Source organism: Caballeronia sp. LZ062 (assembly GCF_031450785.1).
Taxonomy (GTDB): Bacteria; Pseudomonadota; Gammaproteobacteria; order Burkholderiales; family Burkholderiaceae; genus Caballeronia.
Window position 1 is genome coordinate 2,446,333 of the sequence record NZ_JARTWB010000002.1, and the last position, 230,686, is coordinate 2,677,018.

At 62.4% G+C, this 230,686-nt stretch carries 204 protein-coding genes, 3 tRNA genes and 4 pseudogenes (1 of these 211 cut by a window edge); 96 read left to right on the plus strand and 115 right to left on the minus strand.

What is annotated here, in order from left to right; genetic code table 11:
• Positions 1-513 precede the first annotated feature (513 nt).
• The 3 genes from P9239_RS17490 to P9239_RS17500 all read right to left on the minus strand — a co-directional run bounded on the left by P9239_RS17490 (position 514) and on the right by P9239_RS17500 (position 2,734).
• Entirely contained in the window at positions 514-1,056 is a 543-nt protein-coding gene (locus P9239_RS17490; RefSeq protein WP_244847655.1) for a response regulator transcription factor, read from the minus strand.
• A 36-nt stretch (positions 1,057-1,092) separates the two neighbouring features.
• Positions 1,093-2,391 carry an ATP-binding protein gene (locus tag P9239_RS17495; RefSeq protein WP_309753100.1) on the minus strand — a complete coding sequence of 433 codons (1,299 nt, stop codon included), beginning with the start codon at positions 2,389-2,391 and terminating at the stop codon, positions 1,093-1,095.
• Between the two features lie 133 nt (positions 2,392-2,524).
• Positions 2,525-2,734 carry a cysteine-rich CWC family protein gene (locus P9239_RS17500; RefSeq protein WP_309753102.1) on the minus strand — a complete coding sequence of 70 codons (210 nt, stop codon included), beginning with the start codon at positions 2,732-2,734 and terminating at the stop codon, positions 2,525-2,527.
• 154 nt (positions 2,735-2,888) lie between these two features.
• Between P9239_RS17500 and argB the strand changes: the two genes are divergently transcribed.
• Together argB and P9239_RS17510 are read left to right on the plus strand one after the other, a co-directional pair.
• Positions 2,889-3,788: an acetylglutamate kinase gene (argB, locus tag P9239_RS17505; RefSeq protein ID WP_159837600.1), complete on the plus strand. Its 900-nt coding sequence runs from the start codon at positions 2,889-2,891 to the stop codon at positions 3,786-3,788.
• A 55-nt stretch (positions 3,789-3,843) separates the two neighbouring features.
• Positions 3,844-4,611 carry a pyrimidine 5'-nucleotidase gene (locus P9239_RS17510; RefSeq protein WP_404979993.1) on the plus strand — a complete coding sequence of 256 codons (768 nt, stop codon included), beginning with the start codon at positions 3,844-3,846 and terminating at the stop codon, positions 4,609-4,611.
• On the opposite strand, the gene P9239_RS17515 is transcribed toward P9239_RS17510, so the two are convergent.
• Complete coding sequence (locus P9239_RS17515) at positions 4,608-4,928, minus strand: type II toxin-antitoxin system RelE/ParE family toxin (RefSeq protein WP_309753107.1); 321 nt, start codon at positions 4,926-4,928, stop codon at positions 4,608-4,610. The genes P9239_RS17510 and P9239_RS17515 overlap by 4 nt on opposite strands.
• On the minus strand, positions 4,925-5,206 hold the full coding sequence (locus tag P9239_RS17520; protein ID WP_309753110.1) for a type II toxin-antitoxin system Phd/YefM family antitoxin: 282 nt from the start codon (positions 5,204-5,206) through the stop codon (positions 4,925-4,927). Before P9239_RS17520 ends, P9239_RS17515 begins: the two co-directional genes overlap by 4 nt.
• Before the next feature lie 292 nt (positions 5,207-5,498).
• Between P9239_RS17520 and P9239_RS17525 the strand changes: the two genes are divergently transcribed.
• Genes P9239_RS17525 through P9239_RS17540 form a run of 4 tightly spaced genes read left to right on the plus strand, consistent with a single transcriptional unit; the run spans position 5,499 to position 9,517 of the window.
• The gene (locus P9239_RS17525; protein WP_309753112.1) at positions 5,499-6,644 is read left to right on the plus strand and encodes a homoserine O-acetyltransferase; all 1,146 of its coding nucleotides are present in this window, start codon (positions 5,499-5,501) and stop codon (positions 6,642-6,644) included.
• The gene (gene metW / locus P9239_RS17530; RefSeq protein WP_309753114.1) at positions 6,641-7,249 is read left to right on the plus strand and encodes a methionine biosynthesis protein MetW; all 609 of its coding nucleotides are present in this window, start codon (positions 6,641-6,643) and stop codon (positions 7,247-7,249) included. Before P9239_RS17525 ends, metW begins: the two co-directional genes overlap by 4 nt.
• A gap of 46 nt (positions 7,250-7,295) precedes the next feature.
• Positions 7,296-8,582, plus strand: coding sequence for an AmpG family muropeptide MFS transporter (locus P9239_RS17535; protein WP_309753116.1), 1,287 nt, complete (start codon positions 7,296-7,298; stop codon positions 8,580-8,582).
• A gap of 8 nt (positions 8,583-8,590) precedes the next feature.
• Positions 8,591-9,517, plus strand: coding sequence for a M48 family metallopeptidase (locus P9239_RS17540; RefSeq protein WP_309753119.1), 927 nt, complete (start codon positions 8,591-8,593; stop codon positions 9,515-9,517).
• Here P9239_RS17540 and P9239_RS17545 read toward each other — a convergent pair whose 3' ends face one another.
• The 5 genes from P9239_RS17545 to gatC form a co-directional block, all read right to left on the minus strand.
• A complete protein-coding gene (locus tag P9239_RS17545) occupies positions 9,518-10,300 on the minus strand; it encodes an exodeoxyribonuclease III (RefSeq protein WP_309753120.1) in 783 nt (260 codons plus the stop codon). It abuts the gene before it with no gap.
• Between the two features lie 23 nt (positions 10,301-10,323).
• Complete coding sequence (locus tag P9239_RS17550) at positions 10,324-11,163, minus strand: polyphosphate kinase 2 family protein (RefSeq protein ID WP_309753122.1); 840 nt, start codon at positions 11,161-11,163, stop codon at positions 10,324-10,326.
• Between the two features lie 103 nt (positions 11,164-11,266).
• Positions 11,267-12,736: an Asp-tRNA(Asn)/Glu-tRNA(Gln) amidotransferase subunit GatB gene (gene gatB / locus P9239_RS17555; RefSeq protein ID WP_309753124.1), complete on the minus strand. Its 1,470-nt coding sequence runs from the start codon at positions 12,734-12,736 to the stop codon at positions 11,267-11,269.
• Positions 12,737-12,738: 2 nt separating this feature from the next.
• Entirely contained in the window at positions 12,739-14,229 is a 1,491-nt protein-coding gene (gene gatA / locus P9239_RS17560) for an Asp-tRNA(Asn)/Glu-tRNA(Gln) amidotransferase subunit GatA (RefSeq protein WP_309753126.1), read from the minus strand.
• Between the two features lie 81 nt (positions 14,230-14,310).
• Positions 14,311-14,610 (minus strand): Asp-tRNA(Asn)/Glu-tRNA(Gln) amidotransferase subunit GatC, encoded by a 300-nt coding sequence (gene gatC / locus P9239_RS17565; protein ID WP_309753128.1) that lies wholly within the window; start codon positions 14,608-14,610, stop codon positions 14,311-14,313.
• Positions 14,611-14,988: 378 nt separating this feature from the next.
• Here gatC and P9239_RS17570 point away from each other — a divergent pair, with 378 nt between their 5' ends.
• From P9239_RS17570 to rodA, 5 genes are all read left to right on the plus strand, one after another.
• Positions 14,989-16,032, plus strand: a complete 1,044-nt coding sequence (locus P9239_RS17570; RefSeq protein WP_004189550.1) for a rod shape-determining protein — start codon at positions 14,989-14,991, stop codon at positions 16,030-16,032.
• 191 nt (positions 16,033-16,223) lie between these two features.
• Positions 16,224-17,324 carry a rod shape-determining protein MreC gene (gene mreC / locus P9239_RS17575; RefSeq protein ID WP_309753131.1) on the plus strand — a complete coding sequence of 367 codons (1,101 nt, stop codon included), beginning with the start codon at positions 16,224-16,226 and terminating at the stop codon, positions 17,322-17,324.
• Positions 17,321-17,833 carry a rod shape-determining protein MreD gene (mreD, locus tag P9239_RS17580; protein WP_309753133.1) on the plus strand — a complete coding sequence of 171 codons (513 nt, stop codon included), beginning with the start codon at positions 17,321-17,323 and terminating at the stop codon, positions 17,831-17,833. Before mreC ends, mreD begins: the two co-directional genes overlap by 4 nt.
• 89 nt (positions 17,834-17,922) lie before the next feature.
• Positions 17,923-20,175: a penicillin-binding protein 2 gene (gene mrdA, locus P9239_RS17585; protein WP_309753135.1), complete on the plus strand. Its 2,253-nt coding sequence runs from the start codon at positions 17,923-17,925 to the stop codon at positions 20,173-20,175.
• 10 nt (positions 20,176-20,185) lie between these two features.
• Positions 20,186-21,346, plus strand: a complete 1,161-nt coding sequence (gene rodA, locus P9239_RS17590) for a rod shape-determining protein RodA (RefSeq protein ID WP_404979992.1) — start codon at positions 20,186-20,188, stop codon at positions 21,344-21,346.
• A 12-nt stretch (positions 21,347-21,358) separates the two neighbouring features.
• On the opposite strand, the gene P9239_RS17595 is transcribed toward rodA, so the two are convergent.
• The 14 genes from P9239_RS17595 to def all read right to left on the minus strand — a co-directional run bounded on the left by P9239_RS17595 (position 21,359) and on the right by def (position 34,044).
• Positions 21,359-22,066 (minus strand): tetratricopeptide repeat protein, encoded by a 708-nt coding sequence (locus P9239_RS17595; protein ID WP_309753137.1) that lies wholly within the window; start codon positions 22,064-22,066, stop codon positions 21,359-21,361.
• A complete protein-coding gene (locus P9239_RS17600) occupies positions 22,063-22,845 on the minus strand; it encodes an aldolase/citrate lyase family protein (RefSeq protein ID WP_309753140.1) in 783 nt (260 codons plus the stop codon). Before P9239_RS17600 ends, P9239_RS17595 begins: the two co-directional genes overlap by 4 nt.
• 187 nt (positions 22,846-23,032) lie before the next feature.
• Positions 23,033-23,479, minus strand: coding sequence for a 6-carboxytetrahydropterin synthase QueD (queD, locus tag P9239_RS17605; RefSeq protein ID WP_309753141.1), 447 nt, complete (start codon positions 23,477-23,479; stop codon positions 23,033-23,035).
• A gap of 17 nt (positions 23,480-23,496) precedes the next feature.
• The gene (gene queE, locus P9239_RS17610; RefSeq protein ID WP_309753143.1) at positions 23,497-24,129 is read right to left on the minus strand and encodes a 7-carboxy-7-deazaguanine synthase; all 633 of its coding nucleotides are present in this window, start codon (positions 24,127-24,129) and stop codon (positions 23,497-23,499) included.
• Between the two features lie 47 nt (positions 24,130-24,176).
• Positions 24,177-24,911: a 7-cyano-7-deazaguanine synthase QueC gene (gene queC / locus P9239_RS17615; RefSeq protein ID WP_309753145.1), complete on the minus strand. Its 735-nt coding sequence runs from the start codon at positions 24,909-24,911 to the stop codon at positions 24,177-24,179.
• Between the two features lie 395 nt (positions 24,912-25,306).
• Positions 25,307-25,382 (minus strand) — tRNA-Phe (locus P9239_RS17620).
• A gap of 95 nt (positions 25,383-25,477) precedes the next feature.
• Positions 25,478-26,194, minus strand: coding sequence for a response regulator transcription factor EsaR (esaR, locus tag P9239_RS17625; RefSeq protein ID WP_309753147.1), 717 nt, complete (start codon positions 26,192-26,194; stop codon positions 25,478-25,480).
• The gene (locus tag P9239_RS17630) at positions 26,195-28,621 is read right to left on the minus strand and encodes a PAS domain-containing sensor histidine kinase (protein WP_309753149.1); all 2,427 of its coding nucleotides are present in this window, start codon (positions 28,619-28,621) and stop codon (positions 26,195-26,197) included.
• A gap of 22 nt (positions 28,622-28,643) precedes the next feature.
• Complete coding sequence (locus tag P9239_RS17635) at positions 28,644-29,240, minus strand: DUF4390 domain-containing protein (protein ID WP_309753150.1); 597 nt, start codon at positions 29,238-29,240, stop codon at positions 28,644-28,646.
• Entirely contained in the window at positions 29,237-30,700 is a 1,464-nt protein-coding gene (rsmB, locus tag P9239_RS17640) for a 16S rRNA (cytosine(967)-C(5))-methyltransferase RsmB (RefSeq protein WP_309753152.1), read from the minus strand. Before rsmB ends, P9239_RS17635 begins: the two co-directional genes overlap by 4 nt.
• 148 nt (positions 30,701-30,848) lie before the next feature.
• Positions 30,849-31,703, minus strand: a complete 855-nt coding sequence (gene htpX / locus P9239_RS17645) for a zinc metalloprotease HtpX (protein ID WP_175938902.1) — start codon at positions 31,701-31,703, stop codon at positions 30,849-30,851.
• A 117-nt stretch (positions 31,704-31,820) separates the two neighbouring features.
• Positions 31,821-32,468 carry a LysE family translocator gene (locus P9239_RS17650; RefSeq protein ID WP_309753155.1) on the minus strand — a complete coding sequence of 216 codons (648 nt, stop codon included), beginning with the start codon at positions 32,466-32,468 and terminating at the stop codon, positions 31,821-31,823.
• A 28-nt stretch (positions 32,469-32,496) separates the two neighbouring features.
• Entirely contained in the window at positions 32,497-33,489 is a 993-nt protein-coding gene (fmt, locus tag P9239_RS17655) for a methionyl-tRNA formyltransferase (RefSeq protein ID WP_309753157.1), read from the minus strand.
• A 51-nt stretch (positions 33,490-33,540) separates the two neighbouring features.
• Positions 33,541-34,044 (minus strand): peptide deformylase, encoded by a 504-nt coding sequence (gene def / locus P9239_RS17660; protein ID WP_309753159.1) that lies wholly within the window; start codon positions 34,042-34,044, stop codon positions 33,541-33,543.
• A 198-nt stretch (positions 34,045-34,242) separates the two neighbouring features.
• On the opposite strand from def, the gene dprA reads away from it, so the two are divergent.
• The 3 genes from dprA (at position 34,243) to P9239_RS17675 (ending at position 38,738) form a co-directional block, all read left to right on the plus strand.
• Positions 34,243-35,460: a DNA-processing protein DprA gene (dprA, locus tag P9239_RS17665; RefSeq protein WP_309753161.1), complete on the plus strand. Its 1,218-nt coding sequence runs from the start codon at positions 34,243-34,245 to the stop codon at positions 35,458-35,460.
• A 71-nt stretch (positions 35,461-35,531) separates the two neighbouring features.
• Entirely contained in the window at positions 35,532-35,909 is a 378-nt protein-coding gene (locus P9239_RS17670) for a thioredoxin family protein (RefSeq protein ID WP_309753163.1), read from the plus strand.
• 168 nt (positions 35,910-36,077) lie between these two features.
• On the plus strand, positions 36,078-38,738 hold the full coding sequence (locus tag P9239_RS17675; protein ID WP_309753164.1) for a DNA topoisomerase III: 2,661 nt from the start codon (positions 36,078-36,080) through the stop codon (positions 38,736-38,738).
• Between the two features lie 86 nt (positions 38,739-38,824).
• Here P9239_RS17675 and P9239_RS17680 read toward each other — a convergent pair whose 3' ends face one another.
• Both P9239_RS17680 and P9239_RS17685 read right to left on the minus strand, forming a co-directional pair.
• A complete protein-coding gene (locus tag P9239_RS17680; RefSeq protein WP_309753166.1) occupies positions 38,825-39,922 on the minus strand; it encodes a LysR family transcriptional regulator in 1,098 nt (365 codons plus the stop codon).
• 197 nt (positions 39,923-40,119) lie between these two features.
• Entirely contained in the window at positions 40,120-41,991 is a 1,872-nt protein-coding gene (locus P9239_RS17685; RefSeq protein ID WP_309753169.1) for a phosphoenolpyruvate carboxykinase (GTP), read from the minus strand.
• 488 nt (positions 41,992-42,479) lie between these two features.
• On the opposite strand from P9239_RS17685, the gene P9239_RS17690 reads away from it, so the two are divergent.
• The gene (locus tag P9239_RS17690; protein WP_309753171.1) at positions 42,480-43,496 is read left to right on the plus strand and encodes a D-2-hydroxyacid dehydrogenase family protein; all 1,017 of its coding nucleotides are present in this window, start codon (positions 42,480-42,482) and stop codon (positions 43,494-43,496) included.
• A 3-nt stretch (positions 43,497-43,499) separates the two neighbouring features.
• On the opposite strand, the gene P9239_RS17695 is transcribed toward P9239_RS17690, so the two are convergent.
• From P9239_RS17695 to P9239_RS17705, 3 genes are read right to left on the minus strand one after another with little or no spacing between them, the layout of a single operon-like run.
• Positions 43,500-43,976: an OsmC family protein gene (locus P9239_RS17695; RefSeq protein WP_309753173.1), complete on the minus strand. Its 477-nt coding sequence runs from the start codon at positions 43,974-43,976 to the stop codon at positions 43,500-43,502.
• A 19-nt stretch (positions 43,977-43,995) separates the two neighbouring features.
• Positions 43,996-44,865, minus strand: a complete 870-nt coding sequence (locus P9239_RS17700) for a patatin-like phospholipase family protein (protein WP_309753175.1) — start codon at positions 44,863-44,865, stop codon at positions 43,996-43,998.
• 3 nt (positions 44,866-44,868) lie between these two features.
• A complete protein-coding gene (locus tag P9239_RS17705) occupies positions 44,869-45,282 on the minus strand; it encodes a PaaI family thioesterase (protein WP_309753177.1) in 414 nt (137 codons plus the stop codon).
• 170 nt (positions 45,283-45,452) lie between these two features.
• Here P9239_RS17705 and P9239_RS17710 point away from each other — a divergent pair.
• The 4 genes from P9239_RS17710 to P9239_RS17725 all read left to right on the plus strand — a co-directional run bounded on the left by P9239_RS17710 (position 45,453) and on the right by P9239_RS17725 (position 47,515).
• Positions 45,453-45,528, plus strand: a tRNA-Lys gene (locus P9239_RS17710).
• Positions 45,529-45,754: 226 nt separating this feature from the next.
• A complete protein-coding gene (locus P9239_RS17715; RefSeq protein ID WP_309753179.1) occupies positions 45,755-46,432 on the plus strand; it encodes a CsgG/HfaB family protein in 678 nt (225 codons plus the stop codon).
• Positions 46,433-46,462: 30 nt separating this feature from the next.
• Positions 46,463-46,828, plus strand: coding sequence for a DUF4810 domain-containing protein (locus tag P9239_RS17720; RefSeq protein ID WP_309753180.1), 366 nt, complete (start codon positions 46,463-46,465; stop codon positions 46,826-46,828).
• 9 nt (positions 46,829-46,837) lie between these two features.
• Positions 46,838-47,515 carry a DUF799 domain-containing protein gene (locus P9239_RS17725; protein WP_309753182.1) on the plus strand — a complete coding sequence of 226 codons (678 nt, stop codon included), beginning with the start codon at positions 46,838-46,840 and terminating at the stop codon, positions 47,513-47,515.
• 38 nt (positions 47,516-47,553) lie between these two features.
• Here P9239_RS17725 and P9239_RS17730 read toward each other — a convergent pair whose 3' ends face one another.
• Positions 47,554-47,940 carry a DUF488 family protein gene (locus P9239_RS17730; protein WP_309753184.1) on the minus strand — a complete coding sequence of 129 codons (387 nt, stop codon included), beginning with the start codon at positions 47,938-47,940 and terminating at the stop codon, positions 47,554-47,556.
• A 166-nt stretch (positions 47,941-48,106) separates the two neighbouring features.
• Here P9239_RS17730 and P9239_RS17735 point away from each other — a divergent pair, with 166 nt between their 5' ends.
• Positions 48,107-49,468, plus strand: coding sequence for an MFS transporter (locus P9239_RS17735; RefSeq protein WP_309754129.1), 1,362 nt, complete (start codon positions 48,107-48,109; stop codon positions 49,466-49,468).
• A 222-nt stretch (positions 49,469-49,690) separates the two neighbouring features.
• Here P9239_RS17735 and dbpA read toward each other — a convergent pair whose 3' ends face one another.
• From dbpA to dnaA, 11 genes and pseudogenes are all read right to left on the minus strand, one after another.
• Complete coding sequence (dbpA, locus tag P9239_RS17740; protein ID WP_309753186.1) at positions 49,691-51,073, minus strand: ATP-dependent RNA helicase DbpA; 1,383 nt, start codon at positions 51,071-51,073, stop codon at positions 49,691-49,693.
• Between the two features lie 4 nt (positions 51,074-51,077).
• On the minus strand, positions 51,078-51,272 hold the full coding sequence (locus tag P9239_RS17745; protein ID WP_309753187.1) for a hypothetical protein: 195 nt from the start codon (positions 51,270-51,272) through the stop codon (positions 51,078-51,080).
• Between the two features lie 98 nt (positions 51,273-51,370).
• Positions 51,371-52,102, minus strand: a pseudogene (locus P9239_RS17750) (phosphorothioated DNA-binding restriction endonuclease); the annotation flags it as partial.
• 251 nt (positions 52,103-52,353) lie between these two features.
• On the minus strand, positions 52,354-54,402 hold the full coding sequence (locus P9239_RS17755) for a hypothetical protein (RefSeq protein WP_309753191.1): 2,049 nt from the start codon (positions 54,400-54,402) through the stop codon (positions 52,354-52,356).
• Entirely contained in the window at positions 54,399-56,870 is a 2,472-nt protein-coding gene (locus tag P9239_RS17760) for a sensor histidine kinase (protein WP_309754131.1), read from the minus strand. Before P9239_RS17760 ends, P9239_RS17755 begins: the two co-directional genes overlap by 4 nt.
• A gap of 30 nt (positions 56,871-56,900) precedes the next feature.
• Positions 56,901-57,731 carry a phosphoadenosine phosphosulfate reductase family protein gene (locus P9239_RS17765; RefSeq protein ID WP_309753193.1) on the minus strand — a complete coding sequence of 277 codons (831 nt, stop codon included), beginning with the start codon at positions 57,729-57,731 and terminating at the stop codon, positions 56,901-56,903.
• Entirely contained in the window at positions 57,706-61,122 is a 3,417-nt protein-coding gene (locus P9239_RS17770) for a hypothetical protein (protein ID WP_309753195.1), read from the minus strand. Before P9239_RS17770 ends, P9239_RS17765 begins: the two co-directional genes overlap by 26 nt.
• Positions 61,115-62,023 carry a DUF4007 family protein gene (locus tag P9239_RS17775; RefSeq protein WP_309753197.1) on the minus strand — a complete coding sequence of 303 codons (909 nt, stop codon included), beginning with the start codon at positions 62,021-62,023 and terminating at the stop codon, positions 61,115-61,117. The genes P9239_RS17770 and P9239_RS17775 overlap by 8 nt, the downstream gene beginning before the upstream one ends.
• Before the next feature lie 678 nt (positions 62,024-62,701).
• Complete coding sequence (gene gyrB, locus P9239_RS17780; RefSeq protein WP_309753199.1) at positions 62,702-65,173, minus strand: DNA topoisomerase (ATP-hydrolyzing) subunit B; 2,472 nt, start codon at positions 65,171-65,173, stop codon at positions 62,702-62,704.
• A gap of 134 nt (positions 65,174-65,307) precedes the next feature.
• Positions 65,308-66,411, minus strand: a complete 1,104-nt coding sequence (gene dnaN, locus P9239_RS17785; RefSeq protein ID WP_309753201.1) for a DNA polymerase III subunit beta — start codon at positions 66,409-66,411, stop codon at positions 65,308-65,310.
• A 275-nt stretch (positions 66,412-66,686) separates the two neighbouring features.
• A complete protein-coding gene (dnaA, locus tag P9239_RS17790) occupies positions 66,687-68,252 on the minus strand; it encodes a chromosomal replication initiator protein DnaA (protein WP_309753203.1) in 1,566 nt (521 codons plus the stop codon).
• 425 nt (positions 68,253-68,677) lie between these two features.
• Between dnaA and rpmH the strand changes: the two genes are divergently transcribed.
• The 4 genes and pseudogenes from rpmH to yidC all read left to right on the plus strand — a co-directional run bounded on the left by rpmH (position 68,678) and on the right by yidC (position 71,440).
• Positions 68,678-68,812, plus strand: a complete 135-nt coding sequence (gene rpmH / locus P9239_RS17795) for a 50S ribosomal protein L34 (RefSeq protein WP_004198824.1) — start codon at positions 68,678-68,680, stop codon at positions 68,810-68,812.
• An 88-nt stretch (positions 68,813-68,900) separates the two neighbouring features.
• On the plus strand, positions 68,901-69,377 hold the full coding sequence (gene rnpA, locus P9239_RS17800) for a ribonuclease P protein component (protein ID WP_309754133.1): 477 nt from the start codon (positions 68,901-68,903) through the stop codon (positions 69,375-69,377).
• A 57-nt stretch (positions 69,378-69,434) separates the two neighbouring features.
• Positions 69,435-69,692: pseudogene (gene yidD / locus P9239_RS17805) on the plus strand (membrane protein insertion efficiency factor YidD); the annotation flags it as partial.
• 80 nt (positions 69,693-69,772) lie between these two features.
• A complete protein-coding gene (gene yidC, locus P9239_RS17810) occupies positions 69,773-71,440 on the plus strand; it encodes a membrane protein insertase YidC (RefSeq protein ID WP_309753209.1) in 1,668 nt (555 codons plus the stop codon).
• Between the two features lie 88 nt (positions 71,441-71,528).
• Here yidC and P9239_RS17815 read toward each other — a convergent pair whose 3' ends face one another.
• Together P9239_RS17815 and P9239_RS17820 are read right to left on the minus strand one after the other, a co-directional pair.
• Positions 71,529-72,023, minus strand: a complete 495-nt coding sequence (locus P9239_RS17815) for a hypothetical protein (protein WP_309753211.1) — start codon at positions 72,021-72,023, stop codon at positions 71,529-71,531.
• A 179-nt stretch (positions 72,024-72,202) separates the two neighbouring features.
• Entirely contained in the window at positions 72,203-72,619 is a 417-nt protein-coding gene (locus P9239_RS17820) for a transcriptional regulator (RefSeq protein ID WP_309753213.1), read from the minus strand.
• A 294-nt stretch (positions 72,620-72,913) separates the two neighbouring features.
• Between P9239_RS17820 and mnmE the strand changes: the two genes are divergently transcribed.
• The gene (gene mnmE, locus P9239_RS17825; protein ID WP_309753215.1) at positions 72,914-74,302 is read left to right on the plus strand and encodes a tRNA uridine-5-carboxymethylaminomethyl(34) synthesis GTPase MnmE; all 1,389 of its coding nucleotides are present in this window, start codon (positions 72,914-72,916) and stop codon (positions 74,300-74,302) included.
• Positions 74,303-74,305: 3 nt separating this feature from the next.
• On the opposite strand, the gene P9239_RS17830 is transcribed toward mnmE, so the two are convergent.
• The gene (locus tag P9239_RS17830; protein WP_309753217.1) at positions 74,306-74,779 is read right to left on the minus strand and encodes an SgcJ/EcaC family oxidoreductase; all 474 of its coding nucleotides are present in this window, start codon (positions 74,777-74,779) and stop codon (positions 74,306-74,308) included.
• Complete coding sequence (locus P9239_RS17835; protein ID WP_309753219.1) at positions 74,776-75,402, minus strand: LysE family translocator; 627 nt, start codon at positions 75,400-75,402, stop codon at positions 74,776-74,778. The genes P9239_RS17830 and P9239_RS17835 overlap by 4 nt, the downstream gene beginning before the upstream one ends.
• 391 nt (positions 75,403-75,793) lie before the next feature.
• Here P9239_RS17835 and sap1 point away from each other — a divergent pair, with 391 nt between their 5' ends.
• Positions 75,794-76,138: a surface attachment protein Sap1 gene (gene sap1, locus P9239_RS17840; RefSeq protein WP_309753221.1), complete on the plus strand. Its 345-nt coding sequence runs from the start codon at positions 75,794-75,796 to the stop codon at positions 76,136-76,138.
• A gap of 210 nt (positions 76,139-76,348) precedes the next feature.
• Complete coding sequence (locus P9239_RS17845) at positions 76,349-76,900, plus strand: YaeQ family protein (RefSeq protein ID WP_309753222.1); 552 nt, start codon at positions 76,349-76,351, stop codon at positions 76,898-76,900.
• Between the two features lie 588 nt (positions 76,901-77,488).
• Here the strand turns inward: P9239_RS17845 and brxL are convergent.
• The 16 genes and pseudogenes from brxL to P9239_RS17925 all read right to left on the minus strand — a co-directional run bounded on the left by brxL (position 77,489) and on the right by P9239_RS17925 (position 98,929).
• Positions 77,489-79,537 carry a BREX system Lon protease-like protein BrxL gene (gene brxL / locus P9239_RS17850; RefSeq protein ID WP_309753224.1) on the minus strand — a complete coding sequence of 683 codons (2,049 nt, stop codon included), beginning with the start codon at positions 79,535-79,537 and terminating at the stop codon, positions 77,489-77,491.
• Between the two features lie 3 nt (positions 79,538-79,540).
• Positions 79,541-81,886: a BREX-1 system phosphatase PglZ type B gene (gene pglZ / locus P9239_RS17855; protein WP_309753225.1), complete on the minus strand. Its 2,346-nt coding sequence runs from the start codon at positions 81,884-81,886 to the stop codon at positions 79,541-79,543.
• Between the two features lie 38 nt (positions 81,887-81,924).
• Positions 81,925-85,308, minus strand: a complete 3,384-nt coding sequence (locus tag P9239_RS17860; protein ID WP_309753227.1) for an Eco57I restriction-modification methylase domain-containing protein — start codon at positions 85,306-85,308, stop codon at positions 81,925-81,927.
• 12 nt (positions 85,309-85,320) lie between these two features.
• Positions 85,321-88,761: a BREX system P-loop protein BrxC gene (gene brxC / locus P9239_RS17865; protein ID WP_309753228.1), complete on the minus strand. Its 3,441-nt coding sequence runs from the start codon at positions 88,759-88,761 to the stop codon at positions 85,321-85,323.
• A gap of 13 nt (positions 88,762-88,774) precedes the next feature.
• Positions 88,775-89,326, minus strand: coding sequence for a BREX protein BrxB domain-containing protein (locus tag P9239_RS17870; RefSeq protein ID WP_309753231.1), 552 nt, complete (start codon positions 89,324-89,326; stop codon positions 88,775-88,777).
• The gene (locus tag P9239_RS17875) at positions 89,313-90,113 is read right to left on the minus strand and encodes a hypothetical protein (RefSeq protein ID WP_309753233.1); all 801 of its coding nucleotides are present in this window, start codon (positions 90,111-90,113) and stop codon (positions 89,313-89,315) included. The genes P9239_RS17870 and P9239_RS17875 overlap by 14 nt, the downstream gene beginning before the upstream one ends.
• A gap of 20 nt (positions 90,114-90,133) precedes the next feature.
• A complete protein-coding gene (locus P9239_RS17880; RefSeq protein ID WP_309753234.1) occupies positions 90,134-91,045 on the minus strand; it encodes a WYL domain-containing protein in 912 nt (303 codons plus the stop codon).
• A gap of 193 nt (positions 91,046-91,238) precedes the next feature.
• Positions 91,239-91,571, minus strand: a complete 333-nt coding sequence (locus P9239_RS17885; protein WP_309753236.1) for a hypothetical protein — start codon at positions 91,569-91,571, stop codon at positions 91,239-91,241.
• Positions 91,572-92,496: 925 nt separating this feature from the next.
• Positions 92,497-93,312: an IS21-like element helper ATPase IstB gene (istB, locus tag P9239_RS17890; RefSeq protein WP_404980189.1), complete on the minus strand. Its 816-nt coding sequence runs from the start codon at positions 93,310-93,312 to the stop codon at positions 92,497-92,499.
• Positions 93,296-94,810: an IS21 family transposase gene (gene istA / locus P9239_RS17895; protein ID WP_309748522.1), complete on the minus strand. Its 1,515-nt coding sequence runs from the start codon at positions 94,808-94,810 to the stop codon at positions 93,296-93,298. The genes istB and istA overlap by 17 nt, the downstream gene beginning before the upstream one ends.
• Positions 94,811-94,921: 111 nt before the next feature.
• Positions 94,922-95,212, minus strand: a pseudogene (locus P9239_RS17900) (hypothetical protein); the annotation flags it as partial.
• Positions 95,209-96,162 (minus strand): phage capsid protein, encoded by a 954-nt coding sequence (locus P9239_RS17905; RefSeq protein WP_309753238.1) that lies wholly within the window; start codon positions 96,160-96,162, stop codon positions 95,209-95,211. The gene P9239_RS17905 and the pseudogene P9239_RS17900, both read right to left, overlap by 4 nt.
• Before the next feature lie 27 nt (positions 96,163-96,189).
• Positions 96,190-97,188, minus strand: a complete 999-nt coding sequence (locus P9239_RS17910) for a lambda-exonuclease family protein (protein ID WP_309753240.1) — start codon at positions 97,186-97,188, stop codon at positions 96,190-96,192.
• A 102-nt stretch (positions 97,189-97,290) separates the two neighbouring features.
• Positions 97,291-98,262, minus strand: coding sequence for a DUF932 domain-containing protein (locus tag P9239_RS17915; protein ID WP_309753242.1), 972 nt, complete (start codon positions 98,260-98,262; stop codon positions 97,291-97,293).
• Positions 98,263-98,424: 162 nt separating this feature from the next.
• Positions 98,425-98,577 carry a hypothetical protein gene (locus P9239_RS17920; protein ID WP_309753243.1) on the minus strand — a complete coding sequence of 51 codons (153 nt, stop codon included), beginning with the start codon at positions 98,575-98,577 and terminating at the stop codon, positions 98,425-98,427.
• Between the two features lie 208 nt (positions 98,578-98,785).
• A complete protein-coding gene (locus P9239_RS17925) occupies positions 98,786-98,929 on the minus strand; it encodes a hypothetical protein (RefSeq protein ID WP_309753245.1) in 144 nt (47 codons plus the stop codon).
• Between the two features lie 463 nt (positions 98,930-99,392).
• On the opposite strand from P9239_RS17925, the gene P9239_RS17930 reads away from it, so the two are divergent.
• Both P9239_RS17930 and P9239_RS17935 read left to right on the plus strand, forming a co-directional pair.
• Positions 99,393-100,727 (plus strand): hypothetical protein, encoded by a 1,335-nt coding sequence (locus tag P9239_RS17930; RefSeq protein WP_309753248.1) that lies wholly within the window; start codon positions 99,393-99,395, stop codon positions 100,725-100,727.
• A complete protein-coding gene (locus P9239_RS17935) occupies positions 100,724-101,212 on the plus strand; it encodes a hypothetical protein (protein ID WP_309753250.1) in 489 nt (162 codons plus the stop codon). Before P9239_RS17930 ends, P9239_RS17935 begins: the two co-directional genes overlap by 4 nt.
• 130 nt (positions 101,213-101,342) lie before the next feature.
• On the opposite strand, the gene P9239_RS17940 is transcribed toward P9239_RS17935, so the two are convergent.
• The 12 genes from P9239_RS17940 to P9239_RS17995 form a co-directional block, all read right to left on the minus strand.
• Positions 101,343-102,509: an inovirus-type Gp2 protein gene (locus tag P9239_RS17940; RefSeq protein ID WP_309753252.1), complete on the minus strand. Its 1,167-nt coding sequence runs from the start codon at positions 102,507-102,509 to the stop codon at positions 101,343-101,345.
• A 676-nt stretch (positions 102,510-103,185) separates the two neighbouring features.
• Positions 103,186-104,643: a YfjI family protein gene (locus P9239_RS17945; protein ID WP_309753254.1), complete on the minus strand. Its 1,458-nt coding sequence runs from the start codon at positions 104,641-104,643 to the stop codon at positions 103,186-103,188.
• 47 nt (positions 104,644-104,690) lie between these two features.
• Positions 104,691-104,966: a hypothetical protein gene (locus P9239_RS17950; protein ID WP_309753255.1), complete on the minus strand. Its 276-nt coding sequence runs from the start codon at positions 104,964-104,966 to the stop codon at positions 104,691-104,693.
• A gap of 11 nt (positions 104,967-104,977) precedes the next feature.
• Complete coding sequence (locus tag P9239_RS17955; protein ID WP_309753257.1) at positions 104,978-105,172, minus strand: hypothetical protein; 195 nt, start codon at positions 105,170-105,172, stop codon at positions 104,978-104,980.
• Positions 105,173-105,842: 670 nt separating this feature from the next.
• Positions 105,843-106,721 carry a hypothetical protein gene (locus P9239_RS17960; protein WP_309753259.1) on the minus strand — a complete coding sequence of 293 codons (879 nt, stop codon included), beginning with the start codon at positions 106,719-106,721 and terminating at the stop codon, positions 105,843-105,845.
• Entirely contained in the window at positions 106,711-107,937 is a 1,227-nt protein-coding gene (locus P9239_RS17965; protein WP_309753261.1) for a phage integrase central domain-containing protein, read from the minus strand. The genes P9239_RS17960 and P9239_RS17965 overlap by 11 nt, the downstream gene beginning before the upstream one ends.
• Before the next feature lie 2 nt (positions 107,938-107,939).
• A complete protein-coding gene (locus tag P9239_RS17970) occupies positions 107,940-108,380 on the minus strand; it encodes an Arm DNA-binding domain-containing protein (protein ID WP_309753263.1) in 441 nt (146 codons plus the stop codon).
• A gap of 165 nt (positions 108,381-108,545) precedes the next feature.
• Positions 108,546-108,621, minus strand: a tRNA-Ala gene (locus P9239_RS17975).
• 66 nt (positions 108,622-108,687) lie between these two features.
• Positions 108,688-109,038: a c-type cytochrome gene (locus P9239_RS17980; RefSeq protein ID WP_309753265.1), complete on the minus strand. Its 351-nt coding sequence runs from the start codon at positions 109,036-109,038 to the stop codon at positions 108,688-108,690.
• A gap of 6 nt (positions 109,039-109,044) precedes the next feature.
• Positions 109,045-109,833: a BON domain-containing protein gene (locus tag P9239_RS17985; RefSeq protein ID WP_309753268.1), complete on the minus strand. Its 789-nt coding sequence runs from the start codon at positions 109,831-109,833 to the stop codon at positions 109,045-109,047.
• 23 nt (positions 109,834-109,856) lie between these two features.
• Positions 109,857-110,444, minus strand: a complete 588-nt coding sequence (locus P9239_RS17990; RefSeq protein ID WP_309753270.1) for a phosphoheptose isomerase — start codon at positions 110,442-110,444, stop codon at positions 109,857-109,859.
• Positions 110,445-110,579: 135 nt separating this feature from the next.
• On the minus strand, positions 110,580-110,933 hold the full coding sequence (locus P9239_RS17995; protein ID WP_309753272.1) for a YraN family protein: 354 nt from the start codon (positions 110,931-110,933) through the stop codon (positions 110,580-110,582).
• An 89-nt stretch (positions 110,934-111,022) separates the two neighbouring features.
• Here P9239_RS17995 and rsmI point away from each other — a divergent pair, with 89 nt between their 5' ends.
• Positions 111,023-111,904 carry a 16S rRNA (cytidine(1402)-2'-O)-methyltransferase gene (gene rsmI, locus P9239_RS18000; protein ID WP_309753274.1) on the plus strand — a complete coding sequence of 294 codons (882 nt, stop codon included), beginning with the start codon at positions 111,023-111,025 and terminating at the stop codon, positions 111,902-111,904.
• A gap of 51 nt (positions 111,905-111,955) precedes the next feature.
• On the opposite strand, the gene P9239_RS18005 is transcribed toward rsmI, so the two are convergent.
• A complete protein-coding gene (locus P9239_RS18005; RefSeq protein WP_309753276.1) occupies positions 111,956-112,558 on the minus strand; it encodes a septal ring lytic transglycosylase RlpA family protein in 603 nt (200 codons plus the stop codon).
• 668 nt (positions 112,559-113,226) lie between these two features.
• On the opposite strand from P9239_RS18005, the gene P9239_RS18010 reads away from it, so the two are divergent.
• The 3 genes from P9239_RS18010 (at position 113,227) to P9239_RS18020 (ending at position 115,078) form a co-directional block, all read left to right on the plus strand.
• Positions 113,227-113,871 carry an MBL fold metallo-hydrolase gene (locus P9239_RS18010; protein WP_309753278.1) on the plus strand — a complete coding sequence of 215 codons (645 nt, stop codon included), beginning with the start codon at positions 113,227-113,229 and terminating at the stop codon, positions 113,869-113,871.
• On the plus strand, positions 113,868-114,524 hold the full coding sequence (locus P9239_RS18015; RefSeq protein ID WP_309753280.1) for an exonuclease: 657 nt from the start codon (positions 113,868-113,870) through the stop codon (positions 114,522-114,524). The genes P9239_RS18010 and P9239_RS18015 overlap by 4 nt, the downstream gene beginning before the upstream one ends.
• A 95-nt stretch (positions 114,525-114,619) precedes the next feature.
• Positions 114,620-115,078 carry an Lrp/AsnC family transcriptional regulator gene (locus tag P9239_RS18020; RefSeq protein ID WP_008352298.1) on the plus strand — a complete coding sequence of 153 codons (459 nt, stop codon included), beginning with the start codon at positions 114,620-114,622 and terminating at the stop codon, positions 115,076-115,078.
• A gap of 15 nt (positions 115,079-115,093) precedes the next feature.
• On the opposite strand, the gene P9239_RS18025 is transcribed toward P9239_RS18020, so the two are convergent.
• The 3 genes from P9239_RS18025 to P9239_RS18035 form a co-directional block, all read right to left on the minus strand.
• Positions 115,094-116,272: a cation diffusion facilitator family transporter gene (locus P9239_RS18025; protein WP_309753289.1), complete on the minus strand. Its 1,179-nt coding sequence runs from the start codon at positions 116,270-116,272 to the stop codon at positions 115,094-115,096.
• A 190-nt stretch (positions 116,273-116,462) separates the two neighbouring features.
• Positions 116,463-116,765 carry an H-NS histone family protein gene (locus P9239_RS18030; RefSeq protein WP_309753291.1) on the minus strand — a complete coding sequence of 101 codons (303 nt, stop codon included), beginning with the start codon at positions 116,763-116,765 and terminating at the stop codon, positions 116,463-116,465.
• Positions 116,766-117,100: 335 nt separating this feature from the next.
• Complete coding sequence (locus P9239_RS18035) at positions 117,101-117,766, minus strand: pyridoxamine 5'-phosphate oxidase family protein (RefSeq protein WP_309753293.1); 666 nt, start codon at positions 117,764-117,766, stop codon at positions 117,101-117,103.
• 160 nt (positions 117,767-117,926) lie between these two features.
• Between P9239_RS18035 and P9239_RS18040 the strand changes: the two genes are divergently transcribed.
• Complete coding sequence (locus P9239_RS18040; protein ID WP_309753295.1) at positions 117,927-119,150, plus strand: MFS transporter; 1,224 nt, start codon at positions 117,927-117,929, stop codon at positions 119,148-119,150.
• Positions 119,151-119,208: 58 nt separating this feature from the next.
• On the opposite strand, the gene P9239_RS18045 is transcribed toward P9239_RS18040, so the two are convergent.
• Positions 119,209-120,354 carry a branched-chain amino acid ABC transporter substrate-binding protein gene (locus P9239_RS18045; protein WP_309753297.1) on the minus strand — a complete coding sequence of 382 codons (1,146 nt, stop codon included), beginning with the start codon at positions 120,352-120,354 and terminating at the stop codon, positions 119,209-119,211.
• 536 nt (positions 120,355-120,890) lie between these two features.
• Between P9239_RS18045 and P9239_RS18050 the strand changes: the two genes are divergently transcribed.
• Complete coding sequence (locus tag P9239_RS18050; protein ID WP_309753299.1) at positions 120,891-121,595, plus strand: dienelactone hydrolase family protein; 705 nt, start codon at positions 120,891-120,893, stop codon at positions 121,593-121,595.
• A 34-nt stretch (positions 121,596-121,629) separates the two neighbouring features.
• Here the strand turns inward: P9239_RS18050 and P9239_RS18055 are convergent, their stop codons facing one another.
• Together P9239_RS18055 and P9239_RS18060 are read right to left on the minus strand one after the other, a co-directional pair.
• Complete coding sequence (locus P9239_RS18055) at positions 121,630-121,812, minus strand: hypothetical protein (RefSeq protein WP_309753301.1); 183 nt, start codon at positions 121,810-121,812, stop codon at positions 121,630-121,632.
• Positions 121,813-122,021: 209 nt separating this feature from the next.
• Positions 122,022-123,284 (minus strand): MFS transporter, encoded by a 1,263-nt coding sequence (locus P9239_RS18060; RefSeq protein ID WP_309753303.1) that lies wholly within the window; start codon positions 123,282-123,284, stop codon positions 122,022-122,024.
• A 325-nt stretch (positions 123,285-123,609) separates the two neighbouring features.
• Between P9239_RS18060 and P9239_RS18065 the strand changes: the two genes are divergently transcribed.
• The 3 genes from P9239_RS18065 (at position 123,610) to P9239_RS18075 (ending at position 125,813) form a co-directional block, all read left to right on the plus strand.
• The gene (locus P9239_RS18065) at positions 123,610-123,822 is read left to right on the plus strand and encodes a hypothetical protein (protein WP_309753305.1); all 213 of its coding nucleotides are present in this window, start codon (positions 123,610-123,612) and stop codon (positions 123,820-123,822) included.
• 79 nt (positions 123,823-123,901) lie between these two features.
• Positions 123,902-124,936, plus strand: a complete 1,035-nt coding sequence (locus P9239_RS18070; RefSeq protein ID WP_309753307.1) for a serine/threonine protein kinase — start codon at positions 123,902-123,904, stop codon at positions 124,934-124,936.
• 157 nt (positions 124,937-125,093) lie between these two features.
• Complete coding sequence (locus P9239_RS18075) at positions 125,094-125,813, plus strand: PepSY-associated TM helix domain-containing protein (RefSeq protein ID WP_309753309.1); 720 nt, start codon at positions 125,094-125,096, stop codon at positions 125,811-125,813.
• A gap of 31 nt (positions 125,814-125,844) precedes the next feature.
• Here P9239_RS18075 and P9239_RS18080 read toward each other — a convergent pair whose 3' ends face one another.
• From P9239_RS18080 to mgrA, 12 genes are all read right to left on the minus strand, one after another.
• On the minus strand, positions 125,845-126,864 hold the full coding sequence (locus P9239_RS18080) for an XdhC family protein (RefSeq protein WP_309753311.1): 1,020 nt from the start codon (positions 126,862-126,864) through the stop codon (positions 125,845-125,847).
• Positions 126,837-127,388 carry a carbon monoxide dehydrogenase subunit G gene (locus tag P9239_RS18085; RefSeq protein ID WP_309753313.1) on the minus strand — a complete coding sequence of 184 codons (552 nt, stop codon included), beginning with the start codon at positions 127,386-127,388 and terminating at the stop codon, positions 126,837-126,839. Before P9239_RS18085 ends, P9239_RS18080 begins: the two co-directional genes overlap by 28 nt.
• Complete coding sequence (locus P9239_RS18090; protein WP_309753314.1) at positions 127,379-128,611, minus strand: VWA domain-containing protein; 1,233 nt, start codon at positions 128,609-128,611, stop codon at positions 127,379-127,381. Before P9239_RS18090 ends, P9239_RS18085 begins: the two co-directional genes overlap by 10 nt.
• A complete protein-coding gene (locus P9239_RS18095; RefSeq protein ID WP_309753316.1) occupies positions 128,587-129,483 on the minus strand; it encodes a MoxR family ATPase in 897 nt (298 codons plus the stop codon). The genes P9239_RS18090 and P9239_RS18095 overlap by 25 nt, the downstream gene beginning before the upstream one ends.
• A complete protein-coding gene (locus P9239_RS18100; protein WP_309753318.1) occupies positions 129,483-130,289 on the minus strand; it encodes a xanthine dehydrogenase family protein subunit M in 807 nt (268 codons plus the stop codon). Before P9239_RS18100 ends, P9239_RS18095 begins: the two co-directional genes overlap by 1 nt.
• A gap of 11 nt (positions 130,290-130,300) precedes the next feature.
• Positions 130,301-132,700, minus strand: coding sequence for a xanthine dehydrogenase family protein molybdopterin-binding subunit (locus P9239_RS18105; RefSeq protein ID WP_309753321.1), 2,400 nt, complete (start codon positions 132,698-132,700; stop codon positions 130,301-130,303).
• Positions 132,701-132,752: 52 nt separating this feature from the next.
• Positions 132,753-133,229, minus strand: coding sequence for a 2Fe-2S iron-sulfur cluster-binding protein (locus P9239_RS18110; protein ID WP_309753323.1), 477 nt, complete (start codon positions 133,227-133,229; stop codon positions 132,753-132,755).
• A gap of 299 nt (positions 133,230-133,528) precedes the next feature.
• Positions 133,529-134,971: an amino acid permease gene (locus P9239_RS18115; RefSeq protein ID WP_309753325.1), complete on the minus strand. Its 1,443-nt coding sequence runs from the start codon at positions 134,969-134,971 to the stop codon at positions 133,529-133,531.
• 140 nt (positions 134,972-135,111) lie between these two features.
• Positions 135,112-135,768 (minus strand): response regulator transcription factor RqpR, encoded by a 657-nt coding sequence (rqpR, locus tag P9239_RS18120; protein WP_309753327.1) that lies wholly within the window; start codon positions 135,766-135,768, stop codon positions 135,112-135,114.
• An 8-nt stretch (positions 135,769-135,776) separates the two neighbouring features.
• Positions 135,777-136,622 (minus strand): ATP-binding protein, encoded by an 846-nt coding sequence (locus P9239_RS18125; protein ID WP_309753329.1) that lies wholly within the window; start codon positions 136,620-136,622, stop codon positions 135,777-135,779.
• A gap of 322 nt (positions 136,623-136,944) precedes the next feature.
• Positions 136,945-137,715 (minus strand): ferredoxin--NADP reductase, encoded by a 771-nt coding sequence (locus P9239_RS18130; RefSeq protein WP_175938781.1) that lies wholly within the window; start codon positions 137,713-137,715, stop codon positions 136,945-136,947.
• A 385-nt stretch (positions 137,716-138,100) separates the two neighbouring features.
• The gene (mgrA, locus tag P9239_RS18135) at positions 138,101-139,147 is read right to left on the minus strand and encodes an L-glyceraldehyde 3-phosphate reductase (protein WP_309753332.1); all 1,047 of its coding nucleotides are present in this window, start codon (positions 139,145-139,147) and stop codon (positions 138,101-138,103) included.
• A 210-nt stretch (positions 139,148-139,357) separates the two neighbouring features.
• On the opposite strand from mgrA, the gene P9239_RS18140 reads away from it, so the two are divergent.
• On the plus strand, positions 139,358-140,152 hold the full coding sequence (locus P9239_RS18140; RefSeq protein WP_309753335.1) for a mechanosensitive ion channel domain-containing protein: 795 nt from the start codon (positions 139,358-139,360) through the stop codon (positions 140,150-140,152).
• A 76-nt stretch (positions 140,153-140,228) separates the two neighbouring features.
• Positions 140,229-140,432, plus strand: a complete 204-nt coding sequence (locus P9239_RS18145) for a DUF3185 family protein (RefSeq protein WP_175938776.1) — start codon at positions 140,229-140,231, stop codon at positions 140,430-140,432.
• A gap of 4 nt (positions 140,433-140,436) precedes the next feature.
• On the opposite strand, the gene P9239_RS18150 is transcribed toward P9239_RS18145, so the two are convergent.
• Positions 140,437-141,213 (minus strand): phytanoyl-CoA dioxygenase family protein, encoded by a 777-nt coding sequence (locus P9239_RS18150; protein ID WP_309753338.1) that lies wholly within the window; start codon positions 141,211-141,213, stop codon positions 140,437-140,439.
• A gap of 326 nt (positions 141,214-141,539) precedes the next feature.
• On the opposite strand from P9239_RS18150, the gene P9239_RS18155 reads away from it, so the two are divergent.
• Positions 141,540-141,890 carry a hypothetical protein gene (locus P9239_RS18155; RefSeq protein WP_309753340.1) on the plus strand — a complete coding sequence of 117 codons (351 nt, stop codon included), beginning with the start codon at positions 141,540-141,542 and terminating at the stop codon, positions 141,888-141,890.
• Between the two features lie 77 nt (positions 141,891-141,967).
• Here the strand turns inward: P9239_RS18155 and metK are convergent, their stop codons facing one another.
• On the minus strand, positions 141,968-143,155 hold the full coding sequence (gene metK / locus P9239_RS18160) for a methionine adenosyltransferase (protein ID WP_244847574.1): 1,188 nt from the start codon (positions 143,153-143,155) through the stop codon (positions 141,968-141,970).
• A 275-nt stretch (positions 143,156-143,430) separates the two neighbouring features.
• On the opposite strand from metK, the pseudogene P9239_RS18165 reads away from it, so the two are divergent.
• The 12 genes and pseudogenes from P9239_RS18165 to P9239_RS18220 form a co-directional block, all read left to right on the plus strand.
• A pseudogene (locus P9239_RS18165) lies at positions 143,431-144,324 on the plus strand (lipid A biosynthesis lauroyl acyltransferase); the annotation flags it as partial.
• A 48-nt stretch (positions 144,325-144,372) separates the two neighbouring features.
• Positions 144,373-145,245: a diaminopimelate epimerase gene (dapF, locus tag P9239_RS18170; RefSeq protein WP_309753344.1), complete on the plus strand. Its 873-nt coding sequence runs from the start codon at positions 144,373-144,375 to the stop codon at positions 145,243-145,245.
• A 33-nt stretch (positions 145,246-145,278) separates the two neighbouring features.
• A complete protein-coding gene (locus P9239_RS18175) occupies positions 145,279-145,998 on the plus strand; it encodes a DUF484 family protein (protein ID WP_309753347.1) in 720 nt (239 codons plus the stop codon).
• A gap of 10 nt (positions 145,999-146,008) precedes the next feature.
• Complete coding sequence (gene xerC, locus P9239_RS18180; RefSeq protein ID WP_309753349.1) at positions 146,009-146,932, plus strand: tyrosine recombinase XerC; 924 nt, start codon at positions 146,009-146,011, stop codon at positions 146,930-146,932.
• Between the two features lie 36 nt (positions 146,933-146,968).
• Positions 146,969-148,168 (plus strand): class I SAM-dependent rRNA methyltransferase, encoded by a 1,200-nt coding sequence (locus P9239_RS18185; protein ID WP_309753351.1) that lies wholly within the window; start codon positions 146,969-146,971, stop codon positions 148,166-148,168.
• Between the two features lie 130 nt (positions 148,169-148,298).
• On the plus strand, positions 148,299-149,372 hold the full coding sequence (locus P9239_RS18190; RefSeq protein ID WP_309753353.1) for a GTP-binding protein: 1,074 nt from the start codon (positions 148,299-148,301) through the stop codon (positions 149,370-149,372).
• A 540-nt stretch (positions 149,373-149,912) separates the two neighbouring features.
• Positions 149,913-150,329 (plus strand): RNA polymerase-binding protein DksA, encoded by a 417-nt coding sequence (dksA, locus tag P9239_RS18195; RefSeq protein ID WP_061122132.1) that lies wholly within the window; start codon positions 149,913-149,915, stop codon positions 150,327-150,329.
• A 344-nt stretch (positions 150,330-150,673) separates the two neighbouring features.
• On the plus strand, positions 150,674-151,210 hold the full coding sequence (gene hslV, locus P9239_RS18200; RefSeq protein ID WP_309753357.1) for an ATP-dependent protease subunit HslV: 537 nt from the start codon (positions 150,674-150,676) through the stop codon (positions 151,208-151,210).
• Positions 151,211-151,222: 12 nt separating this feature from the next.
• A complete protein-coding gene (gene hslU / locus P9239_RS18205; RefSeq protein ID WP_309753359.1) occupies positions 151,223-152,560 on the plus strand; it encodes an ATP-dependent protease ATPase subunit HslU in 1,338 nt (445 codons plus the stop codon).
• Between the two features lie 331 nt (positions 152,561-152,891).
• Positions 152,892-153,974, plus strand: coding sequence for a bifunctional DNA-binding transcriptional regulator/O6-methylguanine-DNA methyltransferase Ada (ada, locus tag P9239_RS18210; RefSeq protein ID WP_309753360.1), 1,083 nt, complete (start codon positions 152,892-152,894; stop codon positions 153,972-153,974).
• 197 nt (positions 153,975-154,171) lie between these two features.
• Positions 154,172-155,791 carry a glutamate--cysteine ligase gene (gene gshA, locus P9239_RS18215; RefSeq protein WP_309753362.1) on the plus strand — a complete coding sequence of 540 codons (1,620 nt, stop codon included), beginning with the start codon at positions 154,172-154,174 and terminating at the stop codon, positions 155,789-155,791.
• 140 nt (positions 155,792-155,931) lie between these two features.
• The gene (locus P9239_RS18220; RefSeq protein WP_248320775.1) at positions 155,932-156,432 is read left to right on the plus strand and encodes a hypothetical protein; all 501 of its coding nucleotides are present in this window, start codon (positions 155,932-155,934) and stop codon (positions 156,430-156,432) included.
• 10 nt (positions 156,433-156,442) lie between these two features.
• On the opposite strand, the gene P9239_RS18225 is transcribed toward P9239_RS18220, so the two are convergent.
• Positions 156,443-158,005 carry a DHA2 family efflux MFS transporter permease subunit gene (locus P9239_RS18225; RefSeq protein ID WP_309753365.1) on the minus strand — a complete coding sequence of 521 codons (1,563 nt, stop codon included), beginning with the start codon at positions 158,003-158,005 and terminating at the stop codon, positions 156,443-156,445.
• A 96-nt stretch (positions 158,006-158,101) separates the two neighbouring features.
• A complete protein-coding gene (locus P9239_RS18230; protein ID WP_309753367.1) occupies positions 158,102-158,599 on the minus strand; it encodes a MarR family transcriptional regulator in 498 nt (165 codons plus the stop codon).
• Between the two features lie 186 nt (positions 158,600-158,785).
• Here P9239_RS18230 and P9239_RS18235 point away from each other — a divergent pair, with 186 nt between their 5' ends.
• Both P9239_RS18235 and P9239_RS18240 read left to right on the plus strand, forming a co-directional pair.
• Positions 158,786-159,079 carry a hypothetical protein gene (locus P9239_RS18235; RefSeq protein ID WP_309753369.1) on the plus strand — a complete coding sequence of 98 codons (294 nt, stop codon included), beginning with the start codon at positions 158,786-158,788 and terminating at the stop codon, positions 159,077-159,079.
• Between the two features lie 219 nt (positions 159,080-159,298).
• Positions 159,299-160,879, plus strand: a complete 1,581-nt coding sequence (locus P9239_RS18240; protein ID WP_309753370.1) for an efflux transporter outer membrane subunit — start codon at positions 159,299-159,301, stop codon at positions 160,877-160,879.
• Positions 160,880-160,887: 8 nt separating this feature from the next.
• Here the strand turns inward: P9239_RS18240 and P9239_RS18245 are convergent, their stop codons facing one another.
• The 12 genes from P9239_RS18245 to gspD form a co-directional block, all read right to left on the minus strand.
• Positions 160,888-161,670, minus strand: coding sequence for a type II secretion system protein N (locus P9239_RS18245; protein ID WP_309753372.1), 783 nt, complete (start codon positions 161,668-161,670; stop codon positions 160,888-160,890).
• Positions 161,667-162,170 carry a type II secretion system protein M gene (locus P9239_RS18250; protein ID WP_309753375.1) on the minus strand — a complete coding sequence of 168 codons (504 nt, stop codon included), beginning with the start codon at positions 162,168-162,170 and terminating at the stop codon, positions 161,667-161,669. Before P9239_RS18250 ends, P9239_RS18245 begins: the two co-directional genes overlap by 4 nt.
• Complete coding sequence (gspL, locus tag P9239_RS18255) at positions 162,167-163,513, minus strand: type II secretion system protein GspL (protein WP_309753377.1); 1,347 nt, start codon at positions 163,511-163,513, stop codon at positions 162,167-162,169. Before gspL ends, P9239_RS18250 begins: the two co-directional genes overlap by 4 nt.
• Positions 163,514-163,544: 31 nt before the next feature.
• Positions 163,545-164,657: a type II secretion system minor pseudopilin GspK gene (gspK, locus tag P9239_RS18260; protein WP_309753378.1), complete on the minus strand. Its 1,113-nt coding sequence runs from the start codon at positions 164,655-164,657 to the stop codon at positions 163,545-163,547.
• Positions 164,654-165,337 carry a prepilin-type N-terminal cleavage/methylation domain-containing protein gene (locus tag P9239_RS18265; protein WP_309753380.1) on the minus strand — a complete coding sequence of 228 codons (684 nt, stop codon included), beginning with the start codon at positions 165,335-165,337 and terminating at the stop codon, positions 164,654-164,656. The genes gspK and P9239_RS18265 overlap by 4 nt, the downstream gene beginning before the upstream one ends.
• Positions 165,315-165,713, minus strand: coding sequence for a type II secretion system minor pseudopilin GspI (gspI, locus tag P9239_RS18270; protein ID WP_309753381.1), 399 nt, complete (start codon positions 165,711-165,713; stop codon positions 165,315-165,317). The genes P9239_RS18265 and gspI overlap by 23 nt, the downstream gene beginning before the upstream one ends.
• Complete coding sequence (locus P9239_RS18275; protein WP_309753383.1) at positions 165,713-166,195, minus strand: GspH/FimT family pseudopilin; 483 nt, start codon at positions 166,193-166,195, stop codon at positions 165,713-165,715. Before P9239_RS18275 ends, gspI begins: the two co-directional genes overlap by 1 nt.
• A gap of 12 nt (positions 166,196-166,207) precedes the next feature.
• Complete coding sequence (gene gspG / locus P9239_RS18280; protein WP_309754134.1) at positions 166,208-166,672, minus strand: type II secretion system major pseudopilin GspG; 465 nt, start codon at positions 166,670-166,672, stop codon at positions 166,208-166,210.
• A 120-nt stretch (positions 166,673-166,792) separates the two neighbouring features.
• Complete coding sequence (locus P9239_RS18285) at positions 166,793-167,206, minus strand: hypothetical protein (RefSeq protein WP_309753385.1); 414 nt, start codon at positions 167,204-167,206, stop codon at positions 166,793-166,795.
• Entirely contained in the window at positions 167,206-168,423 is a 1,218-nt protein-coding gene (gene gspF, locus P9239_RS18290) for a type II secretion system inner membrane protein GspF (protein ID WP_309753387.1), read from the minus strand. Before gspF ends, P9239_RS18285 begins: the two co-directional genes overlap by 1 nt.
• A 4-nt stretch (positions 168,424-168,427) precedes the next feature.
• Entirely contained in the window at positions 168,428-169,918 is a 1,491-nt protein-coding gene (gene gspE / locus P9239_RS18295) for a type II secretion system ATPase GspE (RefSeq protein ID WP_309754138.1), read from the minus strand.
• A 5-nt stretch (positions 169,919-169,923) separates the two neighbouring features.
• Entirely contained in the window at positions 169,924-172,365 is a 2,442-nt protein-coding gene (gene gspD / locus P9239_RS18300; protein ID WP_309753389.1) for a type II secretion system secretin GspD, read from the minus strand.
• A gap of 599 nt (positions 172,366-172,964) precedes the next feature.
• Here gspD and P9239_RS18305 point away from each other — a divergent pair.
• Both P9239_RS18305 and P9239_RS18310 read left to right on the plus strand, forming a co-directional pair.
• Positions 172,965-173,411 (plus strand): lytic transglycosylase domain-containing protein, encoded by a 447-nt coding sequence (locus P9239_RS18305; protein WP_175938720.1) that lies wholly within the window; start codon positions 172,965-172,967, stop codon positions 173,409-173,411.
• Positions 173,412-173,518: 107 nt separating this feature from the next.
• Positions 173,519-174,709, plus strand: a complete 1,191-nt coding sequence (locus P9239_RS18310; RefSeq protein ID WP_309753391.1) for a GTP-binding protein — start codon at positions 173,519-173,521, stop codon at positions 174,707-174,709.
• 220 nt (positions 174,710-174,929) lie between these two features.
• Here P9239_RS18310 and P9239_RS18315 read toward each other — a convergent pair whose 3' ends face one another.
• Positions 174,930-175,208: an HU family DNA-binding protein gene (locus tag P9239_RS18315; protein ID WP_008352404.1), complete on the minus strand. Its 279-nt coding sequence runs from the start codon at positions 175,206-175,208 to the stop codon at positions 174,930-174,932.
• A 478-nt stretch (positions 175,209-175,686) separates the two neighbouring features.
• Between P9239_RS18315 and mnmC the strand changes: the two genes are divergently transcribed.
• The 7 genes from mnmC to P9239_RS18350 all read left to right on the plus strand — a co-directional run bounded on the left by mnmC (position 175,687) and on the right by P9239_RS18350 (position 184,697).
• Positions 175,687-177,501: a bifunctional tRNA (5-methylaminomethyl-2-thiouridine)(34)-methyltransferase MnmD/FAD-dependent 5-carboxymethylaminomethyl-2-thiouridine(34) oxidoreductase MnmC gene (gene mnmC, locus P9239_RS18320; RefSeq protein ID WP_309753398.1), complete on the plus strand. Its 1,815-nt coding sequence runs from the start codon at positions 175,687-175,689 to the stop codon at positions 177,499-177,501.
• Between the two features lie 731 nt (positions 177,502-178,232).
• Entirely contained in the window at positions 178,233-179,435 is a 1,203-nt protein-coding gene (locus P9239_RS18325) for a cation:proton antiporter (RefSeq protein ID WP_309753400.1), read from the plus strand.
• 51 nt (positions 179,436-179,486) lie between these two features.
• On the plus strand, positions 179,487-180,602 hold the full coding sequence (locus P9239_RS18330; protein ID WP_309753402.1) for a YbdK family carboxylate-amine ligase: 1,116 nt from the start codon (positions 179,487-179,489) through the stop codon (positions 180,600-180,602).
• A gap of 774 nt (positions 180,603-181,376) precedes the next feature.
• The gene (locus P9239_RS18335) at positions 181,377-182,021 is read left to right on the plus strand and encodes a MarR family winged helix-turn-helix transcriptional regulator (RefSeq protein ID WP_309754140.1); all 645 of its coding nucleotides are present in this window, start codon (positions 181,377-181,379) and stop codon (positions 182,019-182,021) included.
• Positions 182,022-182,167: 146 nt separating this feature from the next.
• The gene (locus tag P9239_RS18340) at positions 182,168-182,896 is read left to right on the plus strand and encodes a glutamine amidotransferase (protein ID WP_309753404.1); all 729 of its coding nucleotides are present in this window, start codon (positions 182,168-182,170) and stop codon (positions 182,894-182,896) included.
• Positions 182,897-182,966: 70 nt separating this feature from the next.
• Positions 182,967-184,079 carry an NADH:flavin oxidoreductase/NADH oxidase gene (locus tag P9239_RS18345; protein ID WP_309753406.1) on the plus strand — a complete coding sequence of 371 codons (1,113 nt, stop codon included), beginning with the start codon at positions 182,967-182,969 and terminating at the stop codon, positions 184,077-184,079.
• Positions 184,080-184,220: 141 nt separating this feature from the next.
• A complete protein-coding gene (locus P9239_RS18350; RefSeq protein WP_309753407.1) occupies positions 184,221-184,697 on the plus strand; it encodes an SET domain-containing protein-lysine N-methyltransferase in 477 nt (158 codons plus the stop codon).
• A gap of 15 nt (positions 184,698-184,712) precedes the next feature.
• Here the strand turns inward: P9239_RS18350 and P9239_RS18355 are convergent, their stop codons facing one another.
• On the minus strand, positions 184,713-186,239 hold the full coding sequence (locus P9239_RS18355) for a sensor histidine kinase (RefSeq protein ID WP_404980084.1): 1,527 nt from the start codon (positions 186,237-186,239) through the stop codon (positions 184,713-184,715).
• A 29-nt stretch (positions 186,240-186,268) separates the two neighbouring features.
• Positions 186,269-186,955: a response regulator transcription factor gene (locus P9239_RS18360; RefSeq protein ID WP_035962098.1), complete on the minus strand. Its 687-nt coding sequence runs from the start codon at positions 186,953-186,955 to the stop codon at positions 186,269-186,271.
• Positions 186,956-187,565: 610 nt separating this feature from the next.
• Here P9239_RS18360 and P9239_RS18365 point away from each other — a divergent pair.
• Positions 187,566-188,051, plus strand: coding sequence for an Lrp/AsnC family transcriptional regulator (locus P9239_RS18365; RefSeq protein WP_309754145.1), 486 nt, complete (start codon positions 187,566-187,568; stop codon positions 188,049-188,051).
• Here the strand turns inward: P9239_RS18365 and P9239_RS18370 are convergent.
• Together P9239_RS18370 and P9239_RS18375 are read right to left on the minus strand one after the other, a co-directional pair.
• Positions 188,027-188,563: a class IV adenylate cyclase gene (locus P9239_RS18370; protein ID WP_309753412.1), complete on the minus strand. Its 537-nt coding sequence runs from the start codon at positions 188,561-188,563 to the stop codon at positions 188,027-188,029. The genes P9239_RS18365 and P9239_RS18370 overlap by 25 nt on opposite strands.
• 72 nt (positions 188,564-188,635) lie before the next feature.
• On the minus strand, positions 188,636-189,538 hold the full coding sequence (locus tag P9239_RS18375; RefSeq protein WP_309753414.1) for a LysR family transcriptional regulator: 903 nt from the start codon (positions 189,536-189,538) through the stop codon (positions 188,636-188,638).
• 132 nt (positions 189,539-189,670) lie between these two features.
• Between P9239_RS18375 and P9239_RS18380 the strand changes: the two genes are divergently transcribed.
• The 27 genes from P9239_RS18380 (at position 189,671) to P9239_RS18510 (ending at position 220,275) form a co-directional block, all read left to right on the plus strand.
• The gene (locus tag P9239_RS18380) at positions 189,671-191,347 is read left to right on the plus strand and encodes a GMC family oxidoreductase N-terminal domain-containing protein (RefSeq protein ID WP_309753416.1); all 1,677 of its coding nucleotides are present in this window, start codon (positions 189,671-189,673) and stop codon (positions 191,345-191,347) included.
• A gap of 302 nt (positions 191,348-191,649) precedes the next feature.
• Entirely contained in the window at positions 191,650-192,429 is a 780-nt protein-coding gene (locus P9239_RS18385; protein ID WP_175938694.1) for an ABC transporter ATP-binding protein, read from the plus strand.
• Complete coding sequence (locus P9239_RS18390; RefSeq protein ID WP_309753418.1) at positions 192,426-193,187, plus strand: ABC transporter ATP-binding protein; 762 nt, start codon at positions 192,426-192,428, stop codon at positions 193,185-193,187. Before P9239_RS18385 ends, P9239_RS18390 begins: the two co-directional genes overlap by 4 nt.
• Before the next feature lie 70 nt (positions 193,188-193,257).
• Positions 193,258-194,478: an ABC transporter substrate-binding protein gene (locus P9239_RS18395; protein ID WP_309753420.1), complete on the plus strand. Its 1,221-nt coding sequence runs from the start codon at positions 193,258-193,260 to the stop codon at positions 194,476-194,478.
• 79 nt (positions 194,479-194,557) lie between these two features.
• A complete protein-coding gene (locus P9239_RS18400; protein WP_309753422.1) occupies positions 194,558-195,442 on the plus strand; it encodes a branched-chain amino acid ABC transporter permease in 885 nt (294 codons plus the stop codon).
• Positions 195,442-196,413, plus strand: coding sequence for a branched-chain amino acid ABC transporter permease (locus P9239_RS18405; RefSeq protein WP_309753424.1), 972 nt, complete (start codon positions 195,442-195,444; stop codon positions 196,411-196,413). Before P9239_RS18400 ends, P9239_RS18405 begins: the two co-directional genes overlap by 1 nt.
• 493 nt (positions 196,414-196,906) lie before the next feature.
• The gene (locus P9239_RS18410) at positions 196,907-198,073 is read left to right on the plus strand and encodes an ABC transporter substrate-binding protein (RefSeq protein WP_309753426.1); all 1,167 of its coding nucleotides are present in this window, start codon (positions 196,907-196,909) and stop codon (positions 198,071-198,073) included.
• 239 nt (positions 198,074-198,312) lie between these two features.
• Positions 198,313-199,485: an ABC transporter substrate-binding protein gene (locus tag P9239_RS18415; RefSeq protein WP_309753428.1), complete on the plus strand. Its 1,173-nt coding sequence runs from the start codon at positions 198,313-198,315 to the stop codon at positions 199,483-199,485.
• A 113-nt stretch (positions 199,486-199,598) separates the two neighbouring features.
• Positions 199,599-200,654, plus strand: coding sequence for a branched-chain amino acid ABC transporter permease (locus tag P9239_RS18420; protein WP_309753430.1), 1,056 nt, complete (start codon positions 199,599-199,601; stop codon positions 200,652-200,654).
• Between the two features lie 3 nt (positions 200,655-200,657).
• Positions 200,658-202,442 (plus strand): branched-chain amino acid ABC transporter ATP-binding protein/permease, encoded by a 1,785-nt coding sequence (locus tag P9239_RS18425; protein ID WP_309753431.1) that lies wholly within the window; start codon positions 200,658-200,660, stop codon positions 202,440-202,442.
• Positions 202,442-203,188, plus strand: coding sequence for an ABC transporter ATP-binding protein (locus tag P9239_RS18430; RefSeq protein ID WP_309753433.1), 747 nt, complete (start codon positions 202,442-202,444; stop codon positions 203,186-203,188). The genes P9239_RS18425 and P9239_RS18430 overlap by 1 nt, the downstream gene beginning before the upstream one ends.
• A 157-nt stretch (positions 203,189-203,345) precedes the next feature.
• Positions 203,346-205,307: a tRNA uridine-5-carboxymethylaminomethyl(34) synthesis enzyme MnmG gene (gene mnmG / locus P9239_RS18435; protein WP_309754147.1), complete on the plus strand. Its 1,962-nt coding sequence runs from the start codon at positions 203,346-203,348 to the stop codon at positions 205,305-205,307.
• Positions 205,304-205,954: a 16S rRNA (guanine(527)-N(7))-methyltransferase RsmG gene (gene rsmG / locus P9239_RS18440; protein WP_309753435.1), complete on the plus strand. Its 651-nt coding sequence runs from the start codon at positions 205,304-205,306 to the stop codon at positions 205,952-205,954. The genes mnmG and rsmG overlap by 4 nt, the downstream gene beginning before the upstream one ends.
• A 62-nt stretch (positions 205,955-206,016) precedes the next feature.
• Positions 206,017-206,832: a ParA family protein gene (locus tag P9239_RS18445; RefSeq protein WP_309753437.1), complete on the plus strand. Its 816-nt coding sequence runs from the start codon at positions 206,017-206,019 to the stop codon at positions 206,830-206,832.
• On the plus strand, positions 206,829-207,728 hold the full coding sequence (locus P9239_RS18450; protein WP_309753438.1) for a ParB/RepB/Spo0J family partition protein: 900 nt from the start codon (positions 206,829-206,831) through the stop codon (positions 207,726-207,728). The genes P9239_RS18445 and P9239_RS18450 overlap by 4 nt, the downstream gene beginning before the upstream one ends.
• Positions 207,729-207,767: 39 nt before the next feature.
• On the plus strand, positions 207,768-208,880 hold the full coding sequence (locus P9239_RS18455; protein ID WP_309754149.1) for an SLC13 family permease: 1,113 nt from the start codon (positions 207,768-207,770) through the stop codon (positions 208,878-208,880).
• A 275-nt stretch (positions 208,881-209,155) separates the two neighbouring features.
• On the plus strand, positions 209,156-209,680 hold the full coding sequence (locus P9239_RS18460) for an ATP synthase subunit I (protein ID WP_404980083.1): 525 nt from the start codon (positions 209,156-209,158) through the stop codon (positions 209,678-209,680).
• A gap of 185 nt (positions 209,681-209,865) precedes the next feature.
• Positions 209,866-210,717, plus strand: coding sequence for a F0F1 ATP synthase subunit A (gene atpB, locus P9239_RS18465; RefSeq protein ID WP_309753439.1), 852 nt, complete (start codon positions 209,866-209,868; stop codon positions 210,715-210,717).
• A 90-nt stretch (positions 210,718-210,807) separates the two neighbouring features.
• Entirely contained in the window at positions 210,808-211,077 is a 270-nt protein-coding gene (gene atpE, locus P9239_RS18470) for a F0F1 ATP synthase subunit C (protein WP_175938665.1), read from the plus strand.
• A gap of 135 nt (positions 211,078-211,212) precedes the next feature.
• Entirely contained in the window at positions 211,213-211,683 is a 471-nt protein-coding gene (locus P9239_RS18475) for a F0F1 ATP synthase subunit B (protein ID WP_244847529.1), read from the plus strand.
• Between the two features lie 2 nt (positions 211,684-211,685).
• Entirely contained in the window at positions 211,686-212,228 is a 543-nt protein-coding gene (locus tag P9239_RS18480) for a F0F1 ATP synthase subunit delta (RefSeq protein WP_175938660.1), read from the plus strand.
• Between the two features lie 57 nt (positions 212,229-212,285).
• Positions 212,286-213,827, plus strand: coding sequence for a F0F1 ATP synthase subunit alpha (gene atpA, locus P9239_RS18485; RefSeq protein ID WP_175938658.1), 1,542 nt, complete (start codon positions 212,286-212,288; stop codon positions 213,825-213,827).
• Positions 213,828-213,896: 69 nt separating this feature from the next.
• Complete coding sequence (gene atpG / locus P9239_RS18490; RefSeq protein ID WP_309753445.1) at positions 213,897-214,781, plus strand: F0F1 ATP synthase subunit gamma; 885 nt, start codon at positions 213,897-213,899, stop codon at positions 214,779-214,781.
• Between the two features lie 44 nt (positions 214,782-214,825).
• Complete coding sequence (gene atpD, locus P9239_RS18495; protein ID WP_309753447.1) at positions 214,826-216,220, plus strand: F0F1 ATP synthase subunit beta; 1,395 nt, start codon at positions 214,826-214,828, stop codon at positions 216,218-216,220.
• 75 nt (positions 216,221-216,295) lie between these two features.
• A complete protein-coding gene (locus P9239_RS18500) occupies positions 216,296-216,721 on the plus strand; it encodes a F0F1 ATP synthase subunit epsilon (protein ID WP_175938650.1) in 426 nt (141 codons plus the stop codon).
• Positions 216,722-216,959: 238 nt separating this feature from the next.
• Positions 216,960-218,690, plus strand: a complete 1,731-nt coding sequence (locus P9239_RS18505; RefSeq protein ID WP_309753449.1) for an AMP-binding protein — start codon at positions 216,960-216,962, stop codon at positions 218,688-218,690.
• Between the two features lie 637 nt (positions 218,691-219,327).
• On the plus strand, positions 219,328-220,275 hold the full coding sequence (locus P9239_RS18510) for an alpha/beta hydrolase (protein WP_309753451.1): 948 nt from the start codon (positions 219,328-219,330) through the stop codon (positions 220,273-220,275).
• A 4-nt stretch (positions 220,276-220,279) separates the two neighbouring features.
• Here the strand turns inward: P9239_RS18510 and P9239_RS18515 are convergent, their stop codons facing one another.
• The gene (locus P9239_RS18515) at positions 220,280-221,110 is read right to left on the minus strand and encodes a transporter substrate-binding domain-containing protein (protein ID WP_309753453.1); all 831 of its coding nucleotides are present in this window, start codon (positions 221,108-221,110) and stop codon (positions 220,280-220,282) included.
• A gap of 189 nt (positions 221,111-221,299) precedes the next feature.
• Between P9239_RS18515 and hemE the strand changes: the two genes are divergently transcribed.
• The gene (hemE, locus tag P9239_RS18520; protein ID WP_309753455.1) at positions 221,300-222,397 is read left to right on the plus strand and encodes a uroporphyrinogen decarboxylase; all 1,098 of its coding nucleotides are present in this window, start codon (positions 221,300-221,302) and stop codon (positions 222,395-222,397) included.
• A gap of 446 nt (positions 222,398-222,843) precedes the next feature.
• Positions 222,844-225,090 carry a primosomal protein N' gene (locus tag P9239_RS18525; RefSeq protein ID WP_309753457.1) on the plus strand — a complete coding sequence of 749 codons (2,247 nt, stop codon included), beginning with the start codon at positions 222,844-222,846 and terminating at the stop codon, positions 225,088-225,090.
• A 25-nt stretch (positions 225,091-225,115) separates the two neighbouring features.
• Here P9239_RS18525 and P9239_RS18530 read toward each other — a convergent pair whose 3' ends face one another.
• The gene (locus P9239_RS18530) at positions 225,116-225,277 is read right to left on the minus strand and encodes a hypothetical protein (RefSeq protein WP_309753459.1); all 162 of its coding nucleotides are present in this window, start codon (positions 225,275-225,277) and stop codon (positions 225,116-225,118) included.
• Positions 225,278-225,572: 295 nt separating this feature from the next.
• Between P9239_RS18530 and putA the strand changes: the two genes are divergently transcribed.
• Entirely contained in the window at positions 225,573-229,502 is a 3,930-nt protein-coding gene (gene putA, locus P9239_RS18535; protein WP_309753461.1) for a trifunctional transcriptional regulator/proline dehydrogenase/L-glutamate gamma-semialdehyde dehydrogenase, read from the plus strand.
• Positions 229,503-229,600: 98 nt separating this feature from the next.
• Positions 229,601-230,686 carry the 5' portion of a branched-chain amino acid ABC transporter substrate-binding protein gene (locus P9239_RS18540; protein ID WP_309753463.1) on the plus strand. Its footprint extends 63 nt past the window's final position, so the window shows 1,086 of its 1,149 coding nt (coding positions 1-1,086); it begins with the start codon at positions 229,601-229,603; the stop codon falls past the right edge of the window.

Sequence of the window (230,686 nt, forward strand, 5' to 3'; positions counted from 1 at the left end):
AGAGATTGAGCTTGCGGGGCGCTATCGCGCCATGTCCGCTTCGCGGTCGCCGGATGGCGGGACGACCGGCGTTTGCGCGGAATGGGCAGCGGCCTGCGGGCGAACGCCTCAAGCTTTCGGTGCGCCTACAGGCGATGCTGCATACGTGATTGCGGTCACTGTTCGACGCGGCGTTGCTCGATGCGTCGACGCGCGGACGGGCGGCGGCGCGGGCCGGCATCCGCACGGCAACGCGGGCACTGGCCCGAGTCGGTTTCGTGGAGCGTTAGCGCGATGTGCCGTTGAAATACGGGCGAAGGAGATGCCTTACTTGCTGCTAACAAGCAGATGACTAGGAGACTTCCTACTTTTAGGATTTTTCGTATATAAGGGCGCGATGCTGCAACGTATGCTGTGTTCGTGCATATCCCCATGTATATGCACGTAGTCGTTGCAACTCTCCGATTACCGCCCTCGTTCCCCGGCTTGGGCGGTTCTTTTTTTTGTTCGTGTTTCTGCGGCCTAGCTGTTCGTCTACTGGCGCACCGGCTTCTTCGCCAGCTTCCGTTGCAACGTGCGGCGGTGCATGTTGAGCGCGCGCGCCGTTGCCGAGATATTGCCGTTGTTCTCCGCCAGCGCCCGCTGAATGTGTTCCCACTCGAGCCGTGCGACCGAAAGCAGCGTCGGATGCTCGATGGCTTCCTCGGCCGTCTGCTCACTCGCCTCTTCCTGAAGCGCCAGCAGAATCGACTCTACATTCGCGGGCTTCGCCAGATAGTTGTCCGCGCCGTCTTTCACCGCCTGCACGGCCGTCGCAATGCTCGCGTAGCCGGTCAGCACGAGAATGCGCGCGTCCGGCTGCAGGTCGCGCAACGGCGCAACGAGGCGCAGCCCGGAATCGTTGCCCAGATGCAGGTCCACCGTGATCTGACCGAACTTGTGCTGATTCGCGAGCTTCACGGCTTCCTCCGCGTTGTGCGCCTGATGCGCCGTGTAGCCGCGACGCGCCAGTCCGCGCGCGAGAATGCCCGAGAAGACCTCGTCGTCGTCGATGATCAGGAAGTTGTTATCGCTCATTTTTCGATTCTCCTTGCTTCTCTTGGTGGAGCAGCCTTACGCCGCGCCGCTTGATTCCATACGCGCCGCCGCAACCGGCGCCGCCGCCGCGCCCCGATTCGGCACCTTGAGCACGGCACGCGTGCCGCGCGGCTCGCCCTCGAACAGGTCGATGGAACCGTTGAGCCGCGCCGCCGCCGCGAACGCCAGATAGAGCCCGACGCCGTGGCCGCCCTGCGTGCTGTCGACCGGTCCTGCGCCGAGCGAGCCGCGCAGCGCGGGCGGAATGCCCGGACCGCGATCGCACACTTCGAAGCGCACGTAGCGCGCGCCGTCTTCGGTTTCCGCGTTGGCTTGCAGCGTCACGAATTCGCTGCTCGCGCGCGCGGCGTTGTCGAGCAGAATCGTGAGGATCTGGCCGACGGCCACCGCGTCGTCGATGGACGCGCCAGCCGGCGCGTCGCCCACCTGCTCGAACTTCACCTGCGGATGACGCAGCCGCCATTGCTCGATGAAGCTCGCGAGCCATTCGTCGAGCGCCTGCCGGTTCGACGGCCCGCTCGCGCGGCTGCGCAGCCGTGCGAGCGCCGACGTGCACAGCGCCATTTGCTGTTCGAGCAATTCGAAGTCGTCGGCGTAGGGCGCGAGATTGCGGTCATGCGCGGCGGCGTCGCGCAATTCTTCGGAAAGCATGGCAATGGTGGAGAGCGGCGTGCCCATTTCGTGCGCGACGGTCGCCGCCTGCACGCCGAGCGCGACGGCGCGTTCATCGCGCAAATGACGCTGCTGCGCGTCGGCGAGCGCGGCGTCACGCACGCGCAGCGCCCTCGACATCCGCGCGACGAACCATCCGATCAAGCCCACGCTCACCATGAAGTTGACCCACAGGCCGAGGCGGAAATAATCGAAGAGATTCGCCGGATTCTCGATATTGAGCGGCACGTAGTTGTAGCTGAGAAGCGCGTAACACGCGACGGCAAAGAGCGCGAGACACGCCATCATGTGCCACGGCAGAATGGCGGCGGCAATGGCAAGCGACGGCAGATACAGCGTGACGAACGGATTGGTCGCGCCGCCAGACAAGAAGAGCAACGCCGAGAGCGCGCCGAGATCGACGCACATCTGCCCGAAGAGTTCGAGATTCGTCTCCGGGCGCGCCCGCGCGACGCGCAGCCACGTCAGCCCGTTGAAGACCATTTCCAGCGCGATCACGAGCAACATGGCCGGCAGCGGCAGATTCGCGCCGAACGAAATCTGCACGACGGCGATGGTCGTCAACTGGCCGATGATCGCGAGCGAACGGAGCCAGAAGAGATGGCCGAGGTTGACGCGACCGGTATTCGTTATGCGATGCATGGGCCTTCGAGTGCGCGCCGGCAGCAAAAACGCGCGCCGGCAAGTTCGTGGTTCATGCGGCATTATCCCGCTTGCGCGCGCCGCCGAACCGCCGCTGGCGCGATTTGTCGCACCCTGGACGGCATGCGCTCTGCTATCCCGGCGTCCCGGACTTCGCTAATTCCGCGAGCAGACATGCGCGGCACAGACACGTGTCGCCGTCGCGCAGACGCTCGGGTGGCAGCGCGGGCAGCGACGCGCACCAGCAGCCGGCGTCGCCCGCGACCGAGCCGCATCGGAACGTCGCGCCGCAGCGGGTGCAGACGGCGGACCGCCCGTCGGTTCGAGGCGGTGTTTTCGTCATGGTGACGCATTCGTGACATCGAGAAGTTCAACGATGATCGCACGTCGCCAGCCGCGCCGGAAAACGCGGCGGCGTCGCGGCAAAACGTCATGTCGCGCCGCATCGGTCCTGTACAATTCGCCGTGTTTAAACGCTCTTCGCCTCGACTGCCGCCATGTCCGACCTTCCCGACCTCACGCAGATCGCGCCTACCCTGAAAGCTGAAATACTGGCCGAGGCGCTGCCCTATATTCGTCAATATCACGGCAAGACGGTCGTGATCAAATACGGCGGCAATGCCATGACCGAAGAGCGCCTGAAGCAAGGCTTCGCGCGCGACGTCATTCTGCTGAAGCTCGTCGGTATCAACCCGGTGATCGTCCACGGCGGCGGCCCGCAGATCGACCAGGCGCTGAAGAAAATCGGCAAGCAGGGCACGTTCATTCAGGGCATGCGCGTTACCGACGAAGAGACGATGGAAGTCGTCGAGTGGGTGCTCGGCGGCGAAGTGCAGCAGGACATCGTCACGCTCATCAATCACTTCGGCGGCCACGCGGTCGGCCTCACCGGCAAAGACGGCGGACTTATCCACGCGCGAAAGCTGATGATGCCGGACCGCGACAATCCGGGACAGTTCATCGACATCGGGCAAGTGGGCGAAGTCGAAGCCATTAACCCGGCTGTGGTGAAGGCGCTTCAGGACGACGCGTTCATTCCGGTGATCTCGCCTATCGGCTTCGGCGAAGACGGCCTCTCCTACAACATCAACGCGGATCTCGTGGCGGGCAAGCTGGCGGTCGTGCTGAACGCCGAAAAGCTCGTCATGATGACCAACATTCCCGGCGTGATGGACAAGGAAGGCAATCTGCTCACGGACCTTTCGGCGCGCGAAATCGACGCGCTTTTCGCCGACGGCACCATTTCCGGCGGCATGCTGCCGAAAATCTCGTCGGCGCTGGATGCCGCTAAGAGCGGCGTGCGCTCGGTGCACATCATCGACGGGCGCATCGAGCATTCGGTGCTGCTGGAAATCCTGACCGAACAGCCGTTCGGCACGATGATTCGCTCGCATTGAGCCCCGCTCATTTCATGACGACGCCCGCCTCCGCGCGGGCGTTTCTTTTCGCGCAATGAATTTGCATACGACTTCTCGCCGCCGCCGCGTCGAACCGCGCGTCCCGGTCTGGCTCTTCGATCTCGACAACACGCTGCATCACGCGTCGCATCAGATCTTCCCGGCCATCAATCGCGCGATGACGCAGTACATCATGGACCGGCTCGGCGTGGATGTGGACGAGGCGAATCGGCTGCGCGTCGGCTATACGGTGCGGTACGGCGCGACGCTCGTCGGGCTCGTGAAGCATCACGGCGTCGATCCGGCCGACTTTCTGCACGTCGTCCACACATTCGCCGATCTTCCGTCGATGCTGCGCGCCGAACGCGGTATCGGCCGAACGCTGCGCGCGCTGCCGGGCCGCAAGATCGTGCTGACCAACGCGCCGTCCGTGTACGCGCGCGCCGTGCTCGCGGAACTCGGCATCGAGCGGCTGTTCGAGCGCGTGATCGCGATCGAGGACATGCGCGAAGGCGACCGCTGGCGCTCGAAGCCCGACGCGCCGATGCTTCGCCGTGCGATGCGGCGCGCGCACGTGCGCCTCGCCGATGCGATTCTGGTCGAAGACACGCGCGGGCATTTGAAGAGCTATCGGCGGCTCGGCATCCGTACTGTGTGGATCGTCGGGCATCTGCCGGCGGCGCGCACGTCGGCGGGCGCGGTCTCCGCGCGCTTGCCTGGTACGGGCAGGCCGCACTACGTGGACCGCACGGTGCAGTCCTTGCGGGCGCTGACGCTCGGCATGCGCGGCGGCGCGCTCGGGCGGCGGGCGGCGGGCGGCTAAATTCGGAAAAGCCGCCGCGCGAGAATGTCTTCGAGGTCCGAACGACTATCGACGACGAGATGCACGTAGATCGTGTCGTCGTCGACCTTGTAGATGATTCGATTCGTCCCGCTAACGACTTCGTAATAGCCCGTCATGCGAAAGTCGACGAGTTCGGGCGGCGTCGCGCCCTTGCGCGAGGAAGCCTCGATGTCCGCGACAGCATCCGCTATCTTGTCGCGCGTCACTTTCCATGCGGTGCCGCCGAACTTGTTGATGACATAGCGCCGGAAGTCCTGCAAGTCCTGCCGGACGGGATCGAGAAAGACGGTCTTCATTTGAGGCCCTCTTCCTTGTCGAGCCGCTCGATCTCAGCGAAAAAATCGACCGCGCTGATGCAATGTCCCGCCTCGATGTACTTCTGTCCCATCGCGAGAATCTTGAGCAGCGCCACGGTCTGATGCAGATCCTCGTAGGACTGCACGTCCTGCACGACGACTTTCGCTTCGCCGTTCTGTGTGATGAGCATCGGCTCGCGGCTTTCCACGACGTTGCGGATCATCTCGGCTGCGCGGCTCTTCAAATGACTCAGCGGTCTGACGCGACTCGGTTTCATGTCTATTCCCGGCAAGGCGCGATGCCTAGACAATATAGACAGAAAACGACGCGCCACCCAAGCCGGCGGCCGCCGTCACGATTGGCGGCTTTATTACGTTTTCCGCTATACTTCACCGCTTGACAGAATTGAACACGCGCCGATTTGCTGACTCGATTGCGGGCGCGCGAACCAGGGCATGGCATTGCTCGGATTCACTATAAATGCGGCTAAAGAGGTCGTCAGCCGCGCCTATCTTCCGCTTCTTCGCGCCCAGCCGACACCGTTTAGCCGCCCAGTAAAGGCGGAATGAATGGAATCCATCGGCATCGTCACTCCCCAAACCTTGCGCTTTTCCGAGCCGCTCGTGCTTCAGAGCGGCAGTTCGCTCGGCGACTACGAACTCGTCGTCGAAACGTACGGTGAGCTCAACGCCGCGCGCTCGAACGCGGTGCTCGTCTGCCATGCGCTCAACGCGTCGCATCATGTCGCGGGCGTCTACGCCGACAATCCGAAGGACGTCGGCTGGTGGGACAACATGGTCGGGCCCGGCAAGCCGCTCGACACCAATCGCTTCTTCGTGATCGGCGTGAACAACTTCGGCTCGTGCTTCGGCTCGACCGGGCCGATGAGCATCGACCGCACGACCGGCAAGCCCTACGGCGCGCGCTTTCCCGTGGTCACGGTGGAAGACTGGGTGCATGCGCAGGCGCGCGTCGCCGACCGCTTCGGCATCGAGCGATTCGCCGCCGTCATGGGCGGCAGTCTCGGCGGCATGCAGGCGCTCGCGTGGAGCCTCATGTACCCGGAGCGGCTCGGGCATTGCATCGTGATCGCTTCGACGCCGAAGCTCTCGGCGCAGAACATCGCGTTCAACGAAACCGCGCGCTCCGCGATTCTCTCGGACCCCGACTTCCACGGCGGCGACTATTACGCGCACGGCGTGAAGCCGCGCCGGGGCTTGCGTGTCGCGCGCATGATCGGCCACATCACGTATCTCTCAGACGACGACATGGCCGTGAAATTCGGCCGCGCACTGCGCCGTGCAGAAGGCGCGCTCGACGCGTACAACTTCAACTTCGACGTGGAGTTCGAAGTGGAGTCGTATCTGCGCTATCAGGCGGACAAGTTCGCCGAATACTTCGACGCCAACACGTACTTGCTCATCACGCGCGCGCTCGATTATTTCGACCCCGCCAAAGCCTACGACGGCGATCTCACGCAGGCGCTCGGCCGCACGAAGGCGAAGTATCTGATCGCGAGCTTCACGACGGACTGGCGTTTCGCGCCCGCGCGTTCGCGCGAAATCGTGAAGGCGTTGCTCGACAACAAGCGCACGGTGAGCTACGCCGAAATCGACGCGCCGCACGGCCACGACGCCTTCCTGCTCGACGATGCGCGCTATCACAACCTGATGCGCGCCTACTACGAACGCATTGCCACGGAGATCGGCGCATGAACCAGAACACGCTTGATTCGCTCGCGCTGCGCTCGGACTTCCGGGCAATCGCTCGCTGGGTCGAACCGCGCTCGACCGTGCTCGATCTCGGCTGCGGTGACGGTTCGCTGCTCGCGCTGCTCGCCGAAGAGCTGGAAGTGAACGGCTACGGCATCGAAATCAACGACGCCGGCGTGCTCGCGTGCGCGCAGAAAGGCGTCAACGTGATTCAGCAGAATCTCGAAGACGGTCTGCGCCTCTTCGAAGACGACAGCTTCGACTTTGCCATCCTCTCGCAGACGCTGCAGACCATTCATCAAACGGCGGCGATCTTGCGTGAAACGGTGCGCGTGGGGCGCGAATGCATCGTCTCGTTTCCGAACTTCGGGTATTGGCCGCACCGGCTTTCGGTCATTCAGGGCCGCATGCCGGTGTCGAAGTCGCTGCCGTATCAGTGGCACAACACGCCGAACGTGCGGGTGCTGACCATCAAGGACTTCGAGGCGCTCGCGCCGGAAGTGGGCATCGAGATTCTGGACCGCGTGGTGCTGCACGGCGGGCAGGCCATCCGTTGGGGCGCGAACTGGCGTGGTAGTCTTGCGGTCTATCGCGTGAAGCGCCGGTGATGCGACCCGGCGCATCGCGCATCGACAACGCTTCTCCAACATCGACATGCCCGACACGCCACACGAGGCGCCCGCTCTAACTGCTCACGAAGAACATCCCCGCTGGCACGCGTTTCTCAACGCGCGCATCCTGATCTGCGTCTTTCTCGGCTTTACGTCGGGATTGCCGCTTTTCACGTTGTTGAGTCTGTTGCAGGCGTGGCTCACGAAAGAGCACATCGACGTCAAACAGATCGGTCTGTTCGCGCTGCTCGGGCTGCCCTATACGTGGAAGTTCGTCTGGGCGCCGCTGATGGACCGTTACGTGCCGCGTCTGCCGTTCTGGCGGCCGGGCCGGCGGCGCGGCTGGATGCTCGTCACGCAAGTGCTCGTCGCGCTGGCCATCGGCGCATTCGGCTTCGTTTCACCGAGTCAGGACATCTGGACGGTGGCCGCCATCGCCGGCTTGCTCGCGTTGTTCAGCGCGAGCCAGGACATCGCGATCGACGCGTACCGGCGCGAACTGCTCGAGGATACGGAGCAAGGACTGGGCAACGCGGTTCACGTGAACGCGTACAAAGTGGCCGGCCTCGTGCCGGGTTCGCTCGCGCTGATTCTCGCGGGCTTCTTGCCGTGGAAGACGGTGTTTATCGTGACGGCGCTGTTCATGGTGCCGGGCATCGTGACCACGCTCGTCGTGAAGGAGCCGGCCGTTCACGGCACGCCGCCGAAAAGCCTGCGCGATGCGGTCATCGAGCCGTTCCACGAATTCGTCACGCGCGACGGCTGGCGCTCCGCGCTTCTCGTGCTCGGCTTCATCTTTCTGTACAAGCTCGGCGACACCATGGCGACCGCGCTCGCCACCAAGTTCTTCCTCGACCTCGGCTTCACGACATTGCAGCTCGGCGTGATCGCGAAGACGGTCGCGTTCTGGACGAGTCTCGCGGGCGGCATCATCGGCGGCGTGTTTCTGGTGAAGATCGGCATTGCGCGCGGGCTGTGGATTTTCGGCGTCTTGCAGATCGTCGCGACATTCGGCTTCGCGTGGCTCGCGAAGATCGGCCCCTCGCCGGTCGCGCTCGCGGTGCTGTACGGCTTCGAGACGTTCGCCACGGGACTCACGCTCGCCACGTTTACCGCGTACATCGCGAGCACCACCGACCCGCGCTATACCGCGACGCAGTTCGCGCTTTTCACGAGCCTCTCGGCGGTTCCGCGCACCGTCGTCTCGGCGCTGAGCGGCTTCATCGTCGCGCGGACGGGCTGGTTCGAATACTTCCTCGTCTGCATCGCGCTGTCGATTCCGGGCATGTTACTGTTGCCGATAATCGCGCCCTGGAGACCAAAACGATGACGGTGCGCATGTCGACCCACCGCGCGCGCCGCGCGCTCGCGCGCACGCTTCTTTGCGCGCTGGCGTATGCGTCGCTCGCATCGCCGTGCGCGCGTGCGCAGGACGAAGAGCGCGCTCCCGCGCCTTACGCCGCGCCGAACAACCAGATTCGCTTCGGCAACACCGCGCTCTTTCGCAATCTCATTCCGCCTGCGGCGCTCGAACAGCAGTCCGCCGACGCCTACGCCGCGATCATCTACGACGCGGAGCACAGCAAGCGGCTGCTGCCGAACGACAACGCGCTGGTGAAGCGCGTGCGCGATATCGCGAATCACGAGATTCCGTTTGCGCTCAAGTGGAACGACCGCTCGAAGAACTGGAAGTGGGAAATAAACGTCGTGCGGTCGAACGAGATCCGCATGTACTGTCTGCCGGGCGGCAAGATCGTCGTCTATAGCGGCTTGATCGAGAAGCTGCATCTCAACGACAACGAAATCGGCATGATGATGGGCCACGAGATCGCGCACGCGCTGCGCGAACACGCCCGCGAGCGGTTGGGCCGCCAGCAGGCCGAGCAACTGACCGCGGGAACGATGCCGCAGCTTTTCGGCTTCGCGGATGTCGGCTCGACGCCGCTCGGCATTGGCGATCAACTGCTTGCCATGCGCTATTCGCCTGCCGACGAAACCGAAGCCGACGTGATCGGCAGCGAAATTGCCTCGCGCGCGGGCTATGATCCGCGCGCCGCCGTCACGCTGTGGAACAAGATCGATACGGCCACGCGCCGCCAGGACAACGGCTTCGTCTGGATGCACCCGTACGGGCCGGACCGCAAGCAGGATCTGGAGAAACGCATGCCCGACATGATGCCGCTTTACGCGAAGGCCGTCGGCAAGAGCATCGATGCGTTGCCGAACTACGCGGGCATGGGCAAGTTCAAGAAAAGCGGGCGGTAGTTACTTCTTCCCGACCTTCCAGTCGTAGTCGATCGTCAGCGGCGCGTGGTCGCTGAACTTGATGTCGCGGAAGATCGACGTGCTCTTCGCGGTCGCGGCAACCTCTTTGGTCGCGATGTGATAGTCGATGCGCCACCCGACGTTCTTCGCATACGCCTGACCGCGATTGCTCCACCACGTGTACTGCTCGGGCCGCTGGTCGAGCGTGCGGAAGACGTCGACATAGCCGACTTCATCGAAGAGCTTCGTGAGCCACGCACGTTCCTCCGGCAGGCAGCCGGAATTCTTCTGATTGCTCTTCCAGTTCTTGATGTCGATTTCCTTGTGCACGATGTTCACGTCGCCGCACAGAATGACTTCGCGTTCTTTCGAAAGCTCGGCGAGATGCGGCATGAACTCGTCCATGAAGCGATACTTCGCCTGCTGGCGCTCTTCGCCGCTCGATCCCGACGGCACGTACACCGACACCACAGAAAGCCTGCCGAAGCGCGCTTCCACGTAGCGTCCTTCGGGATCGAACTCTTCGCTGCCGAAACCGATGATCACGTCGTCCGGTTCATGACGCGTATAGACGCCCGCGCCGCTGTAGCCCTTCTTGACCGCGTGCTGAAAGTAGCCCTGAAAGCCGTGCGGCGCGAGGAACTCGGGCGTCAGGTCGTCCTGCGAGCACTTGATTTCCTGCACGCAGACGACGTCGGCTGCCTGCTCGCCGAACCAGTCGAAGAAGCCTTTCTTGGCAGCCGAACGAATGCCGTTCAGATTGGCGGTGATCACGCGAAACATACGCTTCCTTTGTTCTGTTTGAGTTACTCGACCTTCACGCCCGTGAGCGATTCCTTCGCCGGCGGGAATTCGAGCTTCATGCCCTGCATCGTGCGCAAGACGAGTTCGGCCACCATCACGTTGCGGTGCGGCTTCGAATCGCCCGGAATGATGTACCACGGCGCGTAGTCCGTCGAGGTCGCGCCGAGCGCCACCGAATACGCTTGCTGATAGTCGTCCCAGAGCTTGCGGGCGTCGAGATCGGAGACATCGAATTTCCAGTGCTTCGTCGGATCGTCGATGCGCGCCTGCAGCCGCTTGCGCTGCTCGTCCTTCGAAATATGCAGAAAGCATTTGACGATGGTCGTGCCCGAATCCGCGAGCAGCGCCTCGAACTCGCGGATATGACGATAGCGGCGCTCACATTCGTCGTCGTCGATTTGCTTCAGCACGCGCGGCACGAGCACGTCTTCGTAGTGGCTGCGGTTGAAGATCGCGAGTTCGCCCGCCATCGGCGCTTGCGCGTGGACGCGCCAGAGAAAGTCGTGCGCCAGCTCGCGCTCTGTCGGCGCGCGAAACGGCACGATGCGCAAGCCGAGTGGATCGACGTCCTGAAACACGCCGCGCACCGTGCCGTCCTTGCCGCTCGTGTCCATGCCTTGCAGGACCAGCAGCACGCGCTCGCGGCGCTGCGCGTGCAGCTTCTCCTGCAACTCGTTTAGTTGCGCGCCGATTTCAGCGAGGCGCGCGCGGTCGTCGTCTTTCGCGCCTGTCGAGAAAGGCTTGGCAGACGGATCGACTGAAGTGATGTCGAACGCCTTGAGCTTTTTTCCGCCGTCGAAGAACGGAACGCGATAGTCGTCCAGGTCGGATTTCTTGGCCATGTTTTTTCCGCGTCAGCAATAAAAAACGGGCCGCTGCACAGATCAACCGGCAACAGCCCGTACTTCTGAATCAGCAGACCATGCGCGACAACGCGCCGCCGACTCAGCCCAGCTTTTTCTTCAGCAATTCATTGACCTGCTGCGGATTGGCCTTGCCCTTCGTCGCCTTCATGGCCTGGCCGATCAGCGCGTTGAACGCCTTCTCCTTGCCCGCGCGGAACTCGTCCACGGACTTCTGATTCGCGGCGAGCACTTCGTCGATGATCGCTTCAAGCGCGCCGGTGTCGGAGATTTGCTTCAGCCCTTTCGCCTCGATGATGCGATCCGCTGCGGCTTCGTCCGTTGCCTTTTCTTCCCAGATCGACTGGAAAATGTCCTTCGCGATCTTGTTCGAAATGGTGCCGTCCGCGATGCGTTGCAGCACCAGCGCGAGTTGCGCCGCCGACACCGGCGATTCCGCAATGTCGAGCGACTCGCGATTGAGCTGCGCGGAGACGTCGCCCATGAGCCAGTTCGCGGCGATCTTCGCCTGCGCCGCGCCCGCCTTCGCGACGACCGCTTCGAAGTACGCGGCCATCGCCTTCGACGAAGTCAGCACGCCGGCGTCGTAGGACGTGAGGCCGTAGGTATCGACAAAACGCTTCTGCATGTCCGCCGGAAGTTCCGGCATCTCGGAGCGCACGCGCGAGACCCAGCTTTCCTCGATCACGAGCGGCATCAAATCGGGATCGGGGAAATAGCGGTAGTCGTGCGCGTCTTCCTTGCTGCGCATGGAGCGCGTTTCGCGCTTGTCCGGATCGTACAGACGCGTTTCCTGCACGACGGTGCCGCCGTCTTCGATCAGTTCGATCTGACGGCGCACTTCGTACTGAATGGCTTCTTCGAGGAAGCGGAACGAGTTCAGGTTCTTGATTTCGGCGCGCGTGCCGAATTCCTTCTGACCGACCGGACGCACCGACACGTTCGCATCGCAACGGAAGGAGCCTTCCTGCATGTTGCCGTCGCAGATGCCGAGCCATACGACGAGACCGTGCAACGCCTTCGCATACGCGACCGCTTCCGCGGCGCTGCGCATCTCCGGCTCCGTGACGATTTCGAGCAGCGGCGTGCCCGCGCGATTCAGGTCGATGCCCGTCATGCCCGCGAAGTCTTCGTGCAGCGACTTGCCGGCGTCTTCTTCGAGATGCGCGCGCGTCAGATTGACGGTCTTTTCGTATGCTTCCTTGCCGGCCTTTTCATTGGCGGGCACGTGGATGGTGATCTGTCCGCCCTGCACGACCGGAATCTCGTACTGGCTGATCTGATAGCCCTTCGGCAGGTCCGGATAGAAGTAGTTCTTGCGCGCGAAGATGCTGCGCGGCGCGATGTGCGCGCCGATGGCGAGCCCGAAGCGGATCGCGCGCTCGACGGCGCCGCGGTTCATGACCGGCAGCACGCCCGGCAGCGCGAGATCGACGGGACTTGCCTGCGTGTTCGGCGCCGCGCCGAATTGCGTGGGCGCGCCCGAGAAAATCTTGGAGACGGTGGAAAGCTGCGCGTGCGTTTCCAGACCGATGACGACTTCCCACTGCATGTTCACACTCCCGATGCCGATGGTGCCTTGCGGTGCCAGTCGGTCGCGCGCTGAAACGCGTCGGCGACCTGGAGCATCCGGGCTTCGTTGAAATAGTTGCCGACGATCTGCAGACCGACCGGACGATTCGCATTCGCGCCCGCGCCGAAGCCGCACGGCACGCTCATGCCCGGCAGGCCCGCGAGGCTCACGGAGAGCGTGTAGATGTCGGCGAGGTACATCTGCACGGGATCGTCGGTCTTCTCGCCGAGATTCCACGCCACCGACGGCGCAACCGGCCCCATGATCACGTCGCACTGCCTGAACGCTTCCTGAAAGTCTCGCGCGATGATGCGGCGAATCTTCTGCGCCTGCAGGTAGTACGCGTCGTAATAGCCGTGCGACAACACATACGCGCCGACCAGAATCCGGCGCTTCACTTCCGGCCCGAAGCCTTCGGCGCGCGACTTCTTGTACATGTCGAGCAGGTCCTTGTACTCCGCCGCGCGATGCCCGTAGCGCACGCCGTCGAAGCGCGACAGATTGGACGAAGCCTCCGCCGGCGCGATGATGTAGTACACGGGAATCGAAAGCTCGGTCTTCGGCAGCGACACTTCGACGAGCGTGGCGCCGAGCGCTTCGTATTGCTTCAGCGCCGCGTCGATAGCGGCGCGCACGTCGTCGGCCAAGCCCGCGCCGAAGTACTCCTTCGGCATGCCGATGCGCAGGCCTTTCAAAGGCTTGTCCGCATCTTCGCTCCAGTTCTTGCCGAGATAGCGCGTGTAATCCTCGTTCTCGCGTTGCAGGCTCGTGGAGTCGCGGTCGTCGAAGCCGCCCATTGCGTTCAGCAGCAGCGCGCAGTCGGCGGCGGTTTGCGCCATCGGGCCGCCCTGATCGAGCGACGACGCGAACGCGATCATGCCGTAACGCGACACGCGCCCATACGTCGGCTTGATGCCGGTGATACCGGTGAACGACGCGGGCTGGCGGATGGAGCCGCCCGTGTCGGTGCCGGTGGCGGCCGGCGCGAGGCGCGCGGCGACAGCCGCCGCCGAACCGCCGGATGAACCGCCCGGCACGGCCTTCACGTCCCACGGGTTCTTCACTGCGCCGAAGTACGAGTTCTCGTTGGACGAGCCCATGGCGAACTCGTCCATGTTCGTCTTGCCGAGACACACCATGCCCGCGCGGTTCAGTCGCTCGACGACGGTGGCATCGAACGGGCTCGCGTAGTTCTCCAGCATGTGGGAGCCGGCCGTCGACGCCCAGCCGCGCGTGACGAACACGTCCTTGTGCGCGATCGGCAGGCCGGCGAGCGGCCCGGCGTTGCCCTGCGCGATGCGCGCGTCGGCGGCTTTCGCCTGTTCCAGCGTCAGTTCCGGATTCACGCCGATGAACGCGTTTAGGTCCTTCGCGGCTTCGATGCGTTGCAGGTACGACTGCGCCAGCTCGACGGCGGAGATTGCCTTCGAGTCGAGCGCGGCGCGCAGTTCGGTCAAGCTTTTCTGATGCATTGCAGTTCCCTGATGAGCGCGGCGCTTCACGCCACGCGCGAGATCATTGTTCCGATGGGCCAATGGGCCGATGCGCGACGCTCACTCGATCACCTTCGGCACGAGATAGAGCCCGTCTTGCACGGCCGGCGCGCAACGCTGGAACTCTTCGCGCTCGATCCGCTCAGAAACAGCGTCGTCGCGCAGTCGCAGCGCGACCTCCTCGATGGCATCGATAGGATGCGCGAGCGGCTCGATGCCGGAGGTGTCGACCGCCTGCATCTGCTCGACGAGACCGAAGAAGTCGTTGAGCCGCGCAAGCGTCGGTTCTGCCTCGTGGTCGGGCAGTTCCAGCCGCGCGAGATGCGCAATGCGTTTAACGTCGGTCAGGGTCAATGACATGGGATCACCGGAGAAAAACATGAACAACTCCCACGCCGAAAAGGTTCGCTGTAACAGTCAGTTACGAACCTGGCGGAAAGCCGTCGAAGCGGGGCCGAGGATGGCAAAAAGTGCCGTCCTTTTCCTATAGAAACCCCCAAATTATAAGGTATCATTACACGTTCGACCCACATCCGGATCGACCTGTCAGCGGCTTTCTCCCTGAATCGATGCATCTCGAGAAACGTTTGCGTGGCATGTTCAATTCCGCGGTAGATTTCTGCTCGGATTTGCATTCACGGCGGCCCGTTTCGCCGTCCCGGCAAACCGTTATTTTTTCCGCTGCCGTCCCCGGCGCTCTTAGCGAGGCACGGCTACCCAGCGAGACAGGATTTTTGAATGTTCGGCTTTTTGCGCAGCTATTTTTCCAACGACCTGGCGATTGACCTCGGCACCGCCAACACGCTGATCTACATGCGCGGCAAGGGCATCGTCCTCGACGAGCCGTCAGTCGTCTCCATCCGTCAAGAAGGCGGCCCGAACGGCAAGAAGACCATTCAGGCTGTCGGCAAGGAAGCGAAGCAAATGCTCGGTAAGGTGCCGGGCAACATCGAAGCCATTCGGCCGATGAAGGACGGCGTGATCGCCGACTTCACCGTCACCGAACAGATGATCAAGCAGTTCATCAAGACTGCACACGAATCCCGCATGTTCTCGCCGTCGCCGCGCATCATCATCTGCGTGCCGTGCGGCTCCACTCAAGTCGAGCGCCGCGCCATCAAGGAAGCGGCGCACGGCGCGGGCGCATCGCAGGTGTATCTCATCGAAGAACCCATGGCGGCCGCAATCGGCGCTGGCCTGCCGGTCTCGGAAGCAACGGGTTCGATGGTCGTGGACATCGGCGGCGGCACCACGGAAGTCGGCGTCATCTCGCTCGGCGGCATCGTGTACAAAGGTTCCGTGCGCGTGGGCGGCGACAAGTTCGACGAAGCCATCGTCAATTACATCCGCCGCAACTACGGCATGCTGATCGGCGAACAAACCGCTGAAGCCATCAAGAAGGAAATTGGCTCGGCGTTCCCCGGCTCGGAAGTGAAGGAAATGGAAGTCAAGGGCCGCAACCTGTCCGAAGGCATTCCGCGCAGCTTCACGATTTCGAGCAACGAAATCCTCGAAGCCCTCACTGATCCGCTGAACCAGATCGTTTCGTCCGTGAAGATCGCGCTGGAACAGACGCCGCCGGAACTCGGCGCGGACATCGCCGAGCGCGGCATGATGCTGACGGGCGGCGGCGCGCTCCTGCGCGACCTCGACCGCCTGCTCGCGGAAGAAACCGGGCTGCCGGTGCTCGTCGCCGAAGATCCGCTGACCTGCGTAGTGCGCGGTTCGGGCATGGCGCTCGAGCGCATGGACAAGCTCGGCAGCATCTTCTCTTACGAGTGATCGCCGGCTTCGGCGTCTCGCGTTCGTCTATCGACGCGTCGCCGAAGCGCACGCCAAAGCATGCCGCGTAACGCGACGCGCGCACGGCCCGGCACCCGTCCGGGCCTTTGTCGAAACAGCGTAGGGCAGGTCCCGCCACAAGCGAAACAGCCTGCAGCATCATCCACCCGCTCACGCCCTCGGCGCTGACCATGGAATACAGTCCGCCGCCACTCTTCAAGCAAGGCCCTTCGGCGCTCGCACGCCTCATCTTCTTCGTGGTGCTGGCCATCGCGCTGCTGGTCACGGACGTCCGCTACAACACACTCGAAATCGTGCGCGGCATGCTCGGCGCCGGGCTGTACCCGCTGCAGCGCGCGGCGCTCGTTCCGCGCGACATTTTCATGGGCGCAGCCGATCTCGCCGTCACAAGCGCGACGTTGCGCAGCGAGAACCGCAAGCTCGCCGACAAGAACCTCGAACTGTCCATCAAGGCCGGCGACGCTGCACAACTCAACATCGAGAACGCGCATCTGCGCGCGCTCCTGAACCTGCAATCGCGCGCGACCACGCAGACCACGCCCGCCGAAATCCAGTACGACACGCGCGATCCGTTCACGCAGAAGGTCGTCATCGGCAAGGGCTCACAGCAGGGCATTCAGGACGGCGCGCCTGTCGTGGATGAAGAAGGCGTGATCGGACAAGTCACCCGCGTCTTTCCGCTGCAATCCGAAGTCACGCTGCTGACCGACAAGGATCAGGCCGTGCCGGTGCAGATCGCGCGCACGGGGCTGCGCAGCGTCATCTACGGCACGCCGAAAGGCGATACGCTCGACTTGCGCTTCGTGCCGATCAGCGCGGACGTGCAGGCCGGCGACCAACTCGTGACGAGCGGACTCGACGGCGTGTATCCGCCGGGGCTCGCGGTCGCCGAGGTGCTGCGCGTCGACAAGCAGGCGGACACGGCGTTCGCACGCGTCGTCTGCGTGCCGGTCGCGGCGGTGCGCGGCGCGCGCCAACTTCTCGTGCTTCACTACAACGTCAACGTGCCGCCCAATCCGATCGAAGTCGAAGCGGCCGCTGCGGCCAAGGAAGCGAAGGAAAACAAGGGCAAGAAGAAGTCTGCGCCGAAGGCGGCTGCGGGCGCGAGCGCGCCGGTTGCCGCATCCGCGCCGGCAAGCGCGTCGGCGGCTGTGGCTGCGTCGGCGCCCGCCGCGAAGGCAGCCGCGCCGAAAGCGGCATCGAGCGCATCGGCCAAATCGGGCAAGAAGGCGCACGCGCCGAAACCTGCTTCGTCCGGAGCCGCGCGATGAACCGTCCGCAGTACATCCTTCAGCCGGTCAATCCGTACTTCATCACGTTCAGCCTGGCCGCTGCGTTCCTGCTGAACCTCGTGCCGTGGGGCCGACTCGTCGGCGTGCCGGACTTTGTCGCGCTCGTGCTGCTTTTCTGGAACGTGCAGCAGCCGCGCAAGGTCGGCATGGGCATCGCGTTCCTGCTCGGGCTCTTGATGGACGTTCATAGCGCGAACCTGCTCGGCGAGCACGCGCTCGCGTACACGCTGTTGTCCTACGGCGCGATCACCATTCACCGGCGCGTGCTGTGGATGTCGCTGCCGGTGCAGACGTTCGTCGTCGCTCCGCTGCTGATCGGCGCGCATCTCGTGCCGTTCATCATCCGTCTGATGACCGGCGCGGCGTTCCCCGGCTGGAGCTATCTCACGAACGGATTCATCGAGGCACTGCTCTGGCCGGTCGCGAGCTTCCTGCTCCTCATGCCGCAACGGCGCGCAGCCGATCCCGACGACACGCGCCCCATCTGAGCGCCGCGCGCGACACGGCGGCCAAAAATCGCCCGCGCGCCGACTACACTTGAATCGCGAAAGAAGCGCGAACCACTCGCGAAACCTGCATGACCGAAATCAAGAACACCGAGCAACAGTTGTCGAAGTTCCGCCTGCGCGTCGCGGCGGCGGGACTGTTCGTGTTCGTCTGCTTCGGCCTGATCGGACTGCGCTTTCTCTATCTGCAGGTCTGGCACTTCAGCAAGTACTCGTTGCAGGCGAACGAAAACCGCATCTCCGTGGCGCCCATCGTGCCGAACCGCGGCATCATCACGGACCGCAACGGCATCGTGCTGGCGAAGAACTATTCCGCCTACACGCTCGAAATCACGCCGTCGAAGATCAACGGCACGCTCGACGAAGTCATCGACAGTCTCTCTGAAGTCATCCCTATCGATTCGCGCGACCGGCGGCGTTTCAAGAAGCTGCTGGAGGACTCGAAGAATTTCGAAAGCCTGCCCATCCGCACGCGTCTCACCGACGAAGAAGTCGCCAAGTTCACCGCCCAACGCTTCCGCTTTCCCGGCGTCGAAGTGCGCGCGCGTCTGTTCCGCCAGTATCCGCTCGGCACGACGGCGGCGCACGTGATCGGCTATATCGGCCGCATTTCGCAGCGCGATCAGGAGCGCATCGACGATGCAAGCGATCAGAACGACGAGAACTCCGATCACTACGACCCGCGTCTCGATGCGAACAACTACAAGGGTACGGATTACGTCGGCAAGATCGGCGTCGAGCAGAGCTATGAGACGGAACTGCACGGGCTGACCGGCTTCGAGGAAGTGGAAGTGACGGCGGGCGGCCGCCCGGTTCGCACGATGTCGCGCACGCAGGCGACGCCGGGCAATAATCTCGTGTTGTCGCTGGATATCGGCTTGCAGCAGGTGGCCGAGCAGGCATTCGCGGGCAAGCGCGGCGCGCTCGTCGCCATCGAGCCTTCCACGGGCGACGTGCTCGCGTTCGTCTCCGCGCCGAGCTTCGATCCGAATTCGTTCGTCGACGGCATCGATCAGCAGACGTGGGACGCGCTCAATAATTCGCCGGACCATCCGCTCTTGAACCGTCCGCTGCATGGCACGTATCCGCCGGGCTCGACGTACAAGCCGTTCATGGCGCTCGCCGCGCTCACGCTGCACAAGCGCACGCCCGGCTGGGGCTTTCAGGATCCCGGCTATTTCACGTTCGGCGGTCACACGTTCCGCAACGACGTGCGTTCGGGTCAGGGCTGGGTGGACATGAACCGCGCCATCGTCGTCTCCAACGACACGTATTTCTACATGCTGGCGCGCGATCTCGGCGTGAACGCGATGGCGGGCTTCATGAAGCCGTGGGGCTTCGGGCAGATCACCGGCATCGACATCGCGGGCGAGGCGCGCGGCATTCTTCCGTCAACGGAATGGAAGCGCAAGGCGTATCGCAAGCCCGAGCAACAGCGCTGGTATGAAGGCGAGACCATCAGCCTCGGCATCGGTCAGGGCTATAACTCGTTCACCATCTTGCAACTCGCGCACGCCACGGCGACGCTCGCCAACAACGGCGTCGTCATGAAGCCGCACCTCGTGCGTGATATCGAAAACCCGCTCAGCAAGGCGGTACGCCCGGTCGTGCGCGACCCGAGCGACAAAATCGCGGTGCGTCAGCAGGACATCGACGTCATCAAGCGCGCGATGGAAGGCGTGGTGACGAACGGCACGGCCGCCAAGGTGTTCGCGAGCGCGCCGTATCTCGCCGCCGGCAAGACAGGCACGGCGCAGGTCTATTCGCTTCAGGGCGCGAACTATCACGGCCACGCCACGGCCGAGCATTTGCGCGATCACGCGCTCTTTATCGCATTCGCGCCGGCGGAGAACCCGAAGATCGCGCTCGCGCTCATCGTTGAAAACGGCGGCTGGGGCGCGGAAGCGGCCGGCCCGATCGCGCGGAAGGTGCTCGATTACTACCTGGTGGACCGGATGAAGCCGGGCGCCGAAGCGGCCGCCGTGGCCGCCGCTGCCTCCGCGACGGAAGACGCGGGCCTGCCGGTGATCGGCGGCACGCAATCGCCAGCTGCGGCCGCGCTGCCCGCGTCGGTGGCGAATCAGTCGCCGGCGTTCTCGCCGTCCGCTGCGTCCAATCCGGATGTCGCGAAGGCAGCTTCCGCGCCCGCTGTCCCGGCTGGCCGCCCGGCATCCGCGCCCGCCGCCGCGCTGCCTGCGTCGGCTGCGCCGGGGCGCAAGCGCGGCCAGAAGAGCGCGCCGACGGAGCCGACGCCCACGATGGTGCGCGGCAACGCGGAGAACGGCGTGCGCACGATCGCGCCGACCGGCGGCATCGACGAATAAGGAAATCGGCATGCAAGTGCATCTGCAATTCGACAAGCACGTGTGGATCGAACGCGCGAAGCGCATGTTCGCCGGCTTCGACCGGCCGCTCGCGCTGATCGTTTTTCTGCTGCTATGCGTGGGTATCGTGACGCTCTATAGCGCCAGTCTCGACGTGCCGGGCCGCGTGGAGGACCAGCTGCGCAACATCATGCTGACGTTCGGCCTGATGTGGATACTCGCGAACATTCCGCCGCAGACGCTCATGCGCTTTGCCGTGCCGCTTTATACAGTGGGCGTCGCGCTGCTCGTCGCCGTGGCCGCATTCGGACTCACGCGCAAGGGCGCGAAACGCTGGCTGAACGTCGGCGTTGTCATTCAGCCGTCCGAGATCATGAAGATCGCGATGCCGCTCATGCTCGCTTGGTACTACCAGCGGCGCGAAAGCAATATTCGCTGGTGGGATTACATTGTCGGCTTCGTGATTTTGATGCTGCCCGTCGGCCTCATCGCGAAGCAACCGGACCTCGGCACGGCGGTGCTCGTGTTCGCGGCGGGCGTGTTCGTCATCTATTTCGCGGGACTCAGTTTCAAGCTGATCGTGCCGGTGCTGGCGGCGGCGGTAATCGTCGTGGCGAGCGTCGCGGTGTTTCAGGACCGCATCTGCCAGCCCGAAGTCAACTGGCCGCTGATGCACGATTATCAAAAGCACCGCATTTGCACGCTGCTCGATCCGACGTCCGATCCGCTCGGCAAGGGCTTCCACACCATTCAGGCGGTGATTGCAATCGGCTCGGGCGGCACGCTCGGCAAGGGTTGGCTCAAGGGTACACAGGCGCACCTCGAATTCATCCCTGAAAAGCACACGGACTTCATCTTCGCGGTGTTCTCGGAAGAATTCGGGCTGGCGGGCGGGCTGGTGCTGCTCTTTCTCTACATGGCCCTGATCGCGCGCGGACTGTATATCGCGGCGAACGGCGCGACCTTCTTCGGGCGATTATTGGCCGGATCGCTCACGCTCGCGTTCTTTACGTATGCGTTTGTCAACATCGGCATGGTGAGCGGGATCTTGCCCGTCGTGGGCGTGCCGCTGCCGTTCATGAGTTACGGCGGCACGGCGTTGACCACGCTCGGCGTCGCGGTCGGGCTCATCATGAGCGTCGCGCGACAGAAGCGGCTGATGCAGAGCTAGCGCGACGAGCGGTTACTGCGGCTGCGCCTGTGGCGGCGGTTTTTGCTGCTCCAGTTCGGCGCTCAACTGCAGGTACTTGAGCTTCGCTGCCGGATCGCCTTGCGCCGCAGCCGCCGCGTAGTACGCGCGCGCGACGTTGAGATTGCGTTCGACGCCATCGCCGCCGCGTTCGTAGAACGATCCCGCGACATACTGCGCCGTCATGTCGCCGCCCTGCGCGGCCTTCTTGTACCAGGTGAACGCCTGCGTGTTGTCGCGAGCGGTGCCTCGGCCGTCCAGAAACTGATTCGCGAGCGCCAGTTCCGCCTGCACATGCCCCTGATTCGCGGCGCGCAGAAACCATCGGTGCGCTTCCGCCGGGTCTTTGTCCACGAACTCGCCGTCGTCGTACATCTTGCCGTAGACGTACTGCGCGTGCGTCATGTTCGCATCGGCGGCGCGGCGCAGCCACTTCTTGCCCTCGGGCACGTCGGCGGCGCCGCCTTCGCCGTTGAGCAGCATCATCGCGTAATTGAATTGCGCCAGACGGCTGCCCTTTTGCGCCGCGCGACGAAATTCCGAGCGCGCGGCGACGAGGTTGCCCGCGTTGTAATCGGCGACGGCGTTCTGCGTCGCGAGATCGGTCGGCTTCGGCATGGCTTGCGCGTGCGCGCCGCCCGCCGTCGTCAGGACGAGCGCAGCCGATGCCGCCGCCACGCCGCCACGCCATGCGCCCTTCATGCTCGGGCCTCCTGCAACGCCTGCCGCGTCGCCTTCAAAAGCCACATCACGTCGGCGGCAATCGAAACGAGCTTGATGCCCGCCTCGGCGTACTGCCGCGCGCTCGCGACATCGAGCGCGAAAATGCCGCTGGCCTTGCCTGCGCGTTTTGCGGCGTCCGCGATTTTCGTGATGGCCGCGAGCACGTCCGGATGCTTGCTATCGCCGAGATGGCCGAGGCTCGCGGCGAGATCCGCCGGGCCGATGAAGAGGCAATCGACGCCCGGGGTCGCAGCGATCTCATCGACGGCGCCGAGCGCCGCCACCGACTCGATCTGCACGATGGTCGCGATCTGCTCGTTCGCGCCCGACACGTAGTCGCGCCGCATGCCGTATGCCGCCGCGCGCACCGCGCCTGCGACGCCGCGCAGCCCTTCGAGCTGCGCCTCGGTCGGATAGCGCGTGAGCCGCACGATGCGCGCCGCCTCCTCCGCCGACTGCACGTTGGGGAACATCAGCGTGCGCGCGCCGGCGTCGAGCACGCGCTTGACGAGCCAGCCTTCGGCGAACGGCACGCGCACCACCGGTTCCGTCGGCAAATGCGCGGCGGCGATGGCGCGAAGCTGCTCGACGACATCGCGGCTATCGTTCGGCGAGTGTTCCATGTCGATGCACAGCCAGTCGAAACCGGCGTGCGCGAGCGCTTCGGCTGCATCGGCGCTGCACAACGACAGCCACAGGCCGAAGAGCGGACCGGAATCGGCGAGACGTTGCTTGAGGGGATTGGTGAAAGTGCTCATCGCGCGGCTCCGTGGGAGCGCAATCTGCGCGATAGGCGCGACGCAAGGAAGGGGCACGACTGGATGGTTGACGGCATGTTGCGCTCCGGATGATCGACATGCACTGCGTGGCGTCGGCCAGAGTTGGCCGACTCACCGAGCGATCATACCGTGACAACGGCGCGGGCGTTCGCCGCACGTTAGGCGCTTACGGGCGCTCGACGTCCGCCCAGCAATTCGGCGTTTCGTAGAGCCGCACGCGCTTCAACTTCAAATCGACGCCGTAGTGGGCGTCATAAACGTCCGCGAGAATGCGGAACGCGACCGCCGCCATGTTCTCGACGGTCGGAATGCGGTCGAACACGACAGTCTTGTGATCCGTCATCGACTGCAGGAATTCGCGCACTTTCACGTCGCCCTCATAGACGATGAACGCGTGATCCCACTTGTTGACGAGATGCTCCATCGCAAGCGACTTCACGTCGGCGAAATCCATCACCATGCCGCGATCCGGCGCGCCTTCGGTATCGACGAGTTCGCCTTGCAGCGTGATTTCGAGCACGTAGCGATGCCCGTGCAGGTTGCGGCACTGGCTGCGGTGATCGGGAATGCGGTGGCCCGCATCGAATTCGAGTTTTCGGGTAATCGTCTGCACGTCGGCTCGATCGTCTTTCAGGGGATATTCAGATATTTGTGCGTCTGCATCGACAGCCGCCATTTCGGATGGCGCTTGCACCAGTCGATCGCGAGCTTGGTGTTGATGTCGCGTGACGGGCCGTCCATCGGCTGCACGAGGAAGTACTCGAAGTCGAGCTTTTCATACTCCGCGAGCCGTTGATTGTCCTGCGGCACGACGACCTTCAGCTCGTTGCCCTTCGTCACGACGAGCGGCGCGTCGGCCTTCGGGCTCACGCAAATCCAGTCGATGCTCTCCAACACGGCCATCGACCCGTTCGTTTCGATGGCAATTTCGAAGCCCGCCGCATGGAGCGCGTCGACGAACGGCTGGTCGATCTGCAACATCGGCTCGCCGCCCGTGCACACGACGAACTTGTGCGCCGCGCCCTCGGGCCACAGCGACGCGATCTTCGCCACCAGTTCCGCTGGCGTCCTGTACTTGCCGCCGTTTTCGCCATCCGTGCCGACGAAATCCGTGTCGCAGAAGCGGCACACCGCATCCGCGCGGTCTTCCTCGCGGCCCGACCACAGATTGCAGCCGGCGAAGCGGCAGAACACGGCGGGACGCCCGGCGTTCGCGCCCTCGCCCTGCAACGTGTAAAAGATTTCCTTGACCGCGTACGTCATGACTACTCTGTAACCTGTGTTAGTTCGCTCTGCTCTGCGTCTGCCATTCAGACGGGTTCGATCGTGACCTGCTCGCCCGCGCGATACGCCTCGTAGCCGCGCTTGCGCAGCTTGCACGCCGGGCACTGGCCGCAGCCGAAGCCCCATTCGTGCAGTTCGGAACGCTCGCCGACATAGCACGTATGTGTTTCCACACGAACGAGTTCGACGAGCGTCTCGCCGCCGAGCGTTTCCGCGAGACGCCACGTGTCGGCCTTGTCGAGCCACATCAGCGGCGTTTCCAGCGCATAGCGCGTTTCCATCCCGAGATTCAGCGCGACTTGCAACGCTTTCATCGTGTCGTCGCGGCAATCCGGATACCCGGAGAAGTCCGTTTCGCACATGCCGCCGACAAGCACCTTCAGCCCGCGCCGATACGCGACCGCTGCCGCGATGGTCATGAACAGCAGATTGCGGCCCGGCACGAAGGTGTTCGGCAGGCCGTTCGCCGTCGACTGAATCTCGATCTCACGCGTCATGGCCGTGTCGCTGATTGCGCCGAGCACGGACAGGTCGATCATGTGGTCTTCCCCGAGCCGCTCGGCCCAGTGCGGAAACTCACGCACGACCGCTGCACGGAACCCGTCGCGGCATTCCAGTTCGACGCGATGCCGCTGGCCATAGTCGAAGCCGAGCGTTTCGACGGTTTTGTAGCGTTCGAGCGCCCATGCAAGGCACGTGGCCGAGTCCTGCCCGCCGGAAAACAGCACGAGGGCGCTGTCCTTCGCGTCTATCCGAGTCACCGTGAAAACTCCGTGTATGAGATTGGCATCCGCGCCGCGTGGCCGGTCGAATAATCGACGTTGCGTTGAACGCGCGGGCTGCGGCGATCTGCGAATCCCAGTATAGGCTGGTGGCGTTTCGTCGGACGCAAGCGGCCCTTATGCCTCCGATAGCAACCAGCGAAGCCATTCGCCGATGCTTTTCGGGCATCGAAAAGAAAAGGACTTGCGGTCCGAGGACGAGGCAAGTCCTTAATTCGACGCGGATTTTATCACGCTGAACGATTGTTCGCCGAGCTGACCGTCCGCCGCTCGAGGCGTTGCGGCGCTCGATGCGCTTATCCGCAGCGCCGAACAAAACGACGCCACAAATGAAAAAGCCCGAGAGCGAAAACACTCTCGGGCTTCTTGCATTCTGGTGGCCTGGGGCGGAATCGAACCACCGACACGCGGATTTTCAATCCGCTGCTCTACCAACTGAGCTACCGGGCCAACGAAGAGGTGAAACTATATCAGAGTCATGCGCGGGCCTCAAGCCTTTCACCGAATTTTTCACGCTTTCGTCCGGATCACGTTGAGCGTGCCGCTCAAACTTCGCTCTTGTTCTTTCCGAGATCGACGCCGAGTTGCTTCAGTTTCCGGTACAGGTGCGTGCGCTCCAGTCCCGTCTTCTCCGCCACGCGCGTCATGCTGCCATTCTCGCGCGCGAGGTGATATTCGAAGTACGCGCGCTCGAAGGCGTCGCGAGCATCCCGCAGAGGAATGTCGAACGAAATCGACGCGGTTTGTCCCGCCTGGCTTTGCCCCGCGCCGCCCGCGCCCGCATCGCCCGACGAGGCGTTTAGCGCCGACGCCGTCGGCAACGCCGCCGCGACCGGCACGCCCGACGAGCCCGCGTTCAGCGCGGGCTTGGTCGCCGCCACCGCAGCCGGCGCGGCCGTGCCGTGCGCGAGTCCCTGCTCGACCGCCTTCAAGAGTTTCTGCAGCGCGATGGGCTTTTCGAGAAAGTTGAGCGCGCCGATCTTCGTCGCTTCGACCGCCGTGTCGATGGTCGCGTGCCCCGACATCATGATGACGGGCATCGTGAGCTTGCCCTGCGCGGCCCATTCCTTCAGGAGCGTGACGCCATCGGTATCGGGCATCCAGATGTCGAGCAGGACGAGATCGGGTGTCTGCTGCAAGCGGTATTCACGCGCGTGCTGCGCGTTCTCCGCCACATCCACGACATGTCCCTCGTCGCTCAGGATCTCGGAGAGCAGTTCCCGGATCCCCATTTCATCGTCTACCACCAGGATGGTTGCCATTTAAGCTGCCCTTGTCTGCACTGTTGCTTTTGTCGTTCCGTGTTTCGCGGCCGCCGGAGTCGAAGGCGCTGCGCCGTCGGCGGCAGTGTCGTCCGCGAGTTGAAGAAACAGAATCGAGATTTGCGCGCCTTGCACCACGTCGCCCGTCTTCGACCGGTTGCGAATGTCGATGCGCGCGCCATGCTCGTCGACGATCTTCTTTACCGTTGCAAGTCCCAGACCCGTGCCCTTCGCCTTCGTCGTCACATAAGGTTCGAAGGCCCGCGACAGAATGCGCGTGGGAAAGCCGGCGCCGTTGTCCGATACGCTCAGACGAACCGCGACGCGCGCATGACCCGAAGCATCCGGCTCGCCATATTCTACTGTCCTCGTTTCGAGCAGCACGCTCGGTTCGGGGACATCGGCGACGGCGTCCTGTGCGTTCTGCAGCAGGTTGTGGATCACCTGGCGAATCTGCGTCGCGTCGCCCCGGATCACGGGCAGCTTCGCGAGGTCCACCTTGATCGGGCTCTTGCCTTCCTCGATGCCGTAAAGCGCCAGCACTTCGCCGACCAGATCGTTCAGTTGCAGATTGCCGAGCACCGCAGGCGGCGTGCGCGCGTATTCGCGGAAGTCGTCGACCATGTGCTTCATGGCCTGCACCTGATTCACGATGGTCGTCGATGCCCGCTTCAGCACTTCGGCGTCCTGCGGGGCGAGCTTATCGGCGAGCTTCATTTGCAGACGTTCGGCGGAAAGCTGAATGGGCGTGAGCGGATTCTTGATCTCATGCGCGAGACGCCGCGCGACTTCGCCCCACGCCACCGAACGCTGCGCGGAAATGACGTCGGAGATATCGTCGAACACGACGACATAGCCGGTGGTTTCGGCGTCGTCCGTGTCGCTCTCGGTAGCGCTCAGCAATTGCGTGCCGCGCACAAGCAGCGTCAGCGGATCGTTCTCGCCGGGCACGGTCACGGCCACCTGCTGCTGCCAGTGTCCGCGATCCCCCGTCGGATGCCCGCTACCGATGGCGGCGGCATCGCGCTCGGCGAACGCTTTCTTGACCATCGCGCCGAATTCGGCGAGCACGTCGATATGATCGAGCGGCTGCCCAAGCAACGCGCGGAACGGCTGCCGGAAGATGCGTTCGGCGCCGCGATTCGCGGTGGTGAGCCGGAACTGCCGGTCGAACACGAACACGCCCGCCGTGAGGTTCGCGAGAATGCTTTCGAGATACGCCTTCGAATGTTCCAGCGCGATGCGGTTGTTCTCGACCGCCGCGCGCGCTTCGGAAAGCTGGCGCGTCATGGCATTGAACGACTGCGTGAGGAAGCCGAGTTCATCGCGCGAATTGATCTCGCGCTTCGGCGTGTAATCGCCTTCGGCCACTTCCTTCGTGCCTTGCGCGAGCAGGAAAAGCGGCCGCGCAAGCTGATTGCCGAGCGCGAGCGCAAGCATCATCGCGATGAACGTGGCGAGAAAGAGCGCAAGCGTCAGCGTGCCGATATACATCTTGCGCAAACCCGTGCGCCCGAGCCGTTTTTCCTGATACTCGCGATACGCGCGCTGCACGGCGTCGGCATTGCGCGCGAGTTCCTGACTCACCGGCTGCTCGATCTGCAAGAAGCGGTCGACGTGCTGAAATTCGGTGGTCGTCGTCGGGTCGGGAATCTTCGTGATGACGCGCAGCCGCAGCGCGCCCTTCGGCCCGTTCGATTTCGGATCGCCGTCGATTTCGCCCTCAATCGCACCGAACGGGTGATCCTGCGCTTCTTTCAGCATGGCGCTGGTCGGCTCGTTCGTGGGCAAGAGCGAATAGTAATTGCCCGACGCCTGCGCGATGGTCCGCAAGCCCGCCACGCGCTGCAATGCTCCGCCCGCGTTCAGATCCTCGCGATTGTATTGATCGCGTGGACGCTCGAACACGACGGCGTCCTGGACACCGAACTGATCGCGCAGACGCAAGAGCGACAGCGTGAGGCTCGACGGATCGGCGCTCGCGAGTTGATCGCTCATCTGCCGGCCGCGATTCTTGAAATCCGCAAGCGACGTTTCGAGCATGCCGCGCCCGAGCGTCAGGCCGGACGTGAGCGCGGTTTCCACGTTCACGTCGAACCACGACTCGATACTTCGGGAAACGAACTGATACGACACGACGTAGATGATCGCACCCGGCAGCACGCCGACGAGCGCGAAGATCAGCGCGAGCTTGGCAAGCAGCCGCGTGCCGAAGCGCCCCTGCCGCACGCGCGACACGATAATCAGCGTGAGGCTGATGACGATCAGCATGAAGATGACCGCCACCGCGACGTTCGCCGCATACAGCCAGCCGTAATAACGGTCGAAGAACTCGGTATTCGCGCTCGCGAGCGCGAGCATCACGAGCAGCAGGACCGCCGTGAGCGCGACTGTGGTGACCAGCAACCGGACCACGAAACTCTTCATGTCCGTGCGGCCGCGTCGAAATCTATTTCGCACGTTCCGCCGCCGTAAAAGTGAACCGCTTCCAATCCGAGGACAGGTTCCAGTCGCGGTTGTTGACTGCGTCGATCTGGAACGGCTTGGGCATCAGCGCGATATCCAACTGCATGCGCACCGATGCGGTGTACGTTTCTCCGCCATGCACCTGATTACGGTCGATCACATGCCACGACGTCACATGCTTGATGACCGCGAGCGCCTCGGCAAGCGAGGCGAAGCGCAATTGCAAGCCGCCCGTCGAGACGCGGTACTCGTTCGTGAGCGGCTGAAAGGAGAGCCGAATGCTTTGCGATACATTGACCGGCTCTTCGTCGAACCAGTACCAGCGCGGACGCGAAAGCATGAAGTCGATGGTGAAGTAGAGCGGTACGCTGCGGTTCACGGCTTCTTCGAGACTGCTGTTGAGATCGAAGTCGAAGTGCGCATCGAGGCTCCAGCCGTTGTTGTCCGCCTGCAAGGACGCGCGCTGCACCGAGATGGTTTCCGCGAAGGCGGACGCTGCCGGCGTGAAACTCAGCCAGAGCGCCAGCGCAGTCCAGATGACGGCCGCGAGCCGAAGCGGAAAAAAGCGTTTGATCGTCACCGTTTCTGAAAGCGCGCGTAGAAGAATCCGTCGTGATCCGCGAAGGTTTCCGCGTTCGACGGCGGACCTGCGTTCTGTGCCTCGCCGGAACCGGCGCGTTCGGCATGTGTACCATCCGGTGACGCTTGAACCGCACCCGCGCTTGCGCGCGCCGCTGTCGGCAACAGTTGCCCCGGCGCGTCCAATCGTACCGCATCTTCATGCGCCGCTCCAAACCAGCGGGCCTGGTCCTCGCCTTCCTCGGGAAAGACGGAGCACGTCACGTAGAGCAGCTCGCCGCCTTTTGCGACGAGCGGCCAGAGCGCCGCGAGAATGCGTCTTTGTTCATCGACGAGAGCGGCGATGTCCGACGAGCGCCGCAGCCACCGAATGTCCGGATGCCGGCGCACGATGCCCGACGCCGAACACGGAACGTCCGCGAGAATGCGATCGAAAGGCGCACCTTCGAACCATGACGAAGGATCGCCCGCATCGCCCGCGCGAATGTCCGCTTGCAGTTTGAGACGCTCCAGATTCTGCGCGATGCGGCCTGCTCGCGTCGCATCGCTTTCCAGCGCAATGAGTTCGACGTTAGCCAACTCCAGAATGTGGCCGGTCTTGCCGCCGGGCGCGGCGCACGCGTCGAGCACGCGCATGCCGTCGCGAACATCGAGCAACTGCGCGGCAAGCTGCGCGCCCGCGTCCTGCACCGACACCACGCCATCCGCGAAGCCGGGAATGCGATCGACGGGCATCGGCGTGGTTAGCCGAACCGCGTGCTGCCCCGCCGCGCGCGCTTCGATGTGTTCGGCCTTCAGAAGGTCCAGATACGCGCTCACGGTCATATGCCGCGCGTTGACGCGCAACGTGAGCGGCCCTTGCACGTTGCCCGCCGCGAGAATGCGCTCCCATGCGTCGGGATGGGCGCGCTTCACCGCGTCGATCCACCACTGCGGATAGTTCCAGCGCGCGACGGGGCTTTGCATCGCTTCGCCGATGAGCGCGTCGCGTTCGCGCAGGAAGTTGCGCAGCACTGCGTTCACGAGCCCCTTCGCGAACGCAAACTCGCGCCGCGCGGCGATCGAACTCACCGCCTGATCGACCACGGTGAACGGCGCATACGCCGCGTGCGCCTCGTCGTCCGCGAGCAAAGCGAACGCGCACGCGAGCACGTTGCTCACGTGCGGCGGCGGCGCCTTGCGCACGAGCTTGTGCAAGAGCGCATCTGCGAGCGCGAGCCGGCGCATCGTGCGATACGCGATGTCCTGGATCGCGCCACGCGCCGCCGCGTGCTTGCCCGACGCCGCGACGGTCTGGATTGCCGCCGGCAACGCCGAACCGGCCCGCACCGCGCCTACGGCTTGCGCCGCGCCGTCGAGCGCGAACGCGAGCGAATCGGGCGCGAGATGCAGCGCGCTCATGCGAGCGTGCGCGTGCGGCGGGTGCGCGGCGGCGGATCGCCGGGATGGCTTGTCTGTCATGTCGAAATGGGGTCTTGCGGCTGGCGCGCGCATATCAAACGACGATTGTAACGTGCGCCACAAACGCGGCCGATGCGCCGGCAGTAAAGAGAAAGGCCGCCCGAACGTGCCGGAGCGGCCTTGCATTCGACTACCGATGCGACTTGGCTTACATGCGCCCGGTCCGCGCCATTTCCATAAGACGCGCGACGCGCTCTTCGGTCGCCGGGTGCGTCGAGAACAGATTCGCGATGCTGCCACCTGACAGCGGATTCATGATCATCATCTGCGCAGTTGCGGGATGCGCTTCCGCTGCCGGGAACGGCACGCCCGACGCGTACGCGTGAATCTTCTCCAGCGCACTCGCGAGCGCCTGCGGATCGCCCGAAATCTGCGCGCCGCCGCGGTCCGCTTCAAATTCGCGCGCACGGGAAATCGCCATCTGGATCATCGCGCCCGCGATAGGCGCGAGAATCGCCACGGCAATGCTCGCGATGGGGTTAGCCGGACGGCCTTCCTCGTCGCGCCCGCCGAAGAACATGGCGAAGTTCGCAAGCGCGGAAATCGCGCCGGCCATCGTCGCGGAGATGGTCGAGATGAGAATGTCGCGATGCTTCACGTGCGCCAGTTCGTGCGCCATCACGCCGCGCATTTCACGCTCGGACAGCACGCGCAGAATGCCGGTCGTGGCCGCGACCGCCGCGTGTTCGGGATTGCGGCCGGTGGCGAACGCGTTCGGCGCGTCCTCGTTGATGAGATAGACACGCGGCATCGGCAACTGCGCGCGCGTGGCCAGCTCGCGCACCATGCGATAGAACTGCGGTGCGGTGGTTTCGTCGACTTCCTGCGCGTTGTACATGCGCAGGACCATCTTGTCCGAGAACCAGTACGAGAAGAAATTCATGCCAAGCGCGACGACGAGCGCGAGCATCATGCCCTTCGACCCGCCGATCATGCCGCCGATCACGACGAAAAGGGCCGTGATCGCTGCCATCAGCATCGCGGTTTTGACCCAGTTGAACATATGCGGAGCTCCTTCTCCCTGATTACAGTGCGCAATCTGCGCGGTGGACCCGGCCAGACTGGACGGGACGCTCATTGTAAGCAAAACGTTAGATAAGGGCATCCGCGAAAGATTCAACTATCTGTGCGAAGTCGCCAGTTTGATGCCGAGCCCGACGAATGCGCCGCCCACCCCGCGGTCCAGCCACCGCTTGACGCCCGGCTTGCCGGAAAAGCGTTCGGTGACGCTGCCGGCGATCCACGCGACGAAGCTGTTCCACACCGTGCTCATCGCGATGAACACGAGGCCGAGCGTAAGAAACGCGAGCGTCTTGTGTTGGCTGTCGGCGGCGACGAACTGCGGGAAGAACGAGACGAAGAAGAGCACGACTTTCGGGTTAAGGACGTTCGTCACGAAACCTTGCGTGAAGAGCTGCCGCAGCGATTTCGGGGCGCTTTTGGCACTGGCCTTGTCAGAAGCAGGGTCGCTCGGGGCGTCGTGTTTCGCGAAGATGAGCCGCACGCCGAGGTAGATGAGATAGATCGCGCCCGCGATCTTGACGACGGTGAACGCGGTCGCGGATGCCGCGAGAATCGCCGTCAGACCGAACGCGCACGCAAGCGTATGCACGATACATCCCGCCGAAATGCCGAGCGCCGAGACAATGCCCGCGCCGCGCCCTTGTGCGACGCTGCGTCCGACGATGTACGCGGTGTCCGGCCCCGGCGTGACGTTCAGCAGAAAGACGGCGACGAGAAAGAACGCGAAACCTGTGATGCCGAGCATGGAAACCCCGAAGAACGTGAGCGACTTTTTATTCTATGCCGCGCGCGTCGTTCTGAAGAGCGAAACACTGCCCCTTCGACAAGGCCGTGCCGGCCAGAAACTCGCGCGCCGGAAGCCGTTTGCCGCCGGGCTTCTGAAGCTGCGTCAGCTTGAGCGCGCCGCTCCCGCAGGCCACGACGATTCCTTCCGCAGAAACGTCCACGATGACGCCCGGCGCGCCGTGCGCACTGTCGAGCGGCTGCGCCGACCAGATTTTGATCGCGGTGTCGTCGAGCGTGCCGACCGCGCCCGGGAACGGATCGAACGCGCGAACCTGTCGCGCCAGCTCCGCCGCCGGGCGGCGCCAGTCGAGCGCCGCCTCGTGTTTCGCAATCTTTTCGGCGTATGTCGTGCCGTCTTGAGGTTGCGGCGTGGAACGGAGCGTGCCGTCGCGCTCCAGATCGCGCAGGGCCGCGACGACCAAATCCGCGCCCATTTGCGCGAGGCGGTCGTGAAGCGTGGCGGTGGTGTCGTCGGGAAGAATGGCCGTGCGCGCCTCGCGGATCATCGCGCCCGTGTCGAGGCCGGCGTCCATTTGCATGAGCGTGATGCCGCTTTCGGCGTCGCCCGCTTCGATCGCGCGATGAATCGGGGCGGCTCCGCGCCAGCGCGGCAGTAACGACGCGTGAATATTGATCGCACCGCGCGGCGGGATGTCCAGCACTTCCTGCGGCAGGATCAGCCCGTAAGCCGCGACGACCATCACATCGTGCGGCGTGGCGCGCAGCCGATCGATGGCCTCTGCCGCTTCCTGCGGGTATTTGCCCGCGCGCCGGAGCGACGTCGGCTGCGCGACGGGCAGCCCGTGCTCCACGGCAAAGCGCTTGACCGGACTCGCGGTCAGCTTCATGCCGCGTCCGGCGGGCCGGTCGGGCTGCGTGAGCACGAGAGGAACGGAAAAGCCAGCCGCATGGATGGCCGCGAGCGCGGCGGCGGCAAATTCTGGCGTACCGGCGAAAACGACACGCAGCGATTGAGTCATCGGAGAAAGCGCCGTTCGGCGCGCCTGCAAAAACGTGAATCGTACCGCCGCTTACAGCGCTTTTTCGAGCTTTTTCATCTTCCCGCGAATACGCGTCTGCTTCAGTTGAGACAGATATTCCACGAAGACGTGTCCGTCCAGGTGATCGATCTCGTGCTGAACGCATACGGCCAGCAGCCCTTCACAATCGAGTTCGAACGTCTCGCCCTTTTCATTCAGCGCCCTGACGCGCACGCGGTCCGGCCGCTCGACGATGTCGTAAATGCCCGGCACCGACAGACAGCCCTCTTCCCAGTCCTTCCTGACCTCGCTCGCCCAGACGATTTCCGGGTTGATGAAGACCATCAGTTCGTCGTGCGCATCCGACACGTCGATGACGATCACGCGCTCGTGCACGTCCACCTGCGTCGCCGCGAGGCCGACGCCGGGCGCGGCGTACATCGTCTCGGCCATGTCGGCGACGAGCTTGCGGATGCGGTCGTCCACCACGGCGACGGGCTTCGCCACCTTGTTCAGCCGCTTGTCCGGGTAGTTGAGTATCTTGAGCAGAGCCATGATTCGAATTATCTACACGCGCCACGACGCGGTGAAGTCGGCCATTCGGCCAGGTTGCGGAGGCCTTGCGGCGTGCCGAAGATATGCGGGCGAATCCACGGGATTCAACGCCGCCGGCAAGCGGCAGACAGCGTCGCTACGGACCGGCTGCGCGGCCGGGCGACGATTCTTGATTTATACGGGATCAAAAATCTTAACATGACGACCGACACCCTGCCGACCGACCCGGCACTTGCTGAATGCCCTGCGGCCCCGCCCGCATCCGACGACTTTCGCGCCTGGCTGCGGCTTGCGCACGCCAAAGGTCTGCGCCCGCTCGCGCTGCGCACGCTCCTCGGTGCGTTCGGCGGCCCGCTAGAAGTGCTGTCGGAGAGCTACGCCGCGCTCGCCCGCGCCACCGACGAAACCGCCGCGAAAGCCGTGACCGCGCCGCCAGCGGACGTCGAAGGCGCTCCCTTCGATGACTATATTGAATGCGTGCGCGATTGGACGTCCGAGCCCGGCAATCATCTGCTCACGCTCGCCGACGCCGACTATCCGCAGGCGCTCTTGACCATGCCCGATCCGCCGCCCGTGCTCTACGTGAAAGGACGGCTCGACGTGCTTCAGTCACGCGCAGTGGCGATCGTCGGCAGCCGCAACGCGACGCCGCAAGGCGCGGAAGACGCACGGCGCTTTGCGCGGGCGCTTTCCGATGCCGGACTCGCGGTGGTGTCGGGACTCGCGCTCGGCATCGACGCCGCCGCGCATCGCGGCGCGCTCGATGGCGGCGCGGGAACCATCGCCGTCATCGGCACGGGCGCGGATCTCGTCTATCCCGCGCACAACCACACGCTCGCGCACGAAATCGCCCGCGACGGCGCCATCGTGTCCGAGTGGCCGCTCGGCACGCCAGCGCGCTCCGCGAACTTTCCGCAACGCAACCGGCTGATCGCGGGATTGTCGGGCGGCGTGCTGATCGTCGAAGCCGCGATGCGGTCGGGCTCGCTCATCACCGCGCGGCTCGCCGCCGAGATCGGGCGCGATGTGTTCGCCATTCCCGGGTCGATTCACGCGCCGCTGTCGCAGGGCTGTCATCGGCTCATCAAACAGGGCGCAAAGCTCGTCGAAACGCCGGAAGACGTATTGGAAGAGTTCGGCTTTCCGGCCGCTCAAGCGCCCGCACCGGGTCGACGCGGCAAGCCGCGAGCACCGAGCGCCTCGTGGGCATCCGCCCGCCTGCCCGCCGACGCGCCGACTGGCGACGCCGAGCGCGTGCTCGCCGCGCTCGGCCACTCGCCGGCGACGCTTGAAATTCTGGCCGAGCGCACCGATCTCGACGGCGCGGCGCTTCAGGGCGCGCTGCTTCAGCTCGAACTCGCGGGGCTGGCGGCGGCGCTGCCGGGCGGCCGGTACGGGGCGCTCGAACGCTCCTGACCCCGCCTCGTGCTACATTCGCGAGAATTGCGCTGCACGGCGTTGCCATAAGAAAGGATCGTCTCAACCTCATGTCCGCGTTCAACCTCGATACCGACGCCGAACAAATCGCCGAACGCCTCGCCGTGCCGGGCACGCTGTTCGTCGCGTGCCTGTGCGCGGAATGGTGCGGGACGTGCCGCGAGTATCGCGAAGCTTTCGACAGACTGGCCGACGCGCATCCGGACATCTGCTTCGCGTGGATCGACATCGAAAATCAGGCGGACCGCTTCGATGACCTGGACGTGGAGAACTTCCCGACCGTTTTGATCGAAGATTCGGTCACGACCCGATTTTTCGGCACAGTGCTGCCGCAGGTCGCAATCGTCGAGCGCATGCTCACCGACCTCACCGCCCTGCCCGACATGACCGGCGCGCCCAAGCTGCGCCCGGCGCTTGCTATAGCGTAGACAAATGGATCGGCGGCACCCGGTTGCGTCTTCCGAAACGCACCCGGACGCCGGTTCGGCGGGCGTCGTAATCGAAACCGCGACGCGCACGGCGCAAACCGTGTGCTATAAAGCGGTCGTTAAAGCGGTCCAAACGGGGCCGCTGCCAGTCCCCAACCATATTGAGTCATGTCCAAAGCCCTGATCATCGCTGAGAAGCCTTCCGTCGCGAACGACATCGCGCGCGCGCTGGGCGGCTTCACGAAGCATGACGAGTACTACGAGAGCGACGACTACGTGCTCTCGTCCGCGGTCGGCCACTTGCTGGAAATCGCCGCGCCGGAGGAATACGACGTCAAGCGCGGCAAATGGAGCTTCGCGAATCTGCCGGTGATTCCGCCGCATTTCGATCTGAATCCCATCGCGAAGAGCGAGTCGCGGCTGAAGGTGCTGACCAAGCTGCTGAAGCGCAAGGACATTGACCGGCTCATCAACGCATGCGACGCGGGGCGCGAGGGCGAGCTGATTTTCCGCCTGATCGCGCAGCACGCGAAAGCGAAGCAGCCGATCCAGCGCCTGTGGCTTCAGTCGATGACGCCCGCCGCCATCCGCGAAGGCTTCGCGAACCTGCGCAGCGACGCCGACATGCAGCCGCTCGCCGACGCCGCGCGTTGCCGTTCGGAAGCGGACTGGCTCGTCGGCATCAACGGCACGCGTGCGATGACTGCCTTCAACAGCAAGGGCGGCGGTTTCTTTCTGACGACCGTCGGTCGCGTTCAGACGCCAACCTTGTCGATCGTCGTCGAACGCGAGGAAAAAATACGCCGTTTCGTGCCGCGCGACTATTGGGAAGTGCGCGCGGAGTTCATCGCGGCAAAGGGTCTCTACGAAGGCCGCTGGTTCGACCCGAAGTTCAAGCGCGTCGAGAACGATCCGGAACAGCGCGATTCGCGCCTCTGGAGTCTCGCGGCGGCGGAATCGGTCGTCGCGGCGTGCCGCGGCAAGACCGGCACGGTGACGGAAGAGTCGAAGCCGTCCACGCAGATGTCGCCGCTCCTCTTCGATCTGACGAGCCTTCAGCGCGAAGCCAACAGCCGCTTCGGCTTCTCGGCGAAGAACACGCTCGGGCTCGCGCAGGCGCTGTACGAAAAGCACAAGGTGCTGACGTATCCGCGTACCGATTCGCGCGCGCTGCCGGAAGATTATCTGGGCACGGTCAAGGAAACGCTGACCATGCTCAAGGAAAGCAACAACTACCTGCCGTATGCCAAGCAAGTGCTCGACAAGGGCTGGGTGAAGCCGAACAAGCGCATCTTCGACAACTCGAAGATTAGCGACCACTTCGCCATCATTCCGACGCTGCAAGCGCCCAAAGCGCTGTCCGAGCCCGAGCAGAAGCTGTATGACCTCGTCGTGAAGCGCTTTCTGTCGGTGTTCTTCCCGGCGGCCGAGTATCTCGTCACCACGCGCATCACCGAAGTCTCGGGACATCACTTCAAGACCGAGGGCAAGGTGCTCGTCGAGCCGGGCTGGCTGCAGGTCTACGGCCGCGAAGCCGCGGGCGAGGAAGGCAATCTCGTGCCGGTGCAAAAGGGCGAAACGGTTGACGTCGAAAAGGTCGAGGCGCACGGCCTCGTGACCAAGCCGCCCGCACGCTACAACGAGGCGTCGCTGCTGTCGGCGATGGAAGGCGCGGGCAAGCTCGTCGAAGACGAGGAACTGCGCGAGGCGATGGCCGCAAAGGGCCTCGGCACCCCGGCCACGCGCGCCGCCATCATCGAAGGCCTGCTCGGCGAAAAGTACATGGTGCGTGAGGGCCGCGAACTGATTCCGACCGCCAAGGCGTTCCAGTTGATGACGCTTTTGCGCGGCCTAGGCGTCGAAGAACTGACCGCGCCCGAGCTGACCGGCGAGTGGGAACACAAGCTCTCGCAGATGGAGCGCGGCAACCTGCATCGCGACGCGTTCATGCAGGAAATCGCGCGCATGACGCAGACCATCGTGAAGCGCGCGAAGGAGTACGACTCCGACACGATCCCCGGCGACTACGCGACGCTCGAAACACCGTGCCCGAATTGCGGCGCACAGGTGAAAGAGAACTACCGGCGCTTTGCCTGCACGAAGTGCGAGTTCTCGATCTCGAAGATACCGGGCGGGCGTCAGTTCGAGATTCCGGAAGTCGAGGAATTGCTGCGCGAAAAGACCATCGGTCCGCTGTCTGGTTTTCGCAGCAAGATGGGTCGCCCGTTCTCGGCCATTCTGAAGCTCGCGCTCGACGACGAAATCAAGAACTTCAAGCTGGAATTCGATTTCGGTCAGGACACCGGCGGCGAAGACGGCGAACCGCCCGATTTCTCGGAGCAGACGCCCGTCGGCGCGTGCCCGAAATGTCAGTCGCGGGTGTTCGAGCACGGCATGAGCTTCGTGTGCGAAAACTCGGTCGCGAATCCAAAGACGTGCGATTTCCGCTCGGGCAAGGTCATCCTGCAGCAGGAAATCACGCGGGAGCAGATGGAAAAGCTGCTGAACGAAGGCCGCACCGACTTGCTGACGAACTTCAAGTCGTCGCGGACCGGGCGCAACTTCAAGGCGTATCTGGTCAAGCAACCGGACGGCAAGATCGGCTTCGAGTTCGAGAAAAAAGAAGCCAAGCCGGGCGCGAAGACCGCGGCGGCGAAGCGCGGCGCAACCGCAGACGCGCAGAACGACAGCGCGGACGAAGGCGATAGCGACGTCGCCGTAGCCGCCAAGACCACGCGGGCGAAAGCGGCGACGAAGACCGTCGCGGCCAAGAAAGCCCCGGCGAAGAAAGCGGCCGCGAAGAAGACGGCGGCGCGCAAGGCGAGTTGATTCGCCGCGCCGGCTAGAAGCAAAAAAGCCCGCGAAGTGATTCGCGGGCTTTTTTTCGTTTGGTGAGCGCAAGACGCGCGCAGCGATCAGAACGGCGACGCCGCCGGCAGGCGCCCTCGCGGTCGCGAAGGCTTTGCCAGCTTCGGGCCGAGTTCACCGTCCATCGAGCGGGAACGCGGCGCGGGCGGCGGCGCTTTCGGTTCATCATCGTGGGCGTAGTGGGCTTCCGCGCTGCTCGCGGCCGCCGGCTTACCGATGCCGTCGCGAATCCATTGCTCGCCGAGCTGGTGATTCGGCGTCTGGCTGAAGTGCTCGACGAGGTGATCGATGAACGTGCGCACCTTCGCGGGCAAGTGCCGCCGGCTCGGATAGGCGACGTTGATTTCCACTTGAGGCAACTGGTAGTCGCCGAGCAGCCGCACGAGCTGATTGCGGTTCATGTCGTTGCCGATCAGATAGCTAGGCAGAATCGCGATGCCCATGCCGAGCAGCGCGAACTGCCGCAGCATCTCCGTATTGTTCGCGATGATCACGTTCTGCGGGCGCACGCGCACTTCGCCGTCCGGACCCGTGAACACGCGCTCGTCGCCCCAGTATTCGGACGGCAGGCTCAGGCACGGGTGCTCCAGCAGATGTTCCGGGCGCGTCGGCGTGCCGTGCTTTTCGAGGTAATCAGGCGTCGCGCAGACGGTCATGCAGCCGGTGGTCAGGCGGCGCGTGACGACGCTCGCACTCTTCACCTGCCGCGCAATGACGATTCCGACATCGAACCCTTCCTCGACGAGATCCACTTGGCGGTCCACCAGCGTCACATCGGGCAGGACCTTGGGATAACGCTGCGCGTAAGTCTGCAAGACGGGCGCGAGATTGTGCAGGCCGAACACGACCGGCGCGACGATACGCAGCGAACCGAGCGGCTCGTGATTGCGCGCCACCACCATCTGTTCGACGTCTTCTAGTTCATCGAGAATCTGGCGCGCCCGCTCGAGATACACCTGACCGGATTCGGTGAGGGAAAGACTGCGCGTCGTGCGGTTGAGCAAGCGCGTGCCGAGACGACTTTCGAGATCGGCGACGTGGCGCGTCGCTACCGCGTTCGAGATATCCATCGCGCTAGCGGCCCGGGCAAAACTGCCAAGATCGGCCACGCGGACGAACACCTTCATCGACTGCAAATGATCCATGGGACAACTCCTGCCGCCACGCGGCTATAAATTCTGCTGCAAGGCAATTCAGAATTATCCTAGGACTCGAAGATTCGTGCAGAAGTTGCGGACGCGCTGTGGTTTTTGGAAAAAATCGTTGTGGAAACGGCTTCGTCGGAGAAGATGACCGTTCGGTCATCTTCCACTGCGAAAGCCGCGGTGCTACGCAATAGCGATCAGGCAGCCAGCCGCTTTTCCATGTCCGCCTTGGCTTCCGGCAAAGCGTCGGGCAACCCGTGTTGCAGCTTCGCGAACAACTCGTCGTGCAGCGTGAGTTCGTCGCGCCACGCGCTGTCGTTCACCGAGATCACTTGCTCGAACTGCTCGCGCGAGAAATCGAGCCCGCCCCAGTCGATGTCTTCATAGCGCGGCGAGATGCCGAACGCGTGTTCCTCGCCGTTCGCCGTGCCCTCGATGCGCCCGACCATCCAGTTCAGCACGCGCATGTTCTCGCCGAAGCCCGGCCACACGAACTTGCCGTCCTCGCCCTTGCGGAACCAGTTGACGCAGAAGAACTTCGGCGGCTTGGCGTTTTGCGCCTCCAGGCGCTCGCCCATCTTCAGCCAGTGGCCGAAGTAGTCGCTCATGTTGTAGCCGCAAAACGGCAGCATCGCGAACGGATCACGGCGCACGACGCCCTGCTGGCCTGCCGCGGCGGCCGTCGTTTCGGAGCCCATCGTCGCGGCCATGTAGACGCCTTCCTTCCAGTCGCGCGCTTCCGTGACGAGCGGCACCGTGTTCGAGCGGCGCCCGCCGAAGATGAACGCGTCGATCGGCACGCCTGCCGGGTTCTCCCAGTCCGGATCGATCGACGGACACTGCGACGCGGGCGCGGTGAAGCGCGCGTTCGGATGCGCGGCCTTCGCGCCGGTTTCCTTCGCGATTTCCGGCGTCCAGTCGCGGCCCTGCCAGTCGATCAGATGCGCGGGCGGCGTGTCCGTCATGCCTTCCCACCAGACGTCGCCGTCGTCGGTCAGCGCGACGTTCGTGAAGATCACGTTCTCCTTGAGCGTCGCCATTGCGTTGAAGTTGGTCTTCTCGCTCGTGCCCGGCGCGACGCCGAAATAGCCGGCTTCGGGATTGATCGCGTAGAGACGCCCGTCGCGGCCCGGCTTGATCCACGCGATGTCGTCGCCGATGGTCGTCACCTTCCAGCCGTTCAGATCGCTCGGGGGAATCAGCATCGCGAAATTCGTCTTGCCGCACGCGGACGGGAACGCCGCCGCGACGTGATACTTGCGCCCTTGCGGCGAGGTCACGCCGAGAATCAGCATGTGCTCGGCGAGCCAGCCTTCGTCGCGGCCCATGGTCGACGCAATGCGCAGCGCAAAGCACTTCTTGCCGAGCAGCGCGTTGCCGCCGTAGCCCGAGCCGAAGCTCCAGATTTCACGCGATTCCGGGAAATGCACGATGTACTTCGTTTCGTTGCACGGCCATGGCACGTCTTTGCGCCCATCGGCGAGCGGCGCGCCGACCGAGTGAACGCACGGCACGAACTCGCCGTCGGTGCCGAGCACGTCGTACACCTCGCGGCCCATGCGCGTCATGATCCGCATGTTCGTCACGACGTACGGACTATCCGACAGCTCCACCCCGATATGCGCGATGGGCGAGCCGAGCGGACCCATCGAGAACGGCACGACGTACATCGTGCGGCCGCGCATGGCGCCGTCGAAGAGACCGTCGAGCGTCGAACGCATTTCCTGCGGGTCGATCCAGTTATTCGTCGGGCCTGCGTCTTCGCGACGCTGCGAGCAGATAAACGTACGATCCTCGACGCGCGCCACGTCAGACGGATCGGAGCACGCGAGATACGAGTTGGGACGTTTTTCGGGATCGAGCTTCTTCATCGTGCCGGCGGCGACCATCTGTTCGCAGAGCCGGTCGTATTCGGCTTGCGTGCCGTCGCACCAGACGATGCGCTCCGGCTTCGTCAGCGCCGCGACGCGTTGCACCCATTCGATCAGTCTTCGGTGCCGGACATAGGCCGGCGCATCTGTGTCGACGGCATTGTTATTGTTCTGTTCGACTACTGCGGGCTGGTTCATCGAGCTGTCTCCGTTCTTCTGCAATGAAAAACCGTGCGCCCGGACGCTGCTTGCGAGAGGCGTTTGGACCGGAACCGCCGGCTCTTCGCGCGAGACTGCCCGCGCGAATACGGTCACCGGCCGAGTGCGGCGTCCTCGGGGCGTGAGTCTTGCTGACCTTCCGGCGCTTCCTGCCGTCGCTTGCGCCGCGAAGGAACAAACTGTTAAAAAGAGATACTAAGCGGCCTGTCCCCTTGCTGATTACCGCTGTTTTCCGCAATGGGCTCCGCGATTTTTCGTTTTCCGGCAGGAGGTTTCGTCCGCGGCCGGAATGGGGAATCAAGCATAACACCGCATGTCAGCGCCATATTGACGCTGCGCATAAAGCACAGGTTTCGGCGGAATAGCGCGAATTTATCGGTAATTACCCGAAGATAATCCGCGCCTTTATTCGATGCCGGTTCGACAAAGCAGCAGGTTTGATGCCCAACAATACGCAATCACATTCCATGAAAATCGCCATTCTCGACGACTACCAGGACGCCGTTCGGAAGCTGGACTGCTTCCATCTACTCGATGACCATGAGGTGAAGGTCTTCAATAACACGGTGCGTGGGCTCGGACAGTTGGCTAGCAGACTGTCGGAAGTGGACGCGCTGGTGCTTATTCGGGAACGCACGCGCATCAGCTCGCAACTGCTTGATAAATGTCCGAAGCTGCGCATGATCAGCCAGACCGGCCGCGCGGGCGGCGGCCATATCGACATCGACGCCTGTACAGAACGCGGGATCGCCGTGCTTGAGGGAACCGGTTCGCCCGTCGCGCCGGCCGAACTGACGTGGGCGCTCATCATGGCGGCGCAGCGGCGCATTCCGCAGTACGTCGCGAACCTCAAGCAGGGCGCGTGGCAGCAGTCGGGACTGAAAACGTCCGCGCTGCCGCCCAACTTCGGGCTCGGGCAAGTGCTGCGCGGTCAGACGCTCGGGATTTGGGGTTATGGAAAGATCGGCAGGCTGGTGGCGGGCTACGGCAAGGCGTTCGGTATGAACGTGCTGGTCTATGGCCGCGAACATTCGCAGGAAGCAGCGCGCGAAGATGGCGTCGAGATTGCGGAAAGCCGCGAGATGCTCTTCGAGCAAAGCGACGTGCTGACCGTGCATCTGCGCCTGAACGATGAAACGCGCGCCATCGTCAAAACAGACGATCTCATGCGCATGAAGCCGACCGCGCTCTTCGTGAACACGAGCCGCGCCGAACTGCTCGAAGAGAACGCGCTCCTGAACTCGCTGCATCACAACCGGCCGGGCATGGTCGCGGTGGACGTCTACGAAAGCGAGCCGATCTTGCAAGGCTACGGACTCTTGCGCATGGAAAACGTGATCTGCACGCCGCACATCGGCTATGTGGAGCGCGAGAGCTACGAGCTCTACTTCAGCGCGGCGTTCAACAACATTCTCGCTTTCGATGCCGGCGATATGTCCAGCGTGGCGAATCCGGAGGCGCTTCAGCACGCGCGCCGCCGTTAAGGCTCACAGCGTCGACACGGCGATAGACGGCTCGCAGCGCACCGGAAAATTCACCGAATTCGCGATGAAGCAGTACCGGTGCGCCTCTTCATGCAGCCGCGCGGCGAGTTGCACGTCGCCACCCGCGCCGATGGTCACCTGCGGGCGCAGCAGCACATCGACGAAGCGCCCGCTTCCGCCCGGCTCCTCCTGCATCGTGCCGACGGCTTCGTCGACATAGCCGGTCACGACCACCTTGCGGGTCGCGCAGAGGTGCAGATACCACAGCATGTGGCACGACGAGAGCGACGCCACGAACAGTTCTTCGGGATTGTGACGCGCGGCGTCGCCGCGAAACGCCGGATCGCTCGATGCCTCGATCGCCGCCTTGTTGCCGACGCGCACGAGGTGATCGCGCGAATAGGCGTCGTAGGCGGACGTGCCGGAACCGAGATCGCCCGTCCACGCGACGGTCAGTTCATATCGATGCAGCTTCGACACGGCGTGCCTCCATGCTAGCTCAGACGAGATGCGACGCGGTCTCGAGAAGACGCGGCAGGCGCTCGAGAAAGTCTTCACCGTCCGCGCGGCCCAGTTCGTAAGCATGCTCCATCTGCGACGGGCTCGTATAGTCCCAGCTCGAGATCGGCACCTTGCGCGACGGCTGCACGTAAAGACGCCGCTGCTCGCCGTGCGGCACCACGAACATGCGCTCGCGCGGATACAGCCGCGTGACCATCACCAGCACCCTGCCGGGCGACGCGTCGAGCGCGGAGACGGGCACGTTGTCGACCATGCCGCCGTCGAGCACCGGGCGCCCGTTGCGACGCAGAATCGGCGTGAAAGGCGGCGTGCTCGACGATTGCAGAATGAGATCGGCGAGGTCTTCAATGGTCGCGCATTCCTGCGCCGTGACGAACTCGGGATGAAAGCCGAGCGCCTGACCGAGCGTCGGATGCAGCGTCTTGCGCACGTATTTCTCGATGTTATAGGCGACCAGCCCCGCCGCCACGGCGCTGTGCGCGCCGAGCCAGCGCGGCAGATGCGACACGCCGATGCGAATCTCCGGCGCCGACGCGAGTTCGCCGAAGCGCTCCGCGAAGATATCGAGCAGCGCCTGACGGTAGATGCGGTAGTGCGGAAACACGGATTGCCCGCGCAGCAAATTGCCCCAGTAGGCGTTCTTCGTGTTGCTGCGCAGGACGTCCGCGTAGTAGCGCATGACCCAGCGCGCGTCGTTGGTGTAGAGCATGCATGCGGTTGCAGCGCCCGCCGAGATGCCCGCGATGATCCGTGGCCGTAGACTCAACTCCGGCTGCACCACGTTCCAGAATCCGGCTTGCCACCAGCAGCGGTTGCCGCCGCCGGCAAATACGACTTGATCGAACATTGCTTACTGATCTTTATTGATGAGCGCGTAGGTGGTCGTGGCGTGAGCGGCGAGTTCGCCCTTGTCGTCGTGCATGTCGATCTCGCCGAAGACGAGGTTACGGCCGCGCCGCATCACGCGGGCGGTGACGAGCACGTCGCCGGATTTCACCGGGCGCATGAATGTGGTGTTGAGCGAGACGGTCGTCATCGGCGAGAAAGCGCCCATGACGTGCGAAATCGCGACGACCATCGCAGTATCGGCGGCGGCCATGAACACCTGGCCGCAGATGACGCCGCCCGCATGGCGCAGGTGGTCCGAGTACGGCAGGCGCAGCGTGACGGAATCGTCGCGGATGGCTTCGGGCGCGAGCGCCAACTCGCGGACCCACGGCGCGAGAATGCTGTCCAGCAACGCGCGGATGGCGGCTTCGTCCATGTCTTCCGTAGTCCCGTAGTGGATTGGCGAATCGAACGATGGTTCGGCGATGCGTCATGATAACGGGTGTTGTGTCGCGCGCTGTCAGGTGCGAGGGTCGTTGCGGCATCAAATTTCACGCTAAGGGCTTGCGCTTTTCGAAATATTGCCGCTATAATTTCGCTTCTGTTGGGGCGTTAGCTCAGTTGGTAGAGCAGCGGACTCTTAATCCGTAGGTCGAGTGTTCGAGTCACTCACGCCCCACCAAGGAATTCGAAAGGCCGGTCAAGCGAAAGCTGACCGGCCTTTTTCTTTTCCCAGTCATTCCCCGTAAGCATTCCCTCAGCGCGTTCGTCAAGCCCCGCGATTTTTCGGAACACTCCGAAGAGTCCGCTCTCCAAATCGCTCAACAATCTGCCTCCCTTTCCGCCGTCCGCCCTGCGTCGTGACCAGACGCACAAGCGGGAACAACGGCGTATTTCCGGAGGCAACCATGAAACTCACAAAAGCCCGCACGGCACTCGTCGCCGCTTCTGTCGCGGCAGTCCTGTGCGGATGCGCGAGCGAAGCGTCGCGCTCCCTGCCGGTGCCCGAAGTCAACAGCGCTCGCACGCCTTACGCGGGCAAACCGGTCGCCGTATCGGTCGGCAAGTTCGATAACCGCTCGAGCTACATGCGCGGCGTGTTCTCGGATGGCGTCGATCGCGTCGGCAGTCAGGCGAAGACCATCCTGCTCACGGCGCTGCAACAGAGCCGCCGCTTCACCGTCCTCGAACGCGACAACCTGAACGAACTGAAGCAGGAAGCCACGATCGCGAACAAGAATCAGGCGCTCAAGGGCGCAAGCTACGTCATCACCGGCGACGTCACGGAATTCGGACGCAAGGACGTCGGCGATCGCGAACTGTTCGGCATCCTCGGTAGCGGCAAGACGCAAGTCGCGTATGCGAAGGTCAGCCTCAACATCGTCGATACCACGACGTCCGAAGTCGTCGCATCCAGTCAGGGCGCGGGCGAATATAGCTTGTCGAATCGCGAAGTCATCGGCTTTGGCGGCACCGCGAGCTACGACTCCACGCTCAACGGCAAAGTGCTCGATCTCGCGATTCAGGAAGCGGTCAATCACCTCGTCGAGAAAGTCGACGCTGGCGCGTTGCAAGCCGCGAAGTAACGGCATCATTACTCATAAGCAGGTCTCACCATGCATCACAAAAAGCAGTTCTTGACCGGCCTCGCGTTGCCGGTCGCGGCAGCGTGCGCGCTGCTGACCGGTTGCGCCACGCAAGGCACGCCGCCGCTCTATCAATGGGACGGCTATCAGCCGCAGGTCTACGAATACTTCAAAGGCCAGAAGAGCCCGGCCGAGCAGATCGACGCACTCGAAAAGGCGCGTCAGCAGATTCTCGCCAAGGGCAATGCGCTGCCGCCCGGGTTCCATGCGCATCTCGGCACGCTCTACGCGAGCGTCGGACGAGTGGATTCCGCCCGGCAGGAATTCAACGCCGAAAAGCAGTCCTTCCCCGAGTCGTCCGCTTACATGGACTTCCTGTTGAGCCACCTCAAATAAGCGCCGGCAATGAACATGAATTTTTCCCGCAAGCTCTTCGCGATGCTCTCGGCTCTGCTGATGCTGAGCGCATGCGCCTCGCGCGCCCCGAATCAGACAGACTACACGGCGTTCCGCAACAGCAAGCCGCGTTCGATCCTCGTGCTGCCGCCCATCAACGAGACGTCCGACATCGGCGCGACGCACGGCATGTTGTCCCAGATGACGATGCCGCTCGCCGAAGCCGGCTACTACGTCGTGCCCGTCGCGGAAATGGACGAAACGTTCAAGCACAACGGCCTGACGACGCCCACAGACATTCAAAACGTGTCGCCCGCCAAGCTCCGCGAGATCTTCGGCGCGGACGCCGCGCTGTACACGACGGTCACGAGCTACGGCACAAAGTTCGTGGTCGTCGACAGCCAGACGGTCGTCGCCGCGAAAGCGAAGCTGGTCGACCTGCGCTCGGGCGACGAACTGTGGAAGGGCACGGCCTCGGCAAACGGCAATGAAGTCGGCTACAACGTCAGTGTGGGCAACGGCAGCCTGGTCGGTCTGCTCGTTCAGGGCATCGCGAAACAGGTCACGCACTCGCTCACGGATAAATCGTTCGATGTCGCCGGCCTGACGAGCCAACGCTTGCTCGCCACAGGCAACAATGCGGGCCTGCTGTACGGCCCGCGCTCGCCGAAATTCGGCACTGACTAAAGCATTCGCGATAGACGCTCCGACAGCGTCTATCGCGCCTATGCCAACTCCGCGCCGCGCTTCATCAGAAGCTCGCGCAACACCGAGCGATGGCAGCGCGCCTCGTTCTCGCAGTAGCATCCCACCGATAGATTCGTCGTATGCGAGAGCGCGGCGAGCAGATCGAGCGATCTGCTCGCTTCCGGCTTCGCCATCTCCGCTTTGAACTTCTTCACGAAGGCGCGCCACTCCTGCTCGCTTTGCGCGTGCAGCGCCTCACTCACACGCTCGGGCGACGGCGCGAGATTCGGATACCACACGTCATAGAAATCGCGGCTAGCAAACTCCGCCTTCGGGACGCCGCGCGGCGGCCGGCGAACCGTGCCGATGCGCAGGCCTTCGTTTTCGGCGCGCGGTGAGCCGAGCCGCACGATTCGAATCGCCATACCTGTCTCCTTCTTTTAGTCGTCACAGCATAACCGCCGCCGACGTGTTCGAGCGCGATCCGTCTGCTTCCCGTATCGTGTCGGATTATTCTTCTTCCGCTTACATCCGGAACACGACGTGGCCGCCGATCCCGCTCAACCCGCTCCCCGCAACGCCGATGCGCCGATGACTCCCCGCGAGCGGCGCGGCATGGCCGCCATTCTGCTGGCCGTCGCGCTGGCCACGCTCGATACGGCCATCGCGAATACGGCGCTGCCGGCTATCGCCGCCGATCTCGGCTCGACGCCCGCCGCGTCCGTCTGGATCATCAACGCGTATCAGCTCGCGATGGTCGCCACGCTGCTGCCGTTCGCGGCGCTCGGCGGCATCGTCGGGCATCGGCGCGTTTATCTGGGCGGGCTCGTCGTGTTCACGATCGCATCCGCGATATGCGCGTTCTCGTGGTCGCTACCGACGCTCGTCGCCGCGCGCTTGCTGCAAGGACTCGGCGCGAGCGCCATCATGAGCGTGAACACGGCGCTGATCAGCGCGATCTTCCCGTTGCATCGGCTCGGTCGGGGCGTCGGGCTGAACGCGCTGATCGTCGGCATTGCCTTCGCGGTCGGGCCGACGGTCGCGTCCATCGTGCTCTCGCTCGGCACGTGGCCCTGGCTTTTCGCGGTGAATCTGCCGGTCGGCGTGCTTGCGCTTTTCATCGCGTGGCCCGCGCTGCCGCAGACGAAGCGCAGCGCGCACGGCTTCGATCGCGTGGCCGCGGCGCTCAACGTGATCACGTTCGCGTCGCTGATCTTCGCGCTCGGCGAAGCGGCGCAGCGCGCGCCGTCGCACACGGTGCTCGCGGCGCTGGCCGTTGCGCTCGTCGCGGGCGCGCTGATGCTGCGGCGCGAGCGCGGTCATCCCGCGCCGATGCTGCCGGTCGATCTCTTTCGACGTCCCATGTTCGCGCTCTCGACGATGACCGCCGTCTGCTCGTTTGCCGCGCAAGGGCTCGCGTTCGTGTCGCTGCCGTTCTACTTCGAGACCGTGCTCGGCCGCACGCAAGTCGAGACCGGCTTTCTGATGACGCCGTGGTCGGTGCTCGTCGCGTTGATGGCGCCCATCGCGGGGCGCTTGTCCGACCGCTACGCGCCGGGCCTGCTCGGCGGCATCGGACTCGCGATTTTGTGCGCGGGCATGGTGTCGCTCGCGGCGCTGCCCGCGAATCCACATGCGCTCGATATCTGCATCCGCATGTCGATTTGCGGCGCGGGCTTCGGCTTCTTTCAGTCGCCGAATCTGAAGGCGTTCATGGCCAGCGCGCCGCGGGAGCGCAGCGGCGGCGCGAGCGGCGTCGTCGCGACCGCGCGGCTCGTCGGACAGGCGACGGGCGCGGCGCTCGTCGCGTTGTGCTTCGGCATCGCGGGGAAGCACGGTCCGGCGCTCGCGCTTTCGCTCGGCGCGGGGTTCGCCGGCGCGGCGAGCATCGCGAGTGGTTTGCGGCTGGTGACGCGTGATCGCGGCGCGGCGGCGGGGATGGCGCGGGAGTGATTTAGAGGCGCTCAGATGTGCCGCTCGTGGCGTGCAATACCGGCAGCGCCTCGGCATGCATGGCGCAGTTCTTCACACGGCGCGTAGGCGAACGAAGGCATTGAAGCGTGACAGCGACGCGACGCTGGCGACCGTGGCACGGGTGCAAGTTGAAAGCGCCAACCCGCGATAAGCGCGCCACGTCGACTGTCATGGCGCGCGAGCGCGTCGAAGCACAGCCGCTCAGACCCGCCTTACCTTGACCTTCCGCCCCTTCAGCTTCCCGACGCCGAGCCTGCGCATGGCGTCATCCGCAATGCCGCGTTCGACCGCCACGTAAGTCACCATATCCATCACGTTGATCTTGCCGATCTGCGCGCCGTCGAAGCCCGCTTCGCCGGTGAGCGCGCCGAGCACGTCGCCGGGGCGGATCTTGTCCTTACGGCCGCCGAGAATCTGGAGCGTCGCCATCGGCGGCTTGAGATGGCCCGGTTCGGCCGACGTCAGTTCCGACAGCGGATGCCACTCCACTTCCGAGCGCTGCGCCTCTTCGATGGCGCCAACGCGCCCCATCTCGTCCATGCTCGCAAGCGACAGCGCCCAGCCCTCCTCGCCCGCGCGCCCCGTGCGGCCGATTCGATGCACATGCACTTCCGGGTCCGGCGTCACGTCAACGTTGATGACCGCTTCCAATTGCGCGATGTCGAGCCCGCGCGCCGCCACGTCGGTCGCGACGAGCACCGAACAACTGCGATTGGCGAACTGCACGAGCACCTGATCGCGTTCGCGCTGTTCCAGTTCGCCGTGCAGCGTGAGCGCCTCGAAACCTTGCGCGCGCAAAACGTCGAGCAAATCGCGGCACTGCTGTTTGGTATTGCAGAACGCGAGCGTGCTCACCGGCCGATAGTGATCCAGCAGCAGCCCGACCGCATGCAGGCGCTCGTGATCTTCCACCTGATAGAACCGCTGCTTGATTTTGGCATTGCTGTGCTGCTCGGTGAGCTTGATCTCGCGCGGATTGCGCAGGAACTGCTGACTCAGCTTCGCGATGCCTTCCGGATACGTCGCGGAAAAGAGCAGCGTCTGGCGATCCTTCGGACATTGGCGCGCGACGGACGCGATATCGTCGAAGAAGCCCATGTCGAGCATGCGATCGGCTTCATCGAGGACGAGCGTGCGGACCGCGGCGAGCGAAAGCGTTTCGCGCTGCAGATGATCCATGATGCGCCCCGGCGTTCCAACGACGATATGCGCGCCGTGCTCGAGACTCGCGATCTGCGGACGCATGGGCGTTCCGCCGCACAGCGTCAGCACCTTCACGTTTTCTTCGGCGCGCGCGAGTCGGCGGATTTCCTGCGTGACCTGATCGGCGAGTTCGCGCGTCGGACAAAGCACGAGCGCCTGCACGGCGAACTGCTTCGCATCGAGCCGCGCGAGCAGCGGCAGCGTGAAGGCCGCGGTCTTGCCGCTGCCCGTCTTCGCCTGCGCGATGAGGTCGTGCCCCGCGAGCGCATGCGGGAGACTCGCGGCCTGAATCGGCGTCATCGACGTGTAGCCGAGTTGTTGCAGGTTCGCCTGCATCGCGGGGGAAAGCGGCAGGTTCGCGAAGGAGGTGTCGGTGGTCATGGCGTTAATGCGAGCCTCGCGGCGGGATGTCGCTGACTTGTTCGTAGGAGACGGCGCCGTCCGGCGAGTCGTGGCGCGTCACGTAGTTGCGCGCGCCGCACATCGGGCAGCGGAACAGCAGCCCCTGGCCTTCGTTTTTGATGACGACGTCCGAGGGCTCCCATTCTGCTTGGCAGGACTGGTTTCGGCAGGTGAACATGAGGAAGTTCTCTTGATTGCGATCCGCGCGGGCTCGGCCGCGCAAGATGGATTGGTTCGAAGCCGAAGTGTACGCGGGTTGCGGCGGGGCTTCGGGGATTAGAGCGGGCGGGCTTGTCCGCGGAAGACCTGGCTGCGATGCCAGTCGACGAACTGGGTCGACGGGTGATGCTCCGCTCTGACGGGCGCGTTCAGGCGATTGCCGTGATGTCGCAGCAAGATGTGGTCGAACTGGTCGGTGCCGTGCGCTTCTTCGGAGACCAGCACGCGACGTTCATCGCCGAGCGTGAAAGCGCCGATATCGAAGAGCTTGTGATGCAGACAGCACAGCGCGATGCCGTTTTCCACCACATCCGGTCCCTCGAACTGGAACCATTTGATGTGCGCGGCTTCGAGGCCGATCGTGCGGTTGCCGATGCGCATGTCGAGATTGCACAGCGCGCAGCGGTACTCGTACGCCCTGAGTACGTCGTCGCGGAAGTTGGGGCTGCGGCGCGTCTTGCCGGTCTGCGGCGCGTCGAGCGAAAGGCCGACGGCGGCGAGAATGTCCTCGTGCATGCTGTCGGGAAAATGCGCGTCGAGCAAGACGCGGGCGACGTCGCTGATGGCTTGCGGATCGCTGTCGAAGGCGCGCTGGACGTCGTCGGAGAACCGGCCCGTTGCGTCGATGGCGCGCAATTGCGTCTTGGTCAGCGCCGCGTTCGACGCGATCGCGCCGCGTGATCCGTGCGCGTCGACACGCCAGACATCATCGCTTTGCAGGCGAAGGAACGGCATTTCAGTGTTAATTTGCGCCGGAAACTGACCCACTTTTGCATCTAGAATTGAGCCACCCCTGATGCTCAGAAACATCATTCTGGTGTGTCGATTTCCTGCTCTATTGGAAGTTTGGATGAGCTTTTACGGGTTGCAGCCCGCGAAGCGGGCTGTGCCCCGCCGTGCTGTTTTTAAAGCGCCAGAAATCGTTGCCTGTTTCCACTAGCGTCCATCGAGCTTCCAACGTTGAGTGATTCGTAATCTTCAACCGTTGGAACTCGCCCCGAATGTGCGTTTCCGTTTAACATCGCGAACGAAGGGAAGCTTCAAGACGCCCCATTCAATCCCTGCTCGATAGCATCTGCGGCCTTCACGCCAGCGATGTACGGATAACATTGAATATGTACGGCGTCTTTGACGACAAGCTTCTCTTCGACAAACTCATCCTCGAAGCTTATCTTCCCGCTGACCCTGCTGAACCGCGCAACGCTCTTATCGATATTGAATCGGTAACCCGGCTGTTCGAGAAGCTCTGCCACGAAATTGGCCACTGGGCCTGGCAAAGCTGCCGCTCCCGCATTTCCGGCGGGAAATTTTTTTGGAAGCTCCTCGCTCAGCCAACCCACCAGCTCTTCGGACAAGACGACGACTCCGCTCTCGCTCGCGGTGCCTTTACGGCCACCTATTTGAACCATGGACACGAACTCGGTTGGGAATTTGACCAATATCGGCTGCGCACCCTGTGCCGTTCCCTTTATCCAAAGGCAACCAGTCATCGGGCGTGCAAATGATGGGTCGATAGGGACTCCAACTCGGCTCAAATCACTCATCAGCTTCTGCTTGATATCGTTAGAAAACGTATCGTTGAGGCGACCACACCTTTCGAACAATCGGGGATTCGCAAGTGTTCTCCAGCGGACAGTTTTGATTGCTTTCGTTTTCCATTTTATAAGCGCGACTCCATCGTCAGGGTCGCTACTTCTGCGCATCATGTAGCCATCCGAAACCGGATGGGGCATCCCGAAGGCGCTTACAATATCGGGTACTGTCTGCACCACCGTGCCGCGGACCACGAGCACTTCGAAATCCTCACTACAGCGCAGCAGGTCGCAAGCAGGTGACATGACAAGTAAAAGCTTGTCGCCCGTATTGAGCATGCGGGACTCGCTTACTTCTTGGCGCGCGGCGAAATCAAGCCAATGGCGGCAATCCTGCTCCAAGTCTTCAAGCATTGAGAGCGGAAAGTCGAGCTGGTCGAGAATGTGCTTTTCGCGAAGTACGTCTCCGAAGCGCAGACGCCCCGGCCTTACATTCCATGGGTAAGAAAAAGCCACTTCCGAGTACAGCTGGAACAGCAAACTTCCCGGCCGAAGTCGTCCGCTAAAGTAGAGCTCGTTCGCGTCCGGAATTGCAGCTCCCGCAGTCGACAGCTCGGGGCGGCCTCTCGTGCGAGCGGCTAGTGCCTCCGAAAAAAGCCACGAAAGATAATTACCAATATGCTGCTCCTCGGTATTGAGGCGACTGGCTTGCAAAAAAGCCAAGTCATGCAGCTCAAGCCTTTCGATGTCTTCCATCAGCCCTCGCGCTGCATGCTCGACTGCCTGTTTGAAGGAGTTGAGCATGTTGGACAAACCGCGCGCCGTTAAATCACCATTGCATTTCTCCCTGAGCTGCTTCGCTGTCCATTCAGCAGTAATCCGTGCTTTATCAACCGCTTGAAAAAACGCACTTCGAATCTTAGTCGTCTGGCGGAAGCGCTCCAGGTCTGGAACATCCGGCAGGTTGGACGACATCAAAATTACATACCTTTCGAGCGAAGCGCCATCGATTCGCGCTCCCTCGCTCAGGAGTGCTCCCCATTGCTCGTAGCTTTCGATGATTGCGCCCGCGTACGTCTGTCCACGCTCAAGCTCCGGCACCTGTCCTTTCAAGTTGAAGTCGAGAAACAGAAGGCGACTCGCCTTGATGTCGTCCTCTGCCTCCTCAACGCTCGGATGAGTTTTGACATCGAAGCCGACGGTATCTCGCAGAAATGTGACCAACTCTTCCACAGGAGCCGAAGGAGCACCGGCCTGCGCGTCAAACCCTTGGAAGAGCGCGTTGAGAAAACGATACTCTAGTGGTTTGGCCTTCCATAGCTTCCACGCGTTTTCGAGGAGGAGCTCGTCGACGAGAAAATCCTCGACAGAGTCAAGCTGTGGAATCTCGGCTCGTAACGCTTCTATCTCAGCTTCAGTCACGGTGCGCTCGAATCGCGCCGAATCAGTGCCGTCGATTCGCGAAAAATCCAACTTTGTGAAACAGTCATCAACGACGACAACAATTGGCGCGAAGGCACGAAGCAGGTTGTTATCTACTTGGGCAACGGTGCTCATTTTTTTGGCGTATTCTTAAACGACAACACAAAGGCGTGGTGAACGCCGTCCGTACTCACAGGTCCCAATTCCAAGGTTGCGTCGTTGTATCCCGCAAATTTTCTTGAAATATACAAACCAAGACCTCTGCCCTCGCCCGGTGGCTTGGTGGTCATGAACGGCACAAAGAGTTGTGGAACGAGCGTGGGCGGTATTCCCGGCCCATTGTCACGAAACGTAAGAGTACGCTCCTGAGCGTCGATGACGACCTGAATTGACGGGCGCATCGACCTATCCGACCGAGTCTTCAGCCAGTAGAACGAGTTTGCAAACAAATTATCGAGAATATTTAAAATCTGACCTCTTTCCACCTTAGCTAACAATGGCTTCTCGAGGCCAGAAACTTTGAAGTCGATATTATGACGAGTCACTTTATCGGCGTGCACTTCTTGGAACGCTTTGACTAGTTCAACGACGTCCGTACCGGTCCGCCGTTGTCGCCCCGGGATGCTATATACGTCCAAATTGCGAATCTTCTTCTCAAGAGTCTTTACTTGTGCCTCCAACATGCCCTTAACTGCGGCAGATTCAAGAGGTTTATCGCCCTTCAGTAAATTTAAGATGTTAGCTGTTACACGAGCCATCTCGTGCGCGATAAATTCGACTTGCAGTCCTCGCCCCGCTAGGTCTATGTACTGCTCCATTTCCTGTTCTTGAGCGGCAATTGTCAACTTCGCCCTTTCCCAAGCGTCTTGTATCTCACCAAGCTGATAGATAATCTCGCGAATATTGCTATCTTGCTCCGGAAGCTCCCTCTGAAGATTCTTAAGCATTCCTACAGCATCGCGCTGTGACTCGGACATTCTCGCTTCGATTTTGTCGATGCTACCGAGGTCCTCCTCTCTCTCCTCATTGTCGATTCTTTCGAGAAAAGGTCGACACACATTTATAAATACATGTCTCAAGAGGCGGCGCAATGCTTCTTTTTCCACGCAATCTCGAAAGCCTTCCCGGTTCGTCTGGTCTTGAAGCGCTGGGTTGTTGTCGTGGGCGATGCGCAGATAGCCGACAATCTGCGCACGGTTTAGACGATAACGGGATGCCGACAATGCGTTCCTATCCAGGTCCAGCCAGTCGTCTCCTTGAGCCCCATACGGGTATACACGAAAGCCGTCCCGGTAGACTAATAGTCCACCACTCCAATTCGCCACGAACGGTTTGAGCGCACTCCATAGGTCCTTGTCCTCTCGCTGTATCCGCCCGCGATTGAACCACCAAAATTTCGCTTCAAACGGACCGAGCCGACGCAATCCTCCCTCGACCGCATCGTTGGCGGGAAGCGGGTCATCAGCTTTTGGACGCTTTCCGCGAGTCGGGGCCAAGGTGATGCAGCTCTTCAAGTGGTCGCCACTGAACGGGAAAACTTGGCGCTTCCCGAAACGCTTGTAGTTAACGTCAACGACCAACTCCATTGGCGTCCAATCTTGCGAATTGCTGGCTTGTTGCTCTCGCTCCCGAAAACTGATTGTGCATTCAACGTCCGAGTGCTTGAGCTTCATACTTTCGAACTTCCCGAACTCAACTACCTCGTCCTGAAGCTTCAACAGAAAAAATCTTGTAGCAAACGAGGAGGCGAATGGGTCCGCTAGCTTCACCAACTGACTATTCGTCAAGCTTTCCAGCTTTTCTAAGTCCCAGTCGCTCTGCAGGTCACGAATTGTAAGCGTAGTCCCACTTGCCTCGGGGTCCGGCTTTGTGCCGCCGAAGGCCGGCTTGAAGTCAACGTCTTCAATACCGAGATTGGGGTCCGCGAATATTGGCCGATAGTCCAACCGTAGCACATTCCAGAGAGTTGGGTCCTCCGGCTCACCTCGTTCCGTTTCGGGGATTTGCATTCGGGCACGCGCGCCTTGCGGGTCGCTAGTTCTCACGTGTACGCTTCGTCCCAAGCGCATTGCGGCTAAGCGTCCGATACCTTTCTCACCGAGCACAGGTGCGGAAGCTCCTGAGTTGTCAGCTTGACCTGTCGCTTTCGACGTCTGCTTCTGAAGGAGACGCATAGGTGTTCCGACGGTCAAATAGCACTCCCGTAACGCGTGCCGAGTCATGCCATGCCCCTTGTCGGCGATGACAATTTTATTGCCTGCGAGGTACGCTTCATCGAGTGCGGTTCTAGCCGCCGCTGAGGTCGCGGGTTCCGCGAGTGCCTCATAGAATTTCGCACGCATCCTTGCTGGCGCGTCAATCTCGACTAAGGAGTCGACTTTGGCGGTAAAGGCCTCTATGTCATAGTTGGTTGCGTGGTCATCCAACCAGTCACACAAGAGCCGATATTTTGAATGCTGAAGGGTGATAGACACTTCAAACCGAAGTTCTTTCGAACCAGCATCAATCGCATTTTTTGCAAGCTCATACACCGCAACTGCATCCGAGCTTATTAGTTCTGCACCTAATTCGAGCAGTACACGTGCTTTAAAGGTGAACGCCATCACTTGCCCCTCGGTTTTGATTTTTCTTGTTCACAGCTGACAAACTAAGCAGCCTTGGTCATCATCGTCATCTGCCTCTTCGCCGGTATCTGCATCTTTGAACAGCTCGAGTAGCGTTACATTCTCTCGACGTTCAATTTTTCGCTGCACGCGGATGATATGCTCGGTCCTAATCTGCTCCATACGCGCAGGTTGCTCTAGCTCTGCCAGACTTTCACCTTGACTCCAGGTGAAGAAATTTCCCGTCTTCTCGTATGGCCGCTCATATTCCTTCGCCTTTTCATACAGGTCGGGATGCGTCTCCTTGAGCCTGACCCACTCTATTTTTTGCTGGTAAAAGCAGAAATAGCATCCCGAGCGCGTTCTTCCCCATTTGGTGTACGGCGGCATACCGACGCCGGCGACACGAAGAATTTCTTCAATGTCTCGCAATACCAGTCCCGCGTCAATGAACGGATAGACCGCTTTGATGTTGGGTTTGTGGCTAATGTACCCGGAGCGGTTCTCGTCTGCCCTTAGGCCCACGTAGTTGATGACTTCGTCATTGCCGCAATACTGCTCAAAAGGTTTCAGTTTGAGCGCTCGAGTGCACCAACGGCGGTGATTTGAAGGAATCATTCCGCCGTACATCTCATACCAGTGGTCAAAACCTAAGTCTGCGTTGAGTCTTGTGACCGGCTTTCCTAGGTAATTCGAAATCTTGTCCAAGAATTCGTACGTTTCTGGCAGTTCCTTGCGCGTATCGCTAAAAATATATTCCATCTCGGGTACCTTGTCTCTCATGAAGAGGGCCAAGGCGGCACTGTCTTTGCCGCCCGAGAGACTCAAAATGTGCCTAACTCGCTTTTTTTCGACCGTCAATCTCGGCTCCAATGCGCATTTCGTTGGCTTGCAATACCTCAGCCAGCGCTTGTGCAAGCGCTGCCTGCAACATTTCGGCGTCGCCGTTCACCTGCGGTTTCAACGAGGTCAATATCTTGTCAGCCAGCTCTTTCGCCTTTTTTGAAGAGGCCACGAGCAGCGAGCGTTCTTCACCGCCAAAAGAGGTAATCGTGAAGCTCAAGAAGCGCTCTGTCGCTTCTCGGTGTTGACCCCGCTCCATCGCAACCTTCAACCACCGCTTGTACCGACCACAAAGCTCCAAAATCACGTCTCGAAACATGGGAAGGCTGTCATCGGCCCAAGACTCCATGGGCCTTTTAACGATGAGCGTGGCGAGTGAGTCGAGCCAGCGGTCGTCTACAGGAGTAACGTCGACGCATCGGAGCACGAATGCCTTCAGCTCTACGTCAGCTAGGTCTGCTGCTAAGTCGGCACATTCCCGCTGGAGCTGAGTCCTTACCACAGCCAATGGTCCGGGGATTCCAAATGCACGGCCCAACGTGGCGGCAGCCTCTTCCTGAAGGCGACGATACGCGCTGCCCAGTTCATTCATTGCAGAACTCAAGCGGCGGACAAAGTCCTTCGCTCCTGCGTCTTGATTGAATAGGGAGGGGATTTGTTCACTCAGAAGTTCAATCGGGTCTGTGGCGCGTTTTAGCGTCGAGCGCAGCAATTTGGCGTCGGCCGATACGCTCAAGGTTTCTTGCGCGTACTCTGGAAGCCGGGCGTACCAGCGGACCATTGCTCGTGACAGTTCAAGGAACGTCGGTGCCGCCGACAGCGACTGGCCAACAGACGCCAGAACCGAGCAATACTGGTGTTGCAACTTTTCCCCGTGACCAGCGTCGGAAAACTCGCGCAGCTGAAATGCGTCGGGATTCTTGAACATGCGAGCCAAGTGGTCCGCAGTGAGCTCGAGGACGAGGGTCCCGCGTTCGAATACGGCGCATACGTCACGCTTTGCCAATAGATAACTGACGACCCAAACTGATGCTACGCCCTGCCTGATACCCAAGGGTGGCAAGCTCAGTTGCTCCAAGATAGTGCGGAAACTTGTCGGCATCGCCGTCCGGAGCAGTGTTTCGATTCTTTGCCAGACGTGTTTCAATGATTCTGGGGTCGACCAAGGCGCGTTGGCTCGCTCGGTATAGATTCCCGTGTCCCGCAGCAGCGTGGCATAAAGAAGACGCTCTGGAGGGAACTCGACGGTACCGAAAAGTGCTTCGCCTGGCATATGTGTTGCCATCAATTTTTCAAACAGTCTCTGTCGCGCGAGCACAATCGCGGAGGAGGGGCGGTCCTTATTGATAAGCTCATTGACGAGCGTCGGACAATCCGTGAATACGGCGTCAAACATCCACGACGCTGCCTGGCTGACATTCAACTGCGTAGCGCTAGGTACCGGCTCACCCTCGTAGTGGTAGTCACTTTGTCCGAGGAGCCGGCTCATCACATTGGCTTCGACACGCCGACGTACGTCGGCTAGTGAATTTTCAACGTATCTCGACGTCCAAGGGTCCAAGGTGCCGTTTTGTGTTGCGGCCTTGACCGACATCCAGCGCGACAATTCGCGAAGTGACGTGAGCGCGCTTTCGCTGAGCTCGATGGACGTCCAAAGGACCAATGGGCACCCTTTGGTCGATTGAAGCGCCATCGCTCTCTCGCGATGCTCAGAGCGAGACTCATCAACGAGGATGACATTAATCAAGCCATCTGCATCTGACGAATAATTCGGAAAGTCATCAACGGCCTGACCAACGTTGATTGACACCGTCCGAAATGTCCCCTTCCGGTGGTAATGGCCGCTTGCAACAACCGTATTTTCACTCAACAATTTCTGAAGTCCGGCAACCGTGAGGTCACTCGCAGAGTCTCCCGCAACTTCGTAAAGGGCATCAACATTGACGGATTCATTGACGGCGAACGCGTACCCTTCACCTCCTGGTGTTTTGAGCAAGATACATCGCTTGCAGCTTTCGTCCAAAGCGGCCTGAATATCAGCCACTGAAAATTTGTCTGCGAGGGCGAAGGCTATCAAGTCGGGAGTCGCGGCTAGCCGTGCACTGCTCCTCATCAGCTCGAGTACCGATAAAGCTTGCAATACGGAAACCTCGATTTCCGACCTCTCACCGGCATCCTCGATAGCGCCTAGAGCAAATTCCCATCTACGTTCGGTGGCCAAATCACGAAATCGCAGGCGGGCGCCCTGTCTCAAGAACGAAAATAGCTGCTCACTTGAGTACCAGTTCTTCGCGTCGAGAGTTCGCGTCTGAATAAAGTCTCGGAATGCATACGGTTCGTGCCCACGCAGGAATGCGTGAAACGAGCGCTCGCTCTGTCCCATTCGCTTGGAAACGTGCGCCATTGCCGAAAGCACGACCGGGTGCAGCGGGAAAAGCCTTTCAGCGTGCTCAAATAATTTATTGTCAGCTTCGCCGGAGCTACGAAGAAGCCCGAGCGTGAGAGCGCGCTTATAGTTTGCGCGCGCCGTCCGTTGAATAGACTGCACCCTCGTCACTGACGCCGGCGCCGCAAGCGCGTGAGCAGCAAAATGTGCGTAGCGTTGCACAGGCTCATCAAACGCGACCTCATCGAAACGGCCGGATATCTTATGCCACTCATCCGATGCGGTGCGGCCGACGCCTTTGGCGTAGTCGGCGAGGTGCTGGTGGAGCATCGTCACCACAAACAACGATGCATCGTCGCCTCGGCAGGCTAATTCCGCGACCTGCTGCAAAACCATGAGGTCGCCCTCCGCGGGCCATAGCGTCGCGTGCTCGACAAATTTTCCAAGTTCGTCGATGAGGAGGAGTACGCCACCATAGCCTTGTTCCTGGGCGCAGGAAATCAAATCCAATAGAAGAGAATTGGATGCCGAGTTCAGCCGCTGGCCTTTATAAGTTCCTTGCTCTAAGTCAATTGCCTTGACCACTTTGGTTGCGCCACGATGGTCCGTCCACGTCTGCAGTGTCTCTTTCGCGCTCTTGGCAATAGCGGAACCGAGAGACGTACGTGAACCACCGACTGCGAGTGGAAGCAGGTTGCTTCCTGGGCGGAAGAGTGCGGCGACATGTGGGGCTCGCTCGGAAAGGGCGCCAAAAACGTTGCGTGCCGCCTTTGGCCCGGCCAAAAGGCGCGAAAGCAGTAACGCCAGAGCAGATTTACCGCTGCCGTACGGGCCAATAATCTTCCAAGCTCTTTGCTTGCCCTGCGTCTTTACACCGGTACCAATTTGAGTCAGCGCAGAAATTACTGCCGGAGTAAGCATATAGCCGTCAAGGGCGTCCTTGTCATGCAAGTCGCGCTCGAGGGAAATCGACCGGCTGAAATGGCGGTCAAGAAGCAGATGAGTCGCAATAGGCTCAGACATGTGCTATGACATCCAGAAGCGAAAAAATAGATTCGGCAGATGAAAGAAGTTTCTCGTCGCAGACCACACTCTGGGTGTCGGCGGTGTCTATCAATCGAATCGCACCACCTGTTAAGCATTCCGTCTGCTGCAGAAAATCATAAAGACGGGGTTCATCGAGTCGAAAGATTGCGCCGGGACTCAGTTTCGCCAGTGCGAGCTCATGCATCGGCAGGGACTTCCGCTTTGACGATTGCATGCGAAAAAAGTGAGCTAACGCGGCAGTAAACACTCGCACGCTGAGGCCAATTGGTGATGCAACGGAAGAGTCATAGATTGTCGCGCCTGTCCTGCTTGGTACCGGTCGGACTAGCTTCAGGTCTTGCAGCGGGCACCACAGACTGTCGTCAGTTGACTCGTTTGTCCGCACGTAGCTCTGCAGGAAAATCGAGGTGTGCTGCTCAACAGTTGACTGGGCAAGCGCGCGTGCGTTGCCAGCACCACGCTGGGTCAATTTTGCAACGACATCGGCTTTCTCAAAGCGGGCCATAGAGACATCGCCAAAAACGACGTTCCAAGCAGCTATGTTGGCATTTGCGGAAAGCCACCAGTGAAGAAGCCAGAGCGATTCGGGCTTTTCGAGGAAAGGGTCCCATCCTCCATCGTTGAAGAGGAGTCGACCCGTTGGCCCAGCAACATGGCCTTTGCCGTCCCCACGCGCTACTTGAATAACGCCTGTAGCTTCCCCCCAGAACTGTAGTGACCTAACCATGTTGCGGCCGATACCTAACCGCTCCGTAGCTTCAGCGTCCTTCTTTAATATCTCAGGCGAGGCGTTGACGGCATCGAAAACCTTACGCAACCAGCCATAGCGGCAGACAAACGATTCATGACCCGAAAATCGTTCCGCAGTAAATTCCATATGCTGTTCGAATGATGTGTGACGCGCATGTCGCGCAAGTGCTCACTTACGCACCCCTTCCGGATACCAGCACCGAGAGCGCGCAGTTCCGCACTTATGGGAACGAATATTACCGTTTTTCCTGCGAATCAGCTCCGTTATCGGTGAAAATCACCGATTTCTCCGCCTCACCTTCAGTTGAAAAAGATGCCGCGACAGTTCGTCCGACCGAACGCCAAGGACTCTCTATTCCTATTTGGTATCGCAGATATATCGTTGCTCGCATTGTGAAATTTTGAGAATTTAATGCGTAATAGTCCAATGAGTTTGCTGGAAAGATGATGATGCGGGACTCTGTATCAAAATCTGCGCTTGCGTTGGCGGCGTTGGCGGCTGACATTCCGTACGATATTAGTAGCGCGACCCGACCGAGCGTCTGTCCTAATTACAAGGATGATGCCGTGCGGCTGTTTCGGGTTCACCGTCATATGGAAAATGGGCCGACGCGAGCCGTGTCTAAGCATCTGTCACTATCAGCGACTTTGCGGATTCTGCGATTTGAGGACTATGGCGCGAAAAGCATTGTGTCTCACACAGCTAACTCGCTCTATAGGCGCAGACTACTAACAAAACAAACCCATAAGTTTCTCAACTTATGGGTTTGTTTTTCTCAGGTTATGCGTCTATCTACATCTCCCCTCAAACATCAATATTCCCCGCCCGCAACGCATTGCTCTCGATAAACGCCCGACGCGGCTCGACATCATCGCCCATGAGCGTCGTGAAGATGCCATCCGCCGCGATCGCGTCTTCGATCTGCACGCGCAGCAAACGCCGCACGTTCGGGTCCATCGTCGTTTCCCAAAGCTGCTCGGGGTTCATCTCGCCGAGGCCCTTATAACGTTGCTTCGACACGTTGCGTTCGGCGTCAGCGATCAGCCATTTCATCGCGCTCTTGAAGTCCGACACGGCCATCGACCGCTCGCCGCGCTTGATCAACGCGCCTTCGCCGATCAATCCCTTGAACGTATCGGCCGTCGAAACCAGCTGCTTGTAGTCAGCGGTCAGTTGCAGGTCTTCGTCGAACACGGAAACCTTCACGTTGCCGTGATGACGCCGCTTGATATGCAGCGAGCGCACTTCGCGAACCGGGTCATACGCCGGCTCGACCGTGACCTCGGGCTTCAGCGGATCGGCGCGCAGCCGCGCTTCCAGCGCCTTCGCCGATGCAGCCGCCGCTTCTTCCGTCGACAGATCGATCACGACGCCGTCCATCACGGCTTCGAGCGCCGCCGCGTCGTAAATGCGGCTGATGCGATCCACCACCGCCTGCGCCAGCAGATACGCACGCGCGAGTTCGCCGAGCGCATCGCCCGAAATCGGGTCCGCGCCTTCGCTCGGAATCAGTTCCGAACCTTGCAGCGCGAGCTTCAGCATGTGCTGGTTCAGCTCGTGCGCGTCCTTCATATACCGTTCGTCCTTGCCCGCCTTGATCTTGTAGAGCGGCGGCTGCGCGATGTAGATATACCCGCGCTCGACGATCTCCGGCATCTGCCGGTAGAAGAACGTCAGCAAGAGCGTGCGGATGTGCGCGCCGTCCACGTCCGCATCCGTCATGATGATGATGCGGTGATAACGCAGCTTGTCGAGGTTGTAATCGTCCTTGCCGATGCCGCAGCCAAGCGCCGTCACGAGCGTCACGATCTGCTCCGACGAGATCAGCTTGTCGAAGCGCGCCTTCTCCACGTTCAGCACCTTGCCGCGCAGCGGAAGAATCGCCTGGAACTTGCGGTCGCGGCCCTGCTTGGCTGATCCGCCCGCCGAGTCGCCCTCGACGATATAGATTTCCGACTTCGCCGGGTCCTTCTCCTGGCAATCCGCGAGCTTGCCCGGCAGCCCGATGCCGTCGAGCACGCCCTTGCGGCGCGTCATCTCGCGCGCCTTGCGGGCCGCGTCGCGCGCACGCGCCGCATCGACGATCTTGCTCGTGATGATCTTCGCGTCGCTCGGCGTTTCTTGCAGATAATCTTCGAGCGCCTTCGCGACGATTTCCTCGACCGGCGCGCGCACTTCCGACGACACCAGCTTGTCCTTCGTCTGCGAGCTGAACTTCGGCTCCGGCACCTTCACCGAGAGCACGCACGACAAGCCTTCGCGCATGTCGTCGCCGGTGGTTTCCACCTTCGCCTTCTTGGCGATGTCGTTGTCCGTGATGTACTTGTTGATGACGCGCGTCATCGCCGCGCGCAGGCCGGTCAGGTGCGTGCCGCCGTCGCGCTGCGGAATGTTGTTCGTGAAGCAGAGCACGCTTTCATTGAAGCTGTCGTTCCACTGCATGGCCACTTCCACGGTCACGTTCTCGCGCTCGCCGGTCGCGTGGAACACGGTCGGATGCAGCACCTGCTTCTGCTTGTTGATGTACTCGACAAAGCCTTTCACACCGCCCGCGAACGCGAAGTCGTCTTCCTTGCCGGTGCGCAGGTCCGTCAGGCGGATACGCACGCCGTTGTTCAGGAAGGACAGTTCGCGCATGCGCTTGGCGAGAATGTCGTAGTGGAATTCGACATTGCCGAAGATCGTCGCATCGGCGAGGAAGTGGACTTCTGTGCCGCGCTTTTCGGTGTCGCCGACGACGGGCATCGGCGAGTACTGCACGCCGTCTTCCTCGACGATCTCGCGGTTCTGCACCACGCCGCGCGCGAATTCCATGAAGTGCTTCTTGCCGTCGCGGCGCACGGTGAGGCGCAGCCATTCGGACAGCGCGTTCACGCACGAGACGCCCACGCCGTGCAGGCCGCCCGACACCTTGTAGCTGTTCTGGTCGAACTTGCCGCCCGCGTGCAGCTCCGTCATCACGATCTCGGCGGCGCTGCGCTTCGGGTCGTGCTTGTCGTCGCGCTTCAGGCCGGTCGGCACGCCGCGGCCGTTGTCCGTCACGGAGATGGAGTTGTCCGCGTGAATCGTCACGTGAATGTCGTCGCAGTAGCCGGCGAGCGCCTCGTCGATGGAGTTGTCCAGCACTTCGAAGACGAGGTGATGCAGACCGGTGCCATCCGACGTATCGCCGATATACATGCCCGGACGCTTGCGCACGGCCTCCAGACCTTCGAGGATCTGAATGGAGGATGCGCCGTAGCTGTTGTCGGGTTGCGAATGTGTGTTTTCAGTCATGGATTTCTTCCGGTTCTGCGTCACTGCTTCGACACTGCTTCGATAACTGCTCGTAAATGCTCGAACTTTTCAAAACACCTTAAAAACGCCAAAGGGGCGCGTCGCCCCTTGGAGTGTCTTCGGTGTCGTACGCGTCAGATGCGCATCGGCATCACCACGTATTTGAATTCCTCGTTCTCCGGAACGGTGATCAGCGCGCTGGAATTCGCGTCGCCGAGCGCCACCTGGAGCGTGTCGACCTTCAGATTCGCGAGCACGTCGAGCAGATACGTGACGTTGAATCCGATATCGACGGTATCGCCCTGATACGCGATTTCGAGTTCTTCCTGCGCTTCTTCCTGGTCCGCGTTCGTGGACATGATCTTGAGCTGGCCCGGTTCGACGAGGCAGCGCACGCCCTTGAACTTGTCGGACGTGAGAATGGCCGCGCGCTGGAGGGAACGCTGCAACTCTTCGCGGCCGATCTCGAACGTGTTCTTGTGCGACTTCGGAATCACGCGCTGGAAGTCGGGGAACTTGCCTTCGACGAGCTTGGACACCAGTTCCACCTGACCGAACGTGAACTTCACCTGCGTCGCGGCGATGTCGATCTTCAGCGTGTCGTCGATGTCTTCAAGCAGGCGCTGCAATTCGAGAATGGTCTTGCGCGGGATGATGACTTCCTGACGCGGAAACGCGCCTTCGATCTTCATGGAAGAGAACGCGAGGCGGTGCCCGTCGGTGGCGACCGCCATCAGCTGATCGCCGTCCACTACCAGCAGCATGCCGTTCAGGTAGTAGCGGATGTCCTGCTGGGCCATTGCGAAATACACCATGCCGAGCAACTGGCGGAACGTCTTTTGCGGAACCGAAAGGCTCGCGCCGAAGTCAGTAGCCTGGTTGACCGTGGGGAACTCGTCGGCGGCGAGCGTCTGCAGATTGAAGCGGCTCTTGCCGGAGCGCACGGTGAGGCGCTTGTCGGAAAGGTCGAGCGCGACTTCGCCAACGGGCATGGCGCGCAGAATGTCGAGCAGCTTGCGCGCGGCGACGGTAGTGGCGACCTGATCGCCGCCGACGCCGAAGTCGGCGCGCGTGGTGATCTGGAGTTCGAGGTCCGTCGAAAGGAACGACACGTCCGCGCCGTTCTTGGTGATGAGCAGATTGGCGAGGATAGGCAACGTATGGCGGCGTTCTACGATACCGCTCACGGTTTGCAGCGGCCTTAGAAGATTATCTCGTTCGGTCTTGACCAGTTGCATAGAGTTCCTTCATTGATGTGACGGCCTGTCCGGGCGGTTCGCCACCGTAGCGCCACCGTTCGCCCGCCGGACAACCTCGTAACACGCGTTGCCGGCCCCCCGCCGGTCACTCGCGAAAGCTTGCGCTTCAGAACCGTCCAGGCCAGCGGACGGCAAACCTGTATTGTGCCTGAAAACAGCACGGCTCCCGAAAAATTGGGGGCGTTTTCGCCAATAAACAGGCCCGCACGCGCAACAATCGACGCTTGCCGCTGTGCGCCGGCCGGCGACTCTCGTCAGCCCTTGAGCGTCTGTTCCAGCACGTGGAGTTCGTGGTTGAGCTGTGCGTCGTTGCCGCGCTCGGCGGCAATCTTGCGCACCGCGTGCAGCACGGTCGTGTGGTCGCGGCCGCCGAACAGTTCGCCGATTTCGGGCAGGCTTTTCTGCGTCAGCTCCTTCGCCAGATACATGGCGATCTGACGCGGACGCGCGATGTTGGCCGGCCGCTTCTTCGAATACATGTCGGCGACCTTGATGTTGTAGAAATCCGCGACCGTCTTCTGAATGTTCTCGACCGAGATTTGCCGGTTCTGCACCGTCAGCAGGTCTTTAAGCGCTTCTTTAGTCAGCTCGATGGTGATGTCGCGGCCATGGAACTTGGAGTACGCGAGGATCTTGCGCAGCGCGCCTTCCAGCTCGCGCACGTTCGAGCGCAAATGCTTCGCGACGAAGAACGCCACGTCTTCCGACAGACTCACGCCTTCCGAAATCGCCTTGCGCATCAGAATGGCAACGCGCATTTCCAGTTCGGGCGGCTCGATGGCGACCGTCAAACCCGAGTCGAAGCGCGAGATCAGGCGATCGTCGATGCCGGAGATTTCCTTCGGATACGTGTCGCTCGTGATGATGACCTGCGCCTTGTTCGCGACGAGCGCCTCGAACGCGTAGAAGAATTCTTCCTGCGTGCGCGATTTGCCGGAGAAGAACTGGATATCGTCGATCAGCAGCAGATCGAGCGAGTGGTAGTAACGCTTGAAGTCGTCGAACGCCTTGCGCTGATACGCCTTCACCACGTCCGACACGTACTGCTCCGCGTGAATGTAGCGGATGCGCGCGCCGGCTTTGTCGATCAGCAGTTGATTGCCGATGGCGTGAATCAGGTGCGTCTTGCCGAGGCCCACGCCGCCATATAGAAAGAGCGGGTTGTACGAGATGCCCGGATTGTCCGCGACCTGAATCGCAGCCGCGCGGGCGAGCTGATTCGCCTTGCCGGTCACGAAGTTGTCGAACGTGAGCACGGGGTTGAGTTTCGAGCGTTCGTAGGCGGAATCGTTCTCACCGCCCGCCGATGGCGCGCCGCCCGGCCGCCACGTGCGCCGGCCCGCGGCCGCTTCGTTGGCATCGAGACTCGGGAGGTCGAGATCGACGTGATCTTCCTGCGTGGCCTGCGCCTGCTGCGCCGCTTCGGCGGCGAGCGCGTTGACGTGCGCGGTCGCGTTTGCGTGTGCGACGACCGAAGGCGCGGCCGGGGCGGCGGACGGCGCGGGCGGACGCGGCGGCGTGACGCTCACGCGCGGCGCGGCGCTCGGCGCGCCGACCGCGCTGCGGGCGGTCGCTTTCGGATCGAGAACGAATTGCACGTCGATGGGCGCGCTGAAGAACTCGCGCGCCACATCGGCGATGCGTCCGGAAAACTGGCTCTTCACCCAGTCGAGCTTGAAGCGGTTCGGCGCGGCGATGCGCAGCGTGCTCGCGTCGGCATCGAAGTCGACCGGGGTCAGCGGCTTGATCCACGTGACGTACTGCTGAGGCGTGAGCTCGCGCTCCAGCAGTGCGGAACAGTGTTCCCAGAAATCGTTCATCGAGTGCGGTCGTTATGGTTGCTGCGCGCGACCTGCGGCCATGCTTGCCGAACGCGTCCAATTACCTCCGATGCGTCGGCAAGTCCCGGCACAGCCAAGCAGGTATGCTCCGGAGGCTTACGCCGCAAGGGTTTGCGGGCGAACGGCGGGCCGAAGCAGCGGGCGGATATTTGGGAGTAAGGCGAGATTCTAACGCCAAACCCTCGCGGCGCGCGAGTTATCCACAGGGTCAAATCACCGCGCCGAACAGGGGCGAAAGAAGCGCGTTGCAGCGTCGCGGGACGCTAAACTATTGACGGTCAATAGGAAAACGGTTTAAATAGCGGGTTCCGCGAAAACAGAATTCCTGAACCTCCGGCCATCGTGCTTGCAGTGACCACACTGGAGCCAAGCCCGCGCGGTCATTCAACTCAAGTGAGAGCACCATGAAACGTACTTACCAACCTTCCGTGACGCGCCGCAAGCGCACCCATGGCTTCCGCGTTCGCATGAAGACCGCCGGCGGCCGCAAGGTCATCAACGCTCGCCGCGCGAAGGGCCGCAAGCGCCTGGCCATCTAAGACGCCAGTGCTGCTCGCAGCCGCGTCGCGTTCGGAGACGGGCGCATCGGAAGGTGGCGAGCCGCTTGCCGAGCGCCGCACAGAAGTCTTGAAACAGGACATCGTCGAGTTGCCGGCGTCGGCCGCGTTCCCCAAGGCCGCAAGGCTGCTGAAAACGGATGAGTTCTCATCCGTTTTTCGTTTGCGCCCCTGGCGGCGTTCGCCACACTTCGTTCTGTACGGCAAACCGACGGCCAACGAAGCGCGGCTCGGGCTCGTCATCGGCAAGAAGCAGGCGCCGCGCGCCGTCACGCGCAACCTGATCAAGCGGCTCGCGCGCGAGGCGTTCCGGCTGCGTCGCGAGCAACTGCGCGGGTTCGACATTCTCGTGCGGCTGCACGCGAAGATCGACCGCAAGGCAATGCCGAGCGCCAGTTCGCCGCCGCTCGGCGCGCTGTGCCGCGGCGAACTGGAAGTACTCTTCGACCGTGCCGTGCGGGAAGCCGCGCGCCGCGCGGCCGAACCCGTGGCGGCGCCGCCTTCCGCGCCCGCCGTCGACGATTCACCCGGCCCTGCCGGGTTATGAAGCGCGGGCCGCGTCGGTTTGTCTCTCACGGCAGATCAAACGTGCAGCGCGAAGCTTATGCAAACGGCACTCATCGCGTTGTTGCGCTTCTACAAGGTTGCGATCAGCCCCCTGCTCGGCAACCGGTGCCGCTTTTACCCTTCCTGTTCCGACTACGCGCGCGAGGCAATCCAGTATCATGGCGCCGCGCATGGCACGTATCTCGCCGCAAAACGGCTCTGCCGCTGCCATCCCTTTTCGGCGGGCGGCGTCGATCTCGTGCCGACACCGTCCCGTGCTTCCGGTTCTTCATCCGCTTCCACGCAGGCGGATAGCCCGGCTGCAGGTTCCGCCCAAGAAAAGCATTCACCACTAAACGGCGCACAAGCGCTTACCGATCGACACTGAGACAACGCATGGATATCAAACGCACCGTCCTATGGGTCATCTTCTTCGTGTCAGTTGTCATGCTGTTCGACAACTGGCAGCGCGACCACGGGCGCCCGTCGATGTTCTTCCCGAGCGCGACGCAGCCGGCCAAGACCGCCAGCAATCCGGCACCGGGCTCGGCCGCGCCGGGCGCACAGCCTTCGGAATTGACGAACGCGCCGGCCGGCGCTGCGCCGGGCACGTCGACGCCGCCCGCCACGGCAGCTTCGCAACTCGTGAAGTTCACGACGGACGTGTATTCCGGTGAAATCGACACGCGCGGCGGCACCCTCTCGAAGCTCTCGCTGCTGAAAGAAGGCGACGGCAAGCAGCCCGACCTCTACATCACGCTCTTCGATCACACCGCGAACCATACGTACCTTGCGCGCACCGGCCTGCTCGGCGGCGACTTCCCGAATCACAACGACATCTTCACGGCGGTGCCGGGCCAGACGTCGCTGTCGGGCGACGCGAAGACGCTGACGCTCGCGTTCGAGTCGCCGGTGAAGGGCGGCGTGAAGGTCGTGAAGACGTACACGTTCACGCGCGGCAGCTACGTGATCAATGTCGACACGAAGATCCAGAACGTCGGCAACGCGCCGGTCGCGCCGAAGCTCTACATGGAACTCGTGCGCGACAACACGCCCGTCGAGACGCCGCGCTTCTCGCACACGTTCATCGGGCCGGCTGTCTACACGGACCAGAAGCACTTCCAGAAGATCGATTTCAGCGACATCGACAAGAACAAGGCCACGTTCGAGCCGTCCGCGAACAATGGCTGGATTGCGATGGTGCAGCACTACTTCGCGTCCGCGTGGATTCCGAAGGAAGGCGCGCAGCGCGATATCTACGTGCAGAAGATCGACCCGAACCTGTATCGCGTCGGCGTGCAGCAGCCGGTGCAGACCATCGCGCCGGGACAAAGCGTGAACGTCGATGCGCGTCTTTTCGCCGGTCCGGAAGAAGAGCGCATGCTGGAAGGCATCGCGCCGGGTCTGGAACTGGTGAAGGACTACGGCATGGTGACGATCATCGCCAAGCCGCTTTTCTGGCTGCTCGAGAAGATCCACGGTTTCGTCGGCAACTGGGGCTGGGCGATCGTGCTCTTGACGCTGCTCATCAAGGCGGTGTTCTTCCCGCTCTCGGCGGCGAGCTACAAGTCGATGGCGCGCATGAAGGAAATCACGCCGCGCATGCAGCAGATTCGCGAACGCTTCAAGAGCGATCCGCAGAAGATGAACGCGCAGTTGATGGAGCTGTACAAGACCGAGAAGGTGAATCCGTTCGGCGGCTGCCTGCCGGTGGTGATTCAGATTCCGGTGTTCATTTCGCTGTACTGGGTGCTGCTGTCGTCGGTGGAAATGCGCGGCGCGCCGTGGATCGGCTGGATTCACGATCTGTCGCAACAGGACCCGTATTTCATTCTGCCGGTGTTGATGGCCGTGTCGATGTTCCTGCAAACGAAGCTGAACCCGACGCCGCCGGACCCCGTGCAAGCCAAGATGATGATGTTCATGCCGATCGCGTTCTCGGTCATGTTCTTCTTCTTCCCGGCGGGTCTCGTGCTGTATTACGTGGTGAACAACGTGCTGTCGATCGCGCAGCAGTACTACATCACGCGGATGATGGGACAGCGTAAGAAGAAGGTGGCTTGAGGTTTTGGCTGCTGGTTTGGATGTGGAAACGCCCGGCTTTGCCGGGCGTTTTTTTTTGCGCTGTTTGGCGCGTACCGCACCGCTTCTTTCACGATTCCTTTTTTCGTTGCGATGCGCCGCCGGAAAGATGGTCGCCGAGTCGTTCATCTAGCCGGTTCAGCTTGGCCAAAACAAGGTACGCGGCGGCCGTTGCCTCCCGAATATCGCGACGAAAAGCGTCCTCGTGTTCATAGCCTCCAAACGCCGGTACGGTTTCAGCCGCCTCCAGCCGGGTCGAGACATATGGCGTGATGTTCTCACCGTTCAACAGCATCGTTCCCCGGTGGCCGATGAGCATGGTCAACGAGGTCCGATTCTTTCCCCGCGGCATCGTCTTTGCATCGAACCAGTTCTTCACAGTCGTCGGCGTCACGCTCGCGTCCGGGTCCGCATGCGCGAGTGCGTGGACGAGATCGTCCGGATGTCCGACACGGAAAAGCTTTTGTTTGAAATAAGGAACGTCACGCTGGATGGTGTCGGCCACATCTGCGACCAGCAGCCGTAAGCCGCGCGCGAAATCCTGTTTTGTACGATTGGTCGCCATGCAGGTAGTGTCGTGGACATTCCAGTCCGCGTCTCCAAACTCGAATTTGCGATCTCCAATTCGAGTTTGTATCCGCAGCCGGACCGAGCCGAGGCCCTTGCACCGCAAGCTTTTGGCCCTCAACGGCACAGGATAAGTCTGGCGGAGAAGATTGAAAAATTTGGTCAAAGCCGGACGGCTTACCGCTTCATCGCCCCATAAAACTGGTCGATGAGCTCCTCCAGCAAATACCGATGATGCGGCGACAGCGCCTCGATCTTCGACGCAAGCTCCAGCGTGTCCTCGGACGCCGGGTACTTTTCGTCGCGCGCGAGAGGTTTTGGCGTGGCCTGCGTGCTGCCGCTCGGCGGAGGGCCGTAGTGCAGCCAGTGAAGATCTACCTTGAGCCATTCAGCGAGCGTCTGGAGTTTGTCGCTCGTGGGAATCGACCGCCCAGTTAGCCACTTGTGCGCGGTCTGCGGAGACACCGGCTCGCCGCGGTAGCGCAAATTGAATTTGTTCGCGAGATCGGTCGCACCCCGCATCTTCTCGGGCGAGCGGGCCATCGAAAATTTGAGCCGTTCTGAGAATTCGGCCTTCTCTTGCTGTGTTGGCATGCATGGAATTGTGCAAGGCAATCGCTGCCTGTACGTCAACCAACTACGCTACTTTTTACGCGTGTCAGATGGCATTTATCTTAGGCACGCGAGCAAGTTAGTTGCCTTATCGCAACCAAATATGCGCCCAAGTGCGCGGCCTAAGCCCAACAAGCGATTCTTTCGAGGAGCATCGCTACTCAGTCTGAATCGGAGCCGTATCTTGTTTAAGATAATGCAAGAATCGTCCGAGCGGAAACCTCAGAAGTGCCCGCGATACAATGCCCGCTCCCCGACGCCTCCGCTCCAACCGCCATGCTGACCAACGACACTGACCCCATCGTCGCAATCGCCACCGCGCCGGGGCGTGGCGGCATCGGCGTGGTGCGGCTGTCGTTCGGGCGCGCGGGCGAAGCCGCCGCGCAGCAGGCGATGCGCGCGCTATGCGGTCAGCTGCTTGCGCCAAGGCACGCGAGCTACGTGCCGTTCATCGACGGCAAGGGCGAGGCGCTCGACCGCGGCATCGCGCTGTACTTTCCCGCGCCGCATTCGTACACGGGCGAGCACGTTCTGGAGTTGCAAGGGCACGGCGGGCCGATCGTGCTGCAGCTGGTGCTGCAACGGGCGATCGAAGCGGGCAGCGACTTCGGCCTTCGTCTTGCGGAGCCGGGGGAGTTCACGCGGCGCGCCTTCCTGAACGACAAACTCGATCTCGCGCAGGCCGAAGCCGTCGCCGATCTCATCGAGGCCAGCACGGAAGCCGCCGCGCGTTCCGCCGGCCGCTCGCTGGAAGGCGCGTTTTCGCGCGAGATCCACGCGCTCGTCGAAGACGTGATCACGCTGCGGATGCTCGTCGAGGCGACGCTCGATTTTCCTGAGGAAGAGATCGACTTTCTGGAGGCCGCGGATGCTCGCGGCAAGCTCAGGCGCATTCGCGAACGTCTGGACCGCGTGCTGGCCGACGCCCGCCAAGGCGCGCTCTTGCGTGAGGGAATGTCGGTGGTGCTGGCAGGGCAGCCGAACGTCGGCAAGTCGTCGCTGCTCAATGCGCTCGCCGGCGCTGAACTCGCCATCGTCACGCCGATTGCAGGGACTACACGCGACAAGGTCGCGCAGACCATACAGGTCGAGGGCATTCCGCTGCACATCATCGACACGGCCGGCTTGCGCGAGACCGAAGACGAAGTGGAGCGCATCGGCATCGAACGGACGTGGGGCGAGATCGAGCGCGCGGACGTGGTGCTGCACTTGCTCGACGCTCGCACCGGCATGACGCCGGACGACGAGGCGATTGCGGCGCGATTTCCGCCCGGCGTGCCGGTCGTGCGCGTGCTGAACAAGACCGATCTCGCAGGCGCGCCCGCCGTCGTGCGCGACGGCGATGGTCACGCGCGCGAAGTGAACCTTTCCGCCAAAACGGGCGACGGCATCGCTCTGCTGCGTTCCGCGCTCTTGAAAATCGCCGGTTGGCAGGCCGGCGCCGAAAGCGTGTACCTGGCGCGTGAACGGCATCTCATCGCGCTACGCGAAGCCCGCGAACACCTTGCGCTCGCTGCCGATCACGCCAGTCAGCAATCGCAGGTGCTCGACCTTTTTGCCGAAGAATTGCGGCTCGCGCAGGACAAGCTCAACGCGATCACCGGCGAGTTCACGTCCGATGACCTGCTGGGCGTTATTTTCAGCCGCTTCTGTATCGGGAAATAGGTTTCACACGGCGCGGGGTTTTTCCAATTCGCGCAGCTCGGCCGTGAGCTTCTCGGCTTCGTCGGGCCGTCCGTGGAAGGCAGCGGGCGTGTTCTGCAGCATCTCGATTTCATACGCCCCGTCGTTGAGGGAAAGCACGAGCGTCTGCACCGCGTTGAGACGCGGATCGATTGCGTGTTGCCCGCGCGGCCACATGCCCGCCACTGCGCGCAGCAGCAGCAGCGCCTGCCCGGACGCCATCCGCCTGACCTCGCGGACCTTGCCGACGAAAAGCGGCGTCGGATGTTCCGCGAAAATCGGCTTTAGATGCGCCGAGATGCACGCCCGACCGTCGACTGCACTGCCGTCAAAACCGACGAGGCTGCCGCGCTCGGTGAAGCGCGCGGCCATCGCGGCGGCGTCCTGCCGGTTCCAGTCGTCCAACAGCGCGAAGTACACGCGTCGCGCGCTGGCTGTCCAGTCATCGGTTTGGTTCACGCTGCTTTCTTCCATGCTGCCGCGAAAATGCCCGCGCCCATCAGCAACGCGCCGCCGGTGCGGTTCACGGCGCGCTGCACCGATGGCTTGCGAATGGCGCGGCGCGCGCCGGACGCGAGCAGCGCATAGGCGAACGCATTGGCGGCCGCGATGCCGACGAAGGTGGCTTCGAGAATGGCGATTTGAGAGACGGTCGCCGCGTGCGGATCGATGAACTGCGGCACGAAGGCGACGAAGAAAATGATGCTCTTGGGATTGAGCGTCGTCACCGCGTAGGCGTGCGCCATGATGCGGCTCGTGCGTAATTCGCCGCTCGGCTCGACGGCGTCCGTGTCGACGACCGGCGCGCGCCACAACTTGATGCCCAGATAGAACAGATACGCCGCGCCGATCCATTTTACCGCCATGAAGAGTTCCGCCGACGCCGCGAGCAGTACGCCGAGACCGAGCATCGACGCGGTCATGGCCGTGAGATCGCCTAACGCGACGCCGAGCGTCGTGGCAAGCGCGTATTTGCGGCCATGTCCGAGCGCGTACGAGACGACGAGCAGTACCGTCGGGCCTGGAATTGCCACGAGAATCGCCGAGGCGATTGCAAACGGCAGCCATTGAGCGAGCGTCATTCCGATTTCTCCTGAGATCGATCCCGTCGATTTATCCACGAAGCGCCGCGTGTGGCAATAGGCCGTTCGGCTAGCTTCCGCCGCCGTGCATGGACTGTTATAGACGTTCGCTTTCCTACAGGAACCGCTCCTGCGGCGCATCAAACTCGCGGCGAGACAAATTGCCGCACGGATGCACTGGTTGTGATGCCTTTATTTCCGCTTCATCCGAATAAGCGGCCATTCGTCGTGATAGCGAACGTGCGTAATCTCAGAGATAACGCCTGCGACATTGCGTCTTGTTGCGTCCGCACACAACATGTGCTTGCAACTTAACGTCGCTCATTTAGCATGATTCGCAGCATGTTTTATATACGTTGCTACTTTCGCGGCTCTGCCGGAGGCTCTATTCATGAAGAAACGCACCAGTGCTGTCTTCGCCGTGGTGAGCTTGGTCGTCGCGGCGTCTGCGGCTTACGCGCAGGACAGCGCAATTCAGCCGCAGCAGACGTTCAAGTTCAGACCCAACTCGTACGGCTGTCTGTCGAAAGATAAATTCGATTCAGCGGATCAGCACGCGAGAGCCGGCGAACATCAGCAGATGCAGCAATTCTTCGAAGGTTACGAGTGCATATCGACGCCGGTCGGTTCGCATTTTCGCGTGGTGCGCGTGGTCGGCCATGACGTCGAATTCGTGAATGCCGCGAATAGCGATACGCAAGGCATGTGGACCGCGGACCGATTCATCGACCAATAAACGGGTCGAATTCGCGCGCGCGAAAATCGCCTCCGAAAAGGACGCGGCCAGCCGGTCGGGCTGACCGCGCGATATCTGCTTCCAATTGCGCATCGTTTCGCCGCACAATGACGGGCTCGTCGCGTCCGATGTGCGGCTTCTCGCCGTTGCGCCGTGCCGCTTTCCAATCTCATTCGAATCGCCGGTCGCGCGCACCGGTGACATTGCTGCATGGCTCTCAAATCCACCATTTACAAGGCCGATCTTCAGATTGCCGACATGGATCGTCACTACTTTGGCGACCACTCCTTGACCATTGCGCGGCATCCGTCGGAAACCGATGAACGCATGATGATTCGCGTCGCGGCGTTCGGCCTTTTCGCCAACGAGCGACTGGAATTCTGCAAGGGCCTCTCCGATACGGACGAGCCTGATCTGTGGCAGAAAGATCTCACCGGCCAGATCGAATTGTGGATCGACGCGGGTCAACCGGACGAGCGACGCATCGCGAAGGCGAGCGGGCGTGCTGAGCGCGTCGTGGTGATCGCGTATGCGGGAAAGACGGCGGACATATGGTGGCAAGGCGTGCGGGCGAAGGTCGAGCGCCTGCAGAACGTGGCGGTGTGGTCGCTTGCGGACGGCGTAGCGGACGCGCTCGGCAAGCTAGCCGAACGGACGATGCGTTTGCAACTGACGGTGCAGGACGGCGAGGCGTCGCTCGGCAGCGCGACCGTCGATCCGGTGGCGATTCGATGGAACGTGCTGAAGGCGCCGGGGGAGTGAGAGGGGCGCTTTTGGATTCGATCATGCTGCGTTTGGGATCAAGCGGGCACGGCGAAGGATCGAGGGCGTTGGCGTTTGGATGCTGCGGTTCATCGCCTGGCGCGACGGCTAAGATGCGGAGCGAAGGTTGCGGCGTGCGGCGGCAACCTCTCTTGCCGCCGGTCGATGGACGCGCCTGCGGCAGGCAGATCGGCGAGGAGCGCCTGCGCGCATCTACAGGACACTTATACGGCGGTCTCTTGGTCGACGGAGTGACGTTAGCGGTGGATCATCGCGCCAAGGCAGGGCGCAGGAGATTGACGGCGGCGAATGATGGGCGTCGCTCAGGGGGCAGAGTGACGCGGCAAACGAAAAAGGGCTTGGCGCGATGCCAAACCCTTTGAGATTTCGTGGTGGAGAGGAGGACTATGCAACTGACATGCCAGGCGCAAGCCGGGCAAGCATCAAGCGGCACACAAACGCGCAGCTGCCCCCAGACATGCCCCCATATTTTGTTGCCTGCGCAAAAGGCCCGTCACCGGCGATCGCGCAATTCGGTCCAAACAATTATTTGTTGCGCACAAGCGACGCCTGTTTGTTGATTTCAGCTCACTCAGCCATCGCTTTAATCAAGGCATCCTTGGCATCCGAATAGAACTGGATGTCGACCTTGGTTGCCATATCGTCAGATAAATCGACCAATTGGCGCCTACACGCCACCGGCATAAGAAGCGACGTCGCCCCCTTCTCCACAGCAACCTCCGCAATCGCGACGGCGTTGTGAAAAGGCTCGATCGAGCCACCAAGATTGATCTCGCCAACAATGATCAAACCGCCGCGCACGCTGCGCTTCAACAGCGACGTACATAGGGCGACCAAGCAGGCAACGCCCAGCTTCGCACCGGACTTACCGGAGTCAAATGCTCGAAGCTGCACAGTGAACTCATGCTGACGCGGCTCCTTGTCACCAACCAACTGTAATGCCCTAGCGTACAGGTTCTGCTCGGCGAAGCCTATGCTTTCCCGGAATGCAGGAGGGTTTGGTTTGTTGAGTACCTTCACGCCAGTTCCAGGGCCTTCGTTGACTTCAATGCGGTAAAGGCCAGCGCTTTCTTCACCGTTGCCGGGGCTTATGGTCCATACCTGTCCAGGTTCGAGCGGGTCGCCGCCGATGGCGTTGTCGCTTTGGAGCTCGGGCGTGGAAACAAACTTCTCAATACCGTCCGCGCCCATGCTGTAGCTGAAGTGTGTATTACGAAATTCTGCTGCACCCACGCGCTTTTGCTGCTCCTTCACCCTGCGACGCGCCTCCATGGCAACTCGAACGGCCCACTCTAGATCCTCGTCGGGGACCACAGCCTCTCCATTTGGATAGAGCAGTTTCAGTAGGCCGGAAACCGTCTTGTTGACCGCGTTAGTGTCGCGGCCAGACAGCGCACCACCAAAGCAGACTCGGTTCTGAAGCTCGCTCACACGACTCTGCTTTCGCAGCTGACTCCAACACTCGGACAAGAAGTCACTGACCAGGCCAAAGTGATTGGTCACCAGATCTTTGTTTATCTTCGGGACGTCCCACCCTGGCAGAAATGCGTGAATGCGGTCCATGAAGGCAGTGTCGTTGCGCATTTCCGGCGGCATGGGGCCAAACAGGTGCCCCGTTCGCTGCTGGTGTTCAACGTCGACATCGAAGTTGCCCACCATCACGATACTGCCGTCGGCGCGGATGCTCTCTTTTCCACGACTAAATTCGCCCGACTCCATGTAGCCCTTCATGATATTCACACCATCCTTTTGATCGAAGGAAATGCCCGACACCTCATCGAAGCAGACGACGTCATATTGACATACCAGCCCTCGGCGCCCCTTGGCCGTGTTCTCCACGAACATCTTGGCTACCGTAGCTTTCCCACCTGATACAAGGTGCGCATAAGGCGAGACCTGTTGAAACAGATGGCTTTTACCGGTGCCGCGAGGCCCTAGCTCCACTAGGTTGTAGTTGCTCTCGACGAACGGAACCATGCGTAGCATCAACGCGCTGATCTGGCGATCAGTTAGCCCGATAGGTTCAATACCAACAGATCGCAGCAGGAAGTTCTTCCAATTTTCGGTCGAAAACGCTTGACGGGCCTTCGTCAGAGTATCCAACACGTCACGCTTGGATAACTGAATTTCCCGCAACGATGCGATGCCAAACGGACGTCCTTTGCTTTCTTGGGCAATCGCCACATCAAAAGTCACCCCCAGTTCGGCATAGAAGCCCCCTGTCAACATTCGCTCGTGTTGATTGACCAGTTCGCTGCCGATGCGTACTTCCGTTAGGCGCAAACTCGGCAAACTCGCCACGTACTCACCTTTGTTATCCACCCGCGCCGTCACTAGGTCGATGATCTTCACTTCGCCGGTTTCAAGCGCCTTGGCCTTGAAAAGCTCTTCCTCGCCCGCTCGCACAGTGCGGGACCTAAGCTGGCGCTGAACAATTTCCAAACCCTCGTCGATCTCCTCCTGATCGGTGCTAGCACAATAACGCCCGAGCATAAATTCAACGACGTAGGTGGGTACCGGAAACTGTCGGCTGAAAGTGCGAACCAAGTCTTTCCGGACCAGATACCCGTCCAGCACCGAGGCGGCATCTCTATCGATCTGATCCAATTCAATCATGCATCATCCTCCACCAATCACGGTGGTGGCGGAAGCCACCACGTCGCCTGACGCATTGAGCAGGACGAGAAACGCCTCGCGACCATGCAATTCTTCGTTTTCGACAACTACCGAGGCGGTGCCGTTGTCCTTAAACGGCTTGATGCTCACTACCACACTGGTTTCCGCATCGCCAACATGCATCCGAATATCCAGTGCCAGATTCGCATACCGCCCGTCCACAGCAACCGTGCATCTCATCGAGCCTTTCCAGGCAATGTCAGTCACCTCAGCCACCGGCTGGCCCGATATGTCCGCTCCTTGGGTTACTACGAGGTCTAGGACAAGACATTCTTGCAGGCTAAGCCCTCCATGGCTGTAGTCCACCGATTTACCGTAACAACTCACACCATCGGCAAGCGCAAACTGTTGATGCGGATTCCAAAACCAAGGATACAAGCGCTCGCTGGTTGAAGCACCAGGCTTGATCGAGGCGCAACGGCCCCATTTATTGTCGGTGAGATCCTTGGACATCGGAATACTGGGCAACTTGCCCGGCATCAGCAGCCAGCCGTGGTCGGTCACTACCCTGACGCTGCTCCAACCTTCGGCCAGCAAGGCGGAAATGCGCTCAGCAATTTCTGCGAGAAGCAAGTTGATGTGCTTAGCCAGCTTCCAACCGCGGGCATGCCCCTCACTATCGAGATCGCCGAACTCGCACCATGCGTTCCCTTGCCCGTCACCGTTTTCGGTACGGTCCAGCACCTTCCAATGGTTGTCGATTAACAGCTTCTTCAAGTGGTAGCCGCCCTTGAGCGACTGGCCAGTGGCCGCAATGCAAGGCTCGAAGTCATCGCAGTCATCGGTGCCACTGATCTTGCTCCGTACCGGTGAGACCGCCGCTTTTCCCGTTGCAGTCACGCTCGGCAACGCCGTCCAATTCACGGCTTCGGCCACTTTGTAGCCGTGAACCTCCAGGACGGCCGTGAGCCGACGAGCTGCATCAAAGCGAAGGCCATCCACAAACAGCACGCATTCACCCTTTGAGGCAGAAAAAGGCTTGGCGCTTGCGATCGTTCCACCGGGGTAGCTCGATCCTTCGACGACCTTTTGTAAATATCGTGCGGACTCTTCCAGCCAAGGCAGATAGATGGCCCGAATTGCTGTTGTCACTGCATCAACGTCCGACGCTCTTTCGACGCAAGCGAGTGCTGCCAGCATCGCGTCATCGGCTCGCCAACCTTGATTGGAGTATCCGGCCTGCAAGTCTGCAACCGAGCCGGCAGCCAGCGCCGTCTTGGTCACATCCGCCACAACGGCTAGCGGCTTGGTGGCCAATGCCAGCGACGATTCGCCCAACTCTGCCCAAACCAAGTCACGCCGTGGCGCATGGGTTCTATCAAGCTCCAGCACGCGCTTCCTTGCGTCATGCGCCGGCAGGTGTTTCAAGGTCAGCAGATCATGCTGGAGCGACTTCTCTTGATCCTGATTCCATTGGGGCCAGCCGCCTGCGGAATCTGCGGTAGCGAAAAGATCAAAGATTGGCGGCTTGCAGTGGCGAATGCGATTGGAGATGTTCGGGTAGCGCTTCGGCGCTTCGCTATAACGGTCCCACACCGAATGCCATGGCCCCTCACGCAGGGCTAGCTTGCTGGCACCTGCCAGAACACCCTCCGCTTGCGGGTCGAATGCCAATTGCGACTTGCAAACCTCGACGAAGGCTTTCCACTCATTGAAGCCACGCGTGGCTTGGAATGCGTCGCCCAGATTCAGCCACTGCAGCAGGTCGCGCACCGGGTCGCCGCCGGTCAGCAGTGTGTTGAAGTAGTCCTTGTCCAGCCGCTTGCCCCTCAAGAGCTCGAGCTCTTCATCCAGCAGCCGATACAGCGCAAGTTGCATGGCGTTCTTAGCTTCTTTGTCTTGGGCCACATCGAGACCCATGCCGCCCTGATCCGACTTAAGGAAGGCCATGACGGTCCAGTCTTTGGCGTTCGACTGGGACCAGATCACACCCCGGTACTGCAATTCAGCCAAGGGCTTCAGAAGGTCCGGGCAGTCTTCGATCGCCCGCAAGTCTTGTCGGCTTACCCCAGGCAGGTAGAGCACCGGCACGCGGTCGGCCGGCAAGTTGACACCGGGCGCTTTGCCAGCGATCACGCAGCGCAGCCAAATGGCCGGGCCGAAACGATTCTCTGGCGCGTAGTCGCTCAGCACCAGCATTTCCGCCAGCTCGCTCTGCAGCCGCGGAATTACCGCCTCCCACTGACGGTCTTTGTCAGGCCACAAGATGCACGACGGCGCGACCTGAACATCGGGGTTGAAAATTGCCACGTCGCGCACCGTCTTGACCAGATGCTCGATTACGCGCACGGCTGCCCCCCTGCCATTGCGAAGAGGATCGTCATGATCTAAGCCTTCCTCTGTTTCGCGCGTGCGGCGTTCTTCTCGGCGAGCGCCAAATGGTGGTCATTGACGCGGTCGCCCACCTTGCCGCCGTATCGGATGCCGAGCTCGTACCATGGGGCCGATGACACATCGCTACCACGGTCCTTTTCCCAATGCAGGCTTTTTGGTTTATCGCGCAGCACGCCCGCCCCGCGTTTGCCCACATCGGGCACCGATAGGAAAGGGCGAATGTTCACGCGAACCCCGTCGTTCAAATCGGGAGTCCAGCCGACGGGCTGTTCTTCGATCGACTTCCAGCGTACAAAAATGTCGTACGGCTCTTCGCCTGCCAGTATCAGCTCCAGGCGCTTCTTCAGCACCTCGGCGGCGGCCAGCTTTTCTTGGGCACCGTCCACGCCGTTCTCAGCATCGCGCTTCTGGCGGCCGATCCAGTCGCCTAAGTAGGTGTAGGTCAAAGCCTCCAGCGTCTTGTAGTCCAGCTTGTGATAGTTCACCAGCGCTGCGAAACCATCACGCAATCCATCCCACACGTGCCACACAAAGGGACGATTGCCAAACAACGCACAGTGCTGGGTGAAGAATTTGTCACGCAGCCAAGTCTCCAGCGACTTCCCAGCGTGGTCAGCAGAAGTCAGCAACTGCGCCAGAACATCATTGCTCCAAGTATCGCCATAAGCATCGGCGAGTAGATTCAGCAAACGGTCTGCGGCTGCGGCTTCTCGGCCAACCGGCGGAATGCAGACGATGCCATCCTTGTCAGCATGGCGTCTAAGTGTCTTGGCGCGCGCAACCCATGCACGAGCCTCGTCAGACAGATCAAGCCTGTCGTCGGATTCCGCTGGCCAAGTGTATCCAACCAAGCGTGCAATAGCGACTTGGAGCGGATTAGTAGAAGGTCGCGGGTGACCGTGAAAAATCCACTGAGCGTGATCGTCCGAATATAGTTTCGGGGAACCTTTTGGATAGGACGAAGTTGCCACCTCCTGCCAGTACGCCAAATCAAAGGGAACCTTTAGAAAGGTGGCATTGGTAACGTTTCGCTTTCTATCTAATTTGCGAACCGCTTCACTGAACGCGCTGGATTCACAAAACGCCATGATGGCAAGTGCATGATCTTTGTTCTTCGGAACAATAACGCTCACACTTCCGTCGAATTTCTCTCCGAAGTAAGGGGATGCACGCAGGTCACCTTGCGGATTTACTCTCACGCCGTTACGCCCCCACGCCCTATTTCCAGACTCATGCATGTCATGCAATTTGTGACGCGTCTCACGTGCGTATTTATGTAACTCGCCAACACCACTTTGCCAAAAGATAATCTCTTCCATGCCTCCGAAAACGGAATTCCCATTATTGGTGGTTGAAAGCTTATCCCAATTGCCTGCAAATTCACTCACTTCCCAATGAAACCTGAAGAATCGATCTTTGTCGCCTGTGATGACACCTTGATAGCATTCAGCAACAGTTGACAGGGGCACGCCGCCCGTAATTTCATGGAACGATATGCGAGCATCGGGATTAGAAAGTTGTGTTTTCGTTTTTAGACAAATCAGCGGCTCCGTCTTTAGAGCAATGGACTTTTCATCGGCAGTTTTTTGTTCGTTAGTCGATATTGCTGAAAATATTCCTTGATCTTTGTTTCCATCGCGAACCGAGAAGAGAATCGGGGCTACCCCTAGCGGGGTCCGGAACGCTTTGTCCCCCAAGACCGCCAAATTGAGCCAATGGAAATTTTCCAGAAACCGGGTTCTCATTCGCGCATAGCTTCCGAGAAAAAGCCAGTTCTGAGGCATTACTATCTGAACGACCCCGTTCCCATGGGGCGAACAAAGCTCTGTACAGCGCTCAAGGAAGACATTAGCCAAGTCGCTCTTTGCATCGTCATAATACGTTTGACAGAAAGATTTGAGGCGATCTCCCTGATCGCGCCGGCCCAAATATGGAACATTAGTAACGACCAGGTGAAAGCGCGAGTCCAGCAATCGTGCTGCTTCCAGTAGGCCTTGTGCGCTCAGCGCAAGCTCCCAAAGATCACTATCATCACCCAACGGGTGGGCCGAACGCTCTGTCGCCAAGGCCTTACGAAGCAAGGCCATCAACGTCTCATGGCTGGAAGTTGCCAAGTCGGTCTTCAAACTACGCGCCGGGTCTAGCAAACTGCCAAGCAGTGGCGCATCGGAGAAACTGGCATGCAAATGACGCAATTCTTGTCGCACGTATTCAGCATCCGGAGCATCGTCAGGTACTAGGGCTTCCCAGTCCTGCGCCTTGGACGCAACCTTCAGGCCACAGCAAGCGATGTTGGGTGCAGGAATCTCGCGCACACCGAGAGCCTTGCCGGATGCATCGGGATAACGCCAAGCCTCCAAAGCCACGGCGAACACGGCAATCTCCACACAGCGCGGGTCCAGTTCCAGGCCATGGATGTTCTCGGCCAAGACACGGTTGACGGCCTCCTTGGGACTCAGGCCCTCTGTCGCCATACGCATGGGCACCAGCATCAGGAAAGCGGCCACCAGGAAGTGACCGGAACCACAGCACGGGTCGAGCAACTTGAAGTCGGCCAACGCGTCAGGCCATCCTTCGAACTTGCCTGCCGCTGGGGTGCCGTCTTCCAGGGTGCGGAAGTAGTTGAGATCGACCGGGCAGGGCTTGCCTGGGTGCCGAGTCGCCCACCAGGCACCCAGCGAGTTGTCTAGCAAGTAGGCCACCATGTACGGCTCAGTAAAGAGCTGCGTGACGGCCGGCAACTCATCTGCGCCGATCTTCACTTCCGATTTGTTGATGCGCTCCTTATTGTCGGCCTGCCAGAACTGGTACACCCAACCCAGGCTGTCGCTGGCCTTGAACACCTCATCCGGCAGGTCCTTCAGCAGTCGTTCGAGCTCGCTCTGGTGCTCGGGCGCAAAGGTGAGCTCAAACACCGGTGAGCCGGGTTTGAATATCTGCGGCAGCATGCGGGCCGCCAGCTTGCCGGCCAGCTCCCAACCGTTCTTCGCACTTTCATCTGAGGCGAGTTCCTCGCATTCATCGAGTGTGACGGCCACACCGTCAAACATCAGCAGGTCATTGTCGGCGAGAAAGCGAGCGAACAACATGCGGTGCCAGTGCTGGTAGGCCACCTCTTGCAGCAGGTGCTGCACCTCTTGCTTCCCATAGGTTGGGTTAGTGCTGTTCGAGTCGCGGGCGTCGCCGAGCTGCTTCCCGTGGGTGCGCAGGCGGTTGCGCAGCGCCTTCTCTGCATCGCTTAGAAAGGCCTCAGGCTTGTCGTGGCCAACGCCAAGTTGGTCCACTGCCGCGTGCGCAGCGGTCTCCGCGACCGTGCGGGCCACTTTGACGGTTTTCTCCAGCGCGCTACGCAGGTCTTTGTCGAGTGCTTGCATCATGGGAATCAGGCGTCAGTGAAGGATGACCGGGCCATTTTTTAGGGCTTGTGCGATGGCCTCTTTTGCATCCTGCAGCCAAGCCTCGATATCTTCGTCGGTCTTAATGGTGCGGTGGGGCAGCTTGACGAACTGCGCCTTGGGCTCCATCAACTCGGCGGCGGCTACCAGCACGGCGTCAAAGCGCGAGTCAATCGCCGCGACGCGGTCAGCGAACGACGACAGCGACAGACGTTCGACCGTCACAAGCACTTCTTCGGTGGTGGCCACTTGCACTTTGGGTGCGTCGGCTATGGTGAGCTTTTGGGCAGCCAGCAGGCTGTTTCGCTGTTCGGGCTCCAGCTGATTCCAATTGAATTCCGCCTCCAGGCGTGTCATGCCGCGCTTGTGGCGGGTCTGGTAGTCGGTTTGCAGACGATTCAGTTCGTCGCGCAGCAATTGGGTGAGGCTGCCCACCAGCGGCGTAAGCGGATCGGGTTCCTCTAGCAGCTGGCGTTGCTCCTCGATGTGGGTAACTTGTGCCACCAACACATCTGCGCCAGACAAACCATTGACCTGGGCCAGCAGGCGTCTGAGTGTGTTCCAGGCCGGCAGCCGCTTGCCGATGTGTTCGGCAAGATCCGTCCAGGTGTCAATGGCGGCGCTGAGTTCGTCGCGTTGGTTGTAGAGGGCCAGTAGCTGCTCGTTCCCGGCGGTGAGGCGGATCTCTTCCAGACCCTTCGTTTCCGGGCGCGCTGGACGAGGTGCGTCTCCCCCTGCGCGGTTGGCCAGTTCCTGCGCGCTAACCAGGAACTGCGGCACGTAAGCCAGTTCGTCGCCTTGCTTGGCAGTGAGGCCGACCTTCTGGAGCACCTTGCGGATTTGAATGCGCTGCGTCGCTGAAACGGTAGCCGACTCTACCTTGAACATGGTCTTGCCGATGACCTTGCGTTCCAAGTCTTTCGGGTCCATGGCCTGGCCCTTGTCGTCATGGGCGCGAATCAGCCCGGCCACCAGCAGCACCTGCAAACCCCCATCCACTGCATCGCCCGGCCAGCCATAGGTGGCGCCTTCAAAGTGCTTGCGGATGTCGATGCCCTTCTTGCCACCCGCGATGAAGGCCAGGATGGCCTTACAGACCGGATTCTTGGCGGCCTCGCCGTCGTCGCCCACGCTCTTGAGGGCGTCCGGTGCGCCTTTCTGCGCCTTCTCGTAGACCTTGGGCCACCCGGCATGGTCGGCAATGTGGAACTGCGGGTAAAGCCGCTGTAGCGCGTTGGTGGCGGCCTCCAGCGTCATCTCCTGCAGATCGGCGCTCAAAATTTCATTGCCCCCCCCTTGGAAAACATGGGCACCAGAGAAGGCCTCTTGCAGCAGTTCGCGGATTTTGCCCTCAGCGGTTTGCTTGGTGGTCTCCATGGCCGAGCGGGCCTCTGTGCCCTCGGCGGTGCTGGGCGCGCCGCGCTTGTCCAGCGTCGCGCTGGCAGCCTTGAAGTCGATCAGGTAGTGCCGCAGGTCGTCGGCCGAGCGCTTGGGGATGAACACGAACACGGTGGGCGACTGGTTGCCCGCCTGGCGTGCGTCAGCACGTACCGAGTTCTCGTCGATGCTCCAGCCATCACGCACCCAGACACAGACCTTCTCATTGGCATCAGCAGGCAGCTGCGCATCGAACACCGGAAAGATATCGCGCGTGACCTTGGACGTGCCTTGGGCGAGAGACAGCTTGCGCACCATTTCGCCGAACTTCTTGCGGATGCGATCGTCGCGCTCGGCATCCACACGGTGGGCCTCGTTGGCCAAGCTGTTGCGCTGACTCAGAAACTCGTCGTTCCAAGCGGCACTTTCCTCAGTCTGGATGCGATACTCGTCACCGACCTTCATCAGCAGCTCGCACTTGTCGAGAAGCCCCGGGAGCTTGCTGCGCAGCGCACTGGAGCCACGGGTGAGGTCTTCCACCAGCAGATCAGCGAGAGTGTCCGCGGTGGCGCGAATGCCGATTTCGTTATTGCTGCTGGCCAGCTTATTGATGAGAAAAACCAAGCCGCAGGACCGCGCCATCAGGCATTGATCGTCGGTGCCCTTGGCCCAGACCGTAGTCTTCTCATGAACCTTACGCGGCAGAATGCGCGACTGCAGGAGTTTGTCGGCCGCGTCGAAATAGAGATAGTCGGCAGGTACCACGCTTCCAACGGGAGCATTCACATTGGTCTGAATGACCTTGTGGATCATCGAGAGCTGGTTGCGCAGTTGGCTATCGGTGCCGGTCTGATCCAGCACGCGCAAGGTATTCTCCCAAAAGCGACGGCGCACCGGCAGGATGGGGTAGTCCTGTGGGAAGAATTGGATGTCGTCGGCACGGTGGCCGATGGTGGTACCGGCTAGGTGACGCGAGATCTCACCCAAGTTGGTCTGCATCACATTCTCCACTGAGGCTTTGGCTTCAGGCTTTTTGGCGAGGATGACCTGGCGGATCACGGCATCAACGTCGGCGTCGGACAACTCAACCCGGACGGTGAAGCGGCCTTCGAGCTTCTTGAGGTTGGACGTACCGGTGACAGCGGTTTGGCCCGTGCCGATGAAAAGCATCTTCGCGCCGATGTTCTTGCAGCAGGCTTCAACCACCTCCTGCACATCGATGGAGCGTTGACTATCTTCCCCGATATACTGTTGCACTTCGTCCAGCACCACCAAGGTGAGGGGGAACTTGCCGTCGCGGATCAGCGCCTGGCGAATGGCTCTGAGCATGTCGCCGCTGGAGACGTCCTGCACATAGGGGTACAGGTTGTTCAGGGTCTCGACGCAGGACACTGGCGACGTGAACAGGTTGGGCTTGGCTTTGACCAAGGCCTCGTGCAGGCCCTCGGCCACGTAGAAATTGTCGAGCTCTTCGTTCCAGTCAAAACCGCTCTTCTCAACATGGCCCCGAACAGCGTCGTAGATACCTTCGTGCTGGAGCCACATGACGAAGCGTGCCACCGGGTACTGCTCCGGCAGGCCGACGGACTTAAAGAGGATGCCCAGCAGTGCCATGCGTACGGATTTGTCGCGCGAACTGGAGCCCAATGTGCCCGATGCCGCATGCAGGCCACCGTGGCGCTTCGCCTGGGTGCTCAGCTCCTTGAGCTCGTCGCTCACGCCTTGTGGCAAGTTCGCGATTCCACGCGCGGTGGCACCATCGTCAAACGTGCTGTCCACCCAAAGCGCCCGCAGCATCTTGACCAGGTGCGATTTGCCCGAGCCATAGAAGCCGCTGACCCAGACAGCAGGCTGCTCGGCCTGCTCGACGTTCTTCAGGTAGACATCTAGGATGTGCTCTAGGCCCTTTTGGTATTGGCCATCGCAGACGAAGGTTTCAAGCTCGTACCGCAGAACGGACAACGCCTGATTGGTCTTCTCGTCGTTGACGCTGGCCACGCCCTCATTGACCAGTTTTCGGGTCGACGGGTCTTTTTGGTAGATGTCACGATTGAGCATGTTTTTCCCTTAATCAAAATTCTTTGTCTGCGGTGATGGGCACGGCCAGGTAATTCCAGCCGTCGTACCCGTCCAGCAAGCGGTAGTTGTTGTCTTCGTAGCTGCCGGGAAAGAACACCAGCAAGCGGCCCTTCACCTTAGGCGCGAGCTTATCCACGACCTCCTTGACCTTCAGGAAACCGAACAGCGAGCCGACGCCTTGAAGCGCCACGACGAAGTGTTCGCTGACGTTCATGTCCTTCAGGAAGGCATCGAACTCGACTTCGATGTAGCTGAGGTACTTGGGCAGCAGCGTGGACAGCAGATTGGGCTTTTGAAAGTAGCTCTTGGCGTAGCGCTGGGACGCGAGCCAGTCAGGGAACGAGTCCGTTAGGTCGAACATGGCCCACTCATGACCCGCCGCGCGGGTAGCGATTTCAAACTCGTCAACTTTGGCGCGCAGGCGCAGCTCTTCCGTCTCGTGGTAGACGCAGAAGATCACGCGCTGAGCGGCCGCCGCGTCGGCGCGCCATGGCACGGCGACGTACTTGCTGTAGGACTGAGTCAGTCGTTTAATTCGGCTCACGTAACCACTCCATTTCCTGTGCTGTGATCAGGTTCCGGAAAAGCACTTCTACCACTTGGCCGACGCGCTTGAGCGAAATCCAGCTCCTGCGAGACGCGTCCTCGGACAATTCGATGGTCTTCTCGAAGGAGCAGTCGAGCATCCGGGTGTAGTCGCTCTTGAACAGCGACTCGCCGCGCAGACCGCTGACGTAACCTAGAAGTAGTGCCAACGAGACCGCGCCTGGCGTCGCCAAGGCGTGGGCGCGCACTTTGTGGACGCGGCCGGCCAGGTGACCCGATTGGGTCCAGGACGAGTTGATGTTTCGCACGGTGGACGCAAGCGTGGCCTTGCTGAAGCGCCCCGGCTCTTGCGCGTCGATGAAATCTTCCATCGCGTCCCGGGTAACAGTCGCCCCTTCCTGGAATCCTAAGATAAAGGGGGCGGTGGCCCGAAAAATGGGGTCGCGCGAGTAGGCGCATAACGCTGCCAACAGCGGCTGCCCATCCACATCGCGCGGCCAGAAGAAACGCAGGGAGCGAAACAGCAACAAGCTTGGATCGAGCGCGTAGAGATCGACCAAGTGCCGGAAGGTCAGCGCCCGAGTCTTGCCCGAACGTTTCCCGAGGCAATTGGCAGTCTGGATGGCTTCGAGGTACTCTGTCCTGGGTGCATCGGCTTTGTCCACATAGGACAGCAAGGTGCGCAGTTCGACCAGCATCATCGTTCGAGAAGTATGGGCCCCGCCGCGCTCATAACTGAACCCGAGGCGCTCCAGCTTCTTGTTTTGCTTATTCTCTACGGTCACGTTGGTATCAGTCGTGGTATTCAGTTGGCGTCGACATCGATCCGCTGTTGATCGGAGCGGTAACCCGGCGCCAAAACGGCACTCTTCACGCCGTAGATACTAAGGTGGTCCTTCAGCCACAGACGGTATTCATGGCCGCGCAGGCAGTGGTCCGGTGAACAGTCGACGCTCCACTTGCGCAAGATGGATCCGGCCGTGGCAGCACGTAGCTTCATCCGCAGTGCGCCGTCGCGCATGCTGTAGTCCTTTTCAGTAATTTCAGGTCGAGGCTGGTCGGGATGTGGCACCAACTCCACCTCAACAATGCGTGTCCATTGAATATCTTGGTCACTGAGTTCGTGTGGCGCTGGTTTCTCGCCCTTCAAGACCTTCGGATACTTGATGCGCGTGATCACGAAGTCCCGAAAGTCCTGTGACTTACGATCGAAGGCGCGAACGTGCCACCTAAGACCGCTATCGATTAGGGCGAAGGGCACGATCTCGCGTTGCGTGCGTCCATCGGAGATCGAGTGGTACTCGATTCTGAGCACACATTTCTGATGAATGGCCCGCGTGATGCTAGCTAGAATGCTTAGATCCGGCTGTGTGATCCGTGAGGCAGTTTCGTTCGTAACCCAAGCATCGATACACCGTGGCTCACCATCTCCGAAGCCTTGGGTAAGCCATGACAATACGCGCTCTGGCGGGAAGTCGAACATTGGACGAAAGCCGTCGCCCAAGACGTATGCCTTTGCCTTAGCGTCGTAATCGATGTTTCCAGGAACATGCTCTCTGTACAGGGCAAGATCCCGGGTCGCGGCAGCCGACTGGATGTCGAACCTAGAAACCAAGTCTTGTCGACGAATCTCTCCGATGAAACGGATGCGCAACTCCACGAATGCAAGGCGATCACGCTGCGGCTGGGTCAAATCGGCAAGTTGTTCGATCAGCATCCGAAATGGCTCATTCGAATTGTACGCATCGTTGGTAGGTCATGGCATGCTTCGGATGCGCATCTTAACTCTTCGCACAGCACTTATCCATCGCATTTTGATTAGGACCGGTCTCATACGAAGGCGCTCAGCCCACAAAAAAAAAGCTCTGGCAGCTGCAAGAGCGCGCCCACTCGGAGCGCGCTGCCCTACGTTATGCCCCGCCAGCGTGTGCAATGACATTCGATGGAGAATCGTCGGGAACCAGAATGGTCGTGGCTGACCGATCCCATCCGGTGATAACCCACACGCTTTGCCCGGTCGGCAAATCATAGCTTGACAGCAGCCGCAGCCCGGCTTCGACCGACAGTTCATTCTGCCGACGGTCACTGTCAGAAAGGTTGCCCCAGTCGCCGCTCACGTGTCGCAGCACCAGCTCGACGGGAGAGACACCGGCCGTGCGTAAGACCTGCAGCGCGGCCGGCGACACGAAGATGCGACCGGGCCGAAAAAGCGGGTGGAAGAGGCGGAGGGAAGGTGAGTTCATGTCGGTTGCTCCAGATATCGGGCGTGTGGCTGCCTCCGGCAGAGCCGGATGCGAAGCGGTGGAAGCGAAGAAAATACGGGGACTGATGAAGCGGGCGTGACGCCCGGCCTATGGCTTTGCGCTACGTTCGGCAAGTTGGCGCCGCAATGCCGCCGCTCTCGCGTGCGAACAGCTTAGATGCCGCCGAATATCGGCAACGGTGGCTCTCACGCGCCCTGCCGCAACCTCGGTGGCGAGACGTGCGAGCTCCACATCGGGAGCATCGCTTACAGCTCCTACATCACGATCATGTTCGGCGACGTAAGCAGTAGGAGGCGATTCGTGACTCGCCGTCGCCGTTTCTCGGACCGGCTTCGTGGCGGACTCCATGACTGGCGTTGTGACGGGCGGCACGACGGGTACGGTCAAGACTGGTGAGATGATGGTCGCTTCCGTGACTGCGTGACGTGACTCGAGTGCGAGCACCCACAGCAGGCAGGCCAAGCCCTCCAGTACGGTGGCGAACATCAGGCCTGCAAGCAGATCGAGTCGTGTGACGCCCGTACCGAGTAACGCGGCAAGCCGCACCGTGACGGGATCTGCCCGCAGAGCGTCGCGCTGCGCCGTGACCAAGTCATCCGCCGCCTGACTTCGGCGAATGTCCTCGGCTTCGGCGTCAAGTGCATCAAGCCTAGCTGCAAGCAGGACGCGCCGCGCTTGGAGCGACGAACAGTTGCGGGGACAACGCTGCAGCGCCGCGAACTGGAGCTGACGCGTCATCGCGACCCGCTCGGCCATGACAACCGTGAGGCTGCGACCGGATACGGATGGCGCGATCGGCACAATTGCAGCGACGGCCTTCGAGCGTGCCTCACCTGTTGATTTGCGCCGGAAACTGACCCACTTTTTGCATCTAAAACTGACCCACCCCTGATGTGCAGAAACGTCATTTCGGTGCGTCGATTTCCTCCTCTTTTTGTCGTTTGGGTGAGCTTTTTCGGGTTGCAGCCCGCGATGCGGGCTGCCCCGCCGTGCTGTTTTTGAAGCGCCAGGAGTCGTTGCCTGTTTCGACTATGTGGCAGTGGTGTGTGAGGCGGTCGAGCAGCGCAGTCGTCATCTTCGCGTCGCCGAATACGTTCGACCATTCGGAGAAGCTTAGGTTAGTCGTAACTAGGATGCTCGTGCGCTCGTAGAGCTTCGAGAACAGATGAAACAGCAGTGCGCCCCCGGTTTGCGTGAATGGCAGATAGCCGAGTTCGTCCAGCACAATTGCGTCGACATACATCAGCCGATTCGCGAGTTGTCCCGGTTTGCCTGCGGCCTTCTCAGCTTCAAGTTGGTTCACGAGTTCGACGGTGGTAAAGAATCGAACCCGCTTGCCGTGGTGCTGTATCGCTTCGATTCCGATTGACGTCGCAAGGTGCGTCTTCCCCGTGCCGGGTCCGCCGATGAACACGATGTTTTGCGCCGATTCGCAGAATCGTACGGTGTGGAGTTCGCGAACGAGGCTCTCATCGACGCTCGCTTGCTCGAAGTCGAAGCCCGCGAGGTCGCGGTGAGCAGGGAAACGCGCAGCGGCCATCTGATAGTTGATTGACCGCACCTGGCGCTCGGCTGTTTCTGCCTTCAGCAACATCTGCATGAACTTCTCCGGCTCGAACTCGTTGTGACGCGCCTGCGCGAGCAGTTCGGGCCACGCTTGCGCCATACCGTGGAGCTTCAACGACTTCAGTAATGCGGCGGTTTCATTCGACATGACCATCCTCCTCGTTGCGAACGCGAAGCCGCTCGTATCGGTGAACATCCGCAACCGGTTCGACCTTGAGCGTGATTGCCGTTCTCACCACATCGCCTGGTCGAGCCGACGGGCTTTTTAGCCGCGCAAGGATGTTGAGGACATGGTCACCGCTCGGACGCCCAGATTCGAGCGCTAGCTCAACCGCCACTAACACAGCCTCCAGCCCATGGATGGGAGTCGCCGCGAGGACCTGCACCATCACGCGGTCGCCGCCGGTCTGCTTCAACAGGTGTCTCTGCAGTCGAAGCATCGGTTCGGGCATCGTCAAGAACGGCGCACCGTTTCTCAACGAGCCGGGCTTGCGCTCCACCAACGCGATGTAGTGGCGCCAGTCGTAGAAGGTTTGATAGCGGTCGAAGCTGCGCGGATGGCGGGCAATCTCGATGCCGTCGGCGACCAGGCTGATATAAGTCGGATAGCAGCGCAGGCTGACGATTTGATGTGCGTACTCGGTCGGCACGCTGTAACGGTTTCGGTCGAGGTGTACCAAACTTGTGGGCGACACGCGCACCGGCTTCTCGATGTAGCCATCGAACGGCTTCGGCATTTGCATCAGCCGTGGACGTTCGTCTGCCAAAGCCTCTTCGACGCTTAGTTCAGGCCACTGTGGATGTTTTAATTCCTTCCACGCCTGTCGGCATCGCTCGGCCAACCATATGTTCAGAACTTCAAGCGACTCCCACCGAATCGCGATTGCATCGTGCCAAATCTGTCGGCGCCGGTCTTGAACGTTCTTCTCGACGATGCCTTTCTCCCAGCCGGCGGCTCGGTTGCAGAATTCCGGCTCAAACAGGTAATGACCGCACATCGCGTGAAACCGCGCATTGATAGCGCGCTCCTTGCCAGGTCCGACCTTGTCGACAGCAGTCTTCATGTTGTCGTATATGCCGCGACGAGGGACGCCACCGAGAGCAACAAACGCTCGTGCATGGGCGTCGAACAACATCTCGTGACTTTGGGTCGGGTAGGCAACGAGCCAGAAGGCGCGACTCGCGGCGAGCTTCAGATGCGCGACCTCCACTCGTCGCCTGAGGCCACCGATGAAGACGTACTCGCAGCTCCAGTCGAACTGGAACGCTTCGCCGTATTCGAACGCGAGCGGCACGAAGGCGCCACGCTGCGCTCCGGCATCGCGTTCCTTCTTCCAGTTGCGAACGAACGCTGATACGCGGTCGTAACTGCCGTCGTAGCCGGAGGCGCGCAAATCCTCATACATCTGAGTCGCCGAACGTCTCTCTCGTCTTGGACGTTTGGTGTCGGCGAGCAGCCACAACCGCAGTTGCTCGGACCAAGGGTCGACAACGCTGTTATTGACGCGTTTCGGATACTTCGGCTCACCGGTCGACGGCTCGCGCAGCCAGCGTCGAATGGTGTTTCTTGAGAGCCCCGTCTGTCTCGCAATGTCCCGCAGCGGGACGCCGTCGCGGAAATGCATCCGCCGAATCTTGGCCAACATGCTCACGGTTATCACTCCGTTCTCCCGCTTGGCGTCCAAGCGGGAAGTTGAACATGTGGGTCAACTTTCGATGCAAATTTCTAGCGGAAGTGGGTCAGTTTTGCGCGCCTATCAACACTCACCCGCATGTTGCTGCGCAAGCAGAAAAAACGTTGCGTGGCCGTAACACGCACTCGCCATACAGGCCGCCCATAACGCGGCGGCCAGGAGACGCACAATAGGCGGCGCAGCTCGCACCAGCGCTGGCAGGAGGTGCGCGCTGACAACCAGCACGATGCCAAGCGCGACCCAGACGAGGCGCTCCGGCAACGTGCCGCCGCGCTGCCAGCCCGCCAGCACCGACAGACACAACGCCGTGCCTGTAGCCACAACCGCTAGCGCAAACGCCCAGCGAGAGGTGAGCGTCATGTGCCCTCGCCTCCCAGCAGGGCCGCCTTGCGCGCCAGTCGGTCGCGCAGCGACGAGCGCAAGTCTGCTGCGTCTGCTGCTTCAGACGGTTGTGACTGCCCAGGTCCGCCGGCTGGTGGGCTACCGCTGGTCGAGCCGTCTATCGAGTCGCCACCCGGATAGAACTCCTCGGCCACGGACATACTTTCCTCCGGGCTATCCTCAAATGCGCCGTTTGCAAAGCCCACACGCGCAGCGGCATCGAGCGCCGACTGATCGAAGCCCGCTGCCTTGCGACGCACGTCCAGTTCACGCGCCTGCGCAATGGCGTCCTCTAGCGTGCTGCCCGCGCGTACACCCAGGTCCACGTAGTAGATCGCCGAGCGGTAGCTCTGCGTAGTTGACTTGCCGCGCAGCTTCAGTTCCAGTGGTAAACACGCGAGCAGTCCGCCTGACACGGCACTAAAGTAATGCAGGCGCGCGGCGAGCGTGCGGATCGAGTTGTACGAGGTCGTGCGCAGGATGAACGAGCCCAGCTCGTCATCGTCGCCGATGGTCACGTTCAGGCGCGCGTAGGGCTTGCAGCCTCCCTGCTTTCCGAATGTACATCCGTCCGGCGATGCGCACGGCTGATGCTGGACGCCTTCTCGGGTCATCCGCATACACGTCTCGCCGTTGCCTACACACACCGGTCGCCCCGTGTCACGATCAAAGACGCTATAGTCGGCACGCAGGTTCAGGTCCGGGTCATTGAACAGCATGCGCACGGGAATAGCGCGCAGCTTACCCGTCGTTGCCTTGCGCAGCGTTTCGTTCAGCGGGTGCAGCATCCAGCCATCGCGCCCTTGAACCTGCGTCGTCAATGTGAACTGGTCGTCCGTTTCCGGCAGACGCTTGCCGTTTTTCTCGACAACTCTTCCAATCGAGATGCGCCCGACCACGGGCGGCGTAATCGCAAGTCCTTTGAGCATGGTGATTCTCCTGTATGTCAACGTGCCTCAGACCGAGACAAGGAACCGGCGTGAGCCGGGTTTGGTGATGGCGTACTGCTGGGCAAAGGCCGGGTGATCGGCAACCAGGCGCTTCACGTCTACCGCAGAGGAATCCCTGCTGCGTTTGAACGAGACCTCGCCCGTCTCGAAGATCGCGCGCGACGCATCACCCATGGCCTGCTGGATCGTCTGCTTGAGCAACGCTTCCTGCGCCTCCTGCTTGTCGATTGCAGCGCGGACGGCTACCAGATCAGCAAACACGGCTGACAGCCGCCCGTCGTCCGTAAAATCCACGGTACGAGCGTCACCTGGATACAGACATCTCAATGCGCGATCCGCCGATTCCGATCCATCCGCCGGCGGTGGCGTGTCGCTCGTGACGTACTGCCAGAACTGCGCCTCGAGCGGGATCAACCGCGCAATCAGTTCGTCGTCTCGTTCGACACGATGGATTTCAAGCTTTTGGCCGCATAGCAGCACGGCAACGTGCGCCACACGCTTGCTTGTCACGGCCAGTTGGTGCTGCACTTGAAGCTGCACGTACTCGGGCACGCCCTCGCGCCAGTGGCGCGCACCGAACTCACCAGCCGTCTTACATTCGAGGATCTGCACGTCCAGCCCCCCGATGACTTCCCGATCGAGATTGGCGAGCATCCACGGGATCGTCGGATGCTGAAGCACTGCATTGACCTTGCGCACGCGGTTGCCGGTCTGGTGCGTGTAGGCGGCAGCGACAATTGGTTCAAGCAGCGCGCCCCAGTACACCGGCTCGGTCGTATCGTGCGGGTCGGGCCTTGCGAGCGTCGCGTCCCTGCCCGTCTTTTCGAGCCACAGTTCCAGTTGGCTTTTGTACGGATTCAAACCAACGGCTGCTGCCGAATCTGAACCGCCAATGCCCGTCCTGCGGACCTGCAACCAGTCGGCACGGCACAGGTTGCGGGTCTCGACGAGACGTAATGCGCGTGGCATCCTCGTAGAGCTCTCACCTGGTATCGCTTGTGACATGTCATGCTCCTGACGGCATAAGGCCCGGCGAGCGCAAGCTCGACCGGGATGTGCAAATGAACGAGATAGAAAAATGTGGGTGACAGCAGACGACCGTGGGAGTCAGACAACGAGTTTGAGCGCTTCATCCCACGCCTTTCGCTTGAGCGCAGCGCCTGCGCCAAACCACGCGGCATCGCGCCGGTGATCGTGGCTGCGCGCACGGCGCTCGTGGTCGACGTACTCGGTGACACTGTTGAGTAGCCCCCACGCAGTGCCCGCCGCCGAGGCCAGTTCCGCGCCCTTTCCGCGCCCCGCGAACAGTTCATTCACGGCCTTCACGGCGCTGTCATTGGTGGCCGCCACCGGACGCTCAGTCGTGCTGCCCGGGTGATAAGTAAGCACGCGCCTGAAATACGCTTCCACGGATTCCGTGCTGACCTTGCGTTCCGAGAGCGCCTTCATGCGCGCCATGAAGCCGTCCCAGGAGGAAATAGCAATGCCCAGTTGCCGCTTGACAGCATCCGCATTGAACTGGCTGCGGTGCGGCACCTTGACAGCGCCCGTGATGTCGCCCAGCGCAATGGCGAGCGTGTTGTTGCACACGACGCGCACCGACGTGAATTGCGCGGTCGTCGCAAGCGTGCCGTCACAGGCTGTGGCGAGCAGCAGGTAGCCGTTCACGCGGTCGCGTCCCTTGAGCGTTGCGCTGTGACCGGTTTTGGCGAGCGCCCAGAACTTGCGGCCCTCCTTGAGCACGCCGGCCGTCTCCAGTTCAAAGCCGCCCACTTCCGTGAGGTCCCGATAGAACTCCAGGATTTCAGACGGCTGCACGACCTGGTAGCGGCTGGAGACAACCGAGAGCGGTGCTTTAGTGTCGGAGCGGTACAGCACCTTTTGATCGGGATACGCATGGATTGATCCGAGGTTCGAACCGGCGCTGCCCGAGACGAAGCGCACTTCGGCTTCCTCGATGCTCCAGTTCATGCCGGCCTGCTCCGCCCACACTTCGAGCGGCTGATTCTGCGCAAGCTGGTTGCCCAGCCTGTGCCACGGGGCTTCCTTGACATACGCCATGGTCTGGACAAGATGCATGGTGAACTCCAGAAAAAGGATGAACGCAGACCGCCCGGTCGGAACCAGGCTGCCTGACAGAATCGAAAGAAGGGGAACGAGAGAAATGGAAAGACGGATGAACCGTGCGGCGGGACGCCTACGCAGGCAAAGGAAGGCCCGGGTGCGTGACGCCTGCGCCGGTCAACGATGCACGCTGAACGTATGCCCGCATGAGCAGCACCGGTAGTTGTCGAGCACGTTCGTGTCGATAGCTTCGCCGACGGCGATGCCTGTGGCACACCCGGTAGCCGCACCGAGCAGGCCGGCGATGACCGCGCCAGCAATGCTGCCCACTAGCGCACCGCCAGGTCCAGCAAGCGAGCCGACAGCTGCACCCGCTTCGGCGCCTGAGAGTACGGCTCCGGCACCGCTCGCGGCGCCGGCCACCGTGCCAATCGCACCGCCGACCTTTTTGGCGTGGTTACGGATCTCGATGCGAGCCGAGCCACACTTTGGACATTGGGTCATTGGGAAACTTCTCCATGTTCGTGATTGACGACGTTCAGGCGCCGCACGCCGGGCGCATAGCCGCGGCCTTGAGCCGGTCGATGTATTCGAGGATGGTCGTTGTGGACAGCACTCCTGACAAAAACACAATGGCAAATGCGATGAGGGTATCGATGGGTGAATTGATGGGTAGCATCATGACTTCCTCCTTGGTGGATGCGCGGGAAACTTGCAGGAGGCAGAACCGAAGACAGGCCTAGTTCTGCACATGGAGGTGATATAGAACTGAGATTTTTTTGAATCGACGGGCGACCGGCATAGAGTCCGAAGGCCTGCGCCTTCGGACTCTATTGCGATCAGATCGGTGAGGACAGCGCGTCCGCGGGCTAACAAACGAGTAGATGGAAGAGAACGCTGGCAGAGAAGGCGGCTACGGCATCAGGCGAGCTATTCGTCTGGTGCCGCCGCGGCTCCCGATCATTTTTGCATCCTCCAGACCTGGGCTGCGCTCAAGGCTCCCATTCCCCCTCAATCTAGCGCTGGACCCCCTCGCAGGAACCAGAAGTTAAGATTGGCTCAAGAACAGACCGTGTCTGGCGTCCGGCCAGCATCCGGCAACGGGTAAAATAGTCACCACAGCCGCAGGCCAAGGACCATCCGGGATGACGGTCGCCAACTATCTGCGCCAGCTATCAAAATCGGCAGCCAGGCATACCAGGAGGAAATCAATGCCGAGAATGCGTGTCAGAAACTTCGGCCCGATTCGTCAGGGGCGAGAAGAGAACGACGGGTGGCTCGAGATGACGAAGGTCACAATCTTCGTCGGCAACCAGGGCTCGGGAAAAAGTACGCTGGCAAAGCTGTTCTCGACTTTCGCTTGGATCGAGAAGGCGCTTGTGCGCGGCGACTATGAAAAGAAGTGGTTTGAGCGCAAGAATCGGCTCCAGCATCAGTTCTTGAAATACCATCGTCTTGAAAATTACATGCCGCCGAAAGGCAATGAGCCAGCAACGCTCGAGTACCAAGGCGATGCGTATTCAATCACCTTAGCCGACGGATACGTCTGCTTCGAAGAGAGCCGGCCGCGCTCAAAGTACGAATTGCCGCAGATTATGTACGTGCCTGCGGAACGGAACTTCATTTCATATGTCAGGCACCCCAAGGAGTTGAAACTGTCCTCTGACTCCCTAAAGGAGTTTCTGTCGGAATTCGAGAAGGCGAAAACAGAATTGCGCGGTCGGTTGCTACTCCCCATCAATGACGCCGAGCTTGAATACGACAAGCGGAACGACACGCTCAGCATCCGTGATAATGCGTACAAACTTCGCCTGACCGACGCATCCAGTGGATTTCAGTCCGCCGTGCCACTGTTTCTAGTCAGCCATAGTCTCGCCCATAAGGTCAAGGCGAATGCCGGGCAGGCATCCGAGGGCACGGCAGAGCCGATGAGTGTGGAGCAGCTCGACCGTTTCAAGAGCCTTATTGCCGATATTTCCGGCAATGACACACTGACTCAGGAGCAAAGACGGGCCGCGATCTCCACGATCTCGTCGAAGTTCAACAAGACGGCGTTCGTGAACATTATTGAGGAAGCCGAGCAGAACCTGTTTCCCACGTCGCAATGGGCTGTGATTACCCAGCTGCTTGCAATGAACAATTTAGCAGCTGCCAACCGGCTTGTACTCACAACACACAGCCCGTACATCGTCAACTTTTTCAGTATCGCGATCCAAGGCCATTTTCTTCGCCAGCGGATCGAAGAACGAGGCTCAGCCCCCGGATTACTTGACCGACTCGGCCAAGTCGTTCCACTGAACGCGCTAGTAGATGGTCGTGATGTATCGATTTACCAGTCCGACGAAATAACAGGATCGATCCAAAAGCTGGCGACCACCGACGGCATTCCGTCGGACCAGAACTATCTGAACCTCCAGCTCATGAAAGGCAACGACCTATTTGATGACCTCCTTGACATTGAGCAGGAGCTTGGTGCGTGAAATTTTTCGACACGAATTGCCAGCAAGGTCCGTTCGCCCACGCAACTTTCGGCATCTGCGACGACGAGAACGGCGGTGTCGCATATGTCGCAACCACCACGCCGTCAGATTGGGTTGCAACGGTACTCAATCATCAGCAGGTAGCCGTCACGTTCACCGCAATCGATAAATGCGTGATCAAGGACGGTGAGGAAGAAGGCCGAGGTAGATGCGACGGCATGCTGACCACAGACAGACACCTGTACCTAGTCGAACTCAAGAACCAGCGGAATGCATGGCAAAGTGGCGCAATCGAACAACTCAGGTCAACACTTCGCTTCCTCGTACCGGAAGCCGGCGATCTGGGACAATTTCGCTCCCGTAAGGCTTTCGCCTGTAACCGCAGGCACCCGAAATTTGCCGTCATTGATAACGAGACGAAGAAGGCATTTTTCACCGAGTTCAGCTTCCGACTACACATCGGGGCAAGCATTGTCATCGACTAGTGCTCGACAGGCTTCGTGTCGTCATCCACGCTTCCTGCATCACAGCAGCTACGGGCACGTTCACACGACGACCTGAGCGAAGCGGCAGTGAACCGTGCACTTATAGCGAGCATCACATCGCTCCAGGTAATCAGCAAGGCGGTTGCTCGTCTTTTCGACCACCAATGAACTGATGGCTCTCACCGACTTCACTTTCTTGCTGTTGCAACTCCGCGCGGGGGCGACCCGACTTTAACTTCTTCGGCACCTGTCCCATATCGAACGTGCGGATACGTTCGACACTCCAGCTCATGAGATATTGTTCCGCCTTCGCGAGATAGACAAGGTTCTTGCGCAATGCCTCACGCTTTTTCGTATCGCTCCAGTCGATTTGGCCGACACCGATACCGTGGCCAAACTTCTCGTAGCGCTTCTTTAGCCAGGCCCGGTTGCTGTTCCAGTAGTCGCCCTTGCCTTCGGTTACCACATCAACCCAATATTCACCGATCTGCTTCGCGATGAACTCGTCGTGGTTGTGTTCGCCTGAATAGAACAGGATGACGTGCAGGTGCAGTCCCGTGTCGTGTCCCTGTTCGATTGCCCAGACGTAGTTCCTGATACCTGCCATGAGCTTGTTGAAGCGACGTGCGGCGAAGAGCCGGTCCCGGTGCTGCTGCATAGTCTCCGGTGTGATCCAGCGACGATATTTCGGCTTGTAGCGTAACGTCAACGAGAGCACCAACCACCGGCCTTTCGCCTCGAACATCTCTTCTTCCATTGCAAGTACGTTCTCCTCGTTGCGTTTCGTATTGAACTGGCGGAGACGCTCCTCCTCCTTAAACTCACGTGACTCACAACGCATGCTGATCTCTGCGATCAGCATGTTGAACGCGTCCATGGACCTCGCTCCGTCAGCACGGGCAATCTCGCCCGGCTCTTCGAAATGGAAGTTTTGCTGGCCAATCAATCCCATCGCCTTGCATACGCTGTAGAACACTTCGACTCGTGCTGAATAACGGTACTGGTCCGAATACCGCTCGATCCAGTCGTTCAACAGTCGATAGTATTTCTTGCCAAGGTATAGCTCATGGATCGTCTTTCTCCCGCTGTAGCGCGCTGTCTTTTCAATGAACCCTCCCTTCCATCCTCTCTGGATTGCTTTCACGAACTTCTCGATACCGAACAGATGTCGTGACCCATAGCCCTGGTGGATGACAAAGGTGCTGCGACCATTGATGTTTGTTTCTTCGAGGTTCATCCGCTCGTCGAGGTGAGCGATGACCTCCAGCGCTTCCTGGTCTTCGGTGATTTCGTGCATGGTTGAGTAATGATGTGTCGTCACCATGGGTGACGGTTGTTGACGTTAGGTCTTTTGTTCGTCGTATTGCTGAATTGTCTGCTAGCAATGCTCAGCTAGCGACGAATCTGAGACCTCCTTTTTGTCGTTGACTGATATGCCTGGGATCCTGCTCAAGTGTCCCTGCCTCTACGTGACATGAACTCGAATCGATCGAGACTTCACTCGTGTCAGAAGGTACTTGCGTCTTTACCCATGCTCTCCCATATAGTTTGCTTTCTAACACTATCTATTCCATTAGAAGCATAAGTAGCAACCACTGCAATCACACGACGTTCACCACGATTCAATCGACAACAGTCCAAAGAAGCTTGCGTTCTTGTCATGTTCCTTATGTGCATACGTACACACGCAGTAAGAATTTAGTTGCGTCAACTTGCTGTACTGAGATTCGCTGGTCTATCTGGACAAGACTGCATAAATGCTGCAGGCTAAGGCTGCAGCAGGCAGTCGACAAACCACGGGAACTTGTGGGATTAACAGGATTCCATGAAACGGGCAACAGGGCTCAGCTCTGGCGCCCACAGAAAGCATAGCCAGCCTTGATTCGTAGCGACATCTGCGACAGTCGCGGAAGTCGACACGAAAATCGACACAGGCCGCATCAAGAAAATGCCACCCGAAGGTGGCGTTCTGATCATTGGTACATCAGCGAATTGAAGTAGTTCGGGTTCAGTGCAATCATGATTCTGTTCGATGGGCCGTCCTTGAACAGGCCAATCCGGCCTTGCGCCGTCATAGCGTGAATGACGGGTTCAAGCTGCCCCTTGCTCCTCAAATGGTTGGGGCCATTCCGAAGCACCTGATTCTTGCCGACATTCAACAACCCCACCTTCCAGTAGTTGAAGTACAGGTGCTTCTCGACGGCCACCATGTTTTCCAACATCGTTGGAGTCATGGCCTGTGGCGAAAATAGGCGTTTGTACTCGTGCAGATGCCATTCGACGATGGCTTTCGCCCGATTGAACGTATCGAGCGTGATCCGGCCTTTTTGCCTCGTGAAGAAGTGCAGCAGCGCTGCGACACGACTCACGATTTCCATGACCTTCGATGCGAAATCGTGGATGTCGCTCAAATACTGCCAAGGCTGGATCATGCCTTCCGTAACGTTCACCATCCTGATCCAGTCTGCCGCTGCTGCCGGGTCAAATTCGATGACCTGCCGCTTGACCTCACCTGACTTCATCATCGAGTCGTACCGATCCAGCAGTTCCTTAACGCGTGAATGAAAGGCTGGCAAGTGATGCCATTCCTCGTCAATGTAGGTGATGAACCGGAATCCTTGGGTCGAGTCTGGTGCACCGACAAGGTATCGCGCCCAAAAGCCCGACCCACGCGCGACGGCTCCGCGATCCTGCTGATAGACATCGAGCACCGCATCCTGCACCATAATGTTCACCGTCACGCGCGGCTGCCTCGCGATGATGCTGCCCGTGCTTACCCGGTCGAACACCAGCAGCTGTGCTCCATCCCAACCCTTGTTGCGCAGCCCAGCGCGATTCATCAGACCGCCCTTGAACACGACCTCCCCCTCATCAGAGGCGATGGCAATGGACCGCCCTTCGCCTTCCAGGATGTGCATCAACGCAGCTTCCGTCGCGTTCTGGTGAATGAACCGGCGCGAGCGGGGTTTGACCGGCTCCTCCTTCAAGTGCTGATCGAGCCTCATGCGCAGATCGTCTACGCTGCCACCCTCCTTGACGGCTTTCGCGATAATGCCCTTGATAGCCGACTCGACCGTCTTCCAGAAACTGTAGTCGGACCTGTACTGACGCAGATCGTGTTCATACTGGCCGACACTGGCTTCGTCATGGGCATAGATCGGGGCGCCAACGATCTTGTCGGTAGCGGTCTTGCGCTCACCGGATTCGGCCTTGACGAGCACGTTCAACGATACCGGGCTTATTTGCCCGATTGGCAGCTTCACATCAATCAAGCCCTGACACACGATCGACATCGTCGCCAGGAAGGAGGTTGCAACCAGTGCATCGGGCGACTTGACCTTGTTCATCACTTCATACATTGCGTCCTCAATCTCCGCCGGAAAGGCATTGATCGGATAGAGAGGCGGCGCTTGGTTAAAACCGTTGTTCACTTTCTCAATCCCCCCAAACGTGGGGCACCGAAGTGCCTCAGAATTGTTCAGACCTGCTCGGTGTGTCTCGCCACCAGTTCATTCCATTTCTTCCGGAATGTTGCAGGTGAATATTTCGCACCGAGCTTTTCGTAATTCACACGTATCCGTGCCAGACTCACGCCGGCCTCGAAGCGCTCGAATGCCTTGCGGAAGTGCTCTTCAAGGATCGTCTCCTTCCTTTCCTTGTCGTCCGCTAGCAGGGCATCCCAGCCGTCATGGGATTTCTCAGATCGACCGTCGCTGCCAAGCTGTTCATCGCGCATAGTCTTCTCGTCGCTCATGTCTTTCTCCTTCACGCAGAGGCTTTCTTCTTCAGATAACAAGCCGTCGCTTCGCCTAGAATGCGCGTTGCGCAGCCGATCTTGAAGGGCTTAGGGAGATCGCTATCTGTCTTCTTCCACTCCGCGTAAGCCCACGATCTAGATTTGGCGATGATCTGGCAAAACTCTTTCACGCTGAGAACAGGCGGTATTTCGTTCAGTGTCATGTAACACCCATCATTTCGATGGCCAGCAGCGTGTCCGCGCGCTCGCGCGTTGGCAGTGCTGCAGCTCATTGTTGAAGATCAGCGGAACTCCGCAGCCACCACGACCTGCGCCGCTCCTGTCCTGCCTGTACCGATCTTTGCCTCACTGCACTGCATCGATCGATGTCGCCATCGTAGGGATGCAGCTCCATCCTCTCTACGCGTCTGCTAAAAGAAAAATTCGGGGCATAAAAACCCTTCCGTTGAAGGGTTATGAACCGTGGAAGGGGGACTGGAGAGCTGCGGCGCACCTCCGGGTCGGGGAGATCAGGGCTTGCGGCCACAGAAGTGCAGCCGCGTTGCGCGCGTCGAAGCAAACGGGCCAGCCGAAGCTGACCTGTCCGCTGATGCAAACTTAGAGCATGATGTTTGGCCGGCACCGCCACTGGCGGCCAAGCCGCGATGCACTGGTCGCGGCGCCCCCGACGCGGGCGCGCACCAAGGTTGAGGTACGCTGGGTGCGTCAACGCCGCGCGGCCTCAGAGATGTAGGGCTGCCGCCTTCCAACGAAGTGCGAGGATCGTCAGAAGAATCCGAACGGAATCCTGAATTCGGACTAGCCCAGCAATTTTATTGGCCGCACCGGCACCGCTTTGCTAACGGCAGGTCTGTGCCAACGGCTATTGCCAGGCTAAGCCTTGGGCCTGATGCGGTACCGGAATCTCTCCGGTTGCTCCTTGACCCACCCCCCAATCGTTCTCGGCAGGTTGGAGGGCTCCATACCGCAACCCTCTACAAGCTGGACACATGCTTTTCCCGCCAGTTCATCTGCCACTCTGTCAATGGCTTCCCGGCCGGAAATCCAGCCGCCATCTGGCTCCAGCTCCGTAAGTAACTCAATCACTCTCGCCTTGACGGGCTCATAGTTAGCCGCCTTGCCGTGTCCGCCCGCGCGGGCTCTTTCCTTAAAACGATGGCGGGGGTTTGGGATCAGCATCTCCGAGCTAGACCAATAGCGCGCGCGCTCAACGCAGTACGAAGCGTGCTCCAGAGCGTTTCTTACCAACGCATCGGTACCTTCGATCAAGTAAGCGGTCGCCATGAGCGGCGCGTAAAGATGTGCGTCATTGCCGTAGTTGGCGATGGCTCGAACTGGGATTTGCGCGTGGTATTCCAGGGCATCCACAGAACCCCCCGATTTCATCGCCTCTCTGAGCTCCGCCTCGATTGCGATCCAGTCCTCGCTCAGCTCATTATCAACGATATAGCTGCGCACGGCCTCCTGCGCACGGGAGAATCTGCTCCTTAGAGCCTCTGGGGATTCAGGCAGGTCGGACTCTAGATCTCGTGTAAAACGCGTGATCCAAGCGCCGTTCGCGGAGCGCGCCCCTTTCATGGAGATCGTTCTCGGTTCGTCGATGCCCTCACGGTAAAGCGTCACCGAGATCTGGAAGCTAACTAGGTCCGCATCTTTCAGCAGCTTCCGCATCTTGCCAAACATCTTCCGTGCGTGCGTCATTAAATCCAAATTGCTGAAATCTATCGCAAAGTAGAGCTTTCTAATTTTCATACTCATTTTCGCCAACTTGAACTGAAACCGCGCTATCGCGAGACTTCAGTTCGTCAAGGTAGTCGGCCCAACGCTGCATCATCACGATCCGATCATCGATGAACTTCGTACGGTTGTATGCCGATCCGAGAGCGTCGGGAACCTTGTGAGCAAGCTGATGCTCAATGACCTCGCTGGGAAAGCGCAATTGCTCATGAAGAATGGTACGTGCCATCGCTCGAAACCCATGCCCGGTGATTTCAGTTTTGGTATCGAAGCCCATACGCCGTAACGCCGCGTTGATAGCTGCACCGCTCATCGGCTTTTTGACGTCACGCCCAGGAAAAACGTATTGACGATGCCCGGTAAGAGCGTAGAGGTCACGCAGCATCGCAACGGCTTGAGTCGGCAAAGGCACAAGGTGTTCGGTTTTCGTCTTGGAGACGGTGTAGCGCCATTGCGCTTTTTCGAGGTCGAATTGCGCCCATTCTGCCGTGCGCAGCTCGCCCGGACGGACGAACAGCAGCGGCGCGAGACGCAGCGCACACTGTACGACGAATGTGCCTTTGAAACCGTCGAGCGCCCGCAATAGGCTCGCAACCTCGGCCGGCTCCGTCACGGACGCGAAATGTGTGTGCCGCGCAGGCGGAAGCGCCCCCCGCAGATCAGAACTAATATCGCGCTCCGCCCGCCCGGTCGCCACCGCATAACGGAAGACTTGACCACAATTCTGGTGAACACGGTGGGCAGTATCGAGCGCACCTCGTGCTTCTACCCGACGTAGCACCGCCAAGACTTCAGGCGGCTTGATCTCTGCTATAGGCCTGCCACCGAGCCACGGAAACACGTCCTTTTCTAGGCGCCCCATGATTTTGTCAGAGTGGCTAGCGGCCCAGCCCGGCGCCTGCCGGGCAAACCATTCGCGGGCAACAGCTTCAAAGCTGTTGGCAGCACGCTCGATCGTTGCTGCCTTCTGCACCTTGCGCTCAATACTTGGATCGACACCTTTAGCAAGGAGCTTGCGAGCCTCATCCCGACGATCGCGCGCTTCCTTCAAACCCACGTCGGGATAGACGCCGAGAGATAGCCGCTTCTCTTTGCCCCCAAATCTGTACTTGAGACGCCACCACTTGCCCCCCGTAGTCGAAATCTCCAGGTACATGCCCCGCTCATCGAATAGACGATAAAGCTTGTCCCTTGGCTTGGCGTTTCGAACATTCACGTCGGTCAATGCCATTTTCATTCCTTGACGGTTACACCACGCGTTGCATCCAAAAAGGCGCGAAGCTGGGCTGGTTCCGATGGGCTACGGTTCATGCGACGGGCGCTGAGTCGAATTGACAGCGCCCGTCGCTGTCCAAGGAAAAGCGCATTGCGGCATCGAGTCAGGGCGGCTTCGTCCGGAAGGGTCGCGTGCTCCTGCTTCCTTACCTCACTTGGATCAACTCCCGCGACAAGGAAAGCCCGAGCCTCGTCCCGCAGCTTCCTTGCTGCCGCAAGCGTCACCTCGGGGTGGGCACCGGACGACAGGCGTTTCTCTTTGCCGCCAAACCGGCATTTGAGCCGCCAGCGCTTGCCGCCGCCCGGTGCATTGAGCAGGTACAGGCCACCACTGTCGAACAGCTCCCTCGGCTCCTCAGCGGCCCTCGTACCCTTGATGATGGCTTCCGCTAGCGGCATTCCGGGAATACTGCCTATGTTGGATGAGTGGTTGCCCCAGGAGTTTTCCCCCGGTGGGGGCAGATGTCAACGGACGAGCTCGGACGGAGCAGGAAAGAAAAAACCCCGCGAGCCTTATCGGCTGCGGGGTTTACGGACATTCTTGGACTACTTTGGAAATGTTCTTGGTGGAGAGGAGGAGGATCGAACTCCCGACCTTCGCATTGCGAACGCGACGCTCTCCCAGCTGAGCTACCCCCCCAACGAACCGCGATTCTACCACAGCCAAGCCGTCAGCAAGCAAGCCCCTCAGCTACGGGATAACGGATCACTTCTGCGGCGCGCCCGCCAGCACCCACGCGACCACGGTCTTGATGTCGCCGTCGTTCATCGAAGGATGCGAGGGCATGGGAATCGAGCCCCACACGCCGCTGCCGCCATCCTTCACTTTCTTCGCGAGTTTCGCGCTCGCCTGAGCGTCGCCCTTGTACTTCTGCGCGACCTGCTGGAAAGACGGCCCCACGAGCTTACGATCGACCGCATGACAGCCCATGCACGCATTGCTGCGCGCAATCGCTATTGCGTTCGAAGAGGAAACCGGCTGATCCGCCGCAAAAGCAGCACCCGACACCGCCAACAACGCGGCCACCACAACACATCTTCCTTCAACCATCTTCATGCACCGTCACTTAGCCGAACTGGAACCGCCCGGATGCACATCCGAGTTCTTGACAGGCGCGGGCGACTGGACATCGAGCGGTCGCGACGTCACGGAAGAATCCGGCACCGTGCCCACCGTCGCGTCGGCAGCAGCAGGCGCCGTCGGTGCGCTCGCGCCCGACGCGGCTGCCGCTTCGAGCGCCTTCGCTTCTTCCGGCTTGATGTACTGATACACCTTAACGACCTGCTCGACGCCCGACACGCGCGCCGCCACATCCGCGCCATGCGCGCCCTCGTCCTGCGTGACGAGGCCCATCAAATAGATGATGCTTCGCTCGCACACGACCTTGTAGTAGTTCGTCGACAGATCCTTCTCGCCGACCATCGCGGTCTTCACGCGGCCTTCGAGATACGAATCGTTGGCGCGCGACGACAGCGAACTAGCTGGCTGCACCGACAGTTCGTTGACGATGCCGCCAACGTTGTTGATATCGCGCACGACAGCTTCGGCTTTCTGCTTCGATGCGTCGTCGGGCACTTCGCCCGTTAGCAGCACGCGCCGGTTGAACACCGTCACGTTGATGTGCGCCTGGTCGGACACGTTGTCCTTGATCCGCGAAAGCGCCTTCACTTGAATCTCGCGGTCTTCGGTCTGCGCGCCGAGCGTGCGGCGATCCGTGGCGATCAGCGTGCCGCCCGCCGCCGCGCCCACCACGGCGAGTGCGCATCCCTGCAGTGTCAGCGCGACGCCGGACAAGAGGCTGACCGTCAGCGTGGCTTGAGCCAGCGCCGCCTTGACGCGTGTCTTCTTCATCAACTCCGTTCCCCTTTGTGGATTCAGTCTTCGCCCAGCAGCATCGCGTCGATGCCGTCGCACAGGCAATGGATGGTCAACAGATGAATTTCCTGAATACGCGCGGTCCGCTCGGACGGCACGCAAATGTGAATATCGGTGTCGGCCAGCACCTCGGCCATCACGCCGCCGCCGTTGCCGGTCAGTGCGATCACGACCATCTCGCGTTCGTGCGCTTCCTGCACGGCGGCAAGCACGTTCACCGAATTGCCCGACGATGTAATCGCGAGCATTACGTCGCCGGCCTGCCCGAGCGCGCGGACCTGATTCGAGAAGATCTGCTCGAACGCATAGTCGTTGCCGATCGACGTGAGAATCGAGGAATCCGTGGTCAGCGCGATAGCCGGCAAGCCGGGGCGCTCACGCTCGAAGCGGCCGATAAGCGCGGACGCGAAGCGTTGCGCGTCCGCTGCCGAACCGCCGTTGCCGCACACCAGAATCTTCGAGCCGTTGGCGAGCGCGCTGAACAGCGTATCGACGGCGGCCGCAATGGGAACCGCGAGCGTATCGAGTGCTTCGAGCGTGAGCGCGGCGCTGTCGCGGAAATGCTGTTGGATACGTTCGACTGACATCGACTCTCGGTGTTCGGCCGCGATGCGGCGTTCGTTGCGTATGGCGTGAGACGCGAGGCGCGCGCAATGCGCGGGCGAGCGTTCCGGCGTTGAGTCTGCGCAGTTTACCGCATGCTCCCTGCGCCGAACCGCACGCTATGACTCGTCCGCGCGAAACGCATCGGGCAGCCAGCGAATATGTCCCGCGTCGAAGGCGATCACATCGAAGCGGCACGCGGGCAGCGCGCCGCGCCACGTCGCCAAAAAGTGCTGCGCGGCGCGCACGAGACGCGCACGCTTCATGACGCCGATGCTCGCGGCTGCGTCCGCGAACCGGCGACTCCTGCGCGCGCGCACTTCGACGAACACCAGCGCGCCGCGTTCATCCATCATGACGAGATCGATTTCGCCGCCGCGACAGCGCACATTTCGCGCGACAAGGCGCATGCGTTGCCGCTCGAGATAGTCGAGCGCGCGTGATTCGAATGCGTCGCCGAGCGTTTTGGACATATGTGCCTCACGAAAGTTGTCGGCAGGCAGGCGAAGCGCGCGTGGCAAAATGACGTCCTCTCTTCTTTTCGCTTCACCCGCCCGCGCACATGCTGCAAATCTCCGAATTGGCCGCCGGGCAGCAGTACCCGGCGGGCGCGCTATACGTCGTCGCGACGCCTATCGGCAATGCCGCGGACATCACCGTGCGCGCGCTGCATGTGCTCGGGCTTGTCGACCGCATCGCCGCCGAAGACACGCGCAACACCGCGCAATTGCTCGCGCGCTATGGCATTTCGAAGCCGTCCATCGCCGTGCACGAACACAACGAGCGCAGCGCGGCCGAGCGCGTGATCGAACATCTGCGCAGCGGCGAGCGCGTCGCATGTGTCTCGGATGCAGGCACGCCCGGCATTTCCGACCCGGGCGCGCGTCTTGTCGATGCCGTGCGCGAAGCCGGCTTGCCAGTCGTTCCGCTCCCGGGGCCGAGTGCAGTCGTCACCGCACTGAGCGCGGCGGGTGCGTGGGTCAACGGCTTCACGTTCGTCGGCTTTCTTCCATCGAAGGCGAAGCAGCGCGCCTCGCAATTGCGCACGCTCGCGAATCTTCCGATGGCGCTCGTCTTCTACGAAGCGCCGCATCGCATTGTCGAAACCACGCGCGCGCTCGCCGATGCGTTCGGCGGCGAACGACAGCTTCTGATTGCACGCGAATTGACGAAGTTACATGAGAGCCTGCATCGCTGCACCCTGGCCGAAGGGCCAACGTGGCTCGAAGGCGATGCGAACCGGCAGCGCGGCGAATTCGTTCTGGTCGTGGAAGGCGCGCCCGAAGCGGAAGACGCGGAAGACGCGCACGACGCGCTGCTGCTCACGCTGCTGGAAGAGTTGTCGGTGAAGAGCGCGGCGCGGATCGCGGCGACGCTCACGGGCGCGCCGCGCAACGCGCTTTACGAACGGGCGCTGCGGCTCAGCAAGCCGGCGCTGGAATGACAACGGGCCGTCGCATGACGGCCCGTTTCAAGTGGAAGACGCGGGAATCGCTCAGTTCACGCTGTCGTCCGCGAGCGACTGAGACTGCTCGCGCGCCGCACGCGCTTCCTGCTGCGTGAGGCCTTCGATCTTCACTTTCTGCGTGCCCGCGCCGCGCATTCCGAGCGCGGCGGCGGCAGCATACGACAGGTCGATCACCCGGCCGCGCACGTAAGGCCCGCGATCGTTGATCTTCACGACGACGGTCTTGTGATTCGACTCGTTCGTCACGCGCACCCACGACGCCAGCGGGAGCGTGCGGTGAGCGGCGGTCATCGCGTGCATGTCGAACTTCTCGCCGCTTGCGGTCTTGCGGCCATGGAACCAGCGGCCGTACCACGACGCCTTGCCCTGCTGCTCGAAAGTACCGACCTCCGGACCGTCCGAGATCGGCTGCGCGTCGGAGAGCGACTGGCTCTTGTTCGCGTTGTCGGCCGGGACCGAACTGAGATTCGTGTCGAATGCAAGCGGCGCATTCGAGCGGGCACTTGCCGTGCTGATAGAAGGCGTGGTCTGATGATATGACGCGACGTCGCCCGAGCCGGGCGCGGCGCAGCCTGCCAGGACGCCGACTGCGAGAAGGCTTGCGATATGTCGAATGAATCGAGCATTCATAGGCGGTTTTACCAACGGTAAAAGGGCCGCCGCGCCGCGCTCGTGAGCGCGCGTCTGGCAGCCAAAGGCTTTGCCGTGCAAAGCAGCGCGCCGTTCGACTTGACGAACGGCGGACTGATGCTCGGATGCGGCGAACTCATGCCGCAAACGCCCGGTTATCGTTCACGTCTGGCGCAACCTGTCCCCGGCAGCCTGACCAGACCCCACATGCCGCCATCGAACGTGGCATCACGTTCGTGCCCGGCTCGACAACGAGACGGCGCAGGAACGGCGGCGTAGGCCCCATCCAGCGTGACGGCGGCAAAGGCCATCGGACGGACGCGCAGCGCCCGGCTGGACAAGACGTGTGCACCTACGAGAAGGTGCGTTGAGTTGCAGTTGCGAGGCTTTTGGCCCCTAACAGCTTACTGATGGCGATTGTAAAAACGCACTGGCGTTGTCGCACTCGCCCATTGACGGCATGGCCAAATCCATGCACTAGTGAGCCCATTATACAAAAAAAGCGGGGTCTAGCCGCCCTGACTGCGAAAATCGTGATTGATTCTGCCTATGAGCGCAAGAATTTCCGATCGCGTCGGCCTTCTTGAGCGACCGCGCGCAGGCCTCATGTGTCCCGGGCCACCGGTACAATGAACGTTTTTACAGGCATCTGTAGCCCGGACAGCCCAATGAAAGTCACTCTCGTTCCTGTCACGCCATTTCAGCAGAATTGCTCGATCGTCGTCTGCGAGGCGACGCAGCGCGCAGCTGTCGTCGATCCGGGCGGCGACATAGAGCGGATCATCGCGGAGGTGGATCGGCAAGGCGTGACGGTCGAGAAGATTCTGCTGACGCACGGCCATCTCGACCATTGCGGCGGTGCGAAGGCGCTGGCGGATCATTACGCCGTGCAGATCGAAGGTCCGCAGAAGGAAGACGCGTTCTGGATCGATCAGTTGCCGGCACAGTCGCAGCGGTTCGGCTTTGCGAACGCGCAAGCCTTCACGCCCGACCGATGGCTCGAAGACGGCGAAGCCGTGCAGTTCGGCAATGAGACGCTCGAAGTGCGCTTTTGTCCCGGTCACACGCCGGGACACGTCATCTTCTTTAGCCGCGAGCATCGTCTCGCATTCGTGGGCGATGTGCTCTTCGCAGGCTCCATCGGCCGAACGGACTTTCCGCGCGGCAATCACGACGAGCTTATCCGGTCGATCCGCGAGAAACTCTGGCCGCTTGGCGACGACGTGACCTTCGTTCCGGGCCACGGCCCCGCTTCGACGTTCGGCGAGGAACGCCGCAGCAATCCGTTCGTGCGCGACGGAGTCGCCGCATGAACGCGATCCCCGAAATCTACGTGAGCACCGACGTCGAAGCGGACGGTCCCATTCCCGGACCGCATTCGATGCTGAGCTTCGCCTCGGCAGCCTACACGGCGGATAAGCAGCTCATCGCGACGTTCTCCGCGAACCTCGAAACGCTGGAGGGCGCGGCGCCGCATCCGGTGCAGGCGGCGTGGTGGAAGACGCAGCCCGAAGCGTGGGCCGCGTGCCGGACCGATCTCCAAAAGCCCGAAGTCGCGCTGGTGCAGTACGTCGAATGGGTAGAGGCGCTGCCGGGCAAGCCGGTGTTCGTCGCGTATCCGGCGGGCTTCGACTTCACGCATATGTTCTGGTACATGATGCGCTTCGCTCAACGCTGCCCGTTCTCATGGTCGGCGCTGGACATGAAGACGCTCGCGTTCGCCATCACCGGCCTGCCGTATCGCAAGGCGATCAAGCCGCGCTTGCCGAAGCACTGGTTCGACGACTTGCCGCATACGCATGTCGCGCTAGACGACGCCATCGAGCAAGGCGCGCTCTTCTGCAACATGCTTGCGGACCTGCGCGCGTCGCAGGCGGCAGCATCGGCATCATTGCAGGCAGCGGCGGGCGCAGACGAACAGACGGAAAGTCTTCCGGAAGGTAAAACCCCGCCCGCAGGCCAGTGAGTTAGGTAATCTCCCTCGTTGAGCCCGCGTTGCATTGCGCTTCTTTTCTGGGGCCTCTACCATTGAAGTCAGATGGCGACCGAACGGAGGCGCAGTTGACTCTCGATACATTCTCACAAAAAATCCTGCGTCTTCTGCAACTCGACGCGCGGCGTTCCGTCCAGGAAATTTCGGATCAGGTCGGGCTATCGAGCACGCCGTGCTGGCGTCGTATCAAAGACATGGAGCAGTCCGGCGTCATTCAGCGCTATACCGCGCTGCTCGACCGCGAAAAGCTCGGGCTGCATGTCTGCGCGCTCGCGCATATCCATTTGACGCGGCATACGGAAGGCGGCGTCGAGCAATTCGAGCGCGAAATTGCCACCTGTCCGGAAGTCACCGAGTGCTATAGCACGACCGGCGAATCCGATTACATACTCAAGATCGTTGCGCCAGATATCAAGGCCTACGACGCCTTTCTTCACGACCGCATCTTCAAGATTCCGGCGGTCGCGCAGGTCCGCACGAGCGTCGTGCTCAGGGAAATCAAATTCGATACGCAATTGCCGCTTTGAAAGCGCGCGCCGCTTTCAGTGCGGTGCACTTTTCGCGGGCTGCGGCGCGGCGAGTTTCACCGCTTGCGTCATGCGGATTTGACGAGCGCCGAGCCGTTGCCTGAGCGCATCCAGATCCATATCGGCGAGTCGTGGCGCCGTCTCGCTTTCCGCAGCGGCCGGCAGAACGATTTCCACGTCGAAGCCGCGCTTCAAATAGTGCAGGTTCAGCGTATCGACGGATAAGCCGTGCTCCGACAACGCGGCGCTCACGGCTTTCATCACGGTGGCACGCAGCGGATAATCGCCGGGCAGCGGATTCACCGCATCGCCTTCCGGGTCCACATGAATGAGCGCATCGATTACGCGGGAATCGGCCAGGATATGCGCGCGCGCCGACTCGGCGATGAAATGACCTTCAGAAACCGATATAAACGGGTCCACCAGAATATGCGCGTCGACGATGGCGAGATCGCCCATTTTGCGTGTGCGCAAATCGTGCACATCGCGCACGCCGGGCGTACCGAGCAGAATGCCGCGGAAATCGGCGGTGGTGGTTTCATCGAGCGCGCGATCCGAAAGGTCTTGCAGCGCATCCCACGCGAATGTCCAGCCCATTCTGCCCACCATGAAACCGACGAGCGCGGCGGCAATGGGATCGAGAATCCTGAAGCCCGCAATACTACCGAGGATGCCGAGCGCGACGACAAGCGAAGAAGCGGCATCCGATCGCGCATGCCACGCATTGGCGACGAGCATGGCGGATCGCACGCGTTCAGCCGCGCGTAGCATATAACGGAACAGCGCCTCTTTCGAAATGAGGACGATTATCGCGACGACGAGCGCACTTGCGTGAACCGGCGGGATATCGCCCAGATTCATCACGCGTGTGCCAGCCCGCCATAACATTCCCACGCCGACCGCAATCAGCAATCCGCCGAGGAATAGCGAAGCAACGGTCTCATAACGGCTATGGCCGTAATTGTGATCGATGTCGGGCACCGCCGCCGCCTTGCGATTCGCAATGAGGACGACAAGGTCCGAAACGATATCGGCGAGTGAATGGACGCCGTCCGCAATCAATGCCTGGGAATGCGCAACCAGGCCGACCGCGAGCTGTGCCGTGGTGAGACCGGTATTGAGCGCAATACTCGTCCATGTAGTCCGAACCGCAACGTCGTGCTTTTCCGTTGCGTGCGCCGCTGAAAGTGTCATGTAATATGCCCGAAGTGCGATCTGGCAGCATTTTATCAGTCAGTCGCGGCTTCTGCTTTTAAATCAACGACTTAATAACGCGACGCATTCTCGTCCAGTGATTAACCGGTCGTGACGAATGAACGGCGCAGTGACAAAAAAAGGCCGCGCCAATTGGCGCGGCCTTCGTTGAATTCGGATTGGCGCTGGCTTATTTGCCGATCAGGAAACTATCGCGATCCTGACCCGCAATCCACTTCGGCGGCTTGCCGCGACCGGACCACGTGCTACCGCTTTCAGGGTCGCGGTATTTCGGCGCTACACCCGTGCGGCTGCGCGATGCCTTGGCGGACTTGGCGCCACGGCCACCGGCCAATTCCTGAAGCGTGATGCCGTAATCAGCCATCTTCTGCTTGATCTCATTAAGTACTTCGGCGTATTCGCGCGACTTCGCTTCTTCAATCTGACGCTCGAGAGACTCGCGCTGCGCGAGCAATTCCTTGTATGAAGGCATGGCAAATTCCTAAGAAGTGTACAGGCTTGCGAGTCGAGTGCTCGCTCTTCGGTTATCAGTATAGCCTCGGACTGGACCGCAGATTAACACACTTCCGTTAAATCGCGGTATGGAGAGATTCTGATTAATTCCTATTGGCTAAATACTCGTAACATTTGCCGACTCGCCTGCCATCTGCGAACCGGAATGAAGTGGCTTAAATCGCCGGTTCGGCGTCCGATGAACCGGTGTCGCATGAAATGGAAACACTGTTCGCTGCACCGCATGAACGTTTCATCTCATGGCAACTTGCCTCGCGGATTCACCGCTTAACGACAGGTTTTCGAAGACGCGCGTTACGCATGGCGTTCGAAACAGTCGATAAGCGCCGCTTTCAAATCCTGCACATCCAGCTTTGGTTTATCGAAAGTAAAACGATTGCGAGTACCGGATTCGAACAAATCGCATCCGTATCGATCTATCCCTAATATTCGAATGTGGGTCGGGCGTCTTGCATCAGTGTCGGAGAAGGCGCAAAGCGCCGCTTCGTCTTCGCTACTCACCGGCTCAAGCGGATCCATTTGATTGCCGTCGAGCCAACCCATTGCACCGAAGCCTCCGATAAAGCGCATTCGCTGCGGCGACATTACCCAGAAAGCGAAGTCGCCCAACTCGAGATAACGCGCCGCGTCCGGGTGATAGCGCATATACCGGCGCGCCAGTTCTTCGTGATCGGTTTTCGGGGCAGGTTCGAACGTCCCGAGCAATGTCAGCCGCTGGCCCTCGAGCACGCTCGCTCCATTGGCATGTGCAATGAGAAAACCGCCGCGCGAATCGGCTTCCAGATTTCGCGTGTGTTCCGCGAGGCGGCTGATCAACAGCATCGGCAAATGACGGCTGGTCAGCGCGAATGGCAACGCGGTCGGATAAGGGAAACCCGCCGGATCGCGCGAATGAGTCGCGAGTGTTCCTTCCGATACTCGATGCAGCAGATGAAGCGGTGCTTGCGGCGGGATATTCATGAGCAGGTGTCGATCGGATCACGTGCTGAAAATGGTAAATCAGCACGCCGAGCGTGTCTCCTGGCCGTTCGATAGAATCGTAAGCTCTCGCGAAAGGCGGCATGCTCTTCGGTTTCTTCCGCGCACGCCGCCACGCGCCACCTCTTCTGACGGCTCAACCGTGTCCGACTCGACCTCCGCTTCTTCCGCCCGCGAGTCCAATCCTTCGCTCGCTTTGCACCGCAGCCTGCCCCAAGCCACGCGGCAGCGCGCCCGCTACGCCACCATGGCCGTGTTCTTCATCGCCGGCATGATGTACGCGTCGTGGGGCGTTCACGTGCCGACCGTACGCGACAAGTTCGCGCTCAGCCCCGGCATGCTCTCGCTCGCGCTGTTTGCGGTTGCCGGCGGCTCGATCTTCGCGATGCTCACCACCGGATCGTGGATCGCACGCGCCGGCACGCGTACGGCGTGCATGGCGGGCGGGATCGCGATGACGGTGTGCGGCGCGCTGATCCTCGTCGTGCCGTCTTTCTGGCTGCTGCTGATCGTGCTCGCGGTGTTCGGCGCGGGCATGGCGACGCTCGATGTCGCGATGAACGCCGAAGCGAGCGCGGTCGAAGAGGCGCTCGGGCGGCCGATCATGTCGTCGCTGCACGGCATGTTCAGCATCGGCGGGATGGCGGGCGCGGCCATCGGCGGCGCGCTCATCGCGCACGGGCTTGCGCCGGCGGCGCACCTGGCGCTTGCGGCAGGCGCGAGTCTCGTCGTGCTGCTGGCATCGATGCCCTCGGTCCTGCCGCACGTGCCGCATCACGAGGCGCACGCGAAAGCTTCGTCGTCGAATCGCTGGCGCTCGGCCGCCCTCTGGGCGCTGGGCGGCATGGCGCTCGTCGCGCTCATCGCGGAAGGCGCGATGTACGACTGGGCCACCGTCTATATGCGCGATGTCGTCGAGGCGTCGCCGTCATTGTCGAGCGCCGCTTACGCCGCGTTCTCCGGCGGAATGGCGGCCGGTCGCTTCGGCGGCGATGCCGTGCGCGCGCGCTTCGGCGCGCCGCAGCTCGTGTTCGGCAGCGCGGGCCTCGCGTTCGTCGGCATGGTGATGGCGCTGGTCTTTCCGAACGCCGTCGTGACGATGACCGGCTTCACGCTCATGGGCCTCGGTCTCGCGAACATGATGCCGGTGCTTTTCGCGGCGGCGGCGCGGGTCGAAGGCGTGACGGCGGCTGAAGGGCTCGCGCAGGTCGCGGGGCTCGCGTACTTCGGCTTGCTGCTCGGGCCGGTGCTGATCGGCGGCGTCGCGCAGGTAAGCACGTTGCCCATCGGCTTGTGCGTCGTGGCGGCGTGCTGCGCGGCGATCGCGCTGATCGGACCGCGCATCCTCCGGCGCCTGAAAATATAAAAAAACGCGCGGACCTTTGGTAGTCCGCGCGTCTTTCGGGGCTCACGCCCGGCTGCGATTACATCTTGACGACGTCGAGCAGCGTCTTCTTGCCTGCCTTGTAGTCGTACAGCGAGATCACGCCGTGCTTCAGATCGCCCTTCGAATCGAAGGTGGTCTGGCCGATCACGCCCTTGTAGTCCGTGTTCGGCATCGCGGCGAGAATCTTGGCCGGATCGGCCGAGTTCGCGCGCTTCATCGCGTCGACGATGATGTACACCGCGTCATACGTGAACGGCGCGTAGATCTGGATCGGCTGGCCGAAACGCTTCTGATACTTCGCAGCGAATGCCTGACCGCCTTCCATCTTTTCCAGCGCCATGCCTGCTTCCGAGCACACGACGTTGTCGGTCGCGTCGCCGGCCAGGTCGGCCAGCTTTTCGGTGCAGACGCCGTCGCCCGCGAGCACCTTCGCGCGCAGGCCGAGCTGCTTCGCCTGCTTGGCGAACGGGCCGCCGGTCGCGTCCATGCCGCCGTACATCACGGCGTCGGGGTTTTCGCCCTTGATCTTCGTCAGAATGGCGCGGAAGTCCACGGCCTTGTCGTTGGTCGCGTCGTGCGAAACGACCTTCAGACCCAGCGACTTCGCGGTCTTCTCGAATTCGTTCGCGAGACCCTGACCGTAGGCGGTCGAGTCGTCGACCACGGCGACGCTCTTCACCTTCAGGCTCTTCGCCGCGTAGTTCGCGAGCGCCGGGCCTTGCTGCGCATCGGTCGCGACGACGCGGTACGTCGTCTTGAAGCCTTGCTGCGTGTAGGTCGGGTTCGTGGCGGACGGCGAGATCTGGACGATGCCCGCGTCGCTATAAATCTTCGATGCCGGGATGGACGTACCGGAGTTCAGGTGGCCGACCACTGCGACCACCTTGTCGTCGACGAGCTTCTGCGCGACTTGCGTGGCGGTACGCGGGTCGGCTGCATCGTCTTGCGGGTCCAGTTGCAGGGTGATCTTCTGGCCGCCGATGGTGAGACCCTTGGCGTTGATCTCTTCGACTGCCAGCCGCGCGCCGTTTTCGTTGTCCTTGCCCAGGTGAGCGATACCGCCGGTCAGCGGAGCGACGTGACCGATCTTGACGACCTGGTCGGCTGCTGCGGACGTTGCCAACGTAGCGAACAGCACGGCTGCGGCGCTGATCGGCAACACTTTGTGAAGCTTGGTGTTCATGTAAGTCTCCAGTTTCGGTCCCAAAAACAACGTAATCGCCCTGTGCCCCGTCTTTCATCACGATCGCTCAGTCCCGTGGACGACCACGCCGGATGCATCGTATTGCACTTGGCAAGTCCTTCCGGCCGGCTGTTTGTGGCAGCCGCCATCCGCACCGCGCGAGAAGTGTAGGGTTGTCAAATTAATTTAGGGAATTTTTTTAAGATACTGGTGCGACTACCGATTAACGACCGGTTGAGAACCGCGCGCGTTTGTGGTGGCAATTGCGCCGCGAGGCCCGACCGATGCGGGTTTCGGCCCAGCCTTGGAGTTCTTTCGCAAGTCCGCCGATAATCCCGCGCCGTCCGTCGCCATTAGCCCGATTCAAAAGCCGTTTAACGCCTGGCTTTAGGCAGTCGCCTCTAAAAATCGTCTGCCTCGTCAATGCGTGTGCCTGCGCGCCGCCCGCGACAGACCGCGCTCAGGCGACTGAAAGGGAAAGCTGGCAAACTCACTCGCCTGCATTCTTATCAGTCAACCAAGCAAGGAGCATCGACGTGACCGTAACCGTGACTTCCCGATGGATCGACATTCCCGCCGATGGCGGCAGCTTCCAGGGCTATCTCGCGCTGCCCAAGACGGGAAAGGGACCCGCCGTGATCATCCTGCAGGAGATCTTCGGGGTGAACTCGCATATTCGCAGTGTCGCGGATCAATATGCCGCCGATGGCTATGTCGCGCTCGCGCCCGACGTGTTCTGGCGCACGCAGCCGCGCGTCGAACTGGGCTATGAAGGCGCGGATCGCGAAAAGGCGATGGAACTGCTGCAAAAGACCGACGTGGATTCCGCCGTCGCGGATGTCGGCGCAGCGGCGAAGGCGTTGCGCGCGCTGCCGGAAGTGAGCGGCCAGGTCGCGGCAATTGGCTATTGCTTCGGCGGGCGGCTTGCGTATCTCGCGGCGGCGCAAGGTTCGGTGGATGCAGCCGTGGCCTACTACGGCGGCGGCATCCAAAACCAGCTCGACAAGGCCGATCAGGTGAAAGCGCCGATCCAGTTCCACTACGGCGAACTCGACGCGCACATTCCCGCCGACGCGGTCGACGCGGTGCGCCAGCGTTTCGCGAGCCGGGCGGACTCCGAGCTTTACGTCTACCCCGCAGCCGATCACGGCTTCAATTGCGGCGACCGCGCGTCGTATAACGCGAAGGCATCGGCGCTCGCGCACGGCCGCACGCTGACGTTCCTCGGCCAGCATCTGTAAGCAAGACAAAGCGCGCGGCGAACGCCGCGCGCCGTCATATCAGCGCGGGCAAGCCCTCGACCAGCAAGAACGCGACGAGCACGCCCACGAGCGCACCGCACGCTCGCAATACGTTGTTCCTGAAATGCGACGCGCACGGAATGGCGCCGAGAAACAGCGCGCCAGCAAGCGCCATCGGGATGACCAGAATGAAGTCGCCGATCGTGAAATACGTCATGGTGCGTCTCCCATCGTCCTGCTTTTCTTGCTCGAATCGTGCCGGCGCGAACGTGCGCATCGACGATTCGAGTATAGGCGTCAGGGAGAAACGCGTTTCGCCGTTGCCGCGAAACACGGCGTCTCGGAAGCGCGCCGAGCCTTGCCATGCAAGGCTTCGGGCGACGCGTTATTAAGCGGACACGGTAAAACCCTTAGTTTCGTCCGATTTCATTCCGCTTTCGACGAACGGATGCGCGCCCGTTCGCGGCCGTTCAGATACGCCGCGCTCGCGACTCCGATCAGCAGCAGTCCCGCGATCAAACCGACCACGCCCGGCCAGCCGAACGCGGTCCAGAAGTGCCCGCCATACGATCCGATCAGGCTCGATCCCAGGTAATACGCAAGCAGATACAACGCGGCGGCTTGCCCTTTCGCTTGCGTCGCGAGGCGGCCGACCCAGCCGCTCGCCACCGAATGCCCCGCGAAGAAGCCGAATGTAAGGCACGCGATGCCGCCGATGATCACCGGCAGCGACATCGAAAGCGTCAGCGCGATGCCGGCCATCATCAGCACGATCGCGGCGATCAGCACGCGGCCGCGTCCGAAGGCGTCCGCCATTTTGCCGGACCACGGCGATGCAACCACGCCCGCCAGATAGACGGTGAAAATCGCGCCGATCTGCGTCTGGTTGAGCCCGAACGGCGCGCCCAGCAGCCGATAGCCAACGTAGTTGTAGACCGTGACGAAGCTGCCCATCAGCACGAAGCCGATCAGAAAGAGAAACGGCAGTCCGCCATGCCGCAAATGCCCGACCAGCGAACTCCGATGATGCGAAAACCCGACGCCGCGACGCGGCTTGAAGCGTCGCGACGGCGGCAGCAGCGACCGGAACGCGAGCGTGGCGAACAGCCCGAGCACGCCGATACCGCCGATCGCCACTCGCCATCCGAACAGGTCCGCGAGCACGCCGCTGATCACGCGCCCGGCCATGCCGCCGATCGCCGTGCCGCCGACATAGAGGCCCATCGCGAGGCCGAGGCCTTCGGGATGCACTTCCTCGGCGAGATACGCCATCGCGACGGCGGGCACGCCGCCGAGCGCGAAGCCTTCGAGCGCGCGCACGAGCAGCAGCGCGTGCCAGTTCGGCAGCAACGCCGCGATCACGGTGAGCACCGACGACGCCAGCAGCGAGAGCGTCATCAACCGGTGCCGGCTCCAGCTTTCGGAGACGAATCCCGCGATGAAAATGGCGACGGCCAGCGCCGCCGTGCTGACGGACACCGCGAGCGCGCTCACGGCTGGACTGACGCCGAAGCTCTTCGTGAACTCGGGAAGCAGCGGCTGGACGCAGTACAGCAGCGAAAACGTCGCGTAGCCCGCGAACAGCAACGCGAGCGAAGCGCGCCAATACGCCCGCGAGCCGCGCTCCAGATAAAGCTCCGCAGGCGCGGGCGGCACTTCTTTGCGCTGCGGCGCGGGTGATGCGTTCACGAATGAAGTCTCCGCTTAACACGACAAACCCCTAACGATACGCCGTTACTTAGGGTTTTGCCTGATACGGCGGCGCATTCCAAGTGCCGCAGACAGCGTTCATGCGGCGAGCGTCTGCCTCGGGCAACAGATCGCGGCATTGGGCATCGCGTTTGCGCGTCGTCATACGCTAAAGTAGGCGCACAATCGTTCACGAAAGCCGCGCACGTCGCGCTTACCGCAACAAAGACGCGGCGATTGTCGGGTGCACGCGCCGTCAGAAGCCTGTGCTGTTGCAACAAATGACCGGCGGTATATCTAGTCGGCATGGAAACGGGGATTCATCATGCAAATCGGTTCGATTGTTCGCTCCGTGCATATTGCCGTGCCTCAGGGCGCGCGCGGCATCGTCATGCGCATTCTCGGCGACATGGCCATGGTCGCGTGGTACGCGGGCGAGCCCGGCGTCACCAAGCTTCTCAACACGGAGCCCTTCTTTCTGGAAGACCTGATCGATACGGGCGATATCGTGCGTCCGTCGAATTCGGTCGTTCATTGAGCGGTGTTTCGCCAGGCGACGTCGTTCGCTGAGTGCAAACGACGCTGATGCCAGCGGCGCGAAGGCGCACAATGCCGGAATGAACTCACATCATTCCGACTCTCCCGGCGTGCCGGCGTCCGACGCCGCGCCGCCGTTCGCGGGCCTCACGCCCGAGCGCGTGCTCGACGCCGTCGACAGCGTGCTGATGCCCGCCGGCGCCCGTACCGACGGCCGCCTGCTTGCGCTCAACAGCTACGAGAACCGCGTGTATCAGGTGGGTGTCGAAGACGCGCCGCCTGTGATCGCAAAGTTTTATCGGCCGGGGCGCTGGTCGAACAAAGCGATTCTCGAAGAACATGCCTTCGTCGCGAGCCTCGCCGCGCGCGAGATTCCGGCGGTTCCGGCACGCGTGCTTCAAGGCGCGACGCTCCACGAATTCGAAGGCTTCCGTCTCGCCGTCTTCGACCGGCGCGGAGGCCGCGCGCCCGATCTCGACAACCGCGAGACGCTCGAATGGCTCGGCCGCTTCATCGGGCGCATTCATGCGGTCGGCGGCGTGGAGCCGTATCGCGAGCGGCCGACGCTCGACATCCGCACTTTCGGCTACGAGCCGCGCGAGTTCCTGCTGACGCATCGCTTCGTGCCCGACGACGTGCGTGAAGCCTACGAGCGCGCCGTATCCATGGCGCTGGACGGCGTCGCGCAATGCTTCGAGCGCGCAGGCGACGTGCGGCATCTGCGCATGCACGGCGACTGTCACCCGAGCAACGTGCTGTGGACGGACGCGGGCCCGCATTTCGTCGATTTCGACGACAGCCGCATGGGACCGGCGATTCAGGACTTGTGGCTCCTGCTTCCCGCCGGCCGCGCGGAAGCGTCGCGTGCGCTTGCCGATCTGCTCGCCGGCTACGAAGACTTCTGCGAGTTCGACGAGCGGGAACTGCATCTGATCGAGGCGCTACGGACGCTGCGTCTGATCCACTACGCCGCGTGGCTCGCGCGCCGCTGGAACGATCCCGCGTTCCCCGCCGCGTTTCCGTGGTTCAACACGCAGCGTTACTGGGAAGACCGCATTCTCGAACTGCGCGAGCAGATCGGCGCGATGCAGGAAGGGCCGCTCTGGCCGGTGTGAAATTTTTGGTCATGAAGTGGCGGCATGGCGCCGCCAGAAAGCATTGTGTCAGGCGTTCTCGCGTGCAATGATAACGATTCTCATTTGCCCGCTTCGAACGACGTCGAGTCGCTAAAGCGTGGCGTTGCCGACGAACCCGCCGACTCCGGAGAGACGCTTGAACGCGCCTGACACACTCAATGCCCCGCCGAGCGACACCGCTCGCTACCGTCCGCAAGGACGCTCGATGAACGACGCCGACGAAGCGGCGCGCAAGAACCGCTCGCGCCGCTCGACGTTTCTCAAATGGCTGCGCAAGGTGCACGGCTGGGTCGGCTTGTGGGGCGCGCTCCTGGGCTTGCTGTTCGGCGTGACCGGCTTCCTGCTGAATCACCGCGCGCCACCGCTGCGCGTCTCGACGGGCGAGCCGCAAGTCTCGCAGATGCAGCTTCCGCTGCCTGCTGGCGGCTTCAGATCGCCGCGCGAGATGGGCATGTGGCTCAAGAAGGAACTCAAAGTCGACGGCAATCTGGGCCGCACGCGGCGCGAGCCGGCGCACCCGGTCGGCTGGGGCGACAAGAGCACGATGCAGCCCGAACAATGGTCGACCATGATTTCATCGCCCGGCAGCAGCGTGATGGCGGAGTACTGGGTCGGCAACAACTTCGTCTCGGTGAAGCGCACCGAGAACACCTTCCTCGCGATGCTGACGAACCTGCACAAGGGCGTCGGCTTGAGCGTCGGCTGGGTGTTGCTGATCGATACGCTCGCCGGCAGCCTGATCTTGCTGTCGCTGACGGGCGTGCTGCTGTGGACCGAACTGAACAAGCGGCGCACGGCGGGCGCGGTGATCGTGACGGTGTCGCTCGTCGCGATGATCGTCTGCGGGCTGATGTAAGCGGCAACGGCGGCGCTTTATTGCGCGGTCATCACACGCCGCAGACTTCGCCCTTGCCGGCGACTTCGCGCGCCGCCTTCGCGCCTTCCACTTGCAGCAGTTCCGGCAGCGACACGCCGTTCTTCGCCGCCGTCACTTCGGCCAATATCGACACGGCGATTTCCGGCGGCGTACGGCTGCCGATATAGATGCCGACCGGCCCGTGCAGCCGCGCGAGTTCGGTGTCGGTCAGATCGAATTCCTTCAGACGCTCGCGCCGCGCCGCGTTATTGCGACGCGAGCCGAGCGCGCCGACATAAAACGCCGGCGTCTTCAACGCTTCCATGAGCGCGAGGTCGTCGAGCTTCGGATCGTGCGTGAGCGCGATCACCGCGCAACGCTCGTCGAGCTTCATGTCCATCACGGTGTCGTCGGGCATGGTGCGCACGATGGTCGTGCCGGGCACGTCCCACTCGTCGGTGTATTCCTCGCGCGGATCGCACACGGTCACCTGATAATCGAGGCCGACGGCGATGCTGCACAGATAGCGCGACAACTGTCCCGCGCCGATCACGAGCATCCGGTAGCGCGGACCGTGAATGGTCAGGAGCTTCGCGCCGTCGAAGAGCACGCCGTCGGTGGCCTGCGCCGGTTCGAGGCGCGCCGCGCCCGTCGCCATGTCGAGCGTGCGCGCGACGAGCCGCCCGCTTTCCACCGCCGCGCACAGTTGCGCGATGCCGCTCTCGCGCGTGAGCGGCTCCAGCACGAGCTGGATGGTGCCGCCGCACGGCAGGCCGAAGCGATGCGCCTCCTCCGCGCTGATGCCGTATTTCACCGCTTCCGGCCTCGTCTGCTCGATACCCCGCTGCCGCACGCGGTCGATCAGATCGTCTTCGATGCAGCCGCCCGACACCGAGCCGACCACATGGCCGTCGTCGCGCACCGCGAGCATGGCGCCTTCGGGCCGGGGCGACGAGCCCCACGTCTTCACGACCGTGACCAGCAGCGCGCGATGCCCTTCTTCGAGCCATCGCGCGCTGTTTTTCAGGACTTCGAGATCCACGCTGTCCATGATTTCTTTCCTTTCTCTTCCTTGTCGGCGTCAGCCGGTTCCTCCGCGACGCCGTTCTGTTCTTGCTGCGCTTCGCCCGCGCCCTGCAACTTCGCGCCGAATCGCTTGAAGAACTCACCCGCGATCTTACGCGCTGCGCCGTCCACGAGCCGCGAGCCGATCTGCGCGAGCTTGCCGCCCACCTGCGCGTGCGCGCTGTAGGTGAGCTTCGTGGTGTCCGCGTCCTCGCCCGGTTCGAGGTTCACCTTGGCCATGCCCTTGCTGAAGCCCGCCGCGCCGCCCTGTCCTTCGAAGACGATCGTATAGGTATGCGGCGCGTCGATATCCGTCAGTTCCATGCGTCCCTTGAAGCGTGCCTTCACCGGGCCGACGGCGGCAGTCATCCCGACGGCATAGGCATTTTCGCCGTCCGCTTCGATGCTGTCGCAGCCCGGAATGCAGGCTTTGAGGATCGCCGTGTCGTTGAGCGCCTCCCACGCGCGATTTTGCGGCACCGGCAAGGTATGCGTTTCGGTCAGTTCCATTGCGTGTGTCCTCCTGGCATTCGGGGCGCGCCGCGCGCGGAAAGCGCGGCCATTTCCCGTCCGACAGCGGCCAGGCTGTCGAGGTTGTGGGCCGCGAGCATCGCATCGACGTGCGGCAGGATCGCGCGCACGCCGCGTGCGCGAGGCGTGAAGCCGGAAAATCGCAACAGCGGATTGAGCCACACGAGCCGATGCGCGAAGCGCCTGAGCCGCGCCATCTCGGCATCGAGCACGTCGATGGCCTCGTGATCCAGCCCGTCGGTCACTAAGAGCACGGTCGCGCGGCCCGCGAGCACGCGACGCGCCCAGCGCCGGTTGAATTCCGCGAGCGCCGCGCCGATGCGCGTGCCGCCCGACCAGTCCGCGACCTGTTCGCCGAGCGCGGTCACCGCGACATCCGGATCGCGCTCGCGCAACGCGCGCGTCGCGTTCGTCAGCCGCGTGCCGAACAGGAACACCTGCAAGCGTTCGCGCGATTGCAAAAGCGCGTGACAGTAGTACAGCACGGCGCGCGAATACGCGCTCATCGAACCGGAAATGTCGAGCAGCAGAACGAGCGGCGGCCTGCGTTCCACTGCCGCGCGATACTTCCACACGGTCCAGTCGCCGCCCGCGCGGACGGCCTGCCGCGCGCTCGCGCGCAAGTCCGCGTGCGTGCCGCGCGACGCCGCTTTCAGCCGGCGCGTCGGCTCGGTCGCGAGCGGCAGCCGATGCGCGCGAATCTGATGCCGCAGCGCGCGCCACTCGTCGGCGGTGAGCGTGTCGAAATCGCGATGACTCAGCCGTTCCTGCGCGCTGAACGACAGCCGCGCGTGGGTTTCTTCGGCCTGCGTTTCGGGCTGCGGCGTGTCGCGCATGTCGCGCGTGTCGGTGCGCGTGGCGAGCGCATCGGCGAGACGGTTGTTGCGCTTCGGCGGCGGCGCGGCGCTTTGAATCTTCGGCAGGAGCAGCGCGCGCAGCTTGCTTTCCCAATCCGGATCGCGCCAGAAGAGATCGAACGCCGAATCGAAGATGTCGCGCTCGTCGCTCGCATGAACCAGCAGGCACGCGAGCGCCGCGCGCACGTCGTCACGCCGGCCGAGGTCGATGAAGCGCAGCGCTTCGAGCGCATCGACCGCCTGCGCCGGCGACATGCCGAGGCCCGCGCCGCGCAGCAAGCGCACGAAATGGACGACGTTGCGCGCGAACGGTTCCACGGTCACGCCCGCGCCGCCGAGAGACATTGCGCGAGCGTCGCGGCGTCCATGCGCGCGAGATCGTCCTGATACTTGAGCAGCACGCCGAGCGTGTCCTGCACCGATTGCGGATCGAGTTCGGAGACCGACAACGCCGCGAGCGCGCGACACCAGTCGATCGTCTCCGCGACGCCCGGCGCCTTGAACAGGTCCATCGTCCGCAACTGATGGACGAACGCGACGGCCCGCGCCTGCAACGCCGCGCCCGCCTCCGGCGCACGCGCCGCCACGATGTCCAGTTCGACATCGCGCGCCGGATAGCCGATCCATTGATACAGACAGCGGCGCTTCAGCGCATCGTGGACTTCCCGCGTGCGGTTCGACGTCATCACCACGAGCGGCGGTCGCGCCGCGCGCACAGTGCCGTACTCGGGAATCGACACCTGAAAGTCCGACAGCAGTTCCAGAAGAAACGCTTCGAACGGCTCGTCGGCGCGGTCGATTTCATCGATCAACAACACGCGCCTTGCATCCGCGTTCGCGGGATCGGGCAACAGCGCCTGCAACAGCGGCCGCTTCAGCAAAAACTCGCCGCGATACAGCGAATCGTTGGACGGCGTTTCGCCCGCGGCTTCCGCGAGCCGCAGCGCCATGATCTGACGCGGATAGTCCCATTCGTACAGCGCGCTCGCCGTGTCGAGCCCTTCGTAGCATTGCAGACGCAAAAGCGTCGTGCCGCACAAGCCCGCCGCCGCCTTCGCCAGTTCCGTCTTGCCGACGCCCGGCTCGCCTTCCAGAAAGAGCGGACGCTGCATCTTCAATGCGAGAAAAAGCGCCGTCGCCAGTTCGCGGCTCGCGAAGTACTGCTGCTCGCGCAGGCGCGCGAGCGTGTCGTCGATGGAAGCGGGTTCGTCGAACATCACGCCGAAAACGACAGCGCGCGTTCGATGGCGCGGCCCGCGAGCACCGGAATCAGATGCGCGCGGTAGGCGGCGCTCGCGTGCATGTCGTCGTTGAGTCCGTCGGCGGGAATCGTCACGCTGCGCGCGGCCGACACCGAAAAGTCCTTCGACAACGCCGCTTCCAGTTCGGTCGCCCGGAACGCGGAAGGCGCGGCGCCGGTCACGCCGACGCGCACGCCGTCCGCGTGCTTCGCGACGAACACGCCGACCAGCGCGAAGTGCGACGCGGGATTGCGAAACTTCTCGTAAGCCGCGCGCTCGGCGAGCGGAAACTCGACGGCGGTAATCAGTTCATCCGGTTCGAGCGCGGTCTCGTACATGCCGAGGAAGAAATCGTCGGCGGCGATGCGGCGGCGGTCCGTCACGATCGTCGCGTTCAGCGCGAGCACGGCGGACGGATAGCACGCGGCGGGATCGTCGTTGGCGAGCGAGCCGCCGATGGTCCCGCGCTCACGCACCTGTCTGTCGCCGATGCGGCTCGCCAAGTCGGCCAAGCCCGGCAGCGCGCGTTTGACGTCCGCGTTCGCGCCGACTTGCGCGTGGCACATCGCGCCGCCGATGGTCAGCTTGTCTGCATCCAGCGTGACGGTTTTCATCGACGCGATGCGCGTCACATCCACAAGCGCGGACGGCTGCGCGAGCCGCAGGCGCATGGTCGGCAGCAGGCTCTGGCCGCCCGCGAGATATTTGGCGTCGCCGTTGGCCGCGAGCGCGGCCACCGCCGCCTGCGCCTCGTCCGGCCGTTGATAGTCGAATGCGTACATGTCGGTCTCCGTCAGGCGGTTTCAGCGGTTTGGGCGGTCTGGGCGGAGTGCATCGCGCTCCAGACGCGGTGCGGCGTCGCGGGCATCTGCATGTCCTTGACGCCGAGCGGCGCGAGGGCATCGAGAATCGCGTTGATGACAGCGGGCGGCGAACCGATCGCGCCTGCTTCGCCGCAGCCCTTCACGCCGAGCGGGTTGTGCGTGCACGGCGTGCCTTTCGCGGTCTCGACGGTGAAGCTCGGCAAGTCGATGGCGTGCGGCATCGCGTAATCCATGAACGAGCCGGAAAGCAGCTGGCCGCTGTCCTTGTCATACACGCAGCGCTCCAGCATGGCCTGACCGATGCCCTGCCCCAAGCCGCCGTGCACTTGCCCTTCCACGATCATCGGGTTGATGACGTTGCCGAAGTCGTCCACCGCGGTGAACTTCTGGATGCGCGTTTCGCCGGTGTCGCGGTCCACTTCGACTTCGCACACGTAAGCGCCGGACGGGTACGTGAAGTTCGTCGGATCGTAAAACGCGTTTTCGTTGAGGCCCGGCTCCATGGTTTCGAGCGGGAAGTTGTGCGGCACGTAGGCGGCGAGCGAAACCTCCGCGAAGCTCTTCGTGCGGTCCGTGCCCGCGACGCGAAACACGCCGTTCGAAAACTCGATGTCTTCCGCCGACGCTTCCAGCAAATGCGCGGCGATCTTCTTCGCCTTCGCTTCCACCTTGTCGAGCGCCTTCATGATCGCGGAGCCGCCGACCGAGATCGACCGCGATCCATAGGTGCCCATGCCGAACGGAATGCGGCCGGTGTCGCCGTGAATGACTTCGACGTTCTCGATCGGCACGCCCAGCCGGTCCGCGACCACTTGCGCGAACGTCGTCTCGTGGCCCTGACCGTGGCTGTGCGATCCGGTGAATACGGTGACGGAGCCGGTCGGATGCACGCGCACTTCGCCTGCTTCGAAGAGGCCCGCCCGCGCGCCGAGCGCGCCCGCAATGTTCGACGGCGCGAGCCCGCACGCCTCGATGTAGCACGAATAGCCGATGCCGCGCAGCTTGCCTTCCTTTTCCGACTGCGCGCGACGCTCGGCGAATCCCGCGACGTCCGCGAGTTCGAGCGCGCGGTTCAGGCACGCGTCATAGTCGCCGGTGTCGTAGGTGAGGCCGACCGGCGTCGCGTACGGAAACTCGCGGATGAAGTTGCGTCGGCGCAGTTCGACCGGATCGATATTCAGTTCACGCGCCGCTGTCTCGACGAGCCGTTCGACCACATACGTGGCTTCCGGGCGGCCCGCGCCGCGGTAGGCATCGACAGGAACGGTGTTCGTGAACACGGCCTTCACTTCGGCGTAGATGGCGGGCGTGGCGTACTGACCAGCGAGCAGCGTCGCGTAGAGCACCGTCGGCACCGACGACGCGAACGTCGACAAATACGCGCCCATGTTCGCCGTCGTGTGAACGCGCATCGCGAGGAACTTGCCGTCGTTGTCGAGCGCGAGTTCCGCTTTGGTCACGTGGTCGCGGCCGTGCGCGTCGGAGAGAAACGCTTCGGAACGCTCGGCGGTCCATTTGATCGGACGCCCGACTTTCTTCGATGCCCACGTCAGCGCCACGTCTTCCGGATACAGGAAAATCTTCGAGCCGAAGCCGCCGCCCACGTCCGGCGCGATCACGCGCAGCTTCGATTCCGGCAGCGATAGCACGAAAGCCGCCATCAGCAGACGCTCGACGTGCGGATTCTGATTCGCGACGTAGACCGTGTAGCTGTCGTCGTGCTTCGAATAGCTCGCGTTGACGGCGCGCGGCTCGATGGCGTTCGGCACGAGCCGCTGGTTCACGATATCGAGCGTCGTCACATGCGCGGCCTGCGCGAACGCGGCGTCGGTGCGCGCCTTGTCGCCGTGGCCCCAGTTGTAGCAGACGTTGTTCGGCACGCTGTCGTGCACGAGCGGCTGGCCGGCATCGGCGGCGCTGCCCGTATCGACGATAGCGGGCAGTTCCTCGTAATCGACCTCGATCAGCTCCAGCGCGTCTTTCGCTTCCTTCACCGATTCGGCGACGACGAGCGCCACCTGATCGCCCACGTGCAGCACCTTGTCGTGCGCGATCACAGGATGCGGCGGCTCGTGCATCGGCGAGCCGTCCGTGCTGTGGATCAGCCATCCGCACGGCAAGCCGCCGACGTTTTCGCCCGCGAGATCCTTGCCGGTGAACACGCCGATCACGCCCGACGACGCGAGCGCCTGCTCGGTATTGATGCCGCGAATGCGCGCGTGCGCGTGCGGCGAACGCAGGAACACGCCATAGCTTTGGCGCGGCAGGACGACGTCGTCGGTGTATTGGCCCGCGCCCGTCAGGAAGCGATAGTCTTCTTTGCGCTTGACGCCAGCGCCGATCAGTTTCTGTTGCTCAGGGGCATTCATCGCGATCTCCGTGATAGGCGCGATTCGTGGTGTCGAAAAGGGAACGAGGGAGTCAGGCGCCCGCTTTCATGTTCTGCGTGCCTTCGAGGACCGCCTTCACGATGTTGTGATAGCCCGTGCAGCGGCAGAGATTGCCGTCGAGCTGATCGCGGACTTCTTCCTCGGTGAGATCGGGCGATTCGGCTGCGAGCGCGCTTGCGCTCATCACCATGCCCGGCGTGCAGAAACCGCATTGCAGGCCGTGACATTCCCTGAACGCCGCCTGCATCGGATGAAGCTGGCCGTCTTTCGACATGCCCTCGATGGTCGTCACGCTCATGCCGTCGGCTTGCGCGGCGAGGATGTTGCACGATTTGATCGCGCGGCCGTCGAGATGAACGGTGCACGCGCCGCACTGCGCGGTATCGCAGCCGACGTGCGTGCCGGTCAGCCCGAGGTTTTCGCGGAGAAACTGGACGAGCAGGACATGCGGTTCGACCTTCGCGGTCACGGGTTTGCCGTTGACCGTCAGGCTGATGCTGAGCGTCATTACTGTCTCCTAGTCGACCGCGGCGGGCGTCTCGCTCACCGCGGTCCTTGCACGATTGCAAGGGGATGGACCAGCCTTAACGTCACTCGGGTCACTCGAACGCACGTCACCACGTCTCTACCTGCCCGCGCGTCGCGTCCGGCTGGGATTTCGTGTTATGTGTACGGCGAGTAAAGCACAAAACAGCGGGCGTCGCTATTAGGCGCACGCCCGTGCCGCCCTCGCCGACCGGCGAAAAAAAACGCCGCCCGGAAGGGGCGGCGTTCTGCGCTTTTCGCGCTGATCCATCAGACAAGCAGTCAGTGCGTCACGGTTTCCCGCTTGGCGGACTTCGCGCCCGACGGCTGCGCCTGAACGCGGCCGAGCACGGAATGACGCCGCGAGTAGACGAAGTAAATCACGAGGCCGATCACGAGCCAGACGATAAACGCGATCCACGTGGTCGCTGCGAGATTGAGCATCAGGAAGAGGCACGACGCCACCGCGAGAATCGGCACCACCGGCACGCCCGGGCAGCGGAATGCGCGCGGCAGGTCGGGATGCGTGCGGCGCAGGATCAGCACGGCGATGGACACCATCGAGAACGCGGCGAGCGTGCCGATGTTAATGAGTTCGGCGAGCACGTTGAGCGGCACCAGCGCGCCGATCAGGCCGAAGAAGATGCCGACGAGCCACGTCGTGAAGAACGGCGTCGCGAAACGCGGATGCACGCTCGAGAGCTTCGCGGGCAGCAGTCCGTCACGCGACATCGCATAGATGATGCGCGTCTGGCCGTAGCTCATGACGAGAATCACGGTGAGCATACCGAGCACCGCGCCGAGGTCGATGAAACCGGCCACCCAGTTCTGCCCCGCCACTTGCAGCGCGTACGACACCGGATGCGAGATGTGCGCGAACTGCGCCGCCGGGACGATGCCCGTCACGACCGCCGCCACCGCCACGTACAGCACCGCGCACACGGCGAGCGACGAAATGATGCCGATGGGCAGATCGCGCTTCGGATTCTTTACTTCCTCGGCGGCAGACGACACCGAATCGAAGCCGATGAACGCGAAGAACATGACCGCCGCCGCGCCGAACACGCCCGACCAGCCGTGCGGCATGAACGGATGCCAGTTGTCCGGCTTGACGTGGAACACGCCGACCGCGATCACCAGCAGCACGACCGTGACCTTGATCGCGACCATGACGTTGTTGATGCGGGTGGATTCCTTCACGCCAATCGACAGCAGCCACGTAATGACCATCATCACGAGGAACGCGGGCAGGTTGAAGTATGTGACGTGGTCCGGCAGCGCGCCGGGCGCGGCGGTGAGCGCCGTCGGCAGGCTGATGCCGAAGCCCGACAACAGCGATTGCAGATAACCCGACCATCCGACTGAAACGGCGGACGTCGCGAGTCCGTATTCGAGCATCAAGTCCCAGCCGATGATCCACGCGGCCAACTCGCCGAGCGTCGCATAGGAATAGGTATAGATGGAACCGGCGACCGGAATGGTCGAGGAAAACTCCGCGTAGGCGAGCGCGGCGAAGCAGCAGGCAATCGCCGCGACGATGAACGACACCATGAGCGCCGGGCCGGCCTGCACGGCGCCCGTGCCCGTCAGCACGAAAATGCCGGTGCCGATGATCGCGCCGATGCCGAGAAACGTCAGATCGAGCGCGCCCAGCGTTTTCTTGAGAGACGTGCTGTGCGCGCCGGCCAGCATGTGCTCGATGTTTTTCTTGCGGAACAACGACATTGCAATAAGTCTCCATGCGGCGCTCGCGCGCCCTGCTGCGGGAAAACCCGACATTCTATCGGAGACTCGAGAAATGCCCACAAATTGGGCAAGCGGCGCAGTTCCTGTGCACGTTTATCCTGAACGAGATAAATCGGCGCTCAGCACGCGATGGCCGGATTCATGTCCACGAGACGGTTGGAGAGGACGTAGAACGTGAGTTCGGCGTTGTTTGCGAGCTTCATCTTGTCCAGCAAGCGCGTGCGATAAACGCTGACCGTCTTTACCGACAACGACAGGGCGTTCGCGATATCGGTCAGCCGCTTGCCCGATGCGAGCATGCACAGTGTCTGGAATTCGCGGTCGGAAAGGTTCTCGTGCGGCATGCGTTCGCTGTCCAGCGAAACGTAGCTTGCCAGCGCCTCGGCCATTTCGGAGCTGACGTACTTGCGGCCAGCGGCGACTTGCTGAACCGCGCGGATCATCAGCGCCGGGTCCGCCGTTTTCGACAGGTAGCCAGACGCGCCGGCCTTCAGCGCGCGCACCGCGTACTGATCTTCGCGATACATCGAAAACATCAGGACCGGCAGACGCGGCGTGTCGCGCTTCAGGCGCTTGAGCACGTCAAGACCGTTCGTGTCCGGCAGCGAGATGTCGAGGAGCGCGACGTCGAAAGCGACACGCGCGGCGAGCGCCAGGGCCTGCGCGCCCGTGTCGGCTTCGCTCGCTTCTGACGCCACGCCGCGTTCCAGCAGCAATTGCGCGACGCCTCGCCGCACGATGGCGTGATCGTCGGCGAGAAGAATCTTGAGCGTCATGAATGCGCTCAGTCGTTGACCGCACGCAGCGCGGCGCGCGGCGTCGCGGTCAACGGCAGGCGGGCGCGCACGCACGTGCCGCCCGTGCTCGATGCCGCCACGCGCAGCGCGCCGCCGAAGGCTTCGCAGCGCGTGCGCATACTCGCGAGCCCGAGCCGCCCGGACTTGCGGCGCGCGGCTGGCGTGATGCCGATGCCGTCGTCTTCCACGACGAGTGTGACGGCCTCGTCATCCGCCGTTAGCGTGACGTTTGCGCGTGTCGCGTGCGCATGCCGCGCCACATTGCCGAGCGACTCCTGCGCGATGCGAAAAAGCGCAACCGCAAGGTTCTGCGGCAGGCGTCGCGCGTAGATTTCAACCGAACAGGATAAATTGACGACAAGACCCGCGCGCGCGCCGAAGCTCGCGAGCCATTCGGCGAGCGCGGCAGCGAGGCCGTCTTCCAAAGACGGCGCATGTAGCCCTTCCACGATCCTGTGATTTGTCGCGGCGACTTCGGCGAGACACTCCCGCGCGTGGCGCAAGGCTTCGGCGCACGCGGCGGGGGCATCGGCTGGAAGGAGGAATTCTGCGCGCGCAATCGCGATGTTTGCCGCAGTGAGAATCGCGCCCGCTTCGTCGTGCAGATCGCCGGCGAGATGGCGGCGGGCTCGCTCGTCGGCGGCGCCGGCCTGCGCCGCGAGGTCGCGCAGGCGGGCGCGCAAACGCTGGTTCTCGCGATCGCCTCGCAGCTTCGCGTCGATCAGAGCGGAGAACGGTGAGCCGGGCGCGTCCGGCGTCGGTGACGAAACGCCGCGCAAGCTGGCGCGGGACGGTGCGCGCTCATCCAGCGCGATCACGGCCGACGGATTCATTCTTTCCTCGCTTTGAGCGCAACTTGCGCTACGTCCTCGGCGGCATCACGAGTCGGCGTAACTAAATTTACACTCTGTAACATCGAAGACGGACGAAGCGCGTTGCGCGCATCGCCTCAGGGTGATCGCATCATATCTCAAAAATATGATGAGTCCATGTCGGACAAGGCGATGGCGTGCAAACTTCATGTGAGTTAGCAACAGCGGCGTGGCAAATCGGCAGGAAGGACGCCTGCGCGACATGTAACAGTCCGCCGGCGCGCCAGCGAAAAAAAAGCCGGAGCAAACGCTCCGGCTTCCTGTACGACGACGACTTCGATAATCAGCCGACGAACGCTTTTTCCACGACGTAATGTCCCGGATGGTTGTTGCTGCCTTCCTGGAATCCCAGCGAGTCGAGCAACTGGCGCGTGTCGCGCAGCATGTGCGGGCTGCCGCAGAGCATCACACGGTCGTTTTCGATCGAGAACGGCTCCACCGACAGATCCGAGAACAGCTTCTTCGTCTCGATCAGGTCCGTGATGCGGCCGCGGTTCGCGAATTCTTCGCGCGTCACGGTCGGATAATAGACGAGCTTCTCCGACACGATTTCGCCGATGTGCTCGTGCGCCGGCAGATGCTCGGTGATGAAGTCCTTGTACGCGAGTTCATCGACGAAACGGCACGTGTGCGTCAGCACGATCTTCTCGTAGCGGTCGTACACGTCCGGGTCCTTGATGATCGACATGAACGGCGCGAGCCCCGTGCCCGTGGAGAGCAGCCACAGCGTCTTGCCGGGCAGCAGGTTGTCCGCGACGAGCGTGCCGGTCGGCTTCTTGCCGATCAGCACGGAATCGCCGACCTTCAAGTGCTGCAGACGCGAGGTCAGCGGGCCGTCCGGCACCTTGATGCTCAGAAATTCCAGATGCTCTTCGTAGTTCGCGCTCGCGAGGCTGTACGCGCGCAGGAGCGGCTTGCCGTCGACTTCGAGGCCCACCATCGTGAACTGGCCGTTCTCAAAGCGGAACGAGGCGTCGCGGGTGCAGGTGAAACTGAAAAGCGTGTCGGTCCAGTGATGGACGCTCAGAACGGTTTGAGAATTAAGGTTGCTCATGGCTTCTTGGACTAGGCGAAAACGGTGACGCTCACAGGCTGTGCGCCGGAACGCGGGTCGCTGGACGCCGCGCGAACGGACAAATCGCCACGTTCGTCGAGCTTTCGGCTGAGTGCAGCGTGTCTGCGGCAGGCCCGCGCCCGCAGCGTTGAGCCGGGCGTTGCAAGGGCGCAATCGCTCATTTTAACGCGATAGCCGCCGGGCGTCCTCGGGCCGGTTCGCCAGCAGCGCGTGACCATCCGCCACGCGCCGCCGAACGCGCCCGCTGCCGCTCGCTGCCGGCAAGCAGCGATTGCACCGCGAGCCCGGATGATAGCAACCGAAGCCGCGCCGCTTCCGAATCACCCTGCTGACGGAAGGCAGCGCAGCGCGCGGGCGCGGCGCTTCAGATGCGCTGATCCGTCGACGGCTTTTCCCACAGATTGATGCCGCCTTCCTGCGCGTACCGGTCGATTTCGGCGAGTTCTTCCTGGCTGAACTCCAGATTACTCAACGCACCGACGTTCTCCGTGACTTGCTCCGCGCGGCTCGCGCCGATCAGCACCGAGGTCACGCGCCCGCCGCGCAACGCCCACGAAAGCGCCATCTGCGCGAGGCTTTGGCCGCGCCGCTGCGCCAGTTCGTTCAGCTTGCGCACGTGCTCCAGATTCTCCTGGCTCAAGTGTTCCTGCTTGAGTGATCCGCCGCCCGGCTTGTTGACGCGCGCATCCTGCGGCACGCCGTTCAGATACTTGCTCGTGAGCAGCCCTTGCGCGAGCGGCGTGAACGCGATGCTGCCCGCGCCGATGTCGTCGAGCGTATCGAGCAGTTCTTCTTCGATCCAGCGGTTCAGCATGTTGTACGACGGCTGATGGATCAAGAGCGGCACTTTGTGCTCTGCCAGCAGCCTCGCCATTTCGCGCGTCTTGGCCGCCGAGTACGACGAGATGCCGACATACAGCGCCTTGCCCGAATGCACGGCCGTCGCGAGCGCGCCGGCGGTCTCTTCGAGCGGCGTATCGGCGTCGAAGCGATGCGAGTAGAAAATGTCGACGTAATCCAGGCCCATGCGCTTCAGGCTCTGATCGAGGCTCGCCAGCACGTATTTGCGCGAACCGCCGCCCTGCCCGTACGGACCCGGCCACATGTCCCAGCCGGCTTTCGTCGAGATCAGCAGTTCATCGCGATACGGCTTGAAGTCGTCCTTGAAGAGACGCCCGAAGTTGGTTTCCGCGCTGCCGTACGGCGGGCCGTAATTGTTCGCCAAATCGAAATGCGTGACGCCGAGGTCGAATGCGGTGCGCAGAATGTCGCGCTGCGTCGAAATAGGCGTGGTGTCGCCGAAGTTGTGCCAAAGACCGAGCGACAGAGCCGGCAGCTTGAGGCCGCTCTTGCCGCACGTGCGGTATTGCATCTGCGAGGAGTAACGCTCGGATGCTGCTTCGTAAGCCATGACGGTTTTCCTTTTCGAGTGACGGAATTGGACTAACTTTGACAATCGTGAAGACGGTGGAAGTACGCCGCTGCACTATGCTCGCGCATCGACCAAAGCCGTTCATGTTAAGCCAATCGGCGGCGGCGCGAGTGCCGCGCACGTGCATCCCGATATCCGGGAACGCCTGCGCGCCGCCCCGTCAACGACACATCGCAAAAGGAGCATTCAATGAATTCAATCGACAAATTGCGCCCCGCCTACGACTTCATGCTCACGCTTGGGCTGACCTACGGCGTCAACATCCTGATGGCGATTCTGATCGTCGCCGTCGGCTGGTGGATTTCGAACATCGTCGCGAACGCGCTGCGGCGTACGCTCAACCGCACGAACGTCGATGCCACGCTCACGCCGGTGCTCGCCAGTCTCGTGATGTGGGCGATCCGCGTGGTCGCCATCGTCGCGGCGCTCGGCAAGTTCGGCATCGCGGCGGCGAGCATTCTGACCGTGCTTGGCGCGGCGGGGCTTGCCATCGGACTCGCGCTGCAGGGCACGCTGCAGAACATCGCAGCCGGTTTGATGTTGCTGCTGCTGCGGCCGTTCCGCGTGGGCGACTATATCGAAGGAATCGGCGTGACGGCGGGCACGGTCAACGAGATCGGACTCTTCACGACGCGGCTCACGAAGGCCGACGGCGTCGTCATGTACGTGCCGAACAGCATTATCTGGGCGAACCCGGTGACGAACTTCAGCGCGAACGAAAACCGGCGCGTGGTGCTGAATTTTCTCGTGCAGCATGGTCAGGACGTCGAGCGCGTGCTGGCCGAACTGCGCAGACTCGTGACGGGCGATGCGCGCATCGTTCAGGACGGCGCGTCGGCACCGTGGATCGCCGTCACCGATTACACCGATACCGGCGTGAAGTTCAACGTGGGCGTGTGGACGCGCGCAAGCGATCATCCCGGCGTGCAAGCGGACCTGCTGCGTAAGATTCAGCCGCTGACGCGCGTGCCGGTCGCTGCATGACGCTGCCCTGACTGGACGCCTCGCCGCGCGCCTTGTAAGCTGGCGCGCCCTATCTCAGAACCCGCGAGGACACTTCATGACCCGAGCGATTTCTCTTGCGCTGCTCGTCGGCGGCATCGTGCTTCTGTACTTCGGCGGACAGTCGTTTCACTCGCTCAGCAACGACGTCTCGCGCTTCTTCACGGGGTCGCCGACTAACAAGACGATCTGGCTGATCGCGGGCGGCATCGTCGCGTCGCTCGCGGGGCTGATCGGACTCGCGCTGCCCTCGAAACGCTGAACGATCAGACGAGCGCGACTTCCGGCTTCGACGCCGAACGCGTCGCCGGCAGCGCCGCGTTGCTCGCGCCGTGATAGGTGTACACGAGCGAGAATTTCACCTGATCCGTGAGATTCTTGCCCGCGGAATGCAGCGTGTTGCAGTGAAAGAACACGACATCGCCCTTCGCGAGCGTGGGCGAAACCGCCGTGCGAATCAGCGCCGTGTTTTCCGGCAAATCGGCGCGGAAGAATTTAGCATCGTCGAATCGGTCCGACGTGAACGCGAGCTTGTGCGATCGCGGCACGAACCACAGCGCGCCGTTCTCGACGGTTTCATCGCCGAGCGCAACCCACGCCGAGACCAGGTCGTCGCGCTCGAACGCCCAGTAGCGCACATCGCGATGCCAGCCGGTCAGGCTGCCGTACGCCGGATGCTTCGTCATTACGCAGTTGTGATGCGCGCGCGATAGATACGGCGTCTCGCCGAAATAGAGTTCCATCCAGCCGCGCACTTCCGGCGAAGTCGCGAACTCCGCGAAGAGCGGATGACGCGCGTAAGCGTCGAGAAGCCGCCGCACCGTATGTCCGCCGGGCGCGTGCTTCGATTCAGGCGCGCCCGGATACTTCAGGTCCGCTTCGTATTCGACGGGCGCGGCGGCTTGCGCCAATTGCCGCTGGGCGACTTCTCGCAGCGCATCGCACCGCGCGTCGGACAGGAGTCCTTTTACGATGACGAAGCCCATTTGGCGCAGCTCCTGCACCTGATCGTTCTTCGATTTCAGCGACGTTTGTTCAGACATGTTGGTTCAGCCTCGGCGCGGCCTCGGGATCGCCTCATGTGGCCAGCGCAATACCCGAAATTGGGGCGAAATTGGGCGATGCGGCTATTGTAGTCGGCGCGAGTCGCCCGAGGCGCTTGCGGTCTGGCGCACAGAGCGCGCCATAAAGCGTCTGCTTCAATACTTCGGCAGGGAAAACGCGGACTTACGACAGTCACGCACGTCCGGTAAATTGGCCGCATCGTTTCGGTGCAACTTCGCAGTCGAGGTTGGATCGAAGCCTTGAACGCCAATTTTGAGACGACTATCGTCGAGCTTGCCACCACGCAGACGAACTTATCGCCGACATGAACCACCGAATCGCTAAGGGGCTTCGACGCGCTGCATCGCGTGCCGCGCGGCCCGCCCGGCGCGGCATGATCCGCGCGTTGCGGCATCATTCCGCCCGCACCCAGGCGCTCGCGCCGCAGACCAGCACGGCGCATCCGGCCAATGGCATCCGCTCCTGGTTTCGCGGTTTCTTCCTGAATCTGCGCGCGCGCGCCGCCTCCCGCGACGTCTCGCTGAGAACGCTGCTGCGTCGCCCGATGCAGTTGCGCGCGCCATCGCCCAAGCCGCGCGCCGCCGCGCTGACGAGCCGCCGGCCGCGTCGCACATCGGCAAGCAGCGCGGGCTGGTACGCGTTCGCGGTGCGCTAGAAAGAGACGTTCTCGCCAAAAACGGACGAAAAAAAACGGCAGGCGCAATGCCTGCCGTTTTTCTTTTGCGCTGAAGCTTACGCCACGCGCACCACCGGTTCCGTGCCAGCAGCTTCGGCCAGCAACAGCGCCTTGTCTGCCGCTTCCCACGAGAATTCCGGCTCTTCGCGGCCGAAGTGACCGTACGCCGCCGATTTTTCGTAGATCGGGCGCAGCAGGTCGAGCATCTGAATGATGCCCTTCGGACGCAGATCGAAATGTTCGAGCACGAGCTTGGTGATCTCGGCATCCGACACGCGGCCGGTGCCGAACGTGTTCACCATCACCGAAGTCGGACGCGCGACGCCGATGGCATACGACACCTGAATCAGGCACCGCGATGCCAGACCGGCCGCGACCACGTTCTTCGCGACATAACGGCCCGCGTAAGCGGCCGAGCGGTCCACCTTCGACGGGTCCTTGCCCGAGAACGCGCCGCCGCCGTGCGGCGCCGCGCCGCCGTACGTATCGACGATGATTTTGCGACCCGTCAGACCGCAATCGCCTTGCGGGCCGCCGATCACGAACCGGCCCGTCGGGTTCACCAGGAACTTGATGTCGCCCTTGATGAGTTCCTTCGGCAGCGTCGGCTTGATGACTTCCTCGATCACGGCTTCGCGCAGTTGCGGCAGCTCGATGTCCGGCGCGTGTTGCGTCGAAAGCACGACGGTGTCGATGGAGTGCGGCTTGCCGTCCACGTAGCGCACGGTGACTTGCGACTTCGCGTCCGGACGCAGCCACGGCAGACGGCCGTCACGGCGCAGATTCGCCTGACGCTCGACGAGACGGTGCGACAGGTGGATCGGCAGCGGCATGAGTTCCGGCGTTTCGTCGCACGCGTAACCGAACATGAGGCCCTGGTCGCCCGCGCCTTGATCGAGATTGTCGTCGTGCGCCTTGTTCACGCCTTGCGCGATATCCGGCGATTGCTTGTCATACGCGACGAGCACCGCGCAGCCGCGATAGTCGATGCCGTAGTCCGTGTTGTCGTAGCCGATGCGCTTGATGGTGTCGCGCGCGATCTGGATGTAATCGACGTTCGCAGTGGTCGTGATTTCGCCCGCGAGGACGACGAGACCGGTATTGCAGAGGGTTTCCGCCGCGACGCGCGAGTATTTGTCCTGAGTCAGGATGGCGTCGAGAATGGCGTCGGAGATTTGGTCGGCGACCTTGTCCGGGTGGCCTTCGGAAACGGATTCGGAGGTAAACAGGTAGTCGTTCGACACGCTTCAGACTCCAATTGAGTACGGTTGAGATTCACGTAGCCGACTTCGTTTGGAGTCTGAAGCGGCGACGCTTTAGCGGATGTCCTTTCTCCGTCCTTGACCCCGGTGCACGTGATGCACGCATCTGGCTCAGGCCGGCTTCGCCCCGCAAGTTGTCCATTAACTCGGCGAAGGTCTTATTATACCGGTTTCCCGTGTTTTTACAGAGTCGAACGCTTGTTGTCATTCGTCCCGCGCTTATCCTCCGCTGGTAGCCGCCGCCCGTATGTTCGCGGGAGCACCTCATGTTAGGGCGCATCGGCGTGTCGCTCGCCATTGGCTTTCTGAAGTTTCTCGCGATCATTCCTTACGGCATTACCGCGCGTTTCGGCGACGGCCTCGGCTGGCTGCTGTATCAGATTCCGAGCCGGCGCAAGCGCATCGTGCATACGAATCTCAAACTTTGCTTTCCCGAATGGTCGCCCGAGCGTCGCGAGGAAGTCGCGCAGATGCACTTCCGCCACGCCATTCGCAGTTATGTGGAGCGCAGCGTGCAGTGGTTCGGATCGGCGAAGAAGCTGGAAAAGCTGATCGAAGTGGACAGCGCCGTCGATCTCAGCGATCCCGATCTGCCGCCCACGCTCTTCCTCGGCCTGCACTTCGTCGGCATCGAGGCCGGGTCGATCTTTCTGAACTACTCGCTGCACCGGCAATGCGGATCGTTGTATCAGCCGTTCTCGAATCCGCAGGTCGAAGACATTGCGAAGCGGCAGCGCGCCCGCTTCGGCGCGGACATGGCGAGCCGCGCGGACAGCGCGCGCATCGTGCTTCGCTGGCTGCGCGACCGCAAGCCCGTCATGCTCGGCGCGGACATGGATTACGGCATGCGCAATTCCACCTTCGTGCCGTTCTTCGGCATTCCGACCTGCACGCTGACCGCCGTCGGCCGGCTCGCGAAGACGGGCAAGGCGCAAGTGGTGCCGTTCATCGGCGAAGTGCTGCCGAACTACAAGGGTTATCGGCTGAAGATCTTCGAGCCGTGGGAGAACTACCCGACCGGCGACGACGAAGCCGACGCGCGCCGCATGAACGCTTTTCTCGAAGAGCAGATTCCGCGCATTCCCGAGCAGTATTACTGGGTTCACAAGCGCTTCAAGACGCGGCCGCCGGGCGAGGCGAATTTTTATTGAGCCGCGCGGCGCGAAACGCCGCACCGAGGCTCACATACAATAGCGGCCATGAAACTCAAGTTCACCAAGATGCAGGGCGCGGGCAACGACTTCGTCGTGCTCGACGGCTACACGCAGGCGCTCCATCTGAGCGCCGCGCAGGTTCGCGCGCTCGCCGACCGTCATTTCGGCGTGGGCGCGGATCAACTGCTGCTGGTCGAAAAGCCGACCGTCGATGGCGTCGATTTCAAGTACCGCATCTTTAATTGCGATGGCGGGGAAGTCGAGCATTGCGGCAACGGCGCGCGCTGTTTCGTGAAGTTCGTACGCGATCGCGGGCTGACCGCTGCTTCGACGGTGCGCGTGCAGGTGCAGAAAGGCGTTATCACGCTGACGATGCAGGACAACGGTGAAGTGACCGTCGACATGGGCGCGCCAGTGTTCGATCCGCCGCGCGTGCCGTTCGACGCCAGCGCACTCGACGGGCGCAGCGAGGGCAACGACACGCTCTGGCCGCTCGATATCGACGAAACGACGCGCTGGGTGTCCGTCGTGTCGATGGGCAATCCGCACGCGGTGCAGGTCGTCGACGATGTTGAAGCGTATCCCGTGCTCGCCGAAGGGCCGCTCGTCGAGCGCCACGCGCGCTTTCCCGAGCGCGTCAACGCGGGCTTCATGCAAATCGTCGATTCTCATTCGATCAAACTGCGCGTCTACGAGCGCGGCGCGGGCGAGACGCTCGCCTGCGGCACGGGCGCATGCGCGGCGGTGGCCGCGGGCATCCGGCGCGGTTTGCTCGAATCGCCGGTGCGCGTCGAGACGCACGGCGGCACGCTCACGATCAGCTGGGACGGCGCACGCGACGAATCCGCCGCGCTTTTCATGGCCGGACCCGCCGCGACGGTCTTCGAAGGCGAAATCGAGCTGTCGGACATCGGCTGACTTGGGCCACGCATTCAAACGTATCAGGCAAACATGAATCCACGCGAAGTCGCCGACTATCTGCTCGACAATCCCGATTTTTTCGTCGAGCACGCCGAACTGCTCGGCACCATCCGGCTTTCGAATCCGCACGGCAAATCGGCCGTGTCGTTGCAGGAACGCCAGATGGAAATGCTGCGCGACAAGAACAAGCAACTCGAACGGCGGCTCGCCGAACTGCTGCGCTACGGCCACGAAAACGACAGCATCGCCACGAAATTCAACCGCTGGACCGTGCGCGTGACCGGCCAGCGCGATCCCTACGCGCTGCCGTCCACCATCAGCAAAGGACTGTGCGAAGTCTTCGATGTGCCGCAAGCCGCGCTGCGCATGTGGGACGTCGATGAAGCGTACCGGCAGGCGGATTTCGCGCGTCACGTCGGCGAGGAAGTGCGCATTTTCGCGGGCAGTCTCGACGCGCCGTATTGCGGCGCGAACAGCGGCTTCGCCGCGGCGCAGTGGCTGGGCGTGGCGAACTCGGCTTCGGCGTCCAGCGGCGGCTCGCTTGAAGACGCGTCCGCCGAACGCGGCATTCAGTCCATTGCGCTCGTCGCGCTGCGCGATCCGCAAGCCGGCCCGGATGCCCCCACGTTCGGCCTGCTCGTCATGGGCTCGCCCGACGCGCGCCGCTTTCACGACGGCATGGCGACCGATTTCCTCGCGCAGATCGGCGTGCTGGCGAGCGCGGCGCTCTGCCGCCTGCTGCCGAACTAGGCGCCGACACATGGAACCCGCCGATCACATCGCCGCTTATCTCGCGATGCTCGAACACGAGCGGCGTCTGTCGGAACACACGCTGCGCGGCTACACGTACGAACTCGGCGAACTGCGCGCGCTCGCCAAGGGCCGCGCGCTCGAAACGCTGACGGCCGCCGACATGCGCGGCGCGGTCGTGCGCGCGCACGCAGCGGGGCTGTCACCGCGCTCTATCGCGCATCGGCTGTCGGCGTGGCGGGCGTTTTACCGCTGGCTCGCCGAACGCGTCGAGATGCCCGCGAATCCCGTGGCGACGGTGCGCGCGCCGAAGCGCGAAAAGACGCTGCCGAAGGCGCTTTCCGTGGACGACGCAATGGCTTTGATGGACGCGCCACGCGCCGACACCACCGAAGCGTTGCGCGACCACGCCATGCTGGAACTGTTCTATTCGTCGGGGCTGCGGTTGTCGGAACTGGTCGGGCTCGATGTCCGCCACGTCGATACGAAGGACCATCAGTCCGCCGGCTGGCTCGATCTCACCGCCGCCGAAGTCACCGTGCTCGGCAAAGGCAAGCGGATGCGCAAGGTGCCGGTGGGCAGCAAGGCGATCGATGCGCTGCGCGCGTGGATCGACGTGCGCGGCGAATTCGTTAAGCTCGATCCGCACGCGCTCTTCCTTTCCGTGCGCGGCAACCGCATGTCGCCGGGCGTGGTGCGCGAGCGCGTCAAGCGCTTGGCGCTGCTCGCGGGCATTCCGGCGAACGTGCATCCGCACGTGTTGCGGCATTCGTTCGCCACGCACGTTTTGCAGTCGAGCGGCGACCTGCGCGCGGTGCAGGAACTGCTCGGCCATGCGAGCATCACCGCGACGCAGATCTACACGTCGCTGGACTTTCAGCACCTTGCTCGCGTCTACGACTCGGCGCATCCGCGCGCGAAGAAGCGCGATTAACACCGCAGCGCCACGCGCGCCGCTACCCTCATCGCAATGAACACCATCACGCTTAAACCGGCGAAGGACAAGTCGCTCGTTCGCCGCCATCCGTGGATTTACGCGAACGCCATCGCGCGCATCGACGGCAATCCCGCGCCCGGCGCGACCGTCACCGTGCGCGCCGCGGACGGCCGCTTCCTCGCGCGCGCGTCATACAGCCCGCATTCGCAGATTCGCGCCCGCGTCTGGACGTTCGACGAAGCCGAACCCGTCGATCACGCGTTCTTCAAGCGGCGCGTGCAGCGGGCGGTCGCGCATCGGCAGACGATGGTCCGCGATACCGGCGCGACGCGCCTCGTCTTCGGCGAAGCGGACGGCTTGCCGGGTCTGATCGTCGATTACTACGTCGCCGATCAAGGCTCGCACGCGCAGCTCGTCTGTCAGTTCATGGCGACGGGCGTCGAGGCGTGGAAGGCGGCCATCGTCGATGCGCTCATCGCCGCGACCGGCTGTCCGAACGTCTACGAACGCTCCGACGTATCCATTCGCCAGAAGGAAGGGCTTGAACAGACGACCGGCGTGCTCGCGGGCGATCCGCCGCCGGACACGCTCATCACGAACGAATGCGGCGTGCGCTATCACGTCGACGTGAAGCACGGCCACAAGACCGGTTTCTACGTCGATCAGCGCGACAACCGCGTGCTCGTGCAGCAGAACGCGCAAGGCCGGGACGTGCTGAACTGCTTCTGCTATACGGGCGGCTTTTCGCTTGCGGCGTTGAAGGGCGGCGCTGCGCGCGTGGTGTCCGTGGATTCGTCCGGCGAGGCGCTCGCGCTCGCGCGTGAGAACGTGAAGGCCAACGGTTTCGACGCGGAAAAGGCCGAATGGCTCGACGCCGACGCCTTCAAGACGCTGCGCCGTTTGTACGACGAAGGACAGCGTTTCGACCTGATCGTGCTCGATCCGCCGAAGTTCGCGCCGTCGCGCGAAACCGTGGACCGCGCCGCGCGTGCGTACAAGGACATCAATCTGAGCGGCTTCAAGCTGCTGCGTCCGGGCGGGCTGCTGTTCACGTACTCGTGTTCGGGCGCGATCGATGCGGATTTGTTTCAGAAGATCGTCGCGGGCGCGGCGGCCGATGCGCGCGTCGATGCGCGCATCCTGAAGCGCCTGGGTGCGGGCGTCGATCACCCGCTGCTCACGGCGTTCCCCGAAGGCGAGTACCTGAAGGGCCTGCTGTTGCAAATCGCGTAAGCGGCCTTATCTGGCTGCGACCCAGTCCTAACGCAAAGCACCGGCGCGGCGAATATGTTTCAATATCCGATTCACTGCGCCACCCAACGGCCGCGCGACTCCGAACACTGACAAGGAAACAGGCGACACCATGATTCCCGTAACCATCCTGACCGGCTTTCTGGGCAGCGGCAAAACCACGCTGCTCAAGCGCATTCTGAACGAGAAGCACGGCATGAAGATCGCCGTGATCGAGAACGAGTTCGGCGAAGAGAATATCGACAACGAAATTCTCGTGCAGGAGACGAACGAGCAGATCATCCAGATGAGCAACGGCTGCATCTGCTGCACGATTCGCGGCGATCTGGCGCGCGCGCTGGAAGACCTCGCGAACCGCAAGAAGGCGGGCACGCTCGACTTCGACCGCGTGGTGATCGAAACCACGGGTCTCGCGAATCCGGGTCCGGTCGCGCAGACGTTTTTCATGGATAACACGGTCGCCGACGAATTCCTGCTCGACGCGATCATCACGCTCGTCGATGCCAAGCACGCGAACGCGCAGCTCGACCAGCACGAAGTGGTGCAGCGGCAAGTCGGTTTCGCGGATCGGCTGTTCATCACGAAATCCGATCTCGTGGATGCGGACGCGTTGGAAGCACTGAAGCATCGACTGCTGCACATGAACCCGCGCGCGGCGATCAAGGTCGTGAATTTCGGCGACGCGGACATCAAGGAAATCTTCGATCTGCGCGGCTTCAACCTGAACTCGAAGCTGGAGATCGACCCGGACTTCCTCGCGGAAGACGACCACGATCATGACCACGATCACGCGCATGACCACGCGCATGACGATCACGACCACGCCACGTGCGGTCACGATCACAGCCACGATCACGAGCATCATCATCATCACGCGCACCACGACGACAAGATCAAGTCGTTCGTGTATCGCAGCGACAAGCCGTTCGACCCGAACCGTCTCGAAGACTTCCTCGGCGGCATTTTGCAGATTTATGGCGAGCGCCTTTTGCGCTACAAGGGCGTGCTGTATATGAAGGGCGTCGATCGCAAGGTCGTGTTCCAGGGCGTGCATCAGATGATGGGCAGCGATCTCGCCGCCAAATGGATGCCGATCGAGAAGAAGAACAGCAAGATGGTGTTCATCGGAATCGAGCTGCCGAAGGATCTGATCACCGACGGTCTCGACGCCTGCCTGGTGAAGTAACTGCGACGGTCAAGCGCGGCACGCATTTCGCTTATCTGCGCCAAGCGCGCGAAACGGCGGATGCAACGTCGATGCGAAGACGATTTGAACGCAAGCGCCGCCCGCGACTCTCGCCGGCGGCGTTTTTCGTGGACGAATATCGTCGCTGAAATGTAGTCGCGCCCACCAAGCGCCGTCGCTTTTTGCGTGTTCAGGCGTTATATTTTTGAAATTCCGGCGGCTTTCGACAGGGTTTTCCTCGGTTATCGTCGGAAATTGCGGTTCAGTTACAATACAGCCCCACTGGAGAAGGGCGAATCCGTTCGGCGCAGGGGGTGTACGGAAATTGGCCGTCGGATGTTAAAACGGATGCCCCGGCGGACGATCTGCTGATAGGCCGCGAGGGCCAACGAGGCGGGCGTTTTCGGAGCAGCCAATATCGGTTTCCAGAGGAGTTCGGCCCCGCATCGAGTGTCGCGTGACGCCAAAACGCTGCATGTATGCGGGCAACGCAAGTGCGGGCGTTGCGAAGACATCGCCTTACATTGAAGAAGCAAGCAGATGACAACGAAACTCTTGACCGAAGCCGAAATCCTGAAGATGAGCGAGAAGGACTACATGAACGAGGAACAGCTCGCCTTCTTCAAGAACCGGCTCGAGCAGTTGCAAGCGGACATTCTCAAGAATGCCGGCCAGACGACCGAAAATCTGCGGGAAACGGTGATCGTGCCGGATCCGGCGGACCGCGCGACCATCGAGGAAGAACATGCACTGGAACTGCGCACGCGCGACCGCGAACGCAAGCTCCTGAAGAAGGTGCAGCAGTCTCTCGCGCGCATCGAGTCCGGCGACTATGGCTGGTGCGAAGAAACCGGCGAGCCGATCGGCATTCCGCGCCTGCTCGCACGGCCCACGGCCACGCTCTCGCTAGAAGCGCAAGAGCGCCGCGAATTGCGCCAGAAGCTCTTCGGCGACTAAAGCGGGGACCGCGCGGCGAACGGTGCGGGACCGCCCGCAACGGGGAACTCGCCGCCGCGAAAATCCGCTTTGTCGGGCGCTCGCACTCGCAAAAGGCACACGTGAATCGTGTGCCTTTTTGCTTTTCGCGCGCGCAACACACCCGCACTTGATAAATGCCGCCGCGCCCTAAACTGAACTCGACGCGCCCGCTCATCGCGAAGGCGCGCGCGCGGCGCCGTTCGCTTCGAGCCATTCGGCCAGGCGGAACCCCGCGCCGTGCACTCCATCGAATTCTCGACTGCGTGGCGGCTCGTCACTGATGCCAGCCGCCCGCGTTCTCCCGGTTTTCTTAAGGAACGCACATGGAACAATTTCACGGCACGACCATCGTCTCCGTGCGACGCGGCGGCAAAGTCGCGTTGGGCGGCGATGGTCAGGTGACGCTCGGCAACATCGTCATGAAGGGCGGCGCCAAGAAAGTGCGCCGCATCTATGGCGGCAAGGTGCTGGTCGGCTTCGCCGGCGGCACCGCCGACGCGTTCTCGCTGCTGGATCGCTTCGAAGCGAAGCTGGAGAAGCACCAGGGCAATCTGACGCGCGCCGCCGTCGAACTGGCGAAAGACTGGCGCACCGACCGCATGCTGCGCCGTCTCGAAGCCATGCTGATCGCCGCCGACGCACAGGCCACGCTCGTCATTACCGGCAACGGCGACGTGCTCGATCCCGAAAACGGCATCTGCGCGATCGGCTCGGGTGGCGCGTATGCGCAAGCCGCCGCGCAGGCGCTCGCCGAAAACACCGACCTTTCGCCACGCGATATCGTCGAAAAGGCGCTGACCATCGCCGGCGACATGTGCATCTATACCAATCACAATCGCGTCATCGAGACGATCGAATAAAGGAACCCAGCGATGACCACCATGACTCCCTCCGAAATCGTCTCCGAACTCGACAAACACATCATCGGTCAAGGGCGCGCGAAAAAGGCGGTCGCCGTCGCGTTGCGCAACCGCTGGCGCCGTCAGCAGGTCGCCGAGCCGCTGCGCCAGGAAATCACGCCGAAGAACATTCTGATGATCGGGCCGACGGGCGTCGGCAAGACCGAAATCGCGCGGCGTCTCGCGAAGCTCGCAGACGCGCCGTTCATCAAGATCGAAGCGACCAAGTTCACCGAAGTCGGCTACGTGGGCCGCGATGTCGACAGCATCGTGCGCGATCTGATCGAAATCTCCGTCAAGCAGACGCGCGAGGCGGAGATGAAGAAGGTGCGCACGAAGGCGGAAGATCGCGCGGAAGACCGCATTCTCGATATTCTGCTGCCGAGCGCGCGCCCGGTCGGTTTCGGCGCGGCAGAAGCGACCAGCGAAGGCGATAACACCACGCGCCAGACGTTCCGCAAGCGCCTGCGCGAAGGCGCGCTCGACGACAAGGAAGTCGAACTGGACGTCGAAATGCCGCAAGTCGGCATGGACATCATGGGTCCGCCGGGCATGGAAGACATGACCGAGCAGATTCGCTCGATGTTCGCGAACATCGGCGGCGGCAAGAAGACGCGCCGCAAGGTGAAGGTGAAGGAGGCGCTGAAGCTGCTCACCGACGAAGAAGCCGGCAAGCTGCTCAACGACGAAGAGGTCAAGACGAAGGCGGTGCAGAACGTCGAGCAGAACGGCATCGTTTTTCTGGACGAGATCGACAAGATCGCGTCGCGCAGTGAAGTCGGCGGGGCGGAAGTCTCGCGCGCGGGCGTGCAGCGTGATCTGCTGCCGCTCGTGGAAGGCACGACCATCAACACGAAGTACGGGATGATCAAGACGGATCACATCCTGTTCATAGCGAGCGGCGCGTTTCATCTCGCCAAGCCGAGCGATCTGATACCCGAGCTGCAAGGGCGTTTCCCGATTCGCGTCGAGCTGGATTCGCTGTCCGTGGGCGATTTCGAGTCCATCCTGAATTCGACCGACGCGAGTCTCGTCAAACAGTACAAGGCGCTGCTCGCAACGGAAGACGTCGAACTCGACTTCGCCGATGACGGCATCCGGCGTCTGGCCGAAATCGCGTTCTCGGTGAACGAGAAGACTGAGAACATCGGCGCGCGGCGGCTTTATACGGTGATCGAAAAGCTGCTCGAGGAAGTGTCGTTCGCGGCGGGCAACCACGCAGGCCAGCCGGTGAAGATCGACGCGGCGTACGTGGACCGCGCTTTGGGCGATGTCGCGGAAGACGAGGATTTGTCACGCTACGTGCTGTAGTCGGACGCAACTACGAGAAAGCCGGGCCACTAGCGCCCGGTTTTTTTACGCCTGCTGCAGATGAGAAGGCGAAAAAAAAAGCCCGCCTAGTCGGCGGGCTGAATCCATATCAGGAGGAGACATGGAGGAGACAGTTCCAATAATACACAGCGGGTTGATGCGACGCAATAGAAATTTTAGTAAAAACCCCTATGGCGTCGATGTGTGGTATCTGCGCGTCACTTTTTGTCGCAACGCTGGACGAGCCAAAAATGACAGAGCAAGGAACGGCGCGTAACCTCATCGGCACGGCTCTACAGTGGACGCGTACCCAAAAGCCGCCGAGGTCATCATGAACGCCGCAGAAATGCCCCTCTATCAAACGGATGAAAGCCGCTGGCAAGCCGTCGCCGGACGCGACGCCAAAGCCGACGGCGCATTCTTCTTCGCCGTGCGCACGACCGGCGTATTCTGCCGCCCGTCATGCGCGTCGCGGGCGCCGCGTCGCGAGAACGTGTCCTTCTTCACGACAACCGACGCAGCCGAAGCCGCCGGATATCGCCCGTGCAAGCGCTGTCAGCCGACGAGCCTGCCGCGCGAACTCGCCATCGTCGAGCGCGCGTGCAAGGTGCTCGACGCCGATCCGCAGCAGCGCATGACGCTCGCCCAACTGAGCGACGCCGTGCACGTCAGCCCGTTCCATTTGCAGCGGCTGTTCTCGCGGATCGTCGGGATTTCGCCGCGACAATATCAGGCGGCCCGGCGCGCGGGCGTGCTGCGCGATGCCTTGCAGCGCGGGCGCGATGTCACGCGCGCCACGCAGGACGCCGGTTTCGGCTCGCCGTCGCGTATGTATGACGCCGCCCCAGCGGAACTCGGCATGACGCCGTCTGCGTATCGGCGCAAGGGCGCGGGACTGACCGTGCGCTACGCGACCGCGGCCACGCCGCTCGGCACCGTGCTCGTCGCGGCGACGGACAAGGGCGTCTGCAAGATCGCTTTCAGCGATGATCCCGCCGCGCTCATCGACCAGCTCGCCGCCGATTTCGCGCTGGCCGAGCGCGTTCGGGACGACGCGCGCATGGAGCCGTTCATCGCGCAGATTCGCGCGTATCTGCACGGCACGCGCGAGCGGTTCGACTTGCCGCTCGACATCGGCGCGACCGCGTTTCAGCAGCGCGTCTGGGATGCGCTGCGCCAGATTCCCTACGGCGAGACGCGCAGCTATACGGACGTCGCGGCGTCGGTCGGATCGCCGGGCGCAGTGCGGGCCGTCGCGAGCGCGTGCGCATCGAATCCCGTGGCGTTGGCGATTCCGTGTCATCGCGTGATCGGCAAGGATGGCGCGATTGCCGGCTATCGCTGGGGCTTGTCGCGCAAGGAAGCGTTGCTCGACACCGAGCGCACACACAGCGAAGCGGGAAAGGTCGCCTGAAAGCAAAATTAGCACCGCTGCGCCCGCCGTCGAACGACGCGCGGGCGCTTTTTCATTGCATCGCCAACACGCGTTCATCGCGCTGCGAACCGCGCCAATCGGAGCCTCAAGCACGGGCAACACCGAGATGTTAAAGTGCCCGCTACCCGAAAATTTGACCGGGCGCGAGCCACTCGCGCTCTTCGCAGAACGCTTCAATGGCAAATAAAAATCCCGCTCACCCCGCAGCCGGCGCATACCAGCGCAGGCTTGCCGCGCTCGCGTCCGGCCCACACGCCGACGCCCTGCGCCAAGGCTTGCGCGGCATCGAAAAGGAAAGCCTGCGCGTGACGGCCGATGGCAAGCTCGCAATGACGCCGCATCCGCGGTCGTTCGGCTCGGCGCTCACGCATCCGCTCATCACGACGGACTATTCGGAAGCGCTCGTCGAACTCATCACGCCCGCCGAGCCGGACGCCGCGCGCGCGCTCGCGCGTCTCGACGCGATTCATCGCTTTGCCTACGCGCATCTCGGCGACGAGCTGCTGTGGAATCACTCGATGCCCAACGCGCTGCCGCCCGAGGACGAGATCCCGCTCGGTTATTACGGCACGTCGAACATCGGCAAACTGAAGCACGTGTATCGTCGCGGACTCGCGCTGCGTTACGGCCGCACGATGCAATGCATCGCGGGCATTCACTACAACTATTCGCTCGACGAGAACGTGTGGCGAGCGTGGCAGGCGCTCGATCCGGCGAGCACGCTGTCGTTGCAGGACTTCCGCTCGGAGCGTTACTTCGCGCTGATCCGCAACTTTCGCCGCACGAGCTGGCTCTTGATGTATCTGTTCGGCGCGTCGCCCGCGCTGAATAAACGCTTCGTCGAAGGCAAGCCGCATCGGCTCGAAACGTTCGACGACGACACGTTCTATCTGCCGCATGCCACCAGCCTGCGCATGAGCGACCTCGGCTACACGAACAATCCGGCGCAGGCCGATCTGCTGCCGAGCTACGATCACCTCGACGCGTACCTCGACGTGCTCGCAAAAGCCGTGAGCCAGCCGTATGCGCCGTATGAAGCCATCGGCACGCAGCGCGACGGCGAGTGGGTGCAGATCAATACGAATGTGTTGCAGATCGAAAACGAGTTCTACTCGACGATCCGTCCGAAGCGCGTAGCACGTTCCGGCCAGCGCCCGCTGCACGCGCTGGCCGAGCGCGGCGTGCAATACATCGAAGTGCGCTGCCTGGATATCGATCCGTTCGCGCCGGCCGGCATCGCGCTCGAAACGGCGCGCTTTCTGGATGCGTATCTGCTTTACTGCGCACTGGAAGACAGCCCGCTCTTGCCGCGCGAGGCGAACATCGAGGCGAACGACAACTTCAACGCCATCACGAAGGAAGGACGCAAACCGGGCCTGACGCTTCGTCGTGACGGCGCGCAGGTTTCGATGCAGGCGTGGGCGAACGAATTGTTCGATGCCATCGAGCCGGTCGCCAGCACGCTCGACGCGCTCGCCGGTAACGACGACCACACGCGCGCACTCGCGGCGCTTCGCCCGCGCATTGCGGACGCGTCGCTGACACCGTCGGCTCGCGTGCTGCAGACGATGCGCGACAAGCAGCAGTCCTTCGAGACGTTCGCGTTCGACATCAGCCGTGCGCACGCGGAGTACTTTCGCCGCCGCCCGCTGCCGCCCGACGAAGAGCGCGACATGGAAGCGCTTGCCGCGAAGTCGCTGACGGAGCAAGCCGCCATCGAACGCGAAGAGACTGAACCGTTCGACGCGTTCGTCGCCGCGTATCGGGATTACAAGCCGAACAGCGTCGGCGTGTGATCGCGCTCACGGGCGTTTTTTCCTGCTTCGCTTCGGCGAGTCTGGCAAAAACGACGCGTTTTGCAACAGACGGAAACGCGCCGAACATCGCACGCGCGTGCGGACCGAAAATTGGCTTTTTATCGACTATCGGGATTGCGATGAACTACCGACTCATCAGCGCAGCCGCGTCGCTCGCCTTGATCGCCGGGTGCGCCGCCGAAACGCAGGTCAGCAGCCAGACGATCGAACAGGCCACCGCGCCGCTCACCTGCATGAGCAAGCTCGAATGCGACGCGTGGTGGGCGCGCGCGCAGGTTTGGGTGACGAATCATTCCGAGTACAAGTTGCAAGCGATCACGGATTCCGTCATTCAGACGGCCGGCCCGTCGAGCGGCAAGCGCGCGCTCGCGTATCAGGTCACAAAGACGCCGAGCAACGAAGGCACGGCGACCATCGGCTTCGCGGCGCACTGCGACAGTCCGCTCGGCTGCGATCCGAACCCGTGGCAGGCGGGCGCGGACTTCAAGCAATTCGTGCGCAACGGCACGTCGCGTCCCGTCAGCGCCACGCCGCAGGCCGTGCAGCAGCCGCAGCAGATGCAGTCTGTTCCGCTCAATCTGGACAGCCAGCCGGCGCAATCGGTCACGCCGATTCAGTGACGCTCCTGCGTCAATGACCCATCGACGCGGATGCGCCCTTGCGCGGACGCGTCAGCCAGACCATCGCGGCGAGCACGAGAAACGCATAGAAGGAAATGCGGAAGAAGTCGTTGGTCGACATCATGTACGCCTGCGCGGCCACGACACGATCCAGTTGCGCGGTGAGCGCCTGTCCTGACAGGCCGACGCCCGAAAGCAGGTCGGAATAAGCCGTGGTCGTCTGCGCGTAGGGCGTGACCGATTCGGTGAGCACGGCATGATGGCGAATCATGTCGTTTTCCCAGAACGTCGTGCTGACCGCCGTGCCGATGGCGCCCGACAGCGTCCGCAGGAAATTCGACAATCCTGCCGCGCCCGCGAGCCTTTCATCGGAGACGCTGGAGAGCGTGATCGTCGTCATCGGCACGAAGAAGCACGCCACGCCGATCCCCTGAATCAGGCGCGGATAGACGATCTGATGAAACGGCGTGTCGAGCGTGAACGTCGAGTTCCAGTACGACACGAACGCGAACACGATGAACGCGAAGCTCGCGACCACGCGCAGATTCATGCGATGCATGTTCTGGCCGATCATCGGCGAAAGCACGAGCGCGAGTATGCCGACCGGCGCGGTCGCGAGGCCGGCGAGCCAGGGCGTGTAACCGAGCACCGTCTGCAACCACAGCGGCAGCACGACCACCGACCCGAAGAACGCAAGAAAGCCGAGCGACGTGATGAGCACGCCCATCGCGAAATTGCGGTCGCGAAAGAGCGACAAGTCGATGACCGGCTCTTTTTCCGTGATCTCCCACACGAACATGAACGCGAGCGAAATGGCCGCGATGATCGCCAGCGCCACGATGAAGTTCGAATTGAACCAGTCGCGGTCCTTGCCGAGGTCGAGCATCATTTGCAGGCTCGAGACGCCGATCACGAGCAGCGCCAGCCCGACGCCGTCGATGCGCTGATTGGTCGTCTTCGTCTCGTGGCCGCGCAAGAGGAAGTACGCGATAGCCGCCGAAAATACGCCGATCGGCACGTTGATATAGAAGATCCACGGCCACGTGTAGTTGTCGGTGATGTAGCCGCCCATCACGGGCCCGAAGATCGGCGCGACGATCACGGTCATCGCCCATAAACCGAGCGCGAGTCCGCGCTTTTCCGGCGGATAACTGCGCATGAGGATGGTTTGCGAGAGCGGGACCATCGGGCCGGAGACGAGCCCTTGCAGCAGCCGGAACGCGATGAGCGATTCGAAATTCTGCGCAAAGCCGCACAGCGCCGAGGCGACGGAGAACAGCAGTACCGAGATGGTGAAGAGCTTGACCTCGCCGACGCGCCGCGCGAGCCAGCCGGTCAGCGGCACCGCAATCGCCGACGCCACCGAATAGGACGAGATGACCCACGTGCCTTCGCTCGTCGCGACGCCGAGGCTGCCCGAGATGGTCGGCACCGCGACGTTGGCGATCGACGTGTCGAGCACTTCCATGAACGTGCCGAGCGCGAGGCCCATCGTCAGGAGCGCGAGAATGCCGCCGGTGAGCGGGGCCGGGGCGGGCGGGGCGGCGTGATCGGTCGCGGTCGTGGTTGCCATTGTTGTTGTGCTCCAGCGCGTGAATTATTCGTGTCGCGGCATTCTCTGCCCAGACAGTGAAATGGGCAATCCGTGCCGACGTCTAGAGGGCAGTCGTTAGTCCAGATCCGTATCGTGGAGTCCGCAGGCCGCGCTGTCGTCCATCGGCGAGTTGCCGATGATGCGAGCCAGCATCGCGATCAGCAGATCCAGTTCGGCGCGGCTAAAGCCGTGCAGTTGTTCGTTCAGCACCGCCGCGCCGATAGCGGGCAGGCGCGCGGCGGCGTCTTGCCCGCGCTCGGTCAGCTTCAGTTCGACGATGCGCCGGTCCGCGTCGCTGCGGGTGCGGCTCACGAAGCCCTTCTTCTCGAGCCTGTCCAGCATCCGCGTCATGGAGCCGCTGTCATACGACATCTCTCTCGACAGCTCCAGCGGCGTCCGCGCTCGCCCAGCAGCCAGCGAAAGAATCACGCCGATCTGTTGCGATGTGAGATCGAGCGGCTTCAACGCCTGGTCGGTGCGCGCGATCAATACGTTGCGCGCCTTCGCAAGGTGATAGCCGAGGCTCGTTTCGAGCCGGATCGTGGCGGGGTCGTATAGCGGTTCGCTGTCCATGCGGTTTGACGTCGGCGCGGCGTGCCGCGAAACAACAGTCGGAGAAAAAGCAATCGCCAGTATCTTGAAAAGTACTTGCACAGTCAATATTATTCTATGCAACGAGTTACGCGCTTCATGCGCCGCCCGAGACCATGTTTTGACGCCAGTCGCGTCGCTAAAAGGACGCCCCGAGAGACCCTTCAAATGACCCGCTTCGCCCGCACCGCCCGCCGACACGTCGGCCAAGTCAGCAGCACGATCGCCAGTGCTTCCCGTCACTTCGTCCCGTCGAAGATGAATCCGTGGAAGCTCGCGCTTTATCTGATCGTGTTTCTGCTGCCGGGCGGCTCGCTGGCGGTGCTCGCCATGGGCTGGTTCGAGAATCGGCATCGGCGCAAAGGCGAGGCTTCCGGGAAAACGGGCGCGGCGTCGCCCCGTGCCTTGCTTGGCTCGCCATGCACCGGCTGCCCGGCCGGCGGCGGCTCGACGGGCCGCTGAACCGCGCGTCGCGTCGCGTCGTAGCTGTCGCGTCTAGCGCGAGTAACGCGCCGTAACCGATTCCTTCCCTCGCGTAACACCAGCCTTACGGTGAAGCCGTTACCCTAACGTCTGCCCGACGCCCGCTGCGAAGCACGCAGCGGGCGTTCCGTTACTATCTCGGCTGACCGCGTTCGCCGCACCGGACGAACCGACGCCGACAGAATCCCCGACAAGCAGATGCCGTATCGCCCCGCCGTTTCCGCTTCCATCAGGTCCCGCCATCCCGCCGCTCGCCGTCACGCGCGGAAACTGAGCGCAATCGCGATTGCCGCCAGTTGCGCGCTTTTGATCGCGGGTTGCGCCGTCGGCCCGGATTATCAGCGTCCTTCCACGCCGATGCCCGCCGCCTTCAAGGAAGCGCCCGAGGGCTGGAAAATCGCGCAACCTGCCGACCGGGCGGACCGCGGCGACTGGTGGACCGTCTACAACGACTCGCGCCTAGACGATCTCGAAACGCGTCTGAACCAGTCGAACCAGACCATCGCGCAGTACGCGGCGGCGTATCGGCAGGCGCGCGCGCTCGTCGGCGAGGCGCGGGCGGCGTATTTCCCGACCATCGGCTTGTCCGCGTCGGCGTCGCGAGCGGGATCGGCTACCAGCAGCGGCACGACGACCACCGCGTTCTCCAACCGCAGCAGGGTCAGCAACGACTACAGCCTCGCGCTCGATGCGTCGTGGGAGCCGGACTTGTGGGGCAACATCGGCCGGGCAGTGACGGCGCAAAAGGCGGGGCAACAGGGCGCGGCTGCGGATCTCGCTAACGCGCGTCTGTCCGCGCAGGCGACGCTCGCGCAGACCTACTTCCAGCTGCGCGCGCTCGACGCGCAGCAAAAGCTGCTCGACGATACCGTTGCGGCTTACCAGCAGTCGCTCAAGCTCACGCAGAACCAGTACGCGCAGGGCATCGTCGCGCGCTCGGACGTGATTCAGGCGCAGACGCAGTTGCAGTCGGCGCAGGCCGCCGCCATCGACAACGGCGTGGCCCGCGCGCAATATGAGCATGCCATCGCGGTGCTCGTCGGCGAACCGGCTTCGACGTTCGCGCTTCCCGCCATGCCGCTCGACGCCACGCCGCCCACCGTTCCCACCGCGATGCCGTCGGCGCTCCTGGAGCGGCGTCCGGATATCGCGTCGGCGGAGCGCAAGGCGGCTGCGGCGAACGAGCAGATCGGCATCGAGATCGCCGCGTATTTCCCTACGCTCACGTTGTCGGCGCAGGGCGGCTTCGAAAGCTCGGTGCTGTCGCAATTGCTGCGCGCGCCGTCGCGTTTCTGGACGCTCGGGCCGGATATCGCCGCGACTATCTTCGACGGCGGCTTGCGCGCAGCGCGCACCGAAGCGGCCCGCGCCGCCTACGACCAGGACGTCGCAACGTATCGGCAAACAGTGCTGACCGCGTTCCAGGACGTCGAAGACAACCTTGCGTCGCTGCGGATTCTCGAACAGGAAGTCGTCGTGCAGCAGCAGGCGGTTCAGTCCGCGCAGCAGGCGCTCGCCATCATCAACAATCAATACAAGGCGGGAACGGTCGCGTTCATCAGCGTGTTGACTGCGCAGACCACGGCGTTCACGGCGGAACAGAAGCTTGCGAATATCGCGGGGCAGCGCATGGTCGCGTCCGTCGGACTGGTGAAGGCGCTGGGCGGCGGTTGGGATGTCGCGCAGATGAACCGGGAGACGGGCGGCGTCGAGGCGCCCGCGCCGGCTTCCGCGCCCGAGACGATGTCCGCGACGGAAAAGGACGCAGCCGGCGGCTGATTCTGCGCTTAGTAATGCGCGAACGTCAGCGCGACGGTGTCCGGATCGGTGTGTCGTCCAAGCAGATTCAACAGTCCCGCCAGATTTTCGCGCTGTTGCGGCTCTGCTTTCGCGGTGCCTTCGAACGTCGTCGCTTGTTGCGAGATCACGCCGCTGCCGGTCAACAGCAAAGGGCCTCGGGTTGTCGAGAGGTCAATGCTCGCCGTCGCACCCTGCGCCTGCAACGCGACGCGATACGAACCGAGCGGCTTGACCCGCGATACGCGCGACGCCATGTCGTCCAGCGTCACCACGAACTGTCCGTAAGCATTCCTGCCGAGCAAGCGGAATTCGGTCCACGAAAGCCGCACGGTGCCTTCGAAATTCAGCGTGTTGAACGGCGCGCCGAGTCCTGCGAGCAGCGTCGCCGGAACCGCGATTCCGCCCGCCGAGAGCGTCGCGCCGCGCGTCGTCGCATCGACGATCACGGGGTCGGGCATCGCTTCCGTCTGCCGCATGGTCATGTGCACGCGGCCGGTGAAAAGCGGCCAGAACGCCGTCGTCCACTCGATGCGTCCCGGCAGCAGCGTCGCGCCGGAGCCGTCGGTGCTCGCCGCGAACATCAGCGTCGCGGAGCCGCGCCAGAGCGAACCGGACGGGTCGGCGAGATTCACGTGGCCGCCGGTCGCCTTCGCGAATTGCGGCGTGATCCACGCGGCGGGCATCATGACGAGCAGCGTGCCCGCCACCGACAACACCATCACGATAAGTCCCGGCAGCGCGAGCCTGAGTCGGCGAGTCCAGTAGCTCATTTGACCCCGGCCGGTTGCAGCGATGCCGTCAGGTCCACCTGACCGTCCGGCTTCAGCGCCTGAATGTGCGCTTCCGACACCTGCACCTTGAACTGCTTGCGCGCGTCGTCGAGCCACATCGTCCAGTTAGGAAACGACGCGTTCTTCAACTGAATCTGCACCGCCGCGCCGATGACCTGCACCTGCGTCGGCTGCATGTTGTTGTCCGCGAGCGACTTCGCGAGCGCATCACGCAGCGCGCCGCCCGTCGGCGTCACGCCCTCGGCGCTGCCGGCAAGCGACCGCGCTTCGTTCGCTTGCGCGGTCATCGCGGCGAGCTGGCGCTGCATGGTCGGCAAGGTGTCGCGCAGACGCGCGCGGCCTTCGTAAGCCGGCGCCCACAGCACGAGATACACGAGCACGATGCCGAGCAGCAGGCCGCCCCACATCAGCAGCGTCTTTTCGCGCGCGGTGCGCGCCTCCCAGAACTCGGAGAGCGTTCGTCCGATTTCCGCTTTCATTGGCCGCTCCTGATGGTCCATTTGCCGGTGTTCGTGTCGATGGCGCCGTTCAGCCCGTTGGCCGCGAGGCGCTTGCCGAGGTCCGGATCGACCTTGGTTTCCGGCTTGAAGGTCACTTCGAGATGACGGTCGCGATAATCCAGCCCGGCGATGCCGTTCACCGGCACCGGACCGAGCGAGCGCGCGAGGCCGTCGGCGAGCGACAGAAAATCCGACGGCGACAGCTCGCCTGACGCCACGCGCAGCCGGTCGAGGTTGCGCGCCATCTGGTCGGGCGCGTCGAGCACGGTCGTGGTTTTGGGGAACGTGTCGAGCAGCAGTCTGGTCATCTGGTCGCTGATGCCGTCGCGCTGGCGCGAAAGCTGAATCCACTGCACGTTGATGCCGATGATCGACACGATGACCGACGCCGCCACGAGCGCGATCGGCACGCGCAGGCGGCGCATGGTCGCGCGATCGAGTCGCCATGGCTGGGCGGCGAATTCGAACTGGCACAGGTCGAAGCGGCTCGCGAGCGCATTGCGGGCGAGCGCCTCGAACGCAAGCGGCTGCGCGCCCGCGACGGACGCGTGCGCGCGCGACGCCGCAAGCCGCGGCTCGTCGCCGGGCATATCGACGAGCGAATAAAGCGTGAGCGGATGCTCGCCCGCCAGTGCGTCGAGCGTCGGTGCTATCGAATCGACGGGCAGCGCAAGCCCTTCGCCGAGCGCCGCGCGTTCGCCGCGCGCGATGGCTATTTCGACGCGCGGCGCGGCGGCGCTCGCGGGCGCCGTCGCTTCGATTTCGCCGATCAGCGCAGGCGCGGTCGAAATCACGTTGCCCAGCAATCCCGCGATGAACGGCGTGGGCGGCTGGGCGGCTTCTTCTTCGCCCTCCGGCGTCTCGACGACAGGCGCGGCGGCCGGAACCGGCAGGCAGCGCATGGCCGGAACCGCCTTCAGATTGCGATGCCCGGTGCTCATGAACGCGTCGCAGACGAAGCGGAACCAGCCGCGGTCGATGACGGCGACCACCCGCCGCCCGTCCGCGAGCGCGGCGGGATCGACGGCGATGTGGCACGTCTGCGCGTCCTGAATCAGTTGATCCTCGACCACGTTCGGCAGCGCCTGGCGCAGTCTCGGACCCTTCAGCGGCGGAATGGTAGCGGCGAGCAGCAGGGTGTCGCGCGCCGCGACAATCAGCACGGTTGCGTTGGCGCGCGGCAGAAGGCCGACTGCGGCGCGGCCGGCGCGCTGCGTCTCGCCGCGCTTGTCCAGCAGCAGGAACGCCATTTCTGGCAGTTGCCACTCCTGCGAGCGCACGGCGGGATCGCGCGGCGGTAGTAGAACGATCAGTGTGCTCAAAGGCCACTTCCTTTTGTCAGTAACAGCGTCATCAGAGCGCGTCGCGCGTATAGACGATGCGCGTGGTGTGCGTCGTCGGATCGCGGTACACGAGCGTGGTGCGCTCCAGTTGCGCCCGCTCGTGCTCGACGCGCCCATGAATCACGAAATAGCGCGTGGTGACGTCGAGTTCGTTCGGGTCGATCGACGTCGAACGCACGCCCGCGCCGGTCAGCGCGAGCTGCACGTTGCCGGCATCGTGGAAAAACACGGTCTCGCGCCGCGCCACGAACGCCTGCGCCTGCGACAGGCTCATGCCCGGCACCACGGCGGCGACGACCGTGGCGGGCGCGGTGTTCATGTTCACGGCGGTCGTCGTCGGCAGTACGGTCACGAACGGCCGCAGCTTCGCGACGGCTTCGGCCGAAAAACCGGGCACGTCCAGCAGCGAATCCACGCTGATCATTTGCAGCGGCGCGACCGGCGCGTCGTTGTCGGCGTCCTTGAGGCCGGGATCGTCGGTGAAATTGCCGCCGCCCGTGCCGCCGCCTTGCGCGATCGCCGCCATCACCTCCGCCGGCGAACTCGCCGCAGACGCGCCGTTGCCCGTTTGCGTCTGAAAGCGCGTCGCGGAGCGCGAGAGACCCGCGCGCATCTGCAAGGCCACCGTCTTCGCGAGCGATCCGTTGATGCCGAGCATCGTCAGAAGCCGCTGAAACGACTGAATCTGCTCGACGTTGATGGTCAGCACGCCGGGCGTCGGCGTCGCAACCAGATTGCGCAGGTTGAACTTCGCCTGTGCGTCTTCGATGGAGCCGGACAGAAACGTCTGCGCGCCTTCCTGCGCGCGCACTTCGCCGATCTGCCCGAGAAAGTCGGAGAGCTTCGTCTTCGCGATCGGCACGCCCCACACGCCGCCGAGATACGTGACGGTCGGCGAGGTATCGGCTTCGGAACGCAGAATGAGCCGCGTCCAGTCGAGCGCGCTGCGCGATATCCACTGGGCCTGCGCGAGCAGCCGCTGATTCTCGATGCGCCGCACCTGCACCTGCTGTCGCCACAACATGCCGGACACGAGAATGGACGACAGTGCGACTACAAGCAACGCGCTGATGATCGCGACGCCACGCTCCCGTTTGCTTCGGCCCGATGCACGCATCCTCATTCTCCGACCAGAAACACGCGCGTGATCGGCACACGCAGATTCGGCGCGCCGACCGCCACCTGAATGCCCGCGACGGCACGCGCGAGCGGCGCGTTGCCGAGTTGCGGCACCTTCAGATTGTTGTCGTTCTCGTTGATCTGCGAAAGCACGTCGGCCATGCGCGTCGTCCAGCCTTTCTGCGGAATGTAGACGCGCGTCGCGAGCGACCCGACGCCGCCGAGCAACGGCACGGCGCTCCAGCCATCGGCGGTATCGCTCGACGAAAGCGCGCGCCGCACTTCGCCGACATTTTCGAGCGGCGGCGACGCGTAACGCACGATGCGCCCGTCCGTCAGCCGATACCGCACCACTTGCAAGCGCGGCGCGGTGGCCGGCGCGAACACGCCGCGCACGATCTGCAGTGTGCCGTTGCCGAGCGAGACCGCCGGCTGGCCGGCTTCGTCGTCGGTCGCGGCCTGCCGCGCGTCGATGCGCATCTGATCGAAACACTGGGCGACCACGCGCTCGTCTTCCATCGCGTTCGTAATAGTCGCGCGGCCGCGAATGATCTGATCGAGCCCGCGCCACGACAACACCGCGATCACCGCGAGAATGGCGATGGCGATGAGCATTTCGAGCAGCGTGAAACCGCGCTGCCGCCGCGCCGTGCGGCGCGAATCAGAGCGAACGATTCGTTTCATTCGCCACCACCGTGACCATTTGCGCGAGATAACCGGTGCGGCCCGGCGTTGCGACGAACATCTCCACGCGCCGGAAAATAGGGTTCGGCGTGGCCGAAACGCGCTGCGTGCAGACGAGCTTAAGATTGCCCTGCGAGCAGTCGAACGTGCGCGAGCCGATATCCGGAAACACATGCGAAAGCCGGAGCTGGGCAAGCTCGTTGTCCGCGCTCCATCCGGCCAGCAAACGCCGATGCAGATCCGCTTCGCTCGTCGCCATCGACCCGACCGCGCGCAGCGACGCCGCGAGCGCCACCGCGAGAATCGCCAGCGCGACGAGCACCTCGATCATCGTGAAGCCGCGCTGTATGCGGCGGTGTGTGGCTCGCGCACGCATCACCGCACCTGAAAGCGGCCGTTGCCGCTGCCGATGATCGTCGCCCGGCCCACCGCCGAGACGAGCGTGATTTCCATGGGCGTGTCGATGGCTTCGGTGCCGAAGACGAGCCGGCTCACGGACTTGTCCGAATCGAGAAACTGAATGCTCACGCTCGTCACGCCGCCTTCCCAGCGGCGCGCGCGCAGAAGGTCGTCGCGCAGCGGACGCCAGCCGTCTTCGGTGCGGATATCGAAGCGGAATCCGCCTTCCACCGGCTGCCACGCAATGGGCCGGGCGCGCACTTGCGCTTCGTCGCCCGCCGATTCGAAGAGCAGCGCGAGCCGTTGCGCTTCTTCGTTGAGATCGGTGCGCGGATTGCGCGTGAGTTGCAGCGACGCGAGCGAGACGAGCAAGCCCGCGATCACCAGCACGACGAGCATTTCCAGCAGCGTGAAACCCGCATTCCGACGCGCTGCGCTGTGCTTGCCGTGCCTGTTCACTTCACGTTCCTTTTACTGCCACGAGCCGACGTCGGCATCGTTGCCCTCGCCGCCCGCCTTGTTGTCCGCGCCGTAGCTGAACACGTCGATTTCGCCGTGCACACCCGGATTCAGATACTGATACTGGCCGCCCCACGGATCGGCCGGCAGGCGTTCCAGATAGCCGCCGTCCTTCCAGTTGTTCGGCACGGGTTCCGTCGTCGGCTTCTCGATGAGCGCGCGCAGACCTTGCTCCTGCGTCGGATAGCGGCCGTTATCCAGCCGGTACAGCTTCATGGCCTGCATGATGGTGCCGATGTCCTGCTTCGCGGCCACGCGGCGCGCTTCGTCGGGGCGGCTCATGATCTTCGGCACGATCAGCGCGGCGAGAATGCCGAGAATCGCGATCACGACCATGATTTCGATGAGCGTAAAACCGCGTTGACGGCGCGCCTTGGCCTGGGTGATTTCCATGCGGCGTTGCGTCCACATTTGCATGACTGCTACCTCGTGTTGATTCAGGGCTTGCGCCCGCTGTTGATTGAAGAACATGCGGCTTCGTTCGACCGAAGCCGACGGGCATTCTATCGACCGGCGTTTATCGCGCCGTGACCGCGGTCAACGGACGTAGATCGTCGGTCCGGGCGGTACCGGCGGCAGGAAGATTTCCGACTTCACGCCGTTGCGTTCGACGATGATCGAACGCGCTTTCACTTGCGAGAGCTTCACGCCCTGCGTGAGCGGGCCGCCGAGCGACACCGCGCGCGGCGGCTCGCCGCCGTAGCTGACAATCGCCGCCGCACCGCCTTGCAGCGCGAGAATGCCGAACAGATGCACGTCGGAGTTCGCTTGCCGCTCCAGCTGGCCGCCGAAAATAGTCGCGGCCTGTTCGACCGACGGCGTACGCGTCGCGGCGGCGGCGGGCGACGGCGCGGTCTGACGCGAAGTCAGCGTGACGACCCAATAGGTCACCGTCACGCAAAAGAGCGCGAGGGCGGCGAGCGTGAGCAGGCGAGTTTGCAGGGCGTTCATTACTGCACCAGATTATTCAGTTCGATGATCGGCAGCATCACCGCGAGCACGATCACCAGCACCACGCCGCCCATCGCGAGAATCAGGAGCGGTTCGAGCAGGCTCGTGAGGAACATCGTGCGGCGTTCGAGCTCGCGCGCTTCGCCTTCGGACGCGCGGTCGAGCATCGTGGTGACGTCACCGGTGGCTTCGCCCGAGCGGATCAAGTGCACGAGCACGGGCGGGAACGTCTTCGTGTTGGCGAGCGCGCGCGAGAGCGCCGAGCCTTCGCGCACGCGCACGATGGCGTCGTCGACGTTCTGGCGCATCGCGGTGTTGCTCAGGGTTTCGCCCGCCGCCTGCAGCGCGCGCAGGATCGGCACGCCGGCGGCGGTGAGGATCGCGAGCGTGCTGGCGAAGCGCACGGTGTTATAGCCGCGCACGAGCTTGCCGACGAGCGGCGCCGTCAATAGCCAGCGGTCGAAGGCCATGCGCGGTCCGGGCCGCGACAAAACGCGCCGCACGAGCCACGCGATGAGCACCACGCCGATCAGCACGGCCCACCAGTAACTGCGCACGAAGGCGGACAGCGCCATCATCATCACGGTGAGGAACGGCAGCGCCTGCTTCGTGCTGGCGAAGACGTTCACCACTTGCGGCACCACGTAACTCAGCAGGAACGTGACGATGCCGAACGCAATAAGCGTGACGATGCCCGGATACGTGAACGCCAAAATGATCTTTTGCTTCAACGCGTTGCGCTGCTCGATGTAGTCCGCGAGACGCGAGAGCACGAGGCCGAGCTTGCCGGTATGCTCGCCCGCCGCCACGAGCGCGCGATAAATCTCCGGGAAGTCCTTCGGATGCTGCGCCAGCGCGTTCGCGAACGAATGCCCGCCGAGCACTTCGGCGCGGATCGCGGCCATCAGTTCGCGAATGTAATCGCGTTCGGATTGCTCGGTCAGCACGGACAACGTTTCGCCGAGCGGCAGGCCGGCGATCAACAGACTCGCGAGCTGGCGCGTGAGAATGGCCTGTTCGCGTTGCGACAGCCGTCGTCCGAGCGAGAGCCGTTGCTGCCGTTCGCCGCGCGTGCGCGTGCCCGCCGCCTCGACGACGAGCGGCGTCAGTCCTTGCGTGCGCAGGTGGCTGCGCGCGGCGCGGGCGCTGTCGGCGTCGAGCACGCCGGTCTGCGTCTTGCCCGCCTGGTCGATGGCTTCGAAACGGAACGCCGGCATACGCTTAGTCTCCGCCTGTCACGCGCAGCACTTCCTCGAGCGATGTCACGCCCGCGTTCAGCCAGCGGTTCCCGTCCTCGCGCAGCGTGCGCATGCCGTGCGCGCGGCCCGCCGCGAGAATCTCGGCGTCGGCGGCGTTGCGATGAATCAGCGGGCGAATGGCGTCGTCGATCAGCAGCAGTTCGTATACGCCGCGCCGGCCCACGTAGCCCGACTGACCGCATCGGTCGCAGCCCACGGGATGCCAGTGCTTTACGCCGTCTTCTTCCTCGCGCTCTTCCTTGCAGACCGGGCACAGCTGGCGCACGAGACGCTGCGCGAGCACGCCGAGCAGCGACGACGCGAGCAGATACGGCTCCACGCCCATGTCCGTCAGACGCGTGACGGCCGAGGCCGCGTCGTTCGTGTGCAGCGTCGCGAGCACGAGGTGGCCGGTCAGCGACGCCTGCACCGCGATCTGCGCGGTTTCGAGGTCGCGGATTTCACCGATCATGATGATGTCCGGGTCCTGACGCAGAATCGAGCGCAGCGCCCGCGCGAACGTCATGCCGATGCGCTCGTTCACCTGCGTCTGGCCGATGCCCGAGAGATCGTATTCGATCGGGTCTTCCACCGTCATGATGTTGGTGGTCGTGGTTTCGAGCCGCGACATCGACGCATAGAGCGTGGTCGTCTTGCCGGAGCCGGTCGGGCCGGTCACGAGCACGATGCCGTGCGGCCGGCCGATCAGCTTGTCGAACTGGACGAGCGTGTCGCGCGCCATGCCGAGCGTTTCGAGGTTGAGCCGCTGCGCGTCTTTTTCGAGCAGACGCAGCACGGCGCGCTCGCCGTGGCCGGTCGGCAGCGTGGACACGCGCACATCGACCGGCCGGCCGCCCACGCGCAGCGTGATGCGGCCGTCCTGCGGCAAACGTTTCTCGGCGATATCGAGCTGCGCCATGATCTTGATGCGCGAGATCAGCGCGCCGTGCAGCGCCTTCTTCGGACGCACGACGTCGCGCAGCGTGCCGTCGACGCGAAAGCGCACGACCGACGCGTTCTCGAACGGCTCGATGTGAATATCCGACGCCTGTTCGCGCGCCGCCTGCGTGAGAAGCGCGTTGATCATGCGGATGATCGGCGCGTCGTCTTCGGATTCCAGCAGGTCTTCCACTTCGGGAATGTCCTGCATGAGCCGCGAGAGATCGACCTCGCCTTCCACTTCGCCGACCACTTGGGCCGCGCTGCCGTCATTGCGCGCGTAAGCCGAGTTGATCGCGGCCGCGAGTTCGTCGCCGGACTTGCGGACAATCGTGAGCGCGCCGAAATTGCGCGCCACTTCCGCGAGCGCCGCGTCGTTCGTGCGCTCGCTGATCCACACTTCGGTGACGTCGTCATGCTTCTGGGCGACGAGAATCTGGCCGGTACGCGCGAAGCCGTAAGGCACGAGCCGCGCTGCGAGCGGCGATGCGGCCGTTGCTTCCGTGGCGATCGTGGTTTCGGCTTCGGCGTTCAGCGTGTTCACGGCTGTCCTCCCGTCTGATTGCCGCCGAGCGGCGCGGCGCTCGGCGCGTTGTTCGGCACCGCATAGCCCGTGGCGGCGTTGCCGGGCATGGCGTTCGTCGCCGCGTTGCCGGGCATCGCGTTGGTCGCGCCGTTCGCGGGCGCCGGATACGTGCTCTGCGGCGCGGTCTGATACGGCTGCGGCGCGGGACCGGCGTTCGGATCCTGCGGCAGCGTCGAACTCGGCACGCCGCGCGTCAGATTGTTCCAGTCGAGCAGATTCTGGGCCGGCGCGCCGCCGCCTTCGCTCGGACCGAGCGGCTTCGGCGGCATCATCGGCACGTTCTGATCCTTGATCAGGCGGTTGTCCGTCGTCGAACCATACTGCTGATTGCGCAGATATTCATAGCGCGTATTGGCGATCTGCGAGGCCGTCGCCTGATCGCGAACGATCACCGGGCGCAGGAACACCATCAGGTTCGTCTTCGTGCGGGTCTTGCTTTCGCTGCGGAACAGACTGCCGATGAACGGAATGTCGCCGAGCAGCGGAATCTTGCTGTTGTTATTGTTGTACTGATCCTGCATGAGGCCGCCGAGCACGACGATCTCGCCGTCGTCGGCCAAAATGGTCGACTGCACCGAACGCGTGTTGATGGTCACGCCGCCCGGATCGGTCTTGGTCGTCGCGTCGACGCTCGAATCTTCCTGATAGATCTGGAGCTTGAGCACACCGCCGTCGGTGATCTGCGGCTTCACGTGCAGCGTCACGCCCACGTCGCGGCGGTCGAACGTGTTGAACGCGGTCACGGAGGTGGCGGCGTTCGCGGTCGGCGTGGCGTACGAGCCCGTCACAACCGGCACGTTCTGGCCGACCACGATCTTCGCTTCCTCGTTGTCGAGCGTGATCAGGTTAGGCGTGGAGAGAATGTTCGCATCCGCCGAGGTGGACAGCGCCTGCAGCAGGCCGCCGAGCCCGAACAGATTGCCGAAGCGGTGCAGCAGACCGATGTTCAGGCCGTTGGCGAGCAGGCCACTCGTGGACGTGACCGACGACGGATTTTGCGCGATCGCGTTGCCCTGCAAGGTCAGGTCGAAGATGTTCGTGTTGCCCGAGCCGAAGCTCGTGCTGCCGTACACCGCGTTGTTGCCGCCGTTGGACAGCAGCAGGCCCTGCCACTGAATGCCGAGATTCGCGCCGGTTGTCGCCGAGAGTTCGACGATCAACGCTTCGATATAGACCTGCGAGCGGCGTGCGTCGAGCTGGTCGATCACGGTGCGCAGATTGCGGTAGACCGGATCGGCTGCCGTGATGATGAGCGAATTCGTCGCGGAATCGGCCTGAATCATGCCGCCGCCGCTGCCCGTGTCGTTGCCGTTGTCGCTGTCCTTGTTCGAGGAAAAGCCCGCGTCGCGCGTGCCGCCCGAGCCCGACATCGGATTGTTGCCGGTGCCCGAACTGCTGCTGCCAAGACCGCCGGGCAGCGGCGGAACGCCGGAGGTGCCCGTCGAAGTCGATGAATTACCGAGCCCGCTTTGCCCGAACGAATTGGACGAATTCGAGCCGGAGCCGTTGCCCGACGAGTTGTCCGAGTTGCCGCCGCCCTTGCCGAGCATGGCGCGCAGCGTCTTGGCGAGCCGCGTCGCGTCGGCGTTGCGCAGCGGGACGACGTGCATGTTTCCCGGCTGCGATGTCGGCGCATCCAGCTTCTTCGCCAGATCCTTGGCCGCCGCGAGCCGCGCGCTGCTGGAGGCGCGGAACATCAGCGAGTTGGTGCGCGGGTCGGGCGTGACGGTGACCTTCAGCGTCGCGTCCGTGCTGCCGACGGTGCCCGGATCGAGCAGCTTGTTCATTTGCTCCGCGACATCGATTGCGTTCGCGTTCTTGAGCTGCACGATATCGACTTCGCGGCCCGCCGCTGTGTCGATGCCCGCGATGATGCCCGCGATGCGCCGCACGTTGTCCGCGTAATCCGTGACGACGAGCGTGTTGTTCGCCGGATACGCGGCGATGGTGTTGTTCGGCGAAATCAGCGGCCGCAGCACCGGCAGGATATTGTTCGCCGATTCGTTGTGCAGCACGAAGACCTGCGTGACGACCTGATCGCCGCGCGCTTGCGGCGCGTTGCCGACGTAGGTCGGCACGCCTTGCAGCTTGGCGTCGGCCTCGGGCACCACCTTCAGGACGCCGTGATCCTGCACGAGCGCGAAGCCCTGCATGCGCAGCGACGCCTGCAGCGTCTTCAGCGCCTGGTCCTCGGGCACCGGATTCTCGGAGACGAGGTTGAGCTGTCCCTTGACGCGGGGATCGACGATGATGGTTTTGCCGGTAGCCGCACCGATCGCCTTCGCGACCTGGTCGATGTCGGCATTGACGAAATTCAACGTCACTTGCGCGTGCGCGGCTTGCGCGACGATAAGTCCCGCCGCCAGCAGTGCCGTCGCCATGCGACGCAGTGCCATAGGTTGTCTTCTCATGGATGTGATGTCTGAGCCGGGGTACAAGAAACCGGCTAAGGCAGCACCGTTCGTCAATCCGAGGGCGCTGCCAACCGTGGTGCGAACGTGTCCGCCCGACCAACGATTATTTATAAAAATGTGACGATAGCAGCTTTGTGTAACGAAATAGTGCAAGTTCGTTTGCCGCCAATGGCGCCCGGCGGCTGCATGCCAATGATTCCTGCGCGCTCAAGCTTTCAGCAAGACCTGCCGATAACCCTATCGGGAGGCCTTTCGTCAGACAAGCCGACGCACGCGGAGACGAATTGTAACCTGATTAGATTACTTTATTATTCATACGTTTAAGAAGCCGCCGATAGTCAGCAGGCGTGTCCCGCTGGCGAATCCGCGTACCGTCGGACCTATGTCGGATAGCCAACTTATGGTCCGGGACGTCAGCCGGTATGATACGGGCGGTTCGGTCCCCCGGGCGCTGACGCGAAGGACGGGTTTTCCCGATGCCAGCAGGCGCGGTAAGGGACACGGACATTGGATTTCGGCGCAGCGCAACCGCGGCGCTGGCGGCATGACGGTTCCGCACGGGCGGATGGAGTAGAACGAAGATGAAGCGATTCCTGCGAATACTCGCGATGGGTTGCGGCGCCATGCTGGCCGCCGCCTCTGCACACGCCGACTGTTTCGACGAAGCAGCGAAGTATCAGAAGGTCAATCCGCTCATTCTGCGCGCCATCGCCTGGCAGGAATCCCACAACAAGCCCGACGCCATCAACAAGAACGCCAATGGCTCGACCGACTACGGGCTGATGCAAATCAACTCGATTCATCTCAACACGCTCTCCCAATACGGCATTTCGAGCGGCACGCTCATGGAGCCGTGCAAGAGCGTCTACGTTGCCGCGTGGCATCTGCGCCAGAAAATGAACAAGTACGGCAATTCGTGGCAGGCCGTCGGTGCTTACCATTCCGAAACGCCCGCGCTGCGCGACAAGTACTCCGCGCAAATTATCGAGATTCTGCGGCGCTGGAAACTGCTGCAAGCCTCGAAGTAACGCCTCTTCTTTCAGCGCCTGAGCCGTCGCGCCGCTTCGGCGTTTGCCCACGCTCGCTGCGCGTTTGATGCAGAATCGTGGCTTCGATTCTCGTCCAGACGCCCGCAATGAACCAAACGCCACTGCCTGTCACCGTGCTCTCGGGTTTCGTCGGCGCGGGCAAGTCCACGCTTCTCGGCGCGCTGCGCGCTCACGCTCAAGGCGTGCGCATCGGTTCGTTCGCCTGCGGCGCGGGCGACGATTCGATGCACGCCATCGAAGAGGCGATCATCCAGCTTGCCGAGCAGCAACCGCATGTCGACGCGATCGTGCTTGAAGCGCCGGCCGGCATGAATCCGATGGATATCGCCGAGCATTTCGCTTTTGCCGACGACGAAGATACGCCGCTCGCCGGACGCGCGCATCTCGATACTTTCGTCACCGTCGTCGATGCGGCGAGCTTCATGCGCGACTACGCATCGGCCGATTCGCTCGCCGAACGCGGCATCGTGCGCGATGAAGAAGCGTCCGATGAGGGTAAAACCGTCGTGGAAACGCTCGTCGAGCAGATCGAGTTTTGCGACGTCATCGTCATCAACAAGACGGACCTCGTCGGCCACGACGAGTTGGACCGGCTCGCGGACATGCTTCGCGCGTTGAATCCGCGCGCCGTTCAGCTACGGACGGAACACGGCAACGCGCCGCTCGGCGAACTGCTCGACACCGGACGTTTCGATCTGGACGCCACGGGCAGCGCCGCAGGCTGGCTCGCGATTCTCAATAACGAACTTGAAACCGACGCATCGAGCATCGGACACTTTGTTTATCGGGCGCGCAGGCCGTTTCATCCGCAGCGGCTGTGGAATCTGCTGCACGAGGAGTGGCGAGACGTGCTGCGCGCGAAGGGCTTCTTCTGGCTCGCGACGCGCAGTGTCGTCGGCGGTTCGCTCTCGCAAGCGGGCGGCACGCTGCGACATGGCCCGGCGGGCGTGTGGTGGGCGGCGCAGGACCGCAGCGAATGGCCAACGGACGATCCCGAACTCGAAGCGGAGATTGTCGCGGAATGGTTCGGCGATTTGGATGACAACAGCATCGGCGATCGTCGGCAGGAACTGGTGCTGATCGGCGTGGATCTGGATGCGGACCTGTGGCAGCGGAAGTTCGACGCGTGCCTTCTCACCGACGAAGAGTGGACGCTCGGCAGCGATGCGTGGCAGCACTTCGACGATCCGTTTCCCGCATGGGACGTCGAGGAGCACGACCATGAGCATGAGCACGAGCACGGTCCCGATTGCGATTGCGAGGATCATCGGCATTGAAGCGCGGAAACGCGCAGCCGAAAAAAACCCGCCGATGGCGGGTTTTATGGTCCTCTTGGTCTCCGGCTTTCTCTCCGCTCATGCGGACGAACCTGGGTAGCTGGCGCAAGACGGGCGCATCAGGATACAAACAAGGCGCGAACGAAACACGAGCCGGGGCGCTGATAAACGCTGCCGGGCGCCGCCCAGCGTAGCGAGGAGCGCCGCGATTCCCGAATGCTCAGCGTTTGTTGACTGCGTCCTTGAATGCCTTGCCAGCCGTGAACTTGACGGTCTTGGCGGCCGGAATCTTGATGGATTCGCCGGTCTTCGGGTTACGGCCGGTGCGCGCTGCGCGCTTTCCCGAACCGAAGCTGCCGAAACCGATCAACTGAACTGCGTCACCTTTCGAGACAGCCTTCTTGATGACTTCGAGCAACGTGTCCAGCGTTTCGCCGGTTTGAGCCTTGCTGGCGCCGGTCTGAGCGGCTACGGCGTCGATCAATTCCTGTTTGTTCATTAAGGTTCCTTTATCAGTTTAGGTTGACACGAACAGCGCGAACGCGCCGATTATACGTGCGCAAGCCGTGCAGTCGAGTGGGGACGGCCTTCTGGCGCGCCCCTCCGACGATTCGGCGCCGTTTCGCGCCAGGTCTCGGGCCTTCTTTGCTATCAAAACCCTCGCGCCGCCTTCGAACGAGGCGCTTGGTATGATAGCGCAGCGCAAACCCAATCTGGACAAGGGTTTCAAAGATTTACCCTTATGTAACGAGGCGTTCCGGCCGGCGTTTTCGAGGTCGATCGCGAAAGACGGATCTTTGTCTGCCGATGCGGCCTTATCGGACAGCGCGCCGTTGGTTTTTGCCAACGTTTGACCCCCAATTCGCCCACCCTTTCGGGCTGCAAGCCTTGCCAGGACTAGCTTTCGCGGGTGCGGGCGCCGGTGCGTTTCGCGCGCGTCCGCTCACGCGCTTCCCGCATTCCTCAAAGTTCGACGCATGACCGATACATCGCCCGTCTGCGGGCCGCTCCTCGCGCTTCACGATCTTCCGGCGCGCTGGAAGACGAGGCGCATGTTCACCTTCGTCGATACCGCAGCGCGCTTCGACGGTCTCGGTCTCGTCCGTGTGTTATGGCGTCTCTGGCGTGACGACACCGCGCGCTCCGAACGTCTTCACGTGGTCGCCGTCTTACCGCTCGACGCGCTCGATGCGCCGCCATCCCTCGCCGACGATCCGCTTTGCGCCGAGCTTGCCCGCGCCTGGCCGATGCGCGTGCCCGGCGTCCATCGTCTGGAATTCGAGGCAGGGCGCGTGATGCTCACGCTTGCCGTTGGCGACGACATGCTGTCGACGCTCTGGCTGCGCGCCGACGCGTTTCATATAGACGCGGCGCTCGACGACGATCCGCGCAAGCTGAGCAAGACGCTCGCGCGCTTTGCCGGTGACGACGCGACGCTCTCCGTGGACACCGCCGAGCCCGTGCGCGACTCGTGGATCCGCGCACTCGGCGCATCGGGTTTCGAATGCCAGCTCATAGGCGAACGACTCGCGGGCCGCTTCGCGCCGCGCTGGCGCGTGCGCCGTCACGAACCGCCGCTTGCCACGGACTTAAGCGCGCGGGAGGCCATTGTCATCGGCGCGGGGCTGGCGGGCTGCGCCGTGACCGCGCGCCTTGCGTCGAGCGGCTGGCGCATAACGATGATCGACCGGCACGCATCGCCGGCGCGCGATGCATCGGGTAATCCGGCGGGCGTGTTTCATCCGATCGTCTGGCGCGACGACAGCGTCGCCGCGCGGCTCACGCGCGCGGGCTTCCTGCTCGCGCTGCGGCAATGGCACGCGCTCGAAGCCGCTGGCCACGACCTGCAACGCAGCCGCGCGGGTCTGCTGCAAATCGCCGATACGCCTGAAGACGCCGATGCGCTCGCCGCCGCCATCGCGCGATTCGGCTACCCGCGCGACTACGTGACGCCGATGACGCGCGAAGAAGCGTCGGGCATCGCGGGCGTCGATGTGGCGCGCGGCGGCTGGTTCTTTGCGCGCGGCGGCGCCATTTCGCCCGCTGCGGTCTGCGCGGCGCAACTCGCCGCATCCGGCGATGCGCTCACCACGCGCATGAACACGGCCGTGGCGCAGATCGCCTTCGATGGCCGCGACTGGCGCGCGCTCGACGCGAACGGCGGACTCATCGCGAAAGCGCCGATTCTCGTACTGGCGAATGCGCACGATGCAGCGCGTCTCGCCGGCTCATACGGCGAGCCGACGCGCGGCGTCCGCGGCCAGCTTTCGATTCTCGATAACAGTCCGCTCGACACGCTTCGCCTGCCCGTGATCGGCGACGGCTACGCGGTGCCGCTCGACGCGCGCCGCACGCTGATCGGCGCGACGTACGACATCGATGCGACCGATCCGCACGTCCGCGACGCCGGGCACGCCGAGAATGTCGAGCGCGTCGGACGCATGCTCGCCGGGCTGGAAGGCGTGTCGGCGGTCGACGGGCGCGTGGCATTTCGTTGCGTGACGAGCGACCGCATGCCGATGATCGGCGCGTTCGCCGACGAAGCTGCTGCCCGCCGCGATGCGCGGCGTCTCTCGGGCGCGTGGCCGCTCGATTTGCCGCGCATGTCGGGTTTATACGGCGCATTCGCCTTCGGTTCGCGCGGCCTCGTTTGGGCGACGCTGGCTGCGGAACTCATCGCATCGCAGATAGAGGGCGCGCCGTGGCCCATCGAACGCGAACTCGCCGAAGCCGTCGATCCCGCGAGATTCTTTTTGCGAGCGCTACGTCACGGAGAAGTCGCCGCGCCGTAGTTATCCTCGACAATCTGTGGATAACCCGGTGGAATCCGCAAGAAGGAACTGTGTAGTCGTTGTGCACGTAAACGGGACAACCGGACCGCCGTCTTTCACGCGCCAAAAGTTGTTCCGAGTTAACCGCACGAGGCAGCCGGGTTTACCGCGCGCTTTTTCGGTTTACACATGCTTGATTTGGAAGCGGAAAACGTAGTTGTCCACAGACGGTCGTGCGCCTTGTTAACTACTACTACGTTTATATACAGTAAACCTGTAAACACCTGAAGACGACGCCACCGGGAAGCAGAACGAAGAGCGCGCTCACGGTCAGAATTTCCGTGGAAGCGAACAAGCGGTCGCATTTACATCATAAGAATCATCGACTTGCGGTTTTCATCGGGGACAGCACTGTGTGGCACAATCGCGCTTCTTCCCGCGTCGCGCCGTTCCGGCGGCGAACGCCTCAATGGAACGCCGCTTGCAACGCGAAATTCCGATCATCGCGCTGCAACGTCGTTCGCTGTGTCCGGCCGGTTTCGCTCGAGCGTCGCACTGGAGCCGGACGCGTCGTCTAATTCGTGCACGGCCGGTTCCGTGACGCCGTGTTCGTTCGTATTCGTTTCGCCTGAATGAACCTACGCCCGCGGTCGGAGCGGGTCGTGCGCATGCGTGCCGTCCGCTGACGTCTGCCGCGCGAACTGCGCGACCGGACGTGCCCCTCTCGAAGCAACGAAGGAGAAGTCCACACAATGAATTCGGCATTTTCGTTTCTGCCCGCCTGGCCGCTCGAACCCGACGCCATTCTTTGGGCCGGTCTCGCGCTCGTCACGGCCGGGCTCGCCGGAGAATTGCTTTGGCGCGCGTGGCGCCTGCCGCGCATTACCGGATACGCGGTCATCGGATTGATTGCGGGCAACGCGGGCCTCGGCGTGATCGACGCCAGCGCGGGCGGGCTGTCGCGTCCGCTGCTGGACGTCGCGCTCGGGCTCTTGCTCTTCGAACTCGGTGGCCGGCTCGATCTGCGCTGGATCCGCCGAAATCCGTATCTGATCCTGTCGAGCATCGCCGAATCGACGCTCACCTTCGGTCTCGTGCTGATCGCGCTGATCCTGCTTCATGTGCCGACCATGCCGTCGGTGGTGATTGCTGCGATCGCCATGTCCACGTCGCCCGCCATGGTCATCCAGCTGAAAACGGAACTGCGCGCGGAAGGCCAGGTCACGCAGCGTCTCCTGACCCTGACGGCGCTGAACAGCATGTACGCGGTGATCGTCGAGAAGCTGGCGGCGGGCGTGCTGCATCAGGAAATCTATGGCAACACGTTTGCGACGATCCTTCAGCCGCTCTATCTGCTGATCGGATCGCTCGTGCTGGCGTTTCTGCTGGCGCGCGGCTGCAATCTGCTTTATCGGCGCCTGAACGCGAACGACGAGCATTCGTTCGTGGCGCTGTTCGGTCTCGTGCTGCTCGCCATCGCCATTGCGCACCTGTTCAAGCTCTCGACGATTCTCGCGCTGCTCGCGGCGGGCATCATCGTGAAGAACGCGGACGAGCGGCCGCAGTTGTGGCCGTCGCATTTCGGCTCTGCGGGATGGCTGCTCACCGTCATTCTGTTTGCGCTGACGCTGACATCGTTTGCGTGGCGCGATATCGCGCTCGGCGGCGTCGCGGCGCTCGGGCTGGTTTTGGCGCGCTTCGTCGGCAAGCTCGTCGGGGTGCTGATTTTCGCGAAACCGAGCGGTCTCGAATGGAAGCAGGGCGTGGCGCTCGGCGTCGCGTTGACGCCCATGTCCGCGCTCGCGTATCTGCTCGTCGACGATATGTACGTGCTTTATCCCGACTACGATCCGACGCTGCGCGCCATCGTCATGTGCTCGATCGTGCTCTTGCAGATCGTGACGCCGTTCGTGGTGTACCGTAGTTTGTCGGCCGTGAGCGAGCGGCGCGAATGAGCGCGAGTTCGCCCTTCCGGCCGCTAAAGCATTGATTCAACAAGAGGCGTCATGGCACTAGAACCTTTCATCAACTCGGAACCGTTCACGTTCGGCGTCGAACTCGAGATTCAGGTCGTGAATAAACACGACTACGATCTGACCAAGGCCGCGTCCGACCTCATGCGTCTTATCAAGGACGAGAAGATTCCGGGCAACATCACGCCCGAAATAACGGAGAGCATGATCGAGCTCTCGACCGGCATCTGCACGACGCACGAACAAGCCGTCACGGATTTGCGCAAGATTCGCGATACGCTGGTTGCGGCAGCGGATCAGCTGAACGTCGGGCTCGCGGGCGGCGGCACACATGCATTTCAGCAATGGAGCGACCGCCAGATCTACGACGCGCCGCGCTTTCAGTATATTTCCGAGCTTTACGGCTATCTCGCCAAGCAATTCACGGTGTTCGGGCAGCATGTGCATATCGGCTGTCCCGACCCGAACAGCGCACTCTTTCTGCTGCATTCGATGTCGCGCTACATCCCGCATTTCATCGCGCTCTCGGCTTCGTCGCCGTATATCCAAGGCGTCGATACGGGCTTTCATTCGGCGCGGCTCAATTCGGTATTCGCGTTTCCGCTGTCCGGCCGCGCGCCGTTCGTCCTGACGTGGGACAGCTTCGAGGAATACTTCTCGAAGATGGTGCACACGGGCGTCGTGAACAGCATGAAGGACTTCTACTGGGACATTCGCCCCAAGCCGGGCTTTGGCACCATCGAAGTCCGCGTGATGGATACGCCGCTTTCGGTAGATCGCGCGGCGGCCATCGCGTGCTATATCCAGACGCTCTCGCGCTATCTGTTGCTCGACAAGCCGCTCACGCCTCAAGAAGACGACTACCTCGTCTACACGTTCAACCGCTTCGAGGCATGCCGCTTCGGAATGGAAGGGACGTGCGTGCACCCACAGACGGGCGAGCGGCACACGGTGGCAGAAGACATTCTCGCGACGCTCGACGTTCTGGCGCCGCACGCCGAGGCGCTCGGATCGCAGGCGGCGCTCGCGCAGATCGCCGACATCGCGCGCGGCGGCGTCAACGATGCCACGTGGCTGCGCGGCGTATTCGACAAAGAGAAGTCGCTGCACGAAGCCGTGAGACAACAGTGTCTGCAATGGCGCGCTTAACCGAAGGGCGTGAATGAAGGACGCACAGAAGTCCTTAAGGCACGCTTAAGATTTCTCGCGCATGGTCGCAGTTTGACGGGTGACCCACATAGGCCGCTTGGAGCAAATCCCGAGCGGCCTTTTTGTTTTCGCTGTTTATGGAACGCGTGCAAGTCGCTGTGAGAATAAAATGCGTGCGCGAACGTTTGAACAGAACGAAAGCACTGCCCTCAAGGTTTGCGCGGAGTGTCCGTATACATCGAGAAGGTGTTGCCAATGCGGTTAGTCCGGACAACGCAGGAATCTCGCGACGTTCGAAATGGTTACGGCACGTTACGGTGCTTCGAGTGTGCTGAAAATGCAGTCGCTGTGGCGGTATATGGCGATGAGCGGCAGTCCTTTTGGCTTCAACGGCAGGCCGTAGGTGGTCTAGAGCGCAGTCTCAACGAAATACCGCGCTTTTCCACGGGTTATCCACAGTTTTGCGTGGATAATTAAGGTGTACGTTTGGTCTCAGTCGCTTAGAATGGCGACTTCGCCGATGGCGGGGTATAGTCGGCAAAAAGCAGCGCCACGGCATCACATAACAAGGCGCAAAACGAAGAGGGCGGCAATGTCCCCATTCAGGCAAACCGAATTGGCTTGGTACGCCTGAATTTTGAGACGGCGGGGACCACGAACCGGGAGAGGTTCCGAAGAACGGGCAACGTGATTCGGGTGGCTTTCGGGGCGAGGTGTTCGCTTAACGGCGAACGGGCTGTCGAAACCCATAAAGCGGAAAACAAGCGAAAGATTATGAGTGAAGGCGTTTACGGAGAGCAGGCGACGGGGCGGGTGACCCACGGCCTGCTGCGGCTGAGCACGGCGATGCGCAGCCAGGCATGGGAATGGGCGGAAAGCGCGGGGCTGACGCCTACCCAGGGTGAAATTCTCGTGTTGCTGATGCAGCGCAAGGGGCCCATGCGCCTCGGCGAAATCGCACGCGAAACGGCGCTTACTGCCGCGACCACGAGCGATGCCGTCAGCACGCTCGAAGGCAAGGGGCTTGTCGAAAAGCGCCGCGCCCTCGACGACGGCCGGGCGCTCGCGGTTCGCCTGACGGCACGCGGCCGGACGGCGGCAAAGAAGGCGCTGCAATGGCCCGACTTCCTGTCGAAGGCGGTCGGCACGCTGCGCGAAGACGAGCAGGCGACGTTCTACCGCACGCTCCTCAAGACCATTCGCCAGCTCGAAGCGCAACAGCAGATTCCGGCGCATCGCATGTGTCTCTCGTGCACGCACTTCGAGGCCAGCAAAAATCCGAAGAAGGTTCCGCACCATTGCGCGCTCTTGCAGATCGACATGGCGGACACCGATCTGCGTCTCGACTGCTCGGTGTACGAAGAAGGCGACCTCGGCACGCAGAAGAAGAGCTGGAAGGTCTTCGCGCAGATCGCCTGAGGCCACGCGGCAGCAGTGTGCGGCATTCCACGCTGTGAGGCGGCGGGCGAGTCGGTTAGACTGTGCCCGTCGCGCCTCGCCGCGAGGCGCGGCTCGTCATTCATGGACGTTCCGAGCCACGCACGCCGATTCACGGAAAGCCGCCGATGAAACCTGAAGTCCTGGCCATTCGCCACGTTCATTTCGAAGACCTCGGCAGTCTCGAACTCGTCGTCGGCGACCGCGGGCATCTCGTGCGCTATCTCGATGTCGGGCGCGGGCGCATCGGTGCGCCGAATCCGCTCGATCCGTCGTTGCTCGTCGTGCTCGGCGGGCCTATCGGCGCATACGAAGACGCGCAGTATCCGCATCTCGCTCCACTTTTGTCGATGCTCGAAAAGCGCATCGCCGCGGGGCTTCCCACTATCGGCATCTGTCTCGGCTCGCAGTTGATCGCGCGTGCGCTCGGCTCGCGCGTCTATTCGTCGAAGACGCTGGAACTCGGCTGGTCGCCGCTCACGCTGACCGAAGCGGGGCGCGCCTCGCCGTTGCGTCATCTCGAAGCGGACGGCCAGGCGGTGCCGGTCTTCCACTGGCACGGCGATACCTTCGATCTTCCCGATGGCGCGACGCTGCTCGCGTCCACCGAGGCGTGCGCGCATCAGGCGTTTTCGTGGGGCGAGCATGTGCTCGCCCTGCAATGTCACGCCGAAGTTCTCGCGGATCGCTTCGAGAACTGGCTCGTCACCTATCCCGGCGATCTCGCCCGAAGCGGCACGACGGCCACCGCGTTGCGAGAAGCCACCGCGCAGCACGGTCCCGCGCTCGAACGCGCGGCTCGCGCGATGTTCGGCGAATGGCTCGATGGATGCGCTAACGGCGCGCATCGGGACTGAAGCGCGCGCTGCACGAACAAAGTGCTGGTGCTATTCTCGGTCGCTTCTTTGTTCGCGACGGGCTTAACACATGAGCGCGCTGTTCCAACCGGCCACCTTACGCGGTCTGCACATTCCGAATCGCATCGTCGTTTCGCCGATGTGCCAGTACTCCGCGGAGCGCGGCGAAGCCACTGCGTGGCACATGATCCATCTCGGTCATCTGGCGCTGTCCGGCGCGGGTATGCTGTTCATCGAGGCGACCGCCGTGGAGCCGGACGGACGCATCACGCCGGGCGATCTCGGTCTCTGGGACGACGCAACCGAAGCAGCGTTGCGTCCGGTACTCGCTGCCATCCGCCAGTATTCGTCCATTCCGGTGACGATGCAGCTTGCGCACGCAGGCCGCAAGGCGTCGAGCCAGGCGCCGTGGGAAGGCGGCCAGCTCATTTCCGTCGCGGATGGCGGCTGGATGACGCATGCGCCTTCGGCCATTCCTCACAAGGCCGACGAAACCGCGCCGCTCGCGCTGGATACCGCCGGACTCATGCGCGTGAAGGAAGCGTTTGCCGCGTCGGCGCGGCGTGCGGCGCGGCTCGGCATCGACGCGCTGGAAATGCACGCGGCGCACGGTTATCTGCTGCATCAGTTCCTCTCGCCGCTCGCGAACCAGCGCACGGACGAATACGGCGGCTCGCGTGAGAACCGCATGCGCTATCCGCTCGAAGTTTTCGATGCCGTGCGCGCCGCGTTCCCTGCGGACAAGCCGGTCGGCGTGCGCGTCTCGGCGACGGATTGGGTGGAAGGCGGCTGGGATATCGAAGACACCATCGCGTTCGCCGCGCAATTGAAAGCGCGCGGCGTCGACTGGATCGACGTGTCGTCGGGCGGCGTATCGCCGCAACAGAAGATTCCGCTCGAGCCGGGCTATCAGGTGCCGTTCGCGAAGGCCGTCAAGGAAGCGACCGGCGTGAATACCATGGCCGTGGGCCTGATCACGGACGCGAAGCACGCGGAAGAGATCGTCGCGAGCGGCCAGGCCGACTTCGTTGCGATCGCGCGCGCCATGCTCTACGATCCGCGCTGGCCGTGGCACGCGGCGGCCCAACTCGGCGCGACCGTCAGCGCGCCGCCGCAGTACTGGCGCTCGCAGCCGCGCGAGCAGAAGCATCTCTTCGGCGACATTTCGTTCGGACAACGTTGATGCATCGCGGTTGAGAACGAAGCGCGCGGGAGTGTACGATACCGTGCTGACGTTGGAACGCGGCGCCTCAAAGGCCACCGCGTTTTTTTATTGCCGCGGCCGAAGCGTCCCACATTGATTCGTTATTGAAGGATTCGTTCGATGAGTTCACGGAGGATCACCGTTCGCCGCTCGGGCGTGCATGGCAAGGGCGTGTTCGCCGCGAAGCACATTGCCGCCGGCGAAGAGGTGATGGAGTACAAGGGCGAGCGCATCTCTTGGAAGGAAGCGTTGCGCCGGCATCCGCATAACCCGGACGAGCCGAACCACACGTTTTACTTCGCGCTGGAAGACGGGCGCGTGATCGACGGCAAGATCGACGGCAACAGCGCGAAGTACATCAACCACTCGTGCGCGCCGAATTGCGAAGCCGAGGAAGTCGAAGGCCGCGTGTTCATTCATGCGCTGCGCGACATCGAGCCGGATGAAGAGCTGAATTACGACTACGGGCTCGTCATCGAAGGGCGCATCACCAAGAAGCTCAAGAAGGAATACGAGTGCCGCTGCGGCGCGAAGAAGTGCCGCGGGACCATGCTCGCGCTGAAGAAGGAAAAGAAGGACAAGAAAGCGAAGAAGTAGGCGCCGCGCGCCGCGTCAGTGCGGCACGGAAGCCGTCGTTGATGCTTGCGCTTTCAGCGGCAGACGCACGATGAACCGCGCGCCGCCTTCGGGCGCGTCCTCGTAATGCACGCTGCCGCCGTGCAGCGCCACGATGTCGTGGACGATGGCTAGTCCGAGGCCCGCGCCGCCTTCCACGCTTTGCCCGTCGCCACGGAAGAACCGCTTGAAGAGATCCGGTTGCTGATCCGCCGGAACGCCCGGGCCGTTGTCCTCGATCACCACTTCGCCGAAACGCGCGCCTGCGTCATCGCGCCGTTCCCCGACCGTCAGCGTGATGCGCGCGCCGTCATAGCGCGAAGGCGGCACATACTTCAGCGCGTTGTCGATCAGATTCGCGATCACCTCGCGCGTCAGCACGACATTGCCGCGCACGATCATCGGATGTTCGTTCTCGGGATCGTCCGTGCGCTGAAAGCCGAGGTCCACGCGGGACGCAAGCGCGCGCGGCACCCATTCCGCGCCGGTTTCGAACGCTAGCGCCGCGAGATCGAAATCGGCGAAGCGCGCCGCCTGCTCGCCCGGTTCGGCGCGCGCGAGAGACAGCAACTGATTCGACAGCCGCACCGCGCGGTCCGCCGATGCACGCAGTTCCTTCACCGCTTCGACCGCCTTGGCGGGATCGCGCGAACTGAGCGCCTGCTCCGCGTGCAGTTTCACGGCGGTGAGCGGCGTGCGCAACTGATGCGCGGCATCCGCAATAAACTTGCGCTGGGCATCGAGCGCCGCCTGCAGACGCACGAGCAGCCCGTTCATGGCGCTGGTGAGCGGCCGAATTTCGCTGGGCACATGCGATTCGTCGACGGGTTCCAGCGAGATGTGCGTCTGACGATTCAGCGCGTCGGCGAGATCGGTAAGCGGGTTCAGCTGCTGATTGACAACGCGCCACACGATTACCCAGCCGGCGAGCAGCAACAGCAGAAGCGGCATCATGATCGCGACGAGAAACTCCACCGCGATCCGATACCGGGACCCCACGCGCTGCGCCACTTCGACGACGATCGGATTCCCGTGCGGCTGCGGAACGCGGACCTGCGCGGCGCGCACGCTGGTGCCTTGATAGTGCGTTTCGAAAACGTATGCGTAGTGAATGCGCCGGACGGCCGTGCCGGTGAGCGGCAAGTCCGAATCGCCGGCGATTTCCTCGTCGCCCGTGCTGATGCGATAGACGAGTTGCTCGATGGGATCGGAGAACATCGCCTGAGCGAGCGGCGGCACGGTCACGGGCGCATCGACGCCGGCGAGCTGAATTTGCTTGGAGATGGCGGTGGCGAGATCGGCGAGCGAGCGGTCGACGACGTGCTGGGTGTATTGCCACGCGAGCCAGTACGCCATGAGTCCGCTCATCAGCGCGAGCAGGGACAGCGGCGCGGCGAGGCGGCGCAGCAGCGTGCGCCGCAGGCTCGGAGGCGCGGCGGGTCCTGCGGGCTTCGATCGCGCCAGATCGAGCCAGTCTTCGCGAGCGAACCGCTGATCGCCCGCGCGCCGGGTGGGAAGTCGCAAAGCGTTCTAGGGCAAGAGCGGCCGGTTCGTCACGCCGCCTGCCGGATCTCCTGAAGCAGATAGCCGAAGCCGCGCACCGTCACGATTTCCACGCGCGTGTTTTCGAGCTTCTTGCGCACGCGATGGACATAGACTTCGATCGCCGTATCGCCGAGATCGCCGCCGAAGTGCGTCAGATGGTCCTGCAACTGCGCCTTGCTGACGACGCGGCCATGGCGCAGCAGCAGCATTTCCAGCACGGCGAATTCGCGCGGCGACAGCTCGAGCGGACGCTCATCGTTGAAAATGCGGCGATCCACGCCCGACAGCCGCAAGCCGCCGAGCGTCACTTCGGGACGCGGCACGTCGCCGTGCGGGCCGCTGCGGCGCATGACGGCGCGAATGCGCGCCTCCAGTTCCTGCGGCTCGAAGGGCTTGAGCATGTAGTCGTCGGCGCCGCTGTTCAGGCCCTGCACGCGGTCGTGCAGTTCGTCACGCGCGGTGAGGATGATGACCGGCGTATGCCGGTTGCCCTGGCGAAAGCGCGAGAGCAGCGTCATGCCGTCGATGCCGGGCAGGCCCAGGTCGAGAATGACGAGTTCGTGGCGGTTCTGCGCGAGCGCCTGCTCGGCGAAGATGCCGTCGTGAACCATGTCGACGGTGAAGCCGGATTGCTCCAGGCTGCTTTGAATGCCGCGCGCAATGGGGCGGTCGTCTTCGATCAGAAGGATTCGCATGAAGTCGCTCAGTACAATGGGTTGCGCTCGAGCCGGGCGTCCAGGCCGGTGATTCACGACGCGGCGGCGCAGGTTCGAGCCGGATCAAAACCGTTACCTCTGATGCGGCGCCGCCGACGCCTCGTGCGCGCGAGCGGCCGTACACCGAATGCCTGTCCCTGGACGTGGCTGTCTGCCACTCGGCGCACCGTCGAGCCGCGTTTCATCGAAGATGCGGCTGCTTGCCGTCTCTCAGCGGCACTGCGCTGTCCGTGGTGCGCTGCTGATTGTACAGCTTCAATCACGCGAGCCTCTTGCCCGGCGGAAGGCCGCCGCCGCTGCCGTTCGACAAATTTACGGCCCGTTGAAAATTTGCCTACACCAGTGAAAGATAGCCGTCGCCAATGCTTACGGCCGGGCTTTTTTTACCTTGCAGAGAACACAGCGCGAGGCGGGCGGGCCACCCCGCTCCTTTCGGCGATGTCATGGTTGGTAATACAGACGTTACCTTGTTGGTTGGCGTAAGCCGATATTCATGTTCTGCTAGAACCATGCGCATCCTGCGTGGCTTTGGCGGATTTTTAGCCGCGATGCGCTAAAGTCGCATCTCCGATTGTCTCCGCCGCCCGCCATGCTCGAACTGGACCATTTCGACCTCGCCCTGCTGGATGTCTTGCAACGCTTCGGGCGCGCCACGCATCAGCAACTCGGCGAGCAGGTGCCGCTGTCGCCGTCGCAGATCGGGCGACGCTTGCAGCGGCTGGAAGTGATCGGCGTGATCGAGGGCTATCGCGTGGTCTTGCGGCCCGAGAAGCTCGGTCTGGGCGTGACCGCCTTCACCAGTCTCAAGCTCAAGCATCACGGCGATACGGTCATCGAGCAATTTCAGCAGGAAATCGAGAAGTTGCCTGAAGTGCTCGAATGCCACGCGACCGTCGGGGATGCCGATTATCTGCTGCGCATCGTCGCGCCCGATCTGAACGCGCTTTCCGGCTTCGTGATGAAGAAGCTGATGCGGGTGCCGGGCGTCGACAGCGTGCGCTCGAACATCGTACTTACGACGTTCAAGCGCAACGGGCCGCTGCCGCTCGCTCACCTGGCCGCGGACGCGCCCTGACCGGCGTTCAGCAAATCCACATACGCAACCGGCACGAGATCGGCCTGCGTTACGCCGAGCCGCTCGAACATGGCGTGCGCTTCCGCTTCGCCGCCGGCTTCGTCGTCGTCCTGGCCGAGCAGCACTTCCAGTTCGACGAAATCGCCGAGACCATCCACGCGATCCAGATGAATGCGCGTGCGCCCGACCAGAAACACATGCCGCTCCTTTGAAACGATGCCGCGCGTCGTCAGCGCCTGCGCGAGCAGCGCGTGCATGGCTTCCGGATTCGTCACCGGGCTGCGCGAGTAGTACGAGACTTTCGGGCCGTCGCGGTCGTCGCGTTGATAGAAGATCAGCTCGGAGGGCGTGCCGTCATCGAACTGGCGCAGTTTCAGGCGGCCGGTCGGCACGTCATAGAAGAAGTCCTGTTGCCGGAACACGAGCGGCGCATCCGCAGCGAGCGCGGCCGCGCGTGCCCGCAGTTGGTCGAATTGATGCGCGCGTGCCTTGATTTCGATGTTGCGTGCCATGAACGAGGTCTCCGGTTGTCCTTCGGGTGAGGGCGCAGCAGCGAGACTAGCAAAGATATCGTGAACGTTGGGTTACACGGACCACTGTGCATCGATCAGGCGCAGCGCCGCCGCGATGGCCGGTTCCTCGCGACGCTCGGCAAGCGCGACGAACGAGAGCTGCGTCGGCACGGTGACGCCTTCGACGATCGTCAGCGCGTGCGCATGCGCCTCGGCGAGCGCGATGGAATCCCGCGCGAGCGACAAGCCCACGCCCGATTTCACGAGATCGAGCATCGACGGCTCTTGATCGACTTCCGCGACGATCACGGGCATCGAGCCGGCCTCGCGGAACGCGCGCGACAGCAGCCGGTTGTGCGCCGATTCCGGCGGCGTCCAGATCCACGGCAGCTTGGCGAGCGTCGCCCAGTCGCGCTTGCCTTTGTTCACGCGGTTGTGCCAGCCGGCCGGCGCGAGCACGCGATACGAAAACGGCGTGAGCCGCACCACATGAAAGCGCTCGGCGTCGCGCGTGCCGTCGCGCGCCGGATCGCCGATGTAATAGCCGACGTCCAGATCACGTGAGCGCACGCGTTCCAGCACCCAGCCCGACATGCCGTGACGCAGCGCCGTTTCGATGCGCGGATACGCCTCGACGAACTGGCGCAAGAAGCCGCCGAGTCGCAAGAATTCAGCATCGAGAATCGTCCCGATGCGCAGTGTCCCGCTCACGTCTTGACGCAGCGCGGCAGCCGCGCGCTGCACGTCGGCGGCGGCGGCGAGCGCGCGCTCCGCGTGCGGCAGCAACGCTTCGCCGTCGCGGGTCAACAAAAGTCCATGCGACGTCCGCGCGAACAGCACGACGCCCAGCGTTTCCTGCAGATTCTTGATCTGCAGGCTGACCGCCGGCTGCGTGAGATGCAGTTGCGCCGCAGCACGCGTGAGGTTGCCTTCGCGCGCCACGGCAAGGAATGCGCGGAGCAGGGTGTAGTCCATCGGCTGATATTAGCGCGTCTTATAACCCTCTTGAACATATCTCATTGGATCGGCGGACGACGACCGCAGTACGCTTGAAAGAAAGGCGCAGAAAGAAACACACAGACGCCCACGCCGAACCGGAGACAAGTCATGAAGCAGAACGCCCGCAAGCTCGAAGGCGAGTTCGACTACATCATCGTTGGCGCGGGCACGGCCGGATGCGTGCTCGCCAATCGCCTCACGGAAGACCCGGACGTCAGCGTGCTGCTGCTCGAAGCAGGCGGCAAGGACGACTATCACTGGATACACATTCCGGTCGGTTATCTGTACTGCATCGGCAATCCGCGCACGGACTGGCTGTACAAGACGCAAGCCGAACCGGGCCTGAACGGACGCGCGTTGTCGTATCCGCGCGGGCGCGTGCTCGGCGGATGCTCGTCGATCAACGGCATGATCTACATGCGCGGCCAGCGCGAGGACTACGACGAGTGGGCGCACATCACGGGCGATTCCAACTGGTCGTGGGACTCCGTGTTGCCCGTCTTCATGCGCAGCGAGGACCATCACGGCGGGGCGAATCCATGGCACGGCGCGGGCGGCGAATGGCGCGTCGAGAAGCAGCGGCTCAAGTGGAAGATTCTCGAGACGTTCGCGCAGGCCGCGCAGCAAACGGGCATTCCCGCCACCGACGACTTCAATCGCGGTGACAACACGGGCGTCGGCTATTTCGATGTGAACCAGCGCGGCGGCATCCGCTGGAATGCGGCGAAAGCGTTTCTGCGCGAAGCCATGAAGCGCCCGAATCTCACGACGATCACCGGCGCGCACACGCAGCGGCTCGTGTTCGAAGGCACACGTTGCGTGGGCGTCGAGTATCGCGGCGGCGATGTGGACTACATCGCGAAGGCGCATCGTGAAGTGATATTGAGCGCGGGCGCGGTGAACTCGCCGCAAATTCTCGAACTTTCGGGCATCGGCAATGGCGCGCGCTTGCAGCGCCTTGGCATCGACGTGGTGAGAGATCTGCGCGGCGTCGGCGAAAACCTGCAGGATCACTTGCAGTTGCGCATGGCGTACAAGGTCAACGGCGTGCGCACACTCAACACGCTTTCGGCGCGGTGGTGGGGCAAGCTCTTTATCGGCATGCAGTACGCGTTCATGCGCAGCGGTCCCATGTCGATGGCGCCTTCGCAGCTCGGCGTATTCGCCAAATCGAATCCGGACGATGCATCGATCAAGCGGCCCGACGTCCAGTATCACGTGCAGCCGTTGTCGCTCGAACGCTTCGGCGAACCGCTGCATGCGTTCAATGCGTTCACCGCTTCCGTCTGCAATCTGCGGCCGACATCGCGCGGAAGCATCCATATCACGACGCCGGATGCGCATACTCCGCCGCTTATCGCGCCGAACTATCTTTCCACCGACCGCGACCGCGAAGTGGCCGCCAACTCACTGCGTCTCACGCGGCGCATCGCGAGCGCGCCGGCATTGGCGCGCTATGCGCCGGAAGAGATCCTGCCGGGCGTGCAGTATCAAACAGAAGAAGAGCTCGCGAAGGCGGCGGGCGATATCGGCACGACGATCTTTCATCCGGTGGGCACGTGCCGCATGGGCATCGATAACGATCCGGGCGCGGTCGTGGACAGCCGATTGCGCGTGCTCGGCGTGCAGGGCTTGCGCGTGGTCGATGCATCGGTGATGCCGGTCATTACATCGGGCAACACGAATTCGCCGACGCTGATGATCGCCGAACGCGCGAGCGACATGATTCGCGAAGACCGGCGCGCGGTGCGGTCGCAGGAAGTCATGTCGGCCGCGCTCGCATAGCGGGAAAGCGTCGCAGAGCACGCGTCATGCCTTGTTCGCGTGCATGAACGGCGGCTTGCAGCATCGCGTGAAATCGGTGCAAATCCCTTAGTGCAAATCCCAATGATTGCGCTGCATCATTGGCGCGACAATGGCCCCGGATCACGTGATGCTCGGCGTACCTCGTGCATGTCTTGTGCGGCATGCCACCAGCGTACAAAGCGAAGCGGCACCGCGGCGGAGACACCGTCCGGTACGCGCGACAGAAAAATAAAGCGCAGGCGAACACATCGTTCAGCGCCTCACTTCGCATGGAAGGGGACATGATTCTCGGCGACACGATTCTGGAAACGCGAGGGCTCACGAAGGAATTCAAAGGCTTCACGGCCGTGAACGACGTGAACCTGCGCGTGCGCCGCGGTTCGATCCATGCGCTGATCGGACCGAACGGCGCAGGCAAGACTACCTGCTTCAATCTGCTCACCAAATTTCTCGAACCGACTGCGGGCCAGATCGTCTTCAACGGCACCGACATCACGCGCGAGCGCCCGGCGCATATCGCGCGGCGCGGCATCATCCGCTCGTTTCAGATTTCGGCCGTCTTTCCGCATTTGACCGTACTGCAAAACGTGCGTATCGGCTTGCAGCGGCAACTCGGCACGTCGTTTCAGTTCTGGCGCAGCGAACGTTCGCTCGATGCCTTGAACGATCGCGCGATGGACCTGCTCACGCAAGTCGGCCTCACCGATTTCGCGGATGTGAAAACCGTCGAACTCTCGTACGGCCGCAAGCGCGCGCTCGAAATCGCAACGACGCTTTCGATGGAACCCGAACTCATGCTGCTCGACGAACCGACGCAAGGCATGGGACACGAGGACGTGGATCGCGTGACCGCGCTCATCAAAAAGGTATCGGCGGGACGCACCATTCTCATGGTCGAGCACAACATGAACGTGATTGCCGGCATCTCCGACACCATTACCGTGCTTCAACGCGGCGAAGTGCTCGCCGAAGGCAGCTACGCGGAAGTATCGAAGAATCCGCTCGTGATGGAAGCCTACATGGGCAGCGCCGATGCGGCGCTCACCGGAGCGCACGCATGAGCGCGATCGCGGAAGAACGCCGCTCGCGCGAGGCGAACGGCGCAGCGGGGAATGCGCCCGCGCTGGAAATCGAAGGCTTGCAGGCGTGGTACGGGGAATCGCACATCCTGCATGGCGTGGACCTGAAGGTGAATCGCGGCGAAGTCGTGACGCTGCTCGGCCGCAACGGCGCAGGACGCACCACGACGCTTCGCGCCATCATGGGTTTGACGGGGCGGCGCACGGGCTCGATCCGCGTGGGCGGACGCGAGACCATCGGGCTGCCCACACACAAGATCGCGCATCACGGGGTCGGCTACTGTCCGGAGGAGCGCGGCATTTTTTCGAGCCTGTCGTGCGAGGAGAACCTGCTTCTGCCACCGCTCATCGGCGATCCGAAGCAGGCCATGCCGCTCGACGAGCTGTACTCCATGTTCCCGAACCTAAAGGAGCGGCGCGCGAGCCAGGGCACGCGTCTGTCGGGCGGCGAACAGCAGATGCTCGCCGTCGCGCGCATTCTGCGCACGGGCGCGAATCTGCTTCTGCTCGATGAAATCTCCGAAGGTCTCGCGCCCGTCATCGTGCAGACACTCGCGCGCATGATCCTGATGCTGAAGTCGCGCGGTTATACGGTCGTGATGGTCGAGCAGAACTTCCGGTTCGCGGCGCCGCTCGCGGACCGCTTCTATGTGATGGAGCACGGCAATATCGTCGAGCATTTCGGCGCGGGGGAACTCGAAGCAAAGATGCCGGTGCTGCACGAACTGCTCGGCGTGTGAAAACGCGTCGCGCAAGCAACACCAGTAAGACCAGCAGCGCAGCAACAATCAAAAACTCACGGAGACTGGAATGAAAAAGAAGACCCTCGCGCGCCTCTCGACTCTTTGCTTTGCGGCTGCGGCGGCGAGTGTGACGCTCATGAGCAGCGGCGCGCAGGCAGCCGATGGCAATAGCGTCAAGATCGGCTTCGTCACCGACTTGTCGGGCCTCTATGCGGACATCGACGGACAAGGCGGCCTGGAAGCCATCCGCATGGCGATCGCGGACTTCGGCGGCAAGGTGAACGGCAAGCCTATCGAACTCGTGTACGCGGACCATCAGAACAAGGCGGATATCGCGGCATCGCGGGCGCGCGAGTGGATCGACCGCGACGGCGTGAACGCGATCATCGGCGGCACCAACTCGGCCACCGCGCTTTCCACCGCGCAAGTCGCGGCGGAAAAGAAGACGCCGTACATCAACATCGGCGCGGGCGCGGACAACCTCACGAACGAACAGTGCTCGCCGTATACGGTGCACTACGCCTACGACACCATGGCGCTCGCGAAAGGCACCGGTTCCGCGGTGACCAAGCAGGGCGGCAAGACGTGGTACTTCCTGACGGCCGACTACGCGTTCGGCAAGGCGCTGGAAAAGAACACATCGGATGTGGTCAAGGCGAACGGCGGACAGGTGCTGGGCTCGGTGCGTCATCCGCTGTCGGCGTCGGACTTCTCGTCGTTCCTGTTGCAGGCGCAGGGATCGAAGGCGCAGGTGTTGGGTCTGGCGAACGCGGGCGGCGACACCATCAATTCGATCAAGGCCGCGAAGGAATTCGGCATCAACAAGTCGATGAAGATCGCCGCGCTCTTGATCTTCCTCTCCGACATTCACAGCCTCGGACTGGAGACGACGCAAGGACTCGTCGCGACGGATAGCTGGTACTGGAACAAGGACGACAAGACGCGCGAATGGGCGAAGCGCTACTTCGCGAAGATGAAGAAGATGCCGACGAGCCTGCAAGCCGCCGACTATTCCGCCGTCACGACGTACCTGAAGGCCGTGCAGGCCGCCGGCACGACGGACAGCGACAAGGTCATGGCGCAGATGAAGAAGGCGAAGATCGACGACTTCTACGCAAAGGGCTACGTTCGCGAGGACGGCGCGATGATCCACGACATGTACCTGATGGAAGTGAAGAAGCCGTCGGAATCGAAGGAACCGTGGGACTACTACAAGATCACGGCCACCATTCCGGGCGATCAGGCCTTCGGCACGAAGGCCGAGTCGCGCTGCGCGGCCTGGAAGTAAGCGTTCAGGCGATGGACGCCGCAAGCGGTCCGGCGCGACTGCTTGCGGCCATGCTTCGATCCAACCCTCGGCAGGTTCAATGGAAATATTCGGCATACCGCTCGCCGCGATGATGAGCCAGTTGCTGCTCGGACTGGTGAACGGTTCGTTCTACGCGATCCTGAGTCTCGGGCTCGCGGTGATCTTCGGCTTGCTCAACGTCATCAACTTCGCGCACGGCGCGCTTTTCATGCTGGGCGCGATGCTCGCGTGGATGGGCTATTCGTACTTCAACGTCCCGTATTGGGCGATGCTGCTGCTCGCGCCGGTCATCGTCGGCGTGCTGGGCGTGGTCATCGAGCGATCCATGCTGCGCTGGCTGTACAAGCTCGATCATTTATACGGCCTCCTTCTGACTTTCGGCCTGACGCTCGTGATCGAAGGCGTGTTCCGTTCCATCTACGGTTCGTCGGGGCAGCCCTACGACGTGCCGTCGCTTCTGTCAGGCGCGACGAATCTCGGCTTCATGTTCCTGCCGAACTATCGCGCGTGGGTCGTGGTGGCGTCGCTCGTCGTGTGTTTCGCGACGTGGTTCGTCATCGAGAAGACGCGCATCGGCGCGTATCTGCGGGCCGGCACGGAGAACCCGAAGCTGGTTGAAGCATTCGGCGTGAATGTGCCGCTGATGATCACGCTGACTTACGGCTTCGGCGTGGCGCTCGCCGCGTTCGCGGGCGTGCTTGCCGCGCCGGTCATTCAGGTGTCGCCGCTCATGGGCCAGTCGATGATCATCACCGTGTTCGCGGTCGTGGTGATCGGCGGCATGGGTTCGATCATGGGCTCGATTCTCACGGGTCTGCTGCTCGGCGTGATCGAAGGCTTCACGCGCGTGTTCTATCCGGAAGCGTCCGCGACGGTCGTCTTCGTCATCATGGCGCTGGTGCTGCTCGTGCGCCCGGCGGGACTCTTCGGCAAGGAAAAATGATGCAGAGAAAAGTGCTCTACGCGCTGTTGCTCGTCGCGTTGATCGTCGCGCCGTTCGCGGGCGTGTATCCGGTCTTCATGATGAAAGTGCTGTGCTTCGCGCTCTTCGCGGCGGCGTTCAATCTGCTGATCGGCTACACGGGCTTGCTGTCGTTCGGGCACGCGATGTTTCTGTCGAGCGCAGGCTACACGGCGGGCTACGCGATCCAGACCCTCGGCTTCACGCCGGAACTCGGTGTCATTCTCGGCACGGCCGTCGCGACGCTGCTTGGCGTAATCGTGGGGTTGCTCGCTATCCGGCGGCAAGGCATCTATTTCGCGATGGTCACGCTCGCGCTCGCGCAGATGGTCTACTTCGTGTTTCTGCAAGCGCCGTTCACGCACGGTGAAGACGGCCTGCAAGGCGTGCCGCGCGGCAAGTTGTTCGGCGTCCTCGACTTGAGCCACGACGTGACCCTCTACTACGTCGTGCTCGTGCTGATGCTGCTCGCCTTCGCGCTGATCGTACGCATCGTGCATTCGCCGTTCGGGCAGGTGCTGATCGCGATCAAGGAGAACGAGCCGCGTGCGGTATCGCTCGGTTACGATACGGCGCGCTACAAGCTGCTCGCATTCGTGCTTTCCGCCGGCGTCGCGGGTCTCGCGGGCGCGACGAAGACGCTGGTGCTCGGCTTCGAAACGCTCGGCGACGCCTATTGGACGATGTCCGGCCTCGTCGTGCTGATGACGCTCGTCGGCGGCATGAGCACGATGTTCGGGCCGCTGCTCGGCGCGGCGATCATCGTGGCGCTGGAGGACCGGCTCGGCGATATCGGTGCCGGCCTCGCGAACGTGACGGGCCTCGCGTGGTTCAACTCGCTCGGCGAATCGGTGACCATCGTGACCGGGATCATCTTCATCGCGTGTGTACTGGCCTTCAGGCGCGGCATCGTGGGCGAGATCGTCGCGCGGGTGAGGCCGTTGCAAGGATAAAGTTTCGTTCGACATCCGAAGCAATCGCGCGCCGGAAAGCCTACGGATAACGGCAGAAAAGACGCCCTTTTTAGGTGCTTATATGCACCACTAGGGTAAATGCTAGGTTGTCGCGAAATGATGCGGACATTAATATCCTGTCTAGTTCTGATGCACCCAGATTTTTGAGGTGGAGAACGAGGAGACATGAGGCACAAAGTGCCCAAATCGGAAGGCGCTGTTGGATGAGTCCAACGGCGCCTTTTTATTTTCCGGGCCCGTATTTCCATGTCGCTAATACGATTCGACTGACGGATTCATTCCAGGCGGGTTTTCGCGCTTGGCATTTAGAGTGAAACCACACGCGTAACGCCGCCAAAACGCTTGATGCGCGGCGCTCCCGTCGCTACACTGCATTTCCCGACTCATCGGTCGGCGATTCGCGAAAATAAACCCGCAGCATGCATTCAGGCATGACTTCTATTCGAACAAACGAGTTACGGGGTGCAAACCAATGAAGTGGGCATTACGCGCTAAAGCGGTCGCGTTGGCCGTCGCGGGATTATCGGCGGTATTTAGCACTGAAGTTCTGGCGGACGTGAAAATCGGCGTGACGGTATCGGCAACGGGCCCGGCCGCATCGCTCGGCATTCCGGAGAAGAACACCATCGCGTTATTGCCGAAGGAAATCGCGGGGCAGAAAGTGCAGTACATCGTGCTCGATGACGCCACCGATTCCACGCAAGCCGTCAAGAACGCGCGCAAGCTCACGAGCGAAGATCACGTCGACGCGCTGATCGGTTCCACGGTCGTTCCGAACTCGCTCGCGATGATCGACATCGCCGCCGAGACCACCACGCCGATGATCTCCATGGCCGCGGCCGCGAGCATCGTGGAACCGATGGACAGCAAGCGCGCGTGGGTTTTCAAGACGCCGCAGAACGACATTCTCATGGCCACCGCCATCGCGCAGCACATGTCGAATCACGGCGTGAAGACGGTTGCCTTCATCGGCTTTTCGGACGCCTACGGCGAGAGCTGGTTCAAGGAATTCACGAAGGCGGCGGACCTCGCGAAGATACGCGTCGTCGCAAACGAACGCTTTGCGCGCAACGACGCGTCCGTGACCGGGCAAGTGCTCAAGATGATGTCGCAGAACGCCGACGCGGTGCTGATTGCGGGCGCGGGCACGCCGGCCGCGCTTCCGCAAAAGACGCTCAAAGAGCGCAGCTACAAGGGCAAGATTTATCAGACGCACGGCGTCGCGAACAACGACTTCCTGCGCGTGTGCGGCAAGGATTGCGATGGAACGTTCCTGCCCGCCGGGCCGCTGCTCGTCGCGGAACAGTTGCCGGACAGCAATCCCGTGAAGCAGGCCGCGCTCACCTACAAGAAGGCTTATGAAGGCGCGTATGGCGCGGGCTCGGTGTCCACGTTCGGCGGCCACGCATGGGATGCGGGGCTGATCCTGCAACACGCGATTCCCGTCGCGCTGAAGAAGGGGCAGCCCGGCACGCCCGCGTTCCGCGAGGCATTGCGCGCGGCTATCGAGGACACGAAGAATCTCGCGGCATCGCACGGCATCTTCAACATGAGCGCGAACGATCACTCCGGGCTCGATCAGCGAGCGCGTGTGATGGTGGAGATCGTCGGCGGCAAGTGGAAGCTGTCGGGCAACTGACCGTCGATATGTGGGTCGATATCAACCAAGGCGCGTTTCAAGGAACGCGCCTTTTTTATGCGCGAAAGAAGAGGCGCGAGTCCGCGCGCGTGGCTTTATCGGTCAGGGAAAACGAGGCTAGGCATGGGTCAGGGCGGTCCATAGATTGGGGCGGCTGAACAGCCGAGGTCATCGGAAAGAACTCGCAGCAGTGCACCACGGGGGTGTGCGAGAAGCAGAATCGCGTTTGGAGACGAGCAATGAAAACGAAGAAAGCATGGGTCAGAAGGGGCGCGGTGCTGGCTGTTGCCGGCAGCGCGATGTTCGCTGCGAGCGCAGCGTTCGCGCAGGTGAAGATCGGGGTCACGTTGTCGGCGACAGGGCCGGCCGCATCGCTCGGGATTCCCGAGAAAAACACCGTCGCGCTGTTGCCGAAGGAGATCGGCGGGAAATCGGTCGACTACATCGTGCTCGACGACGGCACCGACACGAGCCGCGCGGTGCAGAACACGCGCAAGCTGATCGACGAAGATCATGTCGATGCGATCATCGGCTCCACCGTGACGCCGAATTCGCTCGCGATGATCGATCCCGCGTCGAGCGCCAGGACGCCGATGATCTCGATGGCCGCGTCCGCGTCGATCATCGCGCCGATGGACGCCAAGAAAGCGTGGGTCTTCAAGACGCCGCAGAACGACGCGCTGATGGCCGACGCCATTGCAAGCCACATGGAGAAGCACGGCGTGAAGACCGTGGGTTTCATCGGCTTCGCGGACGCATACGGCGACGGCTGGTATTCGGTGTTCAACACGGCGGCGGCCGCGCACAAACTGAAGATCGTCACGAACGAGCGGTATAACCGTCCGGACACGTCCGTCACGGGTCAGGTGCTGAAGACGATGGGCGCGAACCCGGACGCCGTGCTGATTGCGGGCGCGGGTACGCCGGCCGCGCTGCCGGCTAAGACGCTGAAGGAACGCGGCTTCAAGGGCAAGGTGTATCAGACGCACGGCGTCGCGAATAACGACTTTCTGCGCGTCTGCGGCAAGGACTGCGATGGCGAGATTCTGCCGGCCGGTCCGGTGCTCGTGACCGAGCAATTGCCGGACAGCAATCCGGTTAAGAAGTCGTCGGCAGCGTACAAGAACGCGTATGAGAAGGCGTACGGCGCAGGCTCGCTCTCGACGTTCGGCGGCCATGCCTGGGATGCCGGACAGATGCTCGCACGCGCGATTCCCGAGGCGCTCAAAAAGGGCCAGCCGGGCACGCCCGAGTTCCGTGAGGCGCTGCGCGCGGCGCTGGAGAATCTCAAAGACTTGCCGGTCTCGCACGGCATCATGAATACGACGCCGACGGACCACAACGGCTTCGACGACCGCGCTCGCGTGATGGTGCAGATCGTCGACGGCAAGTGGAAGCTGCTGAACGACTGACCGCGCAGGTCATTTTCAAGATAGAGAAGCGGCGCGCCGATGGTGCGCCGCTTTTCCCATGTTCATCGGCCGAACGCGGCCCTCGTGTTTCAAAGAAGCTCTGAAGAGGAAGTATGGACTTTTCGATTGCGGCGATTCTCGCGCAAGACGGCATCACGACGGGCGCGATTTACGCGTTGCTTGCGCTCGCGCTGGTGCTCGTATTTTCCGTGACTCGCGTTATTTTCATTCCGCAGGGCGAGTTCGTCGCGTATGGCGCGCTCACGCTGGCCGCGCTTCAAACGCAGAAGCTGCCGGCAACGTGTTTTCTGCTCATCGCGATGGGCGTCGGTTGTTTCGTCGCCGAAGTCGCTGGCATCGTGCGCCATCCGGCGCGGCATCATCGGATAGGGCGGCTCTTGGCGGTGCTCGCGGGCAAGTATCTGTTGTTCCCGGTCGCGGTATGGGCGCTGACGCAAGCGGTCTTCACGCAGGCGCTGCCGATGATCGCGCAGATCGCGCTGACGCTTTTGATCGTCGTGCCGATGGGGCCGTTCGTGTATCGGCTGGCGTATGAGCCGATCGCAGAGGCGAGCACGCTGTTGCTGCTGATCGTGGCGGTTGCCGTGCACTTCGCGATGGTCGGCCTGGGGCTCGTCATGTTCGGCGCGGAAGGGTCCCGCACGACGGCGTTTTCCGACGCCAATTTCAACGTCGGCAGCGTGTCGATATCCGGGCAGAGTCTGTGGGTCGTCGGGACGGCGCTCGTGCTGATCGTCGCGCTGTACTTCTATTTCGACCGCTCGCTTTCCGGCAAGGCGTTGCGCGCGACGTCGGTGAACCGGCTGGGCGCGCGGCTCGTGGGCATCGGCACCACGCAGGCGGGGCGTCTGGCGTTCACGCTTGCGGCGGGCTTGGGCGCGCTGTGCGGCGTTTTGGTCGCGCCTATCACGACCATCTACTACGACTCGGGCTTTCTGATCGGCCTGAAGGGCTTCGTCGGCGCAATCGTCGGCGGTCTCGTGAGCTACCCGCTCGCCGCAGCCGGCTCGCTGCTCGTCGGGCTGCTCGAGTCGTATTCCTCGTTTTGGGCGAGCGCGTACAAGGAGGTCATCGTTTTCACGCTCATCATTCCGGTGCTGCTATGGCGAAGCCTGGCGAGCCCGCATTCCGACGAAGACGAGGAGTAAGCCATGACCTTTCTCCATCGATATCGCTTCTTCTGGCTCTTTCTTCTGGTCGTGTTCGCGCTGCCGGTGCTGCCCGGGCCGGTCGCCGTGCCGGAGTACTGGATCACGCTGCTCAATTACATCGGCCTCTATTCGATTGTCGCGATAGGGCTCGTGCTCCTGACCGGCATCGGCGGCATGACGAGCTTCGGACAGGCTGCGTTCGTCGGTGTCGGCGCGTATGCCACCGCGTTCCTGACGACGCGCTACGGCGTCTCGCCGTGGCTTGCGTTGATCGCGGGCGTTGTGCTGACGGCGTTCATCGCGCTCCTGCTCGGACTCGTCACGATGCGGCTTTCCGGGCACTTCCTGCCGCTCGGCACCATTGCGTGGGGGCTGTCGCTGTTCTATCTGTTCGGGAACATGGAATTGCTCGGCAAGTACGACGGCATCAACGGAATTCCGGTGCTGAACGTGTTCGGGTGGCAGCTTGAGTCGGGAAGGAACATCTACTATCTGATCTGGGCGGTCGTGTTGCTGGCCGTCGTCTCTGTTCAGAATCTGCTTAATAGTCGTCCGGGCCGCGCCATCCGCGCGCTACGCGGCGGCGGCGTCATGGCCGAAGCGATGGGTGTCAATACGGCGTGGATGCGCGTCGTCATCTTTATCTATGCTGCGGTCCTTGCGTCTATCTCCGGTTTTCTTTACGCGCACTTGCAGCGCGCAGTGAATCCGACGCCGTTCGGCCTGAACCACGGCATCGAGTTCCTGTTCATGGCGGTGGTCGGCGGGGTGTCGCACGTCTGGGGTGCGATTCTCGGCGCGACGATCCTCACCGTGCTGCAAGACTATCTGCAGACGCTGCTGCCTAAGCTCATCGGTGCGAACGGCAATTTTGAGATTATCGTCTTCGGCGTCGTGATGGTTCTCTTGCTTCAATATGCGCGGCAGGGCGTGTGGCCGTTCGTGGCGCGGCTGTTTCCTCGCGGGCCACGCGCGCATGTTCCCGAGAACGGCGAGCTGTTGCCGCAGCGCAGCAAACCGGCGGCCGGCGAGCCATTGCTGGTCGTCGATCAGGCGCGCAAGCAGTTCGGCGGCCTTGTCGCGGTGAACGACGTCAGTTTCGACGTCAAGGCAGGCGAGATCATCGGTTTGATTGGTCCGAATGGCGCAGGCAAGTCCACGACTTTCAACCTCGTGACCGGCGTGCTGCAAGCGACGAGCGGTGCGATCACGTTTCACGGTGAACGTATCGACAAGTTCAGTTCGCGCGAGATCGTGAAACGCGGCATCGGACGCACGTTCCAGCACGTCAAGATGCTGCCGGGTATGACGGTGCTGGAGAACGTTGCGATCGGTGCGCACCTGCGGGGCAGTACCGGCGTCTGGCGAAGCGTTGTGCGGCTGAATGCAGCGGAGGAAGCGCGACTGATGTACGAGGCGGCGAGGCAGATCGAGCGCGTTGGTCTTGGCCAGCACCTGTACGCGGAGGCGGGCAGTCTCGCGCTAGGACAACAGCGCATTCTGGAGATTGCGCGAGCGCTGTGCTGTGACCCGACCTTGTTGCTGCTGGACGAACCTGCCGCAGGCCTCCGCTACAAGGAAAAGCAGCAACTCGCCGACCTGCTTCGCAAGCTGCGTGCAGAAGGCATGAGCATTTTGCTCGTCGAACACGACATGGACTTCGTGATGAACCTGACTGACCGGCTCGTCGTGATGGAATTCGGTACGAAGATCGCCGAGGGGCTGCCGAAGGACGTGCAGGAGAATCCAGCGGTACTGGAAGCGTATCTGGGCGGGGTGGAGTGATGGCCGAATTTGTTCTAGAAGTAAGCGACCTTTCTGCGCGGTACGGCAAGGTCGAAGCGCTGCACAACAGCAACTTGCGGGTCGCTGCGGGGCAGATCGTATCCGTGATCGGGCCGAACGGCGCCGGGAAGTCGACTCTGCTCAATGCAATCATGGGAGCATTGCCGCAGACAGGCCACGCGAAGGGCGTCGTCCGTTATCTGGGCGAAGACGTATCGGCGCTGGCTGTTGAGCGGCGCGTCGCACGTGGAATGTGTCTGGTGCCGGAAAAGCGCGAGCTATTCTCGACGATGACGGTGGAGGACAACCTCGTGCTTGGCGCGTATCGCAGAAAGCGCGCGGGCGAGCGCAATTATCTCGATCAACTGGATCATGTATTTGCGCTTTTTCCCCGGCTCAAGGAACGGCGGAAGCAGGCCGCCGGTACGCTTTCCGGAGGCGAGCGGCAAATGCTGGCGGTGGGTCGGGCGCTGATGGGCAAGCCGCGGCTTCTCATGTTGGACGAGCCCAGTCTTGGGCTTGCGCCGCTCATCGTCAAAGAAATTTTCCAGATCGTCAGCGCGCTGAAGCAGACAGGCGTTGCGACGCTACTGATCGAACAGAACGCCCGTGCCGCGTTGCAGATTTCCGATTACGGGTACGTCCTCGAGACTGGTGAGGTGGCCCTGGAAGGTAAGGCCGACGACCTGCGGCACAACCCTCAAGTCATCGAGACGTATTTGGGGCTGACGAAGAAAGTCGCCTAGTGTCGGTCGCTAAGGCAAGTTGTGGATGGCGTGTTTCACGTGAAACACGCCATTTTTTTCGCCGGCCAAGCGACGCACCGAAAACGCACCGCCGCGATGCCTATATAATCCTGCGATATTCCTTCTTTGCTTCGTGTCGTTCGTACACGATATCCCCATGCTTTATCCCACAGAATTCGATGTGATCGTCGTTGGCGGCGGTCACGCAGGTACCGAGGCCGCATTGGCGTCGGCGCGGATAGGTTGCAAAACGCTGCTTTTAACCCACAACATCGAGACGCTTGGCCAGATGAGCTGCAATCCGTCGATTGGCGGCATCGGAAAGGGCCACCTCGTCAAAGAAGTCGACGCTCTGGGCGGCGCAATGGCCGCCGCGACGGATGAGTCTGGCATCCAGTTCCGCATTCTCAATTCGTCGAAGGGGCCGGCCGTCCGGGCCACGCGCGCTCAGGCAGACCGCGTACTTTATAAGCAGGCAATCCGGCATCGTCTGGAAAACCAGCCGAACCTTTGGCTGTTCCAACAGGCGGTTGACGATTTGATGGTGGAGGGCGATCGCGTCGTCGGCGCTGTCACGCAGGTCGGTTTGCGCTTTCGGGCGCGCGCCGTGGTGCTGACGGCGGGCACGTTCCTCGACGGAAAGATTCACGTCGGCCTGAACAATTACGTCGGTGGTCGCGCGGGCGATCCAGCGGCAGCGTCGTTGTCGGCGCGTCTGAAGGAACTCAAGCTGCCCCAAGGTCGACTCAAAACGGGCACGCCGCCGCGCATCGACGGACGAACCATCGACTTTTCGGTGCTCGAAGAGCAGCCGGGCGACCTCGATCCGATTCCGGTGTTCTCGTTTCTCGGCAGAGTAGAGCAGCACCCGCGCCAGATGCCGTGTTGGGTGACGCACACCAACGCCCGCACGCACGACATCATTCGCTCCGGCCTGGACCGCTCGCCGATGTACACGGGCGTGATCGAGGGCGTCGGACCGCGTTATTGCCCGTCGATTGAAGACAAGATCCACCGGTTTGCGTCGAAGGACGCGCATCAAATCTTCCTTGAACCGGAAGGCCTGTCGACCAATGAGTTCTATCCAAACGGCATCTCGACGAGCCTGCCTTTCGACGTTCAACTCGAACTCGTCCGCTCGATGCGTGGCCTCGAGCACGCCCATATCCTGCGGCCCGGCTACGCCATCGAGTATGACTACTTCGATCCGCGCGCGCTGAAGGCGTCGCTAGAGACGAAGGCGATCAACGGCTTGTTCTTTGCCGGTCAGATAAACGGCACGACGGGCTACGAAGAAGCGGCGGCACAAGGGCTTCTTGCGGGAATCAACGCCGGTCTACAAGTTCAGGGCAAGGAAGCGTGGTGTCCACGGCGCGATCAAGCCTACCTTGGCGTCCTCGTTGACGACTTGGTAACGCGCGGCGTGTCCGAGCCGTACCGCATGTTCACGAGCAGGGCAGAGTATCGCCTGTCGCTGCGCGAGGATAACGCGGACATGCGGCTGACGGGAATCGGCCGCGAGCTGGGCGTGATCGACGACGTTCGTTGGGACGCTTTCAGCCGCAAACGCGATGCTGTTTCACGTGAAACAGAACGGCTTCGCTCGACGTGGGTCAATCCCAAGACGCTACCGGCGGAAGAAGCGACGGCGCTGCTGGGCAAGCCGATCGATCATGAGTACAGCCTCGCGGATCTGCTACGGCGCCCCGGCGTGTATTACGACGGCATCTGCGCGTTGCGCGGCAACTCGTGTGGCCCGGACGCACCGCTCGCGGACGATCCCGTCTTGCTCGCCCAGATCAAGGAGCAGATCGAGATCGGCGTGAAGTACCAAGGCTACATAGATCGACAAGCAGATGAGATCGTCCGAAACGGCGCGCAGGAAAATACGCGCTTGCCGGAGGGAATCGACTATGCCGACGTGCGCGGCTTGTCATTCGAGGCGCGCCAGAAACTGACGCAGCATCGCCCGGAGACGATCGGGCAGGCTTCCCGCATCTCCGGCATCACGCCGGCCGCAATCTCGCTGCTGATGGTGCACCTGAAGCGCGGCCTCGGTCGACGAGGCAGAGGCGCGAGCGGCGACGATCAAACGCCTACGACGACGGCGGTGCAATGACCGACCTCGATTCGATGCTCGACCAAGGAGCGGTCGAACTTGGCGTCACACTGTCGGCCGATCAGAAGAGGATGCTGCTCGATTACGTCGCGCTGTTGAGCAAATGGAACGCCGTCTATAACCTGACGGCGATTCGTGATCCGCGTCAGATGCTCGTGCAGCACATTCTGGATTCGCTGGCGGTTTTGCCTGCGATTGGGTCGCGCGGCGCGTCGACGGTGCTGGACGTCGGCTCGGGTGGAGGGCTGCCGGGCATTGTGCTCGCGATTGCTTTGCCGCATGTCCGCGTGACGCTCAACGACATCGTTCACAAGAAGACGGCGTTCCAGTCCCAAGCGAAGGCGCAACTCGGGCTCTCGAACTTGTCAGTTGTCACAGGCCGCGTCGAGATGCTGCAGCCGGGCGTCGAAGTACCGGAAAAATTCGATGTGATCGTCTCGCGCGCGTTCGCAGAGCTCGCGGATTTCGTTACACTTGCGCGACACCTCGTTGCGAGCGACGGCTGCATGCTCGCAATGAAAGGCGTCAAACCCGACGCCGAGATCGCCCGCCTGCCGCAAGGGGCGCAGGTCGCGGGCATCGAACGCCTCGCCGTGCCGTTCCTCGACGCGGAGCGGCATCTCATCGAAATCGTCTTCGATGCATGAACGCGTGCAGCAATCCAGCCCATGCTGATCTTCTGACAGCGAAGAAACGAGGACACTAAACGATGGCAAAAATCTTCTGCGTCGCGAATCAGAAGGGCGGCGTTGGAAAGACGACGACAGCGGTCAATCTTGCAGCCAGCCTCAGCGGTCTCGGGCAGCGCGTGCTACTGATCGACCTCGACCCGCAAGGCAATGCGACGATGGGTAGCGGCGTCGACAAGGCCGCCTGCGAGAACACGGTGTACGAAGTGCTGGTGGACGGCGTCACGTTACGCCAGGCGCGTGTGCGCCCCGAGGCGGTCGGCTACGACGTGTTGCCCGCCAATCGCGAGCTGGCGGGTGCGGAAGTGGAGTTGGTCGGCATGGAGAACCGCGAACGCATTCTTCGCGCCGCGATAGCCGACATAGCCGATGACTATGATTTCGTGCTCATCGATTGTCCGCCAGCGCTGTCCCTGTTGACGCTCAATGCGCTGTGCGCTGCGCACGGCGTCGTCATTCCGATGCAGTGCGAGTACTTCGCGCTCGAGGGGCTTTCGGACCTCGTCAACACCATCAAGCAGATTCACGCCAATCTGAACCGCGACCTCAAGGTAATCGGCCTGCTGCGCGTGATGTTCGATCCGCGCATCACGCTCCAGCAGCAAGTGTCGGATCAATTGAAGGCGCATTTCGGCGACAAAGTATTCGATGTGGTCATTCCCCGCAACGTGCGTCTTGCCGAGGCGCCGAGCTACGGATTACCGGGCGTCGTGTTCGACAAGGCGTCGCGCGGCGCACAGGCGTACATGCAGTTCGGCACGGAAATGATCGAGCGCGTGCGTGCGCTCCAACCCCATTCGATGCGGCAGGAAACGCCGACGGAGGAATCGAAATGAACGCTGTAATGAAGAAAAAGGGTTTGGGCCGCGGTCTGGACGCATTGCTGGGCGGCAGCGTCGACATTACGGAAGCCGTGCGCGGAGAGGGAATGCCGACGGTGCTCGCGCTCGACAAGCTGCAAGCAGGCAAATATCAACCGCGTACCCGCATGGACGAAGGCGCGTTGCAGGAACTGGCCGCGAGCATCCGCGCGCAGGGGCTCATGCAACCGATTCTCGTGCGCTCGGTGGGCGCGGATCAATTCGAGATCATTGCGGGCGAGCGGCGTTTCCGCGCGGCGCGTCTTGCCGGTCTGGACGAAGTGCCGGTGCTGGTGAAGAACGTGCCCGATCAGGCCGCCGCCGCCATGGCGCTGATCGAAAACATCCAGCGGGAAGATCTGAATCCGCTGGAAGAAGCGCAGGGCATCCAGCGCTTGCTCGACGAATTCAGCTTCACGCATGAACAGGCGGCCGAGGCAGTCGGGCGCTCGCGCAGCGCGGTGTCGAATCTGCTGCGCTTGCTGAACCTGGCATCGCCCGTTCAGACGATGCTGCTTGCCGGCGACCTCGACATGGGCCACGCGCGCGCGCTGCTGTCGGTGGATGCGGCCACGCAGATCCAGCTCGCGAATCATGTGGTGAACCGCCGCTTGTCGGTGCGCGAAACCGAGCGCCTCGTCGCCGCGACCTTGAAGCAGACGCCCGCCAAAGCGCGTCCGGCAAGCGACGGTGGTCGCGATACCCGTCGGCTGGAAGAAGAGCTGTCGGACCTGCTTGCCGCAAGCGTCAAGATCAAAGTCGGGGGCCGCGGGCGCGGCAAGGTGACGATCGACTTCGGCAATCTGGACGCACTCGAAGGCATCCTCACGAAGCTGCGCGGCAGCATTGAAACGCCGACGACCGCTGCCTGACGCCTAAGGCTCAACTTGTCCGAACTCGATGCAAAGGGCGTGCGCCCCGACTTTCTGACGCGCATCTGGAACGCGGTTTCGAAGGAGCCGGTGCTCGCCATCCTCGTGTGCGCGCTGGTAGTCGTCCAGATCGCGCATCCGCGACCGTTGACGTCGCTGCCCGCTCTCGTCGACTGGCAGACGGTGTTGACGCTCGCCGGATTGCTGATCCTGACCAAAGCGATCGAATTGTCAGGATTCCTAATGTGGGCGGCGCGTCGGCTGGTGCATCGGATACACGGCGAGCGCGGACTCGCGCTTCTGCTGGTCGCGCTCGCGGCAGGCCTGTCCACGCTGCTGACAAACGACGTCGCGCTCTTCGCAGTCGTGCCGCTTGCGCTGTCGCTGAACAAACTCGCGCCGCTGCCGATCAAGCGGCTCGTGATCGTGATTGCGCTCGCCGTGAACGCTGGCTCGATCCTTACACCGCTCGGCAATCCTCAAAATTTGTTTCTCTGGCAGACGAGCGGGGTGTCCTTCGGTGCGTTCGTATGGAAGCTGCTGCCTTTATGCGCCGCGCTGATGGCGCTGCTGTTCGCGCTGACGTACGCGATGTTTCACGCGATGCCGCTCGATCTGTCCGGCGACGCGGAAGAGCATCGCGTCGACCGTGCGCTGTGTGGCGTCAGCATCGTGGCGTTCGGCGTTTTTGTCGCGCTGGCGGACGCGCATCACGCCGGACCGGCGCTGGCTGCGCTCGCCGTCGGCTTTCTGCTCTGGCGACGCGAGGCCGTGCTCAAGATCGACTGGCTTCTGCTGCTCATCTTCGTGCTGATGTTCATCGTGCTGCGCAGCGCAGCGGCGCTACCGACGATCCACGACGCCATTGCGAGCATCGGTATTCACTCGCCGGTGCGCGCATTCGCCGCTGGCGCGGTCCTCTCGCAGGGCATCAGCAACGTACCGGCGGCAATCGTGCTCGCCGAGTTCTCGAAGGACTGGCGCGCGCTTGCGTTTGGCGTGAGCGTGGGCGGTTTCGGCGTGGCGATCGGCTCGCTCGCGAATCTCATCGCCGTTCGTTTGTCAGGCGAAAAGGGTATGTGGGCACCGTTTCACCTAATGTCGATACCGTTCTGGATCGTGGCCATGGTCATCGGATGGGCGCTTGTGTGAACCGTCCGCGAAGCTCGCGTTCAATCTGAAAATCTGCTTGCAGTCGCAAGAAAAATCTCGGTTCTGAGACCGTTTTTTAAGCTTCGTCCGCTTGGCTTTTGACACACCTAAACTATTGAATCCGTGACAACAATCGCTTACAATCCCCCGGATTTATCAGCTAGGCCACCTCGAAAGCGCCACGAAAGCGCAAGGTGATTCTCCGGACACTGGGTTGAAGGCTGAAGCCTGCAAGCGAACGCTTCGTGTGCGGGTATCAGGCGAATGCGACGCACATGCGCGAACGAAACATGCAGGTCAGTGCTCGCTCAACCGGCGACAGCCACGTTACCGGAGAACAGCCGCGCAGTTCGACTGACGACTCGTGGGATGCCGAAGCGCAAGATAACAATATCGTTCCGCTCACACGGGATCAGGCAGAAAAGCTGTTCGGCCCGCAAGTGAGTCGTCCATCGCGTGTCACCCCGTATCGGGTCGTGGCGGCGCAAATGGTTTTGTCCCTGGGTGCGACGCTTCTGTGGTGGCTGTTCTACAAGCCGCCGGGCGATGCTGCGCTGTCAGCCTTCCTGGGAGGAGCGATCGCCTGGGTGCCTGCGGCACTGTTCGCCGCGCGCCTCAAGGCAAAGAGCGGCGCTGAGACGATCATGAGCTGGATGATCGGCGAAGGCGTCAAGATGGGAGCGACGATTGCTATGTTCGTCGCCGTTGCATTCTGGTACAAGAGCGCGTTGTGGCTGCCGTTGCTGGTCACATATATCGTCGCGCTGAAGGCGTACTGGGTTGCCATGGCGCTGCGTTGATTTCGCGCCGACCGGTCTCCATGACCTCCGCGGTAAGTGCGGCGCGGCGTTGCGGTAGGTAGCATGAACATGAGTGCGGAACGCGTTCCGCACACGGGCCTCTCGCCCCGGAGCCGCGACGCGAAGCGGCGGCTCGGAAGCGAAGGCGACGAAAGATTTTTGACAATTTGGGTGGCTTTAACGATATGGCAGCTAGCGAAGGAACGCACGCTCTGGATCCGTCCGAGTACATTGCGCACCACTTGCAGAATCTTTCCACGCATCCGCAGACGTCGATCTTCGACATCCACGTCTGGAATCTGGACACGCTGTTCTGGTCCATCGTATGCGGCCTTTTGACCATCATCATTCTGGGTCTCGCGGCGCGCAAGGCAACGTCCGGCGTGCCGGGCCGTTTCCAGTGCGCCATCGAAATGCTCGTGGAAATGGTGGAAGACCAGTCGAAGTCGATGATTCACGGCAGCCGCCGTTTCATCGCGCCGCTCGCGCTGACCGTGTTCGTGTGGGTCGCGCTCATGAATTCGCTCGACTTCATTCCCGTTGACTTGCCTGGCCGCGTGATCGGCTGGCTGGGACTCGAGCACGCGCTTCCGCATCATCGCATCGTGCCGACGGCCGACCTCAACGGCACCATCGGCATCGCGCTGGGCGTCTTGCTGCTCATGCTCTACTACAACATCAAGATCAAGGGCGCCGGCGGTTTCGTGCACGAACTGCTGTCCGCGCCGTTCGGCTCGCATCCGGTTCTGTGGATTCCGAACCTCGCGCTGAACATCATCGAGTTCGCCGCCAAAACGGTTTCCCTCGGCATGCGACTTTTCGGCAACATGTACGCCGGCGAGCTGCTGTTCCTGCTGATCGCGCTTCTCGGCAGCATGTGGACGTTTAGTGCGAACCTGACCGTGCTCGGCTTCATTGGCCATGTGATCGCGGGTACGGTGTGGGCAGTGTTCCACATCCTGATCGTGTTCCTTCAGGCCTTCATTTTCATGATGCTGACGCTGGTGTATCTCGGCCAGGCACATGACACGCACTAAAGTGAGCGTGCCGGGGTCCGGAATTCTCAGAGATTCACAGCTTTAATTTTTATAAATCCAGTTCCAAAGTCTTTAATCAAAGGAGTGATCATGCAAGCTTTCATCGCCAACATCCAAGGTCTGACCGCCGTCGGTATCGGCATCATCATCGGCCTGGGTGCAATCGGCGCCTGTATCGGTATCGGTCTGATGGGCGGCAAGTACATTGAAGCGTGCGCCCGCCAGCCGGAACTGATGAATCCGCTGCAGACCAAGATGTTCCTGCTGGCTGGTCTGATCGACGCGGCGTTCCTGATCGGCGTTGGTGTGGCAATGCTGTTTGCGTTCGCGAACCCGCTGCTCGCACGTCTCGCAGGCTGAGGTTTCTCGGAAGTGAGCGTCCGAATTTTTCACAGGACGCAGAACGGAACGGGTGAGGCGCTGATCGAGCACAACAGCCGGTTAGCGCCTTTTAACCGTTTCACTCTCCGATCAAGCAACGTTTAAGGAAACACCGTGAATCTCAACGCAACCCTGTTTGCGCAAATGGTCGTGTTTCTGATCCTCGCGTGGTTCACGATGAAGTTCGTGTGGCCGCCGTTGATCAACGCCCTCGACGAGCGCTCGAAGAAGATTGCCGACGGCCTCGCCGCCGCCGACAAGGGCAAGGCGGAACTGGAAGCCGCGCACAAGCGCGTCGACCAGGAACTCGCGCAGGCTCGCAACGACGGCCAGCAGCGCATTGCTGACGCCGAAAAGCGCGCCGCAGCCGTCGCCGAAGAAATCAAGGCCAACGCGCAAGCCGAAGCCGCACGCATCATCGCGCAGGCCAAGGCGGACGCCGACCAGCAAATCGTCAAGGCTCGCGAAACCCTGCGTGCCGAAGTCGCGGCGCTGGCCGTGAAGGGCGCCGAGCAAATTCTGAGACGCGAAGTCGATCAGAAGGCTCACGCCGATCTGCTGAATCAACTCAAAACCGAGCTCTGATCATGGCCGAATTTGCAACCATCGCTCGTCCTTACGCAGAAGCGCTGTTCCGCGTGGCCGAAACCGGCGATCTCGCGGGCTGGTCCACCTTCGTCGAGGAGCTGGCACAGGTTGCGCGTCTGCCCGAAGTGGAATCGGTCGCCTCGAGCCCGAAAGTGAGCCGCGAGCAGATCACCGACTTGCTGCTCGCCGCGGTGAAGTCGCCGCTCGCTCAGGGCAACGCTCAGGCAAAGAACTTCGTGCGCATGCTGGTGGACAACCATCGTCTGCCGCTGCTGCCGGAAATCGCCGTCCAGTTCGACGAGCTGAAGAACGCCCGTGAAGGTGCGGCCGACGCGCATATCGTCAGCGCGTTCCCGCTCGAAGGCGCACAGTTGAACGACCTGGTCGCAAGCCTCGAACGCAAGTTCGAGCGCAAGCTGAAACCGATCGTCGAAATCGATCAGTCGCTGATCGGCGGCGTTCGCGTGACGGTCGGCGACGAAGTGCTCGATACCTCGGTCCGCGCGCGCCTAGCCAGCATGCAGACGGCGCTCACCGCCTGACGCTTCTTGGAAGCGCCTTAGCTGGCACGCAACAGAATTGACTATCAGGAGCGAATAATGCAACTCAATCCCTCTGAGATCAGCGAGCTGATCAAGAGCCGGATCCAGGGCCTTGAAGCGAGCGCGGACGTTCGCAACCAGGGCACCGTGATCTCCGTGACCGACGGTATCGTGCGTATCCACGGCCTGTCGGACGTGATGCAGGGCGAAATGCTCGAGTTTCCGGGCAACACCATCGGTCTTGCACTGAACCTCGAACGTGACTCCGTCGGCGCCGTTATTCTGGGCGAGTACGAGCACATCACGGAAGGCGACATCGTCAAGACGACGGGCCGCATTCTCGAAGTGCCGGTCGGCCCGGAACTGATCGGCCGCGTGGTCGATGCGCTCGGCAACCCGATCGACGGCAAGGGACCGATCAACGCCAAGATGACCGACGCTATCGAAAAGATCGCGCCGGGCGTGATTTGGCGCAAGTCTGTGTCGCAGCCGGTGCAGACGGGTCTGAAGTCGATCGACGCGATGGTGCCGATCGGCCGCGGCCAGCGCGAGCTGATCATCGGCGACCGTCAGTGCGGCAAGAGCGCCGTGGCTGTCGACGCGATTATCAACCAGAAGGGCAAGAACCTCATCTGTATCTACGTCGCGATCGGCCAGAAGGCATCGTCGATCATGAACGTGGTGCGAAAGCTCGAAGAGACCGGCGCGATGGCTTACACCATCGTCGTCGCGGCTTCGGCTTCGGAATCGGCCGCGATGCAATACCTCGCGCCGTACGCCGGCTGCACGATGGGCGAATACTTCCGCGATCGCGGCGAAGACGCGCTGATCGTCTATGACGACTTGACCAAGCAAGCATGGGCGTATCGCCAGATTTCGCTGCTGCTGCGCCGTCCGCCGGGCCGCGAAGCGTATCCGGGTGACGTGTTCTACCTGCACTCGCGTCTGCTCGAGCGCGCGGCTCGCGTCTCGGAAGAGTACGTCGAGAAGTTCACCAACGGCGAAGTGAAGGGCAAGAGCGGTTCGCTGACGGCGCTGCCGGTCATCGAAACGCAAGCCGGCGACGTGACCGCGTTCGTTCCGACGAACGTGATCTCGATTACCGACGGCCAGATCTTCCTGGAAACCGACCTGTTCAACGCCGGTATCCGCCCCGCGATCAACGCGGGCGTGTCGGTGTCGCGCGTCGGTGGTGCGGCTCAGACCAAGGTCGTGAAAAAGCTGTCGGGCGGTATCCGTACCGACCTCGCGCAGTATCGTGAACTCGCCGCGTTCGCGCAGTTCGCCTCGGACCTCGACGAAGCTACCCGCAAGCAGCTGGAGCGCGGCCGCCGCGTGACGGAACTGCTGAAGCAGCCGCAGTATCAGCCGCTGCAAGTGTGGGAACTGTCGGTGTCGCTGTTCGCGGCCAACAACGGCTATCTCGACGATCTGGAAGTTGCGCAAGTGCTGCCGTTCGAAAAGGGCCTGCGCGAATACCTGAAGACGAGCCATGCCGATCTGATTAAGCGCATCGAAGACAACAAAGACTTGTCGAAGGACGACGAAGGCGCACTGCATGCCGCGCTGAAGGACTTCAAGAAGTCGGGCGCTTATTGATCGGGACTGAGGAGCAACGCGCGGCGCATCGTCGATGAACGCCGCGCGGCTTCGATCAAGGAGTAAGCAATGGCTGGAATGAAGGAAATTCGCGGCAAGATCAAGAGCGTGCAGAACACGCGCAAGATCACGAAAGCGATGGAAATGGTTGCCGCATCGAAGATGCGCCGCGCCCAGGAGCGCATGCGTTCCGCCCGTCCGTACGCCGACCGCGTCCGCGCAATCGCTGCGCACATGAGCGCTGCGAACCCCGAGTATCGTCACCCGTTCATGGTGAAGAACGACGGCGCGAAAGCGGCTGGCCTGATCCTCGTCACGACCGACAAGGGTCTGTGCGGCGGCATGAACACGAACATCCTGCGTGCGTCGCTGAATCGCATCAAGGAACTGGATCAGAGCGGCGTGTCCATCGAGGCCTCGGCCATCGGCGGCAAGGGGCTCGGCTTTCTGAACCGGCTGCGCGCTCGCGTTGTTTCGCAAGTCACGCAACTGGGCGACACGCCGCATCTGGAAAAGCTGATCGGCGCGATCAAGGTGCAGCTCGACTTGTACTCGGAAGGCAAGGTCAACGCGGTGTACCTGGCGTACACCCGCTTCGTCAACACGATGAAGCAGGAGCCGGTGATCGAGCAACTTCTGCCGCTGTCGATCGACGATCTCCATAAGCAGGAGAGCGACGCCGAAACGCCGAAGACGTCGTGGGATTACATCTACGAGCCGGACGCGCAAACCGTGGTGGACGACCTGCTCGTGCGCTACGTCGAGGCGCTCGTCTATCAGGCGGTCGCGGAGAACATGGCGTCGGAGCAATCAGCGCGCATGGTCGCGATGAAGGCGGCGTCGGACAACGCGAAACAAGTGATCAACGAACTGCAGCTCGTCTACAACAAGAGCCGTCAGGCTGCGATTACGAAAGAATTGTCGGAAATCGTCGGCGGCGCCGCGGCGGTCTGATTTTGCTGACCGCGTGAAAGAACACAGTATCTAAAGGAAATGCGATGAGTACTACTGCTTTGGTAGAAGGCAAGATCGTACAGTGCATCGGCGCCGTTATCGACGTGGAGTTTCCGCGTGCGGAAATGCCGAAGATTTACGACGCGCTCATTCTTGAAGGCACGGAACTGACGCTCGAAGTCCAGCAGCAGCTGGGTGACGGCGTGGTCCGCACCATCTGTCTGGGTGCATCCGACGGCCTGCGCCGCGGCACGATGGTCAAGAACACCGGCAAGCCGATCAGCGTGCCGGTCGGTAAGCCGACGCTTGGCCGCATCATGGACGTGCTTGGCCGTCCGATCGACGAAGCGGGCCCGATCGAATCGACGAATGTGCGTTCGATCCACCAGCAAGCGCCTTCGTTCGACGAGCTGTCGCCGTCGACCGAACTGCTCGAAACCGGCATCAAGGTTATCGACCTGATCTGCCCGTTCGCGAAGGGCGGTAAGGTTGGTCTGTTCGGCGGTGCAGGCGTGGGCAAGACCGTGAACATGATGGAACTCATCAACAACATCGCGAAGGAACACGGCGGTTACTCCGTGTTCGCGGGTGTTGGCGAGCGTACCCGTGAAGGGAACGACTTCTATCACGAAATGAAGGACTCGAACGTTCTGGACAAGGTCGCGCTGGTGTACGGCCAGATGAACGAGCCGCCGGGCAACCGTCTGCGCGTCGCGCTGACCGGTCTGACGATGGCCGAGCACTTCCGTGACGAAGGCCTCGACGTGCTGTTCTTCGTGGACAACATCTACCGTTTCACGCTGGCAGGCACGGAAGTGTCCGCACTGCTGGGCCGTATGCCGTCGGCAGTGGGTTATCAGCCGACGCTGGCTGAAGAAATGGGCAAGCTGCAAGAGCGCATCACGTCGACCAAGACCGGCTCCATTACGTCGGTTCAGGCCGTGTACGTCCCTGCGGACGACTTGACCGACCCGTCGCCGGCCACGACCTTCGGCCACCTGGACGCAACCGTCGTGTTGTCGCGTGATATCGCTTCGCTCGGCATCTACCCGGCAGTGGACCCGCTCGATTCGACCTCGCGTCAGATCGACCCGAACGTGATCGGCGAAGAGCATTACTCGATCACGCGCGGCGTGCAGCAAACGCTGCAGCGCTACAAGGAACTGCGCGACATTATCGCGATTCTGGGCATGGACGAACTGTCGCCGGAAGACAAGCTGTCGGTCGCGCGCGCTCGTAAGATCCAGCGTTTCCTGTCGCAGCCGTTCCACGTCGCGGAAGTGTTCACGGGTTCGCCGGGCAAGTACGTGCCGCTGAAGGAAACCATTCGCGGCTTCAAGATGATCGTCGATGGCGAGTGCGATCATCTGCCGGAGCAGGCGTTCTACATGGTTGGCACGATCGACGAAGCCTTCGAAAAGGCCAAGAAGATCCAGTAAAGGTCGGGTGTAACGAAGCGGACGCCGGTGAAAGCCGGCGTCCTCGAACTGCGCTCAACCCAGGAGTTGGACAACATGGCAACCATCAAAGTAGACGTCGTCAGCGCCGAAGAGCAGATCTTCTCCGGCCAGGCGAAGTTCGTCGCGCTGCCGGGCGAATCCGGTGAGCTCGGCATTCTGCCGGGTCACACGCCGCTCATCACGCGCATTCGTCCGGGCGCGGTGCGCATCGAGGCGGAAGACGGCTCGGAAGAGTTCGTGTTCGTCGCAGGCGGGATTCTGGAAATTCAGCCGGGCATCGTTACCGTTCTGGCCGACACCGCAATCCGCGGCGCTGACCTGGACGAAGCCAAGGCCGAGCAAGCGAAAAAGCGCGCCGAGGAAGCGATGCAAAACAACGCATCCGAACTCGAATACGCCACTGCTCAAGCCGAACTGGCCTACGCGGCGGCGCAGCTCGCAGCAATCCAGCGTCTGCGCAAGGCGCACGCAAAGCACTGAGCGAGACGCACATTCGCGGGTCAAGAAAGCAGCCTCCGGGCTGCTTTTTTTATGCGAGCAAACCTCGGCAAAACTGCATAACGGACGGGCGACGGTTCGCCTATGCGCCTAACGCATTGATTTCGCGAAGTCCCGCTCGATTCCACCGACAAGCATTGCGGGTAACACTGAATGCCCGCAGGCCGCGTCGCCATGCACAATGGCCTTCCAATTAGCCTTCATCCGGCGGAGACCATCGATGGCAAACGAACCGACGCACGCCGACGCGCAAATCGAACCTCGCGACGGCCTTTCGTATGTCCGCGGCGCGACGGACATCCCACTTAGCGACGCCACTGTCTCGCGCTTTCTTATGCAGACGGTCGGACGCTTTCCGGAACGGCCAGCCGTCGTGTTCCGCGAGCGGAACATCCGCTGGACGTGGCGCGAATTCGCCAATGAAGTCGACGCGCTCGCGACCGCGCTGCTGCAACTCGGCCTGAAGGGCGGGGATCGCGTGGGCATCTGGTCGCCGAATCGCGCGGAATGGCTGCTGACGCAATTCGCGACAGCGCGCATCGGTGCCGTGCTGGTGAACATCAACCCGGCGTATCGGCTCGCCGAACTCGAATACGCGCTGCAGAAGGTCGGCTGCACGGCGATCATCGCGGCGGAGCAGTTCAAGACGTCGAAATATCTGGACATGCTGCAGGCACTCGCGCCTGAACTGGCCGAGGCGGAGCCGAACGACCTGCACGCCGAAAAGCTGCCCGCGTTGCGCACGGTGATCCGAATGGGCGAGCGCACCACGCCCGGCATGCTGAATTTCGACGACGTCATGCGCCGGGGCCGCGCCGCGCTCGACACCGCCCGACTCGACGCGCTGGAAGCGAACTTCGATGCGGACGACGCGATCAACATCCAGTTCACGAGCGGCACGACCGGCAATCCGAAGGGCGCGACACTCACGCATCGGAACATCGTCAACAACGCGCGATATATCGCGATGGCCATGCGCCTCACCGAGGCGGACTCGCTTTGCATTCCCGTGCCGCTGTATCACTGCTTCGGCATGGTGCTCGCCGTGCTCGCGTGCGTATCCACGGGTGCGGCGATGATCTTTCCGGGCGAAGCGTTCGATCCCGCCGCGACGCTCGCCGCCGTTCACGAGGAACGCTGCACCGCGCTGCACGGCGTGCCGACCATGTTCATCGCCGAACTGGATCACCCGAATTTCGCGCAATACGACCTGAGCCGCCTGCGCACGGGCATCATGGCGGGTTCACCGTGCCCGATCGAGACGATGAAGCGCGTCGTGTCCAAGATGCACTTGAGCGAGATCACGATCGCGTACGGCATGACCGAAACGAGCCCCGTCTCGTTCCAAAGTTCGACGACGGATCCGCTCGACAAGCGCACGTCTACGGTTGGCCGCATTCAGCCGCATCTGGAGGTGAAAATCGTCGATCCGTTGGGCAACATCGTGCCTGTCGGGGAGACGGGCGAACTTTGTACGCGTGGGTATTCGGTAATGAAGGGCTATTGGGGCGAAGAGGCGAAGACGCGCGAGGCGATAGTCGATGGCTGGATGCATACCGGTGATCTCGCGACACTCGACGCCGAAGGTTATTGCAATATCGTCGGGCGATTGAAGGACATGCTGATTCGTGGCGGCGAGAATATCTATCCGCGCGAGATCGAGGAGTTTCTGTTCCGCCATCCGAAAGTCCAATCAGTACAGATTTTCGGCGTCCCGGACCCGAAATACGGAGAAGAAGTGTGCGCGTGGATCGTCGTGCGTCCCGGCGAGCAGGCGACCGAGGAGGAAATCCGTTCGTTTTGCGAAGGGCAGATTGCGCACTACAAGATTCCGCGCTATATCCGCTTCGTTGACGAGTTGCCAATGACCGTGACCGGCAAGGTGCAGAAGTTCATCATGCGCGCGCGAATGGTCGACGAACTGAAGCTGGCCGAAGCGAAGACCGCCTGAGCCTCGGCGCTGGACGGAGAACCAAAGACAAAGGGAGCGCGCCGCGCTCCCTTCTGTCATGGGCAACCATACGCCGAAACAATACGACAAACGCTCGGTCCGAACCGTCACGCAAACGTTTGTCGAGACGAAAAAAAAGCGGGCCTGGAGCCCGCTAAAAACCACACGCTACGGGGTTAGCGCGAGGAGACCAACTGTGGGATGGTTCGATTTCGCTTGCTCAATCGAACAACGATCCCAACACGGATGCCCCTGTAACAGAGCTTCGATCTATTCCGACCATCGACATACGTTGCAACTTCTCAACGCAATCGAAACCACCCGTGTTGAAACCGTTTGAACAGATTGTGGGCGAATTGATTGACGATGGCCGTAACAAAGTGTTTCAGGTTGTAACCCATCGCTCATCCTTTCACGCTAAACATTCTCCCGCAAAATGCGCCGCAAGTGCCCAATTATTGCGGAATATCCACGTCATTCATTCGTTTTTCAACCGGCCGGTGCAGAATGCGATTTAAACCGCGACGCTCATAAGCATGTTTCGTCCGAAAAATAGTACGCCTGGACGAATGAAATCGATTTTTCCTCGCAGTTTCAAAGCTCAGTGCATACTTAAAACACTTTATAGGAGACATGCATGACCATCGATGCTGCTTTGCTTCAGTATTACCGCGCCGTCGCGGAAGCGTTCCCGGCGCTCGGGTCCGCTGCCGACGCGCGCGCCGTCCGTGAGCGGTTCAAAGCGGTCGCTCGGGCATACGCGCGCGAGCGCGCCGCCGACGTCGCCGTCGAGGACATTGACGTTTCTTTACAAAATCGAACCCTCGCCGCGCGCATCTACCGACCAGAGACGGCCAGCGGACCGCTGCCTTTGCTCGTCTACTTTCACGGCGGCGGCTGGGTGGTCGGTGATATCGAGACGCACGACGGCCTCGTCGCCCAGATGGCGCGTGACGCCCAATGTGCAATCGCGAGCGTCGATTACCGGCTGGCGCCCGAGCATCCGTTTCCGGCTCCCTGCGACGACGCCCTCGACGCGCTGCTCTGGTTCGCGGAACACCGGTCGCGGCTCGGCTTTGCAACCGATCGGCTGGGCGTCGGCGGCGACAGTGCGGGCGCACATCTGGCGGTCGTCGCGGCGCGTGGGGCGAATCAGCGTGTCGCCGGCCTCGTCAATCTGCAACTGCTGTTGTACCCGGTGATGCGCCGGCAATTCGAGAGTGCGAGTTGCCTTGCCAATGCCAACGGCCCCGGTCTCACCAATGACGAAATGCGCTGGTATTGGACGCAGTTTCTCTCAGGAACGGCGCCGGACGAGCACGACGTCCGCGCGTTCCCGCTCGCCGAACCCTACGAGCGCACGCCGGCGCGTGCATTGATCGTCGCGGCGGCCTACGACCCGCTTTACGACGACGCCTTCGAACTCCAGCGCTTCCTCGAAGCCAACGGCGGCCGGACGGAGATGATCGACGCGAACAACATGACGCACGGCTTCGGCCGCCTGCACGCGCAGTCGGAGGCGGCGCTCAACTGGTTGCGCCGCATCGGCGCGCGCGCGGGCGAACTGCTGCGCGCGGAACGCTGACGCGTCACTTCAGCCACTTGTCGACCACCGCCTGAAACTCGCCGGTCGATCGCGCGAGATGCAGCCACTGATCGACATACTGCTGCCACGCGACGTCCCCGCGCGGCAGCAGATACGCCTTCTCGCCGAACTGGAACGGCTTGTCGGGATGCACCGAGCAAAGGCCGGGATTCAGCTTCTGCTGTAGCAGCGTCTCCGACGCATCCGTGACCATGACATCGGCGCGACCGTCGAGTATTTGCTTGAAGATCGTCACGTTGTCGGGATACTCGATCAGCTGCGAGTGCGCGAAGAACTGCTTCGCGAAACGTTCGTTGGTGCCGCCGGGATTGACGATAGTCCGCACGGTCGGCTGATCGATCTGCGCGACGGTCTGGTACTTGTCGACGTCGGCGCAGCGCACGATCGGCGTCTTGCCGTCTTCCATGTACGGCGCGGTGAAGAACGCGCGCTTTTGCCGGTCGAGCGTCGTCGAGACGCCGCCCACCGCGATATCGCATTTTGCGATGAAGTCGTTCATCAGGTTCGACCACGACGTCTTCACGTACTCCGGCTTCGCGCCGAGCGACTTCGCCAGATTGTCGGCGAGATCGATGTCGATGCCCTCGAACTGACCGTCCGGCCGCAAGAACGAATACGGCTTGTAGTCGCCGGTCGTGCAGACGCGTAGCGTGTGCCGCGCGAGAATCTCGTCGAGCCGCGAGGCTGGCGCGGGCGCTTGCACGACGCTGCCGCCCTGCACCGTCTGACCGTAAGCGACACCGGAATTGACACCGAAAGTGACAAGCGGCCACGCGAGCGCGCAGGCGGCGAGACGGAAGGACACGCGTTTCATCGATGCTCCTGGTTCTAGTTGTGATGGGCCGCGACGACGCCGGCGGCCATCGATGATAACGAGCGTGCGCGCGTCTGAGAATCATCTCGAAAAGGCCGCGACGCGCGCCCATTTGCCGCCGCGCTGCCGCGAAAACGGGCAGCCGGTCCGGTAGAATGGACGATTCTTCAGGCTTCGGCACCGAGCGACGTGGCACACACCCTTCTCAACGACACCTTTCTGCGTGCGCTGCTGCGCCAGCCGACCGAATACACCCCGATCTGGCTGATGCGTCAGGCTGGTCGTTATCTGCCCGAATACAACGCGACGCGTGCGCGCGCCGGCAGTTTCCTCGGCCTCGCGAAGAACCCGAATTTCGCCACCGAAGTCACGCTGCAACCGCTCGAACGCTATCCGCTCGACGCCGCCATTCTCTTTTCCGACATCCTCACGGTGCCCGACGCCATGGGCCTCGGCCTGAACTTCGTGCAGGGCGAAGGTCCGCGTTTCGAGCGCACCGTGCGCACGGAAGACGACGTGAAGCGTCTTGCGGTGCCGGACATCGACAGCACGCTGCGCTACGTGACCGACGCCGTGAGTCAGATCCGCCGCGCGCTTACCGACGCGCAAGGCCGCCAGAAGGTGCCGCTCATCGGCTTTTCCGGCAGCCCGTGGACGCTCGCGTGCTATATGGTCGAAGGCGGCGGCTCGGACGATCATCGGACGGTGAAGGCGATGGCGTATGCGCGGCCCGACCTGATGCATCGCATCCTTGACGTCAACGCGCAAGCCGTCACGGCGTACCTCAATGCGCAGATCGAGGCGGGCGCGCAGGCCGTGATGATTTTCGATACCTGGGGCGGGGCGCTCGCCGACGGCGCGTATCAACGCTTCTCGCTCGACTACATCGCGAAGGTGGTCGCAGGCCTCAAGCGCGAACACGACGGGGCGCGCGTGCCGGTCATCACGTTCACGAAGGGCGGCGGGCTGTGGCTCGAAGAGATTGCTGCGACGGGTGTCGATGCCGTCGGTCTCGACTGGACGGTGAACCTTGGCGCGGCGCGCGAGCGCGTGAGAGGGCGCGTCGCGCTGCAAGGGAACATCGATCCGAGCGTGCTTTTCGCCCCGCCCGAAGCGATTCGTGCAGAAGCGCGCGGCGTTCTAGACAGCTTCGGGAATTTTCCGGGCCACGTGTTCAATCTCGGGCACGGCATCTCGCAATTCACGCCGCCGGAGCACGTTGCAGAACTGGTGGACGAGGTTCACCGGCACAGCCGCGCCATGCGCGCGTCGGCCTTCCGCCGCTAGCTCGCCATGTTGCAGTGCACCAGACGTTGCACGGCGCCCGTCTGCGTTGGTCGAGCGGGTTAGGCGAATCGCCCGCCCTTTGCGGCGCTCCGAGATGTCAAGACGACTTATGCACATTTTGTTCGTTGCATCGCGCCATCAGACATATCGACGCACATAGCCCATAAAGCGTGGCTATTCTTGACGTAAGTCGCTGATTCTAAACAACTTAAAAGAGTCTTGTCCGATATGTGGGCAAACGCACATAAGCGATCCGTGACATTGTTTGCGGCGGCCCGCGCCCGACTTCTCAACAAAGTTATCCACAGGGCTGTGGAAAGCGGCGGAAAACTAAAAATAATCGGCAACTTATCGGCGACTTTGACGTTTTACTTTAACTGTCGCCGCAAAGGGCTTGCACTGCCGTGGCGCGCCCGAATCGCGGGCTTCCACAGGCGCTTTGCACAATGACGGACGTGTTCGTGCGCGTCGCCGTCGACCAACCCATGCCTGTGCTGTTCGACTATCGCTACGCGCTGCCGAGCGAACCGCTGGTCGGCGCGCTCGTGGAAGTACCGTTCGGCAGGCGCGATGTCGTCGGGCTGATCTGCGAAGTCACCTCGACCACGGACGTGCCGCCGAACAAACTGCGCGACGTGACGCGCATCTGCCGCGAATGTCCGCCGCTATCCGCGCAATGGATCGCGCTCGCGCATTTCGCGGCGGATTACTATCAGCGCGGTCTTGGCGAAGTCGCGCTGCCGGCTCTTCCGCAAGCCCTGCGCGATGCGTCGCGCTGGGACAGGCTGCTTGCCGTCGACGAGCGTTTCCGGCTTCTGCCGGCTGGCCGCGACGCCCTTCCAGACGCGCTCCCCGCGCGCGCCCACGCGCTGCGCCGTCTGGTCGAAGCGCTCGCGGCGCAGGAATTGTTGAGCCTGTCCGACGCCCGCGCGCTGCATCCGAAGGCTTCGGCTACGTTCGAAGACTGGCTCGCGCGCGGCTGGATCGAGCGCGCGACGCCAGGCGACGAACGCACGCTGTCCGACGCGCCGCCGTCGCCGACCGGCACGGCGCCGCTTCCCCAACTCACCGAAGAGCAACGCTACGCCGTCGATGCCATCGCGGGCGCGCAGAGTTTTGCGCCGTTCCTGCTGCACGGCGTCACCGGCAGCGGCAAGACCGAGGTCTATCTTCACGCGCTGGCGGCGCTGCTCGCGGCGCAGCCGGACGCACAAGCGCTCGTCCTCGTCCCGGAAATCAATCTCACGCCGCAGTTCGAGGCCGCGTTCCGTCAGCGGTTCGCCGCGCTCGCGCCGGATTCCATCGTCACGATGCACAGCGGGCTGGCCGAAGGCGAGCGCGCGCGCAACTGGCTTGCGGCGCACAGGGGCAGCGCGCGCATCGTCCTCGGCACGCGTCTCGCCATCCTCGCGTCGATGCCCGGCCTCGCGATCATCGTCGTCGACGAGGAACACGATCCCGCCTACAAGCAGCAGGAAGGCTTGCGCTATTCGGCGCGCGATCTGGCGGTATATCGCGCGAAGCAGCTCGAGATTCCCGTCGTGCTCGGTTCGGCGACGCCGTCGCTCGAGACCTGGTGGCAGGCAGAGCAGGGCCGCTACACGCGCCTCACGCTGACACGGCGCGCCGTGGCCGACGCGGTGCTGCCGACAGTGCGATTGATCGATCTGGAGGAAGAGCACCGGCGCGGCCGGGCGTCGGTCGAAGGGCTGTCGGGGCCGCTCATCGCGGCGTTGAAATCGCGGCTGGAGCGCGGCGAGCAAAGTCTCGTGTTCTTGAATCGACGCGGCTACGCGCCGATCCTCTCCTGCGACGCCTGCGGCTGGGTCGCGGGCTGCCCGCGTTGCAGCGCATATGCGGTGCTGCATAAGCCCGAACGCGCGCTGCGGTGTCACCACTGCGGCTGGGAATCGCGCATTCCGAAGTCGTGCCCGGATTGCGGCAATGTCGATATCGCGCCGATGGGCCGTGGCACGCAGCGCGTCGAGGAGACGCTCGCGAGCGTGGTGCCGGGCGCGCGGGTGCTGCGTATCGACGCCGACAGCACGCGCCGCAAGGGCAGCGCGCAGGCGCTGTTTTCGGACGTCCACGCGGGCGAGGTCGATATTCTCGTCGGCACGCAGATGATCGCGAAAGGACACGATTTCCGGCGCGTGACGCTCGTCGGCGTGCTGAACGCGGACACGGCGCTTTTCTCGCACGACTTCCGCGCGAGCGAGCGGCTCTTCGCGCAGCTGACACAGGTCAGCGGCCGCGCCGGCCGCGCTGGGCTGCCCGGCGAAGTGCTGATTCAAACGCGCTATCCGCGTCACGCGCTCTATCTCGCGCTATCGCGGCAAGACTACGTGGGATTCGCGAACGCCACGCTTGCCGAGCGACGCGACGCGCGCCTGCCGCCCTTCGTGTATCAGGCGATGCTGCGCGCCGAAGGCCGCACGCTCGAAGCCGCGATCGCGTTCCTCGAAGAAGCCGCCGCCGCGTTCGCGCCGTTGCCCGGCGCGGACCGCGTGACCGTCTACGATCCCGTGCCGCTGACCATCGTGAAAGTGTTCAACGTCCACCGCGCGCAACTGCTGCTGGAAAGCGGCTCCCGCGCCGCGCTGCAATCGGCGCTGCGGGCGTGGCAGCCGGTGCTGCGCGCGCTGAAAGGCGTGCTGCGCTGGAACGTGGAAGTGGACCCGCTCGACGTCTGATCGCGGCGGCCTAGCCCGCCGTTCGTCACACTTTCGCGCGCGAGGCCTCCGCGCCCGCGCGAACCGGCGTCGCCTCGTCGCGCGTGTCGTCGACATGATGCGTACGCGACGACGCGCCCCGCACGAACAGCACCACGCAAAGCGCGAACATTGCCCAAACCCCGACCACCACCATCCACGTGCTCATGTTGTCGTTCCCCGTAGCTGCTTTTGTAGCGCCGGACGGCGCGCATCGCTTTATATCGGCAGCGGCGGTGCATTTACTTAGGGGTTGTCCCAAAAATCTTGAGTTAGGGAAACTACTAGGCGATTTCCGCCATCGGACAAAGATAGGCAAAACGGCGGAAAAGCCTGCCGCGTAAGGGATTGAGCGCGGTGCAACCGTCTCGAAAATGTCGGTTGCACCTTTTAAATCAGCGGGGTACGATTCGCCAACTTTTAGGTCCCTGGCCGGGTAGGCACGACCGGCAAACGAAGGAAATATGGCGAGCACAACCCTTGGCGTCAAAGTCGACGATTTGCTGCGGTCCCGGCTGAAAGACGCCGCCACGCGGCTCGAACGCACCCCGCACTGGCTCATCAAGCAGGCGATCTTCGCGTATCTGGAGCGTATCGAGCACGGCCAACTTCCGCCGGAACTGTCGGGCGTGAACGGCACGTCGGAAATGAGCGATGCCGCGACCGTCGAAGGCGACGAAGACGGCGCGCCGCATCCGTTCCTCGAATTCGCGCAGAATGTGCAACCGCAATCCGTGCTGCGCGCGGCGATCACGGCGGCGTATCGCCGTCCGGAGCCGGAGTGCGTGCCGTTTCTGATCGGTCAGGCGCGACTGCCGGCCACCGTCGCCGCCGACACCGAAAAGCTGGCGACGAAGCTCGTCGAGACGCTGCGAGCGAAGAGCAAGGGCGGCGGCGTCGAAGGTCTGATTCACGAATTCTCGCTTTCGAGTCAGGAAGGCGTCGCGCTGATGTGTCTCGCCGAGGCGCTCTTGCGCATTCCCGACCGCGCCACGCGCGACGCGCTGATCCGCGACAAGATCAGCAAGGGCGACTGGCGTTCGCATATGGGCCAGGCGCCGTCGTTGTTCGTCAACGCCGCGACGTGGGGCCTGATGATCACCGGCAAGCTCGTGACGACGAATAGCGAAGCAGGTCTCTCGTCGGCGCTCACGCGCATGATCGGCAAGGGCGGCGAGCCGCTGATCCGCAAGGGCGTCGACATGGCGATGCGCCTGATGGGCGAGCAGTTCGTCACCGGCGAGACCATCTCCGAAGCGCTCGCGAACAGCCGCAAGTTCGAAGCGCGCGGTTTCCGCTACTCCTACGACATGCTCGGCGAAGCCGCGACGACGGAAGAAGACGCGCAGCGCTATTACGCGTCCTACGAGCAGGCCATTCACGCGATCGGCAAGGCGGCGGGCGGGCGCGGCATCTACGAAGGCCCGGGCATTTCGATCAAGCTGTCCGCGCTGCACCCGCGTTACTCGCGTTCGCAGCAAGAGCGCACGATGAGCGAACTGCTGCCGCGCGTGCGCGCGCTGGCGCAACTCGCGCGCCGCTATGACATCGGCCTGAACATCGACGCCGAGGAAGCCGACCGTCTCGAGCTGTCGCTCGATCTGCTCGAAGCGCTGTGCTTCGATCCCGAACTCGCGGGCTGGAACGGCATCGGCTTCGTGGTGCAGGCGTATCAGAAGCGCTGCCCGTTCGTCATCGACTATCTGGTGGATCTCGCGCGCCGCAGCCGTCATCGTTTGATGATTCGTCTCGTCAAGGGCGCGTATTGGGATACCGAAATCAAGCGCGCGCAAGTGGACGGCCTCGAAGGCTACCCGGTCTACACGCGCAAGATTTATACGGACATCTCGTATCTCGCCTGCGCGAAGAAGCTGCTCGGCGCGCCGGACGCGGTCTATCCGCAATTCGCGACGCACAACGCTTACACGCTCTCGGCCATCTATCACCTCGCGGGACAGAACTACTATCCCGGCCAGTACGAGTTCCAGTGCCTGCATGGCATGGGCGAGCCGCTGTACGAAGAAGTCACCGGCCGCGACAAGCTCAACCGTCCGTGCCGCGTCTACGCGCCGGTCGGCACGCACGAAACGCTGCTCGCGTATCTGGTGCGGCGTCTTCTGGAGAACGGCGCGAATACGTCGTTCGTGAACCGCATCGCGGACGAATCGGTTCCGGTGAAGGATCTCGTGCGCGATCCTATCGACGAAGCGCAAGCCATCACGCCGCTCGGTGCGCCGCACGCGAAGATTCCGCTGCCGCGTCAGCTGTACGGCAACGAGCGCCTCAATTCGATGGGCCTCGACCTGTCGAACGAGCATCGGCTGGCGTCGCTGTCGTCGGCGCTGCTCGCGAGCGCGAATCATCCGTGGCAGGCCGTGCCGATGCTCGAACGCGACGATCCGCACAACGGCGTCGCGCGCGAGATCCGCAATCCGGCGGATCATCGCGATGTGGTCGGCACCGTGGTGGAAGCGTCGCCGCAACAGGTGAGCGCCGCGCTCGCGAACGCGGTGGCCGCCGCGCCGATCTGGCAGGCGACGCCCGTGGAAGACCGCGCCGATTGCCTCTCGCGCGCTGCCGACCTGCTCGAAGCGCAGATGCATACGCTGATGGGCCTCGTCGTGCGCGAAGCGGGCAAGTCGCTGCCGAATGCGATCGCCGAAATTCGCGAAGCCGTCGATTTCCTGCGCTACTACGCGTCGCAGATTCGCGCGGAGTTCTCGAACGACACGCATCGCCCGCTCGGTCCGGTGGTGTGCATCAGCCCGTGGAATTTCCCGCTGGCCATCTTTATGGGTCAGGTCGCGGCCGCGCTCGCGGCGGGCAATCCGGTGCTCGCGAAGCCTGCCGAGCAGACGCCGCTGATCGCCGCGCAAGCCGTGCGCATTCTGCGCGAAGCCGGCGTGCCGGCGGGCGCGGTGCAACTGCTGCCGGGCGATGGCGAAACCGTGGGCGCCGCGCTCGTCGCCGATGCACGCACGCGCGCCGTGATGTTCACCGGCTCGACGGAAGTCGCGCGCCTCATCAACAAGACGCTGTCTGAGCGCCTCGATTCGGACGGCCGCCCGATCCCGCTGATCGCGGAAACCGGCGGCCAGAACGCGATGATCGTCGATTCGTCCGCGCTCGCGGAACAGGTCGTCGCGGACGTGATGCAGTCTTCGTTCGATTCGGCCGGTCAACGCTGCTCGGCGCTGCGCGTTCTCTGTCTGCAGGACGATGTCGCGGACCGCACGCTCGACATGCTGACCGGCGCGATGAAGCAGCTCGCCGTGGGCAACCCGGATCGCCTGTCGGTGGATGTCGGTCCCGTGATCGACGCCGACGCGAAGCGCAGCATCGACGCGCACATCGCGGCGATGCGCGAGAAGGGCCGCAAGGTCGTGCAGCAGCCGCTGCCCGATGCGTGCGCGCAAGGCACGTTCGTGCCGCCGACGCTGATCGAGCTGGAAAGCATCGACGAGCTGAAGCGCGAAGTGTTCGGACCGGTCCTGCATGTGGTGCGTTACCGCCGCGCGTCTCTTGATAAACTCCTCGACCAAATTCGCTCGACGGGGTACGGACTCACGCTCGGCATCCATACGCGCATCGACGAAACCATCGCGCATGTCATTCAGCGCGCGCACGTGGGCAACATCTACGTGAACCGCAACGTGATCGGCGCCGTGGTCGGCGTGCAGCCGTTCGGCGGCGAAGGTTTGTCGGGTACGGGTCCGAAGGCGGGCGGCGCGCTGTACTTGCAGCGCTTGCTTGCCAAGCGCCCGACCGGCTTGCCGAAGTCGCTTGCGAGCACGCTGGTCGTCGATGAAACGCCGTCCGCCGATACGCCGGCCGCCGCGCTCACCGCATTGCGCGACTGGGCCATCGGCGAACGCGATCCGCAGACGGCCGCGCGTTGCGACGGTTATCTGCAACATGTGCTCGCGGGCGCGACGGCGGTGCTGTCCGGTCCGACGGGCGAGCGCAATACGTACACGCTGAGCGCGCGGGGCACGGTGTTCTGCGTGGCATCGACGGTAAGCGGCGCGCGCGCTCAATTCGCCGCGGTGCTCGCGACGGGCAACAAGGCGCTCTTCGCGGGATCGGCGGGCGAGCAACTGGTGGCATCGCTGCCGCCCGCGCTGAAAGCGCATGCGTCGGTGAGCAAGGATCCGGCAGCCGGTTACGATGCCGTGCTGTTCGAAGGCGACAGTGACGAACTGCTGTCGCTGGTGAAGGAAGTCGCGAAGCGCCCGGGACCGATCGTGTCGGTGCAGGGCGTCGCGGCGGGCACGTTCGCCGACGCTGGCCACGACGGCGAAGACTACGCGCTCGAACGTCTGCTGACGGAACGCTCGGTCAGCGTGAACACGGCGGCGGCGGGCGGTAACGCGAATTTGATGACGATCGGTTGAGACTTGCGGCGCCCGGTTAAGACAAATTCAAAACAAACGGCAGCAGGCACGGCGATCCCGGCAAAAAGCTGCCATCCACACTGGTATTAGGAGAAGCTATGAAGCACACGATGACCAAGCTGGCAGCCGCCATGACGCTCGCCGGCCTGTCGTTCGCGGGGACCGCATTCGCACAGCAGGCAGACGAGGTGAAGGTCGGCTTCGCGGGCCCGATGACCGGCGCGCAAGCCCACTACGGCAAGGACTTTCAGAACGGCATCACGCTCGCGGTCGAGGAATTCAACGCGACGAAGCCGGTGATCGGCGGCAAGCCGGTTCGCATCGTGCTGGATTCGGCGGACGACCAGGCCGACCCGCGCACGGGCACGACCGTCGCGCAGAAGCTCGTGGACGACGGCATCAAGGGTATGCTCGGCCACTTCAACTCGGGCACGACCATTCCCGCATCGCGCATCTACGCGAACGCCGGCATTCCCGAAATCGCGATGGCCACCGCGCCGGAATACACGACGCAGGGTTTCAAGACCGCATTCCGCATGATGACGTCCGACACGCAGCAAGGCTCGGTCGCGGGCGAATTCGCGGTGAAGAACCTGAAGGTCAAGAAGATCGCCATTGTCGATGACCGCACGGCATACGGCCAGGGTCTCGCCGACCAGTTCGAGAAGGCGGCGAAGGCGGCGGGCGGCACGATCGTCGATCGCGAATTCACGAACGACAAGGCTGTCGACTTCAAGGCGATTCTGACCAAGATCAAGTCGATGAACCCGGACCTCGTGTACTACGGCGGCGCGGATTCGCAGGCTGCTCCGATGGTCAAGCAGATGAAGACGCTCGGCTTCCGCGCGCCGCTGATGGCGGGCGAAATGGTGAAGACCGACACGTTCGTCAAGATCGCGGGTGAGTCGGCGGAAGGCACGGTGGCATCGCTCGCCGGCCTGCCGATGAACGAAATGCCGGGCGGCGCGGCATACGAAGCGAAATACAAGAAGCGTTTCAACGAAGACGTGCAGACGTACTCGCCGTATGCCTACGACGGCGCCATGGCCATGTTCACCGCGATGAAGGCGGCCAACTCGACGGACCCGGCGAAGTACCTGCCGCTGCTGGCGAAGACCGACATGCAGGGCGTGACGACGAACCACCTCGCGTACGACGCGAAGGGCGATCTGAAGAACGGCGGG

Bases quoted from the DNA above. Each gene is read 5' to 3' on its own strand.
- P9239_RS18505 (WP_309753449.1), top strand. From the start codon at position 216,960: ATGGCAAACGAACCGACGCACGCCGACGCGCAAATCGAACCTCGCGAC.
- P9239_RS17490 (WP_244847655.1), bottom strand. From the start codon at position 1,056: ATGAGCGATAACAACTTCCTGATCATCGACGACGACGAGGTCTTCTCG.
- gshA (WP_309753362.1), top strand. From the start codon at position 154,172: ATGGCAAATAAAAATCCCGCTCACCCCGCAGCCGGCGCATACCAGCGC.
- dnaA (WP_309753203.1), bottom strand. From the start codon at position 68,252: ATGAACGATTTCTGGGAACACTGTTCCGCACTGCTGGAGCGCGAGCTC.
- P9239_RS18480 (WP_175938660.1), top strand. From the start codon at position 211,686: ATGGCCGAATTTGCAACCATCGCTCGTCCTTACGCAGAAGCGCTGTTC.
- P9239_RS17745 (WP_309753187.1), bottom strand. From the start codon at position 51,272: ATGTTCACCTGCCGAAACCAGTCCTGCCAAGCAGAATGGGAGCCCTCG.
- P9239_RS17910 (WP_309753240.1), bottom strand. From the start codon at position 97,188: ATGTCACAAGCGATACCAGGTGAGAGCTCTACGAGGATGCCACGCGCA.
- gspK (WP_309753378.1), bottom strand. From the start codon at position 164,657: ATGAGGATGCGTGCATCGGGCCGAAGCAAACGGGAGCGTGGCGTCGCG.
- mreC (WP_309753131.1), top strand. From the start codon at position 16,224: ATGGAATACAGTCCGCCGCCACTCTTCAAGCAAGGCCCTTCGGCGCTC.
- P9239_RS18085 (WP_309753313.1), bottom strand. From the start codon at position 127,388: ATGGAACTGACCGAAACGCATACCTTGCCGGTGCCGCAAAATCGCGCG.
- P9239_RS18525 (WP_309753457.1), top strand. From the start codon at position 222,844: ATGACGGACGTGTTCGTGCGCGTCGCCGTCGACCAACCCATGCCTGTG.
- atpA (WP_175938658.1), top strand. From the start codon at position 212,286: ATGCAACTCAATCCCTCTGAGATCAGCGAGCTGATCAAGAGCCGGATC.
- P9239_RS18375 (WP_309753414.1), bottom strand. From the start codon at position 189,538: ATGGACTACACCCTGCTCCGCGCATTCCTTGCCGTGGCGCGCGAAGGC.
- P9239_RS18100 (WP_309753318.1), bottom strand. From the start codon at position 130,289: ATGTACGCATTCGACTATCAACGGCCGGACGAGGCGCAGGCGGCGGTG.
- P9239_RS17570 (WP_004189550.1), top strand. From the start codon at position 14,989: ATGTTCGGCTTTTTGCGCAGCTATTTTTCCAACGACCTGGCGATTGAC.
- argB (WP_159837600.1), top strand. From the start codon at position 2,889: ATGTCCGACCTTCCCGACCTCACGCAGATCGCGCCTACCCTGAAAGCT.
- P9239_RS17755 (WP_309753191.1), bottom strand. From the start codon at position 54,402: ATGAGCACCGTTGCCCAAGTAGATAACAACCTGCTTCGTGCCTTCGCG.
- P9239_RS17525 (WP_309753112.1), top strand. From the start codon at position 5,499: ATGGAATCCATCGGCATCGTCACTCCCCAAACCTTGCGCTTTTCCGAG.
- rqpR (WP_309753327.1), bottom strand. From the start codon at position 135,768: ATGACGCTCAAGATTCTTCTCGCCGACGATCACGCCATCGTGCGGCGA.
- P9239_RS18410 (WP_309753426.1), top strand. From the start codon at position 196,907: ATGAAGTGGGCATTACGCGCTAAAGCGGTCGCGTTGGCCGTCGCGGGA.
- dksA (WP_061122132.1), top strand. From the start codon at position 149,913: ATGACAACGAAACTCTTGACCGAAGCCGAAATCCTGAAGATGAGCGAG.
- P9239_RS18105 (WP_309753321.1), bottom strand. From the start codon at position 132,700: ATGAATGCCCCTGAGCAACAGAAACTGATCGGCGCTGGCGTCAAGCGC.
- P9239_RS17955 (WP_309753257.1), bottom strand. From the start codon at position 105,172: ATGACACTGAACGAAATACCGCCTGTTCTCAGCGTGAAAGAGTTTTGC.
- P9239_RS18125 (WP_309753329.1), bottom strand. From the start codon at position 136,622: ATGAATCCGTCGGCCGTGATCGCGCTGGATGAGCGCGCACCGTCCCGC.
- P9239_RS18350 (WP_309753407.1), top strand. From the start codon at position 184,221: ATGAGTTCACGGAGGATCACCGTTCGCCGCTCGGGCGTGCATGGCAAG.
- P9239_RS17915 (WP_309753242.1), bottom strand. From the start codon at position 98,262: ATGCATCTTGTCCAGACCATGGCGTATGTCAAGGAAGCCCCGTGGCAC.
- P9239_RS18235 (WP_309753369.1), top strand. From the start codon at position 158,786: ATGACCCGCTTCGCCCGCACCGCCCGCCGACACGTCGGCCAAGTCAGC.
- P9239_RS18175 (WP_309753347.1), top strand. From the start codon at position 145,279: ATGAATCCACGCGAAGTCGCCGACTATCTGCTCGACAATCCCGATTTT.
- P9239_RS17720 (WP_309753180.1), top strand. From the start codon at position 46,463: ATGCATCACAAAAAGCAGTTCTTGACCGGCCTCGCGTTGCCGGTCGCG.
- mrdA (WP_309753135.1), top strand. From the start codon at position 17,923: ATGACCGAAATCAAGAACACCGAGCAACAGTTGTCGAAGTTCCGCCTG.
- brxC (WP_309753228.1), bottom strand. From the start codon at position 88,761: ATGCTCAATCGTGACATCTACCAAAAAGACCCGTCGACCCGAAAACTG.
- putA (WP_309753461.1), top strand. From the start codon at position 225,573: ATGGCGAGCACAACCCTTGGCGTCAAAGTCGACGATTTGCTGCGGTCC.
- P9239_RS17675 (WP_309753164.1), top strand. From the start codon at position 36,078: ATGTCCAAAGCCCTGATCATCGCTGAGAAGCCTTCCGTCGCGAACGAC.
- rpmH (WP_004198824.1), top strand. From the start codon at position 68,678: ATGAAACGTACTTACCAACCTTCCGTGACGCGCCGCAAGCGCACCCAT.
- P9239_RS18010 (WP_309753278.1), top strand. From the start codon at position 113,227: ATGAAAGTCACTCTCGTTCCTGTCACGCCATTTCAGCAGAATTGCTCG.
- P9239_RS18365 (WP_309754145.1), top strand. From the start codon at position 187,566: ATGCTCGAACTGGACCATTTCGACCTCGCCCTGCTGGATGTCTTGCAA.
- P9239_RS18095 (WP_309753316.1), bottom strand. From the start codon at position 129,483: ATGTTCGACGAACCCGCTTCCATCGACGACACGCTCGCGCGCCTGCGC.
- P9239_RS18230 (WP_309753367.1), bottom strand. From the start codon at position 158,599: ATGGACAGCGAACCGCTATACGACCCCGCCACGATCCGGCTCGAAACG.
- P9239_RS18115 (WP_309753325.1), bottom strand. From the start codon at position 134,971: ATGTCGTTGTTCCGCAAGAAAAACATCGAGCACATGCTGGCCGGCGCG.
- P9239_RS18070 (WP_309753307.1), top strand. From the start codon at position 123,902: ATGAACTCACATCATTCCGACTCTCCCGGCGTGCCGGCGTCCGACGCC.
- P9239_RS18460 (WP_404980083.1), top strand. From the start codon at position 209,156: ATGCGCGAACGAAACATGCAGGTCAGTGCTCGCTCAACCGGCGACAGC.
- P9239_RS18420 (WP_309753430.1), top strand. From the start codon at position 199,599: ATGGACTTTTCGATTGCGGCGATTCTCGCGCAAGACGGCATCACGACG.
- atpG (WP_309753445.1), top strand. From the start codon at position 213,897: ATGGCTGGAATGAAGGAAATTCGCGGCAAGATCAAGAGCGTGCAGAAC.
- P9239_RS17540 (WP_309753119.1), top strand. From the start codon at position 8,591: ATGTCGACCCACCGCGCGCGCCGCGCGCTCGCGCGCACGCTTCTTTGC.
- P9239_RS18055 (WP_309753301.1), bottom strand. From the start codon at position 121,812: ATGACGTATTTCACGATCGGCGACTTCATTCTGGTCATCCCGATGGCG.
- P9239_RS17845 (WP_309753222.1), top strand. From the start codon at position 76,349: ATGGCTCTCAAATCCACCATTTACAAGGCCGATCTTCAGATTGCCGAC.
- def (WP_309753159.1), bottom strand. From the start codon at position 34,044: ATGGCTCTGCTCAAGATACTCAACTACCCGGACAAGCGGCTGAACAAG.
- gatA (WP_309753126.1), bottom strand. From the start codon at position 14,229: ATGCATCAGAAAAGCTTGACCGAACTGCGCGCCGCGCTCGACTCGAAG.
- P9239_RS18005 (WP_309753276.1), bottom strand. From the start codon at position 112,558: ATGAATGCTCGATTCATTCGACATATCGCAAGCCTTCTCGCAGTCGGC.
- P9239_RS17690 (WP_309753171.1), top strand. From the start codon at position 42,480: ATGAAAATCGCCATTCTCGACGACTACCAGGACGCCGTTCGGAAGCTG.
- P9239_RS18285 (WP_309753385.1), bottom strand. From the start codon at position 167,206: ATGAACGCCCTGCAAACTCGCCTGCTCACGCTCGCCGCCCTCGCGCTC.
- atpE (WP_175938665.1), top strand. From the start codon at position 210,808: ATGCAAGCTTTCATCGCCAACATCCAAGGTCTGACCGCCGTCGGTATC.
- P9239_RS18110 (WP_309753323.1), bottom strand. From the start codon at position 133,229: ATGACGCTCAGCATCAGCCTGACGGTCAACGGCAAACCCGTGACCGCG.
- P9239_RS17990 (WP_309753270.1), bottom strand. From the start codon at position 110,444: ATGTCAGTCGAACGTATCCAACAGCATTTCCGCGACAGCGCCGCGCTC.
- P9239_RS18265 (WP_309753380.1), bottom strand. From the start codon at position 165,337: ATGAAACGAATCGTTCGCTCTGATTCGCGCCGCACGGCGCGGCGGCAG.
- P9239_RS18445 (WP_309753437.1), top strand. From the start codon at position 206,017: ATGGCAAAAATCTTCTGCGTCGCGAATCAGAAGGGCGGCGTTGGAAAG.
- dnaN (WP_309753201.1), bottom strand. From the start codon at position 66,411: ATGCAACTGGTCAAGACCGAACGAGATAATCTTCTAAGGCCGCTGCAA.
- queE (WP_309753143.1), bottom strand. From the start codon at position 24,129: ATGACGTACGCGGTCAAGGAAATCTTTTACACGTTGCAGGGCGAGGGC.
- P9239_RS18335 (WP_309754140.1), top strand. From the start codon at position 181,377: ATGAGTGAAGGCGTTTACGGAGAGCAGGCGACGGGGCGGGTGACCCAC.
- P9239_RS18220 (WP_248320775.1), top strand. From the start codon at position 155,932: ATGAACTACCGACTCATCAGCGCAGCCGCGTCGCTCGCCTTGATCGCC.
- P9239_RS18140 (WP_309753335.1), top strand. From the start codon at position 139,358: ATGAATTCAATCGACAAATTGCGCCCCGCCTACGACTTCATGCTCACG.
- dbpA (WP_309753186.1), bottom strand. From the start codon at position 51,073: ATGACCACCGACACCTCCTTCGCGAACCTGCCGCTTTCCCCCGCGATG.
- P9239_RS18240 (WP_309753370.1), top strand. From the start codon at position 159,299: ATGCCGTATCGCCCCGCCGTTTCCGCTTCCATCAGGTCCCGCCATCCC.
- hslV (WP_309753357.1), top strand. From the start codon at position 150,674: ATGGAACAATTTCACGGCACGACCATCGTCTCCGTGCGACGCGGCGGC.
- P9239_RS17960 (WP_309753259.1), bottom strand. From the start codon at position 106,721: ATGAAAATTAGAAAGCTCTACTTTGCGATAGATTTCAGCAATTTGGAT.
- P9239_RS17705 (WP_309753177.1), bottom strand. From the start codon at position 45,282: ATGGACGAAGCCGCCATCCGCGCGTTGCTGGACAGCATTCTCGCGCCG.
- atpB (WP_309753439.1), top strand. From the start codon at position 209,866: ATGGCAGCTAGCGAAGGAACGCACGCTCTGGATCCGTCCGAGTACATT.
- sap1 (WP_309753221.1), top strand. From the start codon at position 75,794: ATGAAGAAACGCACCAGTGCTGTCTTCGCCGTGGTGAGCTTGGTCGTC.
- P9239_RS18515 (WP_309753453.1), bottom strand. From the start codon at position 221,110: ATGAAACGCGTGTCCTTCCGTCTCGCCGCCTGCGCGCTCGCGTGGCCG.
- P9239_RS17880 (WP_309753234.1), bottom strand. From the start codon at position 91,045: ATGCTGATCGAACAACTTGCCGATTTGACCCAGCCGCAGCGTGATCGC.
- P9239_RS18015 (WP_309753280.1), top strand. From the start codon at position 113,868: ATGAACGCGATCCCCGAAATCTACGTGAGCACCGACGTCGAAGCGGAC.
- P9239_RS18430 (WP_309753433.1), top strand. From the start codon at position 202,442: ATGGCCGAATTTGTTCTAGAAGTAAGCGACCTTTCTGCGCGGTACGGC.
- P9239_RS17670 (WP_309753163.1), top strand. From the start codon at position 35,532: ATGTCCGCGTTCAACCTCGATACCGACGCCGAACAAATCGCCGAACGC.
- P9239_RS17815 (WP_309753211.1), bottom strand. From the start codon at position 72,023: ATGGCGACCAATCGTACAAAACAGGATTTCGCGCGCGGCTTACGGCTG.
- P9239_RS18025 (WP_309753289.1), bottom strand. From the start codon at position 116,272: ATGACACTTTCAGCGGCGCACGCAACGGAAAAGCACGACGTTGCGGTT.
- P9239_RS18250 (WP_309753375.1), bottom strand. From the start codon at position 162,170: ATGAAAGCGGAAATCGGACGAACGCTCTCCGAGTTCTGGGAGGCGCGC.
- P9239_RS18245 (WP_309753372.1), bottom strand. From the start codon at position 161,670: ATGAGCTACTGGACTCGCCGACTCAGGCTCGCGCTGCCGGGACTTATC.
- gspI (WP_309753381.1), bottom strand. From the start codon at position 165,713: ATGCGTGCGCGAGCCACACACCGCCGCATACAGCGCGGCTTCACGATG.
- P9239_RS18310 (WP_309753391.1), top strand. From the start codon at position 173,519: ATGAACCAAACGCCACTGCCTGTCACCGTGCTCTCGGGTTTCGTCGGC.
- P9239_RS17630 (WP_309753149.1), bottom strand. From the start codon at position 28,621: ATGAAGAGTTTCGTGGTCCGGTTGCTGGTCACCACAGTCGCGCTCACG.
- P9239_RS17680 (WP_309753166.1), bottom strand. From the start codon at position 39,922: ATGGATCATTTGCAGTCGATGAAGGTGTTCGTCCGCGTGGCCGATCTT.
- P9239_RS17700 (WP_309753175.1), bottom strand. From the start codon at position 44,865: ATGTTCGATCAAGTCGTATTTGCCGGCGGCGGCAACCGCTGCTGGTGG.
- P9239_RS17925 (WP_309753245.1), bottom strand. From the start codon at position 98,929: ATGATGCTACCCATCAATTCACCCATCGATACCCTCATCGCATTTGCC.
- gatC (WP_309753128.1), bottom strand. From the start codon at position 14,610: ATGTCATTGACCCTGACCGACGTTAAACGCATTGCGCATCTCGCGCGG.
- ada (WP_309753360.1), top strand. From the start codon at position 152,892: ATGAACGCCGCAGAAATGCCCCTCTATCAAACGGATGAAAGCCGCTGG.
- P9239_RS17535 (WP_309753116.1), top strand. From the start codon at position 7,296: ATGCCCGACACGCCACACGAGGCGCCCGCTCTAACTGCTCACGAAGAA.
- P9239_RS17730 (WP_309753184.1), bottom strand. From the start codon at position 47,940: ATGGCGATTCGAATCGTGCGGCTCGGCTCACCGCGCGCCGAAAACGAA.
- P9239_RS17595 (WP_309753137.1), bottom strand. From the start codon at position 22,066: ATGAAGGGCGCATGGCGTGGCGGCGTGGCGGCGGCATCGGCTGCGCTC.
- P9239_RS17500 (WP_309753102.1), bottom strand. From the start codon at position 2,734: ATGACGAAAACACCGCCTCGAACCGACGGGCGGTCCGCCGTCTGCACC.
- gspD (WP_309753389.1), bottom strand. From the start codon at position 172,365: ATGGCACTGCGTCGCATGGCGACGGCACTGCTGGCGGCGGGACTTATC.
- P9239_RS18080 (WP_309753311.1), bottom strand. From the start codon at position 126,864: ATGGACAGCGTGGATCTCGAAGTCCTGAAAAACAGCGCGCGATGGCTC.
- P9239_RS17760 (WP_309754131.1), bottom strand. From the start codon at position 56,870: ATGGCGTTCACCTTTAAAGCACGTGTACTGCTCGAATTAGGTGCAGAA.
- rsmG (WP_309753435.1), top strand. From the start codon at position 205,304: ATGACCGACCTCGATTCGATGCTCGACCAAGGAGCGGTCGAACTTGGC.
- P9239_RS17965 (WP_309753261.1), bottom strand. From the start codon at position 107,937: ATGGCATTGACCGACGTGAATGTTCGAAACGCCAAGCCAAGGGACAAG.
- P9239_RS17775 (WP_309753197.1), bottom strand. From the start codon at position 62,023: ATGGAATTTACTGCGGAACGATTTTCGGGTCATGAATCGTTTGTCTGC.
- P9239_RS18090 (WP_309753314.1), bottom strand. From the start codon at position 128,611: ATGTCTCTCGGCGGCGCGGGCGTGACCGTGGAACCGTTCGCGCGCAAC.
- P9239_RS17980 (WP_309753265.1), bottom strand. From the start codon at position 109,038: ATGAAGATGGTTGAAGGAAGATGTGTTGTGGTGGCCGCGTTGTTGGCG.
- P9239_RS18315 (WP_008352404.1), bottom strand. From the start codon at position 175,208: ATGAACAAACAGGAATTGATCGACGCCGTAGCCGCTCAGACCGGCGCC.
- P9239_RS18395 (WP_309753420.1), top strand. From the start codon at position 193,258: ATGAAAAAGAAGACCCTCGCGCGCCTCTCGACTCTTTGCTTTGCGGCT.
- P9239_RS18340 (WP_309753404.1), top strand. From the start codon at position 182,168: ATGAAACCTGAAGTCCTGGCCATTCGCCACGTTCATTTCGAAGACCTC.
- mgrA (WP_309753332.1), bottom strand. From the start codon at position 139,147: ATGGCTTACGAAGCAGCATCCGAGCGTTACTCCTCGCAGATGCAATAC.
- P9239_RS17985 (WP_309753268.1), bottom strand. From the start codon at position 109,833: ATGAAGAAGACACGCGTCAAGGCGGCGCTGGCTCAAGCCACGCTGACG.
- dapF (WP_309753344.1), top strand. From the start codon at position 144,373: ATGAAACTCAAGTTCACCAAGATGCAGGGCGCGGGCAACGACTTCGTC.
- istB (WP_404980189.1), bottom strand. From the start codon at position 93,312: ATGGTCATGTCGAATGAAACCGCCGCATTACTGAAGTCGTTGAAGCTC.
- P9239_RS18425 (WP_309753431.1), top strand. From the start codon at position 200,658: ATGACCTTTCTCCATCGATATCGCTTCTTCTGGCTCTTTCTTCTGGTC.
- P9239_RS18155 (WP_309753340.1), top strand. From the start codon at position 141,540: ATGAACCACCGAATCGCTAAGGGGCTTCGACGCGCTGCATCGCGTGCC.
- rodA (WP_404979992.1), top strand. From the start codon at position 20,186: ATGCAAGTGCATCTGCAATTCGACAAGCACGTGTGGATCGAACGCGCG.
- P9239_RS17930 (WP_309753248.1), top strand. From the start codon at position 99,393: ATGACGGTCGCCAACTATCTGCGCCAGCTATCAAAATCGGCAGCCAGG.
- P9239_RS18390 (WP_309753418.1), top strand. From the start codon at position 192,426: ATGAGCGCGATCGCGGAAGAACGCCGCTCGCGCGAGGCGAACGGCGCA.
- P9239_RS17715 (WP_309753179.1), top strand. From the start codon at position 45,755: ATGAAACTCACAAAAGCCCGCACGGCACTCGTCGCCGCTTCTGTCGCG.
- gyrB (WP_309753199.1), bottom strand. From the start codon at position 65,173: ATGACTGAAAACACACATTCGCAACCCGACAACAGCTACGGCGCATCC.
- P9239_RS18415 (WP_309753428.1), top strand. From the start codon at position 198,313: ATGAAAACGAAGAAAGCATGGGTCAGAAGGGGCGCGGTGCTGGCTGTT.
- P9239_RS18360 (WP_035962098.1), bottom strand. From the start codon at position 186,955: ATGCGAATCCTTCTGATCGAAGACGACCGCCCCATTGCGCGCGGCATT.
- rsmB (WP_309753152.1), bottom strand. From the start codon at position 30,700: ATGACAGACAAGCCATCCCGGCGATCCGCCGCCGCGCACCCGCCGCAC.
- P9239_RS18385 (WP_175938694.1), top strand. From the start codon at position 191,650: ATGATTCTCGGCGACACGATTCTGGAAACGCGAGGGCTCACGAAGGAA.
- esaR (WP_309753147.1), bottom strand. From the start codon at position 26,194: ATGGCAACCATCCTGGTGGTAGACGATGAAATGGGGATCCGGGAACTG.
- P9239_RS18190 (WP_309753353.1), top strand. From the start codon at position 148,299: ATGATTCCCGTAACCATCCTGACCGGCTTTCTGGGCAGCGGCAAAACC.
- P9239_RS17970 (WP_309753263.1), bottom strand. From the start codon at position 108,380: ATGCCGCTAGCGGAAGCCATCATCAAGGGTACGAGGGCCGCTGAGGAG.
- P9239_RS18330 (WP_309753402.1), top strand. From the start codon at position 179,487: ATGGCACTAGAACCTTTCATCAACTCGGAACCGTTCACGTTCGGCGTC.
- P9239_RS17725 (WP_309753182.1), top strand. From the start codon at position 46,838: ATGAACATGAATTTTTCCCGCAAGCTCTTCGCGATGCTCTCGGCTCTG.
- xerC (WP_309753349.1), top strand. From the start codon at position 146,009: ATGGAACCCGCCGATCACATCGCCGCTTATCTCGCGATGCTCGAACAC.
- P9239_RS17685 (WP_309753169.1), bottom strand. From the start codon at position 41,991: ATGAACCAGCCCGCAGTAGTCGAACAGAACAATAACAATGCCGTCGAC.
- P9239_RS18400 (WP_309753422.1), top strand. From the start codon at position 194,558: ATGGAAATATTCGGCATACCGCTCGCCGCGATGATGAGCCAGTTGCTG.
- P9239_RS18030 (WP_309753291.1), bottom strand. From the start codon at position 116,765: ATGCCTTCATACAAGGAATTGCTCGCGCAGCGCGAGTCTCTCGAGCGT.
- P9239_RS18500 (WP_175938650.1), top strand. From the start codon at position 216,296: ATGGCAACCATCAAAGTAGACGTCGTCAGCGCCGAAGAGCAGATCTTC.
- P9239_RS17515 (WP_309753107.1), bottom strand. From the start codon at position 4,928: ATGAAGACCGTCTTTCTCGATCCCGTCCGGCAGGACTTGCAGGACTTC.
- P9239_RS17735 (WP_309754129.1), top strand. From the start codon at position 48,107: ATGACTCCCCGCGAGCGGCGCGGCATGGCCGCCATTCTGCTGGCCGTC.
- P9239_RS17650 (WP_309753155.1), bottom strand. From the start codon at position 32,468: ATGCTCGGCATCACAGGTTTCGCGTTCTTTCTCGTCGCCGTCTTTCTG.
- P9239_RS17860 (WP_309753227.1), bottom strand. From the start codon at position 85,308: ATGATGCAAGCACTCGACAAAGACCTGCGTAGCGCGCTGGAGAAAACC.
- P9239_RS18065 (WP_309753305.1), top strand. From the start codon at position 123,610: ATGCAAATCGGTTCGATTGTTCGCTCCGTGCATATTGCCGTGCCTCAG.
- htpX (WP_175938902.1), bottom strand. From the start codon at position 31,703: ATGTTCAACTGGGTCAAAACCGCGATGCTGATGGCAGCGATCACGGCC.
- P9239_RS17835 (WP_309753219.1), bottom strand. From the start codon at position 75,402: ATGACGCTCGCTCAATGGCTGCCGTTTGCAATCGCCTCGGCGATTCTC.
- P9239_RS17510 (WP_404979993.1), top strand. From the start codon at position 3,844: ATGAATTTGCATACGACTTCTCGCCGCCGCCGCGTCGAACCGCGCGTC.
- P9239_RS18225 (WP_309753365.1), bottom strand. From the start codon at position 158,005: ATGGCAACCACGACCGCGACCGATCACGCCGCCCCGCCCGCCCCGGCC.
- P9239_RS18145 (WP_175938776.1), top strand. From the start codon at position 140,229: ATGACCCGAGCGATTTCTCTTGCGCTGCTCGTCGGCGGCATCGTGCTT.
- P9239_RS18045 (WP_309753297.1), bottom strand. From the start codon at position 120,354: ATGAACACCAAGCTTCACAAAGTGTTGCCGATCAGCGCCGCAGCCGTG.
- P9239_RS18530 (WP_309753459.1), bottom strand. From the start codon at position 225,277: ATGAGCACGTGGATGGTGGTGGTCGGGGTTTGGGCAATGTTCGCGCTT.
- P9239_RS18345 (WP_309753406.1), top strand. From the start codon at position 182,967: ATGAGCGCGCTGTTCCAACCGGCCACCTTACGCGGTCTGCACATTCCG.
- P9239_RS17885 (WP_309753236.1), bottom strand. From the start codon at position 91,571: ATGAACTCACCTTCCCTCCGCCTCTTCCACCCGCTTTTTCGGCCCGGT.
- P9239_RS17545 (WP_309753120.1), bottom strand. From the start codon at position 10,300: ATGTTTCGCGTGATCACCGCCAATCTGAACGGCATTCGTTCGGCTGCC.
- P9239_RS17495 (WP_309753100.1), bottom strand. From the start codon at position 2,391: ATGCATCGCATAACGAATACCGGTCGCGTCAACCTCGGCCATCTCTTC.
- P9239_RS17520 (WP_309753110.1), bottom strand. From the start codon at position 5,206: ATGAAACCGAGTCGCGTCAGACCGCTGAGTCATTTGAAGAGCCGCGCA.
- P9239_RS17770 (WP_309753195.1), bottom strand. From the start codon at position 61,122: ATGTCTGAGCCTATTGCGACTCATCTGCTTCTTGACCGCCATTTCAGC.
- mnmE (WP_309753215.1), top strand. From the start codon at position 72,914: ATGCTGACCAACGACACTGACCCCATCGTCGCAATCGCCACCGCGCCG.
- P9239_RS17950 (WP_309753255.1), bottom strand. From the start codon at position 104,966: ATGAGCGACGAGAAGACTATGCGCGATGAACAGCTTGGCAGCGACGGT.
- gatB (WP_309753124.1), bottom strand. From the start codon at position 12,736: ATGCAGTGGGAAGTCGTCATCGGTCTGGAAACGCACGCGCAGCTTTCC.
- P9239_RS17600 (WP_309753140.1), bottom strand. From the start codon at position 22,845: ATGAGCACTTTCACCAATCCCCTCAAGCAACGTCTCGCCGATTCCGGT.
- P9239_RS18185 (WP_309753351.1), top strand. From the start codon at position 146,969: ATGAACACCATCACGCTTAAACCGGCGAAGGACAAGTCGCTCGTTCGC.
- P9239_RS18405 (WP_309753424.1), top strand. From the start codon at position 195,442: ATGCAGAGAAAAGTGCTCTACGCGCTGTTGCTCGTCGCGTTGATCGTC.
- P9239_RS18035 (WP_309753293.1), bottom strand. From the start codon at position 117,766: ATGAATATCCCGCCGCAAGCACCGCTTCATCTGCTGCATCGAGTATCG.
- metW (WP_309753114.1), top strand. From the start codon at position 6,641: ATGAACCAGAACACGCTTGATTCGCTCGCGCTGCGCTCGGACTTCCGG.
- hslU (WP_309753359.1), top strand. From the start codon at position 151,223: ATGACCACCATGACTCCCTCCGAAATCGTCTCCGAACTCGACAAACAC.
- mnmC (WP_309753398.1), top strand. From the start codon at position 175,687: ATGACCGATACATCGCCCGTCTGCGGGCCGCTCCTCGCGCTTCACGAT.
- P9239_RS17905 (WP_309753238.1), bottom strand. From the start codon at position 96,162: ATGCTCAAAGGACTTGCGATTACGCCGCCCGTGGTCGGGCGCATCTCG.
- P9239_RS18370 (WP_309753412.1), bottom strand. From the start codon at position 188,563: ATGGCACGCAACATCGAAATCAAGGCACGCGCGCATCAATTCGACCAA.
- brxL (WP_309753224.1), bottom strand. From the start codon at position 79,537: ATGATTGAATTGGATCAGATCGATAGAGATGCCGCCTCGGTGCTGGAC.
- P9239_RS17550 (WP_309753122.1), bottom strand. From the start codon at position 11,163: ATGGCCAAGAAATCCGACCTGGACGACTATCGCGTTCCGTTCTTCGAC.
- P9239_RS18510 (WP_309753451.1), top strand. From the start codon at position 219,328: ATGACCATCGATGCTGCTTTGCTTCAGTATTACCGCGCCGTCGCGGAA.
- P9239_RS18380 (WP_309753416.1), top strand. From the start codon at position 189,671: ATGAAGCAGAACGCCCGCAAGCTCGAAGGCGAGTTCGACTACATCATC.
- mreD (WP_309753133.1), top strand. From the start codon at position 17,321: ATGAACCGTCCGCAGTACATCCTTCAGCCGGTCAATCCGTACTTCATC.
- P9239_RS17995 (WP_309753272.1), bottom strand. From the start codon at position 110,933: ATGTCCAAAACGCTCGGCGACGCATTCGAATCACGCGCGCTCGACTAT.
- P9239_RS18130 (WP_175938781.1), bottom strand. From the start codon at position 137,715: ATGAGCAACCTTAATTCTCAAACCGTTCTGAGCGTCCATCACTGGACC.
- P9239_RS18150 (WP_309753338.1), bottom strand. From the start codon at position 141,213: ATGTCTGAACAAACGTCGCTGAAATCGAAGAACGATCAGGTGCAGGAG.
- yidC (WP_309753209.1), top strand. From the start codon at position 69,773: ATGGATATCAAACGCACCGTCCTATGGGTCATCTTCTTCGTGTCAGTT.
- mnmG (WP_309754147.1), top strand. From the start codon at position 203,346: ATGCTTTATCCCACAGAATTCGATGTGATCGTCGTTGGCGGCGGTCAC.
- gspG (WP_309754134.1), bottom strand. From the start codon at position 166,672: ATGCAAATGTGGACGCAACGCCGCATGGAAATCACCCAGGCCAAGGCG.
- P9239_RS18450 (WP_309753438.1), top strand. From the start codon at position 206,829: ATGAACGCTGTAATGAAGAAAAAGGGTTTGGGCCGCGGTCTGGACGCA.
- rsmI (WP_309753274.1), top strand. From the start codon at position 111,023: ATGCTGCAAATCTCCGAATTGGCCGCCGGGCAGCAGTACCCGGCGGGC.
- P9239_RS18305 (WP_175938720.1), top strand. From the start codon at position 172,965: ATGAAGCGATTCCTGCGAATACTCGCGATGGGTTGCGGCGCCATGCTG.
- gspF (WP_309753387.1), bottom strand. From the start codon at position 168,423: ATGCCGGCGTTCCGTTTCGAAGCCATCGACCAGGCGGGCAAGACGCAG.
- P9239_RS18325 (WP_309753400.1), top strand. From the start codon at position 178,233: ATGAATTCGGCATTTTCGTTTCTGCCCGCCTGGCCGCTCGAACCCGAC.
- P9239_RS17820 (WP_309753213.1), bottom strand. From the start codon at position 72,619: ATGCCAACACAGCAAGAGAAGGCCGAATTCTCAGAACGGCTCAAATTT.
- atpD (WP_309753447.1), top strand. From the start codon at position 214,826: ATGAGTACTACTGCTTTGGTAGAAGGCAAGATCGTACAGTGCATCGGC.
- fmt (WP_309753157.1), bottom strand. From the start codon at position 33,489: ATGACTCAATCGCTGCGTGTCGTTTTCGCCGGTACGCCAGAATTTGCC.
- dprA (WP_309753161.1), top strand. From the start codon at position 34,243: ATGACGACCGACACCCTGCCGACCGACCCGGCACTTGCTGAATGCCCT.
- P9239_RS17940 (WP_309753252.1), bottom strand. From the start codon at position 102,509: ATGCACGAAATCACCGAAGACCAGGAAGCGCTGGAGGTCATCGCTCAC.